210 protein-coding genes, 4 tRNA genes, 3 pseudogenes and 1 riboswitch (2 of these 218 running past the window's edge) are annotated in these 229,817 nt (G+C 71.8%); of the genes and pseudogenes, 144 read left to right on the top strand and 73 right to left on the bottom strand.

All coding sequences use genetic code 11. The annotated features are described in order from the left end of the window. Positions 1-140: the 5' end (the start) of a YajQ family cyclic di-GMP-binding protein gene (locus tag O7615_RS09185; RefSeq protein ID WP_278176944.1), read on the bottom strand. 355 nt of this gene lie to the left of the window's left edge; the window shows 140 of its 495 coding nt (coding positions 1-140); it begins with the start codon at positions 138-140; its stop codon lies off the left edge, out of view. A 148-nt stretch (positions 141-288) separates the two neighbouring features. On the opposite strand from O7615_RS09185, the gene O7615_RS09180 reads away from it, so the two are divergent. The 55 genes from O7615_RS09180 to truA all read left to right on the top strand — a co-directional run bounded on the left by O7615_RS09180 (position 289) and on the right by truA (position 43,090). Beyond that, positions 289-372: transfer RNA gene (locus O7615_RS09180), tRNA-Tyr, on the top strand. Between the two features lie 862 nt (positions 373-1,234). Beyond that, positions 1,235-3,763, top strand: a complete 2,529-nt coding sequence (locus O7615_RS09175; RefSeq protein WP_278176943.1) for a bifunctional diguanylate cyclase/phosphodiesterase — start codon at positions 1,235-1,237, stop codon at positions 3,761-3,763. Between the two features lie 92 nt (positions 3,764-3,855). Then, positions 3,856-3,928, top strand: a tRNA-Thr gene (locus tag O7615_RS09170). 24 nt (positions 3,929-3,952) lie between these two features. Beyond that, positions 3,953-4,025: transfer RNA gene (locus O7615_RS09165), tRNA-Met, on the top strand. Positions 4,026-4,157: 132 nt separating this feature from the next. Then, positions 4,158-4,325 (top strand): 50S ribosomal protein L33, encoded by a 168-nt coding sequence (rpmG, locus tag O7615_RS09160; RefSeq protein WP_007073056.1) that lies wholly within the window; start codon positions 4,158-4,160, stop codon positions 4,323-4,325. Between the two features lie 126 nt (positions 4,326-4,451). Beyond that, a complete protein-coding gene (locus tag O7615_RS09155; protein ID WP_278176942.1) occupies positions 4,452-4,898 on the top strand; it encodes a MaoC family dehydratase N-terminal domain-containing protein in 447 nt (148 codons plus the stop codon). A gap of 1 nt (position 4,899) precedes the next feature. Next, a complete protein-coding gene (locus O7615_RS09150) occupies positions 4,900-5,292 on the top strand; it encodes a MaoC family dehydratase (RefSeq protein WP_278176941.1) in 393 nt (130 codons plus the stop codon). Positions 5,293-5,418: 126 nt separating this feature from the next. Further along, positions 5,419-5,491: transfer RNA gene (locus O7615_RS09145), tRNA-Trp, on the top strand. A 211-nt stretch (positions 5,492-5,702) separates the two neighbouring features. Continuing rightward, complete coding sequence (gene secE / locus O7615_RS09140; RefSeq protein ID WP_278176940.1) at positions 5,703-6,068, top strand: preprotein translocase subunit SecE; 366 nt, start codon at positions 5,703-5,705, stop codon at positions 6,066-6,068. A 38-nt stretch (positions 6,069-6,106) separates the two neighbouring features. Beyond that, positions 6,107-6,829: a transcription termination/antitermination protein NusG gene (gene nusG, locus O7615_RS09135; protein WP_278176939.1), complete on the top strand. Its 723-nt coding sequence runs from the start codon at positions 6,107-6,109 to the stop codon at positions 6,827-6,829. Between the two features lie 204 nt (positions 6,830-7,033). After that, entirely contained in the window at positions 7,034-7,465 is a 432-nt protein-coding gene (gene rplK / locus O7615_RS09130; RefSeq protein WP_278176938.1) for a 50S ribosomal protein L11, read from the top strand. 83 nt (positions 7,466-7,548) lie between these two features. Further along, on the top strand, positions 7,549-8,265 hold the full coding sequence (gene rplA, locus O7615_RS09125) for a 50S ribosomal protein L1 (RefSeq protein ID WP_278176937.1): 717 nt from the start codon (positions 7,549-7,551) through the stop codon (positions 8,263-8,265). A gap of 394 nt (positions 8,266-8,659) precedes the next feature. Further along, positions 8,660-9,205, top strand: coding sequence for a 50S ribosomal protein L10 (rplJ, locus tag O7615_RS09120; RefSeq protein WP_278176936.1), 546 nt, complete (start codon positions 8,660-8,662; stop codon positions 9,203-9,205). A 55-nt stretch (positions 9,206-9,260) separates the two neighbouring features. Continuing rightward, a complete protein-coding gene (rplL, locus tag O7615_RS09115; protein ID WP_278176935.1) occupies positions 9,261-9,650 on the top strand; it encodes a 50S ribosomal protein L7/L12 in 390 nt (129 codons plus the stop codon). 655 nt (positions 9,651-10,305) lie between these two features. After that, positions 10,306-13,737 carry a DNA-directed RNA polymerase subunit beta gene (locus O7615_RS09110; protein WP_278176934.1) on the top strand — a complete coding sequence of 1,144 codons (3,432 nt, stop codon included), beginning with the start codon at positions 10,306-10,308 and terminating at the stop codon, positions 13,735-13,737. Between the two features lie 86 nt (positions 13,738-13,823). After that, positions 13,824-17,711: a DNA-directed RNA polymerase subunit beta' gene (locus O7615_RS09105; RefSeq protein ID WP_278176933.1), complete on the top strand. Its 3,888-nt coding sequence runs from the start codon at positions 13,824-13,826 to the stop codon at positions 17,709-17,711. A gap of 161 nt (positions 17,712-17,872) precedes the next feature. Next, positions 17,873-18,238, top strand: a complete 366-nt coding sequence (locus tag O7615_RS09100; RefSeq protein ID WP_278176932.1) for a hypothetical protein — start codon at positions 17,873-17,875, stop codon at positions 18,236-18,238. 470 nt (positions 18,239-18,708) lie between these two features. Beyond that, a complete protein-coding gene (locus tag O7615_RS09095) occupies positions 18,709-19,080 on the top strand; it encodes a hypothetical protein (protein WP_278182027.1) in 372 nt (123 codons plus the stop codon). A 480-nt stretch (positions 19,081-19,560) separates the two neighbouring features. After that, positions 19,561-19,935, top strand: a complete 375-nt coding sequence (gene rpsL, locus O7615_RS09090; RefSeq protein WP_013735958.1) for a 30S ribosomal protein S12 — start codon at positions 19,561-19,563, stop codon at positions 19,933-19,935. A gap of 1 nt (position 19,936) precedes the next feature. Then, the gene (rpsG, locus tag O7615_RS09085) at positions 19,937-20,407 is read left to right on the top strand and encodes a 30S ribosomal protein S7 (protein ID WP_091079418.1); all 471 of its coding nucleotides are present in this window, start codon (positions 19,937-19,939) and stop codon (positions 20,405-20,407) included. 73 nt (positions 20,408-20,480) lie between these two features. Beyond that, complete coding sequence (gene fusA / locus O7615_RS09080) at positions 20,481-22,577, top strand: elongation factor G (RefSeq protein WP_278176931.1); 2,097 nt, start codon at positions 20,481-20,483, stop codon at positions 22,575-22,577. 295 nt (positions 22,578-22,872) lie between these two features. Next, positions 22,873-24,066: an elongation factor Tu gene (gene tuf, locus O7615_RS09075; RefSeq protein ID WP_278176930.1), complete on the top strand. Its 1,194-nt coding sequence runs from the start codon at positions 22,873-22,875 to the stop codon at positions 24,064-24,066. Between the two features lie 349 nt (positions 24,067-24,415). After that, entirely contained in the window at positions 24,416-24,724 is a 309-nt protein-coding gene (gene rpsJ / locus O7615_RS09070) for a 30S ribosomal protein S10 (protein WP_278176929.1), read from the top strand. Between the two features lie 11 nt (positions 24,725-24,735). Next, entirely contained in the window at positions 24,736-25,401 is a 666-nt protein-coding gene (gene rplC, locus O7615_RS09065; protein WP_278176928.1) for a 50S ribosomal protein L3, read from the top strand. Then, a complete protein-coding gene (rplD, locus tag O7615_RS09060; protein ID WP_278176927.1) occupies positions 25,398-26,075 on the top strand; it encodes a 50S ribosomal protein L4 in 678 nt (225 codons plus the stop codon). The genes rplC and rplD overlap by 4 nt, the downstream gene beginning before the upstream one ends. Continuing rightward, on the top strand, positions 26,072-26,374 hold the full coding sequence (rplW, locus tag O7615_RS09055; protein WP_092378661.1) for a 50S ribosomal protein L23: 303 nt from the start codon (positions 26,072-26,074) through the stop codon (positions 26,372-26,374). The genes rplD and rplW overlap by 4 nt, the downstream gene beginning before the upstream one ends. Before the next feature lie 12 nt (positions 26,375-26,386). Beyond that, a complete protein-coding gene (rplB, locus tag O7615_RS09050; RefSeq protein WP_278176926.1) occupies positions 26,387-27,226 on the top strand; it encodes a 50S ribosomal protein L2 in 840 nt (279 codons plus the stop codon). A 12-nt stretch (positions 27,227-27,238) separates the two neighbouring features. Beyond that, positions 27,239-27,520, top strand: coding sequence for a 30S ribosomal protein S19 (gene rpsS, locus O7615_RS09045; protein WP_013735950.1), 282 nt, complete (start codon positions 27,239-27,241; stop codon positions 27,518-27,520). Positions 27,521-27,560: 40 nt separating this feature from the next. Next, positions 27,561-28,016: a 50S ribosomal protein L22 gene (rplV, locus tag O7615_RS09040; protein WP_278176924.1), complete on the top strand. Its 456-nt coding sequence runs from the start codon at positions 27,561-27,563 to the stop codon at positions 28,014-28,016. Then, the gene (gene rpsC / locus O7615_RS09035; protein WP_278176923.1) at positions 28,016-28,870 is read left to right on the top strand and encodes a 30S ribosomal protein S3; all 855 of its coding nucleotides are present in this window, start codon (positions 28,016-28,018) and stop codon (positions 28,868-28,870) included. Before rplV ends, rpsC begins: the two co-directional genes overlap by 1 nt. Before the next feature lie 3 nt (positions 28,871-28,873). Further along, positions 28,874-29,299: a 50S ribosomal protein L16 gene (gene rplP / locus O7615_RS09030; RefSeq protein ID WP_007465292.1), complete on the top strand. Its 426-nt coding sequence runs from the start codon at positions 28,874-28,876 to the stop codon at positions 29,297-29,299. Next, positions 29,299-29,535 (top strand): 50S ribosomal protein L29, encoded by a 237-nt coding sequence (rpmC, locus tag O7615_RS09025; protein ID WP_012015118.1) that lies wholly within the window; start codon positions 29,299-29,301, stop codon positions 29,533-29,535. The genes rplP and rpmC overlap by 1 nt, the downstream gene beginning before the upstream one ends. Continuing rightward, a complete protein-coding gene (gene rpsQ / locus O7615_RS09020) occupies positions 29,532-29,804 on the top strand; it encodes a 30S ribosomal protein S17 (RefSeq protein WP_278176922.1) in 273 nt (90 codons plus the stop codon). Before rpmC ends, rpsQ begins: the two co-directional genes overlap by 4 nt. A 96-nt stretch (positions 29,805-29,900) precedes the next feature. Continuing rightward, positions 29,901-30,269 carry a 50S ribosomal protein L14 gene (gene rplN, locus O7615_RS09015; RefSeq protein ID WP_007465279.1) on the top strand — a complete coding sequence of 123 codons (369 nt, stop codon included), beginning with the start codon at positions 29,901-29,903 and terminating at the stop codon, positions 30,267-30,269. An 82-nt stretch (positions 30,270-30,351) separates the two neighbouring features. After that, complete coding sequence (gene rplX / locus O7615_RS09010; protein ID WP_093403735.1) at positions 30,352-30,666, top strand: 50S ribosomal protein L24; 315 nt, start codon at positions 30,352-30,354, stop codon at positions 30,664-30,666. Continuing rightward, on the top strand, positions 30,666-31,235 hold the full coding sequence (gene rplE, locus O7615_RS09005) for a 50S ribosomal protein L5 (protein ID WP_278176921.1): 570 nt from the start codon (positions 30,666-30,668) through the stop codon (positions 31,233-31,235). The genes rplX and rplE overlap by 1 nt, the downstream gene beginning before the upstream one ends. 1 nt (position 31,236) lies before the next feature. Then, positions 31,237-31,422 carry a type Z 30S ribosomal protein S14 gene (locus O7615_RS09000; RefSeq protein ID WP_007073023.1) on the top strand — a complete coding sequence of 62 codons (186 nt, stop codon included), beginning with the start codon at positions 31,237-31,239 and terminating at the stop codon, positions 31,420-31,422. Between the two features lie 99 nt (positions 31,423-31,521). Then, the gene (gene rpsH, locus O7615_RS08995) at positions 31,522-31,929 is read left to right on the top strand and encodes a 30S ribosomal protein S8 (protein ID WP_093403619.1); all 408 of its coding nucleotides are present in this window, start codon (positions 31,522-31,524) and stop codon (positions 31,927-31,929) included. A 16-nt stretch (positions 31,930-31,945) separates the two neighbouring features. Further along, on the top strand, positions 31,946-32,488 hold the full coding sequence (gene rplF / locus O7615_RS08990) for a 50S ribosomal protein L6 (RefSeq protein WP_278176920.1): 543 nt from the start codon (positions 31,946-31,948) through the stop codon (positions 32,486-32,488). Further along, on the top strand, positions 32,485-32,874 hold the full coding sequence (gene rplR / locus O7615_RS08985) for a 50S ribosomal protein L18 (protein ID WP_278176919.1): 390 nt from the start codon (positions 32,485-32,487) through the stop codon (positions 32,872-32,874). Before rplF ends, rplR begins: the two co-directional genes overlap by 4 nt. A 31-nt stretch (positions 32,875-32,905) precedes the next feature. After that, the gene (rpsE, locus tag O7615_RS08980; RefSeq protein ID WP_278176918.1) at positions 32,906-33,520 is read left to right on the top strand and encodes a 30S ribosomal protein S5; all 615 of its coding nucleotides are present in this window, start codon (positions 32,906-32,908) and stop codon (positions 33,518-33,520) included. Beyond that, positions 33,520-33,702 carry a 50S ribosomal protein L30 gene (gene rpmD, locus O7615_RS08975; protein WP_278176917.1) on the top strand — a complete coding sequence of 61 codons (183 nt, stop codon included), beginning with the start codon at positions 33,520-33,522 and terminating at the stop codon, positions 33,700-33,702. Before rpsE ends, rpmD begins: the two co-directional genes overlap by 1 nt. Next, a complete protein-coding gene (rplO, locus tag O7615_RS08970; RefSeq protein WP_278176916.1) occupies positions 33,702-34,145 on the top strand; it encodes a 50S ribosomal protein L15 in 444 nt (147 codons plus the stop codon). The genes rpmD and rplO overlap by 1 nt, the downstream gene beginning before the upstream one ends. A 232-nt stretch (positions 34,146-34,377) precedes the next feature. After that, on the top strand, positions 34,378-35,700 hold the full coding sequence (secY, locus tag O7615_RS08965) for a preprotein translocase subunit SecY (protein WP_278176915.1): 1,323 nt from the start codon (positions 34,378-34,380) through the stop codon (positions 35,698-35,700). After that, positions 35,701-36,354 carry an adenylate kinase gene (locus O7615_RS08960; protein ID WP_278176914.1) on the top strand — a complete coding sequence of 218 codons (654 nt, stop codon included), beginning with the start codon at positions 35,701-35,703 and terminating at the stop codon, positions 36,352-36,354. It abuts the gene before it with no gap. A gap of 89 nt (positions 36,355-36,443) precedes the next feature. Further along, a complete protein-coding gene (map, locus tag O7615_RS08955) occupies positions 36,444-37,295 on the top strand; it encodes a type I methionyl aminopeptidase (protein WP_278176913.1) in 852 nt (283 codons plus the stop codon). A 94-nt stretch (positions 37,296-37,389) separates the two neighbouring features. Continuing rightward, positions 37,390-38,034, top strand: coding sequence for a DUF1707 domain-containing protein (locus O7615_RS08950; protein WP_278176912.1), 645 nt, complete (start codon positions 37,390-37,392; stop codon positions 38,032-38,034). A gap of 229 nt (positions 38,035-38,263) precedes the next feature. Then, positions 38,264-38,485, top strand: a complete 222-nt coding sequence (gene infA / locus O7615_RS08945) for a translation initiation factor IF-1 (RefSeq protein WP_007073013.1) — start codon at positions 38,264-38,266, stop codon at positions 38,483-38,485. A gap of 91 nt (positions 38,486-38,576) precedes the next feature. Continuing rightward, positions 38,577-38,690, top strand: a complete 114-nt coding sequence (gene rpmJ / locus O7615_RS08940; RefSeq protein ID WP_012184307.1) for a 50S ribosomal protein L36 — start codon at positions 38,577-38,579, stop codon at positions 38,688-38,690. 212 nt (positions 38,691-38,902) lie between these two features. Continuing rightward, entirely contained in the window at positions 38,903-39,283 is a 381-nt protein-coding gene (gene rpsM, locus O7615_RS08935; RefSeq protein WP_278176911.1) for a 30S ribosomal protein S13, read from the top strand. Positions 39,284-39,413: 130 nt separating this feature from the next. Beyond that, positions 39,414-39,821 carry a 30S ribosomal protein S11 gene (rpsK, locus tag O7615_RS08930; protein WP_007073011.1) on the top strand — a complete coding sequence of 136 codons (408 nt, stop codon included), beginning with the start codon at positions 39,414-39,416 and terminating at the stop codon, positions 39,819-39,821. Positions 39,822-39,835: 14 nt separating this feature from the next. Then, positions 39,836-40,462: a 30S ribosomal protein S4 gene (gene rpsD, locus O7615_RS08925; protein ID WP_278176910.1), complete on the top strand. Its 627-nt coding sequence runs from the start codon at positions 39,836-39,838 to the stop codon at positions 40,460-40,462. A gap of 97 nt (positions 40,463-40,559) precedes the next feature. Beyond that, on the top strand, positions 40,560-41,582 hold the full coding sequence (locus tag O7615_RS08920) for a DNA-directed RNA polymerase subunit alpha (RefSeq protein ID WP_091079335.1): 1,023 nt from the start codon (positions 40,560-40,562) through the stop codon (positions 41,580-41,582). A gap of 34 nt (positions 41,583-41,616) precedes the next feature. Beyond that, positions 41,617-42,177 carry a 50S ribosomal protein L17 gene (gene rplQ / locus O7615_RS08915; RefSeq protein WP_278176909.1) on the top strand — a complete coding sequence of 187 codons (561 nt, stop codon included), beginning with the start codon at positions 41,617-41,619 and terminating at the stop codon, positions 42,175-42,177. An 82-nt stretch (positions 42,178-42,259) separates the two neighbouring features. Further along, positions 42,260-43,090 (top strand): tRNA pseudouridine(38-40) synthase TruA, encoded by an 831-nt coding sequence (gene truA / locus O7615_RS08910; protein ID WP_278176908.1) that lies wholly within the window; start codon positions 42,260-42,262, stop codon positions 43,088-43,090. A gap of 41 nt (positions 43,091-43,131) precedes the next feature. Here truA and O7615_RS08905 read toward each other — a convergent pair whose 3' ends face one another. Further along, entirely contained in the window at positions 43,132-44,232 is a 1,101-nt protein-coding gene (locus O7615_RS08905) for a hypothetical protein (RefSeq protein ID WP_278176907.1), read from the bottom strand. A gap of 129 nt (positions 44,233-44,361) precedes the next feature. Between O7615_RS08905 and O7615_RS08900 the strand changes: the two genes are divergently transcribed. The 10 genes from O7615_RS08900 (at position 44,362) to thiC (ending at position 54,007) form a co-directional block, all read left to right on the top strand. Continuing rightward, entirely contained in the window at positions 44,362-44,967 is a 606-nt protein-coding gene (locus tag O7615_RS08900; RefSeq protein ID WP_278176906.1) for a methyltransferase, read from the top strand. 47 nt (positions 44,968-45,014) lie between these two features. Further along, entirely contained in the window at positions 45,015-46,694 is a 1,680-nt protein-coding gene (locus tag O7615_RS08895; protein WP_278176905.1) for an ATP-binding cassette domain-containing protein, read from the top strand. A 28-nt stretch (positions 46,695-46,722) separates the two neighbouring features. Continuing rightward, complete coding sequence (locus O7615_RS08890) at positions 46,723-47,673, top strand: aldo/keto reductase (RefSeq protein ID WP_278182026.1); 951 nt, start codon at positions 46,723-46,725, stop codon at positions 47,671-47,673. A 61-nt stretch (positions 47,674-47,734) separates the two neighbouring features. Then, a riboswitch (TPP riboswitch) is annotated at positions 47,735-47,844 on the top strand. Beyond that, complete coding sequence (gene thiE / locus O7615_RS08885; protein WP_278176904.1) at positions 47,839-48,465, top strand: thiamine phosphate synthase; 627 nt, start codon at positions 47,839-47,841, stop codon at positions 48,463-48,465. It overlaps the preceding riboswitch by 6 nt. After that, positions 48,459-49,652: a glycine oxidase ThiO gene (gene thiO, locus O7615_RS08880; RefSeq protein WP_278176903.1), complete on the top strand. Its 1,194-nt coding sequence runs from the start codon at positions 48,459-48,461 to the stop codon at positions 49,650-49,652. The genes thiE and thiO overlap by 7 nt, the downstream gene beginning before the upstream one ends. After that, positions 49,643-49,843 carry a sulfur carrier protein ThiS gene (thiS, locus tag O7615_RS08875; RefSeq protein ID WP_278176902.1) on the top strand — a complete coding sequence of 67 codons (201 nt, stop codon included), beginning with the start codon at positions 49,643-49,645 and terminating at the stop codon, positions 49,841-49,843. Before thiO ends, thiS begins: the two co-directional genes overlap by 10 nt. A 5-nt stretch (positions 49,844-49,848) precedes the next feature. Next, positions 49,849-50,634, top strand: coding sequence for a thiazole synthase (locus tag O7615_RS08870; protein WP_278176901.1), 786 nt, complete (start codon positions 49,849-49,851; stop codon positions 50,632-50,634). Between the two features lie 110 nt (positions 50,635-50,744). Further along, positions 50,745-51,566 carry a thiamine phosphate synthase gene (locus O7615_RS08865; RefSeq protein ID WP_347405121.1) on the top strand — a complete coding sequence of 274 codons (822 nt, stop codon included), beginning with the start codon at positions 50,745-50,747 and terminating at the stop codon, positions 51,564-51,566. 45 nt (positions 51,567-51,611) lie between these two features. Further along, entirely contained in the window at positions 51,612-52,400 is a 789-nt protein-coding gene (gene thiD, locus O7615_RS08860; protein ID WP_278176899.1) for a bifunctional hydroxymethylpyrimidine kinase/phosphomethylpyrimidine kinase, read from the top strand. A 14-nt stretch (positions 52,401-52,414) separates the two neighbouring features. Further along, positions 52,415-54,007 (top strand): phosphomethylpyrimidine synthase ThiC, encoded by a 1,593-nt coding sequence (gene thiC, locus O7615_RS08855; protein ID WP_278176897.1) that lies wholly within the window; start codon positions 52,415-52,417, stop codon positions 54,005-54,007. A gap of 120 nt (positions 54,008-54,127) precedes the next feature. On the opposite strand, the gene O7615_RS08850 is transcribed toward thiC, so the two are convergent. From O7615_RS08850 to O7615_RS08835, 4 genes are all read right to left on the bottom strand, one after another. Next, positions 54,128-56,434 carry a hypothetical protein gene (locus O7615_RS08850; RefSeq protein WP_278176896.1) on the bottom strand — a complete coding sequence of 769 codons (2,307 nt, stop codon included), beginning with the start codon at positions 56,432-56,434 and terminating at the stop codon, positions 54,128-54,130. Between the two features lie 363 nt (positions 56,435-56,797). Next, on the bottom strand, positions 56,798-57,127 hold the full coding sequence (locus O7615_RS08845) for a cupin (RefSeq protein WP_278176895.1): 330 nt from the start codon (positions 57,125-57,127) through the stop codon (positions 56,798-56,800). Next, the gene (locus tag O7615_RS08840; protein WP_278182025.1) at positions 57,124-58,068 is read right to left on the bottom strand and encodes an LLM class F420-dependent oxidoreductase; all 945 of its coding nucleotides are present in this window, start codon (positions 58,066-58,068) and stop codon (positions 57,124-57,126) included. The genes O7615_RS08845 and O7615_RS08840 overlap by 4 nt, the downstream gene beginning before the upstream one ends. Positions 58,069-58,073: 5 nt before the next feature. Continuing rightward, positions 58,074-58,859: an ABC transporter ATP-binding protein gene (locus O7615_RS08835; RefSeq protein WP_278176893.1), complete on the bottom strand. Its 786-nt coding sequence runs from the start codon at positions 58,857-58,859 to the stop codon at positions 58,074-58,076. A 266-nt stretch (positions 58,860-59,125) separates the two neighbouring features. Here O7615_RS08835 and O7615_RS08830 point away from each other — a divergent pair, with 266 nt between their 5' ends. Next, positions 59,126-60,154 (top strand): ABC transporter substrate-binding protein, encoded by a 1,029-nt coding sequence (locus tag O7615_RS08830; protein ID WP_278176892.1) that lies wholly within the window; start codon positions 59,126-59,128, stop codon positions 60,152-60,154. Between the two features lie 96 nt (positions 60,155-60,250). Next, positions 60,251-61,111 carry an ABC transporter permease gene (locus O7615_RS08825; protein WP_278176891.1) on the top strand — a complete coding sequence of 287 codons (861 nt, stop codon included), beginning with the start codon at positions 60,251-60,253 and terminating at the stop codon, positions 61,109-61,111. A 49-nt stretch (positions 61,112-61,160) separates the two neighbouring features. On the opposite strand, the gene O7615_RS08820 is transcribed toward O7615_RS08825, so the two are convergent. Continuing rightward, positions 61,161-62,342, bottom strand: a complete 1,182-nt coding sequence (locus O7615_RS08820; protein ID WP_278176890.1) for an ABC transporter substrate-binding protein — start codon at positions 62,340-62,342, stop codon at positions 61,161-61,163. Positions 62,343-62,785: 443 nt separating this feature from the next. On the opposite strand from O7615_RS08820, the gene O7615_RS08815 reads away from it, so the two are divergent. The 4 genes from O7615_RS08815 to O7615_RS08800 are packed head-to-tail and all read left to right on the top strand — an operon-like array spanning position 62,786 to position 67,322. After that, the gene (locus tag O7615_RS08815; protein ID WP_278176888.1) at positions 62,786-65,908 is read left to right on the top strand and encodes a nitrate- and nitrite sensing domain-containing protein; all 3,123 of its coding nucleotides are present in this window, start codon (positions 62,786-62,788) and stop codon (positions 65,906-65,908) included. Further along, positions 65,905-66,312 (top strand): roadblock/LC7 domain-containing protein, encoded by a 408-nt coding sequence (locus tag O7615_RS08810; RefSeq protein WP_092378558.1) that lies wholly within the window; start codon positions 65,905-65,907, stop codon positions 66,310-66,312. Before O7615_RS08815 ends, O7615_RS08810 begins: the two co-directional genes overlap by 4 nt. A gap of 43 nt (positions 66,313-66,355) precedes the next feature. Next, complete coding sequence (locus tag O7615_RS08805) at positions 66,356-66,718, top strand: DUF742 domain-containing protein (RefSeq protein ID WP_278176887.1); 363 nt, start codon at positions 66,356-66,358, stop codon at positions 66,716-66,718. After that, the gene (locus tag O7615_RS08800) at positions 66,699-67,322 is read left to right on the top strand and encodes an ATP/GTP-binding protein (protein WP_278176886.1); all 624 of its coding nucleotides are present in this window, start codon (positions 66,699-66,701) and stop codon (positions 67,320-67,322) included. Before O7615_RS08805 ends, O7615_RS08800 begins: the two co-directional genes overlap by 20 nt. Before the next feature lie 54 nt (positions 67,323-67,376). On the opposite strand, the gene O7615_RS08795 is transcribed toward O7615_RS08800, so the two are convergent. The 5 genes from O7615_RS08795 to O7615_RS08775 all read right to left on the bottom strand — a co-directional run bounded on the left by O7615_RS08795 (position 67,377) and on the right by O7615_RS08775 (position 75,003). Beyond that, positions 67,377-68,465 (bottom strand): uroporphyrinogen-III synthase, encoded by a 1,089-nt coding sequence (locus tag O7615_RS08795; protein WP_278176885.1) that lies wholly within the window; start codon positions 68,463-68,465, stop codon positions 67,377-67,379. Next, the gene (gene nirD / locus O7615_RS08790; protein ID WP_278176884.1) at positions 68,465-68,812 is read right to left on the bottom strand and encodes a nitrite reductase small subunit NirD; all 348 of its coding nucleotides are present in this window, start codon (positions 68,810-68,812) and stop codon (positions 68,465-68,467) included. The genes O7615_RS08795 and nirD overlap by 1 nt, the downstream gene beginning before the upstream one ends. Next, a complete protein-coding gene (gene nirB, locus O7615_RS08785; protein ID WP_278176882.1) occupies positions 68,809-71,328 on the bottom strand; it encodes a nitrite reductase large subunit NirB in 2,520 nt (839 codons plus the stop codon). The genes nirD and nirB overlap by 4 nt, the downstream gene beginning before the upstream one ends. After that, positions 71,325-72,773, bottom strand: coding sequence for an FAD-dependent oxidoreductase (locus O7615_RS08780; RefSeq protein WP_278176881.1), 1,449 nt, complete (start codon positions 72,771-72,773; stop codon positions 71,325-71,327). The genes nirB and O7615_RS08780 overlap by 4 nt, the downstream gene beginning before the upstream one ends. A 76-nt stretch (positions 72,774-72,849) precedes the next feature. Beyond that, positions 72,850-75,003 carry a molybdopterin oxidoreductase family protein gene (locus O7615_RS08775; RefSeq protein WP_278176879.1) on the bottom strand — a complete coding sequence of 718 codons (2,154 nt, stop codon included), beginning with the start codon at positions 75,001-75,003 and terminating at the stop codon, positions 72,850-72,852. Positions 75,004-75,150: 147 nt separating this feature from the next. On the opposite strand from O7615_RS08775, the gene O7615_RS08770 reads away from it, so the two are divergent. From O7615_RS08770 to glmM, 7 genes are all read left to right on the top strand, one after another. After that, positions 75,151-75,849, top strand: a complete 699-nt coding sequence (locus O7615_RS08770; protein WP_278176878.1) for a class I SAM-dependent methyltransferase — start codon at positions 75,151-75,153, stop codon at positions 75,847-75,849. A 72-nt stretch (positions 75,850-75,921) separates the two neighbouring features. Then, positions 75,922-76,179, top strand: coding sequence for a DUF6364 family protein (locus O7615_RS08765; RefSeq protein ID WP_278176877.1), 258 nt, complete (start codon positions 75,922-75,924; stop codon positions 76,177-76,179). After that, the gene (locus O7615_RS08760; protein WP_278176876.1) at positions 76,118-76,462 is read left to right on the top strand and encodes a type II toxin-antitoxin system PemK/MazF family toxin; all 345 of its coding nucleotides are present in this window, start codon (positions 76,118-76,120) and stop codon (positions 76,460-76,462) included. The genes O7615_RS08765 and O7615_RS08760 overlap by 62 nt, the downstream gene beginning before the upstream one ends. A 134-nt stretch (positions 76,463-76,596) precedes the next feature. Further along, positions 76,597-77,964 carry a nitrate/nitrite transporter gene (locus O7615_RS08755; RefSeq protein WP_278176875.1) on the top strand — a complete coding sequence of 456 codons (1,368 nt, stop codon included), beginning with the start codon at positions 76,597-76,599 and terminating at the stop codon, positions 77,962-77,964. A gap of 208 nt (positions 77,965-78,172) precedes the next feature. Continuing rightward, positions 78,173-78,616 carry a 50S ribosomal protein L13 gene (gene rplM / locus O7615_RS08750; RefSeq protein WP_278176874.1) on the top strand — a complete coding sequence of 148 codons (444 nt, stop codon included), beginning with the start codon at positions 78,173-78,175 and terminating at the stop codon, positions 78,614-78,616. A gap of 20 nt (positions 78,617-78,636) precedes the next feature. Then, positions 78,637-79,101 carry a 30S ribosomal protein S9 gene (gene rpsI, locus O7615_RS08745; RefSeq protein ID WP_030501567.1) on the top strand — a complete coding sequence of 155 codons (465 nt, stop codon included), beginning with the start codon at positions 78,637-78,639 and terminating at the stop codon, positions 79,099-79,101. A 137-nt stretch (positions 79,102-79,238) separates the two neighbouring features. Further along, positions 79,239-80,591 (top strand): phosphoglucosamine mutase, encoded by a 1,353-nt coding sequence (gene glmM, locus O7615_RS08740; protein WP_278176873.1) that lies wholly within the window; start codon positions 79,239-79,241, stop codon positions 80,589-80,591. 34 nt (positions 80,592-80,625) lie between these two features. Here glmM and O7615_RS08735 read toward each other — a convergent pair whose 3' ends face one another. Beyond that, positions 80,626-81,735: a beta-eliminating lyase-related protein gene (locus O7615_RS08735; RefSeq protein WP_278176872.1), complete on the bottom strand. Its 1,110-nt coding sequence runs from the start codon at positions 81,733-81,735 to the stop codon at positions 80,626-80,628. After that, complete coding sequence (locus tag O7615_RS08730; RefSeq protein ID WP_278176871.1) at positions 81,732-82,925, bottom strand: pyridoxal phosphate-dependent aminotransferase; 1,194 nt, start codon at positions 82,923-82,925, stop codon at positions 81,732-81,734. Before O7615_RS08730 ends, O7615_RS08735 begins: the two co-directional genes overlap by 4 nt. A 156-nt stretch (positions 82,926-83,081) precedes the next feature. On the opposite strand from O7615_RS08730, the gene glmS reads away from it, so the two are divergent. Continuing rightward, the gene (glmS, locus tag O7615_RS08725; RefSeq protein ID WP_278176870.1) at positions 83,082-84,995 is read left to right on the top strand and encodes a glutamine--fructose-6-phosphate transaminase (isomerizing); all 1,914 of its coding nucleotides are present in this window, start codon (positions 83,082-83,084) and stop codon (positions 84,993-84,995) included. A gap of 46 nt (positions 84,996-85,041) precedes the next feature. On the opposite strand, the gene O7615_RS08720 is transcribed toward glmS, so the two are convergent. Both O7615_RS08720 and O7615_RS08715 read right to left on the bottom strand, forming a co-directional pair. Continuing rightward, the gene (locus O7615_RS08720) at positions 85,042-86,661 is read right to left on the bottom strand and encodes an alpha/beta hydrolase (protein ID WP_278176869.1); all 1,620 of its coding nucleotides are present in this window, start codon (positions 86,659-86,661) and stop codon (positions 85,042-85,044) included. Continuing rightward, positions 86,658-86,954, bottom strand: a complete 297-nt coding sequence (locus O7615_RS08715) for a type VII secretion target (protein WP_278176868.1) — start codon at positions 86,952-86,954, stop codon at positions 86,658-86,660. Before O7615_RS08715 ends, O7615_RS08720 begins: the two co-directional genes overlap by 4 nt. Before the next feature lie 211 nt (positions 86,955-87,165). On the opposite strand from O7615_RS08715, the gene O7615_RS08710 reads away from it, so the two are divergent. From O7615_RS08710 to O7615_RS08665, 10 genes are all read left to right on the top strand, one after another. Next, on the top strand, positions 87,166-88,635 hold the full coding sequence (locus O7615_RS08710; protein ID WP_278176867.1) for an NAD(P)H-hydrate dehydratase: 1,470 nt from the start codon (positions 87,166-87,168) through the stop codon (positions 88,633-88,635). 56 nt (positions 88,636-88,691) lie between these two features. Then, a complete protein-coding gene (gene alr, locus O7615_RS08705; protein ID WP_278176866.1) occupies positions 88,692-89,804 on the top strand; it encodes an alanine racemase in 1,113 nt (370 codons plus the stop codon). Positions 89,805-89,806: 2 nt separating this feature from the next. Then, on the top strand, positions 89,807-90,910 hold the full coding sequence (locus O7615_RS08700; protein ID WP_278176865.1) for an alpha/beta hydrolase: 1,104 nt from the start codon (positions 89,807-89,809) through the stop codon (positions 90,908-90,910). Next, positions 90,907-91,389, top strand: a complete 483-nt coding sequence (gene tsaE, locus O7615_RS08695; protein WP_278176864.1) for a tRNA (adenosine(37)-N6)-threonylcarbamoyltransferase complex ATPase subunit type 1 TsaE — start codon at positions 90,907-90,909, stop codon at positions 91,387-91,389. The genes O7615_RS08700 and tsaE overlap by 4 nt, the downstream gene beginning before the upstream one ends. A gap of 60 nt (positions 91,390-91,449) precedes the next feature. Continuing rightward, positions 91,450-92,154 (top strand): uracil-DNA glycosylase, encoded by a 705-nt coding sequence (gene ung / locus O7615_RS08690; RefSeq protein ID WP_278176863.1) that lies wholly within the window; start codon positions 91,450-91,452, stop codon positions 92,152-92,154. Between the two features lie 81 nt (positions 92,155-92,235). Beyond that, on the top strand, positions 92,236-93,084 hold the full coding sequence (locus tag O7615_RS08685; protein WP_278176862.1) for a maleylpyruvate isomerase family mycothiol-dependent enzyme: 849 nt from the start codon (positions 92,236-92,238) through the stop codon (positions 93,082-93,084). A gap of 68 nt (positions 93,085-93,152) precedes the next feature. Next, on the top strand, positions 93,153-93,830 hold the full coding sequence (gene tsaB, locus O7615_RS08680; RefSeq protein WP_278176861.1) for a tRNA (adenosine(37)-N6)-threonylcarbamoyltransferase complex dimerization subunit type 1 TsaB: 678 nt from the start codon (positions 93,153-93,155) through the stop codon (positions 93,828-93,830). Continuing rightward, positions 93,827-94,294, top strand: coding sequence for a ribosomal protein S18-alanine N-acetyltransferase (gene rimI, locus O7615_RS08675; protein ID WP_278176860.1), 468 nt, complete (start codon positions 93,827-93,829; stop codon positions 94,292-94,294). The genes tsaB and rimI overlap by 4 nt, the downstream gene beginning before the upstream one ends. Positions 94,295-94,300: 6 nt before the next feature. After that, positions 94,301-95,347 carry a tRNA (adenosine(37)-N6)-threonylcarbamoyltransferase complex transferase subunit TsaD gene (gene tsaD / locus O7615_RS08670; protein WP_278176859.1) on the top strand — a complete coding sequence of 349 codons (1,047 nt, stop codon included), beginning with the start codon at positions 94,301-94,303 and terminating at the stop codon, positions 95,345-95,347. A gap of 10 nt (positions 95,348-95,357) precedes the next feature. Next, on the top strand, positions 95,358-95,612 hold the full coding sequence (locus tag O7615_RS08665; RefSeq protein ID WP_278176857.1) for a hypothetical protein: 255 nt from the start codon (positions 95,358-95,360) through the stop codon (positions 95,610-95,612). Between the two features lie 13 nt (positions 95,613-95,625). Here O7615_RS08665 and O7615_RS08660 read toward each other — a convergent pair whose 3' ends face one another. The 9 genes from O7615_RS08660 to O7615_RS08620 form a co-directional block, all read right to left on the bottom strand. Next, a complete protein-coding gene (locus O7615_RS08660) occupies positions 95,626-97,269 on the bottom strand; it encodes a copper resistance protein CopC (protein WP_278176856.1) in 1,644 nt (547 codons plus the stop codon). A gap of 18 nt (positions 97,270-97,287) precedes the next feature. Beyond that, on the bottom strand, positions 97,288-98,025 hold the full coding sequence (locus O7615_RS08655; protein ID WP_278176855.1) for a DUF4142 domain-containing protein: 738 nt from the start codon (positions 98,023-98,025) through the stop codon (positions 97,288-97,290). 151 nt (positions 98,026-98,176) lie between these two features. Continuing rightward, positions 98,177-99,358: an ROK family transcriptional regulator gene (locus tag O7615_RS08650; RefSeq protein WP_278176854.1), complete on the bottom strand. Its 1,182-nt coding sequence runs from the start codon at positions 99,356-99,358 to the stop codon at positions 98,177-98,179. A 29-nt stretch (positions 99,359-99,387) separates the two neighbouring features. Next, the gene (locus O7615_RS08645; protein ID WP_278176853.1) at positions 99,388-100,647 is read right to left on the bottom strand and encodes an ABC transporter permease; all 1,260 of its coding nucleotides are present in this window, start codon (positions 100,645-100,647) and stop codon (positions 99,388-99,390) included. Then, the gene (locus O7615_RS08640; RefSeq protein WP_278176852.1) at positions 100,644-101,462 is read right to left on the bottom strand and encodes an ATP-binding cassette domain-containing protein; all 819 of its coding nucleotides are present in this window, start codon (positions 101,460-101,462) and stop codon (positions 100,644-100,646) included. The genes O7615_RS08645 and O7615_RS08640 overlap by 4 nt, the downstream gene beginning before the upstream one ends. Before the next feature lie 101 nt (positions 101,463-101,563). Continuing rightward, positions 101,564-102,652, bottom strand: coding sequence for a substrate-binding domain-containing protein (locus tag O7615_RS08635; protein WP_278176851.1), 1,089 nt, complete (start codon positions 102,650-102,652; stop codon positions 101,564-101,566). Positions 102,653-102,838: 186 nt separating this feature from the next. After that, positions 102,839-104,023 (bottom strand): methyltransferase domain-containing protein, encoded by a 1,185-nt coding sequence (locus tag O7615_RS08630; RefSeq protein WP_278176850.1) that lies wholly within the window; start codon positions 104,021-104,023, stop codon positions 102,839-102,841. Positions 104,024-104,060: 37 nt separating this feature from the next. Then, on the bottom strand, positions 104,061-104,252 hold the full coding sequence (locus O7615_RS08625) for a DUF397 domain-containing protein (protein ID WP_278176849.1): 192 nt from the start codon (positions 104,250-104,252) through the stop codon (positions 104,061-104,063). Further along, the gene (locus O7615_RS08620; RefSeq protein ID WP_278176848.1) at positions 104,243-105,043 is read right to left on the bottom strand and encodes a helix-turn-helix transcriptional regulator; all 801 of its coding nucleotides are present in this window, start codon (positions 105,041-105,043) and stop codon (positions 104,243-104,245) included. Before O7615_RS08620 ends, O7615_RS08625 begins: the two co-directional genes overlap by 10 nt. 329 nt (positions 105,044-105,372) lie before the next feature. Here O7615_RS08620 and groES point away from each other — a divergent pair, with 329 nt between their 5' ends. The 3 genes from groES to O7615_RS08605 all read left to right on the top strand — a co-directional run bounded on the left by groES (position 105,373) and on the right by O7615_RS08605 (position 109,160). Next, positions 105,373-105,687, top strand: a complete 315-nt coding sequence (groES, locus tag O7615_RS08615; protein WP_089155197.1) for a co-chaperone GroES — start codon at positions 105,373-105,375, stop codon at positions 105,685-105,687. Between the two features lie 70 nt (positions 105,688-105,757). Continuing rightward, complete coding sequence (gene groL / locus O7615_RS08610) at positions 105,758-107,407, top strand: chaperonin GroEL (protein ID WP_278176847.1); 1,650 nt, start codon at positions 105,758-105,760, stop codon at positions 107,405-107,407. A 136-nt stretch (positions 107,408-107,543) separates the two neighbouring features. Next, positions 107,544-109,160: a molybdopterin-dependent oxidoreductase gene (locus tag O7615_RS08605; RefSeq protein WP_278176846.1), complete on the top strand. Its 1,617-nt coding sequence runs from the start codon at positions 107,544-107,546 to the stop codon at positions 109,158-109,160. A gap of 728 nt (positions 109,161-109,888) precedes the next feature. On the opposite strand, the gene O7615_RS08600 is transcribed toward O7615_RS08605, so the two are convergent. Then, positions 109,889-110,272: a WhiB family transcriptional regulator gene (locus tag O7615_RS08600; protein ID WP_278176845.1), complete on the bottom strand. Its 384-nt coding sequence runs from the start codon at positions 110,270-110,272 to the stop codon at positions 109,889-109,891. A 254-nt stretch (positions 110,273-110,526) separates the two neighbouring features. Between O7615_RS08600 and O7615_RS08595 the strand changes: the two genes are divergently transcribed. Beyond that, positions 110,527-111,324, top strand: a complete 798-nt coding sequence (locus O7615_RS08595) for a response regulator transcription factor (RefSeq protein ID WP_278176844.1) — start codon at positions 110,527-110,529, stop codon at positions 111,322-111,324. Positions 111,325-111,331: 7 nt separating this feature from the next. Here the strand turns inward: O7615_RS08595 and O7615_RS08590 are convergent, their stop codons facing one another. After that, positions 111,332-111,736 carry a DUF5319 domain-containing protein gene (locus O7615_RS08590; protein WP_278176843.1) on the bottom strand — a complete coding sequence of 135 codons (405 nt, stop codon included), beginning with the start codon at positions 111,734-111,736 and terminating at the stop codon, positions 111,332-111,334. Positions 111,737-111,923: 187 nt separating this feature from the next. Here O7615_RS08590 and guaB point away from each other — a divergent pair, with 187 nt between their 5' ends. The 4 genes from guaB (at position 111,924) to O7615_RS08570 (ending at position 117,833) form a co-directional block, all read left to right on the top strand. Then, on the top strand, positions 111,924-113,486 hold the full coding sequence (gene guaB, locus O7615_RS08585) for an IMP dehydrogenase (protein WP_278176842.1): 1,563 nt from the start codon (positions 111,924-111,926) through the stop codon (positions 113,484-113,486). A 37-nt stretch (positions 113,487-113,523) separates the two neighbouring features. Continuing rightward, the gene (locus O7615_RS08580; RefSeq protein WP_278176841.1) at positions 113,524-114,642 is read left to right on the top strand and encodes a GuaB3 family IMP dehydrogenase-related protein; all 1,119 of its coding nucleotides are present in this window, start codon (positions 113,524-113,526) and stop codon (positions 114,640-114,642) included. Between the two features lie 176 nt (positions 114,643-114,818). Then, complete coding sequence (locus O7615_RS08575) at positions 114,819-116,189, top strand: M1 family metallopeptidase (protein WP_278182024.1); 1,371 nt, start codon at positions 114,819-114,821, stop codon at positions 116,187-116,189. Positions 116,190-116,363: 174 nt separating this feature from the next. Then, positions 116,364-117,833 carry a M1 family metallopeptidase gene (locus O7615_RS08570; RefSeq protein ID WP_278176840.1) on the top strand — a complete coding sequence of 490 codons (1,470 nt, stop codon included), beginning with the start codon at positions 116,364-116,366 and terminating at the stop codon, positions 117,831-117,833. A 58-nt stretch (positions 117,834-117,891) separates the two neighbouring features. Here the strand turns inward: O7615_RS08570 and O7615_RS08565 are convergent, their stop codons facing one another. Further along, positions 117,892-118,995: an LCP family protein gene (locus tag O7615_RS08565; RefSeq protein ID WP_278176839.1), complete on the bottom strand. Its 1,104-nt coding sequence runs from the start codon at positions 118,993-118,995 to the stop codon at positions 117,892-117,894. Positions 118,996-119,128: 133 nt separating this feature from the next. Between O7615_RS08565 and O7615_RS08560 the strand changes: the two genes are divergently transcribed. After that, positions 119,129-120,823, top strand: a complete 1,695-nt coding sequence (locus O7615_RS08560) for a GMC family oxidoreductase (protein ID WP_278182023.1) — start codon at positions 119,129-119,131, stop codon at positions 120,821-120,823. Between the two features lie 3 nt (positions 120,824-120,826). Here the strand turns inward: O7615_RS08560 and O7615_RS08555 are convergent, their stop codons facing one another. Both O7615_RS08555 and O7615_RS08550 read right to left on the bottom strand, forming a co-directional pair. Further along, complete coding sequence (locus O7615_RS08555; RefSeq protein ID WP_278176837.1) at positions 120,827-125,443, bottom strand: caspase family protein; 4,617 nt, start codon at positions 125,441-125,443, stop codon at positions 120,827-120,829. 4 nt (positions 125,444-125,447) lie between these two features. After that, the gene (locus tag O7615_RS08550) at positions 125,448-125,726 is read right to left on the bottom strand and encodes a hypothetical protein (protein ID WP_278176836.1); all 279 of its coding nucleotides are present in this window, start codon (positions 125,724-125,726) and stop codon (positions 125,448-125,450) included. Between the two features lie 124 nt (positions 125,727-125,850). Here O7615_RS08550 and guaA point away from each other — a divergent pair, with 124 nt between their 5' ends. Next, positions 125,851-127,407: a glutamine-hydrolyzing GMP synthase gene (gene guaA / locus O7615_RS08545; protein ID WP_278176835.1), complete on the top strand. Its 1,557-nt coding sequence runs from the start codon at positions 125,851-125,853 to the stop codon at positions 127,405-127,407. 217 nt (positions 127,408-127,624) lie between these two features. Here the strand turns inward: guaA and O7615_RS08540 are convergent. Beyond that, positions 127,625-127,981, bottom strand: a pseudogene (locus O7615_RS08540) (PspC domain-containing protein); the annotation flags it as partial. Between the two features lie 144 nt (positions 127,982-128,125). On the opposite strand from O7615_RS08540, the gene O7615_RS08535 reads away from it, so the two are divergent. The 3 genes from O7615_RS08535 to O7615_RS08525 all read left to right on the top strand — a co-directional run bounded on the left by O7615_RS08535 (position 128,126) and on the right by O7615_RS08525 (position 131,429). Beyond that, a complete protein-coding gene (locus tag O7615_RS08535; protein WP_278176834.1) occupies positions 128,126-129,076 on the top strand; it encodes an NUDIX hydrolase in 951 nt (316 codons plus the stop codon). Positions 129,077-129,229: 153 nt separating this feature from the next. Beyond that, on the top strand, positions 129,230-130,132 hold the full coding sequence (locus tag O7615_RS08530; RefSeq protein ID WP_278176833.1) for an NUDIX domain-containing protein: 903 nt from the start codon (positions 129,230-129,232) through the stop codon (positions 130,130-130,132). 364 nt (positions 130,133-130,496) lie between these two features. Next, positions 130,497-131,429 carry a CDP-alcohol phosphatidyltransferase family protein gene (locus O7615_RS08525; protein WP_278182022.1) on the top strand — a complete coding sequence of 311 codons (933 nt, stop codon included), beginning with the start codon at positions 130,497-130,499 and terminating at the stop codon, positions 131,427-131,429. Between the two features lie 60 nt (positions 131,430-131,489). On the opposite strand, the gene O7615_RS08520 is transcribed toward O7615_RS08525, so the two are convergent. The 3 genes and pseudogenes from O7615_RS08520 to O7615_RS08510 all read right to left on the bottom strand — a co-directional run bounded on the left by O7615_RS08520 (position 131,490) and on the right by O7615_RS08510 (position 135,219). Next, on the bottom strand, positions 131,490-132,737 hold the full coding sequence (locus tag O7615_RS08520; protein ID WP_278176832.1) for a phosphatidylserine decarboxylase: 1,248 nt from the start codon (positions 132,735-132,737) through the stop codon (positions 131,490-131,492). Between the two features lie 389 nt (positions 132,738-133,126). Then, positions 133,127-133,333, bottom strand: a pseudogene (locus O7615_RS34315) (hypothetical protein); the annotation flags it as partial. After that, positions 133,330-135,219 carry a PspC domain-containing protein gene (locus O7615_RS08510; RefSeq protein ID WP_278176829.1) on the bottom strand — a complete coding sequence of 630 codons (1,890 nt, stop codon included), beginning with the start codon at positions 135,217-135,219 and terminating at the stop codon, positions 133,330-133,332. The gene O7615_RS08510 and the pseudogene O7615_RS34315, both read right to left, overlap by 4 nt. A gap of 171 nt (positions 135,220-135,390) precedes the next feature. On the opposite strand from O7615_RS08510, the gene O7615_RS08505 reads away from it, so the two are divergent. The 7 genes from O7615_RS08505 to O7615_RS08475 all read left to right on the top strand — a co-directional run bounded on the left by O7615_RS08505 (position 135,391) and on the right by O7615_RS08475 (position 143,745). Beyond that, complete coding sequence (locus tag O7615_RS08505; protein ID WP_278182021.1) at positions 135,391-136,656, top strand: ATP-binding protein; 1,266 nt, start codon at positions 135,391-135,393, stop codon at positions 136,654-136,656. After that, positions 136,656-137,342, top strand: a complete 687-nt coding sequence (locus O7615_RS08500; RefSeq protein ID WP_278176828.1) for a response regulator transcription factor — start codon at positions 136,656-136,658, stop codon at positions 137,340-137,342. The genes O7615_RS08505 and O7615_RS08500 overlap by 1 nt, the downstream gene beginning before the upstream one ends. A gap of 349 nt (positions 137,343-137,691) precedes the next feature. After that, positions 137,692-139,326: an ABC transporter substrate-binding protein gene (locus tag O7615_RS08495; protein WP_278176827.1), complete on the top strand. Its 1,635-nt coding sequence runs from the start codon at positions 137,692-137,694 to the stop codon at positions 139,324-139,326. Between the two features lie 100 nt (positions 139,327-139,426). Then, positions 139,427-140,443 (top strand): ABC transporter permease, encoded by a 1,017-nt coding sequence (locus O7615_RS08490; RefSeq protein WP_278176826.1) that lies wholly within the window; start codon positions 139,427-139,429, stop codon positions 140,441-140,443. Positions 140,444-140,680: 237 nt separating this feature from the next. Continuing rightward, entirely contained in the window at positions 140,681-141,619 is a 939-nt protein-coding gene (locus O7615_RS08485; RefSeq protein WP_278176825.1) for an ABC transporter permease, read from the top strand. 85 nt (positions 141,620-141,704) lie between these two features. Then, the gene (locus O7615_RS08480; protein ID WP_278176824.1) at positions 141,705-142,742 is read left to right on the top strand and encodes an ABC transporter ATP-binding protein; all 1,038 of its coding nucleotides are present in this window, start codon (positions 141,705-141,707) and stop codon (positions 142,740-142,742) included. Next, on the top strand, positions 142,735-143,745 hold the full coding sequence (locus O7615_RS08475; RefSeq protein WP_278176823.1) for a dipeptide ABC transporter ATP-binding protein: 1,011 nt from the start codon (positions 142,735-142,737) through the stop codon (positions 143,743-143,745). The genes O7615_RS08480 and O7615_RS08475 overlap by 8 nt, the downstream gene beginning before the upstream one ends. Before the next feature lie 112 nt (positions 143,746-143,857). Here O7615_RS08475 and O7615_RS08470 read toward each other — a convergent pair whose 3' ends face one another. Continuing rightward, positions 143,858-144,226, bottom strand: coding sequence for a chorismate mutase (locus tag O7615_RS08470; protein ID WP_278176822.1), 369 nt, complete (start codon positions 144,224-144,226; stop codon positions 143,858-143,860). Between the two features lie 284 nt (positions 144,227-144,510). On the opposite strand from O7615_RS08470, the gene pcrA reads away from it, so the two are divergent. Continuing rightward, on the top strand, positions 144,511-146,952 hold the full coding sequence (gene pcrA, locus O7615_RS08465; RefSeq protein ID WP_278176821.1) for a DNA helicase PcrA: 2,442 nt from the start codon (positions 144,511-144,513) through the stop codon (positions 146,950-146,952). A gap of 345 nt (positions 146,953-147,297) precedes the next feature. On the opposite strand, the gene O7615_RS08460 is transcribed toward pcrA, so the two are convergent. Beyond that, positions 147,298-148,080, bottom strand: a complete 783-nt coding sequence (locus O7615_RS08460) for a M23 family metallopeptidase (RefSeq protein WP_278176820.1) — start codon at positions 148,078-148,080, stop codon at positions 147,298-147,300. Between the two features lie 275 nt (positions 148,081-148,355). Further along, positions 148,356-149,069, bottom strand: coding sequence for a M23 family metallopeptidase (locus O7615_RS08455; RefSeq protein WP_278176819.1), 714 nt, complete (start codon positions 149,067-149,069; stop codon positions 148,356-148,358). A 470-nt stretch (positions 149,070-149,539) separates the two neighbouring features. On the opposite strand from O7615_RS08455, the gene O7615_RS08450 reads away from it, so the two are divergent. The 3 genes from O7615_RS08450 (at position 149,540) to sucD (ending at position 152,470) form a co-directional block, all read left to right on the top strand. Then, positions 149,540-149,944 (top strand): cobalamin B12-binding domain-containing protein, encoded by a 405-nt coding sequence (locus tag O7615_RS08450; RefSeq protein ID WP_278176818.1) that lies wholly within the window; start codon positions 149,540-149,542, stop codon positions 149,942-149,944. A gap of 457 nt (positions 149,945-150,401) precedes the next feature. Next, entirely contained in the window at positions 150,402-151,580 is a 1,179-nt protein-coding gene (gene sucC, locus O7615_RS08445) for an ADP-forming succinate--CoA ligase subunit beta (RefSeq protein WP_278176817.1), read from the top strand. Positions 151,581-151,582: 2 nt separating this feature from the next. Further along, entirely contained in the window at positions 151,583-152,470 is an 888-nt protein-coding gene (gene sucD, locus O7615_RS08440) for a succinate--CoA ligase subunit alpha (protein WP_278176816.1), read from the top strand. A 44-nt stretch (positions 152,471-152,514) separates the two neighbouring features. On the opposite strand, the gene O7615_RS08435 is transcribed toward sucD, so the two are convergent. Beyond that, a complete protein-coding gene (locus O7615_RS08435; protein ID WP_278176815.1) occupies positions 152,515-152,775 on the bottom strand; it encodes a DUF4190 domain-containing protein in 261 nt (86 codons plus the stop codon). A 161-nt stretch (positions 152,776-152,936) separates the two neighbouring features. On the opposite strand from O7615_RS08435, the gene O7615_RS08430 reads away from it, so the two are divergent. Then, complete coding sequence (locus O7615_RS08430) at positions 152,937-154,229, top strand: DUF6350 family protein (RefSeq protein ID WP_278176814.1); 1,293 nt, start codon at positions 152,937-152,939, stop codon at positions 154,227-154,229. Positions 154,230-154,322: 93 nt separating this feature from the next. On the opposite strand, the gene O7615_RS08425 is transcribed toward O7615_RS08430, so the two are convergent. Together O7615_RS08425 and O7615_RS08420 are read right to left on the bottom strand one after the other, a co-directional pair. Next, on the bottom strand, positions 154,323-154,982 hold the full coding sequence (locus O7615_RS08425; protein WP_278176813.1) for a hypothetical protein: 660 nt from the start codon (positions 154,980-154,982) through the stop codon (positions 154,323-154,325). 5 nt (positions 154,983-154,987) lie between these two features. Next, a complete protein-coding gene (locus O7615_RS08420) occupies positions 154,988-155,287 on the bottom strand; it encodes a CD225/dispanin family protein (RefSeq protein ID WP_278176812.1) in 300 nt (99 codons plus the stop codon). A gap of 158 nt (positions 155,288-155,445) precedes the next feature. Here O7615_RS08420 and purN point away from each other — a divergent pair, with 158 nt between their 5' ends. Beyond that, on the top strand, positions 155,446-156,057 hold the full coding sequence (purN, locus tag O7615_RS08415; RefSeq protein ID WP_278176811.1) for a phosphoribosylglycinamide formyltransferase: 612 nt from the start codon (positions 155,446-155,448) through the stop codon (positions 156,055-156,057). Next, positions 156,054-157,625 carry a bifunctional phosphoribosylaminoimidazolecarboxamide formyltransferase/IMP cyclohydrolase gene (gene purH / locus O7615_RS08410; protein WP_278176810.1) on the top strand — a complete coding sequence of 524 codons (1,572 nt, stop codon included), beginning with the start codon at positions 156,054-156,056 and terminating at the stop codon, positions 157,623-157,625. The genes purN and purH overlap by 4 nt, the downstream gene beginning before the upstream one ends. A 370-nt stretch (positions 157,626-157,995) precedes the next feature. Here the strand turns inward: purH and O7615_RS34310 are convergent. From O7615_RS34310 to O7615_RS08370, 9 genes and pseudogenes are all read right to left on the bottom strand, one after another. Then, positions 157,996-158,211 (bottom strand): annotated as a pseudogene (locus O7615_RS34310) (hypothetical protein); the annotation flags it as partial. A gap of 23 nt (positions 158,212-158,234) precedes the next feature. Further along, positions 158,235-158,459, bottom strand: a complete 225-nt coding sequence (locus O7615_RS08405) for a hypothetical protein (RefSeq protein WP_278176809.1) — start codon at positions 158,457-158,459, stop codon at positions 158,235-158,237. A gap of 154 nt (positions 158,460-158,613) precedes the next feature. Then, entirely contained in the window at positions 158,614-159,813 is a 1,200-nt protein-coding gene (locus tag O7615_RS08400) for a helix-turn-helix transcriptional regulator (RefSeq protein ID WP_278176808.1), read from the bottom strand. A 144-nt stretch (positions 159,814-159,957) separates the two neighbouring features. Beyond that, positions 159,958-162,327 (bottom strand): EAL domain-containing protein, encoded by a 2,370-nt coding sequence (locus O7615_RS08395; protein WP_278176806.1) that lies wholly within the window; start codon positions 162,325-162,327, stop codon positions 159,958-159,960. A 97-nt stretch (positions 162,328-162,424) separates the two neighbouring features. Beyond that, positions 162,425-163,453 (bottom strand): dipeptide ABC transporter ATP-binding protein, encoded by a 1,029-nt coding sequence (locus tag O7615_RS08390; RefSeq protein WP_278176803.1) that lies wholly within the window; start codon positions 163,451-163,453, stop codon positions 162,425-162,427. Continuing rightward, positions 163,437-164,474, bottom strand: a complete 1,038-nt coding sequence (locus O7615_RS08385) for an ABC transporter ATP-binding protein (RefSeq protein ID WP_278176802.1) — start codon at positions 164,472-164,474, stop codon at positions 163,437-163,439. Before O7615_RS08385 ends, O7615_RS08390 begins: the two co-directional genes overlap by 17 nt. Before the next feature lie 5 nt (positions 164,475-164,479). Then, positions 164,480-165,436, bottom strand: a complete 957-nt coding sequence (locus O7615_RS08380) for an ABC transporter permease (RefSeq protein ID WP_278176801.1) — start codon at positions 165,434-165,436, stop codon at positions 164,480-164,482. Between the two features lie 12 nt (positions 165,437-165,448). Beyond that, positions 165,449-166,387, bottom strand: coding sequence for an ABC transporter permease (locus O7615_RS08375; RefSeq protein ID WP_278176800.1), 939 nt, complete (start codon positions 166,385-166,387; stop codon positions 165,449-165,451). 81 nt (positions 166,388-166,468) lie between these two features. Beyond that, positions 166,469-168,073 (bottom strand): ABC transporter substrate-binding protein, encoded by a 1,605-nt coding sequence (locus O7615_RS08370; protein WP_278176799.1) that lies wholly within the window; start codon positions 168,071-168,073, stop codon positions 166,469-166,471. Positions 168,074-168,505: 432 nt separating this feature from the next. On the opposite strand from O7615_RS08370, the gene O7615_RS08365 reads away from it, so the two are divergent. The 3 genes from O7615_RS08365 (at position 168,506) to O7615_RS08355 (ending at position 171,850) form a co-directional block, all read left to right on the top strand. Continuing rightward, positions 168,506-169,366, top strand: coding sequence for a bifunctional methylenetetrahydrofolate dehydrogenase/methenyltetrahydrofolate cyclohydrolase (locus O7615_RS08365; RefSeq protein WP_278176798.1), 861 nt, complete (start codon positions 168,506-168,508; stop codon positions 169,364-169,366). Between the two features lie 130 nt (positions 169,367-169,496). Further along, positions 169,497-170,447: a malate dehydrogenase gene (gene mdh, locus O7615_RS08360; protein ID WP_278176797.1), complete on the top strand. Its 951-nt coding sequence runs from the start codon at positions 169,497-169,499 to the stop codon at positions 170,445-170,447. A gap of 185 nt (positions 170,448-170,632) precedes the next feature. Further along, positions 170,633-171,850: an NADP-dependent isocitrate dehydrogenase gene (locus tag O7615_RS08355; RefSeq protein WP_278176796.1), complete on the top strand. Its 1,218-nt coding sequence runs from the start codon at positions 170,633-170,635 to the stop codon at positions 171,848-171,850. Between the two features lie 343 nt (positions 171,851-172,193). On the opposite strand, the gene galT is transcribed toward O7615_RS08355, so the two are convergent. The 3 genes from galT to cysC all read right to left on the bottom strand — a co-directional run bounded on the left by galT (position 172,194) and on the right by cysC (position 175,665). Next, positions 172,194-173,267 carry a galactose-1-phosphate uridylyltransferase gene (gene galT / locus O7615_RS08350; protein ID WP_278176795.1) on the bottom strand — a complete coding sequence of 358 codons (1,074 nt, stop codon included), beginning with the start codon at positions 173,265-173,267 and terminating at the stop codon, positions 172,194-172,196. After that, on the bottom strand, positions 173,264-174,052 hold the full coding sequence (locus tag O7615_RS08345) for a DeoR/GlpR family DNA-binding transcription regulator (RefSeq protein ID WP_278176794.1): 789 nt from the start codon (positions 174,050-174,052) through the stop codon (positions 173,264-173,266). Before O7615_RS08345 ends, galT begins: the two co-directional genes overlap by 4 nt. Before the next feature lie 83 nt (positions 174,053-174,135). Then, a complete protein-coding gene (gene cysC / locus O7615_RS08340; protein WP_278176793.1) occupies positions 174,136-175,665 on the bottom strand; it encodes an adenylyl-sulfate kinase in 1,530 nt (509 codons plus the stop codon). A gap of 222 nt (positions 175,666-175,887) precedes the next feature. Here cysC and O7615_RS08335 point away from each other — a divergent pair, with 222 nt between their 5' ends. From O7615_RS08335 to O7615_RS08320, 4 genes are read left to right on the top strand one after another with little or no spacing between them, the layout of a single operon-like run. After that, positions 175,888-176,802: an ABC transporter ATP-binding protein gene (locus tag O7615_RS08335; RefSeq protein ID WP_278176792.1), complete on the top strand. Its 915-nt coding sequence runs from the start codon at positions 175,888-175,890 to the stop codon at positions 176,800-176,802. Further along, on the top strand, positions 176,795-177,676 hold the full coding sequence (locus O7615_RS08330; RefSeq protein WP_278176791.1) for an ABC transporter permease: 882 nt from the start codon (positions 176,795-176,797) through the stop codon (positions 177,674-177,676). Before O7615_RS08335 ends, O7615_RS08330 begins: the two co-directional genes overlap by 8 nt. Continuing rightward, entirely contained in the window at positions 177,673-178,623 is a 951-nt protein-coding gene (locus O7615_RS08325; protein WP_278176790.1) for an ABC transporter ATP-binding protein, read from the top strand. The genes O7615_RS08330 and O7615_RS08325 overlap by 4 nt, the downstream gene beginning before the upstream one ends. After that, on the top strand, positions 178,623-179,333 hold the full coding sequence (locus O7615_RS08320) for an ABC transporter permease (RefSeq protein ID WP_278176788.1): 711 nt from the start codon (positions 178,623-178,625) through the stop codon (positions 179,331-179,333). The genes O7615_RS08325 and O7615_RS08320 overlap by 1 nt, the downstream gene beginning before the upstream one ends. Positions 179,334-179,385: 52 nt before the next feature. On the opposite strand, the gene valS is transcribed toward O7615_RS08320, so the two are convergent. From valS to O7615_RS08295, 5 genes are all read right to left on the bottom strand, one after another. Continuing rightward, positions 179,386-181,950, bottom strand: coding sequence for a valine--tRNA ligase (valS, locus tag O7615_RS08315; RefSeq protein ID WP_278176786.1), 2,565 nt, complete (start codon positions 181,948-181,950; stop codon positions 179,386-179,388). A gap of 53 nt (positions 181,951-182,003) precedes the next feature. After that, the gene (locus O7615_RS08310) at positions 182,004-183,881 is read right to left on the bottom strand and encodes an ABC transporter ATP-binding protein (protein ID WP_278176785.1); all 1,878 of its coding nucleotides are present in this window, start codon (positions 183,879-183,881) and stop codon (positions 182,004-182,006) included. Beyond that, a complete protein-coding gene (locus O7615_RS08305; RefSeq protein WP_278182020.1) occupies positions 183,878-185,599 on the bottom strand; it encodes an ABC transporter ATP-binding protein in 1,722 nt (573 codons plus the stop codon). Before O7615_RS08305 ends, O7615_RS08310 begins: the two co-directional genes overlap by 4 nt. 469 nt (positions 185,600-186,068) lie before the next feature. After that, positions 186,069-186,581, bottom strand: a complete 513-nt coding sequence (locus O7615_RS08300; RefSeq protein WP_278176784.1) for a methylated-DNA--[protein]-cysteine S-methyltransferase — start codon at positions 186,579-186,581, stop codon at positions 186,069-186,071. Positions 186,582-186,607: 26 nt separating this feature from the next. Continuing rightward, positions 186,608-188,110, bottom strand: a complete 1,503-nt coding sequence (locus O7615_RS08295; protein WP_278176783.1) for an AlkA N-terminal domain-containing protein — start codon at positions 188,108-188,110, stop codon at positions 186,608-186,610. 158 nt (positions 188,111-188,268) lie between these two features. Here O7615_RS08295 and ychF point away from each other — a divergent pair, with 158 nt between their 5' ends. Then, positions 188,269-189,354 (top strand): redox-regulated ATPase YchF, encoded by a 1,086-nt coding sequence (ychF, locus tag O7615_RS08290; RefSeq protein ID WP_278176782.1) that lies wholly within the window; start codon positions 188,269-188,271, stop codon positions 189,352-189,354. Positions 189,355-189,682: 328 nt separating this feature from the next. On the opposite strand, the gene O7615_RS08285 is transcribed toward ychF, so the two are convergent. The 3 genes from O7615_RS08285 to O7615_RS08275 all read right to left on the bottom strand — a co-directional run bounded on the left by O7615_RS08285 (position 189,683) and on the right by O7615_RS08275 (position 191,007). Then, complete coding sequence (locus tag O7615_RS08285) at positions 189,683-190,246, bottom strand: ElyC/SanA/YdcF family protein (RefSeq protein WP_347405080.1); 564 nt, start codon at positions 190,244-190,246, stop codon at positions 189,683-189,685. 64 nt (positions 190,247-190,310) lie between these two features. Further along, positions 190,311-190,673 (bottom strand): PH domain-containing protein, encoded by a 363-nt coding sequence (locus O7615_RS08280; RefSeq protein ID WP_111219789.1) that lies wholly within the window; start codon positions 190,671-190,673, stop codon positions 190,311-190,313. Positions 190,674-190,701: 28 nt separating this feature from the next. Next, a complete protein-coding gene (locus O7615_RS08275; protein ID WP_278176780.1) occupies positions 190,702-191,007 on the bottom strand; it encodes a 4a-hydroxytetrahydrobiopterin dehydratase in 306 nt (101 codons plus the stop codon). 182 nt (positions 191,008-191,189) lie between these two features. Here O7615_RS08275 and O7615_RS08270 point away from each other — a divergent pair, with 182 nt between their 5' ends. Then, on the top strand, positions 191,190-191,663 hold the full coding sequence (locus O7615_RS08270) for a (deoxy)nucleoside triphosphate pyrophosphohydrolase (protein ID WP_278176779.1): 474 nt from the start codon (positions 191,190-191,192) through the stop codon (positions 191,661-191,663). Positions 191,664-191,716: 53 nt separating this feature from the next. Here the strand turns inward: O7615_RS08270 and O7615_RS08265 are convergent, their stop codons facing one another. The 6 genes from O7615_RS08265 to O7615_RS08240 all read right to left on the bottom strand — a co-directional run bounded on the left by O7615_RS08265 (position 191,717) and on the right by O7615_RS08240 (position 199,321). Next, positions 191,717-192,778, bottom strand: coding sequence for a succinate dehydrogenase/fumarate reductase iron-sulfur subunit (locus O7615_RS08265; protein WP_278176778.1), 1,062 nt, complete (start codon positions 192,776-192,778; stop codon positions 191,717-191,719). Continuing rightward, complete coding sequence (locus O7615_RS08260; RefSeq protein WP_278176777.1) at positions 192,778-194,757, bottom strand: fumarate reductase/succinate dehydrogenase flavoprotein subunit; 1,980 nt, start codon at positions 194,755-194,757, stop codon at positions 192,778-192,780. The genes O7615_RS08265 and O7615_RS08260 overlap by 1 nt, the downstream gene beginning before the upstream one ends. A gap of 11 nt (positions 194,758-194,768) precedes the next feature. Beyond that, a complete protein-coding gene (locus O7615_RS08255; protein ID WP_278176776.1) occupies positions 194,769-195,575 on the bottom strand; it encodes a hypothetical protein in 807 nt (268 codons plus the stop codon). Between the two features lie 259 nt (positions 195,576-195,834). After that, positions 195,835-197,307, bottom strand: a complete 1,473-nt coding sequence (locus O7615_RS08250; protein WP_278176775.1) for a metallopeptidase TldD-related protein — start codon at positions 197,305-197,307, stop codon at positions 195,835-195,837. Continuing rightward, positions 197,304-198,740 carry a TldD/PmbA family protein gene (locus tag O7615_RS08245; RefSeq protein ID WP_278176774.1) on the bottom strand — a complete coding sequence of 479 codons (1,437 nt, stop codon included), beginning with the start codon at positions 198,738-198,740 and terminating at the stop codon, positions 197,304-197,306. Before O7615_RS08245 ends, O7615_RS08250 begins: the two co-directional genes overlap by 4 nt. A 32-nt stretch (positions 198,741-198,772) precedes the next feature. Continuing rightward, on the bottom strand, positions 198,773-199,321 hold the full coding sequence (locus O7615_RS08240) for a Uma2 family endonuclease (protein ID WP_278176773.1): 549 nt from the start codon (positions 199,319-199,321) through the stop codon (positions 198,773-198,775). Positions 199,322-199,535: 214 nt separating this feature from the next. Between O7615_RS08240 and O7615_RS08235 the strand changes: the two genes are divergently transcribed. The 5 genes from O7615_RS08235 to O7615_RS08215 all read left to right on the top strand — a co-directional run bounded on the left by O7615_RS08235 (position 199,536) and on the right by O7615_RS08215 (position 205,585). Beyond that, positions 199,536-200,570 carry an ABC transporter ATP-binding protein gene (locus O7615_RS08235; protein ID WP_278176772.1) on the top strand — a complete coding sequence of 345 codons (1,035 nt, stop codon included), beginning with the start codon at positions 199,536-199,538 and terminating at the stop codon, positions 200,568-200,570. Then, positions 200,567-201,604 (top strand): ABC transporter ATP-binding protein, encoded by a 1,038-nt coding sequence (locus O7615_RS08230; protein WP_278176771.1) that lies wholly within the window; start codon positions 200,567-200,569, stop codon positions 201,602-201,604. The genes O7615_RS08235 and O7615_RS08230 overlap by 4 nt, the downstream gene beginning before the upstream one ends. Next, the gene (locus O7615_RS08225; protein WP_278176770.1) at positions 201,601-202,620 is read left to right on the top strand and encodes an ABC transporter permease; all 1,020 of its coding nucleotides are present in this window, start codon (positions 201,601-201,603) and stop codon (positions 202,618-202,620) included. Before O7615_RS08230 ends, O7615_RS08225 begins: the two co-directional genes overlap by 4 nt. A gap of 66 nt (positions 202,621-202,686) precedes the next feature. Then, positions 202,687-203,673 (top strand): ABC transporter permease, encoded by a 987-nt coding sequence (locus O7615_RS08220; RefSeq protein WP_278176768.1) that lies wholly within the window; start codon positions 202,687-202,689, stop codon positions 203,671-203,673. A 169-nt stretch (positions 203,674-203,842) separates the two neighbouring features. After that, positions 203,843-205,585 (top strand): ABC transporter substrate-binding protein, encoded by a 1,743-nt coding sequence (locus tag O7615_RS08215; RefSeq protein WP_278176767.1) that lies wholly within the window; start codon positions 203,843-203,845, stop codon positions 205,583-205,585. Positions 205,586-205,625: 40 nt separating this feature from the next. On the opposite strand, the gene O7615_RS08210 is transcribed toward O7615_RS08215, so the two are convergent. Then, the gene (locus tag O7615_RS08210) at positions 205,626-207,773 is read right to left on the bottom strand and encodes a prolyl oligopeptidase family serine peptidase (protein WP_278176765.1); all 2,148 of its coding nucleotides are present in this window, start codon (positions 207,771-207,773) and stop codon (positions 205,626-205,628) included. 86 nt (positions 207,774-207,859) lie between these two features. Between O7615_RS08210 and mshB the strand changes: the two genes are divergently transcribed. The 3 genes from mshB (at position 207,860) to O7615_RS08195 (ending at position 209,788) form a co-directional block, all read left to right on the top strand. Beyond that, positions 207,860-208,801, top strand: a complete 942-nt coding sequence (mshB, locus tag O7615_RS08205; protein ID WP_278176764.1) for an N-acetyl-1-D-myo-inositol-2-amino-2-deoxy-alpha-D-glucopyranoside deacetylase — start codon at positions 207,860-207,862, stop codon at positions 208,799-208,801. A gap of 14 nt (positions 208,802-208,815) precedes the next feature. Continuing rightward, positions 208,816-209,244 carry a hypothetical protein gene (locus O7615_RS08200; protein ID WP_278182019.1) on the top strand — a complete coding sequence of 143 codons (429 nt, stop codon included), beginning with the start codon at positions 208,816-208,818 and terminating at the stop codon, positions 209,242-209,244. A 79-nt stretch (positions 209,245-209,323) separates the two neighbouring features. Beyond that, entirely contained in the window at positions 209,324-209,788 is a 465-nt protein-coding gene (locus O7615_RS08195) for a hypothetical protein (RefSeq protein WP_278176763.1), read from the top strand. Between the two features lie 24 nt (positions 209,789-209,812). On the opposite strand, the gene O7615_RS08190 is transcribed toward O7615_RS08195, so the two are convergent. Continuing rightward, positions 209,813-210,805: a GNAT family N-acetyltransferase gene (locus O7615_RS08190; RefSeq protein WP_278176762.1), complete on the bottom strand. Its 993-nt coding sequence runs from the start codon at positions 210,803-210,805 to the stop codon at positions 209,813-209,815. A gap of 80 nt (positions 210,806-210,885) precedes the next feature. Here O7615_RS08190 and fdxA point away from each other — a divergent pair, with 80 nt between their 5' ends. Continuing rightward, a complete protein-coding gene (gene fdxA / locus O7615_RS08185; RefSeq protein ID WP_278176761.1) occupies positions 210,886-211,212 on the top strand; it encodes a ferredoxin in 327 nt (108 codons plus the stop codon). Then, positions 211,209-212,321, top strand: a complete 1,113-nt coding sequence (dapC, locus tag O7615_RS08180) for a succinyldiaminopimelate transaminase (RefSeq protein WP_278182018.1) — start codon at positions 211,209-211,211, stop codon at positions 212,319-212,321. The genes fdxA and dapC overlap by 4 nt, the downstream gene beginning before the upstream one ends. On the opposite strand, the gene O7615_RS08175 is transcribed toward dapC, so the two are convergent. Continuing rightward, on the bottom strand, positions 212,322-214,163 hold the full coding sequence (locus O7615_RS08175) for a M48 family metallopeptidase (RefSeq protein WP_278176760.1): 1,842 nt from the start codon (positions 214,161-214,163) through the stop codon (positions 212,322-212,324). Between the two features lie 198 nt (positions 214,164-214,361). Here O7615_RS08175 and O7615_RS08170 point away from each other — a divergent pair, with 198 nt between their 5' ends. From O7615_RS08170 to O7615_RS08155, 4 genes are all read left to right on the top strand, one after another. Then, positions 214,362-215,282, top strand: a complete 921-nt coding sequence (locus tag O7615_RS08170) for a DUF4034 domain-containing protein (RefSeq protein WP_278176759.1) — start codon at positions 214,362-214,364, stop codon at positions 215,280-215,282. 158 nt (positions 215,283-215,440) lie between these two features. Beyond that, positions 215,441-216,454 (top strand): prephenate dehydrogenase/arogenate dehydrogenase family protein, encoded by a 1,014-nt coding sequence (locus O7615_RS08165; protein ID WP_278176758.1) that lies wholly within the window; start codon positions 215,441-215,443, stop codon positions 216,452-216,454. A gap of 78 nt (positions 216,455-216,532) precedes the next feature. Then, positions 216,533-217,180 carry an SIMPL domain-containing protein gene (locus tag O7615_RS08160; RefSeq protein WP_278176756.1) on the top strand — a complete coding sequence of 216 codons (648 nt, stop codon included), beginning with the start codon at positions 216,533-216,535 and terminating at the stop codon, positions 217,178-217,180. Next, positions 217,180-217,827, top strand: coding sequence for a nucleoside/nucleotide kinase family protein (locus O7615_RS08155; RefSeq protein ID WP_278176755.1), 648 nt, complete (start codon positions 217,180-217,182; stop codon positions 217,825-217,827). Before O7615_RS08160 ends, O7615_RS08155 begins: the two co-directional genes overlap by 1 nt. Here the strand turns inward: O7615_RS08155 and O7615_RS08150 are convergent. After that, positions 217,804-220,434, bottom strand: a complete 2,631-nt coding sequence (locus O7615_RS08150; protein ID WP_278176754.1) for a hypothetical protein — start codon at positions 220,432-220,434, stop codon at positions 217,804-217,806. The two genes, O7615_RS08155 and O7615_RS08150, sit on opposite strands and share 24 nt — an antisense overlap. 104 nt (positions 220,435-220,538) lie before the next feature. Continuing rightward, on the bottom strand, positions 220,539-221,096 hold the full coding sequence (locus O7615_RS08145) for a sugar O-acetyltransferase (RefSeq protein ID WP_278176753.1): 558 nt from the start codon (positions 221,094-221,096) through the stop codon (positions 220,539-220,541). A gap of 188 nt (positions 221,097-221,284) precedes the next feature. Between O7615_RS08145 and O7615_RS08140 the strand changes: the two genes are divergently transcribed. Further along, on the top strand, positions 221,285-224,572 hold the full coding sequence (locus tag O7615_RS08140) for a S8 family serine peptidase (protein ID WP_278182017.1): 3,288 nt from the start codon (positions 221,285-221,287) through the stop codon (positions 224,570-224,572). A gap of 47 nt (positions 224,573-224,619) precedes the next feature. Here O7615_RS08140 and dapD read toward each other — a convergent pair whose 3' ends face one another. Beyond that, positions 224,620-225,579, bottom strand: a complete 960-nt coding sequence (gene dapD / locus O7615_RS08135; RefSeq protein WP_278176752.1) for a 2,3,4,5-tetrahydropyridine-2,6-dicarboxylate N-succinyltransferase — start codon at positions 225,577-225,579, stop codon at positions 224,620-224,622. Between the two features lie 71 nt (positions 225,580-225,650). Between dapD and dapE the strand changes: the two genes are divergently transcribed. After that, positions 225,651-226,724: a succinyl-diaminopimelate desuccinylase gene (gene dapE / locus O7615_RS08130; protein WP_278176751.1), complete on the top strand. Its 1,074-nt coding sequence runs from the start codon at positions 225,651-225,653 to the stop codon at positions 226,722-226,724. A 35-nt stretch (positions 226,725-226,759) separates the two neighbouring features. On the opposite strand, the gene O7615_RS08125 is transcribed toward dapE, so the two are convergent. Further along, positions 226,760-226,912 (bottom strand): hypothetical protein, encoded by a 153-nt coding sequence (locus O7615_RS08125; protein WP_278176750.1) that lies wholly within the window; start codon positions 226,910-226,912, stop codon positions 226,760-226,762. 139 nt (positions 226,913-227,051) lie between these two features. Here O7615_RS08125 and O7615_RS08120 point away from each other — a divergent pair, with 139 nt between their 5' ends. The 3 genes from O7615_RS08120 to O7615_RS08110 all read left to right on the top strand — a co-directional run. After that, positions 227,052-227,891, top strand: a complete 840-nt coding sequence (locus O7615_RS08120) for a TIGR00730 family Rossman fold protein (RefSeq protein WP_278176749.1) — start codon at positions 227,052-227,054, stop codon at positions 227,889-227,891. Between the two features lie 3 nt (positions 227,892-227,894). After that, positions 227,895-228,440, top strand: a complete 546-nt coding sequence (locus O7615_RS08115) for a TIGR00730 family Rossman fold protein (protein WP_278176747.1) — start codon at positions 227,895-227,897, stop codon at positions 228,438-228,440. A gap of 87 nt (positions 228,441-228,527) precedes the next feature. Beyond that, on the top strand, positions 228,528-229,817 hold the start of the coding sequence (locus O7615_RS08110; protein ID WP_278176746.1) for an ATP-dependent DNA helicase. Its footprint extends 2,163 nt past the window's final position; 1,290 of the gene's 3,453 nt are visible here — the first part of the coding sequence; its start codon is at positions 228,528-228,530; its stop codon lies beyond the right edge, outside the window.

Here is a 229,817-nt window from a genome sequence, read left to right as displayed (position 1 = left end):
TCACCCGACCAGGAGATCCCCGCACCCGTGCCCCGAAAGTCGAACCGCGTCCCGAGCTCCTTCTCCGCCTGGCGGAGGGCGTTGTCGACCTCCTGACGGTCGACCTTGCTCACGATGTCGAAAGACGGGTTCGCTGCCATGCTCATACTCCTGCTGTCCGGCCGGTTTGTGATCTTTAGCCCCTGTTGCCCAGGGGTGCGATCCCCTGACGGTACCCGGTTGCGGCGTCGGCGGGCGGAGCCGCTATCCTTGCTTCCGCCGCCGCGCCCCGGTGCGGGGGTACGCCATGGCGGGTTGCCCGAGCGGCCAATGGGAGCGGACTGTAAATCCGTCGCGAAAGCTACAGAGGTTCGAATCCTCTACCCGCCACCAGGTGCGACAACGGCCCCCGACCAGCAGAGACGCTGATCGGGGGCCGTTCTCGTGGGTCTCACCTAGTCCCGTCCTGGCCCGCTCGATCTCGCCGGCTGTGTCGTATACGTGTCGTGAGATCGACGGGGAGCCCGGAGCGGGCGGGCGATGTCTAGGCTGCAAGCCATGATGTTCGATACCTCGCCCGACCCCCTCCGGTGAGGTTGACGGAGCTCAGTTGGCGGCCCGGGGTGCTGGGAGCCGTGTTGGACATTCATGGGGGTAGCTGGGTTGGTGCATCCCGCCTACTCTGGCAGCCGGGATGAGGGCCCCACCCACGGGTGCCGCGCCCGAGGGCGGGCGCCGGCGTGGCGGGCGGTAGTGGAGGGCGCACGATACGTCCGAGTGGATGCGCCTCTCCACAGTGCTCGATTGTCCGCAAGATCCGCTTCGCCGCCTAAGGAAGCTAATGCGAGGTTGGCCTCTTCTTCCTGCCCAGCTGCCGGCTCGTCGGCTCTGACCTGCCCGGATGGTCGACCGGTAGGTATGGTGGTGCGACGCGCGGCGACCGTTGGGCTATCACGGGCTCGGTGAACTTTCCAGCAACCGATCTGCTGTGGCACCATCGGAGGGCCCCCAACACGTACTCTCATCACCCCACCAGGAGCACCTAATGTCTGCTCAACGCTTGGGCCGGCTGCTCGGCTCCCTCGCTTTGATCCTCGGCCTGATAGTCGCGACAAGCACGGCTACTGAGAGTGAGTTCAGGACGAGTGGGGTTGACTGGCAGATGCCGACGCTGAACTCAGTGTTGCGTTGACGGGCGATCGCTCCGGGGTGGCAACCTCCGGCGCCCACTGAGACCGACGCCGCAAGGGGATCCATGACGTCTCGTCTGCGCCCTGCTCGTCGGCGGACGGAACACGCCTGGTTCATCACCGGGCCGTTGGCGCTGTGCGCGATCGTCGTCTCCTTGCTGCTCGCCGTAACGGTCGATCCCGCTCTTGGCGAGCTGCCGCTCACGCTACTGCTCACGGTGGCGATGATCGCTGCCGCCATGCCCACCATCAACATCGTGGTGCGTCGCCAGGCACTCGGCATCCTCTTCACCGAGATTCCCCTGGTCGTCGCCTTGCACCTGCTTCCGCCCCTGTCGGTGGTGGTGGCATTCACGGTCGCCACACTCGTGGTGCAGATGCGGCGGCGGCTTCTGCCGGCCAAGTTCTGGTTCAACGTCGCCCTCGCAGCCGCCGCGACATCTCTGGCCACGGTCGTCCACTACGTTCTGCCGCAGCCGGAGGGCGTGGGACCGGCCACCTGGGCCGTCCTGATGGCCGCGATCGCCACTCACATCGTGGTCGGCCTCGCCGCCATGGCGGCCGTGTTCACCGTCGTGCAAGGCTGGCCGGCCGGGCAGGAGGTGATCCGCGCCGCCCCCTCGATGCTGCTCGCCGGCGCAGTCAATCTCTGCATCGGCCTGTTGATCATCATTGCGCTGGAGAGCACCCCCTGGGCCGTGTTGCTCTTCGCCGGACTAGCCATGGCGTTTGCCCTGATCTACGGCTCGTACGCGCAGTTTCTCCGGCAGCACCGCACGCTCTCGGAGATGTACGAACTCACCAAGGCGATCAGCGAGAGCGGGTCAGACGGGAACCTCATCGACGCGTTGCTGGTGCGGATCCGCAGCCTGATGCAGGCGGAGTACGCCACCCTGTGGCTACCCGCGCAGGGCCGGCACCCGGAGGTGCTGCTGACCGCCCAGGAGGGCAAACCCGGGCTGCTGGACTCCACGCCCAGTTCGGCGGCACTGCGCGATGCCGCGATGGCGCGCCAGGAGACAGTGGTGGTGAGCCATCGTCTCGGGGGCGATCCGGAGTTGCGCGGGGCGCTCGATCCGGCGGTGGTGAAGGACGTGATCGTCGTGCCGTTGCGGTCGGGCAAGGCGGTGATAGGCACGCTGGAGGTCGCCAACCGGCTGGGCGACACCAACTTCTTCCGCACCTCGGACGTCACCGTCTTCGAGACCGTCGCGGCGCACGCCGCGGTGGCGTTGGAGAATTCCCGCCTGGTCGACCGGCTGCGGCACGACGCGTACCACGACGGGCTCACCAAGTTGCCCAACCGGCGCCGGATCCTCGGGGCGCTGGCCGAAGCGGTCCGGATCCGGGCCCCCGGCGAGGTGGTCGCGCTGCTGCTCTTCGACGTCGATCGGCTGCGGCAGGTTAACGAGTCTCTCGGTCACGCCGCGGGGGACAAGGTTCTCATCGAGGTCGCCGACCGGCTGCGCGGCTGCGTACCGTCGGCCGCGCTGGTCGGGCGGGCCGGTGGTGACGAGTTCCTGGTGACCCTGCGCCTGGAGAGCGCCGAGGCGGCGGTCGAGCTCGCCGGCCAGCTGCGGGAGCAGATCCGCGACGAGATGGTCTTCGATGCCCTCACGCTGGACGTGGACACCGCGGTCGGGGTGGTGGTGCACCCGGATCATGGGAGCGACCCGGCGACCCTGCTGCAACGGGTGGACGTGGCGGCGACCTCGGCGAAGGCGGTGCCGGGAAGCGTGCAGCTCTACAGCCCGTCGCTGGAGTCCCGGTCGCTGCGCCGGCTCGGGCTCGCCGGCGATCTGCGCAGCGCGCTCGACGGCGGCGAGTTGGAGGTCTACTACCAGCCCAAGGTGACACTGCGGGATCGCCGGCTGGTCGGGGTGGAGTGCCTGGCCCGCTGGGAGCACCCGACGCACGGCACGGTCGCCCCGGAGGACTTCGTCGCGGTCGCCGAGCACACCGGCCAGCTCGGCCGGCTCACCGAGTTCGTGCTCGGGGAGGGGCTGCGGCACAGCCGGGACTGGGCGCACGGCGGCCAGTCGCTCGCCGTCGCGGTCAACCTCTCCGCGCGTACGCTCACCGACCAGCATTTTCCGGAGCGGGTACGGGAGCTGCTGGACGAGTACGGCGTACCGGCACAACTGCTGACCCTGGAGATCGAGGAAGCTGGCGTGCTCGACGGCACCGAGCGCCCCATCCCGACCCTGCGACGGCTGCGTGACCTGGGGGTCCGGCTGTCGGTGGACGACTTCGGGACCGGTAGTTCGTCGCTGGCCCACCTGCGCCGGCTGCCGGTGCACGAGGTGAAGGTCGACCACTCCTTCGTGCAGGGCATGGCGACCGACCCGGGGGACCTGGCGATCGTCAACGCCGTCGTCACGCTCTCCCAGCAGTTCGGTCTCACGGTGGTGGCCGAGGGGGTGGAGAGCGAGCTGACCCTGGAACTGCTCCAGGACATCGGTTGTGAGGTCGGCCAGGGGTTCCTGTTCAGCCGCCCGCTGCCGTACGAGCGCCTGGAAGCCTGGTTCGGCGCCCAGGTCGACCCGGAGTCGATCTCCAACAGTGAGCTGCCGCGCCTGCGCGCGGTGCCCTGAGCTGGGCGTGCGCCACCGGTGGGGATCCGATTTCACCAGCACGGTGGGGCCGTGTAGTCTTACCTCTGCGCGCCACCAAGTGGATCGTGCAGGCCCCCTTAGCTCAGTCGGCAGAGCGTCTCCATGGTAAGGAGAAGGTCTACGGTTCGATTCCGTAAGGGGGCTCAAGGGTCCGGCTGGGCCCACCGCGGCGGTGTAGCTCAGATGGCAGAGCAAGCGGCTCATAATCGCTGTGTCGCCGGTTCAAGTCCGGCCACCGCTACTCTCGTCCGCCTCGGAGGATCTCCGTGGCCGGTGGGACGGGCGCCACAGGCGCCCACTTTGCGTGTTCGACCAGGTGGCGCGTAGTCTCTAGCGCCGTAGTTGTATCCGTTAGCGAGGAAGGCACTCCGCCGTGGCGAAGGCGACCGATGTCCGGCCGAAGATCACTTTGGCGTGTGTGGAGTGCAAGGAGCGCAACTACATCACGCGCAAGAACCGCCGTAACGACCCGGACCGCATCGAGCTGAAGAAGTTCTGCCCCCGGGATGGTCGGCACACCGTTCACCGCGAGACGCGCTGAACCAGCCCGGGCCGATCGGCCCGGCTCCGCACGTATCACGATCGCCGGTCCGGACGGACGGCGCGGCCCCGAGCCGTCGCCCACCGCTCGGATCGGCGATCGTGCTGTGCGTGTAGGTTCGCGGGCATGTCCCTGGACCACTCCTTTGTCGGCCGGACCTATCCGCCGACCGCCCCCTATCAGGTGGGCCGCGAGAAGATCCGTGAGTTCGCCACGGCGATCGGCGCCGCCGATCCCGCCCACCACGATCCGGAGGCCGCCCGCGCGCTGGGCCACCCGGATGTGGTCGCGCCGCCCACCTTCCCCGTGGCGCTGACCATGGCCGCCAGCCGTCAGCTCATCGAGGACCCGGCGCTTGGCATCGACTACAGCCGGGTCGTCCACGGCGACCAGCGGTTTGCGTACCACCGGCCGGTGGTGGCCGGCGACGAACTCGTTTGTGTCAACACCGTCGAGGACATCACCAGCCGGGGCGGTCACGAGTTCCTGACCACCAGGACCGACGTCAGCACGACCGCCGGCGAGCCGGTGGTCGCGGTCTGGTCCAAGCTCGTCGTACGCGGGGAGGCCTGACATGGATCTGCCCACCCAGACGTTCCGGGTGACCCGGGCGGACCTGGTCCGCTACGCCGGTGCCTCGGGCGACTTCAACCCGATCCACTGGAGCGACCGGTTCGCCACCAAGGTCGGTCTGCCCGGCGTGATCGCCCACGGCATGCTGACCATGGCGCTCGTCGGCCGGGCCGTCACCGCCTGGGCCGGCTGGCCCGACGCGGTGGTCGACTACAACGTGCGGTTCACCCGTCCGGTGGTGGTTCCCGACGACGACACCGGCACCGAGATCGTGGTGACCGCGGTGGTCCGCGAGGTGACCGAGGACGGTCTGACCAGGCTCGACATCACCGCCACCTGCCTCGGTGAGAAGGTGCTCTCGCAGGCGCGGGCGACCGTGCGTATGCCGGGCTGACCGGGCCCGCACGGCGGGTCGGGTGGACCGGTTGGGAAAGTCGGGTCGGTACCCGTACACTGGTCCGCCGTGGGGCAAGTGACCCCTGCCTGGTCCTGTGGCCTGGTGGGGCGAGCGTTGCCGCACAGGGGTGTAGCTCAATTGGCAGAGCAGCGGTCTCCAAAACCGCAGGCTGCAGGTTCAAGTCCTGTCACCCCTGCGCCTCAGGCCTGACCGTTCCGTGGGTCGCGCCGCCTTTCGGTGGCGCCCGGCCCGTGGTGGTGGCATCGGCAGGGAGGTTCCGAGGCATCGGGCCCACCCGGTCGATCCGCCGGCCGCGGCCCGTCCCGGGACGGTTGGTCCGGCCGGCGTGACCAAGCGCCGCGCACGCGCACCGCGTGCGACACCGACATCCCGCGACGGAGGGCGAAGTGGCCGACAACAAGCGGCGCGGCGGGGACGCCGACGACGACGACCGCCTGAACGACGACGTCGTCAGTGACGCTGCCGACGACGCCACCGACGCGGAGGAGCCGGTCGCCGGGGGCGGCACCGCCACCCGCGAGCGGTCGAGGACGCGCACCGAGGGCGACAGGGTGGGCCTGTTCGGCCGCATCGCGCGTTTCGTCCGCGAGGTCGTGGCTGAACTGCGTAAGGTCATCTGGCCGACCCGCAAGGAGCTGCTGACCTACACGGGCGTGGTGATCGCGTTCGTCGCGGTGATGCTGACGATCGTGGCCCTCCTCGACTACGCCTTCGCCAAGGGCGTGCTGTGGGTCTTCGGCAACCCCAGCTGACCGGCTGACTGTGCCGATAGTGACGGAAGTGAGCGAGCGTGCCTGAGTACGACGAGACCGCCGAGACACCGGACGAGCAGTCCACGGTGGCGACGGCGGCTGGTGACGAGTCGGTCGAGGCCGCCAACGAGCCGGAGTTCGCCATGACCGAGCCCGAGCCCGACGAGGACTTCGACCCGGTCGCGGAGCTGCGGCAGAAGCTGCGCTACGCGCCGGGTGACTGGTACGTGGTGCACTCGTACGCCGGCTACGAGAACAAGGTCAAGACCAACCTCGAAACCCGGATCACGTCCCTCGACATGGAGGACTACATCTACCAGGTCGAGGTGCCGACCCGGGAAGAGGTCGAGGTCAAGAACGGAAAGCGTTCCCAGGTCCAGGCCAAGGTCTTCCCCGGCTACATCCTGGTCCGGATGGAGCTGACCGCCGAGTCCTACTCCTGCGTGCGCAACACTCCGGGGGTCACCGGCTTCGTCGGTGCCACGGACCGGGCCGACCGCCCGGCGCCGCTGAGCCTCGACGAGGTGCTCAAGTGGCTGGCGCCCGCCGTCGAGACCGAGCAGAAGAAGGCCAAGCCGGAGATCAAGGTCCTCGACTTCGAGGTCGGTGACTCGGTGACGGTCACCGACGGCGCCTTCGCCTCCCTGCCGGCCACGATCAGTGAGATCAACGCCGACCAGCAGAAGCTCAAGGTGCTGGTGTCGATCTTCGGCCGGGAGACCCCGGTGGAGCTGAACTTCAACCAGGTCGCCAAGATCTGATCTGCCGACCGCTGGCGTCGGGGAGATCCCGTCGCCAGCGGTCGCTGTCGTTCTGCCCGGTTCGCCCGTCCGGTCACCTCCGTGGGCGGGCCGATCCTGGCCTGCGCTACCCTAGAACGTCGCCGCTGTCGTCCCGCGCTGACCGTGCGCGCCCCGACGGCGGTGTCGTGTGAACATTCCCAGCTCCAAGCCCCAGGAAGAGACATGCCTCCGAAGAAGAAGCTAGTCAAGACGTTCACGCTTCAGCTGCCGGCGGGCCAGGCCACTCCGGCGCCGCCGGTCGGCCCCGCGCTCGGTCAGCACGGCGTGAACATCATGGAGTTCTGCAAGTCGTACAACGCGCAGACCGAGTCGCAGCGGGGCGACATCGTTCCCGCCGAGATCAGCGTGTACGAGGACCGCACGTTCACCTTCGTGCTGAAGACCCCGCCCGCCGCCCGGCTGCTGATCAAGGCCGCCGGCGTGCAGAAGGGCTCGGGCGTCCCGCACACGCAGAAGGTCGGCTCGGTGACCCGCGCCCAGCTGCGTGAGATCGCCGAGAAGAAGATGGCCGACCTCAACGCCAACGACCTCGACCAGGCCGAGAAGATCATCGCCGGCACCGCCCGGTCGATGGGTCTGAACGTCACCGACTGACGCCGGCCACCACCGAACCGTACGGATCGTGGGAGGGCACGCGAGCACCGCGGCCCGCCAGAGACCACAGGAGTAGACAGAAGATGCAGCGCAGCAAGGGCTACCGCAAGGCCGCCGAGGCCATCGACCGGTCCAAGCTCTACACCCCCTCCGAGGCCGTCAAGCTGGCCAAGGGGAGCACCTCCGTCAAGTTCGACGCCACGGTCGAGGTCGCGATGCGCCTCGGCGTCGACCCCCGCAAGGCGGACCAGATGGTCCGCGGCACGGTCAACCTGCCGCACGGCACCGGGAAGACCGCCCGCGTGATCGTCTTCGCCGCCGGCGCGAAGGCCGAGGAGGCCGTCGCCGCGGGTGCGGACGAGGTGGGCACCGACGAGTTGGTCGCCCGGATCCAGGGCGGCTGGCTCGACTTCGACGCGGCGATCGCCACGCCGGACCAGATGGCCAAGATCGGCCGGATCGCGCGGATCCTGGGCCCGCGCGGTCTCATGCCGAACCCGAAGACCGGCACGGTGACCATGGATGTCACCAAGGCGGTGTCCGACATCAAGGGCGGGAAGATCACCTTCCGGGTGGACAAGCACTCGAACCTGCACCTGATCATCGGCAAGGCCTCCTTCTCGGAGGCCCAGCTGGTCGACAACTACGCGGCCGTCCTCGACGAGGTGCTGCGGGCCAAGCCGTCCGCCGCGAAGGGCAAGTACCTCAAGAAGGTCACCCTCACCACCACCATGGGGCCGGGCGTACCGGTCGACCCGAACGTGGTGAAGAACCTGCAGGAGGGCTCGGCCGAGGGCTGAGCACGACCTCCGCGAAGGGCCCCGCCACTCGTGGCGGGGCCCTTCGCGCTCTGTGCAGTGCGGAGTGGGCGGGCCCACTCCGCACTGATTTGGCGCAGCAGGTGGCGTCACGTACGCTTCGTAGCGTCGTACATGTTGTATGTATGAGGTTCCACCCAGAGACCGCTGGTCACCGTGCTCCGGCACGGTCGAAGGTTCCGCGAAGACGGGCGACCCGCGCAGGGCGGCAAGCGAACATCGGCAGCGTCCTGTGGTCCGCCGACCACGGTGATCTCCGCCGGCCTCGCCCCGAGCGCCCTGCGCCGGGGCTTTTCTGTTGCCGCGCCACCTCCGCCATCGTCACAGGCGATCGCCTGCGGCGGTGACCAGCCTCGAGCAACGAGAGAGGAGGGACATGGCGGACAAGCCGATCCGGGCCGACAAGGCCACGGCCGTCGCTGAGCTGACCGACAGCTTCCGCAGCGCGGGTGCCACCGTGCTGACCGAGTACCGCGGTCTGACGGTTTCCCAGCTGACCCAGCTGCGGCGCTCGCTCGGCAAGGAGTCGACCTACACGGTCGCCAAGAACACGCTGGCCAAGCGTGCTGCGGCGGACGCGGGCATCTCCGGCCTCGACGAGCTGTTCACCGGTCCTACCGCGCTGACTTTCGTTTCGGGCGACGTCGTCGAGGCGGCGAAGGGGCTTCGCGACTTCGCGAAGGCCAACCCGAAGCTCGTCATCAAGGGCGGCGTCTTCGAGGGCAAGGCCATTTCCGCGGCCGAGGTCACGAAGCTCGCCGACCTGGAGTCCCGTGAGGTGCTGCTGGCCAAGCTGGCCGGTGCGATGAAGGGCAACCTGAGCAAGGCCGCGGCCCTGTTCCAGGCCCCGTTGTCGAAGACCGCCCGCCTGGCGGCTGCCCTGCAGGAGAAGCGCGAGAAGGAGGGCGCCGAGGCGGCCTGAGGCCGTACGGCGTCACCACGTTCTTAGGTAAATCATTCAGGAAAGGACGCCAGACATGGCGAAGCTCAGCACTGACGAGCTGCTCGACGCGTTCAAGGAGATGACGCTGATCGAGCTCTCCGAGTTCGTGAAGCAGTTCGAGGAGACCTTCGAGGTCACCGCGGCCGCTCCGGTCGCCGTGGCCGGGGCTGCCCCGGTCGGCGGTGGCGCCGCCGCCGAGGCCGAGCCGGAGAAGGACGAGTTCGACGTCATCCTCGACGCCGACGGTGGCAAGAAGATCCAGGTCATCAAGGTCGTGCGCGAGCTGACCGGCCTGGGCCTCAAGGAGGCCAAGGACGCGGTCGAGTCCGCGCCGAAGGCCATCCTGGAGAAGGTCAACAAGGAGACCGCCGAGAAGGCGAAGGCCAAGCTGGAGGGCGAGGGCGCCAAGGTCACCCTCAAGTGACCTGAGCCCCACCTGGCCGTCCCGGCGTACGTGAGTCGGGGCACACCACGTCGCGGCGGGCGGCGATCCGACACCTGGATCGCCGCCCGCCGTGTTGGTGGACCCGCCGGCAGTGGGCATGAGCGAGCGCAGCGAGCGAATCCATCGAGTACAGCGCCGTGGTGCCTCATGGCGGCACGGAGCGCAGCGGAGTGCCGTCATGAGCAGGGGCGTCGAGACGGGTGCCCGGCCCGTCGACGGTGCCGGCGGACCGCCCGCCGGCGGGAAAGAGCGCCTGATGGCAACAACGGGCCTTGACGCGGCCCTGGGCTGCCAGGCACGCTGACATCAGCAAGACCTTCCGCGCTTGCGACGGCCACCGCGCGGGTAAGTGCAGCGGCAGCACCACCGCCGCTGAGAGACCCGAGCGGCCCGGCAGGAACGTTGCGTTCCGAGCGGCCCGGTGCGACCCGTTCAGAGGGTCCCGAGGCGCGTTCCGCAACTACCTGCGGGGTGGGCTGGACAGCGGTTAGCCTCTCGGCTACACTGCTAGTTTGCGCTGCCTTCCGACTTGACCCCTGCTCGGAAATGTCCGTTTGTGGATATTTTCTGGTGGGGTCATTGGAGTGCACGCGTACCAGCCGTTCTGCAGCACCGGTCCTCGGAAGGACGCATCTTGGCAGCTTCCCGCCCTGCGAAGACCAGTCGTACGTCGAGCGCATTCGCTCCCCGCCGAGTTTCCTTCGGTCGGATCACCGAACACCTCGAGGTCCCCAACCTCCTTGCCATCCAGAACGAGTCCTTCGACTGGCTCGTCGGCAACGAGGGTTGGCAGGGCCGGTCGGCGGATGACCCGCACGCACGCTCGGGTCTCGCGGAGATCCTCGACGAGATCAGTCCCATTGAGGACTTTTCCGGCACTATGTCGCTCTCCTTCTCGGCGCCGCGCTTCGACGAGGTCAAGGCCTCGATCGAGGAGTGCAAGGAGAAGGACCTCACCTATTGCGCACCACTGTTCGTGACCGCGGAGTTCACCAACAACACCACCGGCGAGATCAAGAGCCAGACGGTGTTCATGGGTGACTTCCCGATGATGACGCCGAAGGGCACCTTCATCATCAACGGCACCGAGCGCGTGGTGGTCAGCCAGCTCGTCCGGTCGCCGGGCGTCTACTTCGACAAGCAGCCGGACAAGACCTCCGACCGCGACCTCTCCAGCGTCAAGGTCATCCCGAGCCGGGGTGCCTGGCTGGAGTTCGACATCGACAAGCGCGACACGGTCGGCGTACGCATCGACCGTAAGCGTCGGCAGGCCGTCACGGTGCTGCTCAAGGCCATCGGATGGTCGGCCGAGCAGATCCGTGAGAAGTTCGGCTGGTCCGAGCTGATGATGACCACGCTCGAGAAGGACCACATCGCCGGCCAGGACGAGGCGCTGCTGGACATCTACCGCAAGCTGCGCCCTGGCGAGCCGCCGACCCGCGAGAACGCCCAGACCCTGCTCGACAACCTCTTCTTCAACCCGAAGCGGTACGACGTCGCCAAGGTCGGGCGGTACAAGTTCAACAAGAAGCTGGAAGTCGACGTGCCGATCACCACCGGCACGCTGACCGAGGACGACATCGTCGCCACCGTGGAGTACCTCTGCCGGCTGCACGCCGGTGAGGAGGGCTACGAGGCCGACGACATCGACCACTTCGGCAACCGGCGGCTGCGTACGGTCGGCGAGCTGATCCAGAACCAGGTTCGGGTCGGCCTGTCCCGGATGGAGCGCGTCGTCCGCGAGCGGATGACCACCCAGGACGTCGAGGCGATCACGCCGCAGACCCTGATCAACATCCGCCCGGTCGTCGCCGCGATCCGGGAGTTCTTCGGCACCTCGCAGCTGTCCCAGTTCATGGACCAGACCAACCCGCTGGCGGGCCTGACCCACCGGCGCCGGCTGAGCGCGCTCGGCCCGGGTGGTCTGTCCCGGGAGCGGGCCGGCTTCGAGGTCCGCGACGTGCACCCGTCCCACTACGGCCGGATGTGCCCGATCGAGACGCCGGAAGGCCCGAACATCGGTCTGATCGGCGCGCTGTCCACCTTCGCCCGGGTCAACCCGTTCGGCTTCATCGAGACGCCGTACCGGAAGGTCATCGACGGTCGGGTCACCGACCAGATCGACTACCTGACCGCGGACGAGGAGGACCGCTTCGTCAAGGCGCAGGCCAACGCGCCGCTGAAGGCCGACGGCACGTTCGCCGAGGACCGCGTCCTGGTCCGGCGTAAGGGCGGCGAGACCGAGGACGTCCCGCCGGCGGCCGTGGACTACATGGACGTGTCGCCGCGGCAGATGACCTCGGTCGCGACCGCGATGATCCCGTTCCTCGAGCACGACGACGCCAACCGCGCCCTGATGGGTGCGAACATGCAGCGCCAGGCGGTGCCGCTGGTCAAGGCCGAGTCCCCGCTCGTCGGCACCGGCATGGAGTACCGTGCCGCGGTCGACGCCGGTGACGTGGTCGTGGCCGAGGTCGGTGGCGTGGTCGAGGACCTCTGCGCCGACTACATCACCGTCCACCAGGACGACGGCCACCGCCGGACGTACCTCCTGCACAAGTTCCGCCGCTCCAACGCCGGCTCCTGCGTCAACCAGAAGCCGGTCGTCTTCGAGGGCGACCGCGTCGAGGCCGGCCAGGTCATCGCCGACGGTCCGTGCACCGACGAGGGCGAGATGGCGCTCGGGCGCAACCTGCTCGTGGCGTTCATGACCTGGGAGGGGCACAACTACGAGGACGCGATCATCCTGTCGCAGCGCCTCGTGCAGCAGGACGTGCTCACCTCGATCCACATCGAGGAGCACGAGGTCGACGCGCGGGACACCAAGCTCGGTCCGGAGGAGATCACCCGCGACATCCCGAACGTCAGCGAGGAAATGCTCGCCGACCTCGACGAGCGCGGCATCATCCGGATCGGCGCCGAGGTCGTCCCCGGTGACATCCTGGTCGGCAAGGTCACGCCCAAGGGCGAGACCGAGCTGACCCCGGAGGAGCGGCTGCTCCGCGCGATCTTCGGTGAGAAGGCGCGTGAGGTTCGGGACACCTCCCTGAAGGTGCCGCACGGTGAGACCGGCACGGTCATCGGCGTGCGTACCTTCTCCCGGGAGGACGGCGACGAGCTGCCGCCGGGCGTCAACGAGCTGGTCCGGGTCTACGTCGCCCAGAAGCGGAAGATCCAGGACGGTGACAAGCTCGCCGGCCGGCACGGCAACAAGGGCGTCATCTCCAAGATCCTTCCGGTCGAGGACATGCCGTTCCTGGAGGACGGCACCCCGGTCGACATCGTGCTCAACCCGCTGGGTGTGCCGAGCCGGATGAACATCGGCCAGGTGCTGGAGACGCACCTGGGCTGGGTGGCCAAGACGGGCTGGAAGGTCGAGGGCGGGGACGCCGACTGGAAGCGTCAGCTCCAGGGCATCGGCGCCGACGAGTCCGAGCCGGACACCAACGTGGCCACGCCGGTCTTCGACGGTGCCCGCGAGGAGGAGATCTCCGGTCTGCTGGCGTCGACCCTGCCCAACCGGGACGGCAAGCAGCTGATCGGCTCCTCCGGCAAGGCGCAGCTGTTCGACGGGCGCTCCGGCGAGCCGCTGCCCGACCCGATCGCGGTCGGCTACATCTACATCCTGAAGCTCAACCACCTGGTCGACGACAAGATCCACGCCCGGTCGACCGGCCCGTACTCCATGATCACGCAGCAGCCGCTGGGTGGTAAGGCGCAGTTCGGTGGTCAGCGCTTCGGCGAGATGGAGTGCTGGGCGATGCAGGCCTACGGTGCCGCGTACGCCCTGCAGGAGCTGCTGACGATCAAGTCCGACGATGTTCTCGGCCGGGTGAAGGTCTACGAGGCCATCGTCAAGGGCGAGAACATCCCGGAGCCGGGCATCCCGGAGTCGTTCAAGGTGCTGCTCAAGGAGCTGCAGTCGCTCTGCCTCAACGTCGAGGTGCTCTCCAGCGACGGCGTGGCCCTGGAGATGCGCGAGACCGACGACGAGGTGTTCCGGGCGGCGGAGGAACTCGGTATCGACCTGTCCCGGCGCGAGCCGAGCTCGGTCGAGGAAGTGTGAGGTAGGTGGGTGGGTCTGGGGCGCACCGCCTCAGACCCCCTCCTCGAGAGCTAGCTAGAACCAAGACACGACACGAGGGATATAACGTGCTCGACGTCAACTTCTTCGACGAGCTGCGCATCGGCCTCGCGACCGCTGACGACATCCGCCAGTGGTCGCACGGCGAGGTCAAGAAGCCCGAGACGATCAACTACCGCACCCTCAAGCCCGAGAAGGACGGGCTCTTCTGCGAGAAGATCTTTGGTCCGCAGCGGGACTGGGAGTGTTACTGCGGTAAGTACAAGCGGGTCCGGTTCAAGGGCATCATCTGCGAGCGCTGCGGCGTCGAGGTGACCCGCTCGAAGGTCCGCCGTGAGCGGATGGGCCACATCGAGCTCGCCGCCCCGGTGACCCACATCTGGTACTTCAAGGGCGTGCCGAGCCGGCTGGGCTACCTGCTGGACCTCGCGCCGAAGGACCTCGAAAAGATCATTTACTTCGCCTCGTACGTGGTGACGAGCGTTGACGCCGAAGCGCGTCACCGCGACCTCTCGACGATCGAGAACGAGATCCTGGCCGAGAAGCGGCAGTCGGAGAACAGCCGCGACTCGGAGATCGAGAAGCGGGCCGCCAAGCTCGAGGCCGACCTGGCCGAGCTGGAGGCCGAGGGCGCGAAGGCGGACGTCCGGCGCAAGGTCAAGGAGGGCGGAGAGCGCGAGATGCGCCAGATCCGCGACCGGGCCCAGCGCGAGATTGACCGCCTGGACGAGGTGCTGGACACCTTCCGCAAGCTCGACGCGAAGCAGCTGGTCACCGACGAGCTGCTCTACCGGGAGCTGCGCGACCGGTTCGGCGAGTACTTCACCGGTGGCATGGGCGCCGAGGCGATCAAGGCCCTGGTGCAGAACATGGACCTGGAGGCCGAGGCCGAGCACCTGCGGGAGACCATCCGTACCGGTAAGGGTCAGCGGAAGATTCGGGCGCTCAAGCGGCTCAAGGTCGTCGCCGCGTTCCAGAACACCCGCAACTCGCCGCTCGGCATGGTGCTGGACTGCGTACCGGTCATCCCGCCGGACCTGCGCCCGATGGTGCAGCTCGACGGTGGCCGCTTCGCCACCAGCGACCTGAACGACCTGTACCGCCGTGTGATCAACCGGAACAACCGGCTCAAGCGGCTGATCGACCTCGGCGCGCCCGAGATCATCGTCAACAACGAGAAGCGGATGTTGCAGGAGGCCGTCGACGCGCTGTTCGACAACGGCCGCCGCGGCCGGCCGGTCACCGGCCCGGGTAACCGCCCGCTGAAGTCGCTGTCCGACATGCTCAAGGGCAAGCAGGGCCGGTTCCGCCAGAACCTGCTGGGCAAGCGCGTCGACTACTCCGGCCGGTCGGTCATCGTGGTCGGCCCGAAGCTCAAGCTGCACCAGTGCGGCCTGCCCAAGCAGATGGCGCTGGAGCTGTTCAAGCCGTTCGTGATGAAGCGGCTGGTCGACCTCAACCACGCACAGAACATCAAGTCCGCCAAGCGGATGGTCGAGCGGCAGCGGCCGGTCGTGTGGGACGTGCTGGAAGAGGTCATCGGCGAGCACCCGGTGCTGCTCAACCGGGCGCCGACCCTGCACCGGCTCGGCATCCAGGCGTTCGAGCCGCAGCTGGTCGAGGGCAAGGCCATCCAGATCCACCCGCTGGTCTGCACCGCGTTCAACGCGGACTTCGACGGTGACCAGATGGCGGTGCACGTGCCGCTGTCCGCCGAGGCCCAGGCCGAGGCGCGGATCCTGATGCTGTCGTCGAACAACATCCTCAAGCCGGCCGACGGCAAGCCGGTCACCATGCCCACCCAGGACATGGTCATCGGTCTCTACCACCTGACCCACCTCACCGCCGGTGAGCGCGGGGAGGGCCGGGCGTTCAGCTCGGACGCCGAGGCGCGGATGGCGTACGACAACGGCGAACTGCACCTGCAGGCGCCGGTCAAGATCCGGCTGCGGGACGTCGTCGAGGTCGACAACGGTGTTGGCGGGCAGCCCTGGACCGGCCCCGAGGGCTGGGTTCCGGGCGAGCCGGTGACCGTGGAGACCACCCTCGGCCGGGTGCTGTTCAACGAGACCCTGCCGCAGGGCTACCGGTTCGTGAACTACGAGATCCGCAAGGGGCAGCTCTCCGCGATCGTCAACGATCTCGCCGAGCGGTTCCCGAAGGTGGCCCTCGCGGCGACCCTCGACGGGCTGAAGGAGGCCGGTTTCCACTGGGCCACCTGGTCCGGCGTGACCATCGGCATGGAGGACGTCATCGCTCCGCCGCGCAAGCGGGAGATCCTGGAGCGGTACGAGAAGGAAGCCGACCGGATCGACAAGCAGTACCAGCGTGGTCTGATGACCGCCGAGGAGCGTCGCGGCGAACTCATCGAGATCTGGACCAAGGCGACCAACGAGGTCGCCAAGGAGATGGACACCGCGCTGCCGCAGGAGAACCCACTGTGGAAGATGATCAACTCGGGTGCCCGCGGTAACCTGCTCCAGCTCCGGCAGATCGCGGCGATCCGTGGTCTGGTGGCCAACCCGAAGGGTGAGATCATCCCGCGGCCGATCAAGGCCAGCTACCGGGAGGGTCTGTCCGTGCTGGAGTACTTCATCTCCACGCACGGTGCCCGTAAGGGTCTCGCGGACACCGCCCTGCGTACCGCCGACTCGGGTTACCTGACCCGTCGTCTGGTGGACGTCTCGCAGGACGTGATCATCCGCGAGGAGGACTGCGGCACCGACCGGGCCATCCCGATGCAGATCGGTCAGCAGCTCGACGGCGGTCTCGTGGTGCACGAGCACGCGGAGACCAGCGTGCACGCCCGTACCCTGGCCGACGACATCAAGGGGCCGGACGGCACCGTCGTCGCCGAGCGGGGCGCGGACATCAACTCGATCCTGGTCGACCGGATCGTCGCCGCCGGGGTCGAGACCGTCCGGGTGCGCAGCGTGCTCACCTGCGAGTCGAAGCTCGGCGTCTGCGGTGCGTGCTACGGCCGCTCGCTGCCGACCGGCAAGATCGTGGACGTCGGCGAGGCGGTCGGCATCATCGCCGCCCAGTCGATCGGTGAGCCGGGTACGCAGCTGACGATGCGTACCTTCCACACCGGTGGCGTAGCGGGTGAGGACATCACCCAGGGTCTGCCGCGTGTCCAGGAGATCTTCGAGGCCCGGATCCCGAAGGGCAAGGCGCCGATCGCCGACACCCCCGGCCGGATCCGGATCGAGGACGGCGAGCGGTCGCGCAAGATCGTGGTGATCCCGGACGACGGCAGCGACGAGATCGTCTATGACAAGATCTCGAAGCGGGTCCGGCTGCGGGCGCACGACGGCGACCACGTCGAGGTCGGCGAGAAGCTCACCGAGGGCACCATCGACCCGCACGAGCTGCTCCGCATCCTCGGCCCCCGGGCGGTCCAGGTCCACCTGACCCAGGAGGTCCAGGAGGTCTACCGCTCCCAGGGTGTGCTCATCCACGACAAGCACATCGAGATCATCATCCGCCAGATGCTCAAGCGGGTGACGGTCATCGACTCCGGCTCGACCGAGTTCCTGCCGGGCGTGCTGGTCGACCGGGCGCTGTTCGAGTCGGAGAACCGCCGACTCGTCTCCGAGGGCGGCGAGCCCGCGGCCGGCCGTCCGGTGCTGATGGGCATCACCAAGGCCTCGCTGGCCACCGACTCCTGGCTCTCGGCGGCCTCCTTCCAGGAGACCACCCGGGTGCTGACCGACGCGGCGATCCACGCCCGCAGCGACTCGCTGATCGGTCTCAAGGAGAACGTGATCATCGGTAAGCTCATCCCGGCCGGTACCGGCATCAGCAAGTACCGCAACGTCCGGGTCGAGCCGACCGAGGAGGCGAAGGCCAAGGTCTACTCGATGACCGGCTACCCGGAGACCGACTACGGCTTCGGGCCGGCCAGTGGCCAGGCGGTTCCGCTGGACGACTTCGACTTCGGGTCGTACCGCTAGACCGTGCGGTGACGTGGGAGGCCCCCGGCAGACTGCCGGGGGCCTCCTCATGTCCCGGGCAGGTCCGGTCCACGGCCGGGTGGGCAGGGGACCGGCCAGCCGGGGCGGAGAAGCTCGCCGCAGGTGCGGCGCGGACGTCCGCCCGCAGGCATCATGTGGTGATGACGACCGCACCCGGATCGGCGCCCGCCGCGTCGGCACCGCGTCACCCGCTCGACCCGGACCCGGTCCGGGCGACCAAGGCCCGGACGGTCTTCGCCCTGGGCCTGATGGCCGCGCTGACGGGACTGCTGGTCGGCGGCGTGGTGCCGGCCACGGTGGCCCTGTACCTGGCCCGGCAGGCGCGCCGGGAGGCGTACGCATCGGGGGGTTTCCTGACCGGGGCGGCCTGGCTACGTCGCGGCGAGCGGTTGGCCTGGACGGGCCTGGTGCTGGTCGCGGTCAGCCTGGTGGCGATGCTGGTGATCGGCGTGGTCCGGCTCGCCGAGGCGCCGTACGGGCAGGACTTCGCGCCCAACGTCGACTGACCGGTGCGGCCGGCTCGTCCGCGCTCCCAGCGCCGAGGGGCTGACCCCCGGCGGTAGCCTGACCGGTGTCCGTCGCGCGGTGCGTGGACGCTGCCGATGAGGAGGATCCCGTGACGGAACCGGCGCGCCCCGACGGCGGCGAGTCCACCCAGCCCACCGCCGGGCGCCCCGCTGCCGACGCGACGGGAGAGGCCGGGTGGGCGTGGCCCGGATCCGCACCGGAGCGGGCCGCCGCGTCGCCCTCCGCGCCGCCGGCCCCCTCCTCGCCCCCGGCTCCCTCCTCGCCCCCTGTCCCCTTCTCGCCCCCGGTCCCGTCCGTACCGCCTGGGTGGCCGTCCTTCGGTCCGCCGCCCGGCTCGCCGGCGGCTCCGGGCTGGCATCCGGGCGGTTCGGGCTGGGCCGCGTCGCAGCCCGCGCCACCGCCCGCGCCACCGCAGGGCCACTCCCGCCCGCCGAAGCGGATCGAGCCGGTGCCCGGCACGCCGTTCGCGGTGGTGCACCTTGACGTGCCCCCGGTCGCCTCCGGCCTGGCGGTGGGCTCCCTGGTGGCGGGAATCACGTCGATCCTGGTGTCGATCCTGGTCTTCTGCTTCGGCGCGGTCGGGGGAGGGGCGAACGGTGCCTGGGCGGCCGGCGCCTTCGCCGCGCTGGGCGGCCTGACCGGGGCCGGCGCCGCCGTGGCCGGTCTGCTCGGCCTGCGGCAGATCCGGCGGCCGGCCCCTCCGCCGGCGGTCCGGTTCACCGGTCGAGGTCTGGCCATCGCCGGAATCAGCTGCGGCGGGGCCGGTCTGCTGCTCTGCCTGCTCGGTCTGGGGCTGGCATTGGTGTTGGCCCTGGCCTGACCAGATCCGGGGTGGGGCCCGGGGCCTGCCCGGGGCTGTCGGCCAGGTTCCGGTGGAGCCGGTACACTTGTATCCGTAGGTGCCCATCATGGGCGGGTGGTGCGACGGGTCCGGCCGGCACGTGGTGCGAAGTCCGGCAGGTTTCCCGTTTTGACCTGCACGGCTGTGGTAGGTACTCTTTCCCCTTGTGCCCGGGCCCGCCCGGGCAAATCGTGCGTGCGCTGGAGCCGGCGATCCGATATCCGGCCGGCGCCACGACTGAGACCAGAAGATCCGGCCTGCGGCGATCCGTGTGCCGGTGACAGACCCCGGGACTGCGCGCAAGCGTCGGAACGGGACCGTGATGGGGCGACACGCCCGACCGCGGGTGCCGGGACCTCCGCGAGGTGGCCCTGGCCGGAATGTAGGAGAGCCGGTCACGAGATCGGCTACGGCAGACGGCGCGGCCGCGAGAGCGGCCGAAGGGAGCGGAGAAACCCGGTGCCCACCATTCAGCAGTTGGTCCGAAAGGGCCGCCAGGCGAAGACGACCAAGACCAAGACCCCGGCGCTCAAGGGATCCCCGCAGCGGCGCGGCGTGTGCACTCGCGTGTACACCACCACCCCCAAGAAGCCGAACTCGGCGCTGCGCAAGGTCGCTCGTGTCAAGCTCAGCAGCCAGGTCGAGGTGACCGCCTACATCCCGGGTGTCGGGCACAACCTGCAGGAGCACTCGATCGTGCTCGTGCGTGGTGGCCGGGTGAAGGACCTTCCCGGTGTGCGTTACAAGATCGTTCGCGGTTCGCTGGACACCCAGGGTGTCCGCAACCGCAAGCAGGCGCGCAGCCGGTACGGCGCGAAGAAGGAGAAGAGCTGACATGCCGCGTAAGGGACCCGCTCCGCGGAAGCCGCTGGTCGCTGACCCGGTGTACAACTCGCCGTTGGTCACCCAGCTGGTGAACAAGATCCTGCTGCGGGGCAAGCGTCAGCTCGCCGAGCGCATCGTGTACGCGGCCCTGGAGGGCTGCCGCGAGAAGTCGGGCACCGACCCGGTCGTCACCCTCAAGCGCGCGATGGACAACGTCAAGCCGACGCTCGAGGTGCGCAGCCGCCGGGTCGGTGGCGCCACCTACCAGGTGCCGGTCGAGGTCCGGCCGGCCCGCGCGACCACGCTCGGTCTGCGCTGGCTGGTGACGTACTCCAAGGCTCGTCGGGAGAAGACCATGGTCGAGCGGCTGATGAACGAGCTGCTCGACGCGAGCAACGGCCTCGGTGCCGCCGTCAAGCGGCGCGAGGACACGCACAAGATGGCCGAGTCCAACAAGGCCTTCGCGCACTACCGCTGGTAACACCCTGGTTCCGGTGCCACTGGCACCGGAACCGCCACCAGTTGTGTCGAGACGACGATAAGTAGGGATTGAAGTGGCCGCCGCAGACGCGCTCGCCAACGTACGCAACATCGGCATCATGGCGCACATCGATGCCGGTAAGACCACTACCACCGAGCGAATCCTGTTCTACACCGGCATCACGTACAAGATCGGTGAGGTCCACGAGGGCGCCGCCGTCATGGACTGGATGGAGCAGGAGCAGGAGCGCGGTATCACCATCACCTCCGCCGCCACGAAGTGCGAGTGGAAGGGCCACACGATCCAGATCATCGACACGCCCGGCCACGTCGACTTCACGGTCGAGGTGGAGCGGTCGTTGCGGGTCCTGGACGGTGCGGTCGCGGTCTACGACGGCGTGGCCGGCGTGGAGCCGCAGACGGAGAACGTCTGGCGGCAGGCGGACAAGTACAACGTCCCCCGGATGTGTTTCGTCAACAAGCTCGACCGCACCGGCGCGGACTTCTTCCGCTGCGTGCAGATGATGATCGACCGGCTGAAGGCCACCCCGCTGGTCCTCCAGGTGCCGATCGGCGCCGAGTCGGACTTCGTCGGCGTGGTGGACCTGGTCGGGATGCGCGCCCTCACCTGGCGCGGGGAGACCCAGAAGGGTGAGGACTACGCGGTCGAGGAGATCCCGGCCGAGCTGGCGGACATCGCGGCCGAGTGGCGCGAGAAGCTGCTGGAGACCCTGGCCGACGTGGACGACTCGGTGATGGAGAAGTACCTCGAAGGCGAGGAGATCTCCGTCGAGGAGATCCAGTCCGCCATCCGGCGGGCCACCATCGCCGGCCGGGCCAACCCGGTGCTCTGCGGTACCGCGTTCAAGAACAAGGGCATCCAGCCGATGCTCGACGCGGTCGTCGCGTACCTGCCGTCGCCGCTGGACATCCCGGCGATCGAGGGTACGGCGACCGACGGTGAGACGCCGCTGCAGCGCAAGCCGTCCACCACGGAGCCGTTCTCCGGCCTGGCGTTCAAGATCCAGACCGACCGGCACCTCGGCAAGCTCACCTACGTCCGGGTCTACTCCGGTGTGGTCGAGTCCGGTTCCCAGGTGGTCAACTCCACCAAGGACCGCAAGGAGCGGATCGGCAAGATCTACCAGATGCACGCCAACAAGCGGGAGGAGCGCAGCTCCGCCAAGGCTGGCGACATCATCGCGGTGCAGGGTCTGAAGCAGACCACCACCGGCGACACGCTGAGCGACCCGGCGAACGCGGTCATCCTGGAGTCGATGACCTTCCCGGAGCCGGTCATCGAGGTCGCCATCGAGCCGAAGACCAAGGCTGACCAGGAGAAGCTCAGCACCGCCATCCAGCGGCTGGCCGAGGAGGACCCGACCTTCCGCGTCAAGCTGGACGACGAGACCGGCCAGACGGTCATCTCCGGCATGGGTGAGCTGCACCTGGACATCCTGGTCGACCGGATGCGCCGCGAGTTCAACGTCGAGGCGAACATCGGTAAGCCGCAGGTGGCGTACCGCGAGACCATCCGCCGCAAGGTGGAGAAGATCGAGTACACCCACAAGAAGCAGACCGGTGGCTCCGGCCAGTACGCCCGGGTGATCATCAGCCTGGAGCCGCTGCCGCTGGACAACGACTCGCCGACCTACGAGTTTGCCAACGCCGTCACCGGTGGCCGCATCCCCCGGGAGTTCATCCCTTCGGTGGACGCGGGCGCCCAGGACGCCATGCAGTACGGCATCCTCGCCGGCTTCCCGCTGGTGGGTGTCAAGCTGACCCTGTTGGACGGCCAGTACCACGAGGTCGACTCGTCCGAGATGGCGTTCAAGATCGCCGGTTCGATGGTGCTGAAGGAGGCGGCCCGCAAGGCCGACCCGGCGCTGCTCGAACCGATGATGGCCGTTGAGGTCACCACTCCGGAGGAGAACATGGGTGACGTCATCGGCGACCTCAACTCCCGCCGCGGCATCATCCAGGCGATGGAGGAGCGCGGCGGTGCCCGCGTCGTCCGCGCCCTGGTGCCGTTGTCGGAGATGTTCGGCTACGTCGGCGACCTGCGGTCGAAGACCCAGGGCCGGGCTAGCTACAGCATGCAGTTCGACTCCTACGCCGAGGTTCCGCAGAGCGTGGCGAAGGAGATCATCGCGAAGGCGACGGGTGAGTGAGCATCGAGCGAAGCGAGGAGCGGAGCGAGCCCGGAGTTGAGCCGGAAACGTGGCGAAGGCGACGGGTGAGTGACGCTCACCTGAGCTGATCCGATGAACCGGCGGTGGTCGCGGGAGGCTTTCCCCGACCGCGACCACCTCGGTCGGATTGGGTGAATTCCGGGCCTGTAGGCTTCATCGCCGCAGAACCCACAAAGCTCTCCGGCCGTCAGGCCGGAAAGGCTGTCGACAGAGTCCTAAGCGCCGACCTGGCGCGCCGGGGCGAACGAACCAAGAAGTCCACAGGAGGACACCAGTGGCGAAGGCGAAGTTCGAGCGGACTAAGCCGCACGTCAACATCGGCACCATTGGTCACATCGACCACGGTAAGACGACGCTGACGGCGGCCATCACGAAGGTCCTGCACGACCAGTACCCGGACCTGAACCCGTACACGCCGTTCGACGAGATCGACAAGGCGCCGGAGGAGAAGGCCCGCGGCATCACGATCTCGATCGCGCACGTCGAGTACCAGACCGAGGCGCGGCACTACGCGCACGTCGACTGCCCCGGGCACGCCGACTACATCAAGAACATGATCACCGGTGCCGCCCAGATGGACGGCGCGATCCTGGTGGTCGCGGCGACCGACGGCCCGATGCCGCAGACCCGCGAGCACGTGCTGCTGGCCCGCCAGGTCGGCGTGCCGTACATCGTCGTGGCGCTGAACAAGAGCGACATGGTCGACGACGAGGAGCTGCTGGAGCTCGTAGAGCTCGAGGTCCGCGAGCTGCTCTCGTCGCAGGAGTACCCGGGCGACGACCTGCCGGTCGTGCGGGTCTCGGCGCTGAAGGCCCTGGAGGGTGACCCAGAGTGGACCGGTCGCCTGCTGGAGCTGATGAACGCCGTCGACACCGCGATTCCGCAGCCGGAGCGCGAGACCGACCGGCCGTTCCTGATGCCGATCGAGGACGTCTTCACGATCACCGGTCGGGGCACCGTCGTCACCGGTCGCGCGGAGCGCGGCATCCTCAAGCCGAACGAGGAGGTGGAGATCGTCGGTATCCGCGAGAAGTCGCAGCGGACGGTCTGCACCGGCATCGAGATGTTCCGCAAGCTGCTCGACGAGGCCCGCGCGGGTGAGAACGTCGGTCTGCTGCTGCGGGGCATCAAGCGCGAGGACGTCGAGCGCGGCATGGTGGTCGTCAAGCCGGGCACCACGACCCCGCACACCGAGTTCGAGGCGACCGTCTACATCCTCTCCAAGGAGGAGGGTGGCCGGCACACGCCGTTCTTCCAGAACTACCGTCCGCAGTTCTACTTCCGGACCACGGACGTCACCGGTGTCGTCACCCTTCCCGAGGGCACCGAGATGGTCATGCCGGGCGACAACACCACGATGACCGTGAAGCTGATCCAGCCCATCGCGATGGAGGACAACCTCAAGTTCGCGATCCGGGAGGGTGGCCGTACGGTCGGCGCTGGTCGCGTCACCAAGATCATCAAGTGAGCTGGGTAACCCCGATTAGACCCGCCGCCAGTCGTGCGGCATACTAGTCAGGTTGCGTAACGACAGTTCGCTGCCCGTGTTCGGCTTCCGTCGAACCTCCGGGTAGGCAGAGCAGTCGGGCGTGGGGTGGTTGGTGGCCCGTCCGCCAACCACCCTCGCGCGGCGTTCAGGTCGCCTCAGCGCGATCGGCGCCTGGACCCACCGCGGTCAGGATCGCTCCGGAGCCCCGGGGCGGAGCCTGGCCACAGGGCGCGACACGCCCGACCGCGGGGGTGGGCGAAGAGGGCCTGTGCCAGCCGGTACAGGCACCCGCAACACAGCGGCATCGAGAGAAGGAACAGAAGCCACCATGGCGGGACAGAAGATCCGCATCCGGCTCAAGGCCTATGACCACGAGGTCATCGACTCCTCGGCTCGGAAGATCGTCGAGACGGTGACGCGCACCGGGGCGCAGGTCGCGGGCCCGGTGCCGCTGCCCACGGAGATCAACCGTTTCTGCGTCATCCGCTCGCCGCACAAGTACAAGGACTCGCGCGAGCACTTCGAGATGCGTACGCACAAGCGACTGATCGACATCATCGACCCGACCCCGAAGACGGTCGACTCGCTCATGCGCCTCGACCTGCCGGCTGGCGTCGACATCGAGATCAAGCTGTAGGGACCGGACACATGGACAGGCAAGTTAAGGGGATCCTGGGCGCGAAGCTCGGCATGACCCAGGTCTGGGACAACAACCGCGTTGTGCCGGTGACCGTGGTTCAGGCCGGCCCGTGCGTCATCACCCAGGTTCGGGGCGCCGACAAGGACGGTTACTCCGCGGTCCAGCTGGCGTACGGGACGATCGATCCGCGCAAGGCCAAGAAGCCGCTGCGCGGGCACTACGCCAAGGCGGACGTGGCGCCGCGCCGGCATATCGTCGAGCTGCGCACCACCGACGCCGCGGACTACTCGCTCGGCCAGGAGGTCACGGTCGAGGAGTTCCCGGCCGGCGTCTCGATCGACGTCACCGGCAGGACCAAGGGCAAGGGCTACGCCGGCCCGATGAAGCGGCACGGCTTCCACGGTCTGCGCGCCAGCCACGGTGTCGAGCGCAAGCACCGCTCGCCGGGCTCCATCGGGGCCTGCGCCACCCCGGGCCGGGTCTTCAAGGGCACCCGGATGGCCGGCCGGATGGGCGGCGTGCGCTACACCGTGCAGAACCTGACCGTCCAGGCGGTCGACACCGAGAACAACCTCCTGCTCGTCCGCGGCGCCATTCCCGGCCCCAAGGGCGCGCTGGTCCTGGTCCGCACCGCGGCCAAGACCAAGGCGAAGAAGGGCGGTGCGGCCAAGTGACCACCGTTGACGTCCTGAACTCCGAAGGCACCGCGACCGGCTCGGTCGAGCTGCCCGCCGACATCTTCGACGTGCAGGCGAACATCGCGCTGATGCACCAGGTCGTCGTGGCGCAGCTCGCCGCGGCCCGGCAGGGCACCCACAAGACCAAGACCCGGGGCGAGGTCTCTGGCGGCGGCAAGAAGCCGTACAAGCAGAAGGGCACCGGTCGGGCCCGGCAGGGCTCGATCCGCGCGCCGCAGTTCGCCGGCGGTGGCGTCGTCCACGGCCCGGTGCCGCGCGACTACAGCCAGCGCACCCCGAAGAAGATGAAGGCCGCCGCGCTGCGCGGCGCCCTGTCGGACCGGGCCCGCGCCGGGCAGGTGCACGTCGTCGAGGCGTTCGTCTCGGGCGAGAAGCCGTCGACCAAGGCCGCGCTGGCCACGCTCGCCAAGCTGACCGAGGCCCGTCGGGTGCTGGTCGTGCTGAGCAGCACCGACGAGCTGAACTGGGTGTCGCTGCGCAACGAGCCGCGGGTGCACCTGATCGAGTCCGGCCAGTTGAACACGTACGACGTGCTGGTGGCCGACGACGTGGTCTTCACGAAGGAGGCCCTGGACGAGTTCCTCGGGCTGCCGACGGCGGTCGGCCCGGCGGCCGGGTCCGGCGAGACCACCGAGGAGGGTGGCAAGTGAGCACGATCGCCGATCCGCGCGACATCATCGTCGCGCCGGTCGTCTCCGAGAAGAGCTACAGCGAGCTGAACCGCAACTGGTACACCTTCCTGGTGCACCCGGACGCGAACAAGACCGCGATCAAGATCGCCATCGAGCAGATCTTCAACGTCCGCGTCCTGACGGTCAACACGCTCAACCGCGAGGGCAAGCGCAAGCGGACCCGGACCGGGTTCGGCAAGCGCAAGGACACCAAGCGGGCGATGGTGAAGCTGGCTGAGGGCGACCGCATCGACGCCTTCGGCGGCCCGGTCAGCTGAGGGGTGTAGACAATGGCTATCCGTAAGTACAAGCCGACGACGCCGGGCCGGCGTGGCTCGAGCGTCGCCGACTTCGCCGAGATCACCCGGTCGACGCCCGAGAAGTCGCTGCTGGCTCCGCTGCCCAAGAAGGGCGGCCGGAACGCGCACGGCCGGATCACCGCTCGCCACCAGGGCGGCGGCCACAAGCGCCAGTACCGGCTGATCGACTTCAAGCGGGTCGACAAGGACGGCGTGCCGGCCAAGGTCGCGCACATCGAGTACGACCCGAACCGCACCGCGCGGATCGCGCTGCTGCACTACGCCGACGGCGAGAAGCGTTACATCATCGCGCCGAAGGACCTGAAGCAGGGCGACGCCGTCGAGTCGGGTCCGAGTGCCGACATCAAGCCGGGCAACAACCTGCCGCTGCGCAACATCCCGGTCGGCACCACGATCCACAACGTGGAGCTGCGTCCGGGCGGCGGTGCCAAGCTGGCCCGCTCGGCCGGCGTCGGCATCCAGCTGCTCGGCCGGGAGGGCGCGTACGCGACCCTGCGTATGCCGTCGGGTGAGATCCGGCGGGTCGACGTGCGCTGCCGCGCCAGCATCGGCGAGATCGGCAACGCCGACCAGTCGAACATCAACTGGGGTAAGGCCGGCCGGATGCGCTGGAAGGGCAAGCGCCCGACCGTCCGTGGTGTCGCCATGAACCCGGTCGACCACCCGCACGGTGGTGGCGAGGGCAAGACCTCCGGTGGTCGCCACCCGGTCAACCCGCAGGGTAAGCCCGAGGGCCGCACCCGTCGTAAGGGCCAGCCGAGTGACCGGCTGATCGTCCGCCGCCGCTACGCCACGCGTAAGCGCGGCTGAGGGAGATAAGACATGCCTCGCAGCCTGAAGAAGGGCCCGTTCATCGACGACCACCTGCTCAAGAAGGTGGAGACGCAGAACGAGAAGGGCTCCAAGAACGTCATCAAGACCTGGTCGCGGCGCTCGACGATCATCCCGGAGATGCTCGGGCACACGATCGCCGTGCACGACGGACGCAAGCACGTCCCGGTGTTCGTGACCGAGGCGATGGTCGGGCACAAGCTCGGCGAGTTCGCGCTGACCCGCACGTTCAAGGGTCACGAGAAGGACGACCGGAAGAGCCGCCGGCGCTGACGCCGCGGGCATACGGATAGAGGATCAAGGGGTTACAGCGATGCCAGGAAAGGGCGACGCTCCGGTGCTTCCGGGCGCGCGGGCGGTTGCGCGGTACGTGCGCATCTCGCCGATGAAGGCGCGCCGGGTGGTCAACCTCGTCCGCGGCCTGCCCGCGAAGGAGGCGCTCACGGTGCTGCAGTTCGCGCCGCAGGCGGCGAGCGAGCAGGTGTACAAGGTGCTCGCGAGTGCGATCGCCAACGCGGAGAACAACGAGCGGCTGGACCCCGACGCGCTGCTCGTCAGCGAGGCGTTCGTGGACGAGGGCCCGACCATGAAGCGGTTCCAGCCGCGGGCGCAGGGCCGGGCGTACCGGATCCGTAAGCGCACCTGCCACATCACCGTGGCGGTCGAGGCGGTCGCGCCGGCCGCGCCGAAGCAGTCGGCGAAGAAGGCGGCCCCGGCGGAGCAGACCGCACCGGCCGAGACGCAGAGCAACACGGAGGGCGCCGAGTAATGGGTCAGAAGGTTCACCCGCACGGGTTCCGGCTCGGCATCTCGACCGACTGGAAGTCCCGCTGGTTCGCGGACAAGCTCTACAAGGACTACATCGGCGAGGATGTCAAGATCCGCCGGATGATGTCCAAGGGCCTGGAGCGCGCCGGCATTTCCAAGGTCGACATCGAGCGCACCCGCGACCGGGTCCGGGTCGACATCCACACCGCCCGGCCGGGCATCGTCATCGGCCGTAAGGGTGCCGAGGCCGACCGGATCCGCGGCGAGCTGGAGAAGCTCACCGGCAAGCAGGTGCAGCTGAACATCATCGAGGTGAAGAACCCCGAGTCGGACGCGCAGCTGGTCGCCCAGGGCGTGGCCGAGCAGCTCTCCAGCCGGGTCAGCTTCCGTCGGGCGATGCGCAAGGCGATGCAGTCGGCGATGAAGAACCCGCTGTGCAAGGGCATCCGGGTGCAGGTCTCGGGTCGCCTCGGCGGCGCCGAGATGAGCCGCACGGAGTTCTACCGCGAGGGCCGGGTTCCGCTGCACACGCTGCGGGCCAACATCGAGTACGGCTTCTTCGAGGCGCGTACCACCTTCGGCCGCATCGGCGTGAAGGTCTGGATCTACAAGGGTGACGCGGTGCCGGGTCGGGAGGCCCCGGCCGAGGCGCCGTCGCGCCCGCGCCGGGAGCGTGGCGACCGTCCCGAGCGGCCGCGCCGTGGTCGGTCCGGTTCGTCCGGTACGACCTCCGGTGGCACCGAGGCCGGCCGGGCTGCCGCGACGACCGTCGCGCAGCAGGCCGAGACGCCGAGCGGCGAGCCGGTGGACCCGTCCGCCGTCGCCGCCGCGGCAGAAACGCAGCAGGAGGGCTGACAGATGCTGATGCCGCGCAAGCCCCCGAAGGGCTTCCGCAAGCCGCACCACCCGGACCGCAGCGGCGCGTCCAAGGGCGGCAACCGGGTGGTGTTCGGCGAGTTCGGGATCCAGGCTCTCGAGCCGGCGTACGTGACGAACCGGCAGATCGAGTCGGCGCGTATCGCGATGACCCGCCACATCAAGCGTGGTGGCAAGGTCTGGATCACCATCTTCCCGGACCAGGCCCTCACGAAGAAGCCGGCGGAGACCCGGATGGGTTCCGGTAAGGGCTCGCCCGAGTGGTGGGTCGCCAATGTGAAGCCGGGACGGGTGCTCTTCGAGATGTCCTTCCCCAACGAGCAGATCGCGCGAGAGGCGATGCGTCGCGCGATCCACAAGCTCCCGATGAAGTGCCGCATTGTGACGCGCGAAGTGGGTGAATCCTGATGGCAGCGGGCGTTAAGGCCGCCGAGCTGCGTGAACTCTCCGAGGAGGAGCTGGTCACGAAGCTGCGCGAGGCCAAGGCGGAGCTGTTCAACCTCCGTGTCCAGGCCGCGACCGGGCAGCTGGACAACAACCGGCGGCTGCAGGTCATCCGTCGGGAGATCGCCCGGATCTACACGATCATGCGTGAGCGTGAGCTGGGGCTCTCGGCCGCGCCGACTGAGGTGACTGCAGGATGAGCGAGAACACCACCGTTACGCGCGGCCGGCGTAAGGTCCGCGAGGGCCTCGTGGTCAGCGACAAGATGGAAAAGACCGTCGTGGTCGAGGTCGAGGACCGGGTCAAGCACGCGCTGTACGGCAAGATCATGCGCCGGACCAGCAAGCTCAAGGTTCACGACGAGCAGAACTCCGCCGGTATCGGCGACCGGGTCCTGATCATGGAGACCCGACCGCTGTCCGCCACCAAGCGGTGGCGGCTCGTGGAGATCCTCGAGAAGGCCAAGTAGCGAAGGCTCGAGCTCGGCCGAGATCGGTCGGGCGCAGGTTCCGCCAGGCTCCGGCCGCCCCGGCGGCCGGAGAACCGGCAGACATAGGAGATAGACGTGATTCAGCAGGAGTCGCGACTGCGTGTCGCCGACAACACGGGTGCCCGGGAGATCCTGTGCATCCGGGTTCTCGGTGGCTCCGGTCGGCGCTACGCGAGCATCGGCGACGTCATCGTGGCGACCGTCAAGGACGCGATCCCGGGTGCCGGTGTGAAGAAGGGCGACGTCGTCAAGGCGGTCGTCGTCCGCACCGCCAAGGAGCGGCGGCGGCCGGACGGTTCGTACATCCGCTTCGACGAGAACGCCGCCGTCATCATCAAGGACGGTGGGGACCCGCGCGGTACCCGTATCTTCGGCCCGGTCGGGCGCGAGCTGCGGGACAAGCGGTTCATGAAGATCATTTCTCTCGCGCCGGAGGTGTTGTGACCGTGAGCGAGCGGAGCGAGCGAACCAGCAGGCCCAGTAGGTGCAAGCTTCAGGCGCGCGCCGACCGGAGGGAGGCGCGGGCATGAAGGTCAAGAAGGGCGACACGGTCGTCGTCATCGCCGGCAAGGACAAGGGTGCCAAGGGCAAGGTCATCGCGGCCTACCCGCGGCAGGACAAGGTCCTGGTCGAGGGCGTGAACCGGATCAAGAAGCACACCCGCATCAGCACCACTCAGCGTGGCGCCAAGACCGGTGGCATCGTCACCCAGGAGGCCCCGATCCACGTCTCGAACGTGATGGTCGTGGACTCCGACGGCAAGCCGACCCGCGTCGGTTACCGGATCGACGAGAACGGCCAGAAGGTCCGCATCGCGCGTAGCACGGGTAAGGACCTGTGATGACCACGGCTACCGAAACCAAGACCACGCCGCGCCTCAAGGAGCGGTACCGCAACGAGATCGTGGCCCAGCTGCGCGAGCAGCACAACTACGGCAACCCGATGCAGGTGCCGCGGTTGGTCAAGATCGTCGTGAACATGGGTGTCGGCGAGGCCGCTCGGGACGCCAAGCTCATCGACGGGGCGGTCCGCGATCTGGCCACCATCACCGGCCAGAAGCCGCAGGTCCGGCGGGCGACGAAGTCCATCGCGCAGTTCAAGCTCCGCGAGGGCATGCCGATCGGCGCGAAGGTGACCCTGCGCGGCGACCGCATGTGGGAGTTCCTGGACCGGCTGCTGTCGATCGCGCTGCCGCGTATCCGCGACTTCCGCGGCCTCGACGGGCGCAAGCTCGACGGGCACGGCAACTACACGTTCGGTCTGACCGAGCAGTCGGTGTTCCACGAGATCGATCAGGACAAGATCGATCGCCAGCGGGGCATGGACATCACGGTGGTCACGACCGCCACGACCGACGACGAGGGCCGGGCGCTGCTGAAGCTCCTGGGCTTCCCGTTCAAGGAGAACTGAGATGGCCAAGAAGGCGCTGATCCTCAAGGCGGCCGCGAAGCCGAAGTTCTCGGTTCGCGCGTACACCCGCTGCCAGCGGTGCGGGCGTCCCAAGGCGGTCTACCGCAAGTTCGGGCTCTGCCGGGTGTGCATCCGGGAGATGGCCCACCGCGGTGAGCTGCCCGGCGTGTCCAAGGCTTCCTGGTAATAGCCCGGCGCGCTTCGCGCGTCAGCTGGACTGTCTCTTCGCCGTAGGCCTGTGGGCGCAACCCCGCGGGAACCCCGGCGAGAAAGGTTGACGAGTTTCATGACGATGACCGACCCGATCGCAGACATGCTCACGCGTCTGCGTAACGCCAACCAGGCGTACCACGACCGGGTGACGATGCCCTACTCGAAGATCAAGGCGAACATCGCCGAGGTCCTCAAGTCCGAGGGTTACATCGCCACCTGGGCAGTCGAGGAGCCCGAGGAGGGTGCCGTCGGCAAGCGACTGGTCGTCGAGCTGAAGTACGGCCAGAACCGGGAACGGAGCCTGGCCGGTATCAAGCGTGTCTCCAAGCCCGGTCTGCGGGTGTACGCCAAGTCGGACGGGCTCCCCCGGGTGCTCGGTGGGCTGGGCGTGGCGATCATTTCGACGTCCCAGGGACTGCTCACCGACCGGCAGGCCCGCAAGCGGAGCGTTGGCGGGGAAGTCCTCGCCTTCGTCTGGTAACGGGAGACTGGTAGAAATGTCGCGTATTGGACGTAAGTTGATCCCGGTGCCGTCCGGAGTCGACGTGACGATCGACGGCCAGACCGTCAAGGTCAAGGGCCCCAAGGGCGAGCTGTCGCACACCCTGGCCGAGCCGATCACCATCGAGCGGGCCGAGGACGGGCAGCTGAACGTCAACCGCCCGAACGACGAGCGCAAGGCCAAGGAACTGCACGGCCTGAGCCGTACCCTGGTCTCGAACATGATCGTCGGGGTCACCGAGGGCTACCGCAAGAGCCTGGAGATCGCCGGTACCGGTTACCGCGTCACGGCCAAGGGCAAGGACCTGGAGTTCGCTCTCGGGTTCTCGCACCCGGTCCTGGTGCAGGCGCCGGACGGCATCACCTTCACGGTGGAGCGGCCGACGCTGTTCCACGTGGCCGGCATCGACAAGCAGTTGGTCGGTGAGGTCGCCGCCAACATCCGGAAGATCCGCCCGCCGGAGCCCTACAAGGGCAAGGGCGTGAAGTACCAGGGCGAAGTGATCCGCCGTAAGGCCGGAAAGGCAGGTAAGAAGTGAGCGCCACGCTGCTCAAGCGCCGCCGCGGCGTCGCCGCCAGGCGTGCCGTCGGGCGGGCGCGGCGGCACTTCCGAGTCCGCAAGAACGTCAGCGGCACCGCCGAGCGTCCCCGCCTGGTGGTCACCCGTTCGCTGCGGCACATCGTCGCCCAGATCGTGGACGACACCAGGGGACACACCCTGGCGTCGGCCTCGACCCTGGACGCCTCGCTGCGCGGTACGGAGGGCGACAAGAGCGCCCTGGCCGGCAAGGTCGGCGGCCTGCTCGCCGAGCGGGCCAAGGCCGCCGGCATCTCCAAGGTCGTCTTCGACCGCGGTGGCAACCGGTACGCGGGGCGGGTAGCCGCGCTCGCCGACGCCGCCCGCGAAGCCGGGCTCGAGTTCTAATCCCCGTCACGAGAGAGAAGGAAGGCTGCTGATGCCAGGTCAACAGCGCCGTGGCGGCGGGTCCGGTGGCAACGAGGGTGGTCGCCGCGACAACCGCCGTGAGGGCGGCCGCGGAAACGCGCCCGCCGAGAAGACCCCGCACCTCGAGCGGGTCGTCGCGATCAATCGCGTCGCCAAGGTCGTGAAGGGCGGTCGTCGCTTCAGCTTCACCGCCCTGGTGATCGTGGGCGACGGCGACGGCACCGTGGGCGTGGGCTACGGAAAGGCCAAGGAGGTGCCCGCGGCGATCGCCAAGGGTGTCGAGGAGGCCAAGAAGCACTTCTTCAAGGTGCCGCGGATCGGTTCCTCGATCCCGCACCCGGTGCAGGGCGAGGCCGCCGCCGGTGTGGTGCTGCTCAAGCCGGCGTCCGCCGGTACGGGTGTCATCGCCGGTGGCCCGGTCCGTGCCGTGCTGGAGTGCGCGGGCATCCACGATGTGCTCTCCAAGAGCCTCGGTTCGTCGAACCCGATCAACATCGTGCACGCCACCGTGGCCGCGCTGAAGGGGCTGGAGTCCCCGGAGGCCGTCGCCGCGCGGCGGGGCCTGCCGGTGGAGGACGTCGCGCCGGCGGCCATGCTGGCCTCGCGGGCGGAGGTGGCTTCCTGATGGCACGTCTCAAGGTCACCCAGGTCCGCTCGGAGATCGGGACCAAGCACAACCAGCGTGAGTCGCTGCGTTCGCTCGGTCTCAAGCGGATCAACGACGTGGTGGTCAAGGAGGACCGGCCCGAGATTCGCGGCATGATCTTCACGGTGAGCCACCTCGTGAAGGTCGAGGAGGTCGAGTAATGACGATCAAGGTCCACCACCTGCGCCCGGCGCCGGGGGCCAAGACCGCGAAGACCCGCGTGGGTCGCGGTGAGGGCTCCAAGGGCAAGACCGCCGGTCGCGGTACGAAGGGCTCCAAGGCCCGAAAGAACATCCCGGCGGCGTTCGAGGGTGGGCAGATGCCCATCCACATGCGTCTGCCGAAGCTGAAGGGCTTCAAGAACAAGTTCAAGGTGGTCTTCCAGGTGGTCAACCTGGACCGCCTGGCCGAGCTGTTCCCCAACGGTGGCCAGATCGGCCCGGCCGAGCTGGTCGACGCCGGCGCGGTCCGCAAGGGTCAGCCGGTGAAGGTCCTCGGCACCGGGGACCTCGGCGGTGTGGCGCTCCAGGTGTCGGCGCACGCGTTCAGCGCGTCGGCCAAGGAGAAGATCACGGCCGCCGGCGGCTCGGTCACCGAGCTGTAGGGCTGTACGACCCATGGCGCCCGCCAGTTGATCCCAGCTGGCGGGCGCCCTGGTCTACGACGGGCCGTGCGCCCGGTAACATCGGATTCGGTTTATGTAGCCGGGCACATCTGCCCGTACCGGGATCGGGCTGTTAGAGTCCCTTCCCAGCTATGGATATCGGGCACCTGCCCGGCACCCACCCCGACCCGCCAGGGACGACCGGCGGCCCGCCTCGCGCAGGAGGAAGAAGTTGCTGTCCGCCTTTCTCAGTGCGTTCCGTACGCCTGACCTGCGCAAGAAGCTGCTGTTCACAGTAGGCATCGTCGCGATCTACCGGCTCGGCGCCACGGTGCCCAGCCCAGGCGTCTCGTACGGCAACGTGCAGAAGTGCATCGAAACCACCGAAGGCTCGACGGGTGTCCTCAACCTCCTCGACCTCTTCTCCGGTGGCGCGCTGCTGCAGCTGTCGATCTTCGCGCTGGGCATCATGCCCTACATCACCGCGTCGATCATCCTGCAGCTGCTGACGGTGGTCATCCCCCGGCTGGAGCAGCTCCGCAAGGAGGGCCAGGCCGGCCAGGCGAAGATCACCCAGTACACCCGCTACCTGACCCTGGGGCTGGGTGTCCTGCAGGCCTCGGCGTTCGTCGCGCTGGCCCGCTCCGGCCAGCTGTTCAACAACATGTGCGACGAGGAGATCATCCCCACCGGCACCGGTGTCCCGGACTGGCTGACGCTGTCCATCCTGGTGATGACGATGACCGCCGGCACCGGCGTGGTCATGTGGCTCGGTGAGCTGATCACCGACCGGGGCGTCGGCAACGGCATGTCCGTCCTGATCTTCACCTCGATCGCCGCCCGCCTGCCCAGCGAGGGCTGGCGGATCAAGGAGAGCCAGGGCTGGGCCAAGTTCTTCCTCGTCATCGCCCTGGTGCTGGTGGTCATCACCGCGGTCACCTTCATCGAGCAGGCGCAGCGCCGCATCCCGGTGCAGTACGCCAAGCGCATGATCGGCCGGCGGATGTACGGCGGCACCTCCACCTACATCCCGCTGAAGGTCAACCAGGCGGGTGTGATCCCGGTCATCTTCGGCTCGTCGCTGCTCTACCTGCCGCAGCTGGCGCTGCAGTTCTTCGACCAGACCGACCCGGGTAAGACCCAGGCGTGGATCCAGAACAACCTGGTCGACCCGACCAGCCCGATCTACATCGTGGTCTACTTCCTGCTGATCATCTTCTTCACGTACTTCTACGTCTCGATCACGTTCAACCCGACCGAGGTCGCGGACAACATGAAGAAGTACGGCGGCTTCGTGCCCGGCATCCGCCCCGGCAAGCCGACCGCCGACTACCTGGACTTCATCCTCAGCCGCATCACCCTGCCGGGCGCGCTGTACCTCGCGACCATCTCGATCCTGCCGAACTTCTTCTTCATCTGGCTGGACCGGCAGCAGTACCTCAACTTCCCGTTCGGTGGTACCGCTGTGCTGATCATGGTTGGCGTGGCTCTCGAGACCAGCAAGCAGATCGAGAGCCAGCTGATGCAGCGGAACTACGAAGGGTTCCTGCGGTAGATGAGACTGGTTCTGGTTGGCCCGCCGGGCGCGGGCAAGGGCACACAGGCAGAGTTCATCGCCGCGCACCTTTCCGTGCCGAAGATCTCGACCGGCGACATCTTCCGGGCCAATGTGTCCCAGGGCACGCCGCTGGGCGTGGAGGCCAAGCGCTACATGGACGCCGGCAAGCTGGTGCCGGACGAGGTCACCATCAACATGGTGCGGGACCGGCTCGCCGAGCCGGACGCCGCCGAGGGCTTCCTGCTCGACGGCTTCCCGCGGACCACCCCGCAGGCCGCCGCGCTGGACAAGCTCCTCGCCGACCTCGGGACCGCGCTGGACATCGTGCTGGAACTGGTGGTCGACGACGACGAGGTGATCCGCCGGCTCTCCGGCCGGCGGACCTGCCGGGGCTGCGGCAAGATCTGGCACGTCGAGTTCGATCCGACCAACCGGGACGGCATCTGCGACCGCTGCGGCGCTGAGCTGTTCCAGCGTGACGACGACAAGCCGGAGACCATCGCCGCCCGGCTGCGGGAGTACGCCGACAAGACCGCGCCGCTGGTGGACTACTACGGCGCCCAGGGGAAGCTGGTCGGCATCGACGCCACCGGCCCGGTGGAGGACGTGACGGTCCGCGCGATCGACGCCCTCCGGTCGTACGGAGGCTGAGGTCGGCCCAGCCGCCAGCCGGATAGAGTGCGAACAGCGGGGCACGTCCGGCGTACCCCGCTGTCTCGGCAACGAAAGGTAGCGCCTCCATGCGTCGTCCCCAGCTGGACATCCAGCTGAAGACCCCCGAGCAGATCGAGAAGATGCGTGCCGCCGGCCTGGTGGTCGCGGAGGCGCTCCGCCGGATGCGGGAGGCGGTTGCCCCCGGGGTGAGCACCGCCGATCTGGACGTGATCGCCGAGGCGACGATCCGCGAGGCGGGCGCGATCCCGTCGTTCAAGGGCTACCACGGCTTCCCGGCGTCGATCTGTTCCTCGGTGAACGAGCAGATCGTGCACGCCATCCCGTCGCCGGGGCAGGTTCTCGCCGAGGGTGATCTGATCTCCATCGACTGCGGTGCGGTGCTCGACGGATGGCACGGCGACGCGGCGATCACGGTCGGCGTGGGCGAGGTCGACCCGGCGCTGCTGCGGATGGCCGAGGTCGCCGAGGACGCGATGTGGGCCGGCATCGCCACGGCCGCGCGCGGCGCGGCCAGCGGGAAGGGTCGGCTGACCGACATCTCCCACGCGGTGGAGAACGCGGTGCGCCGAGCCGGTCGCTACGGCATCGTCGACGGCTACGGCGGCCACGGCATCGGTACCGAGATGCATCAGGATCCGCACGTGCTCAACCACGGGCGACCGGGCAAGGGCCCACGGTTGGTGCCGGGCCTGGCGCTGGCCATCGAGCCGATGATCACCATGGGTTCGCCGCGTACCGAGGAACTCGCCGACGGCTGGACCGTCGTCACCCGGGACGGGTCACGCGCCGTGCACGTCGAGCACACCATGGCCCTGCTGCCGGACGGGGTGTGGGTGTTGACCGCCCACGACGGCGGGCGGGCCCGCCTCGGCGACCTGGTCACCGCGCGCCAGCCGAGCACCTCACCCGCCTCCTGACCCCGCCGCAACCCGCCCTGCGCCGGGGTGCCCCGGGCCCGGGGCACGTGGGCCCCGCTACCCGGGCTGGCGGCACGGTGGCATGCTTGCCGGCATGGACGGGCGGGACGGTATGCGTGCGGCGGATTCCGACCGGCAGGCCGTGGCCGAGCGGCTCCGGGTCGCCCTGGACGAGGGCCGGCTCGACCTGCACGAGTACGACGAGCGGTTGCAGCGGGCCTATGCCGCTCGGACGTACGCCGAGCTGGATGCCCTGGTGGGCGATCTGCCGGGAGCGGCTGCGGCGGTGCCCGCCGGGGTGCCCGTGCCGCGGGACGGCGGTGCGGACGCGCCGGTGCCGGCCGAGGGCGGGCGTGGGGTGACCGCGCGCTGGTTGGCCGAGGTCTGGGAGCCATGGCTCAAGGTCGTCGGAATCGTGGTGGTGATCTGGGTCGTCACCTCGCTGGCGGCCGGTGAGCCGAACTACTTCTGGCCGGGCTGGGTGGCCGGCCCCTGGGGTGCGGTGGTGCTGGTGCGTACCGTCACCGGGCTGGCCACCGGCGAGCCTCGACGGCAGGCGGCCGAGCGGGAGCGTCGCCGGCAGCGGCGGGCGGAGAAGCGGGCGCTCAAGCGGGAGCGCGCGGCGATCGCCGGGCAGCAACCCGGCGAGATCGGTGCGGACGGTGTGGCTGGCGACGAGGCCGCCGGACGCGATCCCGGCGAGCAGGCGCGGCGTCCGGAGCGGGGCGGCACGGCCTGAACGTCCCGTTTGCCCGACCCGCCGGTGCCGGTCCGCCGGCCGGTTTGGCGACGGCGTGCGGGCGGGCGTACACTTTCTGATCGGCGCACAGCGTCCACTCCGCCATGCCCACCAGCGCTTCGGTGGGACTGCGGAGCCGCGGCTGGCGCGGGAAGCCTGATCTAGATCAAGCACCCGTGTAAGGCGTTGTGAGCCGTCCGGAGTAACCGACGTCAGGACAGCGGAGGACATGCCGAAAAAAGACGGAGCCATCGAGATCGAAGGTCGGGTCATCGAGCCCCTGCCGAACGCCATGTTCCGGGTGGAGCTCGCCAACGGCCACAAGGTGCTGGCTCACATCAGCGGCAAGATGCGGCAGCACTACATCCGCATCCTGCCGGAGGATCGGGTTGTCGTCGAGCTCTCGCCGTACGACCTGACCCGCGGGCGCATCGTCTACCGCTACAAGTAAGCCTGACGGCGGCCGGGAAACGTCCCGTGTCCGTCTTCGACGTCCGGTGTCGCGCCTCGTGACGCCGGGCCAGATGGGAAGTAAGGCAACCGTGAAGGTCAAGCCGAGCGTCAAGAGGATCTGCAACAAGTGCCGGGTGATCCGCCGGCACGGCCGGGTCATGGTGATCTGCACCGACCCGCGCCACAAGCAGCGCCAGGGCTGAACCAGGCCCACATCACACATGCTCGTCCCAGCCGCGAGCGGTGCGCAGCGCGTACTTTCTCGTGGTTGACCCCCGGTCGGAGGCCGGGGCCCGCTCGGGCAGCGACCGACTCCCGGTCGCCGGCGTGGTTGCGCCGGAAGGACGGGACGGTCGGTAGCGGGGTGGGACGGGTCCAGACCTCCGGCAGAACACCACAAGGAGTACGCCCGCACATGGCACGTCTAGTCGGCGTGGATCTCCCCCGCGAGAAGCGGCTGGAGATCGCGCTCACCTACATCTTCGGCGTGGGTCGCACCCGCGCCCTGGAGACGCTCGCTGCCACCGGCATCTCGGCGGACAAGCGCGCCCGGGACCTCACGGACGAGGAGCTTGTCCAGCTCCGCGACCACATCGAGGCCAACTACAAGGTTGAAGGTGACCTGCGCCGCGAGGTCGCCGCTGACATCCGTCGCAAGGTCGAGATCGGCTGCTACGAGGGCATCCGGCACCGCCGGGGCCTGCCCGTCCGTGGCCAGCGGACCCGCACCAACGCCCGGACCCGCAAGGGCCCGAAGCGGACGGTCGCCGGCAAGAAGAAGGCCGGCAAGAAGTAGTTCTTAAACCGGGATTCTGGTCGTTCTCCGCCGAGGTGGGCCGGGCTCCAACCGGAACCGGTGTCCACGGAATCAACTGGGCGAAGAGCCAGAACCCCGATCGAGAACCATCACAGGAGCGCACAGACTTATGCCACCAAAGGCTCGTGCCGGAGCCGCCGTAAAGAAGGTCCGGCGCAAGGAACGCAAGAACGTCGCCCACGGGCAGGCGCACATCAAGAGCACCTTCAACAACACCATCGTGTCCATCACGGACCCGACCGGTGCCGTCATCTCCTGGGCCTCCGCGGGCCAGGTCGGCTTCAAGGGTTCCCGTAAGTCGACCCCGTTCGCCGCGCAGCTGGCGGCCGAGGCCGCCGCGCGTCGGGCCATGGAGCACGGCATGCGCAAGGTCGACGTGTTCGTCAAGGGTCCCGGCTCCGGCCGGGAGACCGCCATCCGTTCGTTGCAGGCGGTGGGCCTGGAGGTCGGGCAGATCTCCGACGTCACGCCGCAGCCGCACAACGGGTGCCGTCCGCCGAAGCGTCGCCGGGTCTGAGAGGTTAGAGAGAGATGGCTCGTTACACCGGTGCTGACTGCCGCCGTTGCCGGCGGGAGAAGATGAAGCTGTTCCTCAAGGGCAGCAAGTGCGATGGTCCGAAGTGCCCGTTCGAGTCCCGGCCGTTCCCGCCCGGGCAGCACGGCCGCGGCCGCACCAAGGAGACGGAGTACCTCCTCCAGCTCCGTGAGAAGCAGAAGGCCCGCCGGGTGTACGGCGTGCTGGAGAAGCAGTTCCGCGGCTACTACGAGGAGGCCGTGTCCAAGCAGGCCAAGACCGGTGAGGTCCTCCTGCAGATCCTCGAGTCGCGGCTGGACAACGTGGTCTACCGGGCCGGCTACGCCAAGTCCCGGGACATGGCCCGTCAGCTGGTCAAGCACGGTCACTTCACGGTGAACGGCAAGAAGGTCGACATCCCGTCGTACCGCGTCAAGGAGCACGACATCATCGAGGTCCGGGGCAAGAGCAAGGAGCTCACCCCGTTCATCGTGGCCCAGGCCGAGGCCGGCTCGCGGAGCGTTCCGGCGTGGCTGGAGGCGATCCCCAGCCAGATGAAGATCCTGGTGCACTCGCTCCCGGCCCGACAGGTGATCGACACCCAGGTCCAGGAGCAGCTGATCGTCGAGCTCTACTCGAAGTAGGGCTCGTTGCGGTGGCCCGCCCGTCGTCGGGCGGGCCACCGGAACAGTTTGTGTCGTGGGCGTCATATAGCGGGCGCCCCGGAAGAGAAGAGAAGACATGCTCATCAGCCAGCGACCGACCCTCTCCGAGGAGTCGATCAACGAGACCCGGTCCCGGTTCACCATCGAGCCGCTGGAGCCGGGCTTCGGCTACACCCTGGGCAACTCGCTGCGGCGTACGCTGCTGTCGTCCATCCCGGGTGCGGCGGTCACCTCGATCAAGATCGACGGTGTGCTGCACGAGTTCACCACGATCCCCGGCGTCAAGGAGGACGTGGTCGAGCTCGTCATGAACATCAAGGAGCTCTGCGTCAGCTCCGAGCACGACGAGCCGGTCAGCATGTACCTGCGCAAGCAGGGCCCGGGTGACGTGACCGCCGGTGACATCCAGCCCCCGGCCGGTGTCTCGGTGCACAACCCGGACCTGAAGCTCGCCACCCTCAACGGCAAGGGCCGGCTCGACATGGAGCTGACCGTCGAGCGGGGTCGCGGCTACGTCACGGCGGCGCAGAACAAGCAGGCGGGCGCGGAGATCGGCCGGATCCCGGTCGACTCGATCTACTCGCCGGTGCTCAAGGTGACGTACCGCGTCGAGGCGACCCGGGTCGAGCAGCGGACCGACTTCGACCGGCTGATCATCGACGTCGAGACCAAGCCGTCGATGGGCCCGCGTACGGCACTGGCCTCGGCCGGCTCGACGCTGGTCGAGCTGTTCGGGCTGGCGCGGGAGCTGGACGAGACCGCGGAGGGCATCGACATCGGCCCGTCCCCGCAGGACGCGCAGCTGGCGGCGGATCTCGCCCTGCCGATCGAGGAGCTGGACCTGACCGTTCGCTCCTACAACTGCCTCAAGCGCGAGGGCATCAACTCCGTTGGTGAGCTCATCGGGCGTACCGAGGCCGACCTCCTCGACATCCGCAACTTCGGTCAGAAGTCGATCGACGAGGTCAAGATGAAGCTCGCCGGGATGGGTCTGGGGCTGAAGGACTCGGCTCCGAACTTCGACCCGGCGCACGTCGTGGACACCTTCGGCGAGGCCGACTACGACACCGACGACTACCGCGAGACCGAGCAGCTCTAGTCCGCGCTGCCGCCACACCTGAGGAGCACCAAGCATGCCCACGCCCACCAAGGGCCCCCGCCTCGGCGGCAGCCCCGCGCACGAGCGGCTGATGCTGGCCAACCTGGCCACCTCGCTGTTCCAGCACGGCAAGATCAAGACCACCGAGACCAAGGCCCGGCGGCTGCGCCCGCTCGCCGAGCAGCTGATCACCAAGGCCAAGCGGGGCGACCTCGCGTCGCGTCGCCGGGTGCTGACCGTGGTCAAGGACAAGGACGTGGTCTACGCCCTGTTCGACCAGATCGCGCCGCGGTACGCCAACCGCAACGGCGGCTACACCCGGATCGTGAAGACCGGTCCGCGCAAGGGTGACGCCGCGCCGATGGCGATCATCGAGCTGGTCGAGGAGCTTCAGGTCGCCGAGCCGAGGGCGAACAAGAAGACCGCCGCCCGCAAGGCCACCCAGCAGGACAAGGTCGAGGCGCTGGCCCCGGCCGACGAGGTCCCCGCCTCGCGTCCGGCCGACCAGGACGCCGAGCCGCCGCAGTCGGTCTCCGGTGACACCGCCGCCGCCCGCGAGGACAGCGACCTGGCCACCGAGGAAGGCAAGGTCTGATCCAGGCCGCAAGGTCTGATCCAGGCCGTCGGGCCCGGCATCCCCACGGGGTGCCGGGCCCGACCCGTCGAGGAGGTGGGACGTGGACGAGCGGACCCGGCTGCGGCTGGATGTCGCGTACGACGGCACGGACTTCTCCGGCTGGGCCGCCCAGCCGGACCGGCGGACGGTGGCCGGGACGCTGGTCGAGACGCTGGACCTGGTGCTCGGTGCCGGCACCGCGAGCGGGCTGACCGTCGCCGGGCGGACCGACGCGGGGGTGCACGCCACCGGGCAGGTCTGCCACCTCGACCTGCCCGCCGAGGTCTGGCGGGCGCACGAGGGCCGGCTGCTGCGCCGGCTGGCCCGGCTGCTCCCGGCCGACGTGCGGATCCGGGCGATGAGCGAGGTGCCGGCCACCTTCGACGCCCGTTTCTCGGCCACCTACCGCCGCTACGAGTACCGGGTGACCGACGCCGCGTGGGGCGCGGACCCGCTGCGCCGGCACGAGATCCTGGCCTGGCCCCGCGTGCTCGACCTCGACCGGCTCGCCGCCGCGGCGGCCGGCCTGGTGGGGGAGCACGACTTCGCCGCGTACTGCCGGCGCAAGGAGAACGCCACCACGCTGCGGGAGGTGACCCGGTTGGACTGGCGGCGGGACGCCGACGGAATCCTGGTGGCCACCGTGCAGGCAGACGCGTTCTGCCAGGCGATGGTGCGCAGCCTGGTCGGCGCGATGCTGGTGGCCGGGGACGGCCGCCGGCCGGTGGAGTGGCCGGCCGGCCTGCTCACCCGGCGGGAGCGGTCCAGCGAGGTGACCGTGGCGCCGGCGCACGGGTTGACCCTGGTGGCGGTCGGCTACCCGGACGACCCGGCCGGGTACGCGCGCCGGGCCGAGGCGACCCGGCGGCTGCGGGTGCCGGCCGACACCTGAGAGGCGTGCGCGAGGCGCGCCCGCCTCCCGCGTCGACCGGGTCAGTCCTCGGTGGACCCGCTCTGGCTGCCGGTGCCGTCGGAGGGCCGCTCGGTCGGCTGGCTCGCCGTTCCGCCGTCGGCCCGGCGCTCCAGCACGCCCTGGTTCAGGTGCTGTTCGAGCAGGTCGAAGAGGATCTCGCGGACTCCGGTGTCGCCGGAGCGGATCGTCGCGCCGTCGGTGCGGGCAACCACCGCGTACCCGATGTAGTGACCGCGTACCTGCCAGCCGACCCGGGCCGGTGCGGTGGTGATGACCTCGGTGCCGTCGCCTGCCGACATGCCCCGGAAGCGGCCCTGCCGCTCGTCGAGCACCTGGCGGATCTTGTCCCGGGCCCGTTCGGCGCTGGACCGGTCGGCGAGGTTGAACAGCCCGGCGGTGACCAGGTGGTCCCCGTCCGGCGCACGGAGGGTGGCCCGGACGACCTGGTTGCAGCCGAGCCGCACCAGCAGGTCCGCGACCTCCCCGGTGGCGGCCACCGCACAACTGGCGCTGGACTGGGTGCGGAGCACCTCGTACCCGGTCTGGCTGTCGCCGATCGCGAGGGTGCTGGCGGGGAAGACCTCCCGCGCGGTGAGCGGGGCCTGGTCGGTGTCCCGGGAGTCGAGGTCGCTCGCCTCGGCGGGCGCGCCGCCACGGGTGGTGTCCGGCGCGGCGCTGGGTGCGGCCTGCTGGCCGATCAACGTCCGACCGTCCAGCAGGGTGGCGGCGGTGAGGCCGCAGAGGGCGAGCAGCACCAGCACGGCGGCGCCGCCGACCAGCACCTGCCAGGCCCGGCCGCCACCGCGACGCGGCGGCGGCGCGATGGTCGTCGTGCCCGGCTCGGGCGGTGCCGCACCGACGCCGGTCGACACCGGCTCGCCCGCTGCCGGTACGGGCTCGTGTCGTGGTGCCGGTTCCCGTGGCGGCATGGGCGCCGTACCGGGTGGCGGTGCCGACGAGGGCAGCACGATCTGGTTCGGACGGGCCAGCGACGGCGCGGGGAAGCGCGACGGGGATGGCCCGGCCGGGGGCGGTGGGCCGGACCGGACCGGCTCACCCTCGGGCTCGTCGCCCCGGTACTGAGCGTAGGCGTCCTCATCGGAGTCGTACCGATATACCATGTTGTCCAGAGTAAGGACGTTTATCCCTTTAGTGGGTAATTCCGGAGAAAACGTGGCAGGCGGACGTGTCGCATCCGCCGCGACTCCCGTGCCTGGGGTCGGATCCGCGCCGGTGCGAGAATGGCCGGCGTGACCGGGGACCACTACTTCACCGCCGAGCCGAACGCGCCCGCCCAGGCGCGCGAGGTGCAGTTCACCGTCGCCGGGCGCGACTACACCCTGGCCTCGGCGTCCGGGGTCTTCTCGGCCTCCCGCCTCGACCCGGGCACCGCCGTGCTGCTGCGCAAGGCCGCCCTGCCGGATCCCGCCACCACCGGCGCCCTGCTCGACCTCGGTTGCGGCTTCGGCCCGATCGCCTGCGTACTCGCCACCGTCGCGCCCGCCGCGACGATCTGGGCGGTGGACGTCAACGAGCGGGCCCGGGAGCTGGCGGCCGCGAACGCGACCGGGCTCGGTGTGGCCGGCCGGGTGCACGTGGCGGCCCCCGAGGAGGTGCCCGCCGACCTGGGCTTCGCGCAGATCTGGTCCAACCCGCCGATCCGGATCGGCAAGGACGAGCTGCACCAGATGCTGCTGCGCTGGCTGCCCCGACTGGCACCGGAGGGGGTGGCCTGGCTCGTGGTGGCCCGTCATCTCGGCGGTGACTCCTTGCAGCGCTGGCTGGTCGAGCAGGGCTGGCAGGTCGGCCGGCATGCCAGCCAGAAGGGCTTCCGGGTGCTCCGCGTCACCCGCTGACCGGGTAATCGGTTGGCCGGCCGGTCCCGCTCGGGCAGGATGCCCGGGTGGGATATGTGGACGTGGCGGCGGTCGGGCATGTCCTGCCGGACGGGCGGGAACTCTTCACCGACGTGTCGTTCCGGGTCGGCGAGGGCGCCAAGGTGGCGCTGGTCGGGCCGAACGGCGCCGGCAAGACCACGCTGCTGCGGATGGTCGCCGGTGACCTGCCGGTGCACACCGGCGCGATCGCGCGTACCGGCGGGCTGGGAGTGATGCGCCAGTTCATCGGCATGATCGGTGACGAGTCGACCCTGGCCGACCTGGCCCTGTCGCTCGCCCCGCCGGCGCTGCGCGACGCCGGCCGGCGGCTGGTCGAGACCGAGGCGGCCATGCGCGCGGCCGAGCTGCGCGGCAAGTACAGCACCGCCGCCGGCAAGGCCCAGCTGGCGTACGCCGACGCGCTGGCCGCCTGGGGCGAGACCGGCGGGTACGACGCCGAGGTGCTCTTCGACACGGTCGCCACCATCGTGCTCGACCTGCCGTGGGACACCGCCCGGCACCGCCCGGTCCGCACCCTCTCCGGCGGCCAGCAGAAACGCTTCGCGCTCGAACTGCTGCTGCGCGGCACCGAGGAGGTGCTGCTGCTCGACGAGCCGGACAACTTCCTCGACGTGCCGGGCAAACGCTGGCTGGAGGCACGGCTGCGGGAATCGGCCAAGTCGGTGCTCTACGTCTCCCACGATCGGGAGTTGCTGGCGCGTACCGCCGACCGGGTGGTCGCCGTGGAGGGCGGCAGTGCCTGGGTACACCCGGGCGGCTTCGCGGACTGGCACTCCGCCCGGGTAGCCCGCCACGCCCGCCTCGACGAGAGGCGCAAACGGTGGGACGAGGAGCACCAGAAGCTGCGCGAGCAGATGCTGATGTACAAGCAGAAGGCTGCGTACAACTCCGACATGGCCTCGCGGTACCAGTCGGCGCAGACCCGGCTGCGCAAGTTCGAGGAGGCCGGGCCACCCCCCGTACCGCCGAAGGAGCAGGACATCCGGATGCGGCTGGCCGGCGGGCGGACCGGCAAGCGGGCGCTGGTCTGCGAGCAGCTGGAACTCGACGGCCTGACCTACCCCTTCGAGCTGGAGGTGTGGTTCGGCGACCGGGTCGCGGTGCTCGGTGCCAACGGCACCGGCAAGTCCCACTTCCTGCGCCTGCTGGCCCGGGGCGGCACGGATCCGGACCCGGCGAACGGGCCGGTCGACGCGGCGGCGGCGCTCGCACCGGTGGCGCACGGCGGGGTGGCCCGGCTCGGCGCGCGGGTGCGGCCCGGCCACTTCTCCCAGACCCACGACCGGCCGGAGCTGACGGCGAAGACGCTGGTCGAGATCCTCTGGCGGGGGGACGAGCACCGGGCCGGCATGGACCGGCACGCGGCCATGGCCGCGCTGAGCCGGTACGAGCTGGCCGGGCAGGGCGACCAGCGGTTCGGCACGCTCTCCGGCGGGCAGCAGGCCCGCTTCCTGGTGCTACTGCTGGAGCTGTCCGGGGCGACCATGCTGCTGCTCGACGAGCCGACGGACAACCTCGACCTGGCCTCGGCCGAGGCGCTGGAGGCCGGGCTGGCCGCCTTCTCCGGGACGGTGGTGGCGGTGACCCACGACCGCTGGTTCACCCGGACCTTCGACCGCTTCCTGCTGTTCCGGGGCGACGGCGAGGTGGTGGAGACGGACGAGCCGGTGTGGGACGTCGGGTGATCGACATATGGTTGATCTCGTGACTGAGATGACCTATCGCCGGCTGGGCGACTCCGGGCTCGTGGTGTCCGTGGTGGGGATCGGCTGCAACAACTTCGGCCGCAAACTCGACCTCGATGGTACCCACGCGGTGGTCGACGCGGCCCTCGACGTCGGGATCAACTTCTTCGACACCGCCGACATCTATGGCGAGCCGCACGGGGCGTCGGAGGCGCAGCTCGGCGCGGCCCTCAAGGGCCGCCGGGACGACGTGGTGGTGGCGACCAAGTTCGGCATGTCGATGGGCGGCGGCAACGGGCGCGACTTCGGGGTACGCGGCTCGCGCCGGTACGTGGTGCGGGCGGTCGAAGCGTCGCTGCGCCGGCTGGACACCGACTACATCGACCTGTACCAGTTCCACGAGCCGGACCCGGGCACCCCGATCGACGAGACGCTGTCCGCCCTGGACGACCTGGTGCGGGCCGGCAAGGTGCGCTATCTGGGCAACTCCAACTTCACCGGCTGGCAGATCGCCGACGCCGACTGGACGGCGAAGACCCGGGGGCTGACCCGCTTCGTCAGCGCGCAGAACCACTACAGCCTGCTCAACCGGGACGCCGAGATCGAGGTGCTGCCCGCGTGCGAGCGGTTCGGCCTCGGCATGCTGCCGTTCTTCCCGCTCGCCAACGGGCTGCTCACCGGCAAGTACCAGCGCGGCGAGGCCCCGCCCGCCGGCAGCCGCCTCGCCGGCGGTGGCCGGTACGCCCAGCGCCTTGCCGCCGCCGACTGGGACACCATCGAGGGCATCGAGGCGTACGCCGCCGAGCGGGGCGTGTCGATGCTGCACGTGGCGATCGGCGGGCTGGCCGCCCAGCCGGCGGTCACCTCGGTCATCGCCGGTGCCACCACCGCCGAGCAGGTGCGGGCCAACGCCGAGGCCGGTGCCTGGCAGCCCAGCGAGGCCGACCTGAAGGCCCTGCGCGAGGTGCTCGACCGGTAGCCACCCGGGTCGGCGGGGAGCCCGCCTTGGCAGGCCGGCGGATCTGCCGTACGGTGACACGCAAGTAACCCACGGGAGCCCGGTCGACCGGGCTGAGAGGGGGGCTGTGAGCCCCCGACCGTCGAACCTGATCCGGGTAATGCCGGCGCAGGGAGGAGCGTTGCCGTGCCGTCCCTGGGACGACTGCATCTGATCACCGACACCCGGCCCGGTCGGGATCCGCTCGCCGTGCTGCGGGCCGCCCTGCTGGTGGCCGCCCCCGAACTCGTGGTGCAGGTCCGGGTCGAGGACACCGCGACCGACCGGCAGGCGTACGACCTGACCCGGCGGGTGCTCGACCTCTGCGCGCCGTACGGGGTGACCTGCCTGGTCAACGACCGGCTGGACGTGGCGCTGGCGGCGGGCGCGGCCGGTGGCCACGTCGGCGCGGACGACCTGCCGGTCGCGGCGGCCCGTCGGGTGCTCGGCCCGGCCGCCGTGCTGGGTGCCACCGCCCGGGAACCGGGTGCGGCGGTCGAGGCGGTCGCCGCCGGCGCGAGCTACCTGGGCGTGGGCCCCTGTCACGCCACCACCACCAAGGACGGGCTGCCACCGGCGATCGGGGTGCCCGGCATCCGGGCGGTGGCCGAGGCGGTCGGCGTACCGGTGATCGCCATCGGGGGAGTGACGGCGGCGGACGTGCCCGCGTTGCGGGCCGCCGGCGCGTACGGGGTGGCGGTGGTCGGCGCGCTCTCCGGAGCCGCCGACCCCGCCCGCGCCGCCACCGAGCTGATCGGGGCGCTGGCGTGTTGACCGGGGGCCCCTCCGCTGCCGGAGGCGTTGACCGGGGGCCCTTCGTCGCACCGGATGTCGCGGTGGTGGGGGCGGGGCCGGTCGGGCTGGCGATCGCCTGGCGGTGCGCGGCGCGCGGGCTGCGGGTGGTCGTGCACGATCCGGCGCCCGGGTCGGGTGCCTCGCACGTGGCCGCCGGGATGCTGGCGCCGGTGGCCGAGGCGTACTTCGGCGAGCGGGAGCTGACCGCTCTGCTCACCGAATCCGCCGGGCGCTGGCCCGGGTTCGCGGCCGAGCTGGCCGAGGCGACCGGCGCCGACCTCGGCTACCGGACCGAGGGCACGCTGGTGGTCGGGCTGACCTCGGATGACCTGGCCGAGGCGCGCCGGCTCTGGGCGTACCAGCAGGGGCTGGGGTTGCCGGTGACGCCGCTGCGCCCCGCGCAGCTGCGCGAGCGTGAGCCGGGGCTGGCACCCCGGCTGCGGGGCGGCGCGCTCGCCGCCACCGACCATCAGGTCGATCCGCGCCGGCTGGTGCCGGCGCTGCGGCTCGCGGCCGAGCGGGCCGGGGCGGTGCTGGTCGCCGAGCCGGTGCGCCGGCTACGCGAGGTCAGGGCCGGCGTCACGGTGGTCGCCGCCGGCTGTGGCGCCGCCGTCCTCACCGGGCTGCCGGTCCGGCCGGTGAAGGGTCAGGTGCTGCGGCTGCGCGCGCCCGGTGGCGGCCGGCCGGGCTTCCGGCACGTGATCCGGGGGTACGCAGACGGCGAGCACGTCTACCTGGTCCCCCGGGACAGCGGTGAGGTGGTGGTCGGCGCCACCGTCGAGGAGCGCTCCGATCTGGACGTCTCCGCCGGGGCGGTGCTGCGGCTGCTGCGCGCCGCCGTCGACCTGCTGCCCGAACTCGCCGAGTACGACCTGGTGGAGACGGTGGCGGGGCTGCGCCCCGGTACGCCGGACAACGCCCCGATCCTCGGCCCGTTGCCGGGCCACCCGGGCGTGCTGGTCGCCACCGGCCACCACCGGCACGGGATCGTGCTCACCCCGGTCACCGCGGACCTGATCGCCGATCTGGTCACCGGGGGTGGCCCCGACCCGCTGCTCGCCCCCTTCCGGCCGGACCGGTTCGCCACCACGGGGGACGCCGTGCCGGTGGCGGCCGGCGCTGCCACCACGCCCGCGCACTCGACGGAGGATGACTCGTGGAACTGACGGTGAACGGTGTCGGGCGCAGCCTGCCGGACGGGCTCACGGTCGCCGACCTGGTCCGGGACGTGACCGGCCAGCAGCGGGGCGTGGCGGTGGCGGTGAACGGTGAGGTGGTGCCGCGTACCGGCTGGCCGGCGGCCGTGCTGCGCGGCGGCGACCGGGTCGAGGTGCTCAGCGCCGCCCAGGGCGGGTGAGCCGGTTGGACGGCGCATCGGCGGGCTTCGAGCTGGGCGGCGTACGCTTCGGTTCCCGGCTGATCCTGGGCACCGGCGGCGCGGCCAACCTGCACGTGCTGGAGCAGGCGATCCGGGCGTCCGGCACCGAGCTGGTCACCCTGGCGTTGCGCCGGGTGGAGACCGGGCCGGGCGGCTCCGGCGGGCTGCTGGATCTGCTCGCCCGGTGCGGCGTACGGCTGCTGCCCAACACGGCCGGCTGCTACACGGCCGGCGAGGCGGTGAAGGTGGCCCGGCTGGCCCGGGACGCGTTCGAGACCGACTGGGTCAAGCTGGAGGTGATCGGCGACGAGCGCACGCTGCTGCCCGACGGGGTGGAGCTGCTGCGCGCCGCCGAGGAACTCGTCGACGACGGGTTCACCGTGCTGCCGTACACCTCGGACGATCCGGTGCTGGCACGGCGCCTCGCCGACGTCGGCTGCGCGGCGGTGATGCCGGCCGGCGCGCCCATCGGGTCCGGCCTGGGGATCAACAATCCGCACCACATCCGGCTCATCCGGCAGGACGTCGACGTCCCGGTGATCCTGGACGCGGGCATCGGCACCGCCTCCGACGCGGCCCTGGCCATGGAGCTGGGCTGCGACGCGGTGCTGCTGGCCAGCGCGGTGACCCGCGCGGCGGACCCGGTGGCGATGGCCACCGCGATGCGGTACGCGATCGAGGCCGGACGGCTCGCCCACGGCGCCGGCCGCATCCCGCACCGCTTCCACGCCCTCCCCTCCACCCCCGACGAAGGCCGCCCCGACCTGTGACCGCCCAGCGCAACCTTGCCGACCTTGGTGCGAAACCGCCCCGTGGAGGGCCGTCGCGTACCACGATCCCGCTGCCCTCCGGCGTCGTCGTGCTGACGGATCGGCGGGGAGTGGCGGGTGGGCGCAGCGGGGTGGGTCGGCTGGGTGGGGTGGCGGGGTTGGTCCGGGTGGTGGCGGGGGCGGTGGCCGGGGGAGTGCGGTGGGTGGTGCTGCGGGAGAAGGACCTGCCCCGGGCCGAACGCCTCGCCCTCGCCACCGAGCTGCGGCCGATCCTGGCCGAGGCCGGCGGCACCCTCATCGTCGCCGGCCCCGACCCGCTGCTCGCCGCGCCTGATGCCTTCTCGGTGGGCTGGTCACCGGTCGCGCTGCACCTGTCGGCGGCCGGCCCCTACCCGCCGCCCGCCGCCGACCTGGTCGGTCGGTCCTGCCACGACGAGGCGGAGCTGCGCCGACTCACCACCGAGGACTATGTCACCCTCTCGCCGGTCTATCCGACCAGGACAAAGCCCGGCTACGGCCCACCCCTGCGACCCGAGGGCCTCGCCGAGCTGATCCGGAGCAGCCCCGTGCCGGCCCTGGCCCTGGGCGGCCTCGAAACCCCCGCCCAGGTACGCGCCTGCGTCGAGGCGGGCGCCACCGGAGTCGCCGTCCTCGGCGCCGTCATGCGCTCGGATGACCCCCAAGAAACCGCCGCCGCCCTCACCAAAGCCTTCCAAGAGGCAGCCACACCGGATCCGCTGACCCCCCACCCCACGCCGGATCCTCGGACGGCAGCCCTTGACCGGACAACCGGAAGGTCGCCGACGGCATCGACCACGTCAGGGCGGCGGCCGACCGTGCCCACGGAGGGATCAAGCCTGACCGCCCGGAGTGGGCACGGTCGGCCGCCGCCCCAACCCGCAACCACGCCGCCGCGAAGGCCGAAGCCCTAGACCGCGACCGAAGAACAGCAGCCCGACAAGCGAAGAGGAAGTGACGTGACCCCCACCACCGTGCTCACCGTCGCCGGCTCGGATTCCGGCGGTGGTGCCGGAATCCAGGCCGACCTGAAGGTCTTCGCCGCCCTCGGCGCGTACGGCACGAGCGTCCTCACCGCGGTCACCGCGCAGAACACCCGGGGCGTGGACGCGGTGCTGCCGCTGCCCCCGCAGACGGTGACCGAGCAGCTCGACAGCGTGCTGTCGGACTTCGCGGTGCGGGCGGTGAAGACCGGGATGCTCGGCACCCCGGCCGTGGCGGGGGCGGTGGCCGACGCGGCTGCCGCCGGCCGGCTGCCGCAGCTGGTCGTCGATCCGGTGCTGGTGGCCACCAGCGGGCATCGGCTCGGTGTGGTGGAGGCGGTGGAGCGGCTGCTGCCGTACGCCCGGGTGGCGACGCCGAACAGCGCGGAGGCCGCGGCCCTCACCGGGGCCGCGGTGACCACTGTGGCGGAGATGGCGGTGGCGGCGCGGGCCCTGGCGGCCGGCGGGCCGGAGTGGGTGATCGTCACCGGCGGTGACGTGGATGCCGGTGAGGAGGCGGTGGACGTGCTGCACGGCCCGGACGGGACCGACGTGCTGCGCGCCCCCCGGGTGCCGACGCGGCACACGCACGGGACCGGATGTTCGTTCTCGGCGGCCGTCGCGGTGCGGCTGGCGCTGGGCGATCCGGTGCCGGCGGCGGTCGCGGCGGCGAAGGAGTACGTGACCCGCGCGCTGACCGGCGCGCGGAACTGGGAGCTGGGCGCGGGACGCGGACCGATGGACCACTTCGGCTGGTCCGCCTGATCAGGGAGGCTGTCATGCAGGCACGTCGCAAGGTGTACGTCGAGGGATCCCGGCCGGACATCCGGGTGCCGTTCGCGGAGGTGGAGCTGACCGGGGACAACCCGCCGGTGCGGCTCTACGACACCTCCGGCCCGGGCTCGGACCCGGAGGTCGGGCTGTCGCCGCTGCGCGGACCGTGGATCGCCGAGCGGGGCGACGTGGCGCCGGTACGGGGTGCCGGCACCCCGCTGGCCGGGGCGGGCGGGAAGCGGCCGACGCAGCTCGCGTACGCGCGGGCCGGCATCGTCACGCCGGAGATGGAGTTCGTCGCGGTACGGGAGGGCATGGCGCCGGAGTTCGTCCGGGACGAGATCGCGGCCGGGCGGGCGGTGCTGCCGCTCAACGTCAACCACCCGGAGTGCGAGCCGGCGATCATCGGCAAGGCGTTCCTGGTCAAGGTCAACGCCAACATCGGCACCTCGGCCGTGACCTCGTCGGTGGCCGAGGAGGTGGAGAAGCTGACCTGGGCCACCCGGTGGGGCGCGGACACGGTGATGGACCTGTCCACCGGCAAGCGGATCCACGAGACGCGCGAGGCGATCGTGCGGAACTCGCCGGTGCCGATCGGGACGGTACCGATCTACCAGGCGCTGGAGAAGGTCGGTGGCGACCCGGTAAAGCTGAGCTGGGAGGTGTTCCGGGACACCGTCGTCGAGCAGGCCGAGCAGGGCGTGGACTACATGACCGTGCACGCCGGGGTGCTGCTGCCGTACGTGCCGCTGGCGGTGGACCGGGTCACCGGCATCGTGTCGCGGGGCGGCTCGATCATGGCTGCCTGGTGTCTGGCGCACCACGAGGAGAACTTCCTCTACACCAACTTCCGGGAACTGTGCGAGATCCTGGCCCGTTACGACGTGACGTTCTCCCTCGGCGACGGCCTGCGGCCCGGCTCGATCGCGGACGCCAACGACGAGGCGCAGTTCGCCGAGCTGCGTACGCTGGGCGAGCTGACGAAGATCGCCTGGGAGTACGACGTGCAGGTGATGATCGAGGGCCCCGGGCACGTGCCGATGCACAAGATCAAGGAGAACGTGGACCTCCAGCAGGAGTGGTGCCACGAGGCGCCGTTCTACACGCTCGGCCCACTGACCACCGACATCGCCCCCGCGTACGACCACATCACCTCGGCCATCGGCGCCGCGATGATCGGCATGTTCGGCACCGCCATGCTCTGCTACGTCACGCCGAAGGAGCACCTGGGGCTGCCGGACCGCGACGACGTGAAGGCCGGCGTGATCGCGTACAAGATCGCGGCGCACGCGGCGGACCTCGCGAAGGGGCATCCGGGCGCGCAGGCCTGGGACGACGCGCTCTCCAAGGCGCGGTTCGAGTTCCGCTGGGCCGACCAGTTCAACCTCTCGCTCGACCCGGAGACCGCGCGGTCGTACCACGACGCGACGCTGCCCGCCGAGCCGGCGAAGACCGCGCACTTCTGCTCGATGTGCGGGCCGAAGTTCTGCTCCATGAAGATCACTCAGGATCTCAAGGAGTACGCCGCCCGTGGCATGCAGGACAAGTCCGACGAGTTCGTCGCCGCCGGTGGTCGGGTCTACCTACCGCTGGCCTGATCCTCTCGGAGCGCGGGGATCTGGGCGTCTCCCGATCTGCGGCAGTAGCAGCAGCCGCCACGCTGGACAGGAGACGCCGCTACTGCCACGGATCACCGCGGGTGCGTGGGTGGCCGGCCGTCAGTCGCGGTGGTGCCGTCCGGTGGAGCGCAGCGAGCGGCGGGGTTTCGGCGGCTCGGGCTCGTCGTCGGTCGAGGGCCGGCCGAGCCCGGCCACCCAGTCGACGTACTCCTCGTCCTGGGCCGGCAGCGGCTCGTCGCGCTCGGGCGTGGCAACGGCCTCCCCGGAGCGGGACCTGCCCAGGCGGAACAGCCCGCGCCGGCCCTTCTCGGGTTCGCGGTCGGGCTGGACGTCCTCGGCCCGCGCGACGGGCGGCTTGGTGAAGGCGACCGACAGGTCCCGGGCGGTGGCCGCCGGTTCGATGGTGACCTCCGGGTCAGCGGCGGTCGGGCCGGCGTCGGCGGAACCGATGCCGCCTCGCCGTTCGGCCGGCTCGGCGGCGCGGGGGTCGGGCAGGCCGGCCAGGTCGGTCGGGGACGGGCTGGCCAGGTCAGTGTCGGGCGGGCCGGCCGGGTCCGCCGTGGGCGGGCTGGCCGGGTCGGTGTCGGGCGGGCCGGCCAGGTCGGCCGGGGGTAGGGCACCGCTGGCCGGCGGCGCGGGTTGCCGGTGGGCGGGGGTGAACGCGTCCCAGGTCGTCGCCCGGTTGAGGTCGGGCATCGGGAAGCGCGGCCGGGGCCGAGGTGCCGCCTCCTCCCCGCTTCCGTCACCCGCAACGCCATCCGCCGGTGCAGCGCCGGCCACCGGTGCTGCGCCGGCCAGCGGTGCCGGTTCGGGGTCTGTCGTCGCGGTAGGCGCGGGGTCCGCGGCTGCCGGCGCATCGGCCGTGCTCGGGGCGGCGGCGGGCGTCCGGGGCTTGCCGGTACGCCGGGGCGTCGGCGCCTTACGAGTGGGAGTGGGAGAAGCCGGAGGTTCCTCCGCCGGCTGGGTGGCGCGAACCACCGGCCGGATGTCGCTGCCGTCGCCGACCGGTGACTGGCCGCTCGCCGGCTCGGAACCCCGCCCCGTTCCCGCCGCCGCCTCGCCCGCCTGCCCGCCGTTCGCGGCCTGCGCGTTGTCCGCGGACCGCGCGGCTTTGGTGGCCTGTCCGCCGTCGGTGGCCTGCCCGCTGTTCGTGGCCTGCCCGCCGTTGGTGGCCTGCACGCTGTCTCCGGCCGGTGTGCCGCCGTCGGGTCGACCGCCGTTTGCCGGTACGTCTGCCGGCGCAGCGGCGGCCGGGGCCGGGGTGGCGGTGGCGCCGGTGTCCGGTTCGGTTGTGGCGGTGGGTGCGTCGGTGCGGGCAGCCGGCCAGTGCCAGTGTGGGGGAGGGGCGTCCTCGACACCGGTGGCGTGCGGGTTGGCGCGGGCGGGCGCGCCGTCGGAGGCTGGGCCCGCGCCGGTGTCGCCGCTGACGACGATGACCGAGTCGGTGGTGGATTCGGTGCCGGCGGGAGCGTGGGCTGCCGAGGGCAGGGCGGGGGTCGCGGGCAGTGGTTGGAGGATGTCGGTCGGCTCGATGGCGGTCCCGGTGGCGGGCCGCTCACCGGCCGCCCAGGGCAGCAGTGCCGCGGCGGCCGAACCGAGCGCGCCGACGACGACCGCGATCAGCGCGCCGTAGTAGGGCGTGAGCTGGTAACGGTCGCCGGCGTCGCCGGGACCGGCGGCGAGATAGGCGAACGCGACCAGCACCGGACCGGCGGCCCCGCTCGGCCCGCTGACCAGCGGGGGATGCCCACGCCGCCGGGCCAGGGCCGCGGTCGCCGCTCCGGCCAGCAGGGTCACCAGCGGCAGGATCAGCAGCGCCAGTCGCTGCGCGGCGTCGGCGGAGAGCCATGCCGGCTCCAGCACGCCGAGGCGTACCGGGGTCAGCGGCCCGCTCGCGCCCAGCGACGGGAGGACCGACAGCAGCGCGAGCAGCCACACCACCGCGGCCACCGCGGCCATGTTCCACGCGAATGGTGGCCGTACCAGCACGGCCAGCGCCGCGCCCGCGCCGATCACCGCGCCGAGACCGGCGCAGATGGCGACGGCCCAGACCGGGTCCACCGAGATGAGTTCGGCGCTGCGGGCCGGCTGCATGCACAGGGGCGCCACGACCGTGGCGCCCAGGGCGGCGCCGCCCGCGACGGCCAGCTGCCGGGTGGTGCCGGTGAGCCGTCCGTCGTGGCGGGCCAGCCGCTCGGTGAGGACGGCACCGATGACGGCGGCGTTCGTCGCGAACCAGCCGGCCCAGACGAGCTGGGCGGGCCACTGGTTGACGCTCACCCCGGTGAAGGTGCCGGTGAGCCGGACTATGCCGAAGCCGAAGGCGAGGCCGAGCTGGCCGGCACCGGCCAGCAGGCTGACGCCGAGCGCCGTGAACAGTAGTCGGATCGAGGTCCGATGGGCCATGACCGGCACGTTACGGTCCGCCGCCACCGATCGCCACCGGCACGCCGTGGGAGGCCGTAGTACCTGCTCGCGGCGGGTGGTGTGGTCTGTGGTGGATCTCCCGGAGCGACCCGACGTGAGTGGGTTTCATAAGTGAAGGCTGAACGAGACGAAGGCCCGGCTTCCCGTGTTCGGAGGGCCGGGCCCTTCTTGCGTCTCGAAGGATGAGATGCGGACGCGAGATCTTGGACAGTTTCCGTTCAGCGCTAACGGAAACTGTCCAAGATCTGGACGCGGAGCCCGCGCCGCCGCGCTGCGGATGCGCTGATGGTTGTCCGGCGGGCAACCGTCGCCGGCCGATGCGCCCGCGAGAAACCGACGGGTCTACTTGAGTTCGACCAGCCGGGCCAGGTAAGTCGTGTCGCCGACGTTGGTCAGCATGTGCACGGCACCCGGATCGCGGTAGACCACCCCGCCGGTCGGCTCGTCGGCGTCGATCCTGGTCCCGTCGATGGTCTGTACGACGTTCTTCGCACCCTGGACGGCCACCACGAGGTAGGGATGGTCGTGCCGGTGCAGCGGCTGCCGCTCGCCCGGCTCCAGCCGGATGTGCCACACCCGGACCCGGTCGTTCTCGAAGACGATCTCCTGCCCCACCGGACCGAGGGTGGGCTCCTGGCCGGGCGCGTGGAGGTCGAGCGGCGTGTCGGTCATCGGGTTCCGTCCAGTCGGGGAAGCACCTCGGCGGCGATGAGTTCCAGGTGGTCCAGGTCGGTGATGTCGATCAGGCGCAGGTGCACCCGGGCGGTGCCGATCGCCGCGAACTCGCCGATCCGGTCGACCAACTGCTCCGGCGAGCCGACCACCGGGTCCTCCGGCGGCAGGGCGCTCTTGACGTGCAGCGGTGCCGCCCGCCGCCGGGCCTCGGCGTCGGTACGCCCGATCGCCACCACGATCCCGGCGGAGAGCGTCAGCGGCCGGTCACCGGTGCGATCGACCCGGTGACACGCCTCACGTACCCGCTCGTACGCCTCGGTGGTCTGTTCGATGCTGGTGAAGGGCACGTTGAACTCGTCGGCGTAGCGGGCGGCCAGCTCCGGGGTGCGCTTGGGGCCGCGTCCGCCGACGATCACCGGCGGCCCGGGGGTCTGCACCGGCTTGGGCAGGGCCGGTGAGTCGGTGAGCCGGTAGTGGTCGCCGGTGTAGCTGAACGTCCCGCCCGACGGGGTGCCCCAGAGTCCGGTGATCACGTCGAGCTGCTCGGCGAGCCGGTCGAAGCGTTCGCTGGTGCCGGGGAACGGGATGCCGTACGAGGCGTGCTCCCGGGCGTACCAGCCGGCGCCGATGCCCAGCTCGACCCGGCCGCCGCTCATCTGGTCGACCTGGGCCACCATCACGGCCAGCGGGCCGGGCAGCCGGAAGGTCGCCGAGGTGACCAGCGTGCCCAGCCGGATCCGGCTGGTCTCCCGGGCGAGCGCGGCCAGCGTCAGCCAGGCGTCGGTCGGGCCGGGCAGCGCCGGCTCGTCACCCATGGCCTGGTAGTGGTCGGCGCGGAAGAATCCGTCGAAACCGCCGTCCTCGGCGAGCCGGGCGAACCGCAGCTGGTCGTCGTAGCTGGCGCCCCGGTGCGGCTCCGTGAAGACGGCCACCCGCATGCTACTCATCGCCCTTCCGCGCCGGCGGCCGCTGGCTGGTCGCGTTCCATCAGCAGTTCGTGCAGGTCGGCACTGACCCGGGCGACGTCCGCCAGGTGGGCGTTGCGACCGAGGGTGCGGGGCCGGGGGATGGCCACCTCGACGATCTTGCGGACCCGGCCGGGTCGCGGACTGAGCACCACCACCCGGTCGGCGAGCAGCACCGCCTCGTCGATGGAGTGGGTGACGAAGACCACGGTGGCGCCGGTGCGCATGTGCACCCGCTGCAACTCCCCGGCCAGCTCCTCGCGGGTGAGCGCGTCGAGCGCGGAGAAGGGTTCGTCCATCAGCATCACCCGGGGGTCGCCGATCAGCGAGCGGCAGAGGGAGACCCGCTGCTGCATGCCGCCGGACAGCTCGTGCGGCAGCCGCTTCTCGAAGCCGGCCAGCCCGGCCACCTCGAGCAGGTCCCGCGCCCGGTCCCGGTGATCGGCGCGCTTCCAGCCGAATATCTCCACCGGCAGCAGGACATTGTCCAGCACGGTGCGCCACGGGAGCAGGGCCGGCCGCTGGAACAGCATGGCGATGTCCTGGCGTGGCCCGGTGACCGGCGTGCCACCCACGGCCACCTCGCCGGCGGTGACCGGGATGAGGCCGGCGATCAGCCGCAGCAGGGTGGACTTGCCGCACCCCGAGCGGCCGAGCACTGCGACGAACTCGCCGTCGCCCACGTCGAGGTCGATGCCGCGCAGCGCTTCGACCCGGCCGGTACGGCCGTCGAAGGTGCGCGACACCCCGGACAGGCGGATCATCGGGCGGGCCTCCCGCTGACTGAGTGGTCAGGAACCTGCCAAAGGCTATCGGCCTTCACCCGGTATCGCACCGTCCGGGGTGGACATCACTTTGTTTCCGTTCCGCAACCCGGTACGCCTGGCGTCGCAAAGGTGGGGCTCTCGTACGCTGTGCCCGCGAAGAGTCCACTCCATACGCGGTGTCGGCTTCCATCCCGGCCGCCGGTGCCGCCAGACAACTCCCTCCCGGTGGTCGACGCCCCGGTTGGAAAGGACAAGGTGCACTGATGAGAAGGCTGACCCGTTCGGTCGCCGCGGCCACGATGGCCACCGCCCTCGCCCTGGTCGCCGCGTGCAGCAGCGGTTCGGACGACGCCGACGACAGCAGCGGCGTGGGCGCGTCCCTGGAGCAGGTGACGTACCTCACGTCGTTCGGCAACTTCGGGCGTGACGCCTACGCCTGGGTGGCCAAGGAGAAGGGTTTCTTCAAGGACGCCGGCTTCGATGTGGAGATCAAGCCCGGGCAGGGCACCGGCGCCGTGATCCAGACGATCGTCGGCGGCCAGGCGCACTTCGGCCCGATCGACCTGACCGGTGGGCTGCTCCAGCTCGGCAACGGCGACGCCAAGGACTTCGTCGCGGTGGCCGCGATCCAGCAGCGCACCATGGCCGCGATCGCCACCGTCGAGGGCACGGGGATCAACACCCCGAAGGACCTGGAGGGCAAGAAGCTCGCGGACACCCCCGGTTCGGTGGTCCGCAACCTCTTCCCGACGTACGCCCGGATGGCCGGCATCGACTACACCAAGGTGACCTGGGTCAACGGTGAGGCGCAGACCCTGATGGGCACGCTGGCCTCCGGCTCGGTCGACGGCATCGGCCAGTTCGTCGTCGGCCAGCCGACCATCGAGGCGGTGACCAAGAAGAAGGCCGTCCTGCTGCCGTACAGCAACGTGATGCAGGACCTCTACGGCAACGTGCTGATCACCTCCAAGCAGTACGCCAGCGACAACCCGGAATCGGTCAAGAAGTTCACCGAGGCGCTGCTCAAGGGCCTGGAGTACGCCCTGGCGAACCCGCCGGAGGCGGCCGAGATCCTGGCCAAGAACGCCGAGGCGGTCAACCCCGAGGCCGCCGCCGCCGAGCTGCAACTGATGGCCGGGTACGTCCGCTCCAGCAACTCCGGCACCGCACTGGGCACGCTGGACAGTGGCCGGGTCGCCAAGAGCATCGCGATCCTGCGCGGGGCCGGCGCCCTGAAGTCGGACCTCACCCCCGACCAGATCATCGACTTCAACCTCGCGCCGAAGGCCTGAGGCCGACCGGTTCGACGACGGGGTACGCCACACCGGACGTCCGGTGTGGCGTACCCCGCTTCCCGTGCCAGATCACCGTGAATCGCAGGAGGATCCATGACCGACGTCGTCCCACGGCAGCCGGAGGTGGCGCTCGCGTCCGAGCCGTCCCGGGTCGGACCGCGTGACCGGCGGTGGCGGCCGGGTGACCTACGCGACGGTGTGGCGGCCGCCCTGCTGCCGGCGGCCGGCCTGCTGATCGCCCTCGGTCTCTGGTGGCTGGTCGCCCGGCTGGAGTTGATTCACCCGGCGGCGCTGCCGCCACCCGGTGACGTGCTGACGGCGTTCGGTGAGCGGCCGGCACGGCTGCTGGAGCACACCGTCGCCACCACCGGCGAGATCCTGTTCGGCTTCGCCCTCTCCGTGGCCGCCGGGGTGCTGCTCGGCCTGGCGCTGGCCGTCTCCCGGACGGTCGAGCGGATGTTCACCCCGCTGCTGGTGGCCGTCAACGCGGTGCCGAAGATCACCCTTGGCCCGCTGCTGGTGGTGGCGCTCGGCTGGGGCCAGAAACCCATCCTGACCATGGTGTTCCTGCTCTGCTTCTTCCCGATCGTGCTCTCCACCGCGACCGGTCTGACCACCACGCCCGCCGAGCTGGCCGAGCTGGTCCGCTCCTACAACGCCTCCCGCTGGCAGGCGTTCCGCAAGGTGCGCTTCCCGGCCGCGCTCCCGCAGATCTTCGTGGGTCTGAAGGTCGCCATGCCGCTGGCCGCGATCGGTGCCGTGATCGGCGAGTTCCAGGCCGGCGAAGGTGGTCTCGGCTACGTCATCCAGCAGTACGCGGGCATCGGCGACACCGCCACGGCCTGGGCGGCGATCATCCTGGTCGCCCTGGTCAGCATCCTGCTCTACGCCGCGCTCGTGCTCATCGAGCGCCGCAGCCTACCGTGGCTGCGGGAGACCACCTCCAGCCGCTGAGCCGGGGGTGGGGCCGGTGGTAGGGCCGGCTGGGGAGCCGGCCCTCCGGTCAGCCCTGTAGCCGCCACCGGCCGTTGCGGGCGACCAGCGTCGTCAGGGCCTGCGGCATCAGCCCGGAGTGGTTGTCGGGCGTCATCCGGATCGGTCCCGTCAGGCCGTCCAACTGGGACGTCTCCAGCACGTCCCGGAGGGCGTTCCGGTCGACCTCGCCGACTGCGCCACCGGAGCGCAGTTCGGCGTCGGCGATGAGCTGGACCGCGTCCGCGGCGAACGACGCGGAGCCGTGGTAGCCGCCGAAGCGGGCGGTGTAGTCCTGGAACCACTGGCGGCGCGCGGCCTTCGCGGGGGTGGTCGCGATCACGTCGTCGATCACCATCGTCTGGGTGAAGACCAGGGTGGCCCGCTCCGCCGCCTTCGCCGCGGCGCCGAGGAAGAGATCCCCCGCAGCCGAGGCGTCGAGGAAGAGCGCCCCGGTGAAGCCGGCCGCCTTGACCGCGCTGGTGGCGAGCATCGCCTGCTCCGGCGGGGCCCAGATGACCAGGGCGTCGGGCTCGGCCGCGACCAGCGTCCCCGCCTGCCCGTCCAGCTCGGTGTCGGTACCCCGGACGGAAGCCTCGGCCAGCACCTGGATGCCGACCTTGTCGAACTCGCGGCGCAGCGCCGTGGCGCCCTCCTGGCCGTACGCGTCCTCGCTGCGCAGCAGGCCGATCGTGTCGATGTTGCGGCGGCGGAGTTGGTCGGTGAGCGTGGCGGCGTTGTCGGCGGCGTTCGGTGCCAGTTTGAACATGTAGCGGCGTTCCGCGACCGGGCTGGCCACGGCTCCGGCGGCGGCCAGCGCGATGGTGGGGATCTGCTTCTCGTTGACGGTGCGCACCGCGCCGACGGCGCATTCGTTGCAGCCGCCCATGATGATGGCGCTCACCCGCGAGTCGTTGCTGAAGTCCACGATGTTTCGCAGTGACTCGCTGGCGTCGGAGCGGTTGTCCTTCGGCAATAGTCGGATTGTCCGGCCGTTCAGTGCGCCCGAGGCGTTCAACTGCTCGACCTTCAGTTCCAGGGCCTGCCGGTACGCCTTGCCGACCCCGGCCGCCGCGCCGGAGAGTTCCAGGTCGGCGGCGATCACGATGGGGCTCGTGTCCTGCTCCTGCCCGCCGAACTGGCAGCCGGCGAGCGTGGTGGCCAGCAGGGTCGACACGACCGCCGTGGCGGTCGCGGAGCGGAAGGGGGTCAACTCTGTCCTCCTGATGCGGCGCGGATGCCCCGGTCGCCGGTGGTACGACCGTCCTATGTGGATAATGAGACGGCTCTGCCGTACCGTGTGCGCGGAGCCTGCAAAACCTTGCCAATGCTGGGCGCTGTGGTCAAGCGGAGTAACCGGAGCCGTTTCGGGACTGCAATCCCACATGTTGGTGTAACCAGATGTTTTCAAATGCTTACTGTGGCGACACGTCTGACCACTCTGGAGTCACACGCCCTGTTCAGGGCGTTGTGGAAATGTAGGTATCAGTTGACCGGATCACGGGATGCGTGCCGTCCGACCGTTTCCTGCCCTCCTGCGGCTTCCCAAACACGATCTCGTCTGATGAAATCGCGGCCGTGCCGTGCGTGGCGCCGACCGTCGCCTCGCGTACGGGTCGACGGGGCAGGCGTGAAGAATACGACGGAGGCGATGTCGTGAGCACCGGACCGACGACCCTGCCCGCCAGCGGCGACGCTGTGCAGAAGCGACCTGGCGGGCTGCCCCGGCTGCGTGATGCCCGGATCCGGTCCAAGCTGGCGCTGATCCTGGTCGTTCCGGTCGCGGCGGTCATCGCGCTGGCCACGGTACGTCTGATCTCGGTCGGTGAGGGTGCCTACGACGCCACCCAGGCCCGGTCGCTCACCGCGCTCTCCATCGACGTCGCCGCGCTGACCAACGACCTGCACGCCGAACGGATGGCGGCGGCGGCCTACCTCGCCGCGCCGCAGCGGCAGGCCGACGCGTACAACCTCCGGGTCCGGCAGACCCAGCAGCGGATCGACGAGTACCGCGCGGAGCGCAACCGGGTCGGCGAGGCCCCCGCCGCGGTCCGCGACCGACTCGCGGCCATCGACGCGCACCTGGACACCCTCGACGGCACCCGGCAGGAGGTGCTCGACCGCCAGCAGATGGAGGTCGCCGAGGCGGTGCTGCGCTACGGCGTGGTGCTGAACGACCTGGTCGGGTACGGCGACGGGTTGGCCCAGCTGCCCGGCGACGAGCAACTCGGTGACAGCCGGCGGGCGGTCGCCGCCTTCGCCCGCGCGAAGGCGGCCGTCGCCGAGGAAGAGGCGGTGGCCTTCACGGCACTGAGTGCCGGCCGGCTGGACAACGAGCTGTTCTCGGCCTTCGTGGCCACCCTCACCGGGCAGCAGGAGGCCCTGGTGGCCTTCTCGCTGGCCGCCGACCCGGTGCAGCGCGCGCTGGTCGACACCACCGTCTCCGGCGACGCGGTGGTGCTCGCCGACCGGATCGCCACCGACATCAGCCGGTCGGTGAACCAGCGCGCGCCGTTCACCGCGCAGGAGGCCACCGCGTCGATCGGCGCGGTGAACGAGCTGATGCGGTGGGCCGAGGTCGAGCTGCAGAACCGCCTGCTCGCCCAGGCCGAGCAGGCCCGCTCGGACGTGATCCGGCAGGCCGTCATCGAGTCGACGCTGGTGCTGCTCACTCTGATCATCGCGGTGACCCTGGCCGTGGTGCTGGCCCGCTCGCTGAACCACTCGCTGCGCCGGCTGCGGGAGGGCGCGCTCTCGGTGGCCAACCGCGACCTGCCCGAGGCGGTGCGCCGGTTGCAGGGGATGGGCAACGTCAGCGACGGCAGCGTCGACGAGATCGTCCGCGAGGTACGGGATCCGATCCAGCTCACCAACCGCGACGAGGTGGGCCAGGTGGCACTGGCGTTCAACGTCGTGCACCGGGAGGCGGTCCGGGTCGCCGCCGAGCAGGCGGCCCTGCGGACCAGCGTCTCGGCGATGTTCCTGAACCTGGCCCGCCGCAGTCAGACCCTGGTCGACCGCATGATCGGTGAACTCGACGCGATCGAGCGGGGCGAGGAGGACCCGAAGCGGCTCGCCCAGCTGTTCGAGCTGGACCACCTCGCGACCCGAATGCGCCGCAACGACGAGAACCTGCTCGTGCTGGCCGGGGCGGACTCGGCCGTGCCGCGCCGCGACGACGCGCTGCTGGTGGACGTGCTGCGGGCCGCGCAGTCCGAGGTGGAGCTCTACAACCGGATCGAGTTCGGCACGGTCGACACCGACGTGTCCGTGGCGGCCCACGCGGTCAACGACGTGGTGCGGCTGGTGGCCGAGCTGCTGGACAATGCCACCCGCTTCTCGCCGCCGAACACCACCGTGGTCGCCGACGGGCGGCGGATCCGGGACTACGTGCTCATCCAGATCGAGGATCGGGGTCTCGGCCTCACCGACGAGCAGCTGGACTCGCTCAACCTGCGGCTCGCGGGGCCGTCCGCCGTGGACGTCGCGGCCTTCCGCCTGATGGGTCTCGCGGTGGTCAGCCGGCTGGCGGCCCGCTACGGGATCCGGGTCGAGCTGCGCCGCAACGTCGAGGGTGGCACCGTCGCACAGGTCACCCTGCCCGCCGCCACCGTGGTGCTACCCAGCCTCCGGGGCCGCGACCAGGCGATCACCCGGCCGCGGCAGCCGCTCGCGGTCGAGCAGCCTCCGCTGTCGCCGGCCGGTCTCGGTGACTCCGCCAACGGGGCCGGCCGCGGCACCACCACGACCCTGGTCGACCGGTGGCGCAACAACGGCGCGCCCTCCTCCTCGGTGCCCTGGCCGGCCACGGAGCCGGCCCCCGACAACCCGCCGCCGGTCCGTACGCCGCCACCGGCCTTCGCCGGCGGATTCAACGCCGGAACGCCGACGGCCGCCCAGCCCACCCTCGATCCGCTGCCGACCCGCCGGGCCGGTGGCCACCCCGAGCCGGCCTCGGCCGGGCTGCCGGTGGGACCGGTCGCGGGAGCCGCGGTCAGTGCGCCGGCGGGCTTCGCCCCGCAGGGTGGGCCGAGTTCCGGCGGCGTGAGCGTCGACAACTCCGGCTTCCGCGGTCTGGGTGCCAGCCTGGCCGCCACCGCCCCACCCGCGGCCGCGCCGATCACCGTCCCCCCCGAGCCGGCCGCCGAGGCGCCGATCTTCCGGGAGATGGAGGCCGTCTGGTTCCGGTCGCACGGCAACGACGTGACCGCCATCTTCAGCCGACCGCAGTTCGACGAGCCGGTCCCGCAGCCGACCGCCGGCCCACCGGCGCCCGTCGTCGAGCCGACCCGGGGGCGGAGCCCGTTGCCGACCCGTACGCCGGGCGCGGCGGCGACCGGGACGCCAGCGCCGCCGCCACCGTCGTACACTGCGTCGTCGTCCACCGTGACGGCCGGTCCGCCGGTGGGCGCGCCGCCGGTGTCGGCCGCTCCACCACCGGCCGCTCCACCGCCGGCCGCGCCATCACCGTCCGCGCCGCCCGAGGCGGGCCGCTCGGAGGATGACGCCTGGCGGACGGCGGCCGACGAGGGGTGGTCGCGAGCCAGCCGTGCGGCCGAGCCCACCCCCGCCGGTACGACCCGGTCCGGCCTGCCGAAGCGGGTGCCCCAGGCACAACTCGTGCCCGGCGGCATCCAGCCACGCACCGGGCGTGAGCACAGCCGCCGGACCCCGGACGAAGTACGCGGTCTGCTCTCGGCCTACCACCGCGGCGTCCAGCGCGGGCGGACGGCCGGCGGGACCCACACCAGCACCTCGACCAAGGAGACGAGCCGATGAACAGGCCAGCGGCCATGCAGGACATGGGTTGGCTGCTCAGCAACTTCGCCGACAGCGTGGCGGGCATCGCCCACGTGGTGGCGGTGTCCGCGGACGGGCTGCTGCTCGCCTCCTCCCGCGACCTGCCCGCGGACCGGGCGGATCAGCTCGCCGCGATCACCTCCGGTGTGGTCAGCCTGACCGAGGGTGCCGCGCGGATGTTCAGCGCCGGCGGAGTGCTGCAGACAGTCATCGAGATGGACAGCGGCTATCTGTTCCTGATGTCCATCAGCGACGGATCGTCGATGGCGGTGCTGGCGGCGCGCAGTTGCGACGTCGGCCAGGTGGGCTACGAGATGGCGCTGCTGGTGGAGCGGGTCGGAGCGGCGCTGGTACCGCTGCCCCGGGACGCGGTGCGGTCGTAACGGGTGCGGCGCGACCGGCGGATGGTGGAGGAGGTGATCGCGGATGGCAGAGCGGCGTGACCCACGTGGTGCGCTGGTCCGGCCGTACGCGGTCACCCGGGGCCGGACCGAGCCGCTGCAGGACATCGCCCTGGAGGCGGTGCTGGTGGCCAGTCCCACCCAGATCGCCGAGTCACGATTCGCCGGGCACGACAAGCATCGCATCGCCATGGTCTGCGAGGGCCGGGCTGAGTCCCTGGCGGAGATTGCCGCGTACACCCGGTTGCCGCTGGGTGTCGCCCGGGTGCTGGTCGCCGACATGGTGGCCGAGGGCCTCTTGACGCTACAGACGGCCGCTCCCGCCACAGGTTTCGAGGAGCGGATGGAAATGCTGGGAAGGGTGCTGAGTGGACTTCGCGAGCTATGACCCCGCCGGGGCCCGCCAGAGCCGGGGAATCATCTCCGCGAAGATCGTCGTCGCGGGTGGCTTCGGTGTCGGCAAGACCACGCTGGTCGGTGCGATCTCCGAGATCACACCGCTGACCACCGAGGCGGTGATGACCGCGGCGGGCGTCGGTATCGACGACCCGTCCAAGGTGCCGGGCAAGGAGACCACCACGGTCGCCATGGACTTCGGCCGGATCACCATGGCGCAGGATCTGATCCTGTACCTCTTCGGTACACCCGGGCAGACCCGGTTCTGGTTCATGTGGGACGAGATCATCCGAGGTGCGGTGGGCGCCGCCGTCCTGGTGGACACCCGCCGGATCTCCGACGCGTTCGCCCCGCTGGACTACTTCGAGAACCGCAACCTGCCGTACGTGGTCGCGCTCAACCGGTTCGACGGCGCGCCGCAGTACGAGCTGGACGAGGTGCGGGAGGCGCTGGCCATCTCACCGGACGTGCCGCTGGTGATGACCGACGCCCGGCAGCGGCAGTCGGTCAAGCGGGTCCTGACGACCGTTGTCGAGCACGCCATGGCGCGACTGCAGGCCGAGCACGACCGGGGCTTTCCGACCCCGGTCGGCTGAGCGACCGCGTCATCGACGGCGTCCCGCCGGCCCGGCTCCGGCCGCCGGCGGGGCTCAGTCGATGCGGAGGCGGTAACCGCGCTTGACCACCGTCTGCACCACGCGCGGGGCCTTCAGGCCGGCCCGCAGCCGGGCCACCGCCATCTCCACGGCGTGCTCGTCGGCGCCGCGCGGCAGGGTGCGCAGCAGGGCGGTACGCGATAGCACCCGCCCCGGCGTCTGGGCCAGGGCGCGCAGCACCGCCATCGGCGCGGGCGCGAGCGGACGCAGCTCCCCGTCCACCACCGCCGCGTGGCCCCGCAGGGTGAGCAGGTGCCCGGCGACCTTGATGGTGACCGTGCGCCGGGGCAACTCGTCGACGATCGTGCGGACCAGCGCGCCCAGCCGGGCCCGGCTCGGCGCGCTCACCGGCACCCCGCGCCGGACCAGCGGCTCCGCGGTGACCGGGCCGACGCAACTGGCCAGCACGTCACCGCGCAACGCGTCCAGCACCGCCTCCGTGCGATCGCCGGCCGCCCGCAGCAGCGCCTCCGCTGCCGGTGCCGAGGTGAAGGTGACCGCGTCCACCAGCCGGCCGGCCACCAGATCGACCAGCCGGTGCAGCGGCGCCGGATCGGTCGGCGGCGCCCAGCGGTAGACCGGGATCTCGATGACGGTGGCCCCGGCGTCCTCCAGCGCGCGGGTGCACTCCGGCTGCCGTTCGCCGTGCAACTGCATGGCGATCACCTGGCCGGAGACGCCCCGGCGACGCAGGTGCTCGACCACCTCGTCACAGCTCTCCGAGGCGGGGGACCACTGGTCGTGCAGGCCGGCCGCGCGGATCGCACCGCGCGCCTTGGGGCCCCGGGCCACCACGTACGCGCTGCTGAGCACCCCGCGTAGTGGTTCGGCCAGCCCCCACCCCTCGGCGGCCTCCAGCCACCCCCGCATGCCGATGCCGGTGTTGGCCATGAGGATGTCCGGTGGCCGCTCCAGACACGCGCGGGTGGCCTCGCGCAGTTCGGTGTCGTCCGCGAGCGGCACGATCCGCAGGGCGGGAGCGAGCACCACCCGGGCGCCGCGCCGTTGGAGCAGCGCGGCGAGTTCGTCCCGCCGCCGGTCGGCGGTCACCCCGATGGTGAAGCCGGCCAGTTCCTCGCGCATCAGCCCTCCTGTCGCAGCCGCACCTCGACCATGCCGTCCCGGCAACGGACCTGGTGCCGGGCAACGGAAACCCCCGGCAGGTCGAGACAATCCCCCGTGCGCAGGTCGTACACCTGCTTGTGCAGCGGCGAAGCGACGGTCGGCATCCCGCCCCGGCTGCCCACGATGCCGCGGGAGAGCACGTACGCCCCGGCGACCGGGTCGCGGTTGTCGATCGCGTACAGCCCGTCCGCGGTCCGGAAGAGCGCCACCTGCACCCCGCAGACGAGGGCGGCGACGCCCCGGTCCGGGTCCAGTCGCTCCAGCGGACAGACGGTGACCCAGCTCAGCGCCGTCGCGGTGGTCATCGCCGCACCTCCGGCAGGCCGAGCGTGACCGGTTGGCGGCCGTCCGGGGTGGGTGCCCGACCGCCGACGGGCACCGGCTGTCCGCGTTCGGTGACGAAGGTGATCGACGGGTCGGGCACCTCCGGCGCGTTGACGAAGGAGGTGAACCGCCGCAGCCGGTCCGCGTCGTCGAGCACGTCGCGCCACTCGTCCGAGTAGGACGCGACGTGCCGCGCCATGGCGGCGTCCAGTTCGGCGCAGAGGCCGAGCGAGTCGTCCACGATCACCGACCGGAGGTGGTCGAGGCCGCCATCCATCGCCTCGATCCAGGCGGCGGTGCGTTGCAGCCGGTCGGCGGTGCGGATGTAGTACATCAGGAACCTGTCGATCAGCGGGATCAGCGCCTCCGTGGACAGGTCGGTGGCGAACAGGTCGGCGTGGCGCGGCCGGAAGCCGCCGTTGCCGCCGACGTAGAGGTTCCAGCCGGTGTCGGTGGCGATGACGCCGAAGTCCTTGCTCCGGGCCTCGGCGCACTCCCGGGCACAGCCGGAGACCGCCGACTTGATCTTGTGTGGGGCGCGGAGCCCCCGGTAGCGCAGCTCCAGGGCGACGGCGAGGCCGACCGAGTCCTGCACCCCGTAGCGGCACCAGGTGGCACCGACGCAGGACTTCACCGTGCGCAACGCCTTGCCGTACGCGTGCCCGGACTCGAACCCGGCGTCCACCAGCCGGCGCCAGATCTGCGGCAGCTGATCGACCCGGGCGCCGAACAGATCGATCCGTTGGCCGCCGGTGATCTTCGTGTAGAGGTTGAAGTCCCGGGCCACCTCGCCGATGACGATCAGCTTCTCCGGGGTGATCTCCCCGCCGGGGATCCGGGGCACCACCGAGTAGCTGCCGTCGCGTTGCAGGTTCGCCAGGAAGTGGTCGTTGGTGTCCTGCAACGAGGCCTGCTCGCCGTCGAGGATGTGGCCGTTGCCGAGGGAGGCCAGGATCGAGGCGACGACCGGCTTGCAGATGTCGCAGCCCCGCCCCCGGCCGTGCTCGGCGATCAGCCGGGAGAACGTCCGGATGCCGCGTACCCGGATGATGTCGAACAGCTCCTGGCGGCTGACGTCGAAGTGTTCGCAGAGCGCCGTCGACTGGGTGACGCCGGCCGCGTCGAGCAACTGCTTCAGCATCGGCACGCACGAGCCGCAGCTGGTCCCGGCCCGCGTGCACGCCTTCAGGGCGGGCACGTCGGCGCAGCCGCCGGCGATCGCCGTGTCGATGTCCGCCCGGGTGACCGCGTTGCAGGAGCAGACCTGTGCGGTCGCCGGCAGGGTGCCGACCGTGGCACCCGCGCCGTCCCCGGCGAGCAGCGCCAGCGGCGCCGCCGGCAGCGGTCCGCCCACGCTGGCCCGCAGGGTCGGGTACGCGGCGGCGTCGCCGACCAGCATCCCGCCGAGCAGCGTCGTCGCGTCGTCGGAGAGGACCAGCTTCGCGTAGACCCGGGCGGCCGGATCGGTCCACGTCACGTCCAGGCAGCCCGGGGTGGTGCCGTGCGCGTCGCCGAACGAGGCCACGTCGACGCCGAGCAGCTTCAGCTTGGTGGCGGTGTCCGCGCCGGGGAAGGTGGCCGCCCCGCCGGCCAGCCGGTCGGCCACCACCTCGGCCATCGCGTAGCCGGGGGCGACCAGGCCGTAGCAGGTGCCGTCGACGGCCGCGCACTCGCCGACCGCGTAGATCCGTTCGTCCGCCGTCCGGCAGGTGTCGTCGACCAGCACACCGCCGCGCGGACCGAGTTCCAGCCCGGCCGCCCGGGCCAGTTCGTCGCGGGGGCGGATGCCGGCCGCCACCACCACCAGGTCGGCGTCGAGCACCACGCCGTCGGCCAGCGCCAGGGCGGCCACGGCGCCGTCCGGGCCGGGACGCAGCGCGGTGGTGGCCACCCCGAGGTGGCAGGCGACGTCCAGTTCCTCGACGTAGCGGCGGAGCATCGCGCCACCCGCGGTGTCCACCTGCGCCGGCATCAGTCGCGGGGCGAACTCCACCACGCTGGTGGCCAGCCCGAGCAGGCGCAGCGCGTTCGCCGCCTCCAGGCCGAGCAGGCCGCCGCCGATCACCGCGCCGGTGCGGCGGCCGTGCGCGTACCCACGGATCGCGGCGAGGTCGTCCAGGGTCCGGTAGACGAAGACACCGGGCAGGTCCGCGCCGTCCACCGGCGGCACGAAGGGGTACGACCCGGTGGCGAGCACCAGGACGTCGTACGGGTGCTCACCGGCGGCCGTGGTGACCACCCGGCGGGCCCGGTCCACGCCGGTGGCCAGCTCGCCGAGGCGCAACTCGACCCCGTCGTGCGGGGTGTGCAGGCTCAGCTCCTCGGCGTCGGCCCCGTCGAAGTACGCGGACAACCGCACCCGGTCGTACGCCGGGCGGGTCTCCTCGGCGAGGACGGTGACCCGCCACCGCCCCCGGGGGTCGCGGTCCCGCAGCGCGTCCACGAACCGCTGGCCGACCATCCCGTTGCCGATGACGACCACGTTGCCGCCGGTCATCGCCCCACCTCCACCGGATCCGTTCTGGACAGCCAGTCGACGATGCCGGTCACCGCGTCGCGGCAGCCGCCGCACCCGGTACCGGCCCGGGTTCGCGCGACCACGGCGTCGAACGTGCGGGCCCCGTCCCGCCAGCACTGCACCAGCGCGCCCTTGCTCACCGTGTTGCACTGGCACACCGTGGCCGCGTCCGGCATCAGCGCCGGGGACGCGGTGGGCGCCGCGACGGCACCGCCGACGGCCCGGCCGAGCAGCAGCGCCCGCCGGTCGGTGGGCACCGGGTGGCCCCGGTCGAACAGCTGGATCACCGTGCCCACGGACGGGTTGTCGCCGAGCAGGATCGCGGCGGCCAGCCGCTGGTCGTGGATGCGCAACCGCGCGTAGGTGCCCCGCGCCGGGTCGGCGAAGGTCACCTCCTCGCCGGGGCCGCCCGTCGGGTCGCCCATCGCGGCGAGATCGATGCCGGCCGCCTTGAGCCGGGTCACCACCGGCCGGGGCTGGTACCGGGCCAGCGGGTCCTGCCCGGTCACCACCTGGGCCACCACCCGGGCCTGTGCCCAGGCCGGCGCCACCAGCCCGGTCAGCGCGCCGTCGTGCTGCGCGCAGTCGCCGATCGCGGAGATCCGCCGGTCGCTGGTGCGCAGCCGGTCGTCGACCAGCACACCCCGCTCCACGTCCAGGCCGGCCGCGGCGGCGAGGGTCGTGTCGGGACGCACGCCGCAGGCGAGCACCAGCAGGTCGGCGTCGAGCGGGCGCCCGTCGGACAGCTCCAGGCGCACCCCGGACGCGTCGGCGCGGACCCGCGTCGGGGTGACCGCCAGGTGGGTGGTCACCCCGAGACCGGTGAGCGTGCCGGCGAGCATCGCGCCGGCGGCCGGGTCGAGCTGGCGTTCCATGAGGTACGGCACCCGGTGCACCACGCCCACGTCGAGCCCCCGGGTGGCGAGGCCCCGGGCGGCCTCCAGGCCGAGCAGCCCGCCGCCGAGCACCAGGGCGTGCCGGGCGCCAGCGGCCACGGCGAGGATGCGCCGGCAGTCGTCCAGGGTGCGGAACGGGATCACCCGCTCCGGCAGTCTTTGCGGATCGAGGCCGGGCAGCGGCGGCACCACCGCCCGGCTGCCCGTGGCGAGCACCAGGTGGTCGTAGGGGATCCGGTCGCCGTCGTCGGTGCATACCTGGCCGGTGGCGCGGTCGATCGCGCTGACCGTGACACCGGTACGCAGGTCGACACCGCGCCCAACGGCCTCGGCCAACTCCACGTCCTGCTCACCGATCTTCCCGGCGAGCAGGGTGGAGAGCATGATCCGGTTGTACGCCCGGTGCGGCTCCGCACCGAGCACGGTGACCTTCAGGTCCTCGCCCCGCGCGTGCAGCTCCGCCGCCACCCGGGCGCCGGCCATTCCGTTGCCGACCACCACGACCCGGGCAGCACGGACGTCGCTCATGACGGCACTCCGCTGCGCTGCGTGCCGTCATGAGGCACCTTCGCACTGAGCCGATGATTCGCTCGCTGACGCTCGCTCATGACGGCACTCCGCTGCGCTGCGTGCCGCTGTGCTGGGTGGCCAGGCTCTCCACCCGTACCGCGCAGATCTTGAACTCGGGCATTCCGGAGATCGGGTCGACGGCGTCGTTGGTGACGGAGTTGGCCCGCGCCCGCCCGGCCCAGTGGAACGGCGCGAAGACGGTGTCCGGTCGGATGGCCGGGCTGAGCCGGGCGGGTGCCTCGAACTCGCCGCGCCGCGAGACCACCCGTACCGGCTCGCCGTCGACGACGCCCAGCCGTTCGGCGAGGTCGGGGTGCAGCTCCACGAAGGCGTCGGGGGCGGCCCGGCGCAGCGCGGCCACCCGGCGGGTCTGGGTGCCCGACTGGTACTGGGCGAGCACCCGGCCGGTGGTGAAGTGCAGCGGGTACTCCGCGCAGACCTCCTCGGCGGCCGGCCGGTGCTCCACGGGGTGGAACCGGGCCAGCCCGTCGGGTGTGGCGAAGCGGTCGGCGAAGAGCCGGGGCGAGTCGGGCCCGTCGTCCTCGGGGCACGGCCAGAAGACCCCGTCGGTCGCGTCGATCCGGTCCCAGCTGATTCCGGCGTAGTCGGCGATGCCGCCGGCCGAGGCCCGGCGCAGCTCGGCGAAGACCGCACGCGGATCGTCCGACGGGGCCGTTCCCCGGCCCCCCAGGCGGGTGGTGAGGGCGGCGAGGATCTCCAGGTCGGTGCGCACACCCGGCGGGGGGCGGCGGAGCGCCCGGCGGCGCAGCACCCGCCCCTCCAGGTTGGTCATCGTGCCGTCCTCCTCGGCCCACTGCGCGGTGGGCAGCACCACGTCGGCCAGCGCGGCCGTCTCGGAGAGCAGGAAGTCGGCGACGACCAGCAGGTCCAGGTCGCGCAGCCGGCCCTCGATCCGGGCCGCGCGCGGAGCGGAGACCACCGGGTTGGAGCCGAAGACCAGCAACGCCCGGGCACCCTGGTCCGTGCCCAGCGCGTCCAGCAGTTGGTACGCCGGCACGCCGGCACCGGGCAGCTCGTCGGCCGGTACGCCCCAGACCCGCGCGACGTGGGCGCGGGCCTTCCGGTCGTCGATCTTCCGGTACCCGGGGAGCTGATCGGCCTTCTGCCCGTGCTCCCGGCCGCCCTGGCCGTTGCCCTGCCCGGTCAGGCAGCCGTAGCCGGAGCCCGGCCGGCCCGGCAGGCCGAGCGCGAGCGCCAGGTTGACGAAGCCGGTGACCGTGTCGACGCCCTTGGCGTGCTGTTCGGCGCCGCGCGCGGTGAGGATGATCGCCCGTCCGGCGGTGCCGAGGCAGCGGGCGGTCTCCTCCAGGTCGGCCACCGGTACGCCGGAGAGCGCCTCGGCGCGGGCCGGCCACCAGCCCGCCACGGTGCGTCGCACGTCAGCGAAGCCGGTGGTGCGGGTGGCGACGTACTCCCCGTCGACGTAGCCCTCGGTCAGGGCGATGTGCAGCAGCGCGTTGGCCACCGCCAGGTCGGTGCCGGGCAGCGGTTGCAGGTGCAGGTCGGCCTGGCGGGCGGTGGCGGTCGCCCGGGGGTCGACGACGATCAGCCGGCCGCCCCGCTCCCGTTGCTCGGTTAGCCAGCGCATCAGCGGCGGCATGGTCTCCGCCGGGTTGGCGCCGACCAGCAGCAGGGTGTCCGCCCGGCCCAGGTCGGAGAGGGGGAACGGCAGGCCACGGTCCACGCCGAAGGCCCGCATGCCGGCCGCGGCCGCCGACGACATGCAGAACCGTCCGTTGTAGTCGATGTGCCGGGTCCGCAGCGCCACCCGCGCGAACCTGCCCAGCGCGTACGCCTTCTCGTTGGTGAGCCCGCCGCCGCCGAAGACGGCGACCGCGTCGCGGCCGTGCCGGTGCTGCACGTCGCGCACGCCGGTGGTGATCCGCTCCAGCGCGGCGTCCCAGCTCGCCGGGCGCAACTCGCCGCTGGCCGGGTCGCGCAGCAGGGGAGTGGTCAGCCGTTCCGGGTGCCGGAGCAGTTCGGCCGAGGTCCAGCCCTTCTGGCAAAGGCCGCCCCGGTTGGTGGGGAACTGCCGGGGATGCACGGTCACCCCGCCGGTCTCCTCGCGCAGGATCATCCCGCACTGGAGCGCGCAGTACGGGCAGTGGGTCGCCACCTCCTGGGGCGCTCGCCCCGACCGGGTCGCCGACCGTGCACCGTCTGTCATGTCGGCAAAGCGTGCCGCTGGGCAGTTTCCGGTCCGCGTCCCGTTTGTTTCGGTCCTGTCAAGTGCCGCTCACACCGCACGTCCGCGGCGAACGGGCTCGCAGGGTCTACAATGTGGAACACTCGTCTTGTTATTTGGGAGGCAGTCGTGGGTGTGGCCGAGGCGTTCGACGCCGTGGCGGCGGGTTACGACGCGGCGCGCCGCCGGCTGGTGCCCTGCTTCGACGCGTTCTACGGCACGGCGGTCGAGGTGGCCGCGCCGCCGCTGCGGGCCGCCCTGGCCGCCGGGCGTACGCCCGAGGTGCTGGACCTGGGCGCCGGGACCGGCTTGCTGTCCTCACTGCTCGCCGCCGCCGTGCCCGGCGTGCGGCTGACCCTCGTCGACGCCGCGCCGAAGATGCTGGCCGTCGCCGCCGAGCAGTTGACCGGCCGTGGCGTGCCGCACCGGTTGGTCGCGGCGGACCTGGCCGATCCGCTGCCCGCCGGGCGGTACGACGCCGTGGTCAGCGCGCTGGCCATCCACCACCTGGACGACTCCGGCAAGCGTGCGCTCTACCGGCGGGCGGCGGGGGCGCTGGTGCCCGGCGGGGTCTTCGTCAACGCCGAACAGGTGGCCGGCCCGACCCCGGACCTGGATCGGCGCTACCACGAGGTCTGGCTGGCGCAGGTCACCGCGCTCGGCTCGGACGCCGCCGAGATCGCCGCCGCCGAGCAACGGATGACGTACGACCGTCCGGCGCCGGTCGGTGAACAGTGCCGCTGGCTCGCCGAGGCGGGCCTCGCGGAGGTGGACTGCTTCTTCAAGGCCTGGCGGTTCGCCGTCTTCGGCGGTCGCGCCCCGGACTGAGCGGTGCCGGCTCGACCGGAAGTGGTACGCGGTGGATGACTGATAGTCATACCACTGGGTAGTCTGTCCAGCATGACAGCCAAGGTGACCCTGTCGTTCTCGGACGAGACGATCGCGGAGGCCCGACAGTTCGCCAAGCGGGAGGGCCTCTCGCTCTCCGCCTGGATGGACCAGGCGGCCCGGGAGAAGGCGCTGCGTGAGGTCTTCGCCGCGCACGCCGCCGCGGTCGGGCGCGCCGGGCTGGATCTGGAGTCCGCGTCGCTGGCCGATGCCCAGGAGGTCGGCATGGTCGACGACCTGCTCTTCGGCGGTCCCCCGCGTGCTGCGTAGGGGCGAGGTCTGGCGGGTCGAGGGGGCCCGGGAACGGCTCGGGCTGGTGATCAGTTCCGACGTCTACAACTCCACGGCGGTGCCCATCGTGATCGTGGCCGAGGTGGTGGAGGCGGCGCTGCTGCGCGACTCGCCGTTGGCGGTGTCGATGGGTGGTTGGGTGGTGATGCCCGACCGGATCTCGTCGCCGATGAAGAAGTGGTTCACCGAGTGCGTGGACGTGGCCGACGCCGAGACCATGCGGCGGATCGACCGGGCCCTGCGCATACTCCAGCAGCTCTGACCCGGCGCGCAGCGCTGGCCCGGCGCGTCCGGCGCGCTCCTCACCGGCGCCGGCGGCCCGTGGTGCGCTCCCCGTTGCCGGGCCGACCCGAACGGCGAACGCCGTGGTAACGGCCGCTCCCTAGCTTCGGCGTCATGACCACCACGAGCGTGCAGCCAGCGGCAATCGACGAGGAAGACCTGGACCGCCGAGCGGGTCGGTGGATCGGGCGCTGGGCACCGGAGGACCCGGTCTTCTGGCGGCGGATCGGCAGCGGCGTCGCCCGGCGCAACCTCATCTGGTCGATCTTCGCCGAGCACATCGGTTTCTCGGTGTGGCTGCTGTGGAGCATCGTCGTCGTCCGGCTCGGCGACGCCGGCTGGCAGCTCACCACCAGCCAGGCGCTCTGGCTGACCGCCGTGCCCAGCGGGGTCGGCGCGCTGCTGCGGCTGCCGTACACCTTCGCCGTGCCGGTGTTCGGCGGCCGGAACTGGACCGTGATCTCCGCACTGCTGCTGATCGTGCCCTGCGCGGGGCTCGCCTGGGCGGTCGAGCATCCGGAGATCGGCTTCCTGCCGCTGCTGCTGATCGCGGCCACGGCCGGGCTCGGCGGCGGCAACTTCGCCTCCAGCATGGCGAACATCTCCTTCTTCTACCCGGAGCGGGAGAAGGGCTGGGCGCTCGGGCTCAACGCCGCCGGTGGCAACATCGGGGTGGCCGTGGTGCAGTTCGTGGTGCCACAGGTGATCGTGCTGGGCGGCGGGCTCGCGCTGGCCCGGGCCGGTCTGATGTACATCCCGCTGGCGGTGATCGCCGCGATCTGCGCGTACCTCTTCATGGACAACCTGGTCGAGGCCAAGGCCGACGTGGGGCCGGTGTGGTCGTCGCTGCGGCACCGCGACACCTGGATCATGTCGCTGCTGTACATCGGCACCTTCGGCTCGTTCATCGGTTACTCGGCGGCCTTTCCCACCCTGCTCACCTCGGTGTTCGGCCGGCCGGACGTCGCGTTGGCCTGGGCGTTCCTCGGGGCGGCGGTGGGCTCGTGCTGCCGGCCGTTCGGTGGCCGCCTCGCCGACCTGGTGGGCGGCGCCCGGGTCACGGTGGCCAGCTTCGTGCTGATGGCCGCCGGCGCCCTGGCCGCGCTCTGGTCGGTCGAGCGGCGCAGCATGGGCGTGTTCTTCGCGGCGTTCCTGCTGCTCTTCGTGGCCACCGGCATCGGCAACGGCTCGACCTACCGGATGATCAGCAGGATCTTCCAGATCAAGGGGGAGGAGCGGGGCGGGGCGCCCGAGGTGATGCTGGCGATGCGCCGGCAGGCCGCCGGCGCCCTGGGCATCATCTCCGCGGTCGGTGCCCTCGGTGGCTTCCTCGTCCCGATCTGCTACGCCTGGGCCCGGTCGACCTACGGCGGCATCCAGCCGGCGTTGCGCTTCTACGTCGGCTTCTTCCTGGTGCTGCTGGTGGTCACCTGGGCCGCCTACCTGCGGCCGGGCGGGCGGATGGCCCGCGCGCGGGTGTGAGCCCGGTCATCTCCCCGGTGATCGCGCGCCGGACGGCACCCCGTTTTGACCGGCCGCCAGGGCTGCGGGTATCGTTGCCTGCTGTTGTACGACATCTGTGGGCGTGCCGCCTGAGGTACGCTTGGTTGTTCGTGCGCGCTGGTCCGGCCGGGGAGTCCTGGTCACCTCGGCGCGCGACCCCAGACCGACGACGAGACAAGGTAGACCTGTGCGTACGTACAGCCCGAAGCCGGGTGAGATCGAGCGTCAGTGGCATGTTATCGACGCCTCTGATGTCGTGCTGGGCCGTCTGGCCACCCACGTCGCCACGCTGCTGCGGGGCAAGCACAAGCCGACTTTCGCGCCGCACGTCGACACGGGCGACTTCGTCGTCATCGTGAACGCGGGCAAGGTTGCGCTGACCGGCAACAAGCGCCAGCAGAAGGTCGCCTACCGGCACTCCGGTTACCCGGGTGGCCTGAAGCAGGTCGGCTACGAGGAGCTGCTGACCAAGCGCCCCGAGCGGGCCATCGAGCTGGCGGTGAAGGGGATGCTCCCGCACAACAAGCTCGGCCGTCAGCTGATCAAGAAGCTGAAGGTCTACGCCGGTGCCGAGCACCCGCACGGCGCGCAGCAGCCGGTGCCGTTCGAGATCAAGCAGATCGCGCAGTGAGCGCGGGCGAAGGAAGCAGCATGACCGACATCACCGCCACCGAGGTGGCCCCCGAGGCCACCGAGGCGCCGGCGCCCGTCGCCCGCGCGCCCCGTGGTGACCGCCCGATCCAGACCGTGGGTCGGCGCAAGGAGGCCATCGTCCGGGTCCGCATCGTGCCGGGCTCCGGCAAGATCACCTGCAACGGGCGTGACCTGGAGGCCTACTTCCCGAGCAAGGTGCACCAGCAGCTGATCAAGGATCCGCTGGTCACCGCCGAGAAGGCCGAGGCGTTCGACGTCATCGCCAACCTGCGCGGCGGCGGCACCACCGGCCAGGCCGGTGCGCTGCGGCTGGCCATCGCCCGGGCGCTGATCGTCAGCGAGCCCGACGACCGTCCGGCCCTGAAGAAGGCCGGCTTCCTGACCCGTGACGCCCGGGTCAAGGAGAGCAAGAAGTACGGCCTCAAGAAGGCCCGTAAGGCTCCCCAGTACTCGAAGCGCTGATCTTCAGCCGCACCTTGTACTTCTGACGCACGGCCGGTCCGCCTCCCCTCGACGAGGGAGGTGGGCCGGCCGTTTCCGTCGCTTCCTGACAGGGCAATTTCTCCTCGCATCGGCAGTTTCATCGGAGGTTGGTGGGTATGGGCCGGTTGTTCGGCACGGACGGCGTACGCGGGCGGGCGAACGCCGATCTCACCCCGGAGTTGGCGCTCTCGGTAGCCGTCGCGGCCGCGCACACCCTCGCCGAGTCGGACCGCAGCCACGCCCCGCTGGCCGTGGTCGGTCGCGACACCCGGGCCAGCGGCGAGATGCTGGAGGCGGCCGTGGTGGCCGGGCTGACCAGCGCGGGCGCGACGGTCATCCGGGTCGGTGTGCTGCCCACGCCGGCCGTGGCGTTCCTCACCGCGGAGGCCAAGGCGGACCTCGGGGTGATGCTGTCGGCCTCGCACAACCCGATGCCGGACAACGGGATCAAGCTCTTCGCCGCGGGCGGGCACAAGCTGCCCGACGAGATCGAGCTGCGGATCGAGGCGGCGATCGAGGCCAACGCCACCACCGCCTGGAAGCGCCCGGTCGGTGCGGGCGTGGGCCGGGTGCACGACCTGCTCGACGGCGCGGACCACTACGTGCAGCACGTGGCCGGGACCGCGCCGCACCGCCTTGACGGGATCAAGGTCGTGGTCGACTGCGCCAACGGCGCCGCCGCCGAGGTGGCTCCGGCGGCGTACCGGGAGGCCGGCGCCGAGGTCATCGCGATCCACGCCGAGCCGGACGGGCTCAACATCAACGACGGCTGCGGCTCCAACCACATCGAGGCACTGCGCCAGGCGGTAGTTGACCATGGCGCGCACCTCGGCCTCGCCCACGACGGCGACGCCGACCGCTGCGTGGCCGTGACCGCCGAGGGTGACGAGGTCGACGGCGACCAGGTGATGGCGATCCTGGCGCTGGCCATGCGGCAGGCCGGCACGCTGACCGGGGACACGTTGGTGGCCACCGTGATGAGCAACCTCGGCCTGCGCCTGGCCATGTCCGCCGAGGGGATCCGGCTGGTCGAGACCAAGGTCGGCGACCGGTACGTGCTGGAGGAACTGCGCGCCTCCGGACTGGCCCTGGGCGGCGAGCAGAGCGGACACATCGTGATGCCGGCGTACGCCACCACGGGCGACGGGGTGCTGACCGGGCTGCACCTGATGGCGCGGATGGCGGCCACCGGCCGGACCCTGGCGGATCTCGCGGCCGTGGTGACCAAGCTGCCGCAGGTGCTGATCAACGTGCCGGTCGGGGACCGCACCGTCGGTGCCGCCGCACCCGCCGTACGCGCCGAGGTCGAGCGGGCCGAGGCCGAGCTGGGCGGGACCGGGCGGGTGCTGCTGCGCCCGTCGGGCACCGAGCCGCTGGTCCGGGTGATGGTCGAGGCCGCCACCGAGCAGACGGCCCGCGAGATCGCCGAGCGCATCGCCGACCAGGTCCGCACCGCCAGCCCCGCCTGAGGTGCAAGGAAGGGCTGCCGGCAGGCGGCGGGAATCAGCTTGCCGGCAGGCGGCGGAGGAAACGGGTACCCAGCTCGGTCACCTGGTCGGGGCCCAACTCCAGGGCGGGGCCGGCCACGGTGATCTCGGTAACCGACAGGCCGGGCAGCTCGGCGGGTTGCCAGCCGCTGGCGAACCACGCCTTCTCCTGCTCGGCGAGGGCGAGGTTCGCCTCGTTGAGCGCGTCCGCCGGGTGTGGCAGCCAGAACCGGAACTGATGCGTGTGCGGGGGCGCCGGGAACACGCGCGCGCCGGGCAGGGCGGCCAGCGCCTCGGCGACCACCCGGGCGTGCGCGACGTAGCCGGCGAGCCGGGGCAGCTCGTGAGCCAACCCGTGCAGCGCGGCGAGGGCGGCCGGCCACTGCTGGAACAGCGCGCCGCCGTAACGGTGCCGCCAGGCGCGGGCGTAGCGGGCCAGGTCGACGTCGCCGGCCAGGGCCGCGCCCGAGATGCCGCCGAGGGACTTGTAGAAGGAGACATAGGTGCTGTCGGCCAGGGCGGCGATCTCGGCCGTCGAGTGCCCCAGGTGGACGACGGACTCCCATAGCCGGGCGCCGTCCAGGTGCACCCGGGCGCCCCGATCGCGGGCCGCCCCGACCGTGGCGACCAACTCGTCCCAGGTCGGCAGCACGAAACCGGCGTCGCGCAGCGGCAGTTCGAGCAGCAGGGTGCCGATCGGTTCGTCGAGCGCGGCGACCTCGTCGGCGGTCGGGTTGCGCGGCGCGGTCGTGGTCCGCACCGCGCGCACGCCGCCGAGCAGGGCGTACGCGTCCCGCTCGTGCAGCAACGGATGGCTCAGCGGGTGCAAGCCGACGGCGTTCCGACCGGTCAACTCGGCGCCGTACCGCATGGCCACCTGCTGGGCCATCGTGCCGGTGGGGAAGAAGACCGCCGTCTCGGTGCCCAACAACTCGGCGACCCGGTGTTCCACCGTCGCCACCGCCCCGCCCTCGCCGTAGAAGTCGGGCAGCAGGTCGTCGTCGGCGGTCGCCCGGATCGCGTCGAGGTGCGCGGCGACCGAGAGCGGCCGGACCCCGGAGAGCACCGTGTCGCAGCCGTGCAGCGCGGTCAGCCGGCGAACCCGCTCGGCGTACCCGTCGGTCATCGATCCACCCCCGCACCCCGCAGCCGGGACACCGCCTCGGCCAGCACCTCCGGCCGTTTGCAGAAGGCGAACCGGATCAGCCGCCGGCCGGCCTCGGGATCATCGTAGAAGACCTGGGTGGGCACGGCCGCCACGCCGCAGCGCTCCGGCAGCGTACGGCAGAATTCCACGCCGTCGGTGCCGCCGAGCGCGGTGATGTCGGCGGTGACGAAGTACGTCCCCTCCGGCCGGAGCACCTCGAAGCCGGCGTCGGCGAGCCCACTGATCAACTGGTCGCGGCGGGCCTGTAGGTCGGCGCGGAAGCCGGTGAAGTAGGAGTCGGGCAGGGCGAGGGCCACGGCGACCGCCGGTTGCAGGGGTGCGGCGTTGACGAAGGTGAGGAACTGCTTGACCCGCAGCACCGCCGAGACCAGCGCTGCCGGCCCGCTGGCCCAGCCCACCTTCCAGCCGGTGCAGGAAAAGGTCTTGCCGGCCGAGGAGATCCGCAGGGTGCGCTCGCGCATACCGGGCAGCGTGGCCAGCGGCACGTGCCCGCTCGTGGCGTCGGTGAACGCCAGGTGCTCGTAGACCTCGTCGGTGACCGCGTACGCGCCGTGCTCCTGGCACAGCTGCGCGACCAGGGCCAGCTCGGCCGGGGTGAAGACCTTGCCGGTCGGGTTGTGCGGGGAGTTCAGCAGCACCAGGCGGGTGCGCGGGCCGAACGCGGCGCGCAGGTCGGCCGGATCGAAGGCGTACCGCCCGTCGGCAGCGGGGCGCAGCGTGACCGGCCGTCGCACCGCGCCGGCCAGCGCGATCGAGGCCGCGTACGAGTCGTAGTACGGCTCGAAGCAGACCACCTCGTCGCCGGGCTCGCAGAGGGCGAGGATGGCCGCGGCGACCGCCTCGGTGGCGCCGGCGGTCACCACCACCTCGCCGTCCGGGTCGTACTCCAACCCCCAGAACCGGCGCTGGTGCGCCGCCACGGCCGCGCGCAGCTCGGGTACGCCGGGACCGGGCGGGTACTGGTTGCGACCGGAGCGCAGCGCCTCGGTCGCGGCGGCGAGCATCTCGGGCGGGCCGTCGGTGTCCGGAAAGCCCTGCCCGAGGTTGACCGCGCCGGTCCGTACGGCGAGGGCGGACATCTCGGCGAAGATCGTCGTCCCGAACGGGCGCATCCGGGTCACCAGCGGGTCGAGATCGGTGCTCGTCACGCCCGTCAGGGTACGGGTGCGACCCGGGGAACCGCTTGACCCCGGCTGCGTGCTTTGTGACCACGATCACCAACTCCGCCCGATCGCTCAAGTTCAGTGATTGTTTACCCGGCTTTCGCGCAGACAGTGTGAGCGAAACTGGTTAGGCTGCCACTCATGTGTGGAATCGTGGGTTACGCCGGTGGCCGACCGGCGCTCGGCATCGTGCTCGACGGCTTGCGGCGGCTGGAGTACCGCGGCTACGACTCGGCCGGCGTCGCCGTCGTCTGCGACGGAGAGCTGCTGACCGAGAAGAAGGCCGGCAAGCTGGCCAACCTGGAGAAGGTGCTCTCCGAGCGGGCCGCCGAGGATCCGAGCGCCTGCGGCGCCAGCCCGATCGGCATCGGCGACGGCACCACCGGCATCGGGCACACCCGGTGGGCCACCCACGGCGGCCCCACGGACCGCAACGCCCACCCGCACGTCTCGCCCGACGGTGGGGTGGCGGTGATCCACAACGGGATCATCGAGAACTTCGCCAAGCTCCGCACCGAGCTGGAGGACGGCGGCGTCCAGTTCGTCAGCGACACCGACACCGAGTGCGCCGCGCACCTGCTCGCCGCGGCCCTGGCCGATCTGCGCGCGGCCGGCCAGCCGGACGGGCCGCAGCTGCTGGCCGCCGCGATGCGGGTGGTCTGCCAGCGCCTGGAGGGTGCCTTCACGCTGCTCGCCGTGGACTCGGCGGTGCCCGGCGCGGTGGTCGGGGCACGCCGCAACTCGCCGCTGGTGGTCGGGCGCGGCAACGGGGAGAACTACCTCGCCAGCGATGTCGCCGCGTTCATCGAGCACACCCGCGACGCGGTCGAGCTGGGCCAGGACCAGATCGTCCTGATCACCGCAGATTCCATCGAGATCACCGACTTTGCCGGCCAGCCCGCCAGCGGCAAGGACTTCCACATCGACTGGGACTCCTCGGCCGCCGAGAAGGGCGGCTACGACTGGTTCATGCTCAAGGAGATCGCGGAGCAGCCGCAGGCCGTCGCCGACACGCTGCTCGGCCGGCTCACCGAGACCGGCGAGATCATGCTCGACGAGGTCCGGCTCAGCGACCAGGACCTGCGCGACGTCGACAAGATCTTCATCGTCGCCTGTGGCACCTCCTACCACGCCGGGATGGTGGCCAAGTACGCCATCGAGCACTGGACCCGGATCCCCTGCGAGGTGGAGCTGGCCAGCGAGTTCCGCTACCGCGACCCGGTGCTCGACCGGTCCACCCTGATCGTGGTGATCTCGCAGTCCGGCGAGACCATGGACACCCTGATGGCGCTGCGGCACGCCAAGGAGCAGAAGGCCCGGGTGCTGGCCATCTGCAACACCAACGGCTCCACCATCCCCCGGGAGTCCGACGCGGTGCTCTACACCCACGGCGGGCCGGAGATCGCCGTCGCCTCCACCAAGGCATTCCTGACCCAGGTGGTCGCCTGCTACCTGATCGGCCTGCACCTGGCCCAGGTGCGGGGCGTCAAGTTCGCCGACGAGGTGGCGGCCGTGGTCGAGCAGATGCACCGGGTGCCGGAGAAGCTGCGCGACCTGCTGGACCGGATCGAGCCGGTCCGTGAGCTGGCCCGCGAGCTGCGCGCCGAGTCGACGGTGCTGTTCATCGGCCGGCACGTCGGCTACCCGGTGGCGCTGGAGGGCGCGCTCAAGCTCAAGGAGCTGGCGTACATGCACGCGGAGGGCTTCGCCGCGGGCGAGCTGAAGCACGGCCCGATCTCGCTGGTCGACCAGGGCACCCCGGTGATCTGCGTGGTGCCGTCGCCGGTCGGCCGCGGGCTGCTGCACGACAAGGTCGTCTCCAACATCCAGGAGGTACGCGCGCGGGGCGCCCGCACCATCGTGATCGCCGAGGAGGGCGACGAGTCGGTCGTCCGCTACGCCGACCACCTGATCTATGTGCCGCGTACGCCGACGCTGCTCGCGCCGCTGGTGACCACCGTGCCGTTGCAGGTGTTCGCGGCCGAGATCGCCGCCGCCCGGGGACACGACGTCGACCAGCCGCGCAACCTGGCCAAGTCCGTCACCGTCGAGTAGCCGTCGGGGCCGTGGCGGGCCGCCGGACCGCCACGGCCCGGACCGGTCACCGGCCGAGGACGATGCGCGCCATGCCGTCCAGCGCCGGGTTGGCCGGGTGCCAGTAGCCGGTGTGGCCGTGCCGGCCGCTGGGGAACGTCCGGCCGCCAAAGGACGGTTCGGCGGGGTCGCGCCCGAACCAGCGATCCTCGCCCGGCCCGGCCAGCAACCCCGCGATGGCCCCGATCGGGGAGGCGCCGAGCAGCGACTGCCGGGCCAGGTCGCCCGGCGGGCGGGTCAACCGGATCACGTCGTCCGGCGCGGTACTGGCCCACACCTGCCCGGGCGGCACGCCCAGGTCGGTCGCGTGCGCCACCCCCACCCCGGGCGAGCCGACGAAGACCAGTGCGTCCGCGGCCAGCCCGTGATCGCGGGCGGCCGTGCCCACCACCAGCGACCCGTAGCTGTGCCCGAGCACGGTCTGCCGGGCCGGTGGACCGTCATGGGTGGCCCGCAGCCCCTCCTGGAACCGGTGCAGCGCGTCCCCCGCCGCGCGGGCCTGCCCGTCCCGGGCCGCCTCGTGCAGGAAGTCGGGGGCGTCGTAGTCCAGCCAGAGCACCGCCGAGGTTTCCTCGCCCGGAGCCAGCTCGGCGCAGCGATCGAGCACCCGCGCCGCGCGGCCCAACTCGCCGGTGACGTCGTCGAGCCCGGCGGTCATCCCCGGCACGTAGGTCAGGACGCCGGCGGCGCGATCCGGGTTGCCGAGCGCCACCATCGCCCGCCCCTCGCCGCCGACCTCCAGCCCGAGCAGGTACGCCCGGGGCGGCTGGGGCGCGTCCAGCCGGGCGGCGAGCGCGTCCAGCCCGGCCAGGGCTGCCCCGGTGCCACGCAGCCCGGCCACCTCCAACGGCCCCCGGGGCACCCGCGCCAGCAACCGCTCCCACCGCGCGAGCAGTGCCGCCCGCCGGGTGCCGAGCAGCGACCGGTTGGCCTGGTCACGGGCACCGGGCGGCACGCCGTCGAGCCGACCGACCAGCTCGGGCTCGTGCACCACCAGCCAGCGCCGCTCGGCCGGAGTGAGCCCGGCCCACCAGAGGTGCACCAGGTGGGGGTCGGCGTGCGGGGCGGGCCGGTGCGGCGGCGGCCGGGCCGCCCAGCCGGCATCGGCGCTCCCGGAGAGCTGTCCGAGGCGGTCGGCGGCCTCCCGGTCGGCGGTGGCGGCCAGGTCGAGGGCGTTCCGCAGGGCCGTGGTCACCTGGAGCACCGTGGGGCCGGCGCGGTCGGCCGGCACCCGGGCCGGGTCGCTGTGCGGCCTGCCCCAGCGGTCGATCAACACCCCTGCGGTGGCGGCCAGCGCGACCGCGGCGGCCAGCCGGGCGCGTGCGGCCACCAGCCGCGCGGCGAACTCGGCGAGGACCTGATCGGTCTCGATCGCGGCCGGGACGAGCCCGACCAGCTCGGCCCGCAGCCCGGACAGCCGCACACCGGCGGACCCGGCGGCCTGGCCGGACCAGCCGGCGCGCAGCGCCGCACCGCCGTCGGAAAGCTCCGCGGCCCGCCGCTCGGCCAGGCCGGCCAGGCTCGCCCAGGCCGTCCCGGTGGCCCGCCAGGCGGCCGGGTCGACCGTCGAGAGTTGGGCGTAGCCGACCTGCTCCGATGCGGCCCGGGTCGGCACCGGCCCGGTCATCGGGACACGGTGGACAGGCGGGCGGCGGCCCGTGCGTCCACCGACTCGTACGCCACGGCGGCGGCGCGCACCGCGTCGCCGGTCTCCGCCACCCGGGCACCGAGCCGCCCGCACCAGGCGTGCACGGCCGCCTCCAACCCGGCCAGCGCCTGCGCCGCCGACCATTCCCGGGCCGGCGCGGTCAGCCCCGGCACGCCGGCCGGCCCGTGGGCCAGCCGGTAACCGGTGTCGCCCAGCGACCGCCCGACCCGGTGCAGCAGCTCCGGCCGCACGGTCAACTCCTCGTCCGCCATCGGATCCTCCCGCCCCCGTCACCACGACGCCGACGACGCTAGGCGGCGCCGGCCGGTGCGGGTGTGCCCTGTGGACAACCGGCGGCGGGCGTACCCCGGGTTCGTCCACAGGCATTGCCGGGTGCGCGGTCGGCGGCTATCGTGCGGCCCCCGCGCCGGTAGGGTGGGCCGGTGTGATCGTCGCCCGGGGGCGCGGGAAACGGGGTGCGGTATGAGACCGGTCTGGCGGGTGGCGGACGTCCGCACGGCGGAGGCGGCCCTGATGGCCACCCTCCCGCCCGGCACGCTGATGCAACGCGCCGCCGCCGGGTTGGCCCGCCGCTGCGCGCTGTTGCTCGCCGAGCGGGGCGGGGTGTACGCCGCGCCGGTGCTGCTGCTCGTCGGCTCCGGTGACAACGGCGGTGACGCGCTCTACGCCGGCGCCCGCCTCGCCCGGCGGGGTGCGGCCGTGTCGGCGCTGCTGCTCACCCCGGAGCGCGCTCACGCGGAAGGGCTGGCCGCGCTGCGGGCCGCCGGCGGGCGGGTGGTGGATCGCCCGCCGACCGTGGTCGACCTGGTGCTCGACGGGATCGTCGGCATCGGCGGTCACGGCGGGCTGCGGGAGACCGCCGAGCAACTGGCGGCGAGCCTGCTGCGCCACCGGGGGCGCGACGGCGGGCGGGCCACGGTGGTGGCGGTGGACGTGCCCAGCGGTGTCGCGGTGGACACCGGCGCGGTGCCGTTGACCTCCTCCGGCCGGCCCAACGCGGTGCGTGCCGACGTGACGGTGGCTTTCGGCGTGTGGAAGCCGGCCCTGGCGGTCGGCCCCGCCGCGGCCCTGGCCGGCCAGGTGGAGCTGGTCGACATCGGGTTGACACCCTGGCTGCGGGGCAGCCCGGCGCTACACGTCGTGGAGTGGTCGGACGTGGCCGACTGGTGGCCCCGGCTCGGCGCCACCTCGGAGAAGTACACCCGGGGCGTGGTCGGGGTGGCCACCGGGTCCGCGACGTACCCGGGCGCGGCGGTGCTCTCCGTCGGCGGCGCGCTGGCCGGCCCGACCGGCCTGGTCCGCTACGCCGGGGGAGCCCGGGACGAGGTGGTACGCGAGCACCCCTCGGTGATCGCCACCGGCCGGGTGGCCGACGCCGGCCGGGTGCAGGCGTGGGTGTGCGGCTCGGGGCTGGGCACCGACGAGCAGGCGGCGGCGGAGCTGCGGACCGTGCTCGCCGCGCCGGTGCCGGTGGTGCTGGACGCCGACGCGCTCACCCTGCTGGTGGACGGGTCGCTCGCCGATCGGTTGCGCCGGCGTGACGCGCCGATCGTGGTCACCCCGCACGACCGGGAGTTCACCCGGCTCTGCGGCGAGGAGCCGGGCGCCGACCGGGTCGCCGCGACGCTGCGGCTGGCCGCCTGGATGAACGCGGTGGTGCTGCTCAAGGGGGATCGCACGGTGATCGGCACGCCGGCCGGGCAGGCGTACGTCAACCCGACCGGCACCCCCGCGCTGGCCACCGGGGGCACCGGCGACGTGCTGGCGGGCCTGCTCGGCTCGCTGCTCGCGGCCGGCCTGCCGGCCGAGCGGGCCGCCGCCGCGGCGGCGTACGTGCACGGGCTGGCCGGCCGGGAGGCGGCCGGGGGCGGCCCGGTGACCGCGCCGGACGTGGCCGCCGCGCTGCGCCCCGTGCTGGCCCGTCTGCCCTGAGCGCGACCGCGCCAAGTGCCCGCCGTGGTGATCGGCGCGGAAAGTAGGGTGGGGGCATGTGGCAGGCCGAGGTACGCGTCGACCTTGACGCGATCCGGGAGAACGTGAACCGGCTGCGCGCCGGTACCAACGCCGAGCTGATGGCGGTGGTCAAGGGCGACGGCTACGGCCACGGCATGGTCCCGGCCGCCCGGGCCGCGCTCGACGCCGGGGCGGACTGGCTCGGCGTCTGCACCCTGGACGAGGCGCTGACCCTGCGCGCGGCCGGCATCGACGTCCCGGTCCTGGCCTGGCTGCTGGCGCCGGGGCTGCCGCTGCACACCGGCGTCACGGCCGGGGTCGACCTGGGGGTGGCCAGCCTCCCGCAGCTCGCGGAGATGCTCGAGGCGAGCCGGACGGCCGGGCGGCCCGCGCGGGTGCACCTGAAGATCGACACGGGGTTGGCCCGGGGCGGTGCGACGGTCGCCGACTGGCCCGCCCTGCTCGACGCCGCCGCCAAGGCACAGGCCGACGGGCTGGTCGAGGTGGTCGGGGTGTGGAGCCACTTCGTGTACGCGGACCTGCCCGGCCACCCGACGACCGACCGTCAGGTCGCCGTCTTCCACGAGGGCCTGGCCATGGTCGAGCGGGCCGGGCTGCGCCCGCGCTACCGGCATCTGGCCAACTCGGCGGCCACGCTGACCCGGCCCGACACCCACTTCGACCTGGTGCGTCCGGGGCTGGCCGTCTACGGCCTCTCGCCGGTGGCCGGCGAGACCTACGGGCTGCGCCCGGCGATGACCGCGCGGGCCCGGGTGATGCTGACCAAGCGCGTCCCGGCGGGCGCGGGCGTCTCGTACGGCCACACGTACACCACGGAGCGGGAGACGAACCTGGCCGTGGTGCCGCTCGGCTACGCCGACGGGGTGCCCCGGCACGCCTCGAACTCCGGCCCGGTGCAGCTCGGCGGGAGCCGCCGGACCATCTCCGGCCGGGTCTGCATGGACCAGTTCGTGCTCGACTGCGGCGACGACCCGGTGGCCGCCGGCGACGTGGCCACCCTGTTCGGCAGCGGGGCCGACGGCGAGCCCACGGCCGACGACTGGGCCGCGGCGGTGGGCACCATCAACTACGAGATCGTCACCCGGTTCGGCAGCACCCGGGTCCCGCGCGTCTACGACGGCGAGTAGGCATGGCCGGACTGCACATCCCCCGGCCCCGCACCACGGCCGGCAAGGCCGCCGGCCTGGTCGGCGCGGCGCTCGGCGTGGCCGCCGCGGTGACCGCCGCCGGGGTGGCCACCGAACGCGTGCTGGTCCGCCGGCTGAAGGCGGACCCCAACGACCCGTACGCCGACGAGGGCTTCGGCGAGCAGCGGTACGACGAGGCGTACCGGCTGGAGATGCCCGACGGCACCGACATCCACGTCGAGGTGGTCGAGCCGACCCGGCCGGTCGAGGGCAACCCGACCGTGGTGCTGGTGCACGGCTTCTGTCTGGACATGGGCACCTTCCACTTCCAGCGCCGCCTGCTCGCCGAGCGGGGTGAGCACCGGATCGTCGCGTACGACCAGCCGGGGCACGGCCGGTCGGGCCGGCTGGAGAGCGGCGACTACGACCTGATGGCGCTCGGCCACACGCTGCGCCGGGTGATCGACGAGACGGCACCGGACGGGCCGCTGGTGCTGGTCGGCCACTCGATGGGCGGCATGACGATCATGGCCCTGGCCGAGCTGTACCCGGAGATGTTCGGCGACCGGGTGGTCGGGACCGTGCTGATGGCCACGTCGGGCGGGCTGCTGGCGGAGACGAAGCTGGTCGCGCCCGCCCTGCTCGGCCGGGTCGGTGCGCCGGTGCTCTACATGGCCGGCAACGTCACCCGGTACGGCGGCGCGGTGATCGACCGGGCCCGCCGGTCGACCACCAACGTGGCATGGCTGCTGACCCGCAGGTACGGCTTCGGCACCCGCAGCCCGAGCCCCGCTCTGGTGTCCTACGTGGAGGAGATGAACTCGCGTACCTCCGCCGACACGGTCACCCGTTACCTGCGTACCCTCGCGACCCACTCGCGGTTTCCGGCGCTGGCCGCGCTGGAGGACACGCCGGTGCTGGTGATCGTCGGCGACAAGGACATGATCACGCCGCTGACCCACTCGGAGGAGATCGTCCGGCGGCTGCCGCACGCCGAGTTCGTCAAGATCCCCGACAGTGGGCACGTGGTGATGCTGGAACACGCCGACCAGGTCAACGCCGCGCTGGCCGGTTTTCTCGGCACATGCGGGCGGGACGGCTCATGAGAAGCCGGGTCGTGCTGCCGACCGTCGCGGACACGCACACCTTCGGCCGGCGGCTGGCCGGGCTGCTGCGCGCCGGTGACCTGGTGCTGCTCACCGGCCCGCTGGGCGCGGGCAAGACCGCGTTGACCCAGGGGATCGGGGCCGGGCTGGGCGTGCTCGGCGACATCACCTCGCCGACGTTCGTGATCGCCCGGGTGCACCGGCCGGATCCGGTCAGCGGGCGCGGGGTGGCGCTGGTGCACGCCGACGCGTACCGGTTGGGCGACGCGGGCGATCCCCGCGCGGAGATCGACGATCTCGACCTGGACGCCTCGGTCGACGAGTCGGTGACCGTGGTCGAGTGGGGCGAGGGCCTGGTCGAGCAGCTGGTCGACGCGCACCTGCGGATCCGTCTCGACCGGCACGACGACGACACCCGGACGGCCGAGTTGGAGCCGGTCGGCGGCGACTGGGCGGACCGCCTCGCCGCCCTGGGCTGAGACCTGTCGTACCGGGTGCCTACAGTGCCCGGAGACGATCCGACCGGTGAGAGGCTGCCGATGGTTGACGATGGTGCCACCCTGGACCTGCCGGCGCTGCTGCCGGGTCAGTGGCGGGCGGCGCTCACCCCGCATCTCGACCCGGCCCGCACGGCCGCGCTCGGCGAGTTCATCACCCGGGAATACGCGACCGGCACGGTGTTCCCGCCGGTGGCGGATCTCTTCTCGGCCTACCGGCTGTGCGCGCCGTCGGCCTGCCGGGTGTTGATCCTCGGGCAGGACCCCTACCACCGGGCCGGCCAGGCGCACGGGCTGAGCTTCAGCGTGCGCGAGGGGGTCTCCGTGCCGCCGTCGCTGCGCAACGTCTTCAAGGAGCTGGGCGAGGATCTGGGCGTGCCGAAGCCGCGCAGCGGCAACCTCGACGGCTGGGCGGCACAGGGCGTGCTGCTGCTCAACTCGGTGCTGACCGTGCGGCAGGGCAGCCCCGGCTCGCACGCCAATCGCGGCTGGGAGGAGTTCACCGACGCGACCATCCGGGCGCTCGACGCACAGGATTCCCGCGTCGTGTTCCTGCTCTGGGGCGGCTACGCGCGCAAGAAGGCGGCGCTGGTCGGCAACCCGCGGCACGTGGTGCTGGAAGCGGGCCACCCCAGCCCGATGAATCCGCGCGGCTTTCTCGGCAGCCGCCCGTTCAGCGCCGCCAACAAGGCGCTCGCCGACGCCGGCCGGCCCACCATCGACTGGGAGCGCACGACCACCGACTGAGCAGTCGGGGAGTCACCGGGTAATCACCGTCCGATGTAGCCTGTGCCGTATCGACGCCGACGAGATCCCCGGGGGTGCCCGATGACGACGGTCAGCGAGCAGCAGTGGCGGCTGGCGAGCACGGCCCTGGCGGAGCAGACCCGGCGCTTCGCCGAGCTGGTCCGGTCCACGGACCCTGCGACGATGTGTACGGCGCACTGGTCCGTCGCCGACACCCTCGCCCACGTCGCCTCGCTCGCCTGGTACTACGTCGGCCTGGTGGACCGGGAGCATCCGCCGCTGCCGGTGCCGGGTTTCGACGACTACCTGCGCGAGGTCACCGTCGACACCGTGGCCGACATGAACGACGTGCTGCTGACCCATCTCGCCGAGCGGCGGCCCGAGCCGCTGCTCGACCGGTTGTGCGCCGACGTCGATCGGGTGCTGGCCGCCTGTGCCGGGCGGGCTCCCGACGAGACGGTGCGCTGGGTCGGTGATGCCCGGGTGCCGCTGGCCGGTCTCTACGCCCACCTGGTCAACGAGCTGCTCATCCACGGTTACGACGTCGCCCGGGCCACCGGGCGGCCGTGGTCGCTGCCGGGCCGGGAGGCGGCACTCTACCTGGAGCTGTTCATGGTCGGGGTGGTCCGGCACGGTTACGGCCGGCTGGTCGACGGTGGGGCGCCGCCCAGTGAGCGCCGGATCGTCGTCGAGTTCCGCTCGGCGTACACCGAGCCGGTCCGGTTCCAGTTGCTGCGGGGGCGAGTCTCGTTCCCCGACCCGTCGGTCCGGCCGGACGTCCGGATCGACTACGACCCCGGCACGCTTAACCTGGTGATGTTCGGCCGGGTCAGCAAGGTGCGGGCGGTGTTGACCGGGGGCATGCGGGTGGGCGGCCGCCGGCCCTGGCTGCTGCCGGCCTTCCTGCGCAAGTTCCGCAACCCGAGCTGACCCGGCGGGCGGTGCGGCCGGCGGGGGCACGATGCTCGGTGGCCCCGAGCGGGCTAGGCTGGTTCACCGTGCTCGTACTCGTGGTGGACAGCTCGACCCCGGCGGTGACCGCGGCGCTGGTCGAGGTCACCCCGAGCGCGGTCGAGATCCGGGCGCACCGGTGCACGGTCGACGCCCGGGCGCATGGCGAGCTGCTCGCCCCGCAGGTGGACGCGGTCCTGACCGAGGCCGGCGCCCGGCCGGCCGACCTCGGTGCGATCGTCGCGGGGCTCGGCCCCGGCCCGTTCACCGGGCTGCGGGTGGGGCTGGTCACCGCCGCCACGATGAGCCAGGTGCTCGGCGTTCCCGCGTACGGTGTCTGCTCGCTGGACGCCATCGGCCACCCGGCGGCGGCCGGCGAGCCGGTGCTGGCGGCGAGCGACGCGCGGCGCCGGGAGATCTACTGGGCGATCTACGACGGTGCCGGGCAGCGGATCGTCGGGCCGGAGGTCGGTGCCCCGGCGGTCGCCGCCGAGCGGGCCCGGGAGCTGGGCGCCAGCGCCGCGGTCGGCGACGGCGCGCATCGCTACGCCGACGCCCTCGGCCTGCCGCTGCGGGCCGAGCCGCGGTATCCGGACGCGGGCGCGCTCGTCACCCTGGCCGCCGAGCGGATCCGCGCGGGCGCCCCCGGTGATCCGCTGGCCCCGCTCTACCTGCGCCGCCCGGACGCGGTCGCGGCCACCGCGCGCAAACCGGTCCTACCATGACCGAGCGACAGCGAGCGGGCCCGCACCTGGCCCGGTTCCGCTGGTGGCACATCGACCAGGTGCTGCCGATCGAGGCGGACCTCTTCGGCGCCGAGCAGTGGTCCGCGGCGATGTTCTGGAACGAACTGTCCCACGGGCACTTCTACCGGGTGGTGACCGACGACGACGGCACCGTGCTCGGCTACGCCGGGCTCGCCGTCGCCCCGCCCGACGAGGCGTGGGTGCAGAACATCGCGGTCCGGCGGGACGCGCAGCGCCGGGGGATCGGGCGGCTGCTGCTGGAGGCGCTGCTCGCCGAGGCCACCCGGCTCGGCGTCCGTGCCGTGCTGTTGGAGGTCGCCGCGGACAACGCAGCGGCCCAACTGCTCTACGCGACGTACGACTTCGAGCCGATCGGCGTGCGGCGCGGCTACTACCAACCGAGCAACACCGACGCGCTGGTGATGCAGCGCCTCCAGGACTGAGACGCCATGGCTGACGAACCACTGATCCTCGGCATCGAGACCTCGTGCGACGAGACCGGTGTCGGCATCGTACGCGGCCACACGCTGCTCGCCGACGCCCTCGCGTCCAGCGTGGACCAGCATGCCCGGTTCGGTGGGGTGGTGCCCGAGGTGGCCAGCCGGGCGCACCTGGAGGCCATCGTGCCGACCATGGAGCGGGCGCTGTCCGAGGCGGGCGTGACCCTCGCCGACATCGACGCGATCGCGGTCACCGCCGGCCCGGGCCTGGCCGGGGCGCTGCTGGTCGGGGTGGCGGCGGCCAAGGGGTACGCGGTCGCCGCCGAGAAGCCGGTCTACGGCGTCAACCATCTCGCCGCGCACGTCGCGGTGGACACCCTGGAGCACGGTCCGCTGCCCGAACCGGTGATCGCGCTGCTGGTCTCCGGCGGCCACTCGTCGCTGCTCCAGGTCGACGACCTGGCCCGGGGCGTGACGCCGCTGGGCGCCACCATCGATGACGCCGCCGGCGAGGCGTTCGACAAGGTCGCCCGCCTGCTGGGCCTGCCCTTCCCCGGCGGGCCGTACATCGACCGGGAGGCCCGGGCCGGTGACCCGGCGGCGATCGCGTTCCCGCGCGGGCTGACCGCCGCCAAGGATCTTGCCGCGCACCGCTACGACTTCTCCTTCTCCGGGTTGAAGACCGCGGTGGCGCGCTGGGTCGAGGCCCGGCAGCGGAGCGGCGAGCCGGTCCCGGTCGCCGACGTCGCCGCGTCCTTCCAGGAGGCGGTCTGCGACGTGCTGGTCGGCAAGGCGCTGGACGCCTGCCGGACCAGCGGCGTCGAGACCCTGGTGATCGGCGGGGGAGTGGCGGCCAACTCGCGGCTGCGAGCGCTGGCCGAGCAGCGGGCCGCCCGGCACGGCATCCTGGTCCGCGTTCCCCGGCCCGGCCTGTGCACCGACAACGGCGCGATGGTGGCGGCGCTCGGCGCGCACCTGGTCGCCTCGGGAGTCGCGCCGAGCCGGCTCGACCTGCCCGCCGATTCGGCCATGCCGCTGACCACGGTCAGCGTCTGAGGAGGACGACGTGATCGTACGGATGTGGGAGGCGCGGGCGGAGCCGTACGCGCTCGCAGAGCTGATCACCTGGGTCTGCGACACCGCCCTGCCCGAGTTCGAGCACGACCCGCTGCACCTGTCCAGCGAGGTCTTCTCCTCCACCGATCACCGGGTCGTGGTGATCTCCAAGTGGCGCAGCAGCCCTCGTCCGCTGCCGGACCCGCCGGTCATGCTGCTCGCCCGGCAGCCGCACTCGTGGGACTTCACCCAGGTCGACCGCTGACCGGTGAACCCGGTCAGCGGATGGTCACCGTCGTGGTGACGGTGGAGCGGTCGATCTCGCTGGTCCGGGCGGTGACGCGCAGCGTCCAGTCACCGGCGACCGGGAAGTGGATCTCGGCGCTGCCGTGGTGCGGCTCCAGCGCCTCGACCTCGACGGTGACCGGCTCGATACCGGCCGCCGGCAGGGCGGCCGTGATGGTCCACTCCGCCACCGGCAGTTCCTTCGCCTGCGGCGTGTAGACGTAGGCGTGCAGGCTGTTCGCGGTGCCGGCGGCCGCCGGGTAGACGTCGAACTGGAGCGTGAACAGGTCGGTGGTGAGCGACTGCGCGACACCCTCCCGGGTCGCACCGTCGGCCGTGGTGCCGGCGGTGCGACCCGGCGGGGTCTGCACGAGCATCGCGGTCAGCGCCAGCGCCACCGCCGTCGCGGCGAGTTCGAGCCCGGCCGCCCGGGCGATCCGCCGGGGTTGACCGGCGGCGGCCTGCCGGCGGATCAGCCGCCGCTGCCCGGCCGCGACGACCAGGATCCCGGCCAGCAGCCCGGCCTTGGCGCAGAGCAGTTGGCCGTAGATGCTGCCGAGCAGGGCCGAGGGCCGGCCGAGTTCGATCGCGGCCTGACCGAGCCCGGCGGCCAGCAGCCAGGCCACCGCGAGGGTGGCCACCCGTGACCAGGCGGGCAGGATTCGGGCGAGGACGCGTTCGTGGCTGCCCCGGAGCAGGAACAGGCTGAGGGCGAGCAGCCCGCCCAGCCAGACGGTCACCCCGACGATGTGCAGGGTGCTCAGCACGATGCTCACCGGCGGCAGCGGTGAGGCGACCGGATGCCCGGCCAGCGGCCAGGTGACCATCCCGGCCAGGCCCACCACCGCCAGCGCGCCGGCACGGGTCCGGCCGGCGGTGCCCCGCACGACCCCCGGCAGCAGCGCCGCGGCCAGCCCGACCAGCGTCAGCCGTACGGCCAGCACCACCCCGACGTCGCTGTCCGCGACCGCGCGCAGGTCGGCCGGGGAGAGCTGCCCGACGGGGGCGCCGACCACCTGGGCCGCCTGGCCGACCCAGGTGCCGAGCGTGCCGGCGGCGACCAGGCCGAGCCCGAGCAGCGCCGTGACCGTCGCGCCCCGGCGGGAGCGCCGGCGGGGCCACATGGTCGCCGCGAGCAACGGCGGGCCGACAGCCAGGAGCAGGCCCAGGTACCCGGTGTACTTCGCCGCCGGCATCAGCGTCCCGGCGGGGGACTCGGACTCGGGCTCGGCAAGCGCCAGCGGGGTCGCCGATGGTGCCCCGGCGGCAAAGGTGAAGCTGCCGGCGACCGGATGGCTGTCCGCCGAGACGACGCGGTAGCTGACCAGGTAGGTGCCGAGCGGACGGTCGGCGGGGCGCAGGGCGATCCGCAGGGTCCGGTCCCGGACCTCCGGCTCCCCGACGTTGATCCGCTTGCCGTCGGGTGCGAGGACCTGCACCCGGCCCGGGACCACAGCGATCGTCTCGCTGAAGGTCACCAGCACCTCGCGCGGCGCGTACCCGAGCACCTCGTCGCGCTGCGGGGTGGTGGCCACCACGACGGCGTGCGCCGCCGCTGGGCCGGCGGGGCCCAGGGCGGCGCACAGGGTGGCCAGCATCAGCCCGAGCAGCGCAGCGACTCGGGTGCGGGTAGCCATCGGGTGGTGCGGTCCGGGCTAGCCGCGACGGAGCAGGCGGTACGTGAGGAAGCCGCCGGTGCCGAGCGCGCCGAGGAAGATCGCCCAGATGAGGGTGTTGTTGACGTTCATCTGCGGGCCGGTGTTGGCCGACGCGGCGGCGAGCAGACCGTCGTTGCCGGGGGCGGGCAGCGCGGCGGGCGGCAGTTCCGCATAGCGGACCAGACCGGTGCTCTCCAGCATCAGCATGTGGTCGCCGACGAACTTGTTGGTCGCGTTGGCCAGATCCCGGACGACATCGTTGCGGGTGCTGGCCCGAACCGCGCTGACGACCGGGAAGATCTTGCCGTGGGCGACCCGGAGGCGGGTGACGAAGATCTGGTCGAAGCGGGCGCCGGAGGAGTCCTTCATCTCCTTCAGCCAGCCCTGCTGCTCGGCGGTCGGTTCGTTCGGGATGGTGGCGCCGAGCTTGTTGGCGGCCTCCACGGTGAGCCGGTCGAGTTCCTCGTGCTGCTTGGCGATCTCCGCGCCGATCTCCCGCACGATCGGTGACTGACCCTTCTCGGCGGCCATCTGCCCGGCCGGCATCTCCCAGAGCCCGGCCAGCCGCACCCCGTCGAGCAGGGCCTGGTCGGCGGCGGCGAGTTGCTGGCCGGCGGGCGCGGCGATCGCTGCCCCGGGCAGCACGACGAAGGCTGCGGCGATCGTGGTGAGCAGCACCGCCAAGCGACGGGAGCGGTTGCCTTGCCGGCGACGAGCGGAATCCAGCGGTGCCATGTCTGCGGCGCCTCCTCGGACGAGAACCGATCGGTTGAGCGACGGGCGGACGTACCCAGTCGGCCGCCCGTCCGCACACTGGTACGGATTGTCCGGCCGATCAGTTCACCGTTGATGAAACCCGTTCGCGGTTGAGTGGTGGTGGCCGGGGTCAGCTGACGTCGAGGGGGTCGGCGAGCAGCCGGTCGAAGGCGAGTTCGGCGGCACCGACCAGGGGGGCGTCCTCGCCGAGCTTCGGCGTACGCAGCCGGACGTGCTCCAGGCAGGCCGGCAGCCCGTTGGAGTTGAGTCGGCTGCGCACCTGGGCGGCGGCGGCCAGGTAGAGGTCGCGCATGGTGCCGCCGAAGATGACCATCTCCGGGTTGAAGATGTTGACCAGGTTGGCGACGCCGAAACCGAGCCAGTCGCCGGCCTGGCGTACCGCGGTCTGGGCCTGGGCGTCGCCACGGTCGGCGGCGTCGAAGACCGCCAGCATCGCCTCCCGGCCCCGGGCGTCGGAGCGGCCGGCGGCCCGGAGCAGCCCGTGCTCGCCGATCTCGGTCTCCCAGCAGCCCCGGTTGCCGCACTCGCAGCGCGCCCCGTCGCGGACCACCACCATGTGCCCGACCTCGCCGCTGTACCCGCCGTGCCCGGTCAACCGTCGCCCGCCGACGATGATCCCGGCGCCCACGCCGACGTCGCCGTAGAGGTAGATCACGTTGTCGCAGCCGGCCGCCGCGCCACGGGCGTGCTCGGCGAAGGCGGCCACGTCGGCGACGTTCCCGACCGTGACCGGCACGTTGACGCCGAGTTCGGTGCCGAGCGCGGTGCCGATCGGTTCGTCCACCCAGCCGGTGGTCGGACCGAGCCGGACCAGGCCGTCGTCGCGGCGCACCATGCCGCAGACCGCCACCCCGGCGCCGACGCAGACGGAGCCCTCCGGCAGCGCCTGCCGCATCTCCTTGACCGCCCCGGCCAGCAGCGGGGCGGCCTCCGCGGCGGTGAGGCCGCGCGGCCGCTCCAGCTCCCGGACGTCGAGCACCGCGCCGCCGAGACCGACCCGCGCGGCCCGCAGCCGGTCCACCTCGATGCTGTACGCGTACGCGAAGACCCGGTCCGACTCGGGCCGGACGACCAGCGACGGTCGTCCGGCCCGGCCGGTTTCCCTCGGCGCCCCCTCAGTCACCAGGCCGGCCGCGGCGAGGTCGGCGGTGAGCGCGCCGATGGTGCTCCGGTTCAGCCCCAGCGTGGTGGTCAGTTCCGCCCGCGTGGTGGCGCCGTGCACGTGCACGTAGCGCAGTAGGGCGCCGAGATTCTGCCGACGGATCTCGTCCTGGCTCGGTCCTACGCGCATCGGGGTGTGACTACCTTCGGTGGAGCGGATCAGCGGTTGCCGGTGGCCGCGGCTCGTCGCCGGGACAGCGCGTCGATGGTGGCGGCCGCGAGCAGTACGGTGCCGGTGACCACGTACTTCACGCCCGAGCTGTAGCCCATCAGGCCCATGCCGTTGTCGATCACCGCGACCACGGCACCGCCGATGACCGCGTCGATCACCCGGCCCTTGCCGCCGAAGAGGCTGGTGCCGCCGATCACCGCCGCGCCCACGGCGTAGAGCAGCACGTTGCTGCCGCCGGTGTTCGGGTCGACGGAGTTGGCCCGGCTGGCGGCGACGATGCCGCCGATCGCGGCCATGCTGGAGCAGATGACGAAGACCGAGATGCGGATCCGGTCCACGTTGATGCCGGCGCGGCGGGCGGCCTCCTTGTTGCCACCGACCGCGTAGATGTGCCGGCCGTAGCTGGTGCGCTGGAGCACGAAGGTCCAGAGCACGAGCAGCAGGGCGATGATCGGCACCACGATCGGCACGCCCTTGAGCGAGCTGATCAGGACGTTGCGGCTGCGCTCCAGGTTGAGCACGTAGACCGCGATGCCGAGGACGAGGGCCAGCACGCCGATGCGGGCCAGCACCACCGCGAGCGGGTCGTTGACCAGGCCACGTCGGTTGCGCTTGCGGTGGCGGGCCAGCTGTACGGCGGCGAACCCGCCGACCGCGAGCGCGGCGAGGGCCCAGCCGAGCACCGGCGGCAGGTTGCGGTTGGCGATCGCCACGATCACCGGGTCACGCACCGAGATGTTCCGGCCGGCCTCCATCAGCAGCAGCACCACGCCCTGGAAGGCGAGGAAGGCGGCGAGGGTGACCACGAAGGAGGGGATGCCGACCTTGGCGACCAGGAAGCCGAGGGTGGTGCCGATCACCATGCCGGTGAACACGGCGACGAGCACCGCGACGTACCACGGGTAGCCCAGCACGGTGACCACGTTGGCCAGCACCGCCGCGCAGACGCCGCTGGCGAAACCGGCCGACAGGTCGATCTCACCCAGCAGCAGGACGAAGACCAGACCCATCGCGATCAGGGTGACGGCCGCGCCCTGGGTGAACAGGTTGGCGAGGTTGCCCGCGGTGAAGAAGTTGGGCCGGGCGATCGAGAAGCCCGCGCAGAGCGCGACGAGCATGGCCACCGCGGGCAGCGCGCCAATGTCGCCGCCGCGGACCCGCTGCCAGTAGCCGTGGAGGTGGCTGCCGACGGTGGGTGTCGGCGCGACGGCGGCCGGCCCCTTCTGCTTGACGGCCGTGGTGCTCATGAGACGCCTCCTGCGGTGCTGTCGGCCGGCGCCGCGCCGTTGTCATCGGTGGCCGGTTCGGTGGCGAGCCCGAGATTGCCGGAGCGGCCGGCGGTGATCAGCTCGACCACCTGGGCGTGGGTGATGTCGGTGGTCTTCACCTGGGCGACCATCTGACCGAGGTAGAGCGCGGAGATCCGGTCGGAGACGGCGAAGACGTCGTTCATGTTGTGCGAGATGAGCACCACCGCCAGGCCGTTGTCGGCCAGCCGGCGGACCAGTTCGAGCACCTGGGCGGTCTGCGCGACGCCGAGCGCGGCGGTCGGCTCGTCCAGGATCACCAGCTTGCTGTTCCAGAGCACCGCCTTGGCGATCGCCACGGTCTGGCGCTGGCCACCGGAGAGGCTGGAGACGTGCTGGCGTAGCGACTTGACGGTGCGTACGGAGAGCCCGGCCAGGGTTTCGGCCGCCATCTGTTCCATCGTCGGTTCGTCGAGGACGATGCCGCTGCGCTTCTCCCGGCCGAGGAACATGTTCTGCACGATGTCGAGGTTGTCGCAGAGCGCGAGGTCCTGGTAGACGACCTCGATGCCGAGCGCGGCGGCGTCGCGCGGGCTGTTGATGCTCACCGGTTGGCCGTCGAAGACGAACTCGCCGGCGTCGGTGGGGTAGATGCCGCTGATGCACTTGACCAGGGTCGACTTGCCGGCGCCGTTGTCGCCGACGAGCGCGGTCACCTCGCCCGGGTAGGCGGCGAAGGCCACATCACGCAGAACCTGGACGGGACCGAAGCTCTTGTCGATCCCGCGTAGCTCCAGCAGAGGGGTCGCGGACACGGGTTCTCCTTAGTCACGGAGGGAGATCGGGGCCCGTCCAGCGGCGGCGCCGCCCGGCACGGGGTTGCCGTGCCGGGCGGCGCCGCCCAGGCGGGGTGCGGTCAGCTGATGCCCGCGTCGGTGCAGAGCTTGGCGAAGTCGCCGGTGCAGACCTCGTCCTTGGTCACGAAGCCGTCGGCGATGACGTCCTTGACGTTCTCCTTGTAGATCGCCGTCGGGGTGAGCAGGACGGACGGCACGTCACGGCCGCCCTCCGGGTCCGTCACCGTCTGCCCGGTCTCCCGCCGCTCGCCCTTGGCCAGCGCGATGGCCAGCTCGGCGGCGGCGTCCGCCTCCTGCTTGATCGCCTTGTAGACCGTCATGCACTGGTCGCCGGCGAGGATGTTCTGCAGGCCCTGCGGGGTGGCGTCCTGGCCGGTCACCGGGACCTTGCCGTTGAGGTTGTTCTTCTTCAGCACGGAGATGGCGGCGTTGCCGAGGCCGTCGTTCGCGGCCAGCACACCGTCGATCTTGCCGCCGGTCTGGGTCAGCATCTGCTCGAAGAGCGTGGCGGCCTGGGCGTTGTCCCAGTCCGGCACGTCCTGGTCCGGGCCCTTGGTGTACTCGTTCGCGTCGAACTTGGGCTTGAGGATCGAGTCGTACCCGTTCTTGAACAGGGAGGCGTTGTTGTCGGTCGGCGAGCCGTTCAAGTACGCCACGACCGGGTTGGTGGCCCCCTGGTCGGTCAGGCACTTGGCCAGACCCTCGCCCTGGAGCTTGCCGACGGCCTCGTTGTCGAAGCTGACGTAGTACTCCGCCGAGCCGCCGAGGGTGAGGCGGTCGTAGTCGATGGTGGCGACGCCCTGGGACTTGGCCGTGTCGAGGACGGCCTTGCCGGTGCCGGAGTCCAGGTTGACGATCATCAGCACGGTGACGCCGCTGGTGATCATCTGGTCGGCGATGGTCTGGAACCGCGTCTTGTCGCCCTCGGCGTTCTGGATGTCCGAGTCGACGCCCGCCGCCTCGAACGCCGCCTCCAGGTACTTGCGGTCCGCGCCCTCCCAGCGGGCCGAGGACTTGCTGTCCGGCAGGATCACGCCGATCTTCGGAGTCTGGTCGCTGCCGGCCTGATCGTCGTCGTTACCACAGGCCGTCAGGCTGCCGAGGGCCAGCAGGCCAACGGCGCCGACGGCGAGGAAGCCCTTGCGCATGTGCAGGGTCCTTTCGAGGGTGGGGAAGGTGTCGGTGTGTTGTTTTTGTTGTGTCCGGCAACGTATTCCGCGCCACACGCCAGCACAAGGGTGTGGTGGTGACGAGTTTGTTGTCGGCGGTAACAATTCGGCAACGCGACCGACACCCTGCCGCCAACCGGCTCTCCGGGCCGAGGGCCTGGCCGGTCAGGACGCCGGGCGGCAGATCAGCACCGTCGGGGCTCCGGCGACCCGGGTCAGCACCAGGCTGGCCGGCTGGTCGCCGGCCAGCCGCAGGTCACGCCGGAGCCGCTCCGGTTCCAGCGCGGAGCCGCGTTTGAGGATCTCCACCCGGCCGACCCGGCGTTCCCGCAGCAGCGCCCGCAGCCGCTTGAGCGAGAACGCCAGCACGTCGGTCACCTCCAGGCAGCGGGCGTACGGGGTCGGCGTGGCCCGGTCGGCGTAGAGGTAGGCGATGGTCGGGTCGGCCAGCGAGGCGTCCAGGTCGGCGGCCAGCTCGGCGACCAGGTGGGCCCGGATCACCGCCGGGTCCGGGTCGTACACGAACCGGCGCACCGGCCCGACGGCCGCCTCCACCGTCCCGCTGCCGGTCAGGTGGTGGGCGCCGCCCTGCGTGAACACCGTCGCGCGGCGCGGAACCCGGGCCAGTTCGCCGCACCAGAGCGTGGCCTCGACCAGGTCGCCGTCGACGCTGACCCACTCCGCCTCGGCACCCGGCGGGATCAGGGCATGGTCGAGGCCGGGAGCGACCTTCAGCACCGTCCGCGGCACCCGTTCGGCCAGGCCGGTGACGAAGTCCCAGGGCGGCGAGTACGAGTTGGGGTCGAAGATCCGGCGGCCGGTGCCGGCCCGGCGCCGGGCCGGATCGCAGAAGACCGCCTCGACCCGGGTCACGTCGAACGCGGTCGCGTCAGCGCACTCGACGGTGACGAGATCGGCCAGCCCGGCGGCCTGCGCGTTCGCCTCGGCCAGCGCGGCGGTGAGCGGGTCGGCCTCCACGCCGTACACCCGGATGCCCTCGCGGGCGGCGGCGAGTGCGTCCGCGCCCAGCCCGCAGCCGAGGTCGGCCAGGCTCGTCACCCCGGCGGCCCGCAGCCGCTGTGCCCGTCGCCGGGCGACGACCTGCCGGGTGGCCTGCTCCAGGCCCGGCCGGGTGAAGAACATCCCGCCCGCCGCCGGCCCGAACTTGCCGGCCGCCCTGCGCCGCAGCTCCACCTGGGTCAGCGCCGCCGCCGCCAACCCGGCCGGCACCCCCGCCGAGCGGAGCGCGCTCGCCGCGGTCAGCGGGTCGCCGTCGGCCACCCGGGCCGCCGCGTCGAGCGCCGCCAACCCCTCAGGTGTACGCAACGCCCCCAGCTGCTCCAGATCCACCCACCCATTCTCCCGACCGCGATCGGTCGGGCGGGGATCAGGTGGTGGTGTGGTGGGCGGCGACGAAGGCGCGCCAGCTTGCCGGGGTGAAGGCGAGCACCGGGCCGGTCGGGTCCTTGCTGTCGCGGACGGCGACGACACCGGGCAGGTTGTCGGCGACCTCGACGCAGGCGCCGCCGTTGCTGTTGCTGCGGGAGGACTTGCGCCAGGCGGCGCGGGTCAGGTCCATGACTTCGCCACTTCCTCAATCAGGCGGGCGGACTGCCGGCGCGGCAGCGCCTCACCGGCCACAGTCTCCCACTGCCGCCCCAGGGCGGCAAGGTCGTTCGGGCTGTCCACGGTGTGGCCCCGGAGCTGGTTGTCCAGGTGCGCCACCTCGGTGCCGTCGGCGAGCCGGGCCAGCACGAACGGCCCGTTGAGCCCGATGTACCACGGCGTCTCGGCCGGGACGATCCGCACCTGGACGTTCGGCCGGTCGGCCATGCTCCGCAGGTGCTCCAGCTGCTCGCGCATGGTCGCCCGGTCGCCGACCTGCCGGCGCAGTGCCTGTTCGTCCAGCACCACCACGAGCTGCGGCGGCTCGTCGCGGGCGAGCACCTCCTGCCGGGCCAGCCGGGCCAGCACCCGCTTCTCGATCTCGTCGTCGGTCAGGAAAGGGCCGGCCCGGAGCATCGCCCGCGCGTACGCCTCGGTCTGGAGCAGGCCCGGAATCACCGCCGGGTCGTACCAGCGCAGCGCGACGGCCTCCCGCTCGATCTCGCCCCACGGCCGGAACCAGTCCGGCTCGGCGTGCAGCCGGATCAGCCCCAGCATGCCGATGAACAGGCCGCCGGTCTCCAGCACCTTGTCGAACCGGGCCAGATAGTCGGCGCTGAGCTGGTTCTGGCCGGTCTCCATCGCGCTCACCGACGACGCGGAGTAGTTGATCAGTTTGCTCAACTCCTCCTGGGTGAGCCCGTGCAGCTGGCGGGCCCGGCGCAACTGGTCGCGCAGGAAGCCCAGGGTGGGAATGTCGGTCATCGGTCCGCCCTCCGTGATGTGGTCGCGCCGGAGGGTAGGCGGTTGGTTACGCGACGGGAAGTGATTGTCGGCGTGTTGTGGTCAACCCTGGCGGAACAGTGGCGACACGGAGTGGGTGGCGTTGGCACTCTCCTTGACGGAGTGCTAGCCGAGGAATAACCTGCGATTAGCACTCTCACCCTGAGGGTGCCAACGCCCGGGCCCTGGTGTCCGGGGGTTGAACGCCAGGCGGACCGGCACCCGCGACGACGGCCCCGCCCGGTGGCATGTGGCAGATTGACGCCGGTCGGCATGCCGATCGGCAACGAAACCAAGTACCCCAGGAGGGTATGCCCGTGACTACCGCGACCAAGGTTGCGATCAAGCCGCTCGAGGACCGCATCGTGGTCCAGGCGAACGAGGCTGAGACCACCACGGCGTCGGGCATCGTGATTCCCGACACCGCCAAGGAGAAGCCGCAGGAGGGCACCGTCCTCGCTGTCGGCCCGGGCCGGATCGACGACAAGGGCAACCGCGTGCCGATCGACGTTTCCGTCGGCGACACCGTCCTCTACTCGAAGTACGGCGGCACCGAGGTCAAGTACGCCGGCGAGGAGTACCTGGTGCTCTCCGCCCGCGACGTCCTCGCGGTCATCGAGAAGTAAGCAACCGATCAGTGTCGTTGCCCCGGTCCGGCTCGCCGGGCCGGGGCAACGACGCTTCGAAGGGACATTCATGGCGAAGATCCTGAGCTTCTCGGACGACGCCCGGCACCAGCTGGAACACGGTGTCAACGCGCTCGCGGACGCGGTCAAGGTCACCCTCGGGCCGCGCGGGCGCAACGTCGTCCTGGACAAGAAATTCGGTGTGCCGACGATCACCAACGATGGCGTGACCATCGCCAAGGAGATCGAGCTCACCAACCCGTACGAGAACCTCGGCGCGCAGCTGGTCAAGGAGGTGGCGACCAAGACCAACGACGTCGCCGGCGACGGGACCACCACCGCGACCGTGCTGGCCCAGGCCATGGTCCGCGAGGGCCTGCGCAACGTCACGGCGGGTGCCAACCCGGCCGGCCTCAAGCGGGGCATCGACGCCGCCTCCGCCAAGGTCTCCGAGGCGCTGCTCGGCAAGGCCGTCGAGGTCTCCGACAAGAAGTCGGTCGCGCACGTCGCGACGATCTCCGCGCAGGACGCCACGATCGGCGAGCTGATCGCCGAGGCGATGGAGAAGGTCGGCCGCGACGGTGTGATCACCGTCGAGGAGGGTTCGGCCCTGCAGACCGAGCTGGACGTCACCGAGGGCCTCCAGTTCGACAAGGGCTTCATCTCGCCGAACTTCGTCACCGACGCGGAGGCGCAGGAGTCGGTCCTGGAGGACGCGTACGTCCTGATCACCACGCAGAAGATCTCGGCGATCGAGGAGCTGCTGCCGCTGCTGGAGAAGGTCCTCCAGAACAACAAGCCGCTGCTGATCATCGCCGAGGACGTCGAGGGCCAGGCGCTGTCCACCCTGGTGGTCAACGCGATCCGCAAGACCCTCAAGGTCTGCGCGGTCAAGGCTCCCGGCTTCGGTGACCGCCGTAAGGCGATGCTCCAGGACATGGCGATCCTCACCGGCGCCGAGTTGGTCGCCCCCGAGCTGGGCTACAAGCTCGACCAGGTCGGCCTGGAGGTGCTGGGCAGCGCCCGGCGCATCGTGGTCGACAAGGAGACCACCACCGTCGTCGACGGTGGCGGCCAGGCCAGCGAGGTCACCGACCGGGTCGCCCAGATCCGCAAGGAGATCGAGGCCTCCGACTCCGAGTGGGACCGGGAGAAGCTCGCCGAGCGGCTGGCCAAGCTCTCCGGCGGCATCGCGGTGGTCAAGGTCGGCGCGGCCACCGAGGTCGAGATGAAGGAGCGCAAGCACCGCATCGAGGACGCCATCGCGGCGACCAAGGCCGCGGTCGAGGAGGGTACGGTGCCTGGCGGCGGTGCCGCCCTGGCGCAGATCCTGCCGGTGCTCGACGACGACCTCGGCTTCACCGGTGACGAGAAGGTCGGCGTGTCGATCGTGCGCAAGGCGCTGGTCGAGCCGCTGCGCTGGATCGCCCAGAACGCCGGCCACGACGGCTACGTCGTCGTGCAGAAGGTCGTCGCCGCCGAGTGGGGCAATGGCCTCGACGCCGCCGTCGGCGAGTACGTCGACCTGACCAGGGCCGGCATCATCGACCCGGTCAAGGTGACCCGCAACGCGGTGACCAACGCCGCATCGATCGCCGGTCTGCTGCTCACCACCGAGAGCCTGGTGGTGGAGAAGCCGGCGGAGCCGGAGCCCGCCGCGGGCGGCCACGGCCACTCGCACGGCCACGGTCACGGCCACCAGCACGGCCCGGGCTTCTGACCCCTGCCGTACCCGGGACCTGGGGCGCATCGTCGACGACGGTGCGCCCCAGGCGCGTATCCGGTCCGTGACCGGCGGGACCACCCACCGCCGAGGTGACTACCGGACGGGCCTCCCGGTCGGAAACACTGGGCCGGTGAGCAGCACGACACCCCGGTACTCCGCCCTGGCCGGCATCGCCGCCGCCGCTGCGGCCCTCGGCGCCGCCGAACTGGTGGCGGCCCTGACCGGCCCCCGATCGTCCCCGCTCGTCGCGGTCGGTGGCCTCGTCGTGGACACCGCCCCGGAGCCGGTCAAGCGGCTCGGCATCGCACTGTTCGGCACGTACGACAAGATCGCTCTGCTGGTCGGGACGGCGCTGCTGCTCGGCGTCTTCGCCGCCCTGCTGGGGATGCTGGCCGCCCGCCGGCTGGTGGTGGGCCTGGCCGGCGTCGCCGCCTTCGCCGCGCTCGGCACGGCGGCGGCGCTGACCCGGGCGGGCGCGGACGCCGCCGATGCGCTGCCGTCGCTGCTCGGGGCGGTGGTCGGCGGCGTGGTGCTGTGGGCGTTCGTCGCCGGCCCGCTGGAGCTGGATCCCTGGCCCTGGTCCCCACCCACCCCCGCCGCCCCCGGTCCGCCGGCCGACGCGGTCGTCGAGCGGCCCGGCGACGACCGGCGCGAGCCGGAGCCGGGCCGGTCGGTCGACCCGGACTCGCGGCGGCGGTTCCTGACCGGTGTCGGCACCGTGCTCGGCGTGGCCGCCGTCGGGGGCGTCGCCGGGCGGTGGCTGGCCGGCCGGCGGGGAGTCTCGGCCGCCCGCGACGCGATCACGCTGCCGGCACCGGCCTCCACCGCGCGGCCGGTGCCGGCCGGCGCCGAGCTGGCGGTGCCAGGGCTGGCCAGTTACGTCACCGCGAACACGGGCTTCTACCGGATCGACACCGCGCTGGTGGCGCCGCAGGTCGATCCGGAAACCTGGCGGCTGCGGATCCACGGCCGGGTCCGCAACCCGGTCACGTTGAGCTATGCCGACCTGCTCGCCCGGCCGATGGTGGAGCGGTACGTGACCCTCGCCTGCGTCTCCAACGAGGTCGGCGGCGACCTGATCGGCAACGCCCGCTGGCTCGGCGTACCGATCCGGGAACTGCTCGACGAGGTGGCGCCGCTCGACGGTGCCGACCAGGTGGTCGGGCGCTCGGTCGACGGCTGGACCTGCGGCACCCCGACCGAAGTGCTGCGCGACGGGCGGGACGCCCTGCTCGCCGTCGGCATGAACGGCGAGCCGCTGCCGGTGGTGCACGGCTTTCCCGCCCGCATGGTGGTGCCCGGCCTGTACGGCTACGTGTCGGCGTGCAAGTGGATCACCGAGCTGGAGTTGACCAGCTTCGCCGACTTCGACGCGTACTGGGTGCCCCGAGGCTGGTCGGCGCAGGGGCCGGTGAAGACGCAGTCGAGGATCGACACGCCCCGCCCCCGCAACCGCCCGGCCGCCGGCCCGGTCACGGTCGCCGGGGTCGCCTGGGCGCAGCACCGGGGCATCGAGCGCGTCGAGGTACGCGTCGACGGCGGGCCCTGGCAGGAGGCGGAGCTGGCGTCGGCGGTCTCGGTGGACACCTGGGTGCAGTGGTCCTGGCAGTGGGCGGCCACCCCCGGCAAGCACATCCTCCAGGTCCGGGCCACGGACAGCACCGGTGAGCCGCAGACCGGCGAGCTGCGCGACGTCGCGCCCGACGGGGCGACCGGCTGGCACACCGTCACGCTCACCGTCACCTGACCCGCTCCGCCGACCGGGCTCCGGGCGCTGGTGACTGTCCGGCCCGGCCACTACCACCCGCCGCCCGCCTGTGCCGCGGGTGGTGGTGGCCAAAGCCGCTCCGCCGGCTGCGCGGCTCTGGCAGCGAGCTGGCCGGGTATAGCTGGCGTGGGCGCTGTCGAGCTGATGGCGTAGACGGATCGCGGCGGCCAGTCGCGTTGGGGTTGGTGGTGCGGCGCGTTGCGCTGGTGGCGCGATCGGTCGCGGGGAACGGCGGCGCCGTGGGTGGTGGCGATCGGCGGCGCCGGAGTTGGTGTGTGGGCGCTGTCGAGCTGATGGCGCAGACGGATCGCGGCGGCCAGTTGCGTCGGTGGGGCGGCCCAGGGCGGCCCAGCCCGCATTCGCTCGGCGCGGGTGAACAGCCGGGCGACGAGCCGGGTGTCAACGTCGGCTGAGTTTCACCCGGCTGAGCTTCACCCGGCGGCGGCACCCGGGTTGGTGAGGTGCCTGCGGGACTGCCTCGCCACCGAAGCCGTGAGGGAGCGTGATAGCGCAAACGGCTCAGCTCGACAGGGGCGGTCGGAGACAAGCATCCGGGGCCGGAGAGCAGTGCCGGAGACCGGAGGGCAAGCGGCGGAGAGCAGCGCGGTGTCCAGGAGGAGGTACCGAATCGCGCCGACCTCGCCGAGACGCCGCGTCCCCGGTCAGCGGGGACGCGGCGTCGGTGGCGTACGTCAGGCGACGTTGCGCTAGGCGACGTTGCGCTGGGCGGGCAGCGTCGACCGGTGGGAGCTGCCCAGCCGGGCCTCCAGCCGGTTGACGTCGACCCGGGTCTGTCGGCGGTCGGCCAGGTCCTCCCAACCGACCGCGAGCAGCCGCAGCCGCTCGGATTCGCTGAAGCCACCCCAGACGCCGTACGGTTCCCGGACCGACAGGGCGTGCGCGGCGCACTCGGCGCGGACCGGGCAGGTGCGGCAGACGGCCTTGGCAGAGGACTCCCGGCGCAGCCGGGACGAGCCCCGCTCGCCGTCGGGGTGGAAGAACTGGGCGCTGTCGCGGCCTCGGCAGGCACCGAGCCGCTGCCAATCCCAGAGGTCGATGATGGGTCCGGGCAGTCTACGTACGTTCGACATCAGCACCCCTCCTCTCGCGCGGCACCGCGAGATGCTTCGTGGCCGGCTGTCCGGGCGGCGGGCCGCGCAGGCGCACCGTTCCCGGCCTGGCACCTCCCGTACCCGTGCGCCTCACCACTCACACGTCTTTGATCCAGAACATCTGGCGACTTGTGGCATATGTGCCATCTGTCGGAAAAGTTGGGAGGATTGCCGGGAACCTCCTCCCGATCGCATCCGGCCGTGGTCTGCTCGTGTGCGGAGAGGAGATGCCATTGCGTACCGTTCTTGTGTGCGTTCGAACGCCGCTCGCGGCGCAGCACTTGACCTCCGCGGCAGCGCGGCTGGGGTTGTCCGGTGCCGTCCGGACGGCGGTCTCCGACCCCGAGGTGATGCTGCGGCTGGCCGAGCGCCCCGCCGACGTGGTGCTCGCCGACACCGCGCTCACCCGCCCCGACAGCGCCGGCTTCGTCCGCCGGGTGCTGGCCCGCGCGCCGCAGGCCGCGGTCCTGTTGCTCGGTACGGAGGAGTCCGAGGCGGCGGCGGCGACCATCAGCGCCGGGGCCCGTGGGCTGATCCAGGGCGTTGACCACGATCTGACCAGCGCGGTCGCCAAGGCGCTGCTGCTGCTGGCCGCGCCGGGCCGGGCCAGCCGGCACCGGATCGCGGACCCGGCCCGGGACGCCGCGGCCGTCGGCAGCCCGGCACGGCAAACGCCCGGTGGCCGCACCGGCGGCGAGGCCGCGCAGTCCTGGCCGGCGGCGGATGCCGCGGGCGGGCCGGCGATGGTGCCGGCGCAGCGCGGCGACGACCCCGCCGAGGCGGGTGCCGAGGCCGAGCCGGGCAAGTCGTCGACGCCCCGACCCGACCGGTCCGCGATCGGCCTCACCGAGCGGGAGTTGCAGGTGCTGCTCGGCATGGCCGAGGGCAAGAGCAACGCCGAGATCGGCCGGGAGTTGTTCGTCTCCGAGGACACCGTGAAGACCCATGCCCGGCGGCTGTTCCGCAAGCTGGGCGCCCGCGACCGGGCACACGCGGTGGCCGCCGGCTTCCGGGCCGGGCTGGTTGCCTGAGAGCCGGTCAGTTGCCGGGCTCGTCCTCGGTGCCCTCGCTGAGGGTGTCGTGCACGCCGTCGGCGTAACCCCGGGCGTAGTCCCAGGTGACGTAGTGGTCGGGATCGGGGTCGTAGGCCGGCTCGTGCACCCGAGGGCTCCCGGAGCTGAGCAGGTGACGCAGGTTGCCCCGGAGCAGATCCCAGTCGAAGTAGTGCGGCTCCCGGCAGTCCTCGCATTCGATGACGAGCCCGCGTACGCCGATCGGCGCGAGCAGTGCCTGGTAGATCTCCAGGTCGGCGAGGTCCTCCAGCACGTCCTGGCGTTCCACGTCGGTCAGGGGATCGAGCGGCGCGTCGCCGCCTGCGTCACCCAGGTCGGCCGCCGGATCGGTCGGGTCGCCGGTGAACGGGTCGATGGGGTCGTCCTGCACCCCCTCACCGTAGACCCAAGCCACCGCCGGCGCCCGTCCCTGTCGCGCAAGCCGACCGGCGCCGCCGGAGCCGGTGCCACCCGGGCCAATGGGTACGATGACACCGACGCACCCTTCGCCCGGCGCTCGCCGGCGCCCACCGTGCCACCTCGCTGAAGCCCAGTTCGAGAAGCTCAGGAGAGCAATCGTGGAGAATTCGCCCCGTACCAACCTTTCCGCCGGCTTCGAGGGTGGCGAGCTGGGGGGCCATCTGCCCGAGCTGCCCGCCGGCTCGGCCCGGGTGGTGCCGCTGGGGCTGACCTTCGACGACGTGTTGCTCCAGCCGGGCGAGTCCGACGTGGTGCCGAGCCGGGTGAACACCGTCACCCGGCTGACCCGCAACGTCTCGCTCTCCATCCCGCTGCTGTCCAGCGCGATGGACACGGTCACCGAGGCGCGGATGGCGATCGCGATGGCCCGGCAGGGTGGCATCGGCGTGCTGCACCGCAACCTCTCCGTGGAGGACCAGGCCCTTCAGGTCGACCTGGTCAAGCGCTCCGAGTCCGGCATGATCACCAATCCGGTGACCGCCAGTCCGGATGACACGCTGCGCGAGGTCGACCAGCTCTGCGGGCGCTACCGCATCTCCGGTGTGCCGGTGGTCGACGCCGAGGGGCAGCTCGTGGGCATCGTCACCAACCGGGACATGCGCTTCGTCTCCGACCCGGCCACCCCGGTCCGCGAGATCATGACCCACGCGCCGCTGGTCACCGCCCCCGTGGGGGTGGGCAAGGACGAGGCGCTCGGCCTGCTGCGCCAGCACAAGGTCGAGAAGCTGCCGATCGTCGACGGCGCCGGAAAGCTGCGCGGGCTGATCACCGTCAAGGACTTCACCAAGAGCGAGCAGTACCCGCTCGCCACCAAGGACGACGAGGGCCGGCTGCGGGTGGCGGCGGCGATCGGTGTCGGTGAGGACGCGTACAAGCGGGCCCGCGCACTCGTTGACGCCGGCGTCGACGTGATCATCGTGGACACCGCCCACGGTCACCAGCGGGCGGTGCTGGAGATGGTCGGCCGGCTCAAGAAGGACGTCGGCATCGACATCGTCGGCGGCAACGTGGCCACCTACGCCGGCGCGAAGGCCCTGGTCGACGCCGGCGCGGACGGGGTGAAGGTCGGCGTGGGCCCGGGTGCCATCTGCACCACCCGGATCGTGGCGGGCGTCGGCGTGCCGCAGATCACCGCGATCATGGAGGCCACCCGGGCGGCGCGCCCGGCCGGCGTGCCGGTGATCGGTGACGGCGGCATCCAATACTCCGGCGACATCGCCAAGGCGCTGGTCGCGGGCGCCGACACGGTGATGCTCGGCAGCCTGCTGGCCGGCTGCGAGGAGAGCCCCGGTGAGTTGATCTTTGTGAACGGCAAGCAGTTCAAGGCGTACCGCGGCATGGGGTCGCTCGGTGCGATGCAGTCCCGGGGGCAGGCCAAGTCGTACTCGAAGGACCGCTACTTCCAGCAGGACGTGACCAGCGACGAGAAGCTGGTCCCGGAGGGCGTCGAGGGCCAGGTGCCGTACCGTGGGCCGCTGGCCCGGGTGGCCCACCAACTGGTCGGCGGCCTCCGGCTGGCGATGGGGTACGCGGGCGCGGAGAGCATCCCCGAGCTGCACCAGCGTGGTCAGCTCATCCGGATCACCGCGGCCGGGCTCAAGGAGAGCCACCCGCACGACATCCAGATGACCGTCGAAGCCCCCAACTACCACACCCGCTGACCCCTCCCACCACCCCCGAACACACCTGGAGTGCCCCATGCGTGACGTCGTCGAGATCGGGCTGGGCAAGACCGCGCAGCGCGGCTACCACCTGGACGACATCGCGATCGTGCCGTCTCGCCGTACCCGGGACGTCGACGACGTGTCCACCGGGTGGCAGCTCGACGCGTACCAGTTCGGCATCCCCTGCGTCGGGCACCCCTCCGACGCGACGATGAGCCCGGCCTCGGCCGTCCGGCTCGGCCAGCTCGGCGGTCTCGGCGTGCTCAACGTCGAAGGGCTCTGGACCCGCTACGAGAACCCGACCAAGGTGCTGGAGGAACTCGCCGGCCTGGACGAGGAGGCCCGGACGACCAAGCGGCTCCAGGAGGTGTACGCCGAGCCGATTCGGCCGGATCTGATCACCGAGCGGGTCCGTGAGCTGCGCGACGGTGGCGGCACGGTGGCCGTACGGGTCTCCCCGCAGCACACCCTGGCGCTGGCCCCGGTCATCCTCGACGCGGGCGTCGACATCCTGGTCATCCAGGGCACCATCGTCTCGGCCGAGCACGTCTCGACCACCGACGAGCCGCTCAACCTCAAGGAGTTCATCGCCGACCTCGACCTGCCGGTCATCGTCGGGGGCTGCACCGACTACAAGACGGCGCTGCACCTGATGCGGACGGGCGCGGCCGGCGTGATCGTCGGGATCGGCGGGGACGAGTGGTCCACCACCGAGTCGGTGCTCGGCATCCGGGTGCCGATGGCCACCGCGATCGCCGACGCCGCCGCGGCCCGGCGGGACTACCTCGACGAGACCGGCGGGCGGCACGTGCACCTGATCGCCGACGGCGACATCCGGACCTCCGGCGACATCGCCAAGGCGCTGGGCTGCGGTGCGGACGCGGTGATGCTCGGCGAGCCGCTCTCGTTGTGCGAGGAGGCGCCGGCCGGCGGGGCGTGGTGGCACTCGGCGGCCAGTCACCCGTCGCTGCCCCGGGGCGCGTTCGAGGCGGCCGGCGAACCCCTCGGCTCGATGGAGCGCCTCCTCTTCGGCCCCGCCGACGAGCCCGACGGCCAGCTGAACCTCTTCGGCGGCCTGCGCCGCGCGATGGCCAAGTGCGGCTACCGCGACCTCAAGGAGTTCCAGAAGGTAAGCCTCATCCTCGACCGCTAACACCCACCTCCACCCTCACCCTCCAACGCGCCGATCATGGACTTGTGGTGCCCGGATCAGCGGCAATCGCCCGGCTTGTCACCCGCCACAACTCCATGATCGGCGGGGTGGGCGGCGGTAGGCTCGGGCAGGTGAGTGGGGGTTTTGGGCGGCGTGTCCGGTCGGTGGCGGTGGCGGTGGTGGCCGCGGTCGCGGTGGTCAGCTGCACCGGTGACGCGGCGGAGCAGCGGGACGGGTATCGGGCGGGCAGCGTGGATCTCGCCGACCCGTACGTGCCGGGTAGCGGCAACGGCGGGTACGACGTGGTCCACTACCGACTCGGGGTGCGCTACGACCCGGCCGACGACCGGCTCACCGGTCGTGCCGAGATCACCGCGACGGCGACCCAGGAGCTGTCCCGGTTCAACCTGGACCTGTCCGGTCTGGACGTCAGCTCGGTCACCGTGGACGGTGCTTCGGCACGACACCGGCAGGACGCCGGCGAGTTGGTGGTCACCCCGGGCCAGGGGCTCGGCTCGGGAAGCCGGTTCACCGTCGAGGTGGCGTACGCGGGCGTGCCCGAGCCGATCAGCGACGGCGTGCTGGGCAGCGGCGGGTTCCACCACACCGACGACGGTGCGATCGCGCTCGGCCAGCCGCACTCGGCGGCGACCTGGTTCCCGGTCAACGACCACCCCTCCGACAAGGCCACGTACGACATCGAGGTGACCGTTCCCGACGGGCTCGCCGCGCTCAGCAACGGAGTCCCCGGGGAGCGGACCACCGCCGACGGCTGGACCACCTGGCGTTGGGCCGAGCGTTCGCCGATGGCGAGTTACCTGACCACGCTGGTGATCGGGGACTACCGCGTCCAGACGGGCGACCACGCCGGCAAGCCCATGATCACGGCGGTGCCGGCCGGGCGGCCGGCCACCGGGCCGGAGGCCGCCTCCCTGGCGCGGACCGGCGAGATCGCCGACTTCCTGGCGACCCGCTTCGGGCCGTACCCGTTCGAGTCGTACGGCGGGGTGGTGGTCGCCGACGGCCGGATCGGGTACGCGCTGGAGACGCAGTCCCGGCCGGTCTACGGGCCCGGCTTCTTCCGCGACGGCGAGCCGAACTACGGCGTGGTCGCCCACGAACTGGCCCATCAGTGGTTCGGCAACAGCGTGGCGCTGGCCCGCTGGGGCGACATCTGGATCAACGAGGGCTTCGCCAGCTACGCCGAGTGGCTGTGGGAGGAACACGACGGCGGACGCAGCGCCCAACGCAACTTCGAGCTCCAGTACGCGGCCACCGACTGGTCCCGACCCGCCCTGGACCCCGGCCCCGGCCAGATGTTCGGCACCGCCGTCTACAAGCGCGGGGCGCTGGCCGTGCATGCGTTGCGGCGTACCGTCGGCGACGACGCCTTCTTCGAGATCCTGCGTTCGTGGACCACCGAACGTCGGGACGGCACGGCGACCACCGCGGACCTCGTCGCCCTGGCCGAGCGGGTCTCCGGGCGTGCGCTGGGTCCGTTCTTCGACACCTGGCTGACCGGCACCGCCCCGCCCGCCCTGCCCTGACCTCGGCCGCCTCCTCCGCCCGGCCATCCTCGGCCGGGGGATGTCGCGTCAGCACCGCCGCATCGACGTTCTCGTGGTGATCATCCGTCGGTAGGCTGCCGCCTGCGATCGGATCGGGGCTGGTCGTGGTGGCCGGCGATCGACCGGTCACGAACCACGGGGAGAGGACAGGCGATGACGGGTGAACGGGTGCACCTGCGGCGGGGCGTGGCTCTGCTGCTGGTGGGGGCGCTGGGGCTGACCGGCTGCGAGTCGGCCGCGCCGGAGGAGACGGCGGCGCCGTCGCCATCGGTGTCGCCGAGCGAGCCGCCGGCACCGGACTTCCAGCCGGGCGCCGCGGGTGCCGGCGACGCCTACTTTCCCGGCTACGGCAACGGCGGCTACGACGTCGCCGCCTACACGGTGAAGGTTCGCTACGACCCGGCGAAGGACCAGCTGAGTGGCGTCACTTCGGTGCAGGCCAAGGCGACGGCCGACCTGTCGTCGTTCAACCTCGACCTGGCCCACCTGACGGTGGGCGCGGTCACCGTGGACGGTGCTCCGGCCACGCATCGTCAGGACAAGAACGAGCTGGTCGTCACCCCGACCGAGGGCCTGGTGTCGGGCCGGGACTTCACCGCCGAGATCACGTACGCGGGCAAGCCGAAGGCGCTGAAGAACCACGTGGTCGGCGAGGGCGGTTGGCTGCACACCTCCGACGGTGCGATCGCGCTCGGCCAGCCCGAGTCGGCCAGCACCTGGTTCCCGGTCAACGACCACCCGTCGGACAAGGCCACCTATCGGTTCGAGATCACCGTCCCGGACGGCCTGACCGCGGTCAGCAACGGTGTGCCGGGCGGCAAGACCAGCGCCGGCGGCTGGACCACCTGGCGCTGGGCCGAGAACACGCCGATGGCCAGTTACCTGAGCATGGTGGCGATCGGGAAGTTCCGACTCACCGAGGGGACGCACAAGGGGCGGCCGGTGTTCCACGCGGTGACCACGAAGGTGTCCAAGGGCGCCGCGGACGCCTCGATCGCCAAGACCGTCAAGGTGGCCGACTACCTGGAGACCGTCTTCGGCCCGTACCCGGTCGAGGCGTACGGCGGTGTGGTCGTCTTGGACGAGCGGATCCGGTACGCGCTGGAGACGCAGTCTCGGCCGGTCTACTCGGCGGGCTTCTTCCGTCGGGGCGAGAACACCGACGTCGTCGCGCACGAGGTCGCCCACCAGTGGTTCGGCAACAGCGTGGCGCTGAGCCGGTGGCAGGACATCTGGCTCAACGAGGGCCTCTCGTCGTACGCCGAGTGGCTGTGGGCCGAGCACAGTGGCGAGTTCACCGCGAAGGAGGCGTTCGACATCCGGATGCAGCGGGTGCCGGCGGAGGTCTGGCGGACCCCGCCGGGCCGGCCCGGGGTGAAGAACATGTTCAGCGAGTCGGTCTACCAGCGCGGCGCGATGACGGTGCACGCCCTGCGGGTGTCCGTGGGGGACAAGGCGTTCTTCGACATCGTCAAGACCTGGGCCCAGGAGAAGCGCGACGCCAACGGCACCACGGAGGAGTTCGTGGCGCTGGCGGAGCGGATCTCCGGCAAGCAGCTGGACAAGCTCTTCGACGCCTGGCTCTACGGCAAGAAGAAGCCCGCCGCCCCCAAGCGGCTCTAGGGCCTGTGTCTCGGTCCGCCGCCGGGCGGGGCGTTGCGAGCGCCCGGCGGTGGAGCGGTCAGCTCGGCACCTTCAGCTTCGGGTTGTCGGCGAGGAAGGCGTCGACCCGGCCGGCGCGTAGCTCGGTGAGGAAGCGGCGGCCGACCTGGGTCAGCTCCTCGCCCCGGTAGGCGCTGCCCCGGCCCACCGACGCGCCGGGCAGGCCGACCAGCGTGAGCGCCTGCGGCGACAGCGTGCCGAGGGCGTACGCGAAGTCCACGATCCGCCGTCCGCCCACGTAGAGCAGCGTGTCGCCGAGGGCCGTCACCACCTGCTCGACCCGCTCGGGCTGCCGGGCCAGGTCCTCGTCGAGGATCTTCCCGACCAGCGCCCGGATCAGCTGCTGCTGGTGCCGCTGCCGGGCGTAGTCACCGCCGGGCAGGTAGCGCTGGCGGGCGTAGTCGAGCGCCTGCCAGCCGTTGAGGTGCCGGTCCCCGGGCTCGTAGACCATCTGCGGCCCGACGTAGCCGCCCACCCCGGGGCCGGGCTCCCGGTGCTTGCCGTCCGGCTGTCGGTGCCGCGACACCACGCGCTGATCGACGTGGATGTCCACCCCACCCAGACTGTCCACCAACTCGTCGAAGCCGCCGAAGGTCAGCACCGCGCCCGCGTCTATGCGCAGGCCGGTGTAGTCGCTGACCGTCTGGCGCAGCAGCTCGTACCCCTGGGCGGGGTCCGGCTGCTTCGGCCGGTCCGGCACCCGGCTGCCGTAGCTCATCGCGTGGGTGAGCTTGGTCCGCCCGCCGCGATAGCCGGCGGGCTCGTACGCCGGGATGTCCACCACCAGGTCGCGGGGGAGCGAGAAGAGGTACGCCCGGGACAGCCCGGCGGGCACGTGCAGCAGGAGTACGGCGTCGGCGTGCGGCTCCCAGCCGGGCACGCTGACCCGGGTGTCGATGCCGACCAGCAGCAGGTTGAGCGGGCCGGTGATGTCGGCGCCCGGCGGCGGGGTGGAAGGGCTCGGGCTCGGCTGCGCGCTCGGGTTGGTGGTGCCGGCGGTCGGCGCCGCGCGGTTGTCGGTGACCGTTCGGGCCACCACCACGCCGATCAGCGCCACCACCGCCAGCGTGACGAGGCCGGCCAGCACCAGCGTCAACCGTCTCCGGTTCCCTCCGAGCAGCATCCCCCGCCTCCTTCTGTCGATACCGATCCAACGCCGTGAGCCGGCCTCGGGGTTGCGTCCCGGTCGGGTGCGGAGCATGATCGCCCACAATCCGTTCCTGGCGCGAGAGCTACTCGCGAGTAATGATGCGTGCATGCGGTACGACGTGGTGGTCATCGGGTCGGGCTTCGGCGGCAGCGTCGCCGCGCTGCGGCTGGCCGAGAAGGGCTACTCGGTCGGCGTGCTGGAGGCGGGCCGGCGGTTCGCCGACGACGAGTTCCCGCAGACCAGCTGGCGGCTGCGGCGGTTCCTGTGGGCGCCGAGGCTGGGCTGCTTCGGCCTACAGCGCATCACGCTGCTCCGGGCGGCCGACCGGCGGGCCGGCGGCGGGGTGCTGGTGCTCTCCGGGGCGGGGGTGGGCGGTGGCTCACTGGTCTACGCCAACACCCTCTACGAGCCGCTGGACGCCTTCTACGCCGACCCGCAGTGGCGGGACATCACCGACTGGCGGGCCGAGCTGGCCCCGCACTACGACCAGGCGAAACGGATGCTCGGGGCGACCACGTACCCGATCGTCACCGGGGCGGACCGGGCGATGCGGCGGGTGGCCGAGCGGATGGGGGTGGGGCACACCTTCCACCCCACCCCGGTCGGCGTGCACATCGGGCGCCCGGGGGAGCGGGCCGCCGACCCGTACTTCGGCGGGGCGGGGCCGGAGCGTACCGGCTGCCACCACTGCGGCGCCTGCATGACCGGTTGTCGGTTCGGGGCGAAGAACACGCTGGTGAAGAACTACCTCTGGCTGGCCGAGCGGCTCGGTGCCCGGGTGCACCCGCTGACCACGGTGACCTCGGTCCGGCCGGTCGACGGCGGCTACCAGGTGCAGACCGAACGCACCGGCGCGTGGCTGCGTACCCGCCGGCAGATGATCCACGCCGACCAGGTGGTCGTCGCCGCCGGCGCGCTCGGCACCCAACGGCTGCTGCACGAGATGCGGGAGCGCGGCGTGCTGCCCGGACTCTCCGCCCGGCTCGGCGAGCTGACCCGGACCAACTCGGAGGCGATCCTCGGCGCCTCCGTGCCGCGCCGGCGAGCCCGCGAGCGGGGGGTGGACTTCACCGAGGGGGTGGCGATCACCAGCTCGTTCCACCCGGATCCGCAGACCCACATCGAGCCGGTCCGCTACGGTCGGGGCTCGAACGCTATGGGCCTGCTCCAGTCGCTGCTGGTCGACGGCGGCCCGCACCGGCTGCGTCGCTGGCTCGGGCAGCTGCTCCGGCAGCCCGGCCTGGCCGCCCGGATGCTCTCCGTGCGGGGGTGGTCCGAGCGTACGGTCATCGCCCTGGTCATGCAGTCGGCGGACAACTCGCTGGCCACCGGGCTGCGGCGCGGGCCGTTCGGCCGCCGGCTCGTCGCCGCTCCCGGCCACGGCACCCCCAACCCGACCTGGATCCCCGCCGGCAATCGGGCGGCCCGGTTACTGGCGGAGGAGATCGACGGTACGCCGGGCGGCGCGCTGACCGAGCCGTTCGACATCCCGCTGACCGCGCACATCCTGGGCGGGGCGGTCATCGGCGCGTCACCGGCCGACGGGGTGATCGACCCGTACCACCGGGTCTACGGCCACCCCGGCCTGCACGTGGTGGACGGCGCCGCGGTCTCGGCCAACCTCGGCGTCAACCCCTCCCTGACCATCACCGCCCAGGCCGAACGCGCCATGTCCCTCTGGCCCAACAGGAACGACCCGGACCCCCGCCCACCCCTCGGTCAGCCGTACCGCCGCCAGTCACCGATTGCACCGCTGTGGCCGGCCGTGTCGGTGGACGCCCCCGGCGCGCTGCGGTGGTGAGTCCTACTCCTCGCCCGCCAGCAGATGCCGCACTTCCGACCAGTCGCGTTCGTCCATCCGCAGGTGCGGCAGGCTCAGCCAGATCGCTGCTCGCGCGATCAGTCCTTCGGGGTCGACCGCGAAGGGACGACACATGGCGGCGACGTCCGCCGGATCATTGGGCGGCGGCACCAACTGCTGGGTGCCGAGAACGAGCAGGTCGTCGAAGGCGATCGCCTGATTGACGACCGCCGCGACGCGGTCCAGTGGTGCAACCTCTTCGCCGCAGGCGGCCAGCAGCGGCAGGATCTCCCGCGCGAGTTCCGGCAGGGGTGTGCCGGTGACAGCCGACATGCGTACAGCGCGCAGCGCCCAGTGAGTTCCGCCGCGAATGACCTCCCCCCAGGGTTGTTCGGCGAAGTAGTCGCGTAGCAATGCCCCCGGCGTCTTCTCCACCAGGTCGTCGGGGAGGGCGTCCGGAAGGTCTAGGCTGCGGACCATTGGCCTGTAGTAGTCGAGGGCAGCACGGGCCTCTCCGAGCGTGCACCGGTCGACGACCGCGATCCTGACCAGCGTCGAGGCGGTGATATCGAGACTCCGAAACGGGTAGCTCAAGATCTCCGCGTGCCGTCGCAGCCTGCCCCGGTCGCCCTCGGACAGACGTTCGAAATCCTTCAACGTCCTCAGCCGGGTGTCCGCGGCGCCCAGGTCGATGAACAGGTCGACGGCCCTACACACCTGAGACCAGTCCAACTCGTCCCACAGGGCGGCGATGCTCCAGAGGTCCTCGAAGAGGCTCTCCAACGGGTCGCCTGTCGTGACTCGGGCGAGCAGTGGGGGGCATGTCTCAATGGCCTTCATCAGTGGTCCCCAGTCGTGGACCACCGGTGTCACCTCGATGCCCGCATCAGCGAGTTCGGCCATAATCTGCTCGCAGTCAGGTCCGCCCTCGGCACGTTCGGCATGTGCGGAAAAGGCGACGTTGACCGCCGGCACCTGCGCGATGAAGAAGGGCGCCAGCCCGTCCCGGTCTCGGGACAGCGCACGGAGTGTGGCATCGTGGAGATTTGGCGTTATGTCGCTGTACTGCCGGCTCTCTGACGCGGTACGGCCGTGCAGGATGCGACTGGCGACTGCCCGCACGTGAGAAATCGTAACGACCGCGTCGTCGTCGAAATCCTGTAGCTCGTCGACGTGCCCAGCCGCTGCAGCGGGTTCTTGCGCAAAGGGTCGCGGCAGGCAGACGACCGCTGGCGTGATCCTGGAAAGCGGCCACTCGGGCTCGTCATCCTCGGTGAGTTGCGCCACGGAGGTGACCGTGAAGGCGAGGTCCCGGAGAATCACCGGGAGGTTGCGGCGGCCTGGGCCGGCGAGCGTGCGCCAGGACCCCGCGTGGCGGACCGGCGAGAGCGAGGCGGCCTCGGCCGTCAGGCTGAGCGAGGCCGGTTTCTCGACCAGCGCCAACGCCCACGCGTAGACCGCGACCGCCCCTAGCGTGACGTCGAGGTCCTCCGCGAGGTTCACTAACTCCCCGAGAGCGCGATCTCGTTCGAAGGTTTGGAGAGCGTATTCGTAGGGTCCGCCGGTGAACCTGTGGTGCAGGCGTAGTGGGAACGCGAAGTCCGTGGGTACTCGATGGCTTCCATTGAGGAGGGCCGCGAGCCGATCGTCATACGGGGGGAGCCCGCTCGGGACGCTCTTGCGTCTGAGGAGTGCGGCCAAACGAGCGGCGTCGAGAGCCTTCTGGTCGGGCCGGCGGTGTAGCACCAGCGGATCCTGCCGGTGTAGTCCGTCCTGGCCCGGCACCAACACGATGGGCTTGAGCTGGTAGATCCCGTTGTCGTCAGGCATGCCCGCCAGGGCAAGCGGGCGCATGGCCAGCGGAACGTCGCGCAAGGCGTGCCAGGCCAGGCGGGCCGCAATGATGTCCGTGTCGAAGAGGCTCAGTAGCCAGTTTCCCGACGCGTCTGTCCAGGTGCCCACCCTGGTGGCGGCCTGCCGCAGGCGGACACTGACGGCCTCCCTGTCGTAGTCCAGCAGGGTGCGTCGATCCACGCTGAGATTCGGCCGCGCCCACATGCCCAGGGACAGTGTGCAGCCGGCAGGCCTGGTGCGTCGTGGATCCTCGGTGGGAATACCGTTGACCAGCAGTTCCCCGTGGCCCTCGTGAAAGAAGACGCCGAGATCCGGCGCGCTGAAGCATCGCTTGACCTCACGGCCGTCCTCCTCGTACAGCCGGTTGGCGTGCCACTGGCGATCCTCGAACAGGGTCGGAATGGTGGGCGCCCGGACGGTCCGGTTCAGCGCGGCCGCCAGGTCGAACTCCTGCGCCTGCGGGCTCAGGAACAGGCGGACGATCGTTCCACCCCCGGTCAGCTCGACCTGGCCACCGTCGCTGATCTGGAACAGGTCCGAGCCGCCACGGATACGGACCCGGATGGATGGCTGAAGGCCCCGCCGACGGTCGACCCTGGCGGTGCGAATCTCCAATTCGTCAGCGATCATGAAGTAGCTGAGTACGCCGATGCCGAACTGCGAGATCGGCTGGAACTCGGGACCGCCGTCCGTGGCCCACTCGGCTGACTCCTGGATGAACTCCGGCAGGTCCCGGAACCGGCGACCGGCCTTGGCGAATGCCTCCCGCACCTCGTGGTGCGACATCCCGATGCCATTGTCCCGGCATTCGAGGAATCGGCGCCCGCCTTCGACGCCCACCCGGAACTTGATCGACGGTCTCCAGTCGTACTCGTCGCCGTACAGGTGCTGGAGCCGGCGTTCCCGGTACCGGCAGGCGTCGACGGCGTTCTGGTACAGCTCGCGAACCGCGAGTGATGGATCCTGGTAGAGATTGGTGCCCATCAGGAGGTGCTGTGTTTCCGAGGTGGAGACCCGGAATGTCACATGTGGCAGGCGAAACGACGCCCGTTCGGGTTGTAGCCGGCTTGTGGCGATCAGATGTGGCGCCTTGGTCTGGTGCAGCGGACCGCCGGGCTGGCGATGCGTGAGCAGAATCTCGTTCGTCTCGACCATGAGCTGTCGGATCGCAAGGTCGATCGGTGCGCTCCGGGTCCACAGGCTGAGGTCCAGGAGATTCTGCACCCGGTGCCAGCGGGACTCCTGCAGCCCCGACAATGCCTCGGTGAGCGGCACATCGTCGTGCACCAGATGGATGCCGGCGGCCGGTTCGAACAGCCGGGTGTCGAGACCCAGACGCCAGAGCAGTTGCAACGCGGCGGCCAGCCGCCTGCCGTTGACGCCGGCTCGACCCGACACCAGATCGATCTCTAGCTCGACAGGTTCGAACTCGGTGAGACTGCGGGACGGATCGAAGGCGTAGTGCACCACGTGGACGAGGTAGTCCACGACGCGGCCGAAGCCGGCCGACGGAAGGTCAGGCTCAACCGCGCGGACGAGGTCGGCGATGCCCTTGCGGAGATCGCCGGTGGTGTCGAGAGCGCACTCCCGCACCGCAGCGAGGTGCGCGGCCCATTGCCGGAGCCGGGGCGCGGCGTCGTCTTCCCGCTGGATGGCCCGCTTCAGCCCAGGCTCGGCAGAGAGTACGCACTCCATCGACCAGCACGATTTCTGTTGGGCCAGCAGGCTCACCTCCGCGCCACGGAAGGCCGCGTCGATCACTGCCGCCGTGCCGAGCAGCAAGAGCCGTTCGAGCGGGGTGGCGAGGATGGTGGGAGCGAGCTCCCGTAGGGCACGGGCGAGCCGGTCGACCAGACCGGGTTGCAGCCATGGACTCGTGGGGCTGCCGACGACCGACCTGGCCGACGCCTCGGCCTCCAACTGGTCCGCGATACCGAGTACACGATCGACCGCAGCGGGGGGCAGCGCGGGCGGGCCGTGCGGCGTTTCCGCAAGGATCTCGGGCAGCTCATTGCGGAGCAGCCGGTTCCACCGGTCCTCAGCGTGTACGGGGGGACTGGCGGCGAACAGCGGAAAAGCGGCGCTGTTCATATTGACATTGCTGACCACGTCCAGCTGTTGGGCGGGTAAGCCCTCCTGCGCGCAGATGTGCCGCATGCGTTCTTGAACGAGCGCGGTAGCCCGGGCCAGGCGTACCTCCGGCGGAAGGCTTGGCAGCAGTTCCACGAGCGCCCGGGTGAATACGCTCAAGGCGTCGGAGCCCGCCACGCTGTGTGCCAGGGTCGCGGCCTGAGTGGCGAAGACGAAGGTGGTCGCGGTGTTGGACGGCATGGGGGGCTGGTGCGGACCATCGTCGAGCTCGCCGTCCCGGCAGGCGTCGATGAGGAACGTGACGGACCGAGCGGGGCTCGCCTGAATTTCTGCCTCGAACCGGACAGGCACCAGATAGCTGTGCTGGTCCGGGAGGCGAGGGTTGGCACGGGACGGCACCAGGTAGCTGATTCCGTGGAAGTAACGTCCGTGCCCGCTGAAGTAGACAATGAGGTCGTCATCGACGCCACTGTCGATCAGGAACTCGGCGATTGACGAGCGAATGGTGTCCGAACTCAGCTCATCGGTAACAGCGACGAGCTCGTGTGCCACGGTGACCCCGCTGTCCCCGAGGGCACGTCTGAGCTTCTGGACGTCCGCCATGACGGCCGGCCCGATGATGTCGCTGTAGCCGCCGGTGTAGAGGGCCACACCGATCAGCAGTGCCCGCCGCATCGCGTCACTCGGCCCGCTTGAACAGCACTCGGATACCGCCGGTGAGGCCGACGGTGGCGCTGCCGAGCAGTTTCACGCCGCCTTCGCCGGTCAACTCCACCGTCAGCTCGACCTCCTCCATCCGCCAACGGCGCCGACTGCCGTCGGCGCGGTCCGGGTCGTCCGGCAGGAGCACCTGCAATTCATCGAGTGCCGCCCGAACCCGTTCCGCGTTGACAGTGATCGTCTTTAGCTGACGGTCGATCAGGCCCTTGCTGTGTTCGTCCAGTACCCATGCGTCCACGGATAGAGGCTAGTGAAAGATTTCAGCCTCGACGATGCCAGAACGGCCGAGGTTTCTGATCTGTCCGGTCTCGTCGTCCCACCCGACCTCGGACCGGCGCTGACCGTCGGTAGGCTTGCTGCACATGAGCCTGCCGCGTCCTGTCCTCGTGGTCGACTTCGGAGCCCAGTACGCCCAGCTGATCGCGCGCCGGGTACGCGAGGCGAAGGTCTACTCCGAGATCGTCCCGCACACCATGCCCGTGGCCGAGATGCTGGCCCGCGACCCCGCCGCGATCATCCTCTCCGGCGGCCCGGCCAGCGTCTACGCGCCCGGTGCCCCGCAGGTCGACGACAGGCTCTTCACCGCGGGCGTGCCGGTCTTCGGCATCTGCTACGGGTTCCAGGCGATGGCCCGCTCCCTGGGGGGCACGGTGACGCGCACCGGCAGCCGGGAGTACGGCGGCACCCCGCTGCGCCCGCGCCTGCTCGACCCCGGCGTGCTGCTCCGCGACCTGCCGGCCGACCTGCCGGTCTGGATGAGCCACGGCGACTGCGTGACGGAGGCGCCCGAGGGCTTCACGGTGACCGCCGAGTCCGCCGGTGCGCCGGTCGCCGCCTTCGAGGACGTGACCGGCCGGCGGGCCGGCGTGCAGTTCCACCCCGAGGTGGGGCACACCGCGCACGGCCAGGAGATGCTGACCCGCTTCCTCTACGAGATCGCCGGGATCGAGCCGACCTGGACGCCGGAGAACATCATTGACGAGCAGGTCGCCCGGATCCGCGAGCAGGTCGGTGACAAGGAGGTCATCTGCGGGCTGAGCGGCGGGGTCGACTCCGCGGTCGCCGCCGCGCTGGTGCACCGGGCCGTCGGCGACCAGCTGACCTGCGTCTTCGTCGACCATGGCCTGCTGCGCGCGGGCGAGGCCGAGCAGGTGGAGAAGGACTACGTCGCGGCCACCGGCATCAGGCTGAAGGTGGTCGACGCGGCCGACCGCTTCCTCGGCGCGCTGGCCGGAGTGACCGACCCGGAGCAGAAGCGCAAGATCATCGGGCGGGAGTTCATCCGGGTCTTCGAGGCGGCCGCCCGGGAGATCGCCTCGCACGGTGACGTCGAGTTCCTCGTGCAGGGCACCCTCTACCCGGACGTGGTCGAGTCCGGCGGCGGCACCGGCACCGCCAACATCAAGAGTCACCACAACGTCGGCGGGCTGCCCGAGGACCTGAAGTTCGCCTTGGTCGAGCCGCTGCGCACGCTGTTCAAGGACGAGGTCCGGACGCTCGGTCTCCAGCTCGGCCTGCCCGAGGCGATGGTCTGGCGGCACCCGTTCCCTGGCCCCGGCCTGGCCATCCGGATCATCGGAGCGGTCGACCGGGACCGGCTCGACGTGCTCCGCCGGGCCGACTTCATCGCCCGTCAGGAGCTGAGTGCGGCCGGCCTGGATCGTGACGTGTGGCAGCTCCCGGTGGTGCTGCTGGCCGACGTACGCAGCGTCGGCGTACAGGGCGACGGGCGCAGCTACGGGCATCCCGTGGTGCTGCGCCCGGTCTCGAGCGAGGACGCGATGACCGCCGACTGGTCCCGACTGCCCTACGACGTGATCGCCCGGATCTCCACCCGGATCACCAACGAGGTGGCCGAGGTGAACCGGGTGGTGCTGGACGTCACCAGCAAGCCCCCGGGCACCATCGAGTGGGAGTGACGCCGGCTCGCTCCGGGGCGTCGGCGGCATTGCTGCCGCCGACTCACGCCACCGGCCCGGCCGGCGGCTGAGGTGCCGGCCGCGGTGCCGGCTCCGGCGTGGGCACGGCCTTCGGGGTGGCGTCTAGGTCCGGCGTTGCCCGGGGTTCCGGTCCGGGTCCGGGCGGGGTCAGCGGTGCGGGCGGCTGAGGGGCCGGTGCCGGTGGGGCGCCCTGCGGGCCGGCGTGCGGCGCCGGTCCGGCCGGGCCGGGGAACGGCCAGGCGGGATGCGGCGTGGTGCCCGTCGGCGCGCCTGGCTGCGGCGGCGCGCCGGCGGGCCCGTGCGGCGGGGTGCCGGCGGGTGCGTGCGGCCAGGCGGGTGCGCCGGCTGGCTCCTCGGGCATCAGAAACCACATGACCGGGTACGCGAGGGCGGCGATCCCGCCGGTCAGCAGCGTGACGACGGCAAACGCCACGCGGATCAGGGTGGGGTCGACGGCGAAGTAGCGGCCGAGGCCACTGGCGACGCCCGCGATCATCCGGTCGGTGGTCGGGCGGCGCAGTTGCTTGTACGGGGCCTGAGGTGTGGAAGTCATGTCTCCACGGTCCTCGTCGCGGAGCGTATCGACCTCGGTGACCGCCCGGATCAATACCCTGACCCGGCCCTCAGGGGCGAGTGATCAGTCAGGAATCCGACTCTTTTCCGCGCCGGTAACGGGTCGCGGGGAGAATTTGCCTCCGTGACCACCATGCTGGAGCCGCTGCGCAGGATCGCGGCATACGCAGTCTGTACTGATTCCGTAGACCGAGTGTTGCTGGTCCGCGCATCGGAGCGCTCCGGCACCCCTGGCACATGGTCCCTGCCCGGCGGGGCGGTCGACCATGGCGAGGATCCGCACCACACCGTCGTCCGCGAGACCGCCGCCGAGACCGGCCTGTCGGTGGCCGTCGCCAGCCTGCACGACGTGCTGGCCGACATGCGGGCACTGCCCGAGCGGGGCATCACCATCCACACCGATCGCCTGGTCTACCGGGTCTCGGTCCGGGGTGGCTCGCTCACCGATCGGGTTGACCGGCCGACCGACCTGGCCCGCTGGTTCACCCTGGACGAGGCACGGGAGCTGCCGCTGCGCTCGTTCACCGCGCGTGCGCTCGGACTGCCCGCCTCCTCGGCGGACATCGTGCCCGACGAGGCGCCGGAGTTCCCCTCCTTCTACGCGGTACCCGGCCCGGACGGGCTGCACCGGGCGCAGCGCTTCGCCGCGTACGCCGTGGTCACCGACCCGGATGGGCGCGTGCTGCTGACCCGGGTCTCCGACGGCTACCCGGGCGCGGGCTGCTGGCACCTGCCCGGTGGCGGCACCGACTACGGCGAGCAGCCGGGTGCGGCGCTGATCCGGGAACTGGTCGAGGAGACCGGACAGACCGGGCGGCTCATCGGGTTGCTCGGGGTGGCCAGCCACCGGGACGCCGCCTCGCTCGGCCCGGAGGGCTACCCGATCGACTGGCACGGCGTGCGCGCCTTCTATCGGGTGGTGGTGGACCAGCCGGCCCCGCCCACCGTCGGCGACGTCGGCGGTTCCACCTGCGAGGCCCGCTGGTTCGCCCGAGACGAACTCGGCGCCCTGCCCACCGACCGCCTCACCGAGGTAACCGCCGAAGCCGTCCAAGCCGCCCACCTAACCAACTAACCCCACCCCACCCCATCCCACCCCCCCACCCCACCCCCGGCGCGTTGATCATGAAGTTATTGTCGGGACACGCCGAGACACAGGGCGATAACTTCATGATCGACGCGGAGATTGACGCGGAGAGATCGACGCGGAGGTTGGGGTGGGAGGCGGGTGCGGGTGCGGGGGGTGGGGGCGTACGGGGTGGTGCGGGATGGCGGGGGCAGGGTGCTGCTGGTGCGGGGTTCCGGGCGGGCGGATTTTCCCGGGGTCTGGTCGTTGCCGGGCGGCGGGCTCGCGCACGCGGAGCACCCCGCGCACGCGGTGCTCCGCGAGGTCACCGAGCAGACCGGGCTGACCGTCGAGGTGACCGGGCTGCGGGCGGTGGTCGCGGATGTGGTGCCGTACCCCGATCTCGATGTTGCCCTGCACACCGACCGGATGCTGTTCGACGTGGCGCCGACGGGCGGACAGTTGCGTGCCGAGCGTGACGGCCTCACCGACCTGGCCCGCTGGCTGACCCTGGACGAGGCGGCCGAGCTGCCGCTGCTGGCGTTCACCGCAGAGGCCCTCGGGCTGCCGGTCGTTCCGCTGTCGCCCGGTGCGCTGCGCCGCCGGGCACCGTTCGCCGCGCCCGGCACCCACCAGCGGCAGCGCTTCGGGGCGTACGGGGTGGTGACCGATCCCGACGGCCGGGTGCTGCTGTCGTTGATCGCCGACGGCTATCCGGGTGCGGGCCGATGGCATCTGCCCGGCGGCGGTACTGATCATGGCGAACAGCCCGTCACCGGGTTGCTACGGGAGCTGGTCGAGGAGTCGGGTCAACTGGGCCGGGTCACCGAGCTGATCGGTGTGGACAACCTGCACAATCCGGCGGCTCTCGGCCCGGAGGGCTACCCGCTCGACTGGCACGGCATCCGGGTCGTCTACCGGGTGGCGGTCGACTTCCCGACCGAACCGACAGTGACCGAGCTGGCCGGCGGTTCGACCGCCCGTTCCGGCTGGTTCGCTCGCTCCGAGCTGCGGAAACTGCCGTTGACCGAGATCGCCGCCGCAGTCCTGGAGCCGTCGGCGTAACCCACGGTGGGCGCTGCGGGTCCGCGTTCGCACCCAGCCGCCACAGTCGGCCTCCGGTACAGTCGAGGCAGGTCAGGTGCGGAAAACGGGCGATGGCGTCCGGGATGGGAACAAGACGGCGGTACGCACGGTTAAGGGAGTTATAAGTACAGCCGGCAGCTATCGCCAATCCCCGCCCCCCTGTGCGATGGTGTACTCCGCAAAACGGCTGCCGGGCCAGGAAGGTCCGGCACGAGACAGCCGGACGCCCGCCTTCGTGGCGGCCAGTCGATCCGGTGATGGAGGAAACGTGCCGAGAGCCCCATGGCGCCGGCGTCGTACGACTGACAGCCCGCGCCCCGCAGGGCGAAACTGGACGGGCCCGTTGCGCCGCAGCGGCACCCTCGCCCGCCAGGTCCTGCTGGTTCGCGTCGGCCGCCGAGGTGCGGAACTGCACGGTGCGACCGACGTGTTGCCCGAGCCCCGGTACCAGGACCGCCCGCGCCGCCGGTACGGCCTGAAGCGGTTTCGCACGGGGATCGAGACGATCGCCCCGGTCAGCCCCGCGCTCGGGTCGGCCCCCGTCGCCCTGACACCGGCCCCGGCCGAGCCGGAGGCGACATCCGTCCCGCTGCTCCCCGGCGAGCGGACGAGGGCCAGGCGGATGAAGTTCGCCCTGGTCAACGCCTGCACCCTGGCCAGCCTGCTGCTCGGCATCAACGCGATCTTCGTCGCCATGCAGGGCAACGTGCGGCTCGCCGCGCTCCTCCTCATCGCCTGTGTTGCCTTCGACGGCCTGGACGGCGCGCTGGCCCGCAAGCTCGGGGTGTCCAGCCCGTTCGGCGCCCAGATGGACTCGCTGGCCGACATGTGTTCCTTCGGCCTCGCCGCGCCCGTGGTGGTCTACGCCTCGCTCGCCGGCTCCGCGCCGACGGCCGCCGCCGCGGTGGCCGCCGCGCTCGTCGCGGCCTGCGCCGCCATCCGCCTGGCCCGGTTCAACGTCTCGCCCAAGGACGGACGCTTCTTCTCCGGGGTGCCCACCACCATGGCCGCGGCCGTGCTCGCCCTGATGGTGGTGATCGGGATGCCGGTGCCGGGGGCGGTGCAGATCGCCGGGGTGGCGCTGCTCGCCTTCACCATGGTCAGCAGCTTCCCGTACGCCAAGCTCGCCCGGCTGGTCAAGCTGCCGCCGTGGGTCTGGCTCGCTCCGGTGGTCGGCGCGCTGATCGACGTCCGGCTCACCTTCGGCCTGATCGTGGTCGGATATCTGATCAGTGGCCCGGTGCTCTGGCTGCGCCAGCGTCGCACCGTCATCTGATTCCGTACGACGAAAGGGGCGCCGCGGTCCGTCGCGGCGCCCCTTCGCGTTCGATGACGATCAGCGCCAGCGGGCGATGACGCTCGACCCACCGATCACCTTGTCGCCCGGCCCGACGAGCGGCTCCGCGGCATCCGCCGGCAGGTATACGTCGGTCCGCGAGCCGAAACGGATCAGCCCCAGTCGTTCGCCGCGGGCCAGCAACGCGCCGATCGGGGCACGCTGCACGATCCGCCGGGCGATCAGGCCGGTCCGCTGGGCCACCACCACCGTGCCGTGCGTGGTGTCCAGCACCGTGTACGCGGCCACGTTGTGCTCCGCGTCGGGCTTCATCGCGTTGACGAACCCGCCGTCGGCGACGAAGTAGTCCACCACCTTGCCGGCCACCGGGGAGCGGTTGACGTGCACGTCGAGGACCGACAGGAAGACCGCGACCCGCAGGAACTCGCCGTCGCCGAAGCGCTCGTCGGTCAGTCGCTGCACCGACAGCACCTGACCGTCGGCGGCGGCCACCACGGCTGAGGGATCCTCCGGCACGTCCCGCTCTGGATCCCGGAAGAAGGCGGCCACCGGTGCGGCGGCCAGCGCGGGCAGCAGCCAGAGCTTCGACTTCGGTCGGGCCAGGCGGGTCAGCGCCGCCAGCCCGAGGGCGATGCCGGCCGCGGCCACCCCGTTGGAGTCGATGTGCATGCCGCGGGTCAGCGGCACGCTCGACGGCCGGTACGCGGGGGCGAGACGCTCGGCGGAGGCCGCGTCCGCCGGGGTGAAGCGGAGCCGGTACACGCGTACCGGCGGGGAGTTGCGCAGCACCAGGTCGTCGCCGACGCCGTACAGCGCGCCCTGCCGATCCAGCTCGGCGGCGGCGCCGGCGGTCCGGGCGACGGCGGTGGCGACGGTGAGCACCGCGCCGTCGGTCAGGTACTTGGTGAGTGCCTCGATGGCACCGCGGGCCTCGTCGGCGGTGCCGGTGAACGCCTGGGCGGCGACGACCACCGCGGCGGGCTCGGCCTCGGCAAGGCTGTCCACGACGCGGACCCGGTCGGCGACCCAGCGGCCCTGGGCGGTGACGTGCTCCCGCAGCGCCGCGGCGCTGACCCGCTCGGCGGGCACCACCGTGAGGGTGTCGCCGGGCAGCAACGCTTCGATCGCCGCGGCCAGCACCGCGGACTCCGGGGCGGCGCCGACCAGCAGGGCGGCCTTCGGGTCGTTGATCCGGGCAAGCTCGGAGACGAGAGTACGGGCGGCGCGCTCGCCGAGGCGGACCGGACCGGATCGGTCGGGGGTACGCACGGCGGGGGACTGGGTCATGTCGAACGGGCTCCTGACGGGGTAATGGCGACCGACGCGAGAGTCACCGCCGGCGGCGAGGTCGGCCCGGCCACGGACGGCCCGCGCGAGCCGGTGACCCGCGAGGGATGCTCACGGCGTGGGCCGGTCGGCGCAGGCGGGGGCACACCGGCCAGCATAGGCGGCGAGCGACGGGCGCCGCACGGTCAGGCGGCGGGCCCCCGGCCCGGCGGCGGAAGCTCGTCTCCGGCGAAGAGGTCGAGCGTGCGAGCCTCGTCCGCGTCCGTGCCGGTGGTGCTCTCCGGCGTGGTCGCCGTGGCGGTCTCGGCGCCGGCCGCTCCCGTCGGTTCCGGGTCGGTCGGCTCCGGGTTGGTGTCGCCGGGCGCGTCGGGTGCCGCCGGGGTGCTGTCGGGTGTCGCCGGTGTGCTGCTGTGCCGGCTGGAGCGCAGGGCGCCGATCAGGCCGAGCCCGCCGACCAGGATCAGCCCGCCGGCCAGGAACCAGCCGACCGGCGGCACGACGAGACCGAGCACCTGGGCGAGCAGCCACCAGGCGGCGAGGGCGAGAAAGAGCAGCCCGAAGGCGAACGACACCAGGTCGGTGCGGTGGACCCTCACCGGGTCACCTCCATGTGTCCGGCGTTGACGTGCAGGTTCAGGCGCAGTTGTCCGCCGCCGGAGCCGTCCGCGCCGAGATCGACGATCTCGGCGAGCCGGTTGTCCATGCCGCGCGCCCGCTGGCCGAGGACGTTCGCGTCACCGGCGGTCACCTGCGTCACCGCGGTCACGTCCACGTGTGGCGGCACCACCACGGTGGCCTGGCCGAAGTTGATGACGACGGTGATCTCCGTCTGCTGCTGGTCGAAGTCGATCGCCCGCAGGTCGAGCACCGCGTCGGCGAAGCTCTGCTCGTACCGGAGGGCGAGGTCGCGACGGTCGGCCGGCGCCCAGGTGACCGCGCCGTCCACCCCGCGGACCCGGTCGTACGACTCGACGACCGTGACCACGGCCAGCGCGGCGGCGGTCACCAGGCCGAGCGCGATGAGCCAGCGGGCCCGGCCGAACCAGGTGCCGGCGAGCAGGCCGAGACCGATCACGGCGAGTGCCGCCGCGAAGTAGGCCGAGGCGCCGATCGCGAAGACATCCAGCAGGTCGAGGATGCCGACCAGACCCAGCGCGACGAAGATCAGCGAGAAGGTCACCGCGCCGAGGGCGGACCGTTCGCGGGGCTTCTTGGGCGGCCGGGGCTTGGCCGGTGGCGGCGGAGCCACCTGAGTCTGGCCGGCGTACGGGCCGTGCGGGGCGAACGGGGGACGATAGGCCGGGGTGCCCGGCGGGGTGAGTGGAGTGCCGGCGGGTGGCCAGCCCGGCGTCGGTGCCAGGTGCAGGGTCGGCTCGTCGGGCCGCCCGGACCCGGGTGCCGCCGGTGGCGGCGACGGGATGCCGGATGCCGGAGCGGGCGTGTGGAACGCGGCCGGCACGGGGACGGTCACGGTCCGGCCGGGGCCGGGTTGCGGCGCCGGGTAGGCGGTCGGCCCGGGGTAGCTGACCGGCGGCACCGGACCCGGTGCCGCCGGTGGGCTCCCGGCGGCGCCCTCGCCGGGGGCCGGCGGCGCGGTCTGCGCCGGGCCGGCGCGGTGCTCGCGTTGCTGGCGGTTGAGCAGCAGCGCGCCGCCGACCAGGATGGCCGCGCCGAGCAGCACCGCCCGGAATGCGTCGGTGACGACGAAGCCGAAGCCCACCGCGACCACGATGCTGAGCACGATCACGGTGACCGGGGACATGCTGGAGCGGCCACGACCCAGCATGGACTCGACCGGAGAGGCGCTGTCGCCCTCGCCGGGGATGATCAACCAGGCGGCGACGTAGACCAGGATGCCGACGCCGCCGAAGAAGCCGAGCACCGCGAGCAGCACCCGCCAGAGCACCGGATCGGTGTTGGTGGCCCGGCCGACGGCAGCGCAGACGCCCGCCAGGTAACGGCCCTCGCGGGGGCGGACCAGCCCGTACCGAGAGGTGAAGCCGGCACCGCCGAAGGGCGCGCCCGGACCACCCGGCGGCGGCACCGCGCCACCGCCACCCGGCATCGCGCCGCCACCGCCACCCGGCATGGCGCCGCCACCATCACCCGGCATGGCGCCGCCCGGCATCGCGCCGCTACCGGGCCCCCCGGGCGGCGGGTTGGTGCCGGCGGGGTCGCCGGCGGCCGGTGGTGTGGTGGTCGGCCAGGGGTCGGCGGCGTGCCACGGCCCGCCCGGCCCCCCCGGCCCGGCGGGCGGTGGTACGTCCGTGCCGCCCCACGCCGTCGCGCCGGCGGACGGTGGCGTGGCGACCGGCGGTGCCGTCCTGTCCTGCGCCCCGGCGGGTGCCCGTCCGCCGGACGGCGCGGCGGCGTCCGCGGCGGCGCCGGGCGATTCGGGTACGGCCGGTTCGGCGGACGCCGGAGAAGTCGGGTCCGGTTCCGCCGGTCCCGGCCGGTGCGGCTGGGCAGCATCGTCGGTCATGCCTCGATACTGCTTCTCCGGACGCCCGAGCGGCCTCCGGAAGCGACCCTGACCCCACCCTGAGATCCGGCCGGCCGGAATGTCGGGGGCGTCCCCGTGGTCGGGCGGCCACGTGACGTGTGACGATCGGATCGGCGCCGGGAACCCCGTCCACCGGCCGGCCCGACCATCCTGACCAGGGAGACCGTGATCAGCACCGTCAGCCAACCACCCCGCCTCTATCGCGCCCCGGAACACCGGATGGCCGCCGGGGTGGCCGCCGGCATCGCCGAGCATCTCGGTGTCCCGGTGGTCCGGGTACGGGTCGCGTTCATGGTGCTGCTCGGGCTGAGCGGGCTCGGCCTGCTGCTCTACGCGGCCTTCTGGGCCGTCGTGCCGCTGCGACCGGGTGACACCGCCATCCCGCCGCGCCGCGACGTCAGCCAGCTGCTGCCGTTCGTGGCCATCGGGCTGGGCGTGCTGCTGATCCAGGTGATGGTCTTCGACTCCATCGGTGCGGCCGGCACGGCAGGCTGGCTGGTCGCCATCATCGCGGTCGGCGCCGGGGTGATCTGGCACCAGTCCGCGCCCGAGCGGCGGCGGCAGTGGGGCGAGTCGATGCCGGTGCCCTGGCTGAGCGCGGTGATAGAGGAGAGCGACCGGCGCGCGTTCGTGCTCCGCTTCGTCGGCGGCGGGGTGCTGGTCGCGGTCGGCATCATCGGCGTCGCCGCGGTCTACTCCCCGGCGCAGAACCTCGACGCCGTGATCAACGGGGTGATCTTCGCGTTGGTCGGGCTGGCCGGCGTCGGGGTGGTGGCCGCGCCGGTGCTCTGGCGCACGTGGAACCAGCTCCGCTCGGAGCGCGAGGGGCGCATCCGCGAGCAGGAGCGGGCCGAGTTGGCGGCGATGGTGCACGACCAGGTGCTGCACACCCTCGCGCTGATCCAGCGCAACGCCAGCGACGTCAAGACCGTGCAGCGGCTCGCCCGTGGCCAGGAGCGTTCGTTGCGCAACTGGCTCTACAAGCCCACCGGATCACCCACCGAGCGCTTCGCCGCTGCCCTGGAACAGGCCGCGGCCGAGGTCGAGGACACCTTCGCGATGACCGTGGAGGCCGTCGTGGTCGGCGACCGGGAAACCGACGAGCGGGTCGGCGCGCTGGTGGCCGCCGCCCGGGAGGCGCTGGTGAACGCCGCCCGGCACGCCGGGGTGCAGACCGTCTCGCTCTACGCGGAGGTCGAGCCCGACCAGGTCAGTGTCTTCGTACGGGACCGGGGTGCCGGGTTCGATCCGGATACGGTGGAGGACCATCGGCACGGTGTCCGAGGCTCGATCGTCGGGCGGATGAAGCGGCACGGCGGCCGGGCGGAGATCCGCTCCCGGCCTGGAGAGGGGACCGAGGTCCGGTTGATCCTGCCGATCTCCCGGGATTCGGCCACGGCGGAAAGGGACAGATGATGGCCGAGCAGTCGACGCCACCGGTCGAACCGGCAGGCACCGAGTCCGAACGGCTGCGGGTGTTCCTGGTCGACGACCACGCCATGTTCCGGGCGGGCGTACGCGCCGAGTTGGGCGCGCATGTCGAGGTGGTGGGTGAGGCGAGCACGGTGGCCGAGGCGGTCAGCCGGATCGCGGCCACCGAGCCGGACGTGGTCCTGCTCGACGTGCACATGCCCGACGGTGGCGGCCGGGCGGTGCTGGAGGCGATGCGGCGCAGCCATCCCCAGGTGCGTTTCCTGGCGCTCAGCGTCTCCGACGCCGCCGAGGACGTGATCGGCCTGATCCGGGCCGGTGCCCGGGGCTACGTGACCAAGACGATCTCGCCGGACGAGCTGGCCGCGGCGATCCGGCGGGTGGCGGACGGTGACGCCGTGTTCAGCCCGCGACTGGCCGGCTTCGTGCTGGACGCCTTCGCGGCCCGTCCGGATGCCCCGGTCGCCGATCCCGAGCTGGATCAGTTGACCAACCGGGAACGCGAGGTGCTGCGGCTGCTCGCCCGGGGGTACGCGTACAAGGAGATCGCCCGGGAGCTCTACATCTCGATCAAGACGGTCGAGACGCACGTCTCCAACGTGCTGCGCAAGCTCCAGATGTCCAACCGGTACGAGCTGTCCCGCTGGGCGGCGGACCGGCGACTGGTGTAACGATCTTTCGACCGTACGACCAGAGGGTTCGGCTGGTGGGCTGGAATCGGCCTCGTCCTTTCGGGTAATATCCGGGCGGCAGTGGCGGGATTCACGTCGATGTTCCGGCGGCGTCGCGGTGCCGCCAGCCCGCTGTCACCAGCCGGCCGGGCGAGCGTGGAAATGTGCTTGACGAGCAGCTCATACCATGTCTCCTCCGCGATGGACAGGCGCCTCCGGATCGATGTCGGCACCGTCCCGGCCGGGTATCGGCTTGATAACACGCCTTCCCGCCTGGGCGCATCGGGTGTCACAGTGGCAGGCACCTCACAACCCCCTCGTGAGCCGAGCGCCCTGAGGAGGCACTCCCATGCGCGGGAAATTCCTGAAGGTGGCGGTCGCGGCGACCGCCACCGCCATGTTGGCCACCGCCTGTGGCGGCGGTGGCGACGACAACGAGTCGGGCGGCCAGGCCGGCGGCACGCTCCGCGTCTACGCGTCGGAGCCGGCGTTCCTGACGCCGTCCGGTGGTGACGACGAGCCGTCGCTGTACGTCATCCGCCAGCTCTTCCGTGGTCTGGTCAAGTACAACGCCGAGACCTCCGCGGTCGAGATGGACCTGGCCGAGTCGGTCGATTCGGACGACCAGAAGCTCTGGACGATCAAGCTCAAGAGCGGCTACGTCTTCGACAACGGTGAGCCGGTCAACGCCGACGCGTTCATCCGGTCGTGGAACTACGCGGCCTACTCGCCGAACGCCCAGAACAACGGCTACTTCATGAAGCGGATCGCCGGTATCGCGGACGTGCAGTCCGAGGACCCGGACGGCGACGGCCCGCAGAAGGCCCCGGAGCCGGCGGCCAAGGAGCTCTCCGGCCTGAAGAAGGTCGACGACCTGACCTTCACCGTCGAGCTGGAGGCGCCGTTCTCCGGCTTCCCGACCACGATCGGCTACCCGGGCTTCTTCCCGATGGCCGAGGCGTGCGTCGCGGACATCGCCGCGTGCAACGAGAAGCCGATCGGTAACGGCCCCTACAAGATCGATGGCAACTGGCAGCACAACGTCGGCATCAACGTCGTCCGCAGCGACAGCTGGAACGGCGAGCCCGGCAAGCCGGACCGCATCGAGTACCGCATCTTCGCCGACGTCGACGCCGGCTACTCCGCCTTCCAGGCGGGCGAGCTGGACGTGATGTACACCCTGCCGCCGGCGCGGTACAAGGAGGCCAGCGCCCAGTACGGCGACCGGATGTACGAGCTGCCGGGTGACAGCTTCACCTACGTCGGCATGCCGCTGTACAACGACGACTTCGCGGACAAGCGGATCCGGCAGGCGCTCTCGCTGTCGATCGACCGCCAGTCGATCATCGACGCCGTCTTCGACGGCCGGTTCACCCCGGCCAGCGGCTTCGTCGCCCCGACCTTCGAGGGTGCTCGTGAGGGCGTCTGCAAGTACTGCACCAAGGACGTCGAGAAGGCCAAGCAGCTGCTCGCCGAGGCCGGCGGCTGGCCGGCCGGCAAGAAGCTGACCCTGTGGGCCAACGCCGGTGCCGGCCACGACCAGTGGCTGCAGGCGGTCGGTGACCAGATCCGCGAGGCGCTGGGCATCGACTACGAGCTGCGGGTCAACCTGCAGTTCCCGGAGTACCTCGACACGGCGGACAAGAAGAAGTTCACCGGTCCGTTCCGCCTCGGCTGGGGCCCGGACTACCCGTTCCTGGAGACCTACCTGTACCCGCTGTACGGCAGCACTGCCGGCAGCAACAACTCCAAGTACAGCAACCCGGAGTTCGACGCCCTGCTGAAGGAGGGTGACGCTGCCGACTCGGTCGAGGCCGCGATCCCGTCCTACCAGAAGGCGGAGGATCTCCTCGGCGAGGACCTGCCGGTCATCCCGATGTGGTTCAACAAGGTCGGAGCGGTCTACAGCGAGAACGTGGACCAGTTCGTCTGGAACGCCGTCTCGGACGCCGACTACGGTGCGACCTCGCTGAAGCAGAACTGAGCTTCAGCCGCCTGATCCTGCCGTAATACGACGTGGCGGCAACGGTCTCCCCACCAGGGTGATCGTTGCCGCCACGTCAGCGCCGAGAGGAGACCCCGAGATGGGGCGCTACGTCATCCGACGGTTGCTCCAGTTCATCCCCACCGTGCTGGGCACCATGTTCCTGCTCCACTACCTGACCTCGCTGGCGATCCAGTTCAGTGGGAACCCGGCCCGGGCGCTGTTCGGGGACCGGACGCCGCCGCCGGCGTTGCTTCAGGCGATCACCGAGCGGCTCGGTTACGACGACCCCTGCCTCGGCCAGCGGGGCAACCCCTGCTTCGGGCTCTTCGGGGAACGGCTACAGAACATCTTTCTGACCTACCCGCCGGACTTCGGCATCAACCTGCGCCAGCGCCCGGTCACCGAACTGGTCGCCGATGCCCTCCCGTTCACCCTCAAGCTGCTGCTCATCGCCATCCTCTTCGAGGCGATCGTCGGTATCGCGGCCGGTGTGCTCGCCGGCCTGCGCAGCGGCAGCTTCGTCGACTACCTGGTGAAGATCAGCACGGTCTTCGTCATCTCGGTGCCGATCTTCGTACTCGGCCTGGTGGTGCGGGAGTTCGTCGGGGTCAAGTTCGGCAACGTGCTGCGCGGGCAGGACTGGATCCCCGATCTGATCTCGGTGGGCGTGTTCAGCCCGGTCTTCAAACCGGACTATCCCTGGGCCAGCCTGATCATCCCGGGCATGGTGCTCGGCGCGACGTCGCTGGCGGTCACCGCCCGGCTGACCCGGACCAGCATCATGGAGAACATCCGGGCCGACTACGTCCGTACGGCCAAGGCCAAGGGCCTGGCCACCAAGCGCGTCATCGGCGTGCACACGCTGCGCAACTCGCTGATCCCCGTGATCACCTTCCTGGGCGTCGACATCGGCGCCGCGATGGCGGGCGCGGTGGTCACCGAGACCATCTTCAACGTGCCGGGCATCGGCCGGCTGGTGACGATGGCCGCGCGCACCGGGGAGTCCTCGGTGGTGATCGGCGTGGTGACGATGCTGGTGCTGGTCGTCCTGATCGCCAACCTGCTGGTCGACCTCCTGTACGCCGTGCTCGACCCGAGGATCCGCTATGAGTGACCGGGGCTTGACGACGATGCGGACGCAGGTCTTCCGACCGCTCCCAGTGGCCGGGCGGAGCGAAACGAGGTGTGGACATGAGTGAGCGGAGCGAGCGAGTCATCAGGCTCAGCGTGGTGGTGCCTCATGGCGGCACGGAGCGAAGCGGAGTGCCGGCATGAGTGAGCGGAGCGAGCGAGTCATCAGGCTCAGCGTGGTGGTGCCTCATGGCGGCACGGAGCGAAGCGGAGTGCCGGCATGAGCGACCTGACGAGCGCCGGTACTGCCGTCGGCGGCGCGCCGGTGGCCGGTGACGGCCCCACGACGGACGCGCCCGGTGGCAGCAAGGACCGCAGCGCCAGCCTCTGGGCGGACGCGCGGCGGCAGTTGTTGCGGGACCCGGTCTTCGTGATCGCCTCCCTCTACGTCCTGCTGGTCGGCTCGATGGCGGCCCTCCCGACGTTGTGGACCAGCCAGGATCCGCGGGCGTGTAACACCGACCGGTCCCGGCTCTCTCCGAACTGGGAGCATCCCTTCGGCTTCGACGTCCTGGGCTGCGACTACTACTCGCACGCCATCTACGGTGCGCGGCCGTCGATGGTGATCGCGGTGATGGCGACCAGCGGCATCGTGCTGTTCGGCGGGACGCTCGGCCTGCTGGCCGGCTACTACGGCGGCTGGGTCGACGCGATCATCTCCCGGGTGATGGACATCGTCCTGTCGCTGCCGTTCCTGCTCGGTGCGATCGTCTTCCTCACCGTGATCAAGCGGCAGAACATCTGGACCCTCACCCTGGTGCTCTTCCTGCTCGCCTGGCCGACCATCGCCCGGATCACCCGGGGCAGCGTCATCTCCGCCAAGGATCTGGACTACGTGCACGCCGCGAAGGCGGTGGGCGCCCGCAACTCGCGGTTGATGTTCCGGCACATCCTGCCGAACGCGATCGCCCCGATGCTGGTCTACGCCACGATCGTGCTCGGCTCGTTCGTCGCCGCAGAGGCCACGCTGACCTTCCTCGGTGTCGGGCTCCAGCCGCCGGCCCAGTCCTGGGGCATCATGATCTCGGTCCACCAGGTCTACTTCCTGGAGGATCCGTGGCTGCTGCTGTTCCCCTGCGGTCTGCTGGTCGGCACGGTGCTGTCCTTCATCCTCATGGGTGACGCCCTGCGTGACGCCCTCGACCCGAAGTTCCGGTGAGCCCGATGAGCGACTGTCAGCGAGCGAGTCATCAGCACAGGGCGGTCGTGCCTCACGAGGGCACGGAGCGAAGCGGAGTGCCGGCATGAGCACTGATGTGAACGTCAAGTTGGAGGCGCTGGCGGGTGCCGACCCGAACGCGCTGCCGCTGCAGGTCAAGGACCTGCACGTGGAGTTCCGCACCCGTAACGGCATCGCACACGCCGTCAACGGGGTGAGCTTCGACCTGCGGGCCGGCGAGACCCGGGCGATCCTCGGCGAGTCCGGCTGCGGCAAGAGCGTGACCGCCCAGGCGATCATGGGCATCCTGGACTCGCCCCCCGGTTTCGTCACCGGTGGGGAGATCCTCTACCGGGGCATCGACCTGCTCAAGCTGCCGGAGTCGGAGCGCCGCAAGGTGCGCGCCAACCGGATTGCGATGATCTTCCAGGACGCGCTCTCCGCGCTGAACCCGGTCTTCACCGTCGGGTTCCAGCTCGCCGAGCTGTTCCGCAAGCACCGGGGCATGTCCCGCCAGGACGCCAAGGCCCGTGCCGTCGAGTTGCTGGACCTGGTCAAGATCCCGGCCGCGAAGCAGCGGGTGAGCGACTACCCGCACCAGTTCTCGGGTGGTATGCGGCAGCGCGTCATGATCGCCATGGCGCTGGCGCTCGACCCCGAGGTGCTGATCGCGGACGAGCCGACCACCGCGCTGGACGTGACCGTGCAGGCGCAGATCATGGCCCTGCTGGCCGAGCTGCAGCGGGAACGGAACATGGGCCTGGTGCTGATCACCCACGACATGGGTGTGGTGGCCGACGTGGCGGACCGGATCTCGGTCATGTACGCCGGTCGGGTCATCGAGGAAGCCAGCGTGGACGACATCTACGCCACCCCGGCCCACCCGTACACCAAGGGCCTGCTGGAGTCGATCCCGCGCCTGGACCTCAAGGGCCAGGAGCTCAGCGCCATCAAGGGGCTGCCGCCGGCGTTGACGAACATCCCGCCGGGATGCGCGTTCAACCCGCGCTGCCGGTACACGCAGGACGTCTGCCGGAAGGACCCGGCGCCGCCGCTGTACCAGGTGTCGCCGAGCCGGACGGCCGCCTGCCACTTCTGGAAGGAGGTCAAGGGCGATGAGTGACGTGGTGCTCGAGACCCGGGACCTGGTCAAGCACTTCCCGTTGACCCGGGGCATCGTCTTCAAGAAGCAGTACGGTGCGGTCCGGGCGGTCGACGGGGTCAACCTGCAGCTGCGCCGGGGCGAGACGCTCGGCGTCGTCGGTGAGTCCGGTTGCGGCAAGTCGACGCTGGCCCGGCTGCTGGTCGGGTTGGAGACGCCGACCTCCGGTGACCTGTTCGTGCAGGGCAAGAACATGTCCAAGGTGGGCGCCGAGGAGCGACGTCGGGGCCGGCGCAACATCCAGCTGGTGATGCAGGACCCGTACACCTCGCTCAACCCCCGGATGACCGTCGGTGACATCATCGGCGAGCCGTTCGAGGTGCACCCGGACGTGGTGCCGAAGGGCAACCGGCGCGGCAAGGTGCAGGAGCTGCTGGAACTGGTCGGTCTCAACCCGGACCACATCAACCGCTACCCGCACCAGTTCTCCGGCGGCCAGCGGCAGCGCATCGGCATCGCCCGGGCACTGGCGCTCAACCCGGAGATCATCCTCTGTGACGAGCCGGTCTCGGCGCTGGACGTCTCCATCCAGGCTCAGGTGATCAACCTGCTGGAGAAGCTCCAGAACGAACTGGGCCTGTCGTACATCTTCATCGCCCACGACCTGTCGGTGGTCCGGCACATCGCCGACCGGGTCGCGGTCATGTACCTCGGCAAGATCATTGAGATCGGCACCGAGGACGACATCTACGACAAGCCCACCCACCCGTACACGCAGGCGTTGCTGTCGGCGGTGCCGGTGCCGGACCCGAAGCTGCGCGGGCACCGGGACCAGATCGTGCTGACCGGCGACGTGCCCTCACCGGCCAACCCGCCGTCGGGCTGCCGGTTCCGCACCCGGTGCTGGAAGGCCCAGGACGTCTGCGCCGAGCAGGAGCCGCTCCTGCAGATCCGCGACAAGTCCGGCCACCCGAGCGCCTGCCACTTCGCCGAGGTACGCGACGTGGTGCACGCGACGGAGTAGCCGCACAGACGCCGTCGGCCCTCGACCATCCGTACCGGGAGCGGCGGTGAAGGTAGTGCCTCCTCAGTGACCGGGGCGTCGGCCGTTACCGCGGTCGGCGCCCCGGTCCTCGTCACAGCGGGCCGCGGCCGGCCCGCAGCAGCAGCAGCGCGAGTTGCGTACCGTCGGCGCCGAGGGCGGCGCGGAACCGCTCCAGGATCTCCTGCTCCCGGGAGAGCACGAGCCGGGTTCCGCCGGAGGCCATCCGGGTCGCGCCGACCTCGCGGGACAGCGCGGACCGCTCCTGCCACAGCTCGATGAGCGCCCGGTCGATCTCGTCGATCCGTTCCCGGATCTCGGCGATCCGGGCGGCGGCGCCGGGCTCCCGGGTGCCGGTGACCCGGCCGCCCGGCCCGGACCCGGGATCGCCGGACGAGGCCGCGTCGTTCGGGGTCGTGCCTGAGCCGGTCGGGACTCCGCTCTGCTCCATCACGTCTGCCATCTTCGGGTACCTCTCACGGTCTGGTGCCCAGTGCCCGGATCCCGGGACGACGAAAGCCCCGGGCTCCAGGAGCCCGGGGCTTTCGCAGGTCTAGTCGATCAGGCGCGACCTACGGCTGCCGGACTCCCGGTGCCGTAGGGAAAGTAGAAGCGCTGGTCGAGCACGCCGTCGAGTATGCCGCCCGACCGGGCGACACGCAAGGAAACCGGGCGGAAGGCCATCCTTACCGCTCGGGGACGCCGCGGGCGGGCGATGTCGGGCGGGCGGCATAGACTCGCCGTGCGATGCATCCTCTCTTCGACATCCCCGCGTCCCCGCCGCCCGCCGCCGAGCCCGCCCGGGCGCTGCCGCCGCATCGGCCCGCCCCCGGTCGCCTCGACCCGTCGCAACTGGTGGAGGGCCTCAACGGCCCCCAGCGGGACGCGGTCACCCACGCGGGCTCACCGCTGCTGATCGTCGCCGGCGCCGGCTCCGGCAAGACCCGGGTGCTGACCCACCGGATCGCATATCTGCTCGCCGCGCGCGACGTGCACCCCGGCGAGATCATCGCGATCACCTTCACCAACAAGGCCGCCGGCGAGATGAAGGACCGGGTGACCGCCCTGGTCGGCCCGCGTGCCCGGTTGATGTGGGTCTCCACGTTCCACTCCGCCTGCGTCCGGATCCTGCGCGCCGAGCACGAGCACGCCGGTCTGAAGTCCACCTTCTCGATCTACGACGCCGACGACTCCCGCCGGCTGATGCAGCTGGTCACCCGCGAGCTCGACCTGGATCCGAAGCGCTACCCGGCGCGCGGCCTGGCCGCCCAGGTGTCGAACCTGAAGAACGAGCTGGTCGACCCCGAGACGTTCGCGGCCCGGGCCAGCGGGCCCAACGAGCGCGCCCTCGCCGAGGCGTACGCCCTCTACCAACGACGGCTGCGCGAGGCGCACGCGCTCGACTTCGATGATCTGATCATGACGACGGTGCACCTGTTCCAGTCGCATCCGCACGTCGCGGAGACCTACCGCCGCCGGTTCCGGCACGTCCTGGTCGACGAGTACCAGGACACGAACCACGCACAGTACGCCCTGATCAAGGAGCTGGTCTCCGGCACCGAGGGCCTCGATCCGGCGGAGCTGTGCGTGGTCGGTGACGCGGACCAGTCGATCTACGCGTTCCGGGGCGCGACGATCCGCAACATCCTGGAGTTCGAGCGCGACTTCACCGACGCCCGCACCATCCTGCTGGAGCAGAACTACCGCTCCACACAGACCATCCTGAACGCCGCGAACGCGGTGATCGACCGCAACACGTCCCGCAAGCCGAAGCGGCTGTGGAGCGATGCCGGCCCGGGCGAGTCGATCGTCGCCTACGTCGCCGACACCGAGCACGCCGAGGCGGACTGGGTGGCCCGGGAGATCGACCGGCTGGTCGACGCCGGCGACACCCGCCCGGGCGACGTGGCGGTCTTCTACCGCACCAACGCGCAGTCCCGGGTCTTCGAGGAGGTGTTCATCCGGGTCGGCCTGCCGTACAAGGTCGTCGGCGGGGTGCGCTTCTACGAGCGCAAGGAGGTCCGGGACGCACTGGCCTACCTGCGTGCGGTGGTCAACGACGACGACACGGTCAGCCTCCGCCGGGTCCTCAACACGCCGCGCCGGGGCATCGGCGATCGTGCCGAGGCGTGCGTGGAGGCGTTGGCCAGCCGGGACCGGATCTCCTTCGGTGCCGCGCTGCGCCGGGCCAGGGAGGCGCCGGGCATCTCGACCCGGGCGGCCAACAGCATCGCCGAGTTCGTCGCGCTGCTCGACGCCGCCCGCGAACTGGCCGTCGACGGCACCCCGGAGGAGGTGCTGGAGGCGGTGCTGACCCGCTCGGGCTACCTGACCGAGCTGGAGGAGAGCCTTGACCCGCAGGACGCGGGTCGGGTCGACAACCTCCAGGAACTGGTCAGCGTCGCCCGCGAGTACACCGAGCGGATCGAGGCGATCGGTGTGGCTGGGGAGCAGGCCACCCTGGCCGGTTTCCTGGAGCAGGTCGCGCTCGTCGCCGACGCGGACCAGGTGCCTGCGCAGCCCGCCTCGGCACCTGACGGCGCCGAGGCGGACGACGCCGTGCCCTACCAGGGCGTGGTCACCCTGATGACCCTGCACACCGCCAAGGGCCTGGAGTTTCCGGTGGTGTTCCTGACCGGTCTGGAGGACGGAGTCTTCCCGCACCTGCGCTCGCTGGGCGACACCCGGGAGCTGGAGGAGGAGCGCCGGCTGGCATATGTCGGCATCACCCGGGCCCGGCAGCGGCTCTACCTCTCCCGGGCGGTGACCCGCTCGGCCTGGGGCCAGCCGTCCTACAACCCGCCGTCGCGCTTCGTCGAGGAGCTGCCGCCCGAACTGGTCCGCTGGGAGCGGACCGAGGGGTCGTACACCTCGTGGGGTGGCGGTGGCGGCGGCGTGGGTGGCCGCGCGGAGCGGGCCACCGGCGGCCGGGGCGCCTTCGCCGGGGGCACGCCCCGCGCCGTGCAGCTGGCGCGGAAGCTCGGCGTGGACGGCAGCCGGCTGGCCACCGCGAGCGAGCTGCCGCAGGGGCCGAAGGTCGCGGCCGGGGACCGGGTCAACCACCAGCGGTACGGCCTCGGCCGGGTGGTGGCCGTGGAGGGGCACGGCCCGGGCGCCCGGGCGCAGATCGACTTCGGCGACCAGACGATGTGGCTGGTGCTGCGGCACGCCCCGATCGAGAAGCTCTGAGGCTGGAGGCACCTCGGTCACGACGCCGACCGCACGAGTCCTAGCTAGGGCCGGTGTCGGAGTCGTCGGCCGGCGCGGCAGTCCAGCTGTTGGGTTGTCGGCCCTGTCGAGCTGAATCGTCTGCGCTATCGCCCACCCCGCGCCCCCACCTCCCCGGCCGCCGGCCGGTACGCGCGAGGCGCGGCAGCCGGGTCTTCGGCGACCGGACGGTCCCGGCCGTATCACGTGGCCGGCGGGTGATAGCACGAACGGCTCAGCTCGACAGGGCGCGTTCCGCACACCCGGAGATACCTCACCCAGCCGCGCAACCGAGTGTGGATCGACCTGTCTGCGAGCACCTCTTCATCAGCAGGCCACGTTGATGCCCCGGGCGCGCAGGAACGGTGCGGGGTCGATCTGGTTCCACATCTGGCCCTGGTGCACCTCGAAGTGCAGGTGCGGGCCGGTCGAGTCGCCCGTGGACCCCTCCAGGCCGATGGTCTGCCCGGTGCTGACCTTCCCGCCCACGCTCACCCGGGCCGTGCTCAGGTGGGCGTAGTGGGTCAGGTAGCCGTTCCCGTGGTCGATGACGACCGAGATGCCGTACCCGTCGCCGACGTCGCCGGCCTTCGTCACGGTGCCGCCGAAGGCGGCGCGGACGGGGGTGCCGGCGGGCAGCGCGAAGTCGATGCCGGCGTGCAGGGTGCCCCACCGCGGCCCGTAGCAGGAGGTGACAGTCGCGCCCGCCATCGGTATCACCCAGGACGACTTCGGCGTCGCGCTCCTGGCCGGCTTCGGCGCCGCCTTGGTGGTCTTGCTGGCCTTCGGCTTCGCCGTGGGAGTCGCGGTCGGGCTCGGGCTCGCCGACGGACTCACCGACGGGCTCGCCGTCGGACTGTTCGAGGTGACGGGCTCGCGGGCCGAGCGGTCGGCGCGGGCGGCGGCCTCGGTCCGGGCCTGTGCGTCGAGGGAGACCGGGCTGGGCGCCGGCCGGTCGTCGCGGGTGGTCACGACGACACCACCGACGCCGAGCCCGACCAGGGCGACCGCGCCGAGGACCAGGTAGCGGGGGCGCCAGCCGGGGCGGCGCCGGTGCCGGGCCGGGGCATGGGGGATGGTGCGGTACGGGGTCGGGTTGTCGTCCTGCACGGGCGGACCTCACTGGTTCGAGTGGCACGTGACCTCGAAATCCTGGTGTCGGTCCTGGCCGGGGCGGGTATCGGGGGTCAGGGCGGCCGGGGAACGGTGGCCGGTGGCTGTCCGGGTCTGTCCGTCGTTGTCATCGGCTGCCCGACGTGGTGTGCGGCGCCGGCTGTGCCGTGGGTCACAGTCAGGGCTGTGAGCTGGGATACTTCCGCCGTCGGACGGCAACGTGAAACCGCCCGGATCGATCGATCCGGGCGGCCAACGGGCGTTACGGGGCGTCAGGACGCGGCTACCTCGCTGTAGATTGCCTCGACCTGTAGCTTGATGTCCACTCCGCGCTCCTGCAGCCACGGCACCGGGTCGAGCGGCTCGCCCTTGACATGGACCTCAAGGTGCAGGTGGGAGCCGTAGGAGTGACCGGTGTTGCCGACGAGGCCGAGCTGGTCGCCGGCCTTGACCTGCTGCCCCTCGCGCACGCTGAGCGCCGACGAGTGGCCGTAGATCGCCTCGCTGCCGTCGGCGTGCTGGACGATGACCGTGTAGCCGTAGCCGCCGAACCAGCCGGCCTTGGTGACCGTGCCCTCGTGGATCGCGACGTAGGGGGTTCCCTCCGGGGCGACCAGGTCGATGCCGGTGTGCAGCTTGCCCCAGCGCATTCCGTACGGGGAATTGAAGTCGTAGCCCTGCAGGGGCAGCAGCCAGACCCCGGAGTCGGTGGCGCTCTCCGGGCCGTTGCGGCTGTCGCGGGAGGCCCGTTCGGCGGCGTCGGCCCGCTCCGCCGCGCCCTGGCTGCTGATCGACGCCTGCTTCAGCTCGTCGAGCACCGAGGGGTTGACGCTCTTGGCGTCCGGCATGGCGCTGGCGCCGAGCGCCACCACGCCGGCACCGACAAAGGCGGTGGTGACGACCGCGGCGTAACGGCTACGTGGGGGGGTGGGCACGCGGCGGCGACCGCGATATCGATCGGGCTCAGACGACAGGCGCTGGCGCACGCATACCCTCCGTTGTCGGGTTCCGATGCGGATCAGCCGCCGGCTGGATCTGGTGACCCTGCGTCGGCTGTTCGCGTCGTCACCCGTCCGTAGACCTGATGACAACCGTGGACACGGTAGCCAACCGTCAGTCGTGCCACAAGCCGGAGCGCCGAATTGCCTGCACCATTCTGTCCCTTTCCATCCGTGATTGTCATGGCTCGCGGCAGTGGAAGGGCGTCCTCCTTATCCTCCGTTCGTCGCACACTGTGACCGATCGGCGGAGTCGTCCCCCTTGACGCGGCTCGCGTGGGTCGTGCCTCTGCGTGAGGTCGCGGTGGCACCGTGCTCGGTGGCGTCCGTGACTGCCGGCGGTTCCGCCCGGCGGCGGTGGCGGCCGCGATCTACCCGGCCCCCGTTCCCCGGCGACGACCGGGCGGGTTACCGTTCGTTCAGGTGATTGCCGCGGAGCCGGTGAAAGGGATGCCCAGATGAGCTCTCGTGTTCGGGTCGTCGTCGCCAAGCCGGGCCTGGACGGCCACGACCGTGGTGCCAAGGTGGTGGCGCGCGCCCTCCGGGACGCCGGCATGGAGGTCATCTACACCGGCCTGCATCAGACCCCGGAGCAGATCGTGGAGACCGCGATCCAGGAGGACGCCGACGCCGTCGGTCTCTCGGTGCTCTCCGGAGCGCACATGACGCTGTTCCGCCGGGTCCTCGAACTGCTCGACGAGCGGGACGCCCGGGACATCGTGGTCTTCGGCGGCGGCATCATCCCGGAGGCCGACCTTCCAGAACTCGAACGGCTCGGGGTAGCCAAGATCTTCACTCCGGGCGCCACCACCCAGTCCATCGTGGAGTGGGTCCGCCGCAACGTCGCCCAGCCGGTGGCCTGAGCACAGGGGTCCTCAGCACAGGGGGAGGGGCCGGACGCACCCCTCACACGTCCGGCCCCTCTATGCACGATGCCCCGCCGCCACCCCTCGACCGACAGGGCATCGGCCGTTTCCGTCTTCGCGCTCTCCAGCGCTCCGACACCTGACTCAACGACGGCCCTCCGGCGGGGTTACGCGGGACCACCGAGATCCGTCACCGGCCCGACAAGATCGCTCGAACGGGTGACGCCGGGCGGTCCGCCACCCGGCCGGTGCCGCGCCGGTGACGCAGGGTCGGCCCCGGTTGTGCATTACCGCACACCACGCACCCGCTCGGTTGCCGGCCGTGCCGGCATCGCTAGGCTGCGCCCAATGGCCTGCGTCAACTTCAACTGATGTCAGGCATCGCACTGTTTTCTTTCCATACGCTGGTGGCGGCGCGACGGTGCGCCGCGGAGACGGGACGGGACGCGCAATCGTGGACCTGTACGAGTACCAGGGGCGGGACCTGTTCGAGCGGCACGGGCTTCCCGTGCTCGCCGGCGGCGTCGCCACGACCCCTGAGGAGGCCCGCGCGCTCGCCGAACGCCTCGGCGGCCGGGTGGTCGTCAAGGCGCAGGTGAAGGTCGGCGGGCGAGGCAAGGCGGGCGGCGTCAAGCTGGCCGAGGGCGCGGAGGAGACGGTGGCCCGCGCCACCGACATCCTCGGCATGGACATCAAGGGTCACACGGTCCACAAGGTCATGATCACGGTGACCGCCGACGTGGCCGAGGAGTACTACTTCTCGTACCTGCTCGACCGGGCGAACCGCACCTTCCTCTGCATCGCCAGCGTGGCCGGCGGCATGGACATCGAGCAGGTCGCCGCCGAGACCCCGGACAAGGTCGTCAAGGCCCCGATCGACGCCGTCAAGGGCGTGGACGAGGCGAAGGCGCGGGAGATCGTCAGCGCCGCCGGCTTCCCCGCCGAGGTCGCCGACCAGGTCGTCGAGGTCGCCGTGGGCCTGTGGCGCGCATTCGTCGCCGAGGACGCCACCCTGGTCGAGGTGAACCCGCTGGCCAAGACCGGTGACGGCACGCTGCTGCTGCTGGACGCCAAGATCTCGCTCGACGAGAACGCCGGCTTCCGGCACCCCGACCACGAGGCCCTGGTCGACCAGGCGGCGGTGGATCCGCTGGAGCAGGCCGCCAAGGAGAAGGACCTCAACTACGTCAAGCTCGACGGCGAGGTCGGCATCATCGGCAACGGCGCGGGTCTGGTCATGTCCACGCTCGACGTGGTCGCCTACGCCGGCGAGCGGCACGGCAACGTCAAGCCGGCCAACTTCCTCGACATCGGCGGCGGAGCCAGCGCCGCGGTCATGGCCAACGGCCTGGAGATCGTGCTCTCCGACCCGTCGGTCAAGAGCGTCTTCGTCAACGTCTTCGGCGGCATCACCGCCTGCGACGCGGTCGCCAACGGCATCGTGCAGGCGCTGGCCCTGCTGGAGCAGCGGGGCGAGCGGGTCAGCAAGCCGCTCGTCGTCCGCCTGGACGGCAACAACGCCGAGGCCGGTCGAGCGATCCTGGACGGCGCGAACAACCCGCTGATCGAGCGGGTCGACACCATGGACGGCGCGGCCGAGCGGGCCGCCGAGCTGGCGGCTACGGGGGTCTGACGATGGCTATCTGGCTGACCAAGGACTCGAAGGTCATCGTGCAGGGCATGACCGGGTCCGAGGGTTCCAAGCACACCCGGCGGATGCTCGCGGCCGGCACGAATGTCGTCGGCGGCGTCAACCCGCGCAAGGCGGGCACCACGGTCGACTTCGACGGCACCGAGCTGCCGGTCTTCGCGGGCGTCGCCGACGCCATGAAGGACACCGGCGCGGACGTCACGGTCATCTTCGTACCGCCGCAGTTCACCAAGGGCGCGGTCATCGAGGCGATCGACGCCGAGATCCCGCTGGCCGTGGTGATCACCGAGGGGGTGCCGGTGCACGACACCGCCGCCTTCTGGGCGTACAACGTGGCGAAGGGCGAGCGGACCCGGATCATCGGCCCGAACTGCCCCGGCATCGCCTCCCCGGGTGCCTCCAACGCCGGCATCATCCCGGCCGACATCACCGGCACCGGCCGGATCGGCCTGGTCAGCAAGAGCGGCACGCTGACCTACCAGATGATGTACGAGCTGCGCGACATCGGCTTCTCGACCTGTGTCGGCATCGGGGGTGACCCGATCATCGGGACGACCCACATCGACGCGCTGGCGGCGTTCGAGGCGGACCCGGACACCGACGCCATCGTCATGATCGGTGAGATCGGTGGTGACGCCGAGGAGCGGGCGGCGGAGTTCATCAAGGCCAACGTCACCAAGCCGGTGGTCGGCTACATCGCCGGCTTCACCGCACCGCCCGGCAAGACCATGGGGCACGCCGGCGCGATCATCTCCGGCTCGGCGGGCACCGCCGACGCGAAGAAGGCGGCGCTGGAGGCGGTCGGCGTCAAGGTCGGCAAGACGCCGACCGAGACCGCCAAGCTGATGCGCGGGATCATGTCCGCCGGCTGAGCGGAGCGTTCGGATACTGGGGGGTCGACCGGCAGGTCGGCCCCTCAGCGGTTCCAGTACGGGTAGTTCCCGGTCGCCCGCAGGATCAGGCTGACGACGATGTTGAGCACGCCCAGGGCGATGGCCACGTAACCGAGCACCGGCGACTTCCCGTACCGCTTGGCGTCGCGGACCGACAGCCAGCCGAAGACGATGCCGAGGATGCCGCAGCAGAGCACACCGGTCACGATGCCCAGCACGCCCCAGAGGGTCGTGCGGTCCCGGCCGGCGGGCGGCGGCGGGGGCGGTGGGTACGGAGCGTTCACGACTTCCCTCCGGGTCGCTTGCTGCCGCGACGTCGGTCACGGTCCCTCTGCCGAGGCTAGAGGAGGCGGTTGCTCCCGCACGCCGGATCAGGCGAACTCGCCGCCCTGGTGGGGTGGGTGTCGGGCAGCCGGCGCCGGGCCGGCATGCCAGAGTAGAGCCGATGTCCTTTGTCACCCCTGACCAGCCGCGCCGGGCCGCCGATGCCCGCGGAGCCGGCGCCCGGCCGCCCGGTCGTGCCGGCCCGCCGCGCCGGGTGCCGCTGCCCCGGGCCGGGCAACCGCGTCGCAGTCACGCGCCGCTGGCGGTCGCCGCGCTGGTCGCCGCCGGTGGGGCCGCGCTCACGTCCTGGCTGCCCGTGGCGGTGGTGCTCTGGCTGTTCCAGGTCAGCGAGGGTGCCGCCAGCCTGCCCGGCGCCGCACGGGCGGGGGCGGCGGGCTGGCTCCTCGGGCACGGGGTGCCCCTGGCCACGGCCACCGGCCCGCTGGGCCTGGCCCCGCTGGCGGTGACCGCGCTGGCCGGGTGGCGACTCATCCGCGCCGGGGTGCACGCCAGCCGCGCGATCGGTGTCCGCGGTACCCGGTCACCCGGTCGTACGCTCGCCGTCGCGACGGCGGTCGGCGTCTCGTACGGGCTGCTGGGGGCGCTGGTGGCGGTGCTGGTCGGTGCCGGCGGCCCCGGCGTGTCGCCGGTGCGGGCCGGGCTGACGCTCGCCGTCGTCGGCGCGCTCGCGGCGGGCGCCGGTGCGGCCCGGACGACCAGGGTCGCCGAGGTCGTCACCGCGGGGGCGCCGATGCCGCTGCGCGAGGGGGCACGCGCCGGTCTGGTGGCGGCTCTCGTGCTGCTCGGTGCGGGGGCGGCGGTGGCCGGACTGGCCGTGGCGACCGGTGGCGGTGACGCCGCCGACCTGATCGGCGCCTACCGCACCGGAGTGGCCGGACAGGCCGGGATCACCCTGGTCAGCCTCGCGTACGCACCCAACGTCACCGTCTGGTCGGCCAGCTACCTGCTCGGCCCCGGCTTCGCCCTGGGCACCGACACGGTGGTACGCACCAGCGAGGTGTCGGTCGGCGCGTTGCCGGCCCTGCCGCTCGTCGCCGGCCTGCCGAGCGGGCCGGTCGACGGGCTCGAATCGGCCGTGGTGCTCGCGGTGCCGGTGCTGGTGGGGATGGTTACCGGTTGGCTGCACGCCCGCCCGCTGCTGCGGTCGACCCCCGCCGAGCGTGGGCCGCTGCCCTGGCGGCGGCTGCTCGCCCCGGCGGCACTCGCCGGGCCGGTCGCCGGGGTGTTGCTGGGCGTCGCCGCCCAGGCATCCGGTGGGCCGCTGGGCGGTGGCCGGCTGGCCGAGGTCGGGCCGAGCGGCTGGCAGGTGGCGCTCGCGACCACCATGGTGATCGGTGGCGGCGCGCTGCTCGGTGCCGCCGCGACCCGCTGGCTCACCCGTCTCGCCCGCTGACCGCCCACCCGGCTCACCCGGAAAGCGGCGAGGGGCGCCCCGGCGGTGCGGAGCGCCCCTCGACCTACCTCTGAAGTGTCAGACCTGCCTTGCTCACGAGTCGAGCGCGAATCCGAGCGCCACCAGCACGATCTGGAGCACGCCGAACAGCACGCCGACCGCGCCGCAGATCAGGCCGGCGAGCGCCTGGCCGGAGTTGCTGGCCAGACCCTGATCGGCCTTCTGCTTGCCCATCCAGCCGGTCACCAGCGCGGCGAGCCCCAGCGGGATGCCGAGGTAGCAGCAGGCCAGCGGGATCGACGCGATGCCGAGGATCATCCCCACCAGGCCGAGCGTGTTCTGCTGGCCCGACCCGCCGGCAAAGCCGGCGTGCGGATACATCGGCGTGCCACCGTACGGCTGCGGCGGGGCGTACGGGTCGGGGTAGGGCTGGCCGTACGCCGGTGGCTGCCCGTACGCCGGTGGCTGGCCACTGACCGGTGGGGCGTACGGGTCGTACGGTGCGCCGGAGGCCGGCGGCTGGCCGTACGGCTGCCCCGAGGTCGGGGGCTGCTGGCCGTACGGGTCCGCCGGCGGTGTGTAGGGATCGGCCGGGGGCGTGTGTGGATCCGCCGGCGGCGTGTACGGGTTGGCCGGCGGCGGCGCGTACGGATTGGCCGGCGGCGGGGCGTAGGGGTTGGTCGGGGGCGGCGCGGTCGGATCCCCGTGCGGCTGCTGACCGTACGGGTCCTGACCGGGGTTACCAGGCTGCATCCGGCTCAGTAGCCCATCGCGGTGCCGCTGTTGAGCGCGCCGAGCACGCTGCCACCGATGCAGCACACCAGGACGAGCGCGATCCAGATGCCGCCGACGATCAGGGCTAGCTTGGACCACTTCTTCGATTCGGCCGCGGCGGCCTGCGCGCCGGCGTAGTCGCCCTGCTGGAGCAGCGGGTTGACCTTCGAGGCGTTGATGATCGCGGGGATGGCCAGCGGCCAGAACAGGAGGACCGCGACGATCGACATTGTCATGTTGTTGTCGATCTGCTGGGGCGGCTGGGACGGGTATCCGGGCTCCATGTTGAGGTGCTCCTCACGTGCGTTCGTTGTCGGGTGCGGGCCGGCCGCGCCGGTCCCAGGCGACCGGCAGCGTACCCGGTCCGCGCGAAACCGGCAGTCACGCAAGGGTGCGCTGCCCAGCGTCTGGGCGCCGTCCGGCTGCCGGATAGGGTGAGCCGGTGACCGAGCCCGCCCGCATCGTCGTCCTCGTCTCCGGCTCCGGCAGCAACCTCCAGGCCCTGCTGGACGCGACCGTCGAGCCGGCGTACGGCGCACGGGTGGTCGCGGTGGGCGCGGACCGCGACGGGATCGCCGGGCTGGACCGGGCCGCGGCGGCGGGCGTGCCGGCGTTCGTGGAGCGGGTCAGCGACCATCCGACCCGGGAGCAGTGGGACGTCGCGCTCACCGCGCGGGTCGCCGAGCACCGGCCCGACCTGGTCATCTCCGCCGGGTTCCTGAAGCTGGTCGGCCCGCGCTTCCTGGCCGCCTTCGGCGACCGCTACCTCAACACGCACAACACGTTGCTGCCGGCGTTCCCCGGCATCCACGGCCCGCGCGACGCCCTCGCCTACGGGGTGAAGGTCACCGGGGCCACCCTCTTCTTCGTCGATGCCGGGATGGACACCGGCCCGATCGTCGCGCAGGTGGCGGTGCCGGTGCGCGACGGCGACGACGTCGAGACGCTCACCGAGCGCATCAAGGAGGCCGAGCGGCGCCAACTCGTCGAGCACGTCGGCCGGCTGGTCCGCGAAGGTTGGACGATCACCGGTAGAAAGGTCACGGTTCCGTGAGTTCCACTGAGGACGGGCGTCGCCCGATCCGTCGGGCGCTGGTCAGCGTCTACGACAAGACCGGCCTGGTCGAGCTGGCCCGTGCCCTGCACGCCACCGGTGTGGAAATCGTCTCCACCGGCAGCACCGCTTCGACGATCGCCGGCGCCGGCGTGCCGGTGACCGCCGTGGAGCAGGTGACCGGCTTCCCGGAGATCCTGGACGGCCGGGTGAAGACGCTGCACCCGAAGATCCACGGCGGCCTCCTGGCCGACCTGCGCAGGGAGACCCACGCCGCCCAGCTCGACGAGCACGGCATCGCCGGGATCGACCTGCTGGTGTCCAACCTGTACCCGTTCCAGGCCACCGTCGCCTCCGGGGCGAGCCAGGACGAGTGCGTCGAGCAGATCGACATCGGTGGTCCGGCGATGGTGCGGGCCGCCGCCAAGAACCACGCCTCGGTGGCCGTGGTGACCGATCCGGCCGCGTACCCGATGCTGCTGACCGCCCTCGACAGCGGCGGCTTCACGCTGGCGCAGCGTCGGGCGCTGGCCGCCCGCGCCTTCGCCGACATCGCCGAGTACGACGTGGCGGTCGCCGACTGGTTCGCCGCCACCCTCGCCCCGGCCGCCGACGGCTGGCCCGAGTTCGCCGGGCTGGCGCTGCGCCGGCAGGCGGTGCTGCGCTACGGCGAGAACCCGCACCAGGCCGCCGCGCTCTACGCGGACCCGGCCAGCCCGCCCGGCCTGGCGCAGGCCGAGCAGCTGCACGGCAAGGAGATGTCCTACAACAACTACGTCGACGCGGACGCCGCCTGGCGGGCCGCGAACGACTTCGCCGAGCAGCCCGCGGTGGCCGTCATCAAGCACGCCAACCCGTGCGGCATCGCGGTCGGCGCGGACGTCGCCGAGGCGCACCGCAAGGCGCACGCCTGCGACCCGGTTTCCGCCTTCGGCGGGGTCATCGCCGTCAACCGGCCGGTCACCGTCGAGCTGGCCGGGCAGATCGCCGAGATCTTCACCGAGGTCGTGGTGGCGCCCGGCTACGAGCCCGGCGCGGCCGAGACGCTTCAGGCCAAGAAGAACATCCGGCTGCTGCGGGCGCCGGAGTATCGTCCGCGCCCGGCCGAGTGGCGGCAGGTCACCGGCGGCGTACTGGTGCAGTTGCGCGACGCCATCGACGCCGCGGGCGACGACCCGGCGACCTGGCGGCTGGCCACCGGCGAGGCGGCGGATCCGGCCACCCTGGCCGACCTGGCCTTCGCCTGGCGGGCGGTACGCGCGGTGAAGAGCAACGCGATCCTGCTGGCGGCCGACGGTGCGACCGTCGGCGTCGGGATGGGTCAGGTCAACCGGGTCGACTCGGCCCGCCTGGCGGTCAGCCGAGCCGGTGCCGACCGGGCGCGTGGCGCGGTGGCCGCCTCGGACGCCTTCTTCCCCTTCGCCGACGGCCCACAGATCCTCATCGACGCCGGCATCCGGGCGATCGTCCAGCCCGGCGGCTCGATCCGCGACGAGGAGGTGATCGCCGCCTGCAAGCAGGCCGGCGTCACCATGTACCTCACCGCCACCCGCCACTTCTTCCACTAGTGGTGCTTTGCCGGGTCGGCGTGTCGTTGGACGGTCTTGTGCCGCCCCCTTGCACGTTGATCGGGCGATTCGTCGGTGCGCGGCGTGGCCGGACGCCTGACGGATCCAGGGCACAGCTGATGCCGGCGGGCAGCCGGGTTACTGCCCGCCGGCATCTGTGGTGCCCACGCTGACCCCTCCCGCCCAATGGGCACCGTTCTCAAACACTGAGATGCAGGTGCGAGATCTTGGAACGTTACCGTTCGTGGCTAACGGGAACTGTCCAAGATCTGAGTCGGACGTTCGCCCTACCGGGGCCGCAGGCGGTCATTCGGCCGGGTGGGTGTCCGTTTTGGTCGGGTTCGATAGGCGCGGTTGCTTCCGGCGGTTGTCTGGTCCAGCCGATGAAGCGTCGGTGCAGCGCGCCGGCCGGTGCCCAGGGCATGTCCTTGGAGGCTTGGACGAGGTAGGCGCCGAGGTAGAGGGCCAGGGACACGGGGGCGTCGGCGTACTCCGCGCGTAGTTCCCGCCGCCGGGTCGGGCAGGGCCAGGGCAGGTCGCAGCCGCCGCAGCTCCAGATGGGCAGGACCGGGCCGTGGGCGGTCACCGCATACCGCCGAGGGCCGCTGGTCACTGCTGACCCTCCTGCGGCCAGTGGCCACGGTTGATCGGGATCCGGTGCCGTGCGCGGTTGCCTTGACGCAGCCGTAGTTGCGTCGCGTAGTCGAGCAGACGGTGCTGCGCCGCCGCCTGCTCGACATCCTGGTACCGCTGTGCGGTCCCCGGGGGTGGCGGAGACTGGAGCCGCCGCAGCAGCCACCGCGTAAGCGTGCACAGCTCAAGCCAGATCGCCATAACCTCGCCCCTTCGACCGAGCATTGGGAGGCGGCGACGACGTTCAGTCAGGCCCTATCGGGTGTCAAGCCGACGCAGGCTCACCGCCGCCAGTGACGGGGACGTTACGAGCGGTCACGAGACCTGGTGGGGAGAGTGTGTACCTGAGGGAGCGTTACCCGGTCATGCCGATGGCGAGAGCCAGTTCTCGCGCATCCTCACCGACCGTGCCCGGCCGGTTCGACAGTTCCAGCACGGCCGTGCGGGCGTAGGGGTGGTGCCGTACCGTGTCGGTGCTCTCTCGTAGGGCCCGGCCGAGCAGATGCACCACCGCGACCTCACCCCGCGACAGCATGTGCGCCCGAGCCGCCTCGATCAGGGCGGCGGCCCGACGGGTGTGCGAGGGCAGCGCCCGGTAGTCGGCAGTGTCGGCTCGCCGTACGGCCTCGCCCGGTCGGCACAGGTCCGTCTCGATGGTGACCGCGTACGCCGCACAAGCCGCCGGCCCGAACATCAACCACGGGTGGACGTACCCACCGCCGAGCCGACTCGCGGCCGAGTCGGCGGCGTCCCACGCACGCCAGGCCCGACCCGCCCGACCAGCCTTGCTGTGCCCCAACGCGATGCCGAGCTGCGCCTGACCCCACCGCGCCAACTCCTCACCGCCCGCCGCCGGGTCGACCAGTCCGGTGGCGTCGGCCAGCACCTGCTCGGCGGCGTCGACCTGGTTCGCACCCCGGTAGACGTGGGCGTAGTACCAGGCGGCCACCGCCATCGCGGCCGGATCGTCGGCGTCCTGAGCGGCCAGCATCCCCCGGTCGGCGGCAAGCCACACCAACTCCGGACACGGCTGGTGGGCCAGGTACAACTGCACCAGGTGGTAGACCCGCGCCAACTCGACCAGCGCCTGTCGGCGGGCCGCACCATCAAGCCCCCGGACGCTACGTTGCGCATCCGTCAGCAGACCGGGAAGCACCGCCGCCACCGCCGTACGCTCGGCGGTCGATCGATGCCACAACGCCCACGCCTGATCAACCAGTCGACGCAGCACCTCGACCGGCGTCACCGCACCGATCGGCACGGAGGCCCGCTGCATCGCGGCAGCCACCTTGTCGACACCGGAATGCCCGGCTCTGGTCACCGAAGCCACCGGCAGAGACTGGTCTCCGGTCAGATCCGCGAGATCGGAAACGTCGAGCACCTCAGCCAGCCGCAACAGCATGGGCAGCCGGGGCGGCAGGAGCCGGCCAGTTTCCAGAGCCTTGACCCACTCCGCGCTGCGCCCGACCAGCCCACCAAGAACCGGCCGGGTCTTCCCTGCACGCTCGCGAAACGCGCGAAGACGCGCACCAAAGGTCGCGGGATCGCTCATCATCGTCTCCCAGGTAGCAGACTGGGCGGCAGGCCACCGGCCGCTAATCCAGCAGACCGCCACAATCGACGGTACTCGCATCGGCCGCTGCGACATACCCGACGCGACGGGCAACGCGGGAGGTACCAGGTGCGACATTCAGGCCGTTCAGATCACCGGTCGGGCGGCTGTCCCGGTCCGCTGGTGAGCCAGCAGGCAGGAGATGCCATCGGCGGTCATCGGCCGGGCCAGGAAGTAGCCCTGGCCACGGGTGTAGCCGAGGTCGCGGAGCACGGCGACCTGTGCGGCGCTCTCGATGCCCTCGGCGACGGTCTCCAGGCCGAGCGCGTGGGCGAGTTGGATCACCGCGCGGGCCACCGCCTGCCGGGCGTCGGCCGCCGCGGCCTGGCCGTCGTCGATCTCGATACCGTCGACGAAGGACTTGTCGAGCTTCACGATCGCGGCGGGGAAGGCCCGGAGTAGGCTCAGCGACGATTCGCCGGTGCCGAAGTCGTCCAGCGAGAGGCGGATCCCCATCCGGTCGAGTTCGAAGAGGGTACGGGAGACCTGCTGACCGCGCAGCACCGCCGACTCGGTCACCTCCAGCACCAGCCGTTCGCAGGGCAGCCCGCTCTCGGCCAGCGCGGTCGTCACGTCGGAGACGAAGTCGGGGTCGTGCAGTTGCCGTGCGGAGACGTTCAGGCCCGCCTCGCGGAGCGCGTCCGGCCCGAACTCCCGTGACCACGCCGCCGCCTGGCGGCACGTCTCGCGCAGCACGAACCGGCCCAGCGGCACGATCAGACCGGTCCGCTCGGCGGCCGGGATGAACTCGGCCGGGCCGACGGTGCCCCGGGTCGGGTGGTGCCAGCGGACCAGCGCCTCGACCCCGACCAACCGGTTGTCGTCGAGCCGCAGGATCGGCTGGTAGACGACCCGCAGCTCGTTGTCGTCCAGGGCCCGCCGCAGTTCGCCGCCGAGCTGCATGTGCGCCAGGACGGGCTCACCCATGCCGTCCACGTAGCGTACGAAGCTCGCCTTTCCGCGCTGTTTGGCCGTGTACATGGCGACGTCGGCGTCCCGCAGCACCGAGTCGACGGTGGCCCCGGGTGCGGCGTCGGCGATGCCGATGCTGGCCTGCACCAGCAGGCGGTGCTGGCTGATCGGATGGTCGAGCGCGGCCAGCAGCCGGCCGGCCAGTTCCTCGGGGTCCGCGTCGGCGCCGGTGAGCAGGACGGCGAACTCGTCACCGGCGACCCGTACCGGCAGGCCGTCGTCGCTGACCTCGGCGCGCAGCAGCTGGGCGACCGAGACCAGCAACCGGTCACCGACGCCGTGACCGAGCAGGTCGTTGACGGTCTTGAAGTCGTCCAGGTCGACCAGGAGCACCGAGGCGGGTGCGGTCGCGGTGAGCGCGGACGCGAGCCGGTCCCGGAAGAGCACCCGGTTGGCCAGCCCGGTGAGTCCGTCGTGGCTGACCTCGTACTGGAGGCGCTCCTCCTGGATGCGGGTGTTGCGCAGCAGCCGGGCGTTCTCCCGGTAGGCGATGAACTGCCGGGCGCTGACCAGCGCGGTCACCACCACGGCGGCGATCAGGACCACCCGGACCGGCCAGGTCACGGGGGCGCCGAACGCGACCGCGAGCAGCGGCAGGTCGACCGCCACCACGGCCAGGTACGGCAGGAGCATGCCGTTGCGGGCCCGGGCGCGGCGGATCCCGAGTTCGGCCCGCCATTGCGCCGTGACGCCGAGCGTGAAGAACACCGGGGTCAGCGGCATCACGATCGCCTGGGCGGGGACGGTGGCGACGTACCCGTACCGGACCGCGAGCACGGCGACGATCCCGGCGGTGACGCCGCCGCTGGCCGCGACGAGTCGTAGGGCGACGGGATCCACCGGACCGCCCGCGACGAAGGAGACCTTGGTCGCGGCACCGACGGCGACCAGGAACGCGAGCGCGACCAGCGCCATCGCCTGCGGGCTCCACGGCTCGTCGGCGTCCAGCATCGGGGCCAGCCCGATGTAACAGAGCAGGGCCGCGCAGCCGAGGAACGCGATCATGCGGTCGAGCAGGATGCGCCACCGCTCGACACCGCCGGCCTCGACGACCGGCACCCGGGCCACGGCCCAGATGGCGACGAGGAATCCGATCGCCGCGCAGGCCGCCGCCGGCAACGGCATGCTTCGGGTCCGGGCCTCGGCGGCGTGCGTCAGCATGTCCAGCGCCAGCCAGGCGTACCCGATCGTGATGGCGACCGCCGCGACGAGGAGCGCGCGCCAGAAGCGCCGGGTGACCGGGTCGAGGTCGGCGTTGCGGAGCAGGTGTACGGCGGACCCGGCGGCGAAGACCCCGCCGAGGGGAACGAAGGTGTACGCGAGCGCCTCGGTGCCGGCGCCGACCGTGAAGTTCGCGACGCACCAGGCGGTCCCGAGGGCGGTGACCGCGACGGTGGCCTGCACATGGCGCAGGGTGATCCGGCTGTCCCTCGCGGCGACCCCGACCGTGGGGCCCGTCGTCGGCCGAAGCGCCACCTGCGTCACGGCTCTGACCCTAGTGAGTGGGCAGGAGAACGACATCCGTCGTCGGGTGCTACTTCTACAAAGGATCGGCGCGGCGGAATCTACAAAGGCGGGAGCCTCACAGCCCCGGGCGTACCTCCGCGAAGTGGCAGGCGGAGGGGTGTGGGTCGGCGGCCCGCAGCACGGTCTGCGGGTCCTGGGTGGCGCAGATGTCCTGGGCCTTCCAGCAGCGGGTGCGGAAGTGGCAGCCGCTCGGCGGGTCGGCCGGGCTCGGCACGTCCCCGGTGAGCCGGATGACGCTGCGGTGCTCCCGGGCGTCCGGGTCCGGCACGGGTGCCGCGGAGAGCAGCGCCTGGGTGTACGGGTGGGTGGCCCGCTCGTAGATCTCGGCCTCGGTGCCGATCTCCACGATCCGGCCCAGGTACATGACGGCGATCCGGTCGGAGATGTGCCGGACCACCGACAGGTCGTGGGCGATGAAGATGTACGACAGCCCGAACTCGTCCTGAAGCTCCTCCAGCAGGTTGATCACCTGCGCCTGGATGGAGACGTCCAGTGCGGAGACCGGCTCGTCGCAGACGATCACCTCGGGCCGTAGCGCCAGTGCGCGGGCGATGCCGATGCGCTGCCGCTGGCCGCCCGAGAACTGGTGCGGGTAGCGGTTGACGTGCTCAGGGTTCAGCCCGACGACGTCGAGCAGCTCCTGGACGCGACGCTGGCGGCTGCCCTTCGGGGCCGCCTCCGGGTGGATCTCGAACGGCTCGCCGATGATGTCGCCCACCGTCATCCGGGGGTTGAGCGAGGTGTACGGGTCCTGCATGACCATCTGCATGTTGCGCCGGATCCGGCGCAACTCACCACCGGAGGCGGCGAACAGGTCCCGCCCGGCGAGGGTGGCGCGGCCGGCGGTCGGCTTCTCCAGTCGCATCAGCAGCCGGGCGAGGGTGGACTTGCCGCAGCCCGACTCGCCGACGATGCCCAGGGTCTCGCCCCGGCGCAGTTCGAAGCTCACCCCGTCGACGGCCTTGACCGCGCCGACCTGCTTCCTGAACAGCACGCCCTGGGTGATCGGGAAGTGCTTGACCACGTGGTTGACGTCGAGGATCGTCTCGCCCCGCACCTTCGTCGGGCTAGCCGGCGCGGTCATCGCGTACCTCCTGTGCGAAGTGGCACGCGCTGGTCCGGCCGTCGCCGAGGACCAGGTCGTGCGGCACCACGTCCACGCAGACCTGCTGCGCGTACGGGCACCGGGGGTGGAAGGGACACCCGCTGGGGATGCGCATCAGGTTGGGCGGCAGGCCACGGATCGTGGACAGCTTCCCGCCACGCTGGTCCAGGCGCGGGATCGAGTTCAACAACCCCTTGGTGTACGGGTGGGCGGGCGCCCGGTACAGCGAGCGGACGTCGGCGTGCTCGACGATCCGGCCCGCGTACATGACCGCGATGCGGTCCGCGACGTCGGCGACCACGCCGAGGTCGTGGGTGATCAGGATCATCGCCGTGTCCAGGTCCCGCCGCAGGTCGGCGAGGAGATCCATGATCTGCGCCTGCACGGTGACGTCCAGCGCGGTGGTCGGCTCGTCGGCGATGAGCACCTTGGGTTCCATCGCCAGCGCCATCGCGATCATCACCCGCTGGCGCATGCCGCCGGAGAACTGGTGCGGGTAGTCGCCGATGCGTTTCGCCGCGGCCGGGATCTGCACCAGGTCCATCAGCTCCACCGCGCGGCGGCGGGCGTCGCCACGGGACATCCCGAGTCGCTGGCGCAGCGTCTCGCCGATCTGCCAGCCGACCGGGAAGACCGGGTTCAGCGCGGAGAGGGCGTCCTGGAAGATCATGGCGATCTCCTTGCCGCGCACCTGCCGGCGCTGCTCCTCCGGCAGGCCCAGCAGGTCCCGACCCTGGTAGCGGATCTGGCCGGAGCGGATGTGCGCGGGCGGGGTGTCCAGGATGCCCATGATGGCCTGCGCGGTGACGGACTTGCCGGACCCGGACTCACCCAGCACGGCGAGCGTCTCGCCCGCGTCCAGGTGGTAGCTGACCCCGTTGATCACCCTGGCCACGCCCTCGCCGGTGCGAAACTCGACGTGCAGGTCGCGTACCTCCAGCAGGTGCCCGCCGGGCGGAGTGGGTGAGGCCGGCGTCGGCCGGACGGCGTTCTGACCCATTCCGTTCACCGCAGCTTCGGGTCGAAGGCGTCGCGGATCGCGTCGCCGAGCATGATGAAGGCCAGCACGGTCAGCGCCAGGAACGTCGACGGGACCACCAGCGGGGTCGCCGACTCCCGCATGTGCACCCGGCCGTTGTTGATGTCGATGCCCCAGGAGATGGTCGGCTCCTTCAGCCCGATGCCGAGGAAGGAGAGCGTCGCCTCGGCGGCGATGAACGAGCCGAGCGCGATGGTCAGCACCACGATCGCCGGGGCGAGCGCGTTCGGCAGGATGTGCCGCCACATGATCCGGCCGTTGCCGGCGCCGAGCATCCGGGCCGCGGCCACGTAGTCCTGCTCCCGGGCGGTGATCACCGAGGAGCGGACCACCCGGGCGGCGGTGGTCCAGCCGAGCACCGCCAGCACGAAGATGACCGCACCGACGCGCACCGTGGCGCTGTCGCTGCCGACCCGCTTGAGCAGGACGATCGCGGCCAGCAGCAGCGGGATGCCCAGCACGATGTCGATCACCCGGGAGAGCACCGCGTCCACCCAGCCGCCGAAGTATCCGGCGAGCATGCCGACGACCAGCGCGATCACGCCGGTGAGCAGCGCGGAGAGGGCGCCGACCAGCAGCGAGGCGCGGGCGCCGTAGACCGCGCGGGCGTACGTGTCGCAGCCCTGGAAGTCGTACCCGAAGATGGCCCCGCCGGAGGGCGCCGCGTGCTGGCGGGACAGCACGCAGTCGGTGGGGTTGTTGCTGGTGAACAGGCCCGGTACGGCGGCCATCGCGGTCACCAGCAGCACCAGGACCAGGCTGATCCAGAAGATCGGCTTGCGACGCAGATCGCGCCAGGCGTCGCCGGCCAGGCTGCGCGGCCGGCGCGGCTGGCCCACCTGGTTCGGCGTGCCCGGTTCGCCCGACGGTCCGCGCCGGGCGGCCTGGTTCTCGGTGGCCGCCACGGTCTCGAAGTCACTCATGCTGCCGTCTTCTCACTCATAGCGGATCCTCGGGTCGAGCACCGCGTACAGGATGTCCACCACGAGGTTGGAGACGAGGTAGACCACGACGAGCACGCTGACGATGCCCACCACCAGCGGGCCGTCCTCGGTGCGGATGCCGCGGAAGAGGTTGAAGCCGACGCCGGGGATGTTGAACACGCCCTCGGTGATGATCGCGCCGCTCATCAGGTTGCCGACCTCGACACCGAGGAAGGTGATCACGGGGATGAGCGAGTTGCGCAGCACGTGCACGCTGACCACCCGCCGCCTCGGCAGGCCCTTCGACCGGGCGGTGCGTACGTAGTCGGCGCGCAGGTTCTCGGCCACCGAGGTACGGGTCAGCCGCAGCGCGGTGGCCAGGGAGAGCGAGCCGAGCACGATGCCGGGCAGCAGCAGCGCGTGGAAGTCGGGGTCCGCACCGGCGGTGGGCGGGAACAGTTGCCACCGGACGCCGAGGAAGTACTGCGCGAGGGGGGCCAGCACGATGGTCGGTATGCCGAGCACCAGCAGGGTCAGCAGCAGCGTGGCGTTGTCGAAGATGCTGGCGCGCCGGATGCCGGCGAGCACGCCCGCGGTGACGCCGAAGATGATCGCGACCGCGATGGCGATCAGGGCCAGCTTGATGGTGACCGGCCAGGCGGCGGCGAGGATGTCGCCGATGGACCGCCCGGTGAGCGACTCACCCAGGTCGCCGCGGAGCAGGTTGGAGATGTAGTCGAAGTACCGGTAGAAGAAGCCACCGACCCCGGTGGCGTCGAGGTGGTACTTCTCGGTGAGGTACGCCCGCTGTGCGGCGGTGACCGGGCGCTCGCCGGCGAGGGCCTGGATCGGGTCGCCCTGGCCGGCGAACATCAGGGCGTAGACGATCAGCGTGGTCCCGAAGAAGGCCAGCACCATCTGAAGCAGACGCCGCACGATGAAGCGGAACATACTTAACAGTCTCTCTGAAAAGGGGCGAACCGCGTGGCGGGTCGGGTCACCTCGTGATGACCCGACCCGCCTGCGTGGGTGTTACTTCACGGCCTCGATCTTGATCAGGTCGATCCGGTCGAAGAGGTCCATCTCGACGTTCTGGACCTTGGTGGAGTGGCCGAAGTTGTTCTGGCCGAACCGCAGCGGCACGACCGGCAGGTCCTCCGCCAGCAGGTCCTCGGCGGCCTGGTACTTCTTGATCGCCTCCTCCTCGCTGGGGGCGCTGGCGCCCTCGGCGAGCAGGCGGTCGAAGTCCGGGTTGCTGTAGCCGTAGTAGTTCGACGAACCGTTGGTGCTGTACAGCGGGCCCAGGTAGTTCTCCATGGACGGGTAGTCCATGATCCAGCCCATCCGGAACAGGCCGACCGGCTGCTTGGCCTTGACCTTGGTCAGCAGGTCGGCGAACTTCGGCTCGGCGTTGCCGACGCAGTCCACGCCCAGGTTGGCCTTGAGCTGGTTGCAGGTGGCGTCGATCCAGTCCTTGTGGCCGCCGTCCCCGTTGTAGGACAGGGTGATCTTCGACGGGCCACCGGCGGCCTGGTAGAGCGCCTTGGCCTTGGCCGGGTCGAACTCGCCGGCGGCGCCGACGGTGTTCTCCCGGTAGCCGGCGACGGCCGGCGAGACGAACGAGCGGGCCGGCTGCTGCGAGTCCTTGAAGATCGACCGGGTGATCTCCTCGCGGTCGATCGCCATCGAGATGGCCCGGCGCACGTCCGGGTTGCTGAACTCCTCCTGGAAGGTCGGGAAGGAGAGGAAGTGCAGCGACGACGCGGGGCTCTGCTGGAACCGGTCACCCAGGTCGGTGGCGGCCGTCGAGAGGTTCTCCGTCGGGATGGTCTTGATCACGTCGAGGTTGTCCGACAGCACGTCCGCGTACGCGGCGGTCAGCTGCTGGTAGATGCGGAACTCGACGCCGGCCACCTTCGGCTGCTCGCCCGGGAAGGCGTCGTACCGCTCGACCTCGACCTTGGCGTCGTGCTGCCAGGTGCCCTTCATCTTGAACGGGCCCTGGCCGATCGGCGCCTGCTCGAAGCCCTCGGCCAGCTCGCCCGGCGCGGAGAAGGCGGCCTCCGGCAGCGGGTAGAAGGCGGTGTAGCCGAGCATCGACCGGAACTCGCTGTACGGCTGCGACAGCGTGACGGTGAAGGTCTGGTCGTCGACCTTCTTCAGCCCGCTGAGCGTCTCGGCCGTCGGGTTCTCGCCCTGCAGGTCGTCGTATCCGGCGATCTTCTCGAAGAAGTAGCTGGAGTTCTGGCCGTTCGGGGCGTACGCGCCGTAGTTCCAGGCGTCGATGTAGTTGTCGGCGGTCACGTCCTCGCCGTTGTGGAAGGTGTAGCCGTCCTTGAGCTTGACCGTCCAGGTGGTGTTGTCCTCGGACGTGATCGACTCGGCCGCGACCTCGTACGGCTTGTGGGCCTCGTCGTAGTCGACCAGCGGGCTGAACAGGGCGGCGAGCACCTGGGAGCCGCTCGTCTCGTTGGTGTTGGTCGGCACCAGGTGCTGCGGCTCGGCGATCTCGATCCGCACGGCCGCGTTGGGGTCACTCTCGCCGGATCCGCCGTCGCCGCCCGCGCCGCAGGCCACCAGGCCCAGGGTCACCGCGAGCGGGAGGGCGGTCCAGGCGGCGAGCCTACGAACACGCATCTAGCCTCCTCATCTGCTTACGCTGCGCAGTCGAGCCCGACGCTGGGGTGACTCTGCGCGACGATGGGCAACGGTAGGTCGTGTGCCGCGACTCGGCAACGTAGCGGTTGCGATGGCGTAACGGAACGGACCCCCCTTCCTTGCCGGCCCGTGCGGCCCGTGCTATGCCTGACCGGATAACTGGCGTTCTACGTGGGGAAATATGAAGGACTAGGGCCGGTTGCGGTGCGCGTTGGCGCCCCCTGAGACGGATCCTCATGATCGTCGGATTGTGGGCCTTTGCGCCTCGCCGTCCGGAGCGGCTGTGTCGGGCTCCACACTTCGTCACTCAACGTGACTAACAACACGTAACGGAAAGTAGTTCGACGGTCGAAGTGGCCCGGCCGACCAGGTCGGGGGAGTCGACGCCGTCGGGCGTGAGACGATCTGGTCGTGACGGCGACGCTTCTGAACGGCAAGGCGACCGCGGCCGAGATCAAGGACGAGCTGCGGGCGCGGGTCAAGGCGCTGGCGGAACGGGGCACCGTACCGGGCCTCGGCACGGTGCTGGTCGGTGCCGATCCCGGCTCCCAGGCGTACGTGAACGGCAAGCACCGGGACTGCGCCGAGGTCGGCATCGCCTCGATCCGCCGGGAGTTGCCGGCCGACGCCACCCAGGAACAGGTCGACGCGACCCTCGCCGAGCTGAACGCGGACCCGGCCTGTCACGGCTACATCGTCCAGTTGCCGTTGCCGGGGCACCTGGACACGCAGCGGGTGCTGGAGCTGATCGACCCGGACAAGGACGCCGACGGCCTGCACCCGGTCAACCTGGGCCGGCTGGTGCTCGGCTACGAGGCGCCGCTGCCGTGCACCCCGCGCGGCATCGTGGAACTGCTCCGCCGGCACGACGTGCCGTTGCGCGGGGCCAATGTCGCGGTCGTGGGTCGGGGCAACACGGTCGGTCGCCCGCTGGGGTTGCTGCTCACCCGGCGCAGCGAGAACGCCACGGTGACCCTGTGCCACACCGGCACCCTCGACCTCACCGCGCACACCCGCGCCGCCGACATCGTCATCGTCGCGGCCGGCGTGCCCGGACTGCTCACCGCGGACATGGTCACCCCGGGCGCCGTCGTGGTCGACGTGGGCATCACCCGGGTGATCGGGCAGGACGGCAAGGGCCGCTACACCGGTGACGTGGCCCCGGAGGTCGCCGAGGTGGCCGGCAAGCTGGTGCCGATGCCCGGCGGCGTGGGCCCGATGACCCGCGCGATGTTGCTCACCAACGTCGTCGAGCGCGCCTCCCGCGGCTGACCCGGGGCACCGGCGGCGGTGGGTACGCCGAACGCCCGGCGTGGTGATAACCGTCCGCCCCTGGGCCGATCGGTGCCAGGATGGCTGATACCGTCCGGAAAACCGACTGGTATCAGGGAGTGGGACGACCATGGGTAAGAAGGTCACTGTCGTCGGCGCCGGTTTCTACGGCTCCACCACCGCGCAGCGCCTGGCCGAGTACGACGTCTTCGACACCGTCGTGATCACCGACATCATCGAGGGCAAGCCCGCGGGCATCGCCCTGGATCTCAACCAGTCGCGTCCCGTGGAGGGCTTCGAGACCACGGTCGTGGGCGTCACGACCGGCCCGAACGGTGAGGGCTACGAGGGCATCGAGGGCTCGGATGTCGTGGTGATCACCGCCGGCCTGCCGCGCAAGCCGGGGATGAGCCGGATGGACCTGCTGGAGACCAACGCCAAGATCGTTCGCCAGGTCGCCGAGAACGTGGCCAAGTACGCACCGAACGCCGTCGTCATCGTGGTCTCCAACCCGCTCGACGAGATGACCGCGCTGGCCCAGATCGCCACCCAGTTCCCGCGCAACCGGGTGCTCGGCCAGGCCGGCATGCTGGACACCGCCCGGTTCACCAACTTCGTCGCCGAGGCACTGGACGTACCGGTGAAGTCGGTACGCACCCTCACCCTGGGTTCGCACGGCGACACCATGGTTCCGGTGCCGTCCCAGAGCACCGTCGACGGCAAGCCGCTGCGTGAGGTCATGCCGGCCGAGCAGATCGAGGACCTGGTCGTGCGTACCCGCAACGGTGGCGCCGAGGTGGTGGCGCTGCTCAAGACGGGCTCGGCGTACTACGCCCCGTCGGCCGCCGCCGCCCGGATGGCCAAGGCCGTCGCGGAGGACTCCGGCGAGGTCATGCCGGTCTGTGCCTGGGTCGACGGCGAGTACGGCATCTCCGGCGTCTACCTCGGCGTCGAGGCCGAGATCGGCGCCGAGGGCGTCAAGCGCATCGTCGAGACCCCCCTCGACGCCGACGAACTGGCCAGCCTCAAGGCCGCCGCCGAAGCCGTCCGCGCCAAGCAGTCCGACATCACCACCATGTAACCCACCCCCTGTCCCCTCCCCACCTTCGCCCCGTTGATCATGAAGTTGTTGTCGCTCGCATCGGCGTGTCGAGGCAACAACTTCATGATCAACGCGAGTGGGGGTGAGGGGGAGGGGAGTGGGGGTGTGGGGTTTGCAGTACGGTTGTACTGCTTGAGCATGTCCCCTGAGAGGAGCGCCGGCCGATGGCGAAGATCAAGGTAAACAACCCGGTCGTGGAGCTCGACGGCGACGAGATGACCCGGATCATCTGGAAGCAGATCCGGGAGCAGCTGATCCTGCCCTACCTCGACGTCGACCTGCACTACTACGACCTGTCGATCCAGCACCGCGACGCCACCGACGACCAGGTGACCGTCGACGCCGCCAACGCCATCAAGCAGCACGGCGTGGGCGTGAAGTGCGCCACCATCACCCCGGACGAGGCCCGGGTGGAGGAGTTCGGCCTGAAGAAGATGTGGCGGTCGCCGAACGGCACCATCCGCAACATCCTCGGCGGCGTCGTCTTCCGTGAGCCGATCATCATGTCCAACGTGCCGCGGCTCGTCCCGGGCTGGACCAAGCCGATCATCATCGGCCGGCACGCGCACGGCGACCAGTACAAGGCCAGCGACTTCGTGGTCCCCGGCCCGGGCACGGTGACCATCACCTACACCCCGGCCGACGGCTCGCAGCCGGTCGAACTGGAGGTCGCCAACTTCCCCGGCGGCGGCATCGCCATGGGCATGTACAACTTCGACGAGTCGATCCGGGACTTCGCCCGGGCCTCGTTCCGGTACGGCCTGGACCGGGGCTACCCGGTCTACCTGTCCACCAAGAACACGATCCTCAAGGCGTACGACGGCCGGTTCAAGGACATCTTCGCCGAGGTGTTCGAGAACGAGTTCAAGGCGGAGTTCGACGCCGCCGGCCTCACCTACGAGCACCGGCTCATCGACGACATGGTCGCCGCCGCGCTCAAGTGGGAGGGCGGTTACGTCTGGGCGTGCAAGAACTACGACGGTGACGTGCAGTCCGACACCGTGGCGCAGGGCTTCGGCTCGCTCGGCCTGATGACCTCCGTCCTGCTCTCGCCGGATGGTCGTACCGTCGAGGCCGAGGCCGCCCACGGCACCGTCACCCGGCACTACCGGCAGTGGCAGAAGGGCGAGAAGACCTCGACCAACCCGATCGCCTCGATCTACGCCTGGACCCGTGGCCTGGCCCACCGGGGCAAGCTGGACGGCACCCCGGCGGTCACCGAGTTCGCCACCACGCTGGAGCAGGTCATCGTCGACACCGTCGAGGGTGGCCAGATGACCAAGGACCTCTCGCTGCTCATCTCGCGGGACGCCCCGTGGCTGACCACCGACGAGTTCATGAACGCGCTCGACGAGAACCTGGCGCGCCGCCTCGCCGCCTGAGCCCCGTCAGCAGTCACCGAGCCCGCCGGCCAGCACGACCGGTGGGCTCGGTGTTTCCCACCCGGGTGGGAACGACGACTCGCCAACCGGCGTCACCCGGCCCGGCGCGCCTCGTTGACCTGGGTGGACGAGATGCCAGTCCCGTCCTGGAAGGTTGACCGTCGCCACCGCGCGGCGCGCGTGCCCAGCAGCCAGCCTTCCCGGCTGTCCTGTACAGCCAGCCGTCCCTTCCCCGCGGGGGGCCCTGTCCCGGGCCCCCCGCGCCCTGCGTCGCCACGGCCCCCGGTCACCCGCCGCGCCAAGGAGTGCGTCGCCGGTCATCCGGCGCAGGGTGCCTCGCCGGTCACCCGCGCAGCAGTGCCGCGGCCCGTTCCGGGGCGATGTCGTTGATGAAGACCCCCATCGCCGACTCCGAACCGGCCAGGTACTTCAGCTTGTCCGCCGCCCGCCGGACGCTGAACAGCTGCAGGTGCAGATGCCCCAGCTCACGGTCGACGCGGACGGGTGCCTGGTGCCAGGCGGCGATGTAGGGCATCGGCGTGTCGAACAGCCCGTCGAGGCGGCGCAGCAGGTCCAGGTAGAGGGGACCGAAGGCGTCGCGTTCGGCATCGGTCAACGCCGGGATGTCGGGCACCGGCCGGTGCGGCGCGACGTGCACCTCGAACGGCCACCGGGCGGCCGCCGGGACGTACGCCGTCCAGTGCTCGTTCGTCGCCACCACCCGCTCGCCGGCGTCGCGTTCGGCGCGGAGCACGTCGGCGTAGAGGTTGCGGCCGCCGGTCCGCTCGGCGTGCCGGCGGGCCGCGCCCAGCAACGACCGGGTACGCGGGGTGACGAACGGGTACGCGTAGATCTGCCCGTGCGGGTGGTGCAGGGTCACCCCGATCTCCACGCCCCGGTTCTCGAAGCAGAACACCTGCTCGACTCCGGCCAGCCCACCGAGCACCGCCGTCCGGTCGGCCAGCGCGTCGAGCACGGTACGCACCCGGTGCGGCGGCAGGCCGGCGAACGAGGCGTGGTGGTCGTCGGTGAAGCAGACCACCTCGCAGCGTCCCTGCCCCGGCCGGGCCGCGGTGAACGGGGTGATCGTGGCCGGTTCCTCCACCACCCGGCCGCTCAGGGCCGGGAACCGGTTCTCGAAGACCGCGACCGCGTAGTCCGGTGCCGGGATCTCGCTGAGCCGCTCCGGCGTCGACGGGCAGAGCGGGCACTGGTCGGCCGGGGGGAGGAAGGTCCGGGTCTGCCGGTGCACCGCGAGCGCCACCCACTCGTCGGTGAGGGGGTCGTAGCGCAGTTGGGAGGCGGGCGGTGGCTCGGGCAGCGGGCGCCGGTCCGGCTGGTCCCGTACGGCGTCGTCCCGCTCGTCGAAGTAGATCAGTTCCCGGCCGTCGGCCAGGGTGACCGCGGTACGCCTCATCGCGGCGGATCGCTTCCGGGCACCGGCACGACGACCAGCTCGCCGACCCGGTCGGTGAGCAGCCGCCGGGCCTCCGGTGTCAACCGGTCGTCGGTGACCAGCACGTGCGCGGCGGCCAGCGGGGCGATGGCGGAGATGCCGACGGTTCCCCACTTGGTGTGGTCGGCGAGCACCACCAGCCGGTCGGCCGCCGCCACCAGGGCGCGGTTCGTCTCGGCCTCCATCAGGTTCGGCGTGGTGAAACCCGTCCGTTCGGTTATCCCGTGCACCCCGAGGAAGAGCAGATCCAGGTGCAGGGAGCGGACGGCGCCGACGGCCAGCGGCCCGACCAGCGCGTCGGAGGGGGTGCGCACCCCACCGGTCAGCACCACGGTCTGGTCGCTGCGGCCCCGGTCGTGCAGGATGTCGGCCACCGGCAGCGAGTTGGTCACCACGGTCAGGGCCGGCACGTCGACCAGGTGCCGGGCCAGCTCGGCGGTGGTGGTGCCGGCGGAGAGCGCGATCGCCGCACCGGGCGGAACCAGCCGTGCGGCCCGCTCCGCGATGGCGGCCTTCTCGGCCTGCTGACGCACCGACTTGGCCTGGAACCCCGGCTCGTCGGTGACGCCGGCGACGGTGGCACCGCCGTGCACCTTCGCCAGCAGGCCGCGTTCGTGCAGCAGGTCCAGGTCGCGGCGGATGGTCATGTCGGAGACCTGGAACTCGGCGGCCAGCTCGCCGACGCGTACGCCGCCGGTCGCGCGGACCCGGTCGAGGATCGCCGCCTGGCGTTGTTGCGCGAGCATCGGCCCCCCCACGTGAACGAACATCTCTGAACAGAGACAAACACTAGCGCCGAGGATAGGTCACCGGAAGGGTGGTGCCGAGATCAGGTGGCCGGCAGGCGGGGCTCGACCCACCCGGTCTCGGTCAGCTGGTGCAGGACCCGCTGCACCGCCTCGTCCACGGTGAGATCGGTCGTGTCCAGCACGAGATCCGCGTCGGTCGGCTCCTCGTACGGGTCGTCGATGCCGGTCATCCCGGTGAGCAGGCCGGCCCGCGCCCGCGCGTACAGGCCCTTGCGGTCGCGCCGCTCGCAGACCTCCAGCGGCGTGGCGACGTGCACCAGCACGAACCCCGCGCCCGCCGCCACGGCCATCTCCCGGGCCGTCGCCCGGGCCTGGGCGTACGGGGCGATCGGGCAGCAGATGCCGATCCCGCGATGCCGGGCGATCTCGGCGGCGACCCAACCGATCCGTCGTACGTTGGTGTCCCGGTCCGCCTTGCTGAAGCCCAGCCCGGCGGTCAGCTCGCGGCGCAGCACGTCGCCGTCCAGCAGCGTGACCGTACGCTCGCCCTCCTCGCGCAGCGCGTCGGCGAGACCGCGGGCGACGGTCGACTTTCCGGAGCCGGAGAGCCCGGTCAGGAACACCACCAGCCCCCGGTGTCGACGGGGTGGCCGGGCCCGGCTCAGCTCCTTCGCCACCGCCGGCGGGGTGTGCCACTCGGGCAGCGGGAATCCCCGGTCCAGCAGATCCTCGATCTCGGCCTGGCTGAGCGCCAGCCGTCGGTTGCGGGGCGGGATGTCCTCTCGCCAGCGCCACTGACCGTCCCGGTTGTCGTAGGCCAGCTCGCGCGGCACCAGCACCCGCAGCCCCGCGCCGGAGAGCATCTCGCCGGTGGAGAGCAGGTGGGTGACGCCGTACGCGGCGGAGACCCGGGCCAGCAGCAGGGCGTCGCTGATCTCGTCCCGCCGCCGGGAGAACGGCACGGCGACCACGGTCGCCGGCGGCATCCGGTCGCGGGCGGCGAAGACGCTGCGTACCAGCGCCTCCGGTGGCAGCCCACCGGTGCCGTCCTCGCCCACCGGGATCATGATCAGCAGGTGCGCGCTCAGGGTACGCACGGCGTGCGCGATCTGGGCCAGTTGCGGCCGGTGCAGCGGGCGGTCGGCGACCACCCCCAGCACCCGGCCGGGTGGCAGCAGCGGGCGGATCTCCTCGGGCGTACGCCGCAGTCGCCGGAACGGGCCGTGCCCGCCGTCACCGAGCCGGCGGACGCTGCCACCGACCCCGGCGACCCCGTCGCGCACCGCCCAGGCGTCGGTCACCTCCAGCGCGGCCATCGGCGCGCCCTCGCCGTCGGTGAGCACGAGCGTCCGGCGGTCCGGGTCGGTGAGGTCGAGTTGCTGCATCAGCGCCGTCGGCACCAGGAGGGGGACGGCGACCGGCCACGGGTCACCGTCGACGAGGCGGCCCCGACGACTGACGGAGACCAGGTCGGCCCGGGTCATGAACCCGGTCAACGGCGCGTACGCGCCGGTCAGCAGCAGCTCAAGATCCGCGAGCTCGCCGGGACTCGGCGTGTACGTCGGTGCCTCCCGCAGCACCTCGTCGGGCAGCACCCACCCGTTGCTCATCAGACTCCCCACTCCAGCGACCGGCACACAGTTTCGCAGCCGGTCGCCGATCGGTCGAGAGCGCCACTCCTTCCGCCGTGCGGGCTCGGCCCGGCCGCACCGGAACTGCCGCGGTGACGGCGGCGGACCACCCTCCCTAGGGGGTGCCGTCCGGCGCGGATCAGGGGAAATCCGGGTGGCTGCCGGAGCGTCCGGCTTGTCCGGCGGCCCTAGGCTGTCGGCGTGACACTGATTGCAACCGAGTCGTTGACGAAGGTCTACGGCGGCGGGGTCACCGCACTGTCCGATCTGACGGTGGCGGTGGAACCGGGCATTGTCGGCCTGGTCGGCGCCAACGGCGCCGGCAAGTCGACCCTGATCAAGCTGCTGCTCGGCCTGCTCAGCCCGACCCGCGGCCGCATCGAGGTGCTGGGGTTCGACCCGACGGCCGACACCGCGGCGGTGCGGGCCCGGGTCGGCTACATGCCGGAGCACGACTGCCTGCCGCCGGACCTGTCCGCCGCCGAGCTGGTGACCCACCTGGGGCGGATCAGCGGCCTACCGCGAACCGCCGCCCGGGAGCGGGCCTCCGAGGCACTGCGCCACGTGGGGCTGCACGAGGAGCGGCACCGGCCGGTGGGCGGCTACTCCACCGGCATGAAGCAGCGGGTCAAGCTCGCTCAGGCGCTGGTGCACGACCCCGACCTGCTGCTGCTCGACGAGCCCACCAACGGCCTCGACCCGGCCGGCCGGGACGCGATGCTGGCCCTGGTGCACCGGATCGGCACCGAGTTCGGCATCTCCGTGCTGGTCTGCTCGCACCTGCTCGGTGAGGTCGAGCGGATCTGTGACACCCTGGTCGCCATCGAGGGCGGGCGACTGCTGCGGGCCGATCACGTCGCCGCGATGACCTCGGCCACCGACGTGCTGGCGGTCGAGGTCAGCGAGGGCACCGAGGCGCTGGCCGCCCGGTTGGCCGCGCTCGACCTGCCGGTCGCCCGGGAGGGTCGGCTGCTGCTCGTCCCGCTGGGCGACCAGGGCACCTACGACCTGATCATCGGCACGGTGGCCGAGTTGGACCTGCCGTTGCACCGGCTGGACCAGCGCCGGCACCGGGTGGCCGAACTCTTCGCCCGGAGGGAGAGCAGTCATGCCTGAGCCGACGGGCGTCATCCACGATATCGGCTACCAGCGTTACACCGGCCCCCTGCTCGGCCGTCGGCACGTCTTCGGCGCGCTGTACCTGCACGGCGTGCGCACCGCCTTCGGGCTGGGTCGCAGCGCCAAGGCCAAGATCTTTCCCTGGCTCGTGGTGGGCATCGTGCTGATGGTGGCCGCCGCGGTGACCGCGATCCGCAGCCAGGTCGGCGAAGTGATCATGACGTACGCCCAGTTCGCCGACGCGATGAGCTGGCTGGTCATCTTCTTCGTCGCGGTGACCGCGCCCGAGCTGGTCTCCCGCGACCTGCGCAGCGGTGTCCTGCCGCTGTACTTCTCCCGGCCGCTGCCGCACACCGACTACCCGCTGGCCAAGCTGCTGGCCCTGGTCACCGCGCTGTTCCTGCTGCTCGGCGCGCCGCAGCTGCTGATGTTCCTCGGCGCGGCGTTCACCGCCGACGGGATGGGCGCGGTCTGGGACGAACTGCTGGACCTGCTGCCCGGCCTGCTCTACGCCGGGCTCTGGGCGGCGGTCTTCGCCTCGGTCGGCCTGCTGATCGCCTCGCTGACCGGCAAGCGGGCCTTCGCCGCCGGCGGGATCGTGGCCGTGTTCCTGATGACCACGCCGATCGTCGGCATCCTGTCGATCCTGCCCTCGCAGACCGCGAACCAGCTGGCCGGCATCGCCTCGCCGCCCACCCTGGTGCAGGGCGTCGGGTTCTGGGCGATGAGCGACCTGCTGATCACCGACCCGGAGGGCGTCGCACCCGACAACGGCCCCTTCGGCCCGGTGTACGTGCTCGTCGCCGTCGCGCTCGTCGCGGGCTGCGTCGCCCTGCTGCTCGCCCGCTACCGGAAGGTGGCCGCCCGATGACCACGACAACCCCTGCCGCCGCGCCGGCGACCGCCACCAGCACCCTCGACCTCGCCGGGGTCTCCCGCTGGTACGGCAACGTGGTCGCGGTCAACGACGTGAGCATGAGCCTCGGGCCCGGGGTGACCGGGCTGCTCGGCCCCAACGGTGCCGGCAAGACCACGCTGCTGCACATGATGGCCGGCTTCCTCGCCCCGTCCCGGGGCGCGGTCACCCTGGACGGCCGGCCCACCTGGCGCAACCCGGAGGTCTACCGGCGGCTCGGGCTGGTCAGCGAGCGGGAGGCCGTGCACACCTTCCTCACCGCGTACGAGTTCGTGCTGGCCACCGCGAAACTGCACCGGCTGCCGGACCCGCAGGCGGCGGCCCGCCGGGCGGTGGCCCTGGTCGAGATGGAGGACGCGCAGGACCGCCGGATCGGCACGTACTCCAAGGGCATGCGGCAGCGGACCCGGGTGGCGGCGGCGCTGGTGCACGACCCGCAGGTGCTGCTGCTCGACGAGCCGTTCAACGGCATGGACCCGCGCCAGCGGCTGCACATGATGGAGCTGCTGCACTCCCTCGGCGACGCGGGCCGCACCATCCTGTTCAGCTCCCACATCCTGGAGGAGGTCGAGCAGGTCTCCGGCACCGTGCAGGTGATGGTCGCGGGGCGGCTCGCCGCCTCCGGCGACTTCCGGACCATCCGGCGGTTGATGACCAACCGGCCGCACGTCTTCGCCATCCGCTCCACCGACGACCGGGCGCTGGCCGTCGCCCTGATGGCCGAGCCCTCGGTCAACGGGGTCGAGCTGGTCCGCGACGGCCTGACCGTGCGGGCCGGCGACTACGGCGCCTTCACCCGGGCGCTGCCGAAGGTCGCCCTGGCCCGGGGCGTGCGGGTGCGGCAACTGGTGCCCGAGGACGAATCCCTGGAGAGCGTCTTCTCCTACCTGGTGGAGGCCTGATGTCCACTGTCTCCTGGATCACCGCGCGCGGGCTGTTCGGGCGCCGGCGGTTCCTGCTGCTGCTACCGCTACCCGTGCTGCTGGTGGTGTTGGCCGTCATCTCCCGAGGGTTGGGGGTCGCGCCCGCCGACTGGGGTCCGCCGGTGCTGGTCGGCCTCGGGCTGGCGGTGGTGCTGCCGGTGGTCGCGCTGATCGTCGGCACCGGCGTGCTCGGTGCCGAGATCGACGACGGCACGGTGGTGCACGTGCTCACCTCCCCGCTGCCGCGCTGGCAGATCGTGCTGCCGAAGCTGGCCGTCGCGTCCGGCGTCACCGCGGTCACCGTCGCGGTCCCGCTGTTCGCCGCGGGCCTGCTGGCCGATTCGGTACGCCTCGGCGTGGCGCTCGCCGTCGCCGCCTCGGCCGGTGCGCTGGCCTACTCGGCGCTGTTCGTGGCGGCCAGCCTGCTCACCCGGCGGCCGGTGCTGCTCGGCCTGGTCTACGTGTTGATCTGGGAGGGGCTGCTCGGCAACGTGGTCACCGGCACCCGGGTGCTGTCGATCCAGCACTACGTGATCGCCCTGGCCGACCGGCTCGCCCCGACCGAGCTGCTCAGCACCACGGTCTCCGTGCCGGTGGCGGTGGTGATGACCGCGCTGATCATCGTCGCCGCCACGGCGCTCTCCATCGACCGCCTCCGCTCCTTCTCCGTCGCCGGCGAGACCAGCTGACGGGTGCGAGGAAGGGCTCCTCCCATCGGGGCCCTTCCTCGCACCCGACGGTCTAGAAGGCGCAGGCGATGACGAGGTCGGGCGTGCGGTCGGGAAGGAAGTCGAGCTTGCCGATGTGGCCCGCCGCGCGTAGGTCGCCGACGACCAGGGAGAGCTGGTCGAGCAGGGCGGCGGGACCGAGCGCCTCGGCCAGCGGCACCTCCGCCTTCATCGACAGCTTCCGCTCGGACTTGGCCCGGCGGACCTGCCCCAGCGCGTCCGAGGCCAGCCGCAGCAGCTCCGGATCCCCCTCGCTCGACACGGCCCGGCCCACCTCGTACGTGGTGGGCCAGGGTGCCCGGTGCACCGAGCCGTACCGCCACCACGACCACACCTGCTCGGTCGCGAACGGCAGCACCGGGGCGAACAGCCTCAGCTGCACCGAGAGCGCGGTGGCCAGCGCCGCGCGGGCCGAGTCGGCACCGGCCCCGGTGCCGTAGGCGCGTTCCTTCACCAGCTCGATGTAGTCGTCGCAGAACCGCCAGAAGAACGACTCGGTGGCCTGCAACGCCGCCGTGTGGTCGTACGCCTCGAAGGCGGTGGTCGCGGACGCGACCACGGTGGTCAACTCGGCGAGCATGGCCCGGTCCAGCGGCTCGGTCACCGGGGCGCGCAGCGCGTCGGCGGCGCCCAGCCCGAGCGCGAACCTGGACGCGTTGAGCAGCTTGGTGGCGAGCCGCCGGCCGATCTTGATCTGGGCCGGGTCGAAGGCGAGGTCGGTACCGGGCTTGCCGCTGGCCGCCCAGTACCGCACCGCGTCGGAGCCGTGCTGCTCCAGCAGCGCCATCGGGGTGACCACGTTCCCCTTGGACTTCGACATCTTCTTGCGGTCCGGGTCGAGGATCCACCCGGACAGCTCGGTCGTCCGCCAGGGCAGCGTGCCGTGTTCCAGGTGTGCCCGGACCACGCTGGCGAACAGCCAGGTGCGGATGATCTCCTGGCCCTGCGGACGCAGGTCCATCGGGAAGACCCGCCGGAACAGGTCGGGGTCGCGTTCCCAGCCGCCGACGATCTGCGGGGTCAGCGACGAGGTGGCCCAGGTGTCCAATACGTCCGGGTCACCGACGAACCCGCCGGGCACGCCGCGCTGCGCCTCGTCGTACCCGGGCGGGGCGTCCTCGGACGGGTCGATCGGCAGCGCGGACTCGTCCGGGATGAGAGGCTGGGACCAGTCCGGCTCGCCAGCGTCGTCGAGCCGGTACCACACCGGCACCGGCACGCCGAAGAAGCGCTGCCGGCTGACCAGCCAGTCGCCGGTCAGGCCGCCCACCCAGTGCTCGTAGCGGTGCCGCATGTGTTCCGGCACCCAGCGCAGCTCGCGCCCCCGGCCCAGCAGCGCCGCGCGCAGGTCGGCGTCGCGGCCACCGTTGCGCAGGTACCACTGCCGGGTCGAGACGATCTCCAGTGGCCGGTCGCCCCGCTCGTAGAACTTCACCGGGTGGGTGATCGGGCGCGCCTCGCCGACGAGGTCACCGGCGTCGGCCAGCAGCGCCACGATTGTCCGCCGGACGCCGTTCACGGTCTGCCCGGCCAGCGCCGCGTACGGCTGCGCGGGCACCCCGGCCGGCGCCTCCGGCAGCAGCCGACCGTCCCGGCCGATCACCACCCGGGTGCCCAGGGCCAGCTCCCGCCACCAGGTCACGTCGGTCAGGTCGCCGAAGGTGCAGACCATCGCGATGCCGGTGCCCTTGGCCGGGTCCGCCAGCGGGTGCGCGCGCACCGGCACCTCGACGTCGAAGACGGGGGTACGCACGGACGTGCCGACCAGGTCGGCGTACCGCTCGTCGTCGGGGTGGCAGACCAGCGCCACGCAGGCCGGCAGCAGCTCCGGCCGGGTGGTGTCGATCAGCACCTCCCGCCCACCGGGCGCGTGGAACCGCAGCCGGTGGTACGCGCCCGGCCGCTCCCGGTCCTCCAACTCGGCCTGGGCCACCGCGGTGGCGAAGCCGACGTCCCACAGCGTCGGCGCCTCGGCCTGGTACGCCTCGCCCCGGGCGAGGTTGCGCAGGAACGCCCGCTGGGAGGTGGCCCGGGCCACCGGACCGATGGTGGTGTACATCAGCGACCAGTCCACCGACAGCCCGAGCCGGCGCCACAGCGCCTCGAAGACCTGCTCGTCGTCGCCGGTCAGCCGCTCGCACAGCTCGATGAAGTTGCGCCGGGAGATCGGGGTCGGATCCTTGCGGGCGGCGTCGTCCACCGGGGCCTCCGGCGCCCGCCACTGCGGGTCGTACGGCAGCGACGGATCGCAGCGCACGCCGTAGACGTTCTGCACCCGGCGCTCGGTGGGCAGGCCGTTGTCGTCCCAGCCGATCGGGTAGAAGACCGTCCGGCCGCGCATCCGCTGAAAGCGGGCGACCAGGTCGGTGTGCGTGTACGAGAAGACGTGCCCCATGTGCAGCTCGCCCGATACGGTCGGTGGCGGGGTGTCGATCGCGTATACGTCCGACCGCTGCCTGCTGCGGTCGAACGCGTACGTGCCCTCCTCCTGCCAGCGGCGCGACCAGGTCTCCTCGAGCCCGTCCAGACTCGGACGCTCGGGGACGCCGGTGCGGGCAGTCCTCGCCGTATCAGTCATCCGTTGATCGTAGGCAGCGAGCCGTCGACGGGCACGCCAATGCAGTCGTCTACCTAGAGCAGCGAGTCGCGCCACCGGCGGTGCAGGGCGGCGTACCGGCCGCCGCCGGCGATCAGCTCGGCCGGCGGGCCGTCCTCGACGATCCGGCCCGCGTCGAGGACCAGCACCCGGTCGGCGATCTCCACGGTGGAGAGCCGGTGCGCGATCACCACCGCGGTCCGGTCCCGCAGGATGGTGCCGAGGGCGTGCTGCACCAGGCGTTCGGTCGGTACGTCCAGCGACGAGGTGGCCTCGTCGAGGATCAGCACCGCCGGGTCGGCCAGGAAGGCCCGGGCGAAGGCGACCAGCTGCCGCTGCCCGGCGGAGAGCCGCCCGCCGCGCCGGTGCACCTCGGTGGCGTACCCGTCGGGCAGCGCCGCGATGAAGTCGTGCGCGCCGATGGCGCGGGCGGCGGCCTCGACCGCGTCGTCGTCGGCATCCGGCCGGCCGAACCGGATGTTCTCCGCCACGCTGCCGCCGAACAGGTGCGTCTCCTGGGTGACCAGGACCACCGCCCGGCGCAGCTCCGCGTCGGCGACGTGGCGCAGGTCCACCCCGGCGAGGGTGACCGTGCCGGTGGCCGGGTCGTGGAACCGGGCGAGCAGCTTGGCGACGGTGGACTTGCCGGCACCGGTCGGCCCGATCAGCGCCACGGTCTGCCCGGCGGGAATGGTGAGGTCCAGCCCGGTCAGGATCGGCGCGTCCGGGCGGTACCCGAACGACACCGCGCGGAACTGGACCGCGCCGCGTCCCGGTGCGCGGGGCAGCGGCACGGGACGGGCCGGTTCGGCGACCGAGGGCCGCTCGTCGAGCACCCCGGCGAGCTTCTCCAGCGCCGCCGTCGCCGACTGCAGGGAGTTGTAGAACTGGCTCAGCTCCTGCATCGGCTCGAAGAACCGGCGCAGGTAGAGCAGGAAGGCCGCGAGCACGCCGACCCCGGTGTCACCGGCCAGCACCCGGGCACCGCCGTAGCAGAGCACCACCGCCACCGTGACGTTGCCGATCAGCTTCAGCCCCGGCGAGTACGTCGCGATCAGGTGGAACGCGTGCCGGCTGGACCGGCGGTAGTCGTCGTTGACCGAGTCGAAGATGTGCTGGTTGCGCGGCTCCCGGCGGTACGCCTGCACGGCCCGGATGCCCCGCATCGACTCGACGAAGTGGACGATGACCATGGCCATCGCCTCCCGGGTGCGCCGGTACGCGGCGGCCGAGGCGCGGGCGAACCAGCGGGACAGCCAGAACAGCAGCGGGAAGGCGAGCAGGGTCACCGCGGCCAGCGGCAGATCCAGCCAGAGCAGGATGCCGGCCACCGACACGATCGTCAGCGCGGCCATCACCAGGCTCTCGACGCCTCCTTCGGCCAGCTCCGCGATCGAGTCGATGTCGCTGGTCAGCCGCGAGATCATCCGGCCCGAGGTGTACCGCTCGTGGAAGGCGACCGGCAGGCGCAGGAAGTGCGCGTACACCCGTTGGCGCAGGTCGAGCAGGACGGCCTGGCCGATCCGGGCGGAGACGGTGAGGAAACCGCGGCGGGCCGCGTACTCGATCCCGGCCGCGGCGGCGAACGACACGGCGACGGCGACCAGCGGGCCGGGGTTGCCGGCCCGCAGCGGCTCGATCGTCCGGTCGATGCCGAGCATGACCAGGTACGGCCCGGACATGGCCGCGGCGTTCTGGGTCAACAGCAGTGCGACCGCCGCGCCCAGCCGGGCGCGGTGCGGGCGCAGCACGTCGGCCAGCAGCGCTCGGCTGCGGGTGCGCAGCCGGGCCACCGCCGCCGGATCGGCGTCCTCGGCGAGGCTGCGGTCGGCATGCGGATCGGCCGCCACCCCCCGCCAGTGCGCCGGATCGGACTCCGGTAGGGGCGCCGGCCCGGTCGTTCCGGCGGTCACGAGCACACCAGGGAAGAGCCGCCGGGCGCCGGATCGGCCGGCGTGCGGGGATTCGGCGCGGCCGGCTCGGCGGAGAGCACCGCACGGTACGCGGGCACGGTGGCCAGCAGGTCGGCGTGGGTGCCGACGGCGGCGATCCGGCCGTGCTCCAGCAGCGCGACCCGGTCGGCGAGGGCGACGGTGGAGGGCCGGTGGACCACCAGCAGCGTGGTGGTGTTCCGCAGCACCCGTTTCAGCGCGGCTTCCACCAGCGCCTCGGTGTGCACGTCGAGTGCGGAGAGCGGATCGTCGAGGACGAGCACGGCCGGCCGGACGAGCACCGCCCGGGCCAGCGCGAGCCGCTGCCGCTGGCCGCCGGAGAGCGACAGGCCCTGCTCGCCGAGCCGGGTACGCAGTCCCCACGGCAGGTCGTACGCGAACTCGGCCTGGGCCAGCGCGAGGGCGGCCCGGACCTCGTCCGCACCGGCGTCGGGCCGGCCGAGGGTGAGGTTCTCCCACACCGACATGGAGAACAGCGTCGGCTCCTCGAAGGCCGTGCCGACCAGGCCGCGCAGCGAGGCCAGCCGCAGGTCGCGTAGGTCGTGCCCGTCGAGGGTGATCCGGCCCGCCCCGACATCGTGCAGCCGGGGCACCAGGGACAGCAGGGTGCTCTTGCCGCTGCCGGTGGCACCGACCACGGCGAGGGTCTCGCCGGCCTCGACGGTCAGGTCGACGCCGCGCAGCACCGGCGCGGCGCTGCCCGGGTAGCGGAAGCCGACCGCCTCGAAGCGGAGCCGGCCGCGTACCGTGGAGCGGGCCAGGGCGACGGCGATCGGCGCGTCGACAATGGCCGGTCGGGTGGCCAGCACCTCCTGGATCCGGTCGGCGGCGGTGGCTGCCTCCTGCCCGTTGGCGATGATCCAACCCAGCGACTGCACCGGCCAGATCAGCATCAGTTGGAGGCTGACGAAGGTGACCAGCTGGCCGATGGTGAGCCGCCCGCCGGCGACCGCCGCGGCACCGGCCACCAGCACGATGCCCAGGGTCAGGTTCGGCACCAGATCGAGCAGCGCGGAGGTGCGGGCGAGCAGCCGTCCCTTGCCGACCCCGGTGTCGTGCAACGCCCTGGCGCCGCCGACGAACCGGGCGGTCAGTTGCGGCCCCCGCCCGTACGCCTTCATCGTGCGCAGGCCCTGCGCGGTCTCCTCGACCAGCGTGGCCACGTCGCCCTGCTGGTCCTGCATCCGTCGGGACGCGGCGTGGTAGTGCCGGCCGAAGCGGCGGGCGATCACGAACAGCGGCACCGCGCTGGCCGCCACCAGCGCGCCCAGCGCGGGGTACAGGCGGACCAGCAGCACCACCACGACCAGGTAGGTGACCACGTTGAGGACGAGGAAGAACAGCCCGAAGGAGAGGAACCGGCGCAGCACCGACAGGTCGCTGGTGATCCGGGAGAGCAGCTGACCGGACGGCCACCGGTCGTGGAAGCTGGGCGGCAGCCGTTGCAGGTGGGCGTAGACGTCGGCCCGGATGGCCGCCTCCATCGCCACGGAGGACGACGACTGCGTCCACCGGCGGATGAAGATCAGCAGGGCCTCGGCCAGGCCGAGCAGCAGCGCGAGCCCGGCCAGGTGGAACAGTCCGGTCAGGTCCCGCCGAGCTACCGGTCCGTCGACGACCTGCTGCGCGACCAGGGGTACGGCGATGCCCGCCCCGGTGGCCGCGAGCCCGGCCACCATCAGCCACCCGAACTCGACCGCGTGCGGACGCAGGTAGTGGCGCAGCCGCCAGAGGTTACGCAGGGGGTGTCGACGGACCTCGTCCCGGTTGGCCGGGCCGCCGTCGCTCCCCGCAGCCACTACCTGACGGTAGCCGCAATCGGCAGCCGTGCCGGTGTCGGTTTGGTGTCAGGTCGCAGGAGGCCCGCGGTCGCCGCGCAGCGGCCGCGCGGCGATGACAGCCCGTGTTGGCCAGCCTGCCCGACCAACCTCAGTCTCGACCCTTTGCTCTGCTTCAATCCACGCAACGGTCACCTTCCGTTATGGACGCGCCGACTGATCTCTCTCGCCGCCGTCACATCGATGCTGCTCAGCGGCTATTGCGTATGTTGAAGCAGAGCAAAGGGCCGATCGGGGACATCCATGGGTGGCGGCTGTCCGGCGAACGTGGTCACTCGGGGTGATGGTTGCTGGGCGTTACCGCCCTTGGTCAATCCCTGCCGGGTCGTTCGTGGTCGAGGAGCCAGCACTTCACGGGCAGCCCCCAGCGGTAGCCGCCGAGCGTCCCGTCGGTGCGCAGCACCCGGTGGCAGGGGACGAAGAGCGCGGCGGCGTTGCGGGCGCAGGCCGCCGCGGCGGCGCGTACGGCGGCGGGCCGCCCGGCCAGCCCGGCGTACGCGGTGTAGGTGATCGGCTCGCCCGGCTTCACGTCGCGCAGCACCTGCCAGGCGTGCGACAGGAACGCCCCACCGCTGTGCTGCTCGACCGGAACGTCGTCGATCGCGGCCAGGTCGCCGTCGAGGTAGGCGGCGACGGCGGCGGTGACCGGGCCGAGGTCCGGTCGCGTTCGCGGCTCGCCGCGCAGGCTCGGATGCATCACCGGCAGCAGGTTCGCCGGGTCGGCGGTGAAGCCGGCGGCCCGTACCGCGCCGTCCGGGCCGGCGAGGATGGTGAACGGCCCGACGGGGGTCTCGATGCGGGCACTGTCGATCGTGTTGCTCATGCTGTTCTCCCAGGTCGGAGTCGGAGTCATGCTGCTCGCCAGAGGCGGATCACCGCGTACGACCGCCAGGGGCGCCAGCGGCTGGCGTACGCGTCGAGGGTCTTCGGGTTGTCGGGCAGGCCGAGGGCGTCGGCGCCCCGGCGTACCGCGAGGTCGGTGGCGAGGAACACGTCCGGGTCGCCGAGCGCGCGCATCGCGAGGTAGCCCGCCGTCCACGGGCCGATGCCCGGGATCGCGGTCAGCTGCCGCGCCGTCTCCTCCCGGTCCCCGCCCGGGTCCAGGTCGAGCCGCCCGTCGGCGACGGCCCGCGCCACCGCCCGGATCGTCTCCCGTCGCCCCACCGGCATCCGGAAACCCGCATCCGCGACCCGCAACACCTCCTCCGCGCCGACAAACCCCCGCAACCCCCCACCCCCATCCTCGCCACGTTGATCATGAAGTTGACGGGAGGTTTGATCTCCAAAACCCTCGCTAACCTCATGATCAACAGGGGAGGGTGGGGGGATTGAGGCGAGGAGGTGGGTGAGGGTGGTGCGGGCGGAGGTCAGGGAGACCTGCTGGGTGGCGATGGCCCGGACGGCCATCTCGAAGCCGTCCGCCGCCCGGGGGACGCGTACCCCGGGCTCGGCGGCCACGGCCGGGGCCAGCGCCGGGTCGGCGCCGAGCGTCTGGTCGACGGCGACCGGGTCCGCGTCGAGGTCGAACAGGCGCCGGCAGCGGGCCACGGCGGGGGCCAGGTCGCGCAGGTCGGTCAGGCGCAGCGTGGCCGCGACGTACCCCGCCGCCGGGGTCAGCGCCGCCTCGCCGGTGCCGTGCGGCAACCTCAACCCCCGGCGGTACGTCCCGTCGCGTACCTCGTCGACCCCCGGCAGCGTGCGCCGGGCGAAGAAGTCGAGCAGCGCGGCGGCGTGCAGCGGCGGGCGGTACGCCAACCGCAGCGTGACCGTGCCCGCGCCGCCCACCGCAGCCCGCCGGGCGGTACGCAGTTGCGACGGCGACGCGCCGTAGACCTCGCGGACGGTGTCGTTGAACTGCCGGACGCTGCCGAATCCGGCGGCGAAGGCGACCTCGGCCAGGCCCAGTTCGGTGGTCTCGATCAGCGTGCGCGCGGTCTGTGCGCGCTGGGCGCGGGCCAGCGCCAGCGGCCCGGCTCCGAGTTCCGCCCGCAGCATCCGGTGCAGGTGCCGCTCGGTGTAGCCGAGCCGGGCGGCCAGCCCGGGCACCCCGTCCCGGTCGACCACGCCATCGGCGATCAGCCGCATCGCCCGACCCACCACATCGGCGCGTACGTCCCACTGCGGCGAGCCGGGGGAGGCGTCCGGGCGGCAGCGACGGCAGGCGCGCAGCCCGGCGCGCTGGGCCGCCGCCGACGAGGGGAAGAATCGTACGTTCTGCCGCTTCGGGGTCGAGGCCGGGCAGGACGGCCGGCAGTAGATCCCGGTTGAGGTCACGCCGGTGTAGAACCAGCCGTCGAACCGCTGGTCGCGGCTGTCGACGGCCCGGTAACACCGCTCGAAGTCCAGTTCCACGTCACCGATGATGCGCCCGCCGCCGACCGCCCGGCTGGCGGAATTCGGACGCGGCGGGTCGGGGTGGTGTCACGGCATGCCGGACCCACCGCCACCGCGCGGTGACCGACCGGCCTGCCTGAGGACGGGGGTACGGTACCGGCGTAAGCTGGCTCGTCGTGAGTCTCACCATCGGCATCGTCGGCCTGCCCAACGTCGGCAAGAGCACCCTGTTCAATGCGTTGACCAAGAACGACGTGCTCGCCGCGAACTACCCGTTCGCGACCATCGAGCCCAACGTCGGAGTGGTCGGGCTGCCGGACGAGCGGCTGCACCGGCTCGCCGAGATCTTCACCTCGCAGAAGGTGATCCCCGCCCCGGTGTCGTTCGTCGACATCGCCGGCCTGGTGCGGGGCGCCTCCAAGGGGCAGGGCAGGGGCAACGCGTTCCTGGCCAACATCCGCGACGCCGCCGCGATCTGCCAGGTGGTGCGGGCCTTCTCCGACCCGAACGTGGTGCACGTCGACGGCAAGGTCTCGCCGGCCGACGACATTGAGACGATCAACACCGAGCTGATCCTCGCCGACCTACAGACGCTGGACAAGGCGCTGCCCCGGCTGGAGAAGGAGGCCAAGCTCCGCAAGGACCGGGCCGCCGCCGTGGACGCCGCGCGCCGGGCCGTCGGTGTCCTGGACGGCGGCACCACCCTCTACGCGGGTGCCGCGGCGGCCGGCGTCGAGCTGGAGCACCTGCGTGAGCTGCATCTGCTCACCACCAAGCCGTTCCTGTACGTCTTCAACGTCGACGAGGCCGAGCTGAACAACGCCGAGTTCCTCGACGAGCTGCGGGCGCTGGTGGCCCCGGCCGAGGCGGTCTTCATGGACGCCAAGATCGAATCCGAGCTGGTGGACCTGCCCGAGGAGGAGGCCCGCGAGCTGCTGGAGTCGATCGGGCAGTCGGAGCCGGGCCTGGACCAGCTGGTCCGGGTCGGTTTCCGGACGCTCGGCCTGCAGACGTACCTCACCGCCGGCCCCAAGGAGGCGCGGGCCTGGACCGTCCCGGTCGGCGCGACCGCGCCGGAGGCCGCCGGGGTGATCCACTCCGATTTCCAGCGCGGCTTCATCAAGGCCGAGGTCGTCTCCTACGCCGACCTGGTCGCGGCCGGTTCGATGGCGGCGGCGAAGGCGGCGGGCAAGGTCCGCATCGAGGGCAAGGAGTACGTCATGCAGGACGGCGACGTCGTCGAGTTCCGCTTCAACGTCTGAACCCCGCCGACCCCTCGGCCCGGCGGCGCGTCGACCGCCCATGATCCGCACAGTTTCAGGGATGTTGCTGCCTCATCGGGTGCCGGAGGCAGCAACATCCGGGAAACTGCGCGGATCTTGCGGGTGTGGGCAGGGCGGGGAGGCGGCGGGGCAGGGCGAGGGCGGGGCGGCTCAGTCGGGGCGGAGGGCGTCGTCGACGCCGGTCTCGCGGTGGCCGAGGTGGACCGGGTCGCGGCCGGAGAGCACGTCCAACGCGGCCTTGAGGCCGGCGCCGTACTCCCGGGCGGCGGCGAACTGCCAGGTCCGGCCGTACTCCCGGGCGGTCTCGTCACCGACGCCGACGGCGTCGACGCCGTCGGCGTCGGCAGACCGTGACGGCGCGCGCCAGGTGGAACTGCTGGGTGACCATCGTCGCCCGCTCCACTCCGAAGATCCGCTTCGCGCGGGCGCAGGAGTCGTACGTGTCGAAGCCGGCGTAGTCCAGCACGATCTTGTCTGCGGGGACGCCCCGGTCGACCAGCCAGCGCTGCATTGCCTCGGGCTCGTTGTACTCGTGGCGCATGTTGTCGCCGGAGACCAGGATCGCCTGCACCTTGCCGGCGGCGTACAACTCGCGGGCGATCTCCAGCCGGGCGGTGAGGAACGGCGCGGGGGTGCCGTCGGGTTGGACGCGGGTGCCCAGCACCAGCGCGACGGGCGTCTCGGGGACCGTCTCGGCGGTGTATGTCCGCCCCTCGGCGCCGGACCGGATCCAACTCGTGCTGGCCCAGGCGCCGGTCACCAGCAGCGCGGCACCGATCACGCCGGCCAGCACCGCCCGGCGCACCCAGCGCCGCCGGCCGGCGGCTCCGGCGCGGCGCAGTCCCGCCAGGACGGACGTACGGATCGGCATGCGCCGAGTATCCCAGGCGGACGCGAACCCACCCGTGGCCCGGCACGGTGGGCGGCGCCGATGGTCAGCTGATGTAGTGCAGGATCACGTTGTGCACGTGGTGGCTCTTCTGGTCGCCCCGGAACTCCACCTCGTAGGTGTGCGTGCCGACGTGGATGGCGATCGCGCCGGTGGAGAAGAACGACCCGCCCCACGACTTGTTGCTGACCACGCTCACGCTGGTGATCTTCGAGTACGGGATGCTGGTGATCGCGTACCGCTTGCCGATGAAGGAGCGGTCCTGGATGATCACGCGGCGGTCGGTCAGCCCGATGAACCCGGTGCCGGTGCCGACGGCGTCGTAGACGGCGATGATCTGTTCTCCGTCGAGCAGGCCGCTCTGGATCTGCTGGAACTGTTCCTTGCGGTCATAGGTCGCGTTGGCCATGGCGCCCACGGTAGGCAGCAGGCGCCACTCAGCTCTGGGTGACCGCGCGGTACGCGTCCTCGATGCGGGCGGCCAGCAGGACCTCGCCCTCGGAGAGTGGCTCGCTGCCGTGCCCGACCCGGATCTGAGTGTGATCGGCGCGCCGGCTGATCTCGGGGCGCAGGTGCAGCGCGTCGGCGACCACCTTGACCCGTTCGGTCAGCGCCGCGTGCTGCGTGTCGTCGATGACCAGGGTGCGCCGGATCTGCTCGCCCTCGCGCGTCCACCCGGACAGTAGGGTGAGAGCGTCGCTGAGGTAGTCGTGTTTTGCCCGACCGCCAAACAGCGCACGCATCACCGCACCTCCCAGGCTTCGTTGCCGGCTTGTGGCCAAATCGTCGCCGCCCCGTGTCTTGTCGGTGCCTCTAGTCTTACGTCACACGGAGGGTGTGTCCACGCCCACACTTCCGGGTATTCCTACCCTGACGGACGACCACGCTACCCAAACCGCCGATTGATCTGGCACTCTGGACGCCCGTGCGGACCGAACGGGCGAACGGCGGCGGAGACGCCGTCCGGCGGGACCTGAAGGTGATCGTCGGGGCGGCCATCATCAGGGACGGGCGCGTGCTGGCCTGCGCCCGGTCCGCCCCGCCGGAGGTGGCGGGCATGTGGGAGTTCCCCGGCGGCAAGGTGGAGCCGGGGGAGAGCGAGACGGCGGCGCTGGCCCGCGAATGCGTCGAGGAACTGGCCGTACGCGTGGAGATCGGCGAGCGGGTCGGCCGTAACGTCCGGATGGCGCACGGCCGATCGGTGCTCAAGGTGTACGCTGCCCGCCTCCTGCACGGTGACCAACCCAAGGCGCTGGAGCACTCCGCGCTGCGCTGGCTCTCCGCCGCCGAACTGGACACGGTCACCTGGCTCCCCGCCGACGCCCCCATCCTCCCCGCCCTCCGTCCCCTCCTCACCCACCCCTCGAACACGATTGATCATGAGGTTGGCGGCGGTTGAGGAGATCAACGTCGTCGCCAACCTCATGACCAACGAGGCGGTGAGGGTGGGGGTCAGTCCTGGGTGGGGTGGGCGAAGTTCAGGTGCTCGGGGGGGAGCGGGAAGGTCACGTCGTCGCCGAAGGGTGAGGGGGCCGCGGCGCGGTCGAAGGTGAGCTCCGTCAGGGGCAGCTTGCCGCTCGCGTCGACCGCCGGGGCGGTCGGGTGCGGCACCTCCCGGTGCCAGTTGACGCCCTGCTGGGCCTGCACCTCGGCCTGAGGGTCGTGCGAGCCGCCCGCGTGCGAGTGCACACCGCCGCCCGCGGCCGCGCTGGAGCGCACCGCGCCCGGGGAGTGTTCGCTGGTCACGCTGGTCTGAGGCACCTGACCCCTCCGGAAGATCTTGCTACCGAGCCACACAAGTGGATCGTACCTGCGGTCGACGACCCGCTCCTTCATGGGGATGATCCCATTGTCGGTGATCTTGATGTGCTCGGGGCAGACCTCCGTGCAGCACTTGGTGATGTTGCAGAAGCCGAGTCCCTGTTCGGACTGCGCGTAGTCCTTGCGGTCGGTCTTGGCGTCCAGCGGGTGCATGTCCAACTCCGCGGCGCGGATGAAGTACCGCGGCCCGGCGAACGCCGGCTTGTTCTCGTCGTGGTCGCGGATCACGTGGCAGACGTTCTGGCACAGGAAGCACTCGATGCACTTGCGGAACTCCTGCGAGCGCTCCACGTCGACCTGCTGCATCCGGTAGTCGCCCGGGGCCAGGTCGGCCGGGGGAGCGAAGGCAGGGGTCTCCCGCGCCTTCTCGTAGTTGAACGACACGTCGGTGACCAGGTCCCGGATGACCGGAAAGGTCCGCAGGGGGGTCACCGTGACCGTCTCGTTCTCCTCGAACGTCGACATCCGGGTCATGCAGCTGAGCTTGGGCATCCCGTTGATCTCCATCGAACAGGAGCCGCACTTGCCCGCCTTGCAGTTCCACCGGCAGGCCAGGTCCGGCGCGTCGGTGGCCTGCAACCGGTGGATCACGTCGAGGACCACCTCGCCCTCGTTGACCTCGACCGCGTAGTCCTGCAGGTCGCCACCCTCGGCGTCGCCCCGCCAGATCCGGAACTGGCGCTTCGTACCCATCAGCGGTTCTCCTTCTCGGCGGCGTCAGCGCCAGCGACGTCAGTGCCGGCGCCATCGGCGGCGCCGGCATCGGCGGCGGTGAGGGCGTCGAACTCGGCGAGTTCTTCGTCGGTGAGGTACTTGGCCAGCTCCGCACGGTCGAAGAGGCCGACCAGCTCGGCGCGCATCTTCGGCAGCGGCTTGCGGTCCAGCCGGACCGTGTCGCCGTCGAGCGAGCAGACCAGGTTGATCCGCCGCCACTGCGGATCCATCGTGGGGAAGTCCTCGCGGGTGTGACCGCCGCGCGACTCCCGGCGTTCCAGCGCCGCCTTGGCGGTGCACTCGGAGACGACCAGCATGTTGCGCAGGTCGAGCGCGAGGTGCCAGCCCGGGTTGTACCGCCGGCCGCCGGAGGCGCTGACCTTCGCCACCCGCTCGCGCAGCTCGGCCAGCCTGCTCAGCGCGTCCGCAAGCTCGGCCTCCCGGCGGATGATCCCGACCAGATCCCCCATCACCGCCTGGAGATCCTGCTGCAGGGTGTACGGGTTCTCGCCGGTGTCCCGCTGCAGCGGAGCCAGGGCGGTCTCCACCGCGGTCTCCACCGAGGTCACCGCCACCCGGGGCCGGTCGGCGAGCTGGTCGACGTAGCCGGCCGCGTGCCCGCCCGCCCGCTTGCCGAAGACCAGCAGGTCGGACAGGGAGTTGCCGCCCAGCCGGTTGGAGCCGTGCATGCCGCCGGAGACCTCACCCGCCGCGAACAGGCCGCGCACCGAGCCGTACGCGGCGCCGCTGTCCGGGTCGACCTCGACGCCGCCCATCACGTAGTGGCAGGTCGGGCCGACCTCCATCGGCTCCTTGGTGATGTCGACGTCGGCCAGCCCCTTGAACTGGTGGTGCATCGACGGCAGGCGACGGCGGATCTCCTCGGCCGGCAGCCGGGAGGCGATGTCCAGGTAGACGCCGCCGGCCGGCGTACCCCGGCCGGCCTTGACCTCGCTGTTGATCGCCCGGGCGACCTCGTCGCGGGGCAGCAGCTCCGGCGGGCGCCGGTTGTTGTCCGGGTCGGTGTACCAGCGGTCCGCCTCCTCCTCGGTCTCCGCGTACTGCTTGCGGAAGACGTCGGGGACGTAGTCGAACATGAACCGCTTGCCGTCGGAGTTCTTCAGGACCCCGCCGTCGCCCCGGACCGACTCGGTGACCAGGATGCCCTTGACCGAGACCGGCCAGACCATGCCGGTGGGGTGGAACTGGAGAAACTCCATGTTGATCAGAGTCGCCCCGGCGCGCAGCGCCAGCGCGTGGCCGTCCCCGGTGTACTCCCAGGAGTTCGAGGTGACCTTGTAGGAGCGGCCGACGCCGCCGGTGGCGAGCACCACGGCGGGCGCCTCGAAGAGGACGAACTCGCCGGACTCCCGGTAGTAGCCGAAGGCGCCGGCGACCCGGTCCCCGTCGAGCAGCAGTTCGGTGACGGTGGTCTCGGCGAAGACCTTGATCCGCGCGTCGTACGAGCCGTGGTCGCGCTTGTCCTCCTGTTGCAGCGAGACGATCTTCTGCTGGAGGGTGCGGATCAGCTCCAGGCCGGTCCGGTCGCCGACGTGCGCCAGTCGCGGGTACTCGTGACCGCCGAAGTTGCGCTGCGAGATCTTGCCGTCCTTGGTGCGGTCGAAGAGCGCACCGTACGTCTCCAGCTCCCAGATCCGCTGCGGCGACTCCTTCGCGTGTAGCTCGGCCATCCGGAAGTTGTTGAGGAACTTGCCGCCGCGCATGGTGTCGCGGAAGTGCACCTGCCAGCTGTCCCGGCTGTTCACGTTCCCCATGGCCGCGGCGGCGCCGCCCTCGGCCATCACCGTGTGCGCCTTGCCGAAGAGCGACTTGGAGATGATGGCGGTCTTCTTGCCGGCCAGGCGCGCCTCGATCGCCGCACGCAGGCCGGCGCCGCCGGCCCCGATCACGACGACGTCGTAGTGGTGTCGTTCGATACGAGTGGTAGTGGTCGTCATGTCAGGGGCCCTCAGTTGATGAACCGCAGGTCGGAGATCCACCCAGCGGCGACGGACATGACGTAGAAGTCGGTCAGCGCCAGCGTGCCGAGGGTGATCCAGGCGAGCTGCATGTGCCGGACGTTCAGCCAGGAGACGTAGCCCCAGGCCCGGTAACGGACCGGGTGCTTGGAGAAGTGTTTGAGCCGCCCGCCGATGATGTGCCGGCAGGAGTGGCAGGAGATGGTGTACGCCCAGAGCATGATCACGTTGCCGAGCAGGATCAGGTTGCCCAGGCCGAACCCGAAGCCCTCCGGGCTGTGGAAGGCCAGGATCGCGTCCCAGCTGTTGATCAGCGAGATGATCACGGCGAAGTAGAAGAAGTACCGGTGCGAGTTCTGCACGATCAGCGGGAACCGGGTCTCACCGCCGTAGGAGGCGTGCCCGTCGGGCACCGCGCAGGCCGGCGGGGAGAGCCAGAACGACCGGTAGTACGCCTTGCGGTAGTAGTAACAGGTGAGCCGGAACAACAGCAGGAATGGCAGGGTGAACGCGGCGTCCGGGATGATCCACCAGCCGGGCAGGTACTGCCCGAAGTGGGACGCCTCCGGCAGGCACCGGTCGGTCACACACGGGGAGTAGAACGGGGTCAGGTAGTGGTATTCGTCGACCCAGTACCACTTGTGCATGAAGACCCGAACCGTCGCGTACGCCACCCACGCGCTGAGCCCGACGAAGGTGATCAGCGGGGGGAACCACCAACGGTCCGTCCGCAACGTCTTCGCCGCGATGGCGGCGCGTGCCCGCACGCCTCGCGGTTTCGTTGCCGATGATGTCATTCGCGTCGTCTCCCTGACGGGGCCCTGTCACGGGCGGCGGAACACTTCCGGTCGGCACGCGGAGCGGGCGAACCCGCGCCCGCGTGCCACGTCATGCGCGCACCAACGACCGCGCCGGGCGTACCGGAGCAGCTAAGTGACACACGTTACGCCGATCTAGGCGGGCCGTCCGCGCAAGGCAGTGTCCCGTGTGTCCCGCCCTTTGGAAAGCCTCTCGTCATGATCAATCTGTGCGCGTCCGAAAAAGATCGACGAACGGTCAGCCGGACGCACCGCCGGTGAAGTTCCACGAGGCCAGCCGCAGCGCCGGCGCCTCCCACCAGACGCCGTCCGCGCGGTCCGGCAGGCGTACCGCCCGCCGACCCACCTCCAGCACCGCGCCGGGCGCGAGCGCCCGAGGATACGACTCGGTGAACCGCAGATCGCGTACGGCGCGGGTGATCTGGCCGTCCTCGACCAGCCACAGCCCGTTGCGGGTCAGGCCGGTGATGACCAGACTCAACGGATCGAGCACCCGGGTATACCAGAGGTCGCTGACCAGCAGGCCACGCTCCATCCGGGAGACCAGGGCGGCGGTGTCCGGATCGGCGATCGCGCCGGCCAGGCCGCCCATCGCCGCGCCACGCCCGTCCGGGCCGCCCGCGTTGGTCAGATCACCCGCACCCGCACCCGCACCCGCACCCGCCGCGTCGGCGGCGCCGGCCGTGCCGGCGGGGGTGAGGCGCAGGTTGTGGGGGATCGGGCCGAAGGTGGCGCTGGCGGCCGACGCGTGGCCGGTCGACTCGGCTCCCACCTCGGCCGCGCTGCGCCGGTCGTGGGCCACGGCGGTGGTGGTGCCCCGGTCCACCAGGATCAGCGGCCGGGCCGCGGTGCCCTCCAGGTCGAACGGCAGCCCGGACGCGGCGAGCGGATCGTCGACCAGGGTCAGCGCGCGGTCGAACTGGGCCACGCCGGGCGCGGCGAAGGACTGCCGCTCGGCGTACCGCTTGCCGTTGAAGCCGTACCAGGCGAGGTTCCCCAGGAGATCCGCGACGGCGGCCGGCTCCAGCACCACCGGGTAGCGCCCGGGTGGCAGCTCGACCGGGTCGGCCGCGGCCCGGGCCTTCGCGGCGGCCCGCCGCCCGAGGCCGGCACCGTCGAGATCGGCGAGCCGGTCGACGCAGTGCCGGGCCGTGCCGTCCGCGCCGCCGGCCCGGGCGATCCCGTCCATCGCCGCCTCGGCCGCGCGCCCCCGCGCCGAGTGCCCGGCCGAGTTGGCGAACGCGGCCGCGCGGTACGCCGTGCGGCAGTAGCCGGCCGTCGCCAGCCCGCCGGCCGCCTCGACGAACGCCTGGACCAGGGCGGCCCGCTCGTCCGGACCGGCGTAGGCCGTGGCCGCGTCCCGCCCCGTCGGGTCCGCCACCGGAGTGGGTGGCGTGAGCCCCGGCCAGGCCGGATCGGGCGGGGTGAACCGGGCCGCCGTCAACACCCGCTCCACCAGCGCACGCAGCCCGTCGGCGGTGACCGCGCTCCCGCTGCCGGTCGCCGTACGCCCACCCAGGTGGACCCGCAGCCGGACGTCCACGGCGGACTCCGCGACGTTCTGGTGGATGGCGGAGTTGGCGAACCGGGTCAACGCCAGCTCGCCCCGGATCACCGTCACCTCGGCCTGTGCGCCCGCCCCGGCCGAGCGGGCGACCAGATCCACCACCTGCCCGGCGATGTCCAGCTCGGCCAGGCTCGGCCCACTCACGCGCGTACCCCCACTCGGACGTTGCGGAAGCGGGCCGGCGCCGCCGGGTGGCCGGTGTGCCCGACCTGGCCGGGCTGGCCCTTGCCGCAGTTGGGCGTGCCCCAGGGGACGATCTCGGAAGAGAGCATGTCCATCGAGCGCCAGAACAGCGGACCGATGCCGGTGTACGTCGGGTTGCGCACCATCCGCCCGCGCCGGCCGTTGCGGATCTCCCAGCCGACCTCGCAGCCGAACTGGAAGTTCAGCCGCTTGTCGTCGATGGACCAGGAGCGGTTGATGTCCATCAGCACGCCCTCGTCGGTGGCGGCGATGATCTCCTCCAGGGTGTGCGGGCCGGGTTCCAGGCCCACGTTCGTCATCCGCACCATCGGCAGCCGCGCCCAGCCGTCGGCGCGTACGCTGCCGCCGTAGTCGAGGCCGGCGACGGCGGCCGAGTCGCGGCCGGCCAGCACCCCCACCCACCGCCCGCCGCGCACCGCGTCGCGGGTGACCGCCGGTGAGCCCTCGTCGTCGTAGCCGAAGCTGCCCAGCGCGCCCGGGATGGTCGGGTCGATGGTGATGTTCATCAGCTCGGAGCCGTATCGCAGCGAGCCGAGTTGGGCGAGATCCAGCCACGAGGTGCCGGCGAAGGCGGCCTCCCAGCCGAGGATGCGGTCCAGCTCGATGGCGTGCCCGACCGACTCGTGGATCTGCAACGCCAGCTGCTCGCCGCCGAGGATCAGGTCGGTCTCACCGGCGGGGCAGAGCGGCGCGGTCAGCAGCTCCCGCGACTCCTCGGCGATGCGCGCCGCATGGGCGGTCAGCTCCAGCGAGTCGACCAGCTCCCAGCCGGTGGTGCCGTACTGGCCCCGGTAGCTCGGCCAGGACCGGCGCTGCGTCTCGCCGTCGCCGACCGAGGTGGCGGAGATGCCGCCGCCGCACTCGCGGATGCGCTGGTCGATGCGGTGCCCCTCGCTGGAGACGAACCACTTCGCGGTGTCCCAGACCTGGTAGAGGCCCTCGGTGAGATCGGCGCCGTGCTCGGCCATGGTGCGGGTGGCGGCCACCAGCAGATCACCCTTGGTGGCGAGGGAGACGCCGAGCGGATCCACCTCGCAGGGCGAGGACCAGCTGGCCGTGGTCGGGGTGGCCGCGACGAGGTCGACCGGCGGGCCGGGAACCCGGCCACTGGCCGCGGCGGTCCGCGCGGCCCGGTGGCCGGCGTCGCGGGCGGCCCTCTCGGACAGCTCCGGTACGGCGTGGAAGCCCCAGCCCGACCCGAGCAGCGCGCGTACGCCCAGCCCGACGCTCTCGTCCTGGGCCAGCGCCTCGATCTCGCCGTTGCGGGCGGTCATCGACTCGTAGCGCCGGTGCATCACCCGGGCGTCGGCGTAGCGCGCACCCGCGTCCAGCGCGGCCTGCACGGCCGCCCCGGCCACGTCGAACTCAGTCATGGGCCGACCCTAGGCGAGCGGGCCGACATCCGTCAGGGAAGCAGGTCCTCGGGGCGGATGGTGGCTTTGACCGGCTCGGTGATCACCAGGACCTGACCGGGCTCGGTCACGCTGTGCACCACGTAGTGGCGACCGCGCTTGCGGTACAGGTGGAGCGCGCCACTCGACTGCTCGATGAGCAGGTACCACTCGATGCCGGCGGCGGCGTAGTAGTGCATCTTGAGCACCTTGTCGGTGGCGGCGTTGCTCGGCGAGATGATCTCGCAGACGAACAGCACGTCGTGGGCCTCGACGTTGGGGGCATCGAAGTCGATGGGGCCGGTGATGACGAGGTCGGGGATGGGAATGCGGCCGGGCCTGAGCCGCACGTTCACCCCCTCAAGGACGTGCAGGCCGGCCTCCCGGGTCGGGCCCCGGAGCAAGGCGCGCAGCTCACCAGAGATGTTCTGGTGGCGTGGGGTGGGGGCTGGGGTCACGTGCAGGCTCCCGTCGAAGAGTTCAACGCGCTGGGAGGTCTCGCCGAGGGCGAGGTACTCCTCCTCGGTCCACGGGCCCTCGTGGTCGAACACCGCCACGGTCATGGTCACCTCCGCTCGTACCGCCGGGATCCTGCCTGCCTGGCTGCCCCCATCGTCGCACCTTTCGTGCGACCGGTGCGGCAGGCGGCGGTCACCGGCGGTGATGCGGCGGGGACGGGTTCGTGCGATCCTGTCGGGGCGACGGGGGTTGTAGCTTATTTTCAGCGCCGTTCTTCTGCTGTAGTTTCCCTTCGTCAGGTGCGGAGGGAGGCCGGTCGTGGATCCTTACCTGCGGGTGGACGACCTGCGGGTCAGCTTCACCACCACGGACGGGGTGGTGCGCGCGGTCGACGGGGTCTCGTTCGCGGTCGAGCGCGGGCGCACTCTCGGCGTGGTCGGCGAGTCCGGCTCGGGCAAGAGCGTCACCTCGCTGGCGATCCTCGGCCTGCACGACCCCCGGCAGGCCACCGTCACCGGTGAGATCAGCGTCGGCGGGCGCTGGCTGGTCGGTCGGCCGGAGGCGGAGGTACGCCGGCTGCGCGGCCGGGACATGGCCATGATCTTCCAGGATCCGCTGTCGGCGCTGCACCCGTACCATCCGGTCGGCCGGCAGATCGCCGAGGCGTACCGGGTGCACCATCCCCGGGCCGGGCGGGCCGAGACGCGTCGGCGGGCGGTGGAGATGCTGGACCGGGTGGGCATCCCGCAGCCGGCCCGGCGGTACGACCAGTACCCGCACGAGTTCTCCGGCGGCATGCGGCAGCGGGCGATGATCGCGATGGCGCTGGTGAACGACCCCGACCTGCTGATCGCCGACGAGCCGACGACCGCGCTGGACGTCACCGTGCAGGCACAGATCCTGGAACTGCTGGCCGACCTGCAGGCCGAGTCCGGCACGGCGATCGTCCTGATCACACACGACCTCGGCGTGGTCAGCCAGATCGCCGACGACGTGCTGGTGATGTACGCCGGCCGGGCCGTGGAGCAGGGTGGCGTCGAGCGGGTGCTGCGCGCGCCGCAGCACCCGTACACCTGGGGGTTGCTCTCCAGCGTGCCGTCGTTGCACGGCGACGCCGACGCGGACCTCAGGCCGATCCCCGGTAACCCGCCGAGCCTGATCGACGTGCCGCCCGGTTGCGCCTTCCACCCCCGCTGCCGGTACCCGGAGCACGCCGGTGGCCGGTGCCGCACGGAGCTGCCCGAGCTGCGGGCCGCCGGTGCGGCCGGGCACCGGATGGCGTGCCACCTCGGCGCCGAGGAACGCGCCCGGCGCTACGCCGAGGACGTCGCCCGGGTGGGGGTGGCCCGGTGACCGTGGTGCCGCCCCGGGCGGGCAGCGACGGCGCGGAGCCGTTGCTGCGGGTACGCGGGCTGACCAAGCACTTCCCGTCCCGGGGCGGCCGACGCCGTGGTGGCCCGGTGCGGGCCGTGGACGGGCTGGACTTCGAGGTACGGGCGGGCGAGACGCTCGGCCTGGTGGGCGAGTCCGGCTGCGGCAAGACCACCACGGGCCGGCTGCTGGTGCGGCTGCTGGAGCCGACCGGAGGCAGCATCGAGTTCGCCGGGCGCGACATCACGCGGGCCGGGCGGCGGCAACTGCGCCCGCTGCGGTCGGAGTTGCAGATCGTCTTCCAGGACCCGTACGCCTCGTTGAACCCCCGCCACACCGTCGGCCGGATCATCGCGATGCCGCTGCGGGTCAACGGGATCAGCCCGCCCGGCGGGACGGGGGCCCGGGTCCGGGAGCTGATGGAGCTGGTCGGCCTGAACCCGGAGCACTACAACCGGTATCCGCACGAGTTCTCCGGCGGCCAGCGCCAGCGCGTCGGCATCGCCCGGGCGCTCGCGCCGGGGCCCCGGCTGGTGGTGGCCGACGAGCCGGTCTCCGCGCTCGACGTGTCGATCCAGGCCCAGGTGGTCAACCTGCTGCGGGACCTGCAACGCGAGCTGGGGCTGGCCTTCGTCTTCATCGCCCACGACCTCGCCGTCGTGCGGCACTTCTGCCAGCGGGTCGCGGTGATGTATCTCGGCCGGATCGTCGAGATCGGCGACCGGGACGACATCTACGCGCGGCCGCAGCACCCGTACACCCGGGCGCTGCTGTCGGCGGTGCCGGACGTCGGCCGGCTCGGCCCGCCCGGCCGGATCCGGCTCTCCGGGGACGTGCCCACCCCGCTCGACCCGCCCTCGGGCTGTCGGTTCCGCACCCGGTGCCCGAAGGCCCGCGACCGGTGCGCCGTCGAGGAGCCGGCCCTGGTGCGGCGTGACGGTGGCCGCCAGGCCACCGCCTGCCACTTCCCGGAGTCGGGACCGGTCGGCGTCGAGCGCTGCGAGGGGGCGCGATGAGTCTCTCGCCGGTGGATGGCGCGGCGCTGGCCGAGATCGAGTCGGGCGGGGAGGCCGGTGCGGTGGCCGGTCTGCCCCGGGACCGCCGGATCGTCGGCCGCTCGCCGGGGCAGCTCGCCTGGCTGCGGCTGCGCCGCGACCGCACCGCGCTGGTCAGCGGGGCGATGCTGGTGCTGTTCGTGCTGGTGGCGCTCGGTACGCCGCTGATCGAGCTGGCCTACGGGATCGGCCCGCGGGATCAGTTCCAGGGCAAGCTGGACGGCTCCGGCATGCCGCTCGGCTATGCCGGTGGCGTCTCCGGGGAGCACTTCTTCGGGCTGGAGCCGGGGCTGGGGCGGGACATCTTCATCCGGCTGGTGCATGGTCTGCGTACGTCCCTGTTCATCGCCTTCGCGGCGGCGGTGCTCACCGCCGTGATCGGTGTCGTGCTCGGCACGCTCGCCGGTTACCTGGGCGGCTGGCTCGACGCGATGGTCAGCTGGATCACCGATCTGACCCTGGCCCTGCCCTTCCTGGTCATCGCGCTGGCCCTGACCCCGACGCTGACGCTGCGTTTCTACGGTCAGCGCGACGCGGTGCCGCCGGCCTTCGGCGTCGGCGTGCTGGTCGCCATCTTCGCGGTGTTCGGCTGGACGAGCACCGCCCGGCTGGTCCGCGGTCAGGTGATCGCGCTGCGGGAGCGGGAGTTCGTCGAGGCGGCCCGGGCCAGCGGGGCCGGGCTGGGCCACATGCTGTTCCGGCAGCTGCTGCCGAACATCTGGGCGCCGATCCTGGTGTCGTTCTCGCTCGCGGTGCCGCAGTTCATCACCGGTGAGGCGGCGCTGTCGTTCATCGGTGTCGGGCTGACCGAGGAGACTCCGAGCTTCGGCCGGATGATCTATCAGAGCCTGGACTACCTGCAGACCGACCCGGCGTTCGTCTTCTTCCCCGGCGTCATGATCTTCGCGCTGGTGTTCGCCTTCAACCTGTTCGGGGACGCGCTGCGCGACGCGCTCGACCCGAAGTCCGCACGGTAGGAGTCCGATGAGCGCGAGGAGTGCGGCGCAGCGGAGCCCCGCAGTCGCGAATGAAGGGAGGCCCTGATGGCGCGTTTCCTGGTCCGGCGGGCGCTGTCGGCGGTGCTCACCCTCTTCGCGGTGAGCGTGCTGACCTTCCTGATGTTCTTCGCGCTGCCCCGCGACCCGGTCAGCGGCATGTGCCCGAAGAACTGCAACCCCGAGCGGCTGGAGCGGGTGCGCCAGGAACTGGGTCTGCGTGATCCGCTGGTCAGCCAGTACGCGGGCTACATGAAGGGCATCGTCACCGGCCGGGACCTGGGCAGCGCCCAGGGCGGGCGCTGCGACGCGCCCTGCCTGGGCTGGTCGTACGTGAACAACGAGGCGGTCACCGACACCCTCGCCCGGGTGCTGCCGGTGACGCTGAGCATCGTCATCCCCGCGGCGATCCTGTGGCTGCTGCTCGGTGTGGGGCTGGGCATGCTCTCCGCGCTGCGCCGGGGCTCCTGGGTCGACCGGGCGGCGATCGGCTTCTCGCTCACCGGCGCCTCGTTGCAGCTGTACTTCGTCGGCGCGGTGCTGCTGCTGGTCTTCGTCTACACGCTGCGCTGGCTGCCGGTGCCCGGCTACACGTCGCTGTTCGACGATCCGTTGCGCTGGGCCAGCGGGCTGGTGCTCGCCTGGTTCTCGCTGGCGTTCCTGTTCTCCGCGATCTACGCCCGGCTGTTCCGGGCGCAGATGCTGGAGACGCTGAGCGAGGACTTCGTGCGTACCGCGCGGGCGAAGGGGCTGCCCCGGTCGGCGGTGTACGGCCGGCACGCGCTGCGCGCGGCGATCACCCCGGTGATCACCGTCGCCGGCCTGGACGTCGGCGCGGCGCTCGGCGGCACGGTGATCACCGAGACGACCTTCGGCATCCAGGGACTCGGCCGCACGGCCGTCGACGCGGTACGCGCCGGCGACCTACCGACCATCATGGCCACCGTGCTGGTCGCGGCGGTCTTCGTGGTCCTGGCGAACGTGCTGGTGGACCTGCTCTACGCGGCGGTCGACCCGCGGGTCCGGCTGGGCTGACGCGGGCGCGCCGGCCGGCAGGCTCGGTGCCGGCCGGCCGCCGCGCCGAGCACGGAAACTGTGTGGCGGAATTTATCGATGATTGTTACAAAGATTGAAGGATTTCTTCTTTACGATCCTCAGGACGTCGGTGTCCGGCCGGCGGCATCTCGGGTGGAGGAGGTAGCAGATGCGACCACGTGTGACGGTTGCGGCGGGTGGTGCTATCGCACTGGTGGTGGCCCTCGGCGCCTGTACGGAGAACACCGGCGAGGGTTCCACCGTGGACACCGGCCGGCAGCAGACCGGAGCCATCGCCACCGACCCGAAGGAGTCGATGGGCCCGGCGCCCGAGGTGGCGGGAGCGCAGCCCGGCGGGACCTTCACCATCCTCCGGGAAACCCCCATCTCCCACCTGGACCCGCAGCGGACGTACTCCTTCGCCGGCCTGATGGCCGCGCCGCTGTTCGCGCGCTACCTCACCACCTGGAAGGACGACGGCCAGGGAAACCTGGTCCTGGTCGGTGACCTCGCCGAGACGCCGGGCCGCAACGTCAACGGCGACTGCAAGGTCTGGGAGTTCACGATCAAGGAGGGGGTCAAGTTCGAGGACGGTCGGCCGATCACCTCGAAGGAGATCGCGTACGGCATCGCCCGGTCCTTCGACCCGGACCTCGCCGGTGGCCCCACCTACCTGCAGGAATGGCTGGCCGACACGCCGCAGTTCGACACCAGGTGGGACTTCAAGCTCAACCGGGACAGCCTGCCGCAGGGCCTGACCACCCCCGACGACCGGACGCTGCGGTTCGAGTTCGTCACGCCCCGGTGCGACCTGCCGTTCGCGGCGTCGCTGCCGGCCACCGCCCCGCTGCCGCCCGACCGGGACACCGGGCTCAACCTCGGCAACGCGCCCTTCTCGTCCGGGCCGTACAGGGTCACCCGGTTCCAGGCGGGCGTCGAGATCGTGATGGAGCGCAACGAGCACTGGGACGCGAACACCGACCCGGTACGCCACCAGTATCCGGACCGGTTCGTGTGGAGCTTCGGTCCGACCCCGGACGCGGCGGCCAACCGGGTGATCGCCGACAACGGCGCCGACCAGAGCGCCCTGTCGTGGAACTACGTGCCCGCCTCGCTGGTGGCCCGGGTCACGGGCGACGCGGCACTGCGCTCCCGGACGATCCTCTCCCCGACGCCCAGCGCGAACCAGCTCGTCATCAACAACCAGCGGGTCACCGACCTGCGGGTGCGTCAGGCACTGAACCACGCCATCGACCGGGACGGCCTGGTCAAGGTGCTCGGCGGGCCGAACGTCGCCGCGCCGATGACCACGCTGATGCCCCCGGCCACCATTGGCCACCAGGCGTACGAGGCGTACCCGGCGGGGCCGGACGGTGACCCGGAGAAGGCGCGGGAGCTGCTCGGCGGGCAGACCCCCGAGCTGGTCCTCGGCGCCGCCGACAGCTCGGTGGAGCAGCAGGTGGCCACGCAGCTCAAGGGCAACCTGGAGCGCGCCGGATTCAAGATCACTATCCGGAACATCCCGGACGACGCCAAGCTCGACGAGATCAAGAAGAAGGACAACCCCTGGGACCTCTACCTCGGCTCCTGGGCCGCCGACTGGCCCAGCGGAGCGTCGATCCTGCCGGTGCTCTACGACGGCCGCACCATCAGGGCCGAGGGCAACAGCAACCAGTCGTACTTCAACGACCCCACGATCAACGCCGAGTTCGACCGGATCCTCGCCCTGTCCCCGGCCGAGCAGGGCGCGGAGTGGGCGAAGCTCGATGAGCGGATCATGAAGGAGCACGCCCCGGTGGTGCCGCTCTACGTCGACGTGGCCTACCTGGTGCACGGCTCCAAGGTCGGCGGGGTCTTCGTCTCCAGCGTCTTCGGTTACCCCTCCTTCGTCAACGCCCACGTCCGGCCCTGACGTGGGAGGAGGGGCCCCTGTTCAACAGGGGCCCCTCCTTTCACAGCTCAAGGTGGGTGCGGAGGTAGTCGAGTTCCAGGCGGAGGAGGCGTTCGGCGAGGCCACCGGCCGCCATGTGGGTGGCGCCGGTCAGGGGCAGCACCGAGTGCGGCCGACCGGTGGCCAGCAGCGCCGCCGACAGCCGGAGCGTGTGCGCCGCCACCACGTTGTCGTCGACCATGCCGTGGATCAGCAGCAGCGGCCGGGCCTGCGCCGGGTCGGTGACCGGCTCGGCGGCCAGCTCCACCAGCGAGTGGTGTGCGTACACGTCCTCGCCGTCGGCGGGCAGTCCCAGGTAACGCTCGGTGTACGCGGTGTCGTACAGGGCCCAGTCGGTGACCGGCGCCCCGGCGATCCCGCACCGGAACAGCTCCGGGTGGCGCAGCACCGCCAGGCCGGCCAGCCAGCCGCCGAACGACCAGCCCCGCACCGCGACCCGCCCCAGGTCCAGGTCCGGGTGCTTGTCGGCCAGCGCGGTGAGCGCCTCCACCTGGTCGAGCAGGATCACGTCGGCCACCCGCCGGTGGATGGCCTTCTCGTACGACGGGGCGATGCCCGGTGTGCCCCGGTTGTCGGTCACCACCACCGCGAAGCCGGCGTCGGCCCACCACTGCCGCTCCAGCCAGGCCGCCCGCGCGGCGACCACCTCCTGGTGCCCCGGCCCGCCGTAGACGTCCAGCAGCACCGGCAGTCGCCGGCCGCTGACGTGGTTGTCCGGGTAGAGCACCGCCGAGGGGAGCCGCCGGTCGGTCACCCGCTCCAGCAGCGGCAGCGGGGCGTAGCCCGGCGTCGCGGCCAGCGACCGCAGCGTCCCCACCTCGCGGTCGCCCTGCCGCACCGTCCACCGGGTGCCCGCGTGGTCCAGCGAGGCGCTGCCGACGACCAGCACGTCGCCGCCGACCGCGGCGACGTGCCAGCCGGCGTCGGTGGTCAGCCGGCGGGCGTCGACCCCGCCGCCGATGCTGGTGCGGACCCGGAACAGGTGCTGCTCGCTCGGCTCGCCGTCGCTCGCCTCCACCAGCAGGTCCGCCGGGCCGGTGCCGGCGGCCAGCCGGCCGACCACCCGGCGTACGTACAGCGAGGGCGGGGTGAGCAGCGTGCCGTCGGCGAAGAGACAGCGGGCGTCGTACCCGTCGTGGGCCAGCTCGCCACCGACCAGCACCCGCCCGTCGGGCAGGTGGGCGGGGGTGCCCGGGATCGGCTCGACCCAGCGGGGGTCGGCCAGCTCGGCGTGCACCTGGGTCTCCCCGGTACGCGGGTCGACCGCGAGCACCAGCCCGTGCTGCTGCGAGCGGCGCAGCACGGTGATCAGCGGGGCGCCCTCGCCCCAGTGCACCGCGGTCAGGTACGGGTACGTCTCCCGGTCCCAGTGCACGTCGACCCAGCCACCGTCGAGGTCGAGCAGGTGCAGGCTGACCTCGGCGTTCGGGCCACCGGCCACCGGGTACGCGACGCTGGCCGGCGGCTCCGTCGGCTGTGCCGGATCGTGCAGGTGCCAGCGGGGCAGCCGGGACTCGTCGACCCGGGCGGCCAGCACCGACCGGCCGTCGGGCGCCCACCAGTAGCCACGGTGCCGCCCGAACTCCTCCGCCGCGATGTGCTCGGCCAGCCCCCAGACCACCCCGGAGTCCTCGCCGGCCAGGATGCTGTCGGCACCGTCGGCGTCGATCACCCGCAGTTCGCCCCGGCGTACCCCCTCGGCGGCGTCGGTCACGTAGGCCAGCCGGTGACCGCCCGGATCCGGCCGGGGGTCGAGCACCGGGCCGACGGCGGGCACCTCGATCACGTCGCCGTGCACCAGGTCGGCCCGGAAGAGCCGGCCGGCCAGCGCGAACAGCGCGATCCGCCCGGTGCCGTCCAGGGCGTACGAGCCGATGCCGGAGGCGCTCAGCCGCAGGCGCTCGCGGCGGGCGCGTTCCCCCGGGCTCAACGCGTCGGGGTCGGCGTCCGCGCCGAGCAGGGTGGCCGGATCGGCCACCAGCCGCTCCTCGCCGGTCGCCACGTCCAGCAGCCAGAGCGCGTCGGCCGGGTCCTGCGGCCCGGCCGAGCGTAGGAAGATCACCCGGGTGCCGTCGCCGGCCACCGATACTGCGCGCGGCGCCCCGTGGCTGAACCTGCGGGTGCGGGCGGCCAGCTCGGGAAAGTCCACAGGCCAGATCGTAGGCCGGTACCGAGCGCGATGTGACCGACCTGCGCGGACGCGTCGGGGCCGGCGGGACAGAACCGCCGGTTAGAGTGACCGTCGTGACGACGCTGCCTGACCGCCGCCTCCTGCTGGTCCACGCACACCCCGACGACGAGTCGATCGGCACCGGCTCGACGATGGCCCACTACGCGGCCACGGGTGCCCACGTGACGCTGGTGACCTGCACGCTGGGCGAGGAGGGTGAGATCCACGTGCCGGAGCTGGCCGGGCTCGCCGCGGCCGAGGCCGACCAGCTCGGTGGGTACCGGATCGCCGAGCTGGCGGCCGCCTGCGCGGAACTGGGCGTCACCGACCACCGCTTCCTCGGTGGGGCCGGCCGCTACCGCGACTCGGGCATGATGGGCCTGGCCACCAACGACCACCCCCGCGCGTTCTGGCGCGCCGACCTGGACGAGGCCGCCGGGCACCTGCTGGACATCATCCGGGAAGTACGCCCGCAGGTGGTGATCACGTACGACGGCAACGGCTTCTACGGTCACCCCGACCACATCCAGGCGCACCGGGTGGCGATGCGGGCGGTCGACCTGGCCGCCGCCGAGGGCCTCGCCCCGGCGAAGGTCTACTGGACGGCGATGCCGCGCAGCGTGCTGGAAGCGGGCATGACGCACTTCGCGGACGCGTCGGACAATCCCTTCGCCGGTATCGCCGACGCCACCGAGCTGCCCTTCTGCACGGCGGACGAGCAGATCGCGGCGCGCATCGACGCCACGGATCAGCACGCCGCGAAGGAGGCGGCGATGCGCGCCCACGCCACCCAGATCCCGGCCACCTCCTGGCTCTACTCGATCGCCGGCAACTTCGGCGCCGAGTTCATGGGGGTGGAGTACTTCACCCTCGCGGTGGGGGAGAAGGGGCCGGGCCGCGGCCGGTACGGCTGGGAGTCGGACCTGTTCGCCGGGCTGGACGTCGCCGCCGGGCCGGACGTCGGCGGCCCGGACCGCACACCGGTCGCGTCGGCCGGTCACCGGTGACCCTGCCCGCCGCGATGTCGGTCGCCCCGCAGGAGCAGGAGCCGCCCCGGCCCAGCCGGCTGCGGCGGCCCGTGGACATCGGTCTGCGGGCGGCCGGCGGGGCGGTCGCGGTCGTTGCCGCGGTGGCGACCGCGGTGCTGGAACTGCTGCTCGCCCCGCTGCGGATCGGCGGTCATCTGGTCGGCGTGGCGGTGCTCGTGGCCGTGGTCGCGAACATCGCGCTGAGCTGGTTCGTCGTGGAGACGGTCGGCCGCCGCTGGGCGGTGGCGCTGCCGGCGCTGCCGTGGGTGGTGATCATGGTGGCCGCCGCCGACCGGACCAGCGAGGGCGACGTGCTGCTGGTGGGCAACTGGGTCGGGCTCATCCTGGTGGTGGCCGGCGCGATGACCTTCGCCGTGATGGCGTTCCGGTCGATCCTCGCCCCGGCTCCCGGCCGGTACTGACGGCGCTCAGCAACAGGTGGTAGATATTCCTGCCAGGAGGCTCGCCATCGGGGCGGGCGGTACGGCGGGAGGCAGGTAGATGGGGCAGCGGTGGCGTGCGGTCGGCGTGCTCGCGATCGCACTGTTCGCGGTCAACGTGGTGGCCCGGCTGGTCATCCGGTTCGGTTTCGACGGCGACGACACCGTCGCCGACCGGGTGTCGCTCGGGATGTTCGTGGTGATCGGTCTGGTCCTGGCCGGGGTCGCCTTCGTCTGGGGTCGGCGGCGCCCGCTGGCCCGCTGGGCCGGTGAGGTGGCCACCGCGATCGGCATCGCGCTCGGCCTGACCGTGCTGATCGGGCCGCTGCTGGTCGGCAACAACCCGTTCGCCGGTGGTGGCAACACGTTCTTCGCGCAGATCGGGCTCTATCTCGTGGCGACCACCGCCGGGACGATGCTCGGTTACCTGCTGCTGACCGCGCTCGGCCGGGACCACCGTTCGCAGAGCCTCAAGCGGTACGCGGAGACCAGCGCGGCCAAACCCCGCCGGATCGTCCGCCGTTGACCGTCGCCGGGCGGGCCGCGCCGGTCAGTGCGGCGCGACGCGGGTCCGGTACGTGTGGTGCGTGGTGAAGCCCAGCTTCCGGTAGAGCGCGACCGCCGGCCCGTTGCGCTGCTCGACCTGGAGAAAGGCGTCGGTCGCCCCCGCCGAGCCGGCCCACTGCGCGAGCGCGCCGATCAGGCCGGCGGCCAGGCCACGGCGGCGGGCGGCGGGCAGCACCTCGATCAGGCACAGCCCCAGCCAGCGGCCCTGCCCGGTGACCGTGCCCCGGCCGATCGCCACCAGCGTGCCAGCGTCGTACACGTGGGCGAAGCGGATCTGGTCGACGGCGGTGAGCACGTGCCGGGCGGCGTCCGGCAGACCGCCCTTGCGCCCGGCCGCCACCGCGAGCCAGTCGTCCGTCGGCGCACCCGCCAGCTCGATCACGGCACCGGCCAGCTCCATCACGGCACCCGCCGGGTCGAGCACGGCACCCGCCGGGGTGGGCGGTGTGAGGGCGGCGAGCGGGGCTGTCTGCACCAGCACCGGCGGGCGGGTGTCCCAGCCTCTCCGGTCGAGTTCGGCGCCGACCGGCGCGGCGAGCGGCAGCGGCGTGTTGACCAGCGCCGGCTGACCCTGCCCGGCGTACCAGCGTTCGACCGCGTCCAGCGCGGCCGGCAGCGGCCGGTCCGGATCACCCACCGGCAGCGCCGAGTTGGCCCGGCCGGTCCAGCCGCCGGCCGCGCGCAGCAGCCAGTCACCGAGCCGGTCCCGGGTGAGCGCCGGCCAGGCCTCGTCGGCGGCGAGTTCCAGCTCGACCACTGCGGCGGCGGTCGGGCGGCGGGTCGCGGGAACCCGCTTGGCCCGGTGCACGTCGGCCATCGGCACGTGCAGCCGCCCCTGACGGGTGGTCAACGTCAGATGCGTCTCGGTCAGCTCGACCAGCTCGCCGAGGGCGTCGGAGTAGACCGGCCGGCCACCGCGTACGCCGACGCGGCGTCGGACCACGATCCGGTGTCCCACGTCCTGCTCTCGGAGCACGATCGACCTCCTCCCCGACGAGATACTAGGCTCTATACCGTCGCGGGTGATCGCGGCGTGTCTTGCGGAGGAGAAGACCGGTGACCTACATCATCGCCGAGCCGTGCGTGGATGTGCTCGACAAGGCATGCATCGAGGAATGCCCGGTCGACTGCATTTACGAGGGCAACCGGATGCTCTACATCCACCCCGACGAGTGCGTCGACTGTGGTGCCTGTGAGCCCGTCTGCCCGGTAGAGGCGATCTTCTACGAGGACGACGTCCCGGAGCAGTGGAAGGACTACACCGGCGCCAACTACGAGTTCTTCGAGGACCTGGGCTCGCCCGGCGGCGCCTCGAAGGTCGGCAAGGTGGAGAAGGACGCCTCCTTCGTCGCCGCGCAGCCGCCCCGCGGCGAGGGCCACTGAACCGGCCCGCCCCGGTCTCGTCGCGGCTGCCCGAGTTCACCTGGGACACCCTGGACGCCGCGGCCGCGCTGGCCGCGGCACATCCGGACGGCCTGATCAACCTCTCCATGGGTACGCCGGTCGATCCGGTGCCGGAGGTGATCCGGCAGGCTCTGGCCGACGCCGCCGACGCACCGGGTTATCCACTGACCGCCGGCACCCCGGCGCTGCGGGACGCGATCGCGGCCTGGGTCGCCCGGGCCTGCGGCGCCGGTGTCGACGGGCTCGGCGTGCTGCCGACGATCGGCTCGAAGGAACTGGTGGCCTGGCTGCCGACCCTGCTCGGGGTGGGGCCGGGCGACGTGGTGGTCGTGCCGTCGATCGCCTACCCGACCTACGAGGACGGGGCGCGGCTGGCCGGAGCCACCACGGTACGCGCCGACTCGCTGACCGCCGTCGGCCCGACGTCCCGGGTCCGCCTCGTCTGGGTCAACTCGCCGGGCAACCCGACCGGGCGGGTGCTGCCCACCGCCCACCTGCGCAAGGTGGTGGACTGGGCGCGCGAGCGCGGCGCGGTGGTGGCCAGCGACGAGTGCTACCTGCCGCTGGGCTGGGACGCCGAGCCGGTGTCCGTGCTGTCGCCCGAGGTCTGCGGCGGCTCGTACGACTCGGTGCTGGCCGTGCACTCGCTGTCCAAGCGCTCCAACCTGGCCGGCTACCGGGCCGGCTTCGTGGCCGGCGATCCGACGCTGGTGGCCGAGCTGCTCAAGATCAGGAAGCACGCGGGGATGATCGTGCCCGCGCCGGTGCAGGCGGCCATGGTGGCCGCCCTGCGCGACGAGCGGCACGCCGACGAGCAGCGCGAGCGGTACCGTGCGCGGCGCGCGACGCTGCGGGCGGCGTTCACCGGTGCCGGCTTCACAGTGGAGCACTCCGAGGCGGGGCTCTACCTCTGGCTGACCCGGGGTGAGGACTGCTGGGACACCGTCGACTGGCTGGCCCGGCGGGGGATCCTGGTCGCCGCCGGGGTCTTCTACGGGCCCGGCGGGCGGCAGTACGTGCGGGCGGCGCTGACCGAGTCCGACGAGCGGATCGGGGCCGTCGCCGCCCGCTTCGCGGCGCGTCCGTGATCACTCGTTGATCTGCGAGAACACCTGTAGGAGATTGTCCCGGCTCTGCTTTCCGAGCAGTTCGCTGCCGTACAACTCCTGTAGGGCGACCACCCGCCCGCCGTGCAGGGTCAGCTCGGCCTTGACGGGGATCTCCCGGGTCACCGCCACCGAGACCACCTCCTCGTACGGCAGGAAGGTGTGCGCGCTCGCCAGCTTCGCCACCGGTGCCGACCCGAGCAGGGCCTTGAGCCGCTTCTCACCCGCGCTGGTCTTGCCCGGACCGGCCACCAGGATCAGACCGCGGTCGAGCACCAGCAGGTCGTGCTGCACGCCGTCGACCTTCACGTTGGCGATGGCACCGATCACGTCCGCGTCGTCGGCGGTGGCCCGCTGCTGCACCACGGTCGCGCCGGTCGGGTCGATGCCCAGCTTGGTCAGGCGCGCCATCGCCTCGTCGAGGGTCTGCGCCGAGACCGCCAGCTTGGCGATCTCGGCGAGGTCCAGTGGCTCACCGCCGGTGCCGGCGAACGTGGCCGGGCCGGACCAGGACAGCTGCCAGCGGGCCTGCTGGGCACGGACGGCCGCGTTGACCAGCACCGTCTCCATCGGCCCGGCGAAGCGGACCGCCGCCTCCCGGCGGGTGGCGTCGCCGAAGAACTGCTCGGCGAACTCGCCGAGCCGGCCGGCCCGGACCAGGTCGAGGATGGTCGGCAGGCCCGGTTGCGCCGTGCCGGTGAACCGGCCGGCCGCCCGGTAGATCCCATCCGCCTGCCGCTGGACCTCGGCGGCGATCGCCGCGTGGGTGAACTCGGCCCAGGGCAGCACCTGACGGTCGCCGTGGTCGACGACGAGGCCCTGCAACCGCCGGCCGGCGCCCGGGACGTCGGCGAGCAGGGTGTAAGCGGGACGATCGTCCGTCGCCACCGAGCCGGCCGGCAGTTGCGCCATCGCGTCGATCCGGACGCCGATCGGCGGATGGGTGTCCCACCGGGACGGCTCCCGATCCGGCGCTTCCTGCCGGAGCTTGTCGATCTCCTCCCGGCGGGCCTGGAGCAGCTGCGCGAAGCCGCCGAACAGGTCGTCCGGGGCGAGACCGGCCTGCCAGCCCGACTGGACGTAGCGACCCATGAAGAAGTTCCAGGCGGCGTCGAGCGCCGGCAGGCTCCGCAGCGCGGAGGTCGCCGCGTCGTGGCCGGCGAGCTGCACGGACGCGCGGTCCGCCTCCAGTTCCTGGCGCCGCGACGCGGCGTTGTCGACCATCAGGTACAGCCTCGCGTAGCCCTTGAAGACCAGCCCGATCGGGTTGCGCGGCTTGATCCGCTCGATGGTGCCCTCGATCGCCAGCCGGCCCCGGTAGGCCACCCCACCGAGACGGGTGTGCTTGCCCGAGTAGTGGCCCAACTCGTGCGCGAGCACCGAGCGGAGCTGGTCGATCCGCATCGCCTGGAGCAGCGGGAGACCGACGTAGAGGGTCCGCCGTCCGCCGATCAGGCCGAGTAGCCGGCTCTGCTCGCCGACCGCCGCGTTCACCTCCGGCACCAGCCTGATCTCGTCCGGCGCCCGGGTGCCGACGGCGGTGGCCAGCTCCCGGACGGTGGCCCACACCTGCGGTGCCTCCCGCTCGTCGAGCACGAGGCCCGGCGCCGGCTCGTTCCTGGTCCGGATCGCCCGCCAGAGCCCGACGGCCACCGCGCCCAGCGCGATGACCAGTGGCAGCAGCAGCTTGCTGGTCACCAGGCCGTTCGTGTGGCGGTACAGCCACACGCCGAGGGCGGCGACGGCGGCGAGCTGCAGCAGCGCCACCACGTAGAACCCGATCAACATGACCACCGAGGCGAGGGCCCGGTACGTCGCGGCCATGGCCGTTCCTTTCCCCGTTGAGTGCGCGCCGGGATGGCGGCGGCGCAGGGGACCGTACGACGTGGAGGTTCGCCGGACAACCCCCTTCCGGTCCGGGTCAGCCGGCTTTACGATCTTGCCGATCACCACACGGGGAGAGGAATCGGGATGTGGCCGTTCCGGCGCAGGGGTAGGCAGGCGGAGTCACCCGGACCGAAGGTGGACCCGGCGCAGGGTGACCCGACCGCGCGGGCGCTGCGGGAGGCCGCGCAGCGGCGTGACTGGGGCACGATCCGGGATCTGCTGGTGCCGGTCACCGACCCGGACGACCACGCCTTCTACGTCGAGTCGATCGCGGGCGTGTCCGGGGTGCAGGACTGGATCGGCGAATGGGTCGACGCGGAGCCCCGGTCGACCCTGCCGTTGCTGGTGCGCGGCGCACACGCGGTGTTCTGGGCGTGGGAGGCGCGGACCGCCGCGCGCGCCGAGAACGTCGGCCAGGAGCAGTTCAAGGAGTTCTGGCGGCGGCTGCGGTTCGCCGAGAACAGCCTGGACGAGGTGGCCGACCGGGATCTCGACGACACCACCGCCCGGACCTTCCTGGTCACCTCCGCCCGGGGCCGGCAGGTGGACGCCGCCGAGGCGGCCCGGCGGTTCGAGGACGTGGTGGCCCGGCACCCCCATCACCGGATCGCTCACGAGCAGATGCTCCAGTACCGCTGTCGCAAGTGGTTCGGCAGCCACGACCAGATGTTCGAGTTCGCCCGGCGGGCGACGGCCACCGCGCCCGCCGGGTCGCCGCTGCCCAATCTGATCGTGGTGGCGCACCTGGAGAGGTGGCTGGACCTGCCGGTCGGTGAGGACGACGAGTATCTGGACGACGACGCGGTGCGCGCGGAGCTGAACGCCGCCGCCGACCGGTCCGTGCGGCACCCCGACTACGTCCGCCGCCCTGGCTGGCCGAGCCTGCACAACACCTTCGCGATGGGGTTCGCCAGGTCTGGCGATCTGCGTTCCGCCGCCGGGCAGTTCGAGGTGATCGGCGACCAGGTGACCGACTGGCCCTGGCAGTACATCAACAGCAACCCGGTGATCCCCTTCCTAGCCTGGCGTGACGACGCGGTGACCGCCGTCGGCTGAGTGTCCGGCGGGCGGCACGGCAGGCGGCAGGCTGCGCGGCGGTCGGCGGCCGAGCCACCGGGGCCGCCGCCGGGCGGGCTTCGGCTGGCTGGGCGATATCCTCGGGCCGGTCGGGGCCGGTCGGCTCCGGACCAGGTGCGCAGCGTCGAGGTGGGCGGATGGTGGACGGGCCCGGTGCGCCGGTGCGGGCGGCGGTGGTCGGCACCGGCCTGATCGGCGGGTCGGTGCTGCTCCGGCTGCACGCCGCCGGACTGGACGTGACCGGCTGGGATCCGGACGAGGAAACCCGCCGGCGGGCCCGGCTGGCCGGCGTACCGGCGCAGGAGCGGCTGGTCGACGCGGTGGCCGGTCGTGATGTGGTCTTTCTCGGCGGGCCGCTGCCCACGCTGCCGGCGACCCTGGTCGAGGTCGCCGCCGCGACCGGCGAGGGCTGCCTGCTGACCGACGTTGGTAGCACCAAGGCCGAGCTGGCGGAGTTCGCGGCGGCGCGGGGATTGACCCACCGCTTCGTACCCGGGCATCCGATGGCGGGCACCGACCGGGCCGGCCTCGCCGCGGCGGCTCCGGGGCTGTTCGTCGGCGCCCCCTGGGTGCTCTGCCCCGCGCCGGACGGTCTCGCCGCGTTCCGTCGGCTCAGCACCCTGATCACCGAGGTCCTCGGGGCCCGGGTGGTGCCGATGGCAGCGGACCGGCACGATGCGGTGGCGGCGCTCGCCTCGCACGTGCCGCACCTGCTGGCCGGGGCGCTGGCCGGGGCGGCGCAGCGGTCGCCGCTGCGGGACGCGGTCCTGACGCTGGCCGCCGGAAGCTTCCGGGACGGCACCCGGGTCGCCGGCACGCCGCCGCAGCGCACCGCGAACATGTTGGGTGGCAACCGCGACGAGGTGCTGGCCGCGCTGGCCGGGGTCTCCGCGTTCCTCGACGAACTGGCCGGGGCGTTGCGGTCCGGCGACGGCGACACGCTCACCGCCCGGTACGCCGAGGCCGGCACCGCCCGGGTCGCGCTGGCCGGCCGCCCGTACGACGAGCAGGTCCGGTCGTTCCCGGCCGGCGAGGAGCACGCCGAGCTGGCCTGGCTGCGTGACCTCGGTGCGGCCGGGGGCCACCTGAGCGCGTGCGAGGTGGTGGCCGGCGCCGTCTCGTACACCGCCCACCTCCCCGACGGCGCCTGAGCGCCGGGCCGGGCCACGGCCGCCGGTCGACCGGCACATCGGCGGGCGGGCGGCGAGCCGCGCCAGTAGGGTGAGGGCATGGTGGACGGACCGGTGGTGACGGTACGCGGCGAGGCTTACCGCGAGGTCGCGCCGGAGCTTGCCCGGTTCGCGGTGACCGCGCTGGCCCGCGACCGGGAACGCGAACCGACGCTGACCCGGCTGGCCGAACGGGCCGCCGCGATCCGGGTGCTGCTCGACTCGTACGGCCCGACGATCGACCGCCGCGAGGCCGGCGAGCTGCGGGTGCGGCCGGAGACGCGGCGCTCCGGCGAGCGGGTGGTGGCCTGGCACGGCTCGGTGGTCACCACGGTGACCGTGACGGACTTCACCGCGCTCGGTGAGCTGATGCTGCGCCTGGCCGACCAGGACCAGGTCGAGGTGGCCGGGCCGTGGTGGTCGCTGCGCCCGGACAGCCCGGCGTACCGGGCGGCCCGGCACGCCGCGATCGCCGATGCGCTGCAGCGGGCCCGTGAGTACGCTGAGGCGCTCGGCGCCCAGGTCACCGACCTGGTCGAGCTTGCCGACGAGGGCGGCACCGCGCAGCCGATGATGGCCCGGATGGCCTTCGACGCCGGCGGCGCGGAGGCCGGTGGCCCGCCGGAACTGGAACTCGATCCGCAGGTGCAGGGGGTGCACGCGGCCGTGCGGGCCCGGTTCACGATCAGCCGACCGGTCCTGACCTGATGCCCGCCGCCCAGGTGCTGCCCGTCGGGGAGCTGCTGGAGCGCGCCCGCGCGCTGGCCGACGCCGGCCCGCGTCAGCTGCTCGGCATCACCGGCGCCCCCGGGGCCGGCAAGTCCACGCTGGCCGCGCAGGTGGTGGCGGCGGTCGGCCCGGCCGCCCGGCTGGTGCCGATGGACGGTTTCCACCTCGCCCAGGCCGAGCTGCACCGGTTGGGCCGGAATCTACGCAAGGGCGCGATCGATACGTTCGACGCCAACGGCTACGTCTCGCTGCTGCGTCGCCTGCGGCGCAAGGAGCCGACCTCGGTCTGGGTGCCGGAGTTCCGCCGGGATCTGGAGGAACCGGTCGCGGGGGCGATCGAGGTGCCGCCGGAGGTCCGGCTGGTGGTGACCGAGGGCAACTACCTGTTGATCCCGGACTGGCCCTGGGACGAGGTGCGGGCGCTGCTGCACGACGCGTGGTTCCTGGATCTCGACGCCGACCTGCGGCGGCGCCGGCTGGTCGCCCGGCACGTCGCGTACGGACGGCCGGAGCAGGACGCCCGGGCCTGGGCTCTGGGCAGCGACGAGGCCAACGCGGCGCTGGTGACCGGCACCGCGACCCGGGCCGACCTGGTGGTACGCCTAGCCGAGCCGCCGCCGGGGTGACGGCACCGCCGGCCGGAGCAGCCACGCCACCCGGGATCTCTCCCGTTGGAACTCGACCGCCTCGGGGTAGCCGCTGTGGCTGCGGATGGGCGGGTCGGCCACCTCGCCGTCGCTCGGGTGCAGCGCCTCGGGATCGGTGACCGCGATGTCCCGTTCTCCCGCGGTGACCGGCCAGCCGAGTGGGTCGGTGTCCCGCCAGAAGTTCGTCCAGCCGGTGCCGCCGGAGGGGCGGGCCAGCGCCTCTGCCAGCACCGGCAGCCGATCCGGGCCGAAGTAGGCGGGGAAGATCCGGCCGTAGAGGCGGGTCAGCTGGCAGCCGTAGGAGAAGAACCAGATCCGTCGCCGCCAGCGGTGGGGCAGCTGGAGGATGACCGCGGTGCAGATCACCGTGCCCTGGCTGTGTCCGGAGAGGATGATGCCGTCCATCCGGCGGGGATCATGCTCGGTCAGGGCGAGCAGGCCGGCGGTGCGGGTGAGCAGTTCGGGCACGGCCCGCTCGGCGTAGCTCGGTGGGGCGAGCGGGTGGGCGGCGCGGGGCCAGAACGTGCCCACGTCCCAGACCACCCCGACCGACCGGCGGATGGTGTCGGTGCGGTAGACGAGCAGGCCGACGGCGGCGATCCCCACCGGCAGCCAGCCGAGCAGCGCGTCGCCGGTGTCGGCGACGGCCTTGACCAGGGCGGCGGTCCCGCCCGGTGCGGTCGCCTGGGGGTGGGCGGGGGAGAGGACGGCGACGCAGCTGAGGGCGGCGAGCACGGCCATCGCCCCGGCGTACCAGCCGGTCAGGCGCAGCGCGTGTTCGCCGACCAGCCGGTGCAGTGCCTGATGGGTGCTGACGTCCCGGGCGCGGCGCAGTTCGTGCGCGGACAGCGGGCCGCTGCGGGCCCGCAGCTCGGCGTACTCCTCGCGACGCAGCCGACGGAAGAGCACGGCGGCGCGGCCGGCGGCCAGGGCGAGCAGCAGCAACGCGATGCCGAAGCTCAGCCCCGCCCAGGTCACCGGGGTCGGCGGGACCACCAGGGACCGGCCGCTGGGGGTGGCCGCGCCGTTGAGCCGGTCGGCGACCCAGTAGAGCAGCCCGGTGCTGTACGCGAGGCAGAGCAGCCAACCGAAGCCGGCGATGACGGCCGGTGCCCGGCCCCGCCAGGCCAGATCGGTGTGGGGTTCGAGCGGTTGCCGGGCGGCGGTGGGACGGGTCCGGGGCAGCAGCAGGCCGATCGCGGCGAGGGCCAGCAGCGGCAGGGCGAGCTGCCACATCTCCAGCGGGGCCGGCGGGACGGCGGGCAGCCAGCCCGCGCACCAGGCGGCGCCGGCGGCGATCAGCAGCGCGGCGACGGCGGGTGTGGCGGCGCCGCGCCGTCCGGAACGGGCGGTCGCCCCGATCGCCATGAGCAGCAGCAGTTGGCCGGTGCCCAGCCCGGCGATGATCCGGTCGAAGCCGGGCAGCGACCGGTCCGCCAGGCACCCGGGCAGGGTGGGGTCGTCGGCGCAGCCCACGGGTGGGCGTAGCTCGGCCAGCGGGGTGCCGCCGGCACCGTCGGGCAGCATCAGCAGGGTGACGGTGCCGGCCAGGCCGACTCCGGTGAGGACGATGACGGTGATGCTCCACGGGCCGAGTGGGGTGGCACCGTCGCGCCGGGTCAGCACGGGCCGGGCGATGGCCACCATTGTGATCATCAGGACGGCGGCGATCGCCGCGATGGCGGACCAGGTGAGGACCGCCCGGGGGCCGTGGGGTGGGTCCAGCACGGCGATCGTGCCGAGCGGGACCGCCGCCGCCACCACCGTGGCGGTGCAGAGGTGCAGCACGGCCGCGCGCCGCAGCTGTCCCTCTCCCCACCAGAACGTCGGCTCCTGGAGCGGGTTGGCGAGGGGGCCCGGTGGTGGTTCGGGAACGGGCGGCGGCTCCTGCACCGGCTGGGCGGTCGGCAGGTCGGCGTCGACCGGCGCCGGTGTGCGGTGTCCCGGCGGGTCCGTCGTCGGGTCGGCGGGCATCACCGCCTCGTACTGGTACGTCCGCCAGGCGACGATGCCGAGCACCCCGATCAGGGCGAGCGGCACGGTCAGGCCGACCGCCAGGGCCCGTCCACCCTCCCGCCACCAGGGGCTGGCGAGGAACTCCCACGGCCCGGGAATCCGGCCCAGGCAGGTCTCGTTCACGCACTGCCAACCGATGAGGTCGACGCCGACGCCGGTCAGCGCGAGCACGGGCGTGCCCGTCAGGGTCAGGCAGAAGAGCCGGACCAGCCAGGCCGTCATCCCGGATCGGCTGGCCAAGCGCTCGGTGGTGGGATCGGGCGGTATCCCGGGCCGCGCGTGCAGGGCCACGTTCGCCAGGGTGAAGGGCAGCAGCAGCGTCCACAGTGCCCGCTCCACGTCCCGTGCGGTCCGCGCGCCGGAGGTCAACCGCCCCCAGCTGTACGCCTCGACGACGATCGGGTCGAGCGGTGCGGCGGTCGCGGAGCGGTAGAAGCCGGTGACCGGGCCGCCGGCGACCAGCCGTGGCTGGGGTGGCTCCCCGCCGGGCTCCGCCCTCAGGCCCAGGGTTTCGGCGGGCGGCGTGTTCGACACTCCGTGTACGCGCAGTTCGAGGATCCGACCGCCCATGCCAAGCCTCCTGGTGACGCCCGTGTTACCTACAGTGCCCGACTCGGCGGGCGGGGCGCCATTCCCCGTGAGGGTGTTTATGCAGGTAGGGGCCAGATTGTGGGTCAGTCGAGCTGTCGTACTGGTCGAGCGGGATTGCCGAGCGCGACGACGTTGGCGGGCAGATCCCGGGTCACCACGGCACCCGCGCCGACGACGGTGTTCTCACCGACAGTGACGCCGGCGAGGACGATCGCCCCACCGCCGAGCCAGACGTTGTCGCCGATGGTGATCGGCCGCGCCGACTCCCACTTGGCCCGGCGTGGCTCCGGCTCTACCGGATGGGTCGGGGTGAGCAACTGCACGTTCGGGCCCACCTGCACGTCGGCGCCGAGCGTGATCGGCGCGACGTCGAGGAAGACGGCGTGGTAGTTGACGAAGCTGCGGGGCCCGATCCGGATGTTGTAGCCGTAGTCGCAGTAGAACGGCGGGCGGATGCCGGTCTCCTCGCCGAGCTCACCGAGCAACTCGCGCAGCGCCGCCCGGCGGCCTTCCCGATCGTCGACGCCGCTGGTGTTGACCTGTTCCATCAGCCGCAACGCGCGGAGGTGGTCGGCGACGAGTTCCGGGTCGTCGGCGAGGTACGGCTCGCCGGCCAGCATGCGTTCCTTCATGGACGTCATTCGTCTGATCATGCCCAAGGCCGTCGCCGCGCGGACTCAACTTCGTCGAATTCTTGACTCCCTTTTGCATACTCAGTATGTAATTCTGATGGGCGTCGATGTGTCTCTCATCGATGAAAACGCTTCGAGGGAGGATTCCGTTGCCACGAAGGAGCAAACTGACCGCCATCGGACTCGTACTGGGTCTGATGCTCGGCGTACCGGCGGCGGCCACGGCCGCGCCGTCCTCGCCGACAGCGGCGCCGTCGACCCATCCCACGACCGTCCGGCCGACCACCGGCGGCCAGCCGAACACCGTCACCCTGCTCACCGGCGACCGGGTGACCGTCACCGCGGCCGGCGCGGCGAGCGTACGCCCGGCCGAGGGCCGCGCCGGCATCCGCTTCCTCACCCAACGGCAGCGTGACCACCTCTGGGTGGTACCGCAGGATGCCCTGCCGCTGATCCGCGACGGGCGGGTCGACCGCCGGCTCTTCGACGTGGCCGGGCTGATCGCCGCCGGCTACGACGACGCACGCCGCGACGACCTGCCCCTGCTCATGACCTACGGGCTGGCCGCACAACGGGCCGGCACGCCCGACGGGGTGACCGTCACCCGTGACCTGGCGGCCATCGGCGGTGTCGCGGCCACGGCGGACAAGCAGCGGGCCGGCCAGGTCTGGGCCGCCCTCGCCGGTAGCGGCGGCGCCCGGTTCGACGCGGCGGGGGGTGTCGAGCGGATCTGGCTCGACGGTCGGCGACAGCTGACGCTGGAGCACAGCGTGCCGCAGATCGGCGCGCCCGCCGCCCACCAGGCCGGCTACACCGGCCAGGGGGTGCGCGTCGCGGTGCTGGACAGCGGCGTCGACACCGCGCATCCGGACCTGACCGGTCGGGTCGCCGAGGCGCGGAACTTCACCGAGGAGGCGAACCCGGGCGACATCGTGGGGCACGGCACCCACGTCGCCTCGATCATCGCCGGCAGCGGTGCCGCCTCGGATGGCCGTTACCGGGGCGTGGCGCCCGACGCGACCCTGCTCTCCGGCAAGGTCTGCGAGGAGTACGGCTGCACCGAGTCGGCCATCCTGGCCGGGATGCAGTGGGCCGCCACCGAGGCGCGGGCCGACGTAATCAACCTGAGCCTGGGCGGGATGGACACCCCGGAGATCGACCCGCTGGAGGAGGCGGTGAACACGCTCACCGAGCAGACCGGTGCGCTCTTTGTGATCTCGGCCGGCAACGCCGGCCGGGCCGGCTCGGTCGGCTCGCCGGCCAGTGCGGAGGCCGCCCTCGCCGTCGGCGCGGTCGACCGGGACGACGAACTCGCGTACTTCTCCAGCCAGGGACCGCGGACCGGCGACGACGCGCTCAAGCCGGACATCACCGCACCCGGGGTGGACATCGTCGCCGCCCGAGGCCAGGGCACGCAGCTCGGCGACCCGGTCGGGCAGCAGTACGTCGCCGCCTCCGGCACCTCGATGTCCGCGCCGCACGTCGCCGGGGCGGCGGCCCTGATCGCCCAGCAGCACACCGCCGCGACGGCGGAACAGCTCAAGGCCACCCTGATGAACTCCGCGCGGCCGCACCCGGAGCTGACCGCGTACCAGCAGGGGGCCGGCCGGGTCGACCTGGCGCGTGCGATCACCCAGACGCTGCTCAGCGAGCCGGCGAGCGTCTCGTTCGGCCGGACGCTCTGGCCGCACGACGATGACGAGCCGATCCAGCAGGAGCTGAGCTGGCGCAACACCGGCCCGGCGGCGCTCACCCTGGACCTCACCGTCGAGGCCACCGGCCCGGGCGGGGAACCGGCGCCGGCCGGCCTGTTCGTGCTGAGCACGGGGCAGGTCGTGGTGCCGGCCGGTGGCGTGGCGTCGGCCACCGTCACGGCCGACACCAGCGTCGACGGCCCGGACGGTTACTACACCGGCCGGATCGTCGCCCGCTCCGGCGATGTCGTGGCGAGCACGCCGGTGGCCGTCAACAAGGAGGTGGAGAGCTACACGCTGGCCATCCGTCACCTGGATCGTGCCGGCGCCGCGTCGGCGGACCACATCACCTTCCTGATCGGGCTGGACGACTTCAGCGAGTTCGTCGCGTACGACCCGGACGGCACGGCCGAGGTGCGCGTGCCCAAGGGTCGGTACGGGCTGGCCAGCTTCCTGTTCGAGGGGGAGGGCGAGAGCACGGCGCTGGTGGCCCGGCCCGAGCTGGTGGTGACGGCGGACGCCGAGGTCACGGTCGACGCGCGCCGGGCGGGACCGGTGCGGGTAACGGTGCCGGACCGGTCGGCGACGTCGGTGCTGGCCGCCGTCGACGCGACATTCGTGATCGGCGACGACGGCGCCGCCGGCTTCGGGGTGGTCGGCGACGACTTCTCCGGCATCTTTGTCGGGCAACTCGGCCGGCCGGTCGCGGCGGGCCGCTTCGCCGGCACCGTGACCAACCAGTTCGCCGACCGGGAGGCGGACAGCAGCCCGTACCTCTACGCCGTGGCCGAGAACTTCCCGGGCCGGCTGCCCACCGGGCTGACGAAGCACTACCGGAGCAGTGACCTGGCCACCGTCCGGCAGACCTTCCGGGACGGCTATCCGGGCACCGTCGCCGACCGAGCGGCGTTCGCCGTCTTCGAGCCGGACCTGGGCGCCTGGGCGGCCGTGCTGCCCGTCGCGGTGCCGGGGAAACGGGTCGAGTACTACAACACCAAGGGGGTGCGGTGGAGCACCGACCTGTGGATCGGCACGCAGGCCGAGGACGTCCCATGGCTGGAGCCGGTGGCGATGCTGTCGGCGGATCCGACGGCGTACCGGGCCGGACGGACGTACCGGGACACCTGGAGCGGCGCACCGTACGGGCCGTCCTTCCCGGCGCCACGCTGGCCGGGCGAGGGCCTGACCCGGCAGGGTGATGTGATCAGCCTGGCCGTGCCGCTGTACAGCGACGCGTCGGGGCACGGCGGCGAGTCGTTGACGGACACCTCGCGCACCGCGCTGTACCGCAACGGCAGGCTGGTCGACGAGGGCCCGTACCACGGCTGGGGGCAGTTCGAGGTGCCCGCCGGGCTCGCCACGTACCGGCTGGAGACGTCGGGGAAGCGCAGCTTCACCGACCTGAGCACGGAGGTCGCCACCACCTGGACCTTCCGGTCCCGGCATGTCCCGGGCGCCGATCCGTTCCGGCTGCCCACCTCGGTGATCAGGTTCGCGCCGGGGCTGGACGCGCGGAACGCGGCTCCGGCGGGCCGATCCTTCGTCATCCCGGTCACGGTGCAGCGCCAGCCCGGTGCCCCGGCGGCGAAGACGGCGAAGCTCACCGTCGAGGTCTCCTACGACGGCGGGCGAACCTGGCAGGCGGCCACGGTACGCAAGGCGGGTAGCGGCTGGCAGGCCACCGTGCGGCACCCGCGCGGCACCGGCCACGTGTCGCTGCGGGCCAGCGCCCGCGACACCGCCGGCAACACCGTGACCCAACGGATCATCCAGGCGTACCGCCTGAAGTGATCTCCGGTGGTGGGCCCGGCGCGGCGGCGCCGGGCCCACCATGCCGGTCAGTCGTTGGCGTGCAGGGCGGCGTTCAGCTCGATGCCCCGGCCGGTGCGCGGCCGGGCCTCCAGCGCGCCGGTGACCGAGTTGCGCCAGAAGAGCAGCCCGTCGACGCCGGACAGCTCGCGCGCCTTGACGACCCGGCCGTCCGGAAGGCTGATCTTCGAGGCGGCGGTGATGTAGCAGCCCGCCTCGACCACGCAGTCGTCGCCGAGCGAGATGCCGACCCCGGCGTTCGCGCCGACCAGGCTGCGCTCGCCGATGCGCACCTTGTCGGTGCCGCCGCCGGAGAGGGTGCCCATGATGGAGGCGCCGCCGCCGATGTCCGAGCCGTCGCCCACCACCACACCCTGCACGATCCGTCCCTCGACCATGGAGGTGCCGAGCGTGCCGGCGTTGAAGTTGACGAAGCCCTCGTGCATGACCGTGGTGCCGGAGGCGAGGTGGGCACCGAGGCGGACGCGGTCGGCATCGGCGATCCGCACCCCCGACGGCACCACGTAGTCGGTCATCCGGGGGAACTTGTCCACCCCGTAGACGCCCAGGTGGCGGCCGGCGGCCCGCTCGATCACGCGCAGCTCGTCCACCCGCTCCGGCGGGCACGGCCCGGCGGAGGTCCAGGCCACGTTCGCCAACTTGCCGAAGATGCCGTCGAGGTTGACCTCGTTGGGGCCGGCCAGGCGGTGGGAGAGCAGGTGCAGCCGCAGGTACGCGTCGGGAGCGTCCTTGATCGGGTCGTCCAGCGAGCCGATGACAGTGACCACCTGGACGGTACGCAGACCCGGCAGGGCCCGGTCGCCGATCGCCCCGGGCGGCAGATCCAGCACGTCGGCCTCGTCCTCGCCGGCGACCAGCGGCAGCTCGCCGAGGCCCAGCTTGCCCGTCGGGTACCAGGTGTCGAGCACCTGGTCGTCGGCGGTGACGGTGGCCAGGCCGATGCCCCACGCGGATTGTGTGGACGTCACTTACTCACCCCTCGTTGCCTGCCGCGGGCTCGCGTCTCGCGGTCGCCGGTTGTGACGGTACCGTGCGGACCATGGAGAACCCGCTTACCCCCGAGGTCCTCGCCGATCCGGTGGCGTTGACCCGCGCACTGGTCGACATCGAGTCCGTGTCCCTCAACGAGAAGGCGATCGCCGACTGCGTCGAGGAGGTCCTGCGGCGGGTGCCGCACCTGGCGACCCACCGGCACGGCAACACGGTGATGGCCCGTACCGACCTGGGCCGGGCCTCGCGGGTGGTGCTCGCCGGCCACCTGGACACCGTTCCGTTGAACAACAACTTCCCGTCGACGCTGCGCGGCGATCTGATGTACGGCTGTGGCACCTCGGACATGAAGTCCGGGGTCGCCTTCGCGCTGCACCTCGCGGCGACCCTGCCCGCGCCGCGCTACGACGTGACATACCTCTTCTACGAGGCCGAGGAGATCGAGTCCAGGTACAACGGCCTGAAACTGGTGGCCGAGGCGCACCCCGAGTGGCTGGCGGCCGACTTCGCGCTGCTGCTCGAACCGACGTACGGCATCGTGGAGGCGGGCTGCCAGGGCACCATGCGGGCGACCGTGGTGACCACCGGAGTCCGGGCCCACTCGGCCCGCTCCTGGCATGGCGTCAACGCGGTGCACGGCGCCGGCGACGTGCTGCGCCGCCTGTCGGCGTACCAGGCGCGCCGGGTGACCATCGAGGGGTGCGAGTACCGCGAGGGGATGAACGCGGTGCGGATCCACGGTGGGGTGGCCGGCAACGTGGTGCCGGACCGGTGCGAGATCGAGGTGAACTACCGCTTCGCGCCGGACCGTACGCCGGCCGAGGCCGAGGCGCACCTGCGCGAGACCTTCGCGGGCTACGAGCTGGCGGTGACCGACTGCGCGCCGGGCGCCCTGCCCGGGCTGGAGGCCGCGCCCGCGCGGGAGTTCCTGGCGGCGGTGGGCGCCGCGCCGATCGGCAAGCTGGGCTGGACCGACGTGGCCCGGTTCGCCGCGATGGGGATTCCCGCGCTGAACTTCGGCCCGGGTGATCCGAACCTGGCCCACCACCCCGACGAGCACGTCGAGATCGGCAAGATCCGTGACGGCGCGGCCACCCTGCACCGCTGGCTCGCCCCGGCCTGACCGGCGGGGGCCGGATCGGCGGGCGGCGCGGTGGGTCAGACGGCGGTCAGCTGGGAGTCGGCGCTGGGTTCGGCCGGCGGTTCGGGCGGGCTCTCGAGCAGGCGGGCGCTGCGGCGCTCGGCCACCACGTCACGGATGCGCCGCTGCATCTGGCGCCGTATCCGGACCCGTTCGTTGTTGTTGATCACGCTGTCTCCTCCCCCGAAGCCCGCGCGCCGGGGCATACCCGGTATGTGAATAGTAAGACGTACGGGAAAGCGATTTGGTTGCACAAGATCACGAAGTGTTTGCCGGGTTCTTCGGCCGGACTCCACTACGGTTGCTCCCATGACCCAGAACAACCGGCGCGAACAGGGACAGGAGAGGCATCGAGGCCCCGTCACACTCCGTCGTCAATCGCTCACCAGGAGCACCGCCGACCAGCGTCTGCTGGACTCGCGGGCGCGTGCCGACTGGAAGACCCGGGACGCCTGGCGGGCGCTGCGCATCCTCTCCGAGTTCGTGGAGGGCTTCGACACGCTGGCCGACCTGCCGCCGGCGGTCAGCGTCTTCGGCTCGGCCCGCAGCAAGCCCGACAGCGCCGAGTGCCAACTCGCCGAGGCGCTGGGCGCGGCACTGGCCCGGGCCGGGTACGCGGTGATCACCGGTGGGGGCCCCGGCGTGATGGAGGCGGCCAACCGGGGGGCGAGTGAGGCCGGCGGCCACTCGGTCGGTCTCGGCATCGAACTCCCCTTCGAGCAGGGCATCAACGAGTGGGTCGACCTGGCCATCGACTTCCGCTACTTCTTCGCCCGCAAGACCATGTTCGTCAAGTACGCGCAGGCGTTCGTCGTGCTGCCCGGCGGGTTCGGCACCCTGGACGAACTCTTCGAGGCGCTCACCCTGGTGCAGACCGGCAAGGTCACCCGGTTCCCGGTGGTGCTGATGGGCACGGAGTACTGGCAGGGACTGCTCGACTGGTTGCGCGACACGATGGCCGCGGAGGGGAAGATCGGCCCGGTCGACCTGGAGCTGATCTGCGTCACCGACGACGTCGCCGCGGCGGTGCGGCACATCGTGGAGGCCGAGGCGGCCCTCAACGTCGAGCAGGAGGCGGTACGCGAGGAGGCGGTCGCCCGGGTTGCCGCCGATCAGCAGGCCGCGGCGGACGAGTCCACGGAGCGCTGACCGGTGGCCGCGGTCTGCGTGTTCTGCGCCTCCTCCCGTACGCTCGACCAGCGTTGGCTCGATCTCGCCGCCGCCACCGGCGCGGAGATCGCCCGGCGCGGGCACACCCTGGTCAGCGGCGGCGGCTGCGTCGGGATGATGGGCGCGCTGGTCGACGGCGCCCGCTCGGCGGGCGGGCGCACCGTCGGCGTCATCCCGCAGGCGCTGGTCGACCTGGAGGTCGCCGACCTCGCCTCCGACGAGCTGCTGGTCACCGACACGATGGCCAGCCGGAAGATCCTCATGATCGAGAAGTCGGACGCCTTCCTCACGCTGCCGGGTGGGCTCGGCACCCTGGACGAACTCTTCGAGGTCTGGACCACCGCGACGCTCGCCCTGCACCACAAACCGATGGTGCTGGTCGACACCGACGGCTTCTACGGCCCGTTGCTGGACTGGCTGCGGAACGTGACCGACCAGTCCTTTCTCAAGCCCGCCGGCTTCGAACTGCTCCGGCTGGCCGACACCGTCCCCGCCGCCCTCGACGTCCTCGAATCCCAGCTCACCTGAGCGGTGGTCGGCAGGTGCGGGTGTGGTGGGCGCGCCCGAGGGTGTGGCGCGTCGGGCGGTGTCGCAGGGCCGTGATGGGATGGCGGGATGCAGGCGTACCGGTTGGTGCGTCGGCCCGCGGGGCCGACCGAGGGGAGCGGCCCGTCCACTGGGCCGCCCTCGGCTGCCGCCCAGCCGCCGGCCACCCCGGGCCAGGCGGAGGTCATCGCACACACCGACGGGCCGATGCTCGTCCTCGGGGGACCGGGCACCGGAAAGACCCGGACGCTCGTCGAGGCGGTCGCCGCGCGGGTCGGTGAGGGAGTCGACCCGGAGCGGATCCTGGTGCTCACCTTCAGCCGGCGCGGCGCGGCGGACCTGCGGCACCGGATCGAGGCGCGGATCGCCGCGACCGGGCAGCTGGTGGTGCGCGAGCCGCTGGTGCGCACCTTCCCCGCGTACGCCTTCGGGCTGCTGCGCCGCGCCGCCGCCGAGCGGGGCGAACCGTCGCCTCGGCTGCTCACCGGCCCCGAGCAGGATCTGATCATCCGTGAGCTGCTGGACGTGATCGGCGAGGAGCCCGGCGAGGAGGCCGACGACGACCCGGTCGGCTGGCCGGCGGACCTGCGCCCGGCCCTGCGTACCCGGGCATTCGCCGCTCAACTGCGTGACCTGCTGATGCGGGCCGCCGAGCGCGGGGTGGGGCCGGTCGAGCTGGCCCGGCTCGGCGAGAAGCTCGGCCGTGCCGACTGGCCGGCCGCCGCCCGCTTCCTCCGGCAGTACGTCGCCGTGCTGGCCCTGCGTGACGTGGCCAACCGGGGTTCGGTCGCCTACGACCCGGCGGAGCTGGTCCGGGCGGCCACCGGGATGCTGCGTGACGATCCGGAGCTGCTGGCCGCCGAGCGGCGCCGACTGGCGTACGTCTACGTCGACGAACTCGCCGACACCGATCCCGCGCAGCTGGACCTGCTGGGCACCGTCGCCAGCGGCGGGATCCCGCTGGTCGCCTTCGCCGATCCCGACTCCTCCACGTACGCCTTCCGTGGCGCCGACCCGGCCGGCGTCACGACCTTCCCGCACCGGTTCCGCACCGCCTCCGGCGCGCCCGCCGCGCAGGTGTTGCTGACCACCAGCTACCGCGCCGGTGAGCGGCTGCTGGCCGCCTCCGCCCGGCTGGCCCGGCGGCTGCGCGGCCCGGCGGCGCACCGGCGACTGCGACCGCTGCCGGACGCACCGGCCGGCGCGGTGGAGGTCCACACCTTCTCCTCGGCCACCAGCGAGTCGGCCTGGCTGGCGCACGCGTTGCGCGCGGCGCACCTGCTCGACGGGGTGCCCTGGGGGCGGATGGCGGTGCTGGTCCGCTCGACCGCCCGGCAGTTGCCCGGGCTGCGCCGGGCG

This window comes from Micromonospora sp. WMMD1082 (assembly GCF_029626175.1).
Classification (GTDB): domain Bacteria; phylum Actinomycetota; class Actinomycetes; order Mycobacteriales; family Micromonosporaceae; genus Micromonospora.
The sequence above is the reverse complement of the archived record's forward strand: the minus strand, read 5'-3'. Positions and strand labels throughout refer to the sequence as shown.

Coding starts and splice junctions, on each gene's coding strand:
- ung (WP_278176863.1), top strand. CDS start 91,450: ATGGTTGACGATGGTGCCACCCTGGACCTGCCGGCGCTGCTGCCGGGT.
- rpsQ (WP_278176922.1), top strand. CDS start 29,532: ATGAGCGAGAACACCACCGTTACGCGCGGCCGGCGTAAGGTCCGCGAG.
- O7615_RS08495 (WP_278176827.1), top strand. CDS start 137,692: ATGCGCGGGAAATTCCTGAAGGTGGCGGTCGCGGCGACCGCCACCGCC.
- O7615_RS08370 (WP_278176799.1), bottom strand. CDS start 168,073: ATGCGTGTTCGTAGGCTCGCCGCCTGGACCGCCCTCCCGCTCGCGGTG.
- O7615_RS08650 (WP_278176854.1), bottom strand. CDS start 99,358: ATGCGCGTAGGACCGAGCCAGGACGAGATCCGTCGGCAGAATCTCGGC.
- O7615_RS08600 (WP_278176845.1), bottom strand. CDS start 110,272: ATGTCGAACGTACGTAGACTGCCCGGACCCATCATCGACCTCTGGGAT.
- map (WP_278176913.1), top strand. CDS start 36,444: ATGCGTCGTCCCCAGCTGGACATCCAGCTGAAGACCCCCGAGCAGATC.
- rplQ (WP_278176909.1), top strand. CDS start 41,617: ATGCCCACGCCCACCAAGGGCCCCCGCCTCGGCGGCAGCCCCGCGCAC.
- O7615_RS08780 (WP_278176881.1), bottom strand. CDS start 72,773: ATGAGCGACGTCCGTGCTGCCCGGGTCGTGGTGGTCGGCAACGGAATG.
- O7615_RS08145 (WP_278176753.1), bottom strand. CDS start 221,096: ATGACGTCCATGAAGGAACGCATGCTGGCCGGCGAGCCGTACCTCGCC.
- alr (WP_278176866.1), top strand. CDS start 88,692: ATGTGGCAGGCCGAGGTACGCGTCGACCTTGACGCGATCCGGGAGAAC.
- nirB (WP_278176882.1), bottom strand. CDS start 71,328: ATGACCGGCGGCAACGTGGTCGTCATCGGCAACGGGATGGTCGGCCAG.
- rpsE (WP_278176918.1), top strand. CDS start 32,906: ATGCCAGGTCAACAGCGCCGTGGCGGCGGGTCCGGTGGCAACGAGGGT.
- rpsI (WP_030501567.1), top strand. CDS start 78,637: ATGACCGACATCACCGCCACCGAGGTGGCCCCCGAGGCCACCGAGGCG.
- O7615_RS08325 (WP_278176790.1), top strand. CDS start 177,673: ATGACCACGACAACCCCTGCCGCCGCGCCGGCGACCGCCACCAGCACC.
- O7615_RS09150 (WP_278176941.1), top strand. CDS start 4,900: ATGGATCTGCCCACCCAGACGTTCCGGGTGACCCGGGCGGACCTGGTC.
- O7615_RS08305 (WP_278182020.1), bottom strand. CDS start 185,599: ATGGTGGCCGGGCTCGCGGCCACCGGGGCGGGCATCGCCGTACCCCTG.
- rpsM (WP_278176911.1), top strand. CDS start 38,903: ATGGCACGTCTAGTCGGCGTGGATCTCCCCCGCGAGAAGCGGCTGGAG.
- rplX (WP_093403735.1), top strand. CDS start 30,352: ATGAAGGTCAAGAAGGGCGACACGGTCGTCGTCATCGCCGGCAAGGAC.
- O7615_RS09175 (WP_278176943.1), top strand. CDS start 1,235: ATGACGTCTCGTCTGCGCCCTGCTCGTCGGCGGACGGAACACGCCTGG.
- O7615_RS08765 (WP_278176877.1), top strand. CDS start 75,922: ATGACAGCCAAGGTGACCCTGTCGTTCTCGGACGAGACGATCGCGGAG.
- cysC (WP_278176793.1), bottom strand. CDS start 175,665: ATGAGCAACGGGTGGGTGCTGCCCGACGAGGTGCTGCGGGAGGCACCG.
- O7615_RS08255 (WP_278176776.1), bottom strand. CDS start 195,575: ATGACATCATCGGCAACGAAACCGCGAGGCGTGCGGGCACGCGCCGCC.
- O7615_RS08920 (WP_091079335.1), top strand. CDS start 40,560: ATGCTCATCAGCCAGCGACCGACCCTCTCCGAGGAGTCGATCAACGAG.
- O7615_RS08555 (WP_278176837.1), bottom strand. CDS start 125,443: ATGCGGCGGGCACTGCTGATCGGTGTGGCCCTCTACACCGGCGGCTAC.
- O7615_RS08625 (WP_278176849.1), bottom strand. CDS start 104,252: ATGGACCTGACCCGCGCCGCCTGGCGCAAGTCCTCCCGCAGCAACAGC.
- rplK (WP_278176938.1), top strand. CDS start 7,034: ATGCCTCCGAAGAAGAAGCTAGTCAAGACGTTCACGCTTCAGCTGCCG.
- O7615_RS08420 (WP_278176812.1), bottom strand. CDS start 155,287: ATGGAGCCCGGATACCCGTCCCAGCCGCCCCAGCAGATCGACAACAAC.
- rpsK (WP_007073011.1), top strand. CDS start 39,414: ATGCCACCAAAGGCTCGTGCCGGAGCCGCCGTAAAGAAGGTCCGGCGC.
- nirD (WP_278176884.1), bottom strand. CDS start 68,812: ATGACCACCGCGACGGCGCTGAGCTGGGTCACCGTCTGTCCGCTGGAG.
- rplJ (WP_278176936.1), top strand. CDS start 8,660: ATGGCGGACAAGCCGATCCGGGCCGACAAGGCCACGGCCGTCGCTGAG.
- O7615_RS08510 (WP_278176829.1), bottom strand. CDS start 135,219: ATGACCGACGATGCTGCCCAGCCGCACCGGCCGGGACCGGCGGAACCG.
- O7615_RS08805 (WP_278176887.1), top strand. CDS start 66,356: ATGGCAGAGCGGCGTGACCCACGTGGTGCGCTGGTCCGGCCGTACGCG.
- glmS (WP_278176870.1), top strand. CDS start 83,082: ATGTGTGGAATCGTGGGTTACGCCGGTGGCCGACCGGCGCTCGGCATC.
- O7615_RS08330 (WP_278176791.1), top strand. CDS start 176,795: ATGCCTGAGCCGACGGGCGTCATCCACGATATCGGCTACCAGCGTTAC.
- O7615_RS08645 (WP_278176853.1), bottom strand. CDS start 100,647: ATGAGCACCACGGCCGTCAAGCAGAAGGGGCCGGCCGCCGTCGCGCCG.
- groL (WP_278176847.1), top strand. CDS start 105,758: ATGGCGAAGATCCTGAGCTTCTCGGACGACGCCCGGCACCAGCTGGAA.
- O7615_RS08400 (WP_278176808.1), bottom strand. CDS start 159,813: ATGATGAGCGATCCCGCGACCTTTGGTGCGCGTCTTCGCGCGTTTCGC.
- O7615_RS08475 (WP_278176823.1), top strand. CDS start 142,735: ATGAGTGACGTGGTGCTCGAGACCCGGGACCTGGTCAAGCACTTCCCG.
- O7615_RS08795 (WP_278176885.1), bottom strand. CDS start 68,465: ATGCGCGAGGAACTGGCCGGCTTCACCATCGGGGTGACCGCCGACCGG.
- rpsH (WP_093403619.1), top strand. CDS start 31,522: ATGACGATGACCGACCCGATCGCAGACATGCTCACGCGTCTGCGTAAC.
- O7615_RS08245 (WP_278176774.1), bottom strand. CDS start 198,740: ATGACTGAGTTCGACGTGGCCGGGGCGGCCGTGCAGGCCGCGCTGGAC.
- rpsS (WP_013735950.1), top strand. CDS start 27,239: ATGCCTCGCAGCCTGAAGAAGGGCCCGTTCATCGACGACCACCTGCTC.
- rimI (WP_278176860.1), top strand. CDS start 93,827: ATGACCGAGCGACAGCGAGCGGGCCCGCACCTGGCCCGGTTCCGCTGG.
- infA (WP_007073013.1), top strand. CDS start 38,264: ATGCCGAAAAAAGACGGAGCCATCGAGATCGAAGGTCGGGTCATCGAG.
- O7615_RS08355 (WP_278176796.1), top strand. CDS start 170,633: ATGGCGAAGATCAAGGTAAACAACCCGGTCGTGGAGCTCGACGGCGAC.
- rpsG (WP_091079418.1), top strand. CDS start 19,937: ATGCCGCGTAAGGGACCCGCTCCGCGGAAGCCGCTGGTCGCTGACCCG.
- O7615_RS08715 (WP_278176868.1), bottom strand. CDS start 86,954: ATGGCGGACGAGGAGTTGACCGTGCGGCCGGAGCTGCTGCACCGGGTC.
- O7615_RS08710 (WP_278176867.1), top strand. CDS start 87,166: ATGAGACCGGTCTGGCGGGTGGCGGACGTCCGCACGGCGGAGGCGGCC.
- rpsJ (WP_278176929.1), top strand. CDS start 24,416: ATGGCGGGACAGAAGATCCGCATCCGGCTCAAGGCCTATGACCACGAG.
- O7615_RS08830 (WP_278176892.1), top strand. CDS start 59,126: ATGAGAAGGCTGACCCGTTCGGTCGCCGCGGCCACGATGGCCACCGCC.
- tsaE (WP_278176864.1), top strand. CDS start 90,907: ATGAGAAGCCGGGTCGTGCTGCCGACCGTCGCGGACACGCACACCTTC.
- O7615_RS08565 (WP_278176839.1), bottom strand. CDS start 118,995: ATGCTGCTCGGAGGGAACCGGAGACGGTTGACGCTGGTGCTGGCCGGC.
- rpsC (WP_278176923.1), top strand. CDS start 28,016: ATGGGTCAGAAGGTTCACCCGCACGGGTTCCGGCTCGGCATCTCGACC.
- O7615_RS08140 (WP_278182017.1), top strand. CDS start 221,285: ATGCTCGGCGTACCGGCGGCGGCCACGGCCGCGCCGTCCTCGCCGACA.
- O7615_RS08660 (WP_278176856.1), bottom strand. CDS start 97,269: ATGGCTACCCGCACCCGAGTCGCTGCGCTGCTCGGGCTGATGCTGGCC.
- O7615_RS08840 (WP_278182025.1), bottom strand. CDS start 58,068: ATGCGGGTGGCCGTCTTCACGGAGCCGCACCGGGGCGCCAGCTACGAC.
- O7615_RS08845 (WP_278176895.1), bottom strand. CDS start 57,127: ATGACCGACACGCCGCTCGACCTCCACGCGCCCGGCCAGGAGCCCACC.
- O7615_RS08775 (WP_278176879.1), bottom strand. CDS start 75,003: ATGACAGACGGTGCACGGTCGGCGACCCGGTCGGGGCGAGCGCCCCAG.
- thiC (WP_278176897.1), top strand. CDS start 52,415: ATGCAGGCACGTCGCAAGGTGTACGTCGAGGGATCCCGGCCGGACATC.
- pcrA (WP_278176821.1), top strand. CDS start 144,511: ATGCATCCTCTCTTCGACATCCCCGCGTCCCCGCCGCCCGCCGCCGAG.
- rplO (WP_278176916.1), top strand. CDS start 33,702: ATGACGATCAAGGTCCACCACCTGCGCCCGGCGCCGGGGGCCAAGACC.
- rplF (WP_278176920.1), top strand. CDS start 31,946: ATGTCGCGTATTGGACGTAAGTTGATCCCGGTGCCGTCCGGAGTCGAC.
- rplC (WP_278176928.1), top strand. CDS start 24,736: ATGGACAGGCAAGTTAAGGGGATCCTGGGCGCGAAGCTCGGCATGACC.
- O7615_RS08500 (WP_278176828.1), top strand. CDS start 136,656: ATGGCCGAGCAGTCGACGCCACCGGTCGAACCGGCAGGCACCGAGTCC.
- O7615_RS09155 (WP_278176942.1), top strand. CDS start 4,452: ATGTCCCTGGACCACTCCTTTGTCGGCCGGACCTATCCGCCGACCGCC.
- O7615_RS08685 (WP_278176862.1), top strand. CDS start 92,236: ATGACGACGGTCAGCGAGCAGCAGTGGCGGCTGGCGAGCACGGCCCTG.
- O7615_RS08375 (WP_278176800.1), bottom strand. CDS start 166,387: ATGTTCCGCTTCATCGTGCGGCGTCTGCTTCAGATGGTGCTGGCCTTC.
- guaA (WP_278176835.1), top strand. CDS start 125,851: ATGAGCCTGCCGCGTCCTGTCCTCGTGGTCGACTTCGGAGCCCAGTAC.
- O7615_RS08220 (WP_278176768.1), top strand. CDS start 202,687: ATGGCGCGTTTCCTGGTCCGGCGGGCGCTGTCGGCGGTGCTCACCCTC.
- O7615_RS08580 (WP_278176841.1), top strand. CDS start 113,524: ATGCGTGACGTCGTCGAGATCGGGCTGGGCAAGACCGCGCAGCGCGGC.
- O7615_RS08380 (WP_278176801.1), bottom strand. CDS start 165,436: ATGAGTGACTTCGAGACCGTGGCGGCCACCGAGAACCAGGCCGCCCGG.
- groES (WP_089155197.1), top strand. CDS start 105,373: ATGCCCGTGACTACCGCGACCAAGGTTGCGATCAAGCCGCTCGAGGAC.
- O7615_RS08735 (WP_278176872.1), bottom strand. CDS start 81,735: ATGACCGACGGGTACGCCGAGCGGGTTCGCCGGCTGACCGCGCTGCAC.
- sucD (WP_278176816.1), top strand. CDS start 151,583: ATGGCTATCTGGCTGACCAAGGACTCGAAGGTCATCGTGCAGGGCATG.
- rplV (WP_278176924.1), top strand. CDS start 27,561: ATGCCAGGAAAGGGCGACGCTCCGGTGCTTCCGGGCGCGCGGGCGGTT.
- O7615_RS08195 (WP_278176763.1), top strand. CDS start 209,324: ATGGGGCAGCGGTGGCGTGCGGTCGGCGTGCTCGCGATCGCACTGTTC.
- O7615_RS08570 (WP_278176840.1), top strand. CDS start 116,364: ATGACGGGTGAACGGGTGCACCTGCGGCGGGGCGTGGCTCTGCTGCTG.
- O7615_RS08480 (WP_278176824.1), top strand. CDS start 141,705: ATGAGCACTGATGTGAACGTCAAGTTGGAGGCGCTGGCGGGTGCCGAC.
- O7615_RS08165 (WP_278176758.1), top strand. CDS start 215,441: ATGGTGGACGGGCCCGGTGCGCCGGTGCGGGCGGCGGTGGTCGGCACC.
- O7615_RS08425 (WP_278176813.1), bottom strand. CDS start 154,982: ATGCAGCCTGGTAACCCCGGTCAGGACCCGTACGGTCAGCAGCCGCAC.
- O7615_RS08345 (WP_278176794.1), bottom strand. CDS start 174,052: ATGCTCGCGCAACAACGCCAGGCGGCGATCCTCGACCGGGTCCGCGCG.
- O7615_RS08385 (WP_278176802.1), bottom strand. CDS start 164,474: ATGGGTCAGAACGCCGTCCGGCCGACGCCGGCCTCACCCACTCCGCCC.
- rpsD (WP_278176910.1), top strand. CDS start 39,836: ATGGCTCGTTACACCGGTGCTGACTGCCGCCGTTGCCGGCGGGAGAAG.
- O7615_RS08200 (WP_278182019.1), top strand. CDS start 208,816: ATGTCGGTCGCCCCGCAGGAGCAGGAGCCGCCCCGGCCCAGCCGGCTG.
- O7615_RS08175 (WP_278176760.1), bottom strand. CDS start 214,163: ATGGCCGCGACGTACCGGGCCCTCGCCTCGGTGGTCATGTTGATCGGG.
- O7615_RS08450 (WP_278176818.1), top strand. CDS start 149,540: ATGAGCTCTCGTGTTCGGGTCGTCGTCGCCAAGCCGGGCCTGGACGGC.
- O7615_RS08225 (WP_278176770.1), top strand. CDS start 201,601: ATGAGTCTCTCGCCGGTGGATGGCGCGGCGCTGGCCGAGATCGAGTCG.
- mdh (WP_278176797.1), top strand. CDS start 169,497: ATGGGTAAGAAGGTCACTGTCGTCGGCGCCGGTTTCTACGGCTCCACC.
- rpmD (WP_278176917.1), top strand. CDS start 33,520: ATGGCACGTCTCAAGGTCACCCAGGTCCGCTCGGAGATCGGGACCAAG.
- O7615_RS08700 (WP_278176865.1), top strand. CDS start 89,807: ATGGCCGGACTGCACATCCCCCGGCCCCGCACCACGGCCGGCAAGGCC.
- O7615_RS08430 (WP_278176814.1), top strand. CDS start 152,937: ATGTCCTTTGTCACCCCTGACCAGCCGCGCCGGGCCGCCGATGCCCGC.
- glmM (WP_278176873.1), top strand. CDS start 79,239: ATGGGCCGGTTGTTCGGCACGGACGGCGTACGCGGGCGGGCGAACGCC.
- O7615_RS08635 (WP_278176851.1), bottom strand. CDS start 102,652: ATGCGCAAGGGCTTCCTCGCCGTCGGCGCCGTTGGCCTGCTGGCCCTC.
- rplL (WP_278176935.1), top strand. CDS start 9,261: ATGGCGAAGCTCAGCACTGACGAGCTGCTCGACGCGTTCAAGGAGATG.
- O7615_RS08520 (WP_278176832.1), bottom strand. CDS start 132,737: ATGACCCAGTCCCCCGCCGTGCGTACCCCCGACCGATCCGGTCCGGTC.
- O7615_RS08470 (WP_278176822.1), bottom strand. CDS start 144,226: ATGGCAGACGTGATGGAGCAGAGCGGAGTCCCGACCGGCTCAGGCACG.
- tsaD (WP_278176859.1), top strand. CDS start 94,301: ATGGCTGACGAACCACTGATCCTCGGCATCGAGACCTCGTGCGACGAG.
- dapE (WP_278176751.1), top strand. CDS start 225,651: ATGGAGAACCCGCTTACCCCCGAGGTCCTCGCCGATCCGGTGGCGTTG.
- rplB (WP_278176926.1), top strand. CDS start 26,387: ATGGCTATCCGTAAGTACAAGCCGACGACGCCGGGCCGGCGTGGCTCG.
- O7615_RS08405 (WP_278176809.1), bottom strand. CDS start 158,459: ATGGCGATCTGGCTTGAGCTGTGCACGCTTACGCGGTGGCTGCTGCGG.
- galT (WP_278176795.1), bottom strand. CDS start 173,267: ATGAGGCGTACCGCGGTCACCCTGGCCGACGGCCGGGAACTGATCTAC.
- O7615_RS08720 (WP_278176869.1), bottom strand. CDS start 86,661: ATGACCGGGCCGGTGCCGACCCGGGCCGCATCGGAGCAGGTCGGCTAC.
- O7615_RS08620 (WP_278176848.1), bottom strand. CDS start 105,043: ATGACCGACATTCCCACCCTGGGCTTCCTGCGCGACCAGTTGCGCCGG.
- O7615_RS08160 (WP_278176756.1), top strand. CDS start 216,533: ATGGTGGACGGACCGGTGGTGACGGTACGCGGCGAGGCTTACCGCGAG.
- rplE (WP_278176921.1), top strand. CDS start 30,666: ATGACCACGGCTACCGAAACCAAGACCACGCCGCGCCTCAAGGAGCGG.
- O7615_RS09100 (WP_278176932.1), top strand. CDS start 17,873: ATGACGACCGCACCCGGATCGGCGCCCGCCGCGTCGGCACCGCGTCAC.
- O7615_RS08215 (WP_278176767.1), top strand. CDS start 203,843: ATGCGACCACGTGTGACGGTTGCGGCGGGTGGTGCTATCGCACTGGTG.
- O7615_RS08490 (WP_278176826.1), top strand. CDS start 139,427: ATGGGGCGCTACGTCATCCGACGGTTGCTCCAGTTCATCCCCACCGTG.
- O7615_RS08760 (WP_278176876.1), top strand. CDS start 76,118: ATGCCCAGGAGGTCGGCATGGTCGACGACCTGCTCTTCGGCGGTCCCC.
- O7615_RS08265 (WP_278176778.1), bottom strand. CDS start 192,778: ATGGGTACGAAGCGCCAGTTCCGGATCTGGCGGGGCGACGCCGAGGGT.
- O7615_RS08150 (WP_278176754.1), bottom strand. CDS start 220,434: ATGGGCGGTCGGATCCTCGAACTGCGCGTACACGGAGTGTCGAACACG.
- rplA (WP_278176937.1), top strand. CDS start 7,549: ATGCAGCGCAGCAAGGGCTACCGCAAGGCCGCCGAGGCCATCGACCGG.
- O7615_RS08825 (WP_278176891.1), top strand. CDS start 60,251: ATGACCGACGTCGTCCCACGGCAGCCGGAGGTGGCGCTCGCGTCCGAG.
- O7615_RS08300 (WP_278176784.1), bottom strand. CDS start 186,581: ATGAGCAACACGATCGACAGTGCCCGCATCGAGACCCCCGTCGGGCCG.
- O7615_RS08755 (WP_278176875.1), top strand. CDS start 76,597: ATGACCACCACGAGCGTGCAGCCAGCGGCAATCGACGAGGAAGACCTG.
- O7615_RS08905 (WP_278176907.1), bottom strand. CDS start 44,232: ATGGTATATCGGTACGACTCCGATGAGGACGCCTACGCTCAGTACCGG.
- O7615_RS08390 (WP_278176803.1), bottom strand. CDS start 163,453: ATGACCGCGCCGGCTAGCCCGACGAAGGTGCGGGGCGAGACGATCCTC.
- O7615_RS08850 (WP_278176896.1), bottom strand. CDS start 56,434: ATGGCCCATCGGACCTCGATCCGACTACTGTTCACGGCGCTCGGCGTC.
- O7615_RS08285 (WP_347405080.1), bottom strand. CDS start 190,246: ATGCCGATCCGTACGTCCGTCCTGGCGGGACTGCGCCGCGCCGGAGCC.
- O7615_RS08655 (WP_278176855.1), bottom strand. CDS start 98,025: ATGGCACCGCTGGATTCCGCTCGTCGCCGGCAAGGCAACCGCTCCCGT.
- O7615_RS09000 (WP_007073023.1), top strand. CDS start 31,237: ATGGCCAAGAAGGCGCTGATCCTCAAGGCGGCCGCGAAGCCGAAGTTC.
- valS (WP_278176786.1), bottom strand. CDS start 181,950: ATGACTGATACGGCGAGGACTGCCCGCACCGGCGTCCCCGAGCGTCCG.
- O7615_RS08240 (WP_278176773.1), bottom strand. CDS start 199,321: ATGACCGTGGCGGTGTTCGACCACGAGGGCCCGTGGACCGAGGAGGAG.
- rplP (WP_007465292.1), top strand. CDS start 28,874: ATGCTGATGCCGCGCAAGCCCCCGAAGGGCTTCCGCAAGCCGCACCAC.
- O7615_RS08280 (WP_111219789.1), bottom strand. CDS start 190,673: ATGGCCAACGCGACCTATGACCGCAAGGAACAGTTCCAGCAGATCCAG.
- O7615_RS08485 (WP_278176825.1), top strand. CDS start 140,681: ATGAGCGACCTGACGAGCGCCGGTACTGCCGTCGGCGGCGCGCCGGTG.
- O7615_RS08810 (WP_092378558.1), top strand. CDS start 65,905: ATGAACAGGCCAGCGGCCATGCAGGACATGGGTTGGCTGCTCAGCAAC.
- O7615_RS08560 (WP_278182023.1), top strand. CDS start 119,129: ATGCGGTACGACGTGGTGGTCATCGGGTCGGGCTTCGGCGGCAGCGTC.
- O7615_RS08890 (WP_278182026.1), top strand. CDS start 46,723: ATGACCTATCGCCGGCTGGGCGACTCCGGGCTCGTGGTGTCCGTGGTG.
- O7615_RS08120 (WP_278176749.1), top strand. CDS start 227,052: ATGACCCAGAACAACCGGCGCGAACAGGGACAGGAGAGGCATCGAGGC.
- O7615_RS08275 (WP_278176780.1), bottom strand. CDS start 191,007: ATGCGTGCGCTGTTTGGCGGTCGGGCAAAACACGACTACCTCAGCGAC.
- O7615_RS08835 (WP_278176893.1), bottom strand. CDS start 58,859: ATGATCCGCCTGTCCGGGGTGTCGCGCACCTTCGACGGCCGTACCGGC.
- O7615_RS08260 (WP_278176777.1), bottom strand. CDS start 194,757: ATGACGACCACTACCACTCGTATCGAACGACACCACTACGACGTCGTC.
- O7615_RS08950 (WP_278176912.1), top strand. CDS start 37,390: ATGGACGGGCGGGACGGTATGCGTGCGGCGGATTCCGACCGGCAGGCC.
- O7615_RS08320 (WP_278176788.1), top strand. CDS start 178,623: ATGTCCACTGTCTCCTGGATCACCGCGCGCGGGCTGTTCGGGCGCCGG.
- O7615_RS08960 (WP_278176914.1), top strand. CDS start 35,701: ATGAGACTGGTTCTGGTTGGCCCGCCGGGCGCGGGCAAGGGCACACAG.
- rpmC (WP_012015118.1), top strand. CDS start 29,299: ATGGCAGCGGGCGTTAAGGCCGCCGAGCTGCGTGAACTCTCCGAGGAG.
- O7615_RS08155 (WP_278176755.1), top strand. CDS start 217,180: ATGCCCGCCGCCCAGGTGCTGCCCGTCGGGGAGCTGCTGGAGCGCGCC.